Origin of the sequence: Kribbella sp. NPDC048928 (genome assembly GCF_043197975.1) — a bacterium.
Taxonomy (GTDB): domain Bacteria; phylum Actinomycetota; class Actinomycetes; order Propionibacteriales; family Kribbellaceae; genus Kribbella.
In genome coordinates this window covers 446,268-661,783 of the sequence record NZ_JBICUC010000005.1, presented here as the reverse complement: position 1 = coordinate 661,783, position 215,516 = coordinate 446,268, and the positions used below count along the sequence as shown (strand labels likewise).

Here is a 215,516-nt window from a genome sequence, read left to right as displayed (position 1 = left end):
CTCCGACTCCTCAGCGTGCTCCACGTCAGACATCATCTCGGTCATCAGATCTACTCCCACGATCGGGGAGTTACACCGAACTTCTTACAGTCCCGAACGGTGCCCAAACAACCGAATCGGATCCGCGAAACCGAGCCTGTTCCTCAAGTGCCAGATGTGTAACGGCTTGCGGCTTCGTTGCCGCGGTGGCGGGATCCGCGAGCCTGTGACAGTGGTGCTGTCCTCGTTCTGGCGGGTAGAGAGTGTGTTCGGGGCTAGGATCGTCCATGTAGTGGTCGAGTGTTCAGTCAGACGTCCTGGATGTCACGGCGTTCGGCCGTAGACACGACAGCAGGTCGCGTTTCGAGAGCTTGAGGTCGAGCACCGCAGGGCTCCGGCTTGGGATGGAGCCAAACTGTCGGTGATGGTTGTCACAATCGTGTTGTGCATGGTCCGAAGCCTCTCGAACTGCTACATGACTCAGCGCCATCGGTCTTCGCCGAGGCGGTAGGCGTGGTGGGGCGGCCCGACGTTGAGTTGATGGCGCTCGGCAGTTACAGCAATCTCCGAGTCGAGTGGAAGTGCGGCTCCTGCGCAAAGGTGTGGCAGGCCTCACCGGCTGCGCGGAGTGGAGGGTCTGGGTGCCCGGACTGCGCCAGGAAATCTCGGGCGCGGTCACGTGCACAAGCACCAGTGGGAAAGAGCGTGGCTGACCTGTTTCCTGGGATCGCCGCGGAGTTCGTGGAGAACTTGACACGGCCCGACATGCGGCCGGACACCTTGAGGGTGCGCGCCAAACAGCGTTGCGTCTGGCGATGCGGCCAGTGCGGTCAGCAGTTCGCGGCAACGGTCGCCAACCGCACGCTGGGGCGCGGCTGCCCCAAGTGCGCAAATCTACGCAGAGCAGAATCCAGTCGCCAGCCGACAGCCGCTAGTGGCACAGCCGCGGAGCGGGCCAACTTCCCACTCGAGGAGTTCGTCCGCAATTCGACGAACCCTGGTCGGAGCCTCGATCAACTCCGGCCCAACTCTACGGATCGCTGCGAATGGCGCTGTTCTGTGTGCGCCCACTTCTGGGAAGCAACCATCGTCAACAGGGTGACGCAGCGCTCCGGTTGCCCTTTGTGCGCGCGACTACGCGGCGCGGAGGCCAGAAGTACCGCCCCGTCAGACCGATCCCTGGCGGCGCTCTACCCCGAGGTTGCCGGGGAACTTGTCGAGAACCTCGTTGACCCCGGGCGGTCCGCAACGAATATGTGGCCGATGACGAATGCGCTATGCAAGTGGCGCTGCGTTCGCGGACACGAGTGGGTGACGACGGCCGCCTCACGTGTCGCTGGCGCAGGATGCGCCCGGTGCGCCGGATCAGGACAGTCACGCCTGGAGTTCGAGGTAGCGGAACTATTGCATGCGGCAACACGCGAGCCGGTCCTGCTCGACGCGCGCATACGTGCGAGCTGCCGTACCTGGCGCGTCGACATTCATCTGCCGCACATCGATCTCCTCGTGGACCTTGATCCGAGACGGTGGCACCAGGACCACACGCGCGATCAGCGCAAGGCCGATGCCCTTGTCTACCACCACTACGTCAGGATCCGGCCGTACTCATTGGCAGAAGTCCCTGGGGTGACCATTCGAGTAGGGGATGACGACTTCGACCCCGTGCACTGGGCGTCGGCTCTCCGGCCGACGGTAGTGGAGGCCGGCGCGAAGTGGTCCGATCTGGAACCGGCAGATGTGGCGGCCGCGCTCTCGCGAGCCGCTCTCCGCTGGCAGCAGACACTCCGGGGCCGGCCAAGGCACTCCGCTCTGGACTCAGCGCCGCAGCTGGCTGAAGAGTTCCTTGAGAACCTGACCCGTCCAGGGGTGACACTCGAGTGGATTAGCCCGAACGCTAACGACAAATGCTGCTGGTGCTGCTCCGCATGCAGCCACGAGTGGGTAACCAGCATCGCGTCGAGAGCAGGCCAAGGCAGCGGATGTCCAACCTGCGCTCGGGCCAGGGTAACGGCATCGGCGCGCAAGCGTTCTCTGCCCCCTTCTGGCGAATCGCTCGCTGCAGTCCGCCCACAGCTCGCTGCAGAGTTTGTCGCATGCCTCACCGACTCTGAACGCACACCGCAGGCCTTGCGCCCGGCGTCCAACCTGCGCTGTCGGTGGAAGTGCCGAACCTGCGGCCACGTCTTTGACGCCTCGCCTGCAAGCCGCTTGAGAGGAAGAGGATGCGCCCCTTGCGGAACGCGGACCGCTGCGCGGGTTCGGAGTCTTGTGCCGTTCGAGCAGAGCGTCGCCGCAATTACGCCCTGGCTTGTTCGAGAGCTCGTCGAGCTTGTTGGCCGGCCCGATCGGTCCGCTCGCGACGTGAGCTCAGGATGCAACTTCCGAGCGAGGTGGCGATGCTGTGACTGCGGAAACGAGTGGCAAACGACCGTGGCATCGCGGGCGCTCAATGGTCACGGGTGTCCGGCGTGCGGTCATAACCGTACAGCTGCCGCACGCTCTGCTCCACGCCCCAATGAGTCGCTCGCAGACCTGCATCCTCAACTGGCCGCCGAGCTGGTAGCTAACCTGACCCATCCCGGCCGGATGGGACGAACGGTCAGGCCCGGTAGCCATGACAGATGCCGTTGGCAGTGCAGCGAGGGACACGAGTGGGAGGCCGTCGTGAAAAATCGGGCGCGGAATGGAGCCGGTTGCCCGCACTGCTACCGCGCGAGCCGCCGCCGGGCCTGACTGTCGAGGCGAAACCCTGTGATCTCGTCAAAACTCATCGCTGGTTCGGCGTCCGACCGGCTTGAGCCTAAGTTCCCTCATCGTCTTGTGGCGCCACGCACAGGCGCTCGAGCGTTTGAGTCCACCCGGGGGCGAAAACGCGTCAGACGCCGCAGCGAGATGACACGGCTCTACACAAGTTTTAGAGCCGCCGACGCGCTATTTGACCCGTGCTGGGCCGATCACGACGTCAGCCCATCGGTGTAGGCGATGACTGCGTCGGTGTACTCGTCGTCATTGAGCGTGGCGCAAGCGGCAGGTCGGTCTCCCGTTGTGCTGGTGCTGGCCTTCAGCGCAGCGACGCAGTCTGCGATAACGGCCGGATCGGTGGGTGGTGCAACGGTCTTGACCGGCGTAGCGGTCGGGTAGTCGGCGGGCTTGGCGTCTCCCAACGACAGCAGCACCGGCTTGTCCAAGTCGCCTCGGGCGTACCTCACCTCCCCACGGTGGGATACCTCGATGGAGTAGAACTCTTCGCCTCCAGGTACTCCAGTGACCGTGAACGGGAGCGTGCATCGATAAGGCCACGGCGCACCCTCGTCATTCGGGTTAGCGAGTAGCTCGGAGACCCTAGCCGCGCCGAGGGTGCCGAGCGCTAGCACCTTGCCCGTTCCGTTCTTCGTTGTGACCTGTGCACCGGTCGCGATGTCCTCGTAGCCAGCATCTGGAGTGCACGGGTTGCCGATCTGCGCGATCGTGTTGGTGTCGGTGGAAATGGCCGCGCTCAGTGTGATCGTTCCGCTGATCGTGAACGCCGGACTTGATGCCGGAGCTTTGGCCTGGTCGTTCCCGCAGCCGGACAGCAGCCAGACGGCCGAGACCGCGGCGACGCTTGCAATTGCTCGCATAGTTCCCCCCTTGCTTCGCTCATCGTTGCTTGGCGGCTGAGTGTTACGTCCGCTCAGAACTGTCGCTCGCGGGCGGGTTCCGCTCTCACTAGGGCGAGGATCTCCGCCTAAGGCAGTTGCGTGCGCTCCCTGGGGTGCGGCAGTTTCGATGTCCCTGTAAGCAAATGCTTGTTCCGTCACAGCTCCGTGAGACGACGACAAACGACGATCACGGTCGAGCAATGCCAGGGGACCAAAGCCGTAGGTCAAACCCTCGGTTCGGAGCTTTGGTGCGGACCTTCCGCGAGGCTGGAACAGATCTACACCATTTTCGAGAGACCCAGCAGACTTAGCAGTTGGTCGTCGCCCGTCGCCTGGTGGGGAAGACCTCAGCTGAGCTGAAGGGGCGATGATCCGCGGCGATACCGTCAACGTGTATCTGGGTGCAGCGGGCAAGACGATCCTCCGCGCGACTGGGGAGTGGCTGGCATTTCATGCTCACCACCACGACTGGAACGCCCGCGTCGCGCTGGTTCGGAGTCGAAGCTCCGGGGGAGCGCTCTGTTGCGACACGCTAGCAGTCGCGCTCAAGGCCCGGGCTGGTCTACCGTGCAAGTTCATGCAATTAGATCTGATGAGGGGAATGATCATGGCACTTCGGTTTGTTGGCGTGGATCCGAATACCCCGAACAGTGGCTCGCCGACCGTGTGGGTCGATGATGCGGATGGGAGCGTCGTCATTCAGGGGTGGAAGATCGACGAGGCCACCATGACGGATGTTGCGGCGACCGGTAAGAAGTGGGAGACCGTGCCTGACCATGAGGACATCGTGCGGCTGCCGGCGCGCATGATTCCGATCCTGAAGGACGCTATCGGTGACAGCTGAGCCGACGACGTACGACCTGTTCCGGGCGGCTGAGCGTAGTGCGATGCACCTGGAGATGCGGGACGCGTACACGCCTGACGATCCGGACTGGAACGAGTGGAAGGCGGGCGGCCGGTTCAAGCCGGCAGAGCGCTGGGCGGACTGGTTCGACTTGATGCGGGAGACGACCGGCCGCGGGGTAGAGGTACGCCGGGCCCGGATTGTTTCGGAGCCGGTCACCGACTACATCCGGTTCGAGTACGACGTTACGGCCGACCACAACGTCGCGGCCGGCGAACTCGTACGATGGCTGCCCCGCCATAAGACGGCAGGGATCACCGTGCCGGCGACGGACTACTGGGTGTTCGACGAACGGATCGTGGTCTGGAACCACTTCGATGGCAACGGGTCGTGGGTCGGGGAGGAGCGCGCCGACGATCCGGAGTTGGCGAAGCTGTGCGCGGCAGCGTTTGATGCAGTGTGGGAGCGGGCGATCCCGCACCAGGAGTACCGACCCAGCTGACTCAGAGGGGCATTTCCTCGTTGCCGACACCACCCGCGTACTCGAGCGCGCAGCAGGCCAGGCGAGACCTCGGCGCCCGTCTCGGCGAGATTCGGAGAGAGTCCGGACTCACCGGACGGGCGCTAGCCGTGCGATGCGGGTGGCACGAATCGAAGGTGTCCCGGATCGAAAACGGCAAGACCGCGCCGTCGCCCGACGACCTGCGTGTCTGGGCGGAGCACTGCGGCGCGGCCGACCAGACTGCCGATCTCATCGCTTCGCTGGAGGCGGTGGAGGGCATGTTCGTCGACTGGCGGCGGATGGAGAAGACCGGGCTGAAGCGCGCGCAGCAGTCCGTGCTGCCGCTGTGGGAGCGTACGAGACGCTTCCGTACCTACTCGCCGTGGATCATTCCTGGCGCGGTCCAGACGCCCAGCTACACGCGCGCCGTGCTGCGATCCTTCATGCATCGGCGCAACCTCCCCGACGATATTGAGGACGCTGTCAAGGTCCGTACTGACCGGCTTCGGTTGCTACACGAGGGCGACCACACGTTCGCGGTGCTGATCGAGGAGTCGGTCCTGCGCAACGTCATCGGGGACCCCGATGTCATGGCCGGCCAGCTCGGGCATCTGCTGACGGTGGGAGAGCTGCCGTCGGTGTCGCTGGGCATCGTGCCGATGGGGATCGTCCGGAACTCGATCTGGCCGGTCGAGGACTTCTGGATCTTCGACGACCAGGTGGTCAATGTCGAGCTGATCTCCGGGTTCCTGACCATCACGCAGCCGCGGGAGATCGCGATGTACGCCGATGCGTTCTCGAAGCTCCGGGAGTTGGCGGTCGTTGGAGCACCGGCCCGCCGATTGATCACGGCGGCGATCGACGCGCTGGAGTAGGTGCGTGCAAACTCGTGCAAGCCTGTGGCCGGGTCGGTGAGGACGGCTCTACGGTCGTGTTCTGGTCAGGGCGGCGGGTGAGCTCAGAGCATGTGCAGGTACGGCGGCGCTGTCTCCCCTGCCCCGTCGCCTTGGCCGTTCCAGCGGCATGACTTCACCGGGGAGCACGATGAACCACACCGAAGAGCGGGAACGGGAATGGCCGGTCCTCAGGGCTGCGCAGGACTTCGACTGCGATGGAGAGAACCCGACGTCTGGGCGGCCATGCCTGTTAGGACATCACCGTGGTTACCACCGCGACGGGAACGGAGTGGAGTGGCTCGACCGGTGAAGGGACTCTGGCGGTTGCTGTACAAGGTCTCGCCCTGGCATCGCGGTTACAGCGAGGGGTGGGACGACGGTGTCCGTACGGCTGTCGCCGGGATCCGCGAGTTGCTGAAGGAGAGCAGCGATGGGATCCCGAATCGGGACCTGTGCGTGCTTCGTGACCAACTGTGCGCTGAGATACGCGACTGAGACCGGTGGAAGCAGAAGTCACCGCGCTGGTCGACCATCTAGAGGGCCTGACGGTCATTACGAACACGACTCACTGAGGAAGCTTCTGTGACCCCTGACGGTATTGCGCTGCGCCACTCGACCGTGATCGACGATGTGTGGAGCACGTTGATCGAGGTGTATGCCGACGTACGTGCGGGTCAACTTCACCTGTCGAACTATTCGGTTGAGCGGTTCGGGGAACAGCTTGCGCGGCATGGATCTGATCCCGGCTGGGAGGTTGTGATCGGCTACGACGCGGAGGTGCCGGTGGCGTTTGCGTACGCGAATACGCTCACGTCCGACGATCGCTGGTGGCGCCGGATGGCTACCCCGCTTCCCACCGGATGCACCGAAACGGCGACCGTCGCGGTCAAAGAGATCATGCTGCGCAAGCCGTGGCGGGGTCAGGGGATCGCCCTGCTGATCCACGACGAGCTCTTGCGCGATCGTCCTGAAGAGCAGGTCTCGTTGCTCGTGAACGCGTTGAACGGCGACGGAAAGGTCAAGGCGTTGTACGAGTCATGGGGATACGAACCGATCAGCACACAGCAGCCGTCGGTGGACGGCCCGGTGCTGACTGCCATGCTCCGGCCGACCCGTCCAGGTTCAAGGTCCGCAGGTTGATGGGCGCGTAGCTGATCGGGAATGTGGATCAGCTTCGACGGCAGGTTGTGGTGGGCAATCATCTGCTGATGCCGGAGCTTTCTCAACGGTTTGCAACGTTTCCGGATTACCGGTTCTTTGGTGGTCGCGTGCGTTGAGCCTTTATGGCGGATGGTCGAAACGTGCAGCGGGAGCCGCGCGAGTCCGGGCTTGATGTGGAGACAGCGGATGGCGTGCCGACGCTCTATCCGCAGGCTGCTCGTGTGCTTCGGATGATCATCGCTCGGCTGGCGAGGTCGCGGCGTGGGACCGCTGAGGGGCGCGAAGAGGAGGAGGCGTCGTGAGTGAGGGTGATGAGTGGACGACTCTGGACGAGTTGCTGGGTATGGAGGCGTTGGCGGATGAGCCGGACGCCGGCGGGATCGGGCGGCTTGCGTTCTATGGGCGGTGTTCGACGGAGGACAACCAGGACCCCGCGACCTCGAAGGCTTGGCAGTTGGGAGAGGCGGAGCGGTTCGTGGGGCCGCTCGGCGGTGAGGTGGTCGAGGAGTTCTTCGATATTGGGCAGTCGCGGTCGTTGCCTTGGGAACGGCGGGAACAGGCGAGTGAGGTTCTGCGGGCGCTGAAGAATCCGGACCGGGGATGGCAGGGACTGGTGGTTGGGGAGGCGACCCGGTGCTGGTTCAGCAATCAGTTCAGTCTGACGTGGCCGAAGTTCGATCGGTACGGCGTGTCCCTGTGGATACCGAGTCTGGGCGGCCGGTTCGACCCGGAGAACACGGTGCACGACATGGCCATGACGATCACGGGTGGGTTGTCGAAGTCTGAGCGGCAACATGTGCAGCGGCGGGTCCGGGCTGCGATGGCCGCGCAGGTGTTGATCGATGGGCGGTACCAGGGCGGGCGTCCACCGTACGGGTATGTGGTGGTCGATGGCGGACCGCATCCGCATCCGAGGAAAGCAGCCGAAGGGCAGCGGTTGCGGGTCCTCGTTGTGGACGAGGTTGCAGCGGATGTTGTCCGGCGGATCTTTGACCTGTATCTGCAGGGTTGGGGGCGGAAGGCGATTGCTGAGTCGCTGAATCGTGAGGGCGTTCCGTGTCCGTCGGCGCACTCGCCGGCGCAGAACCGCCATCGGATGATGGATGGATGGCAGCACTCGGCGGTTGCGGCGATTCTGGAGAATCCGCGGTACACGGGATACGCCGTCTACGGCCGGTGGCAGAAGTCCGAGGAGCTTCTGGATCCGGACGATGTCGCCGCTGGGTACGTCGTGAGGTTCCGGCGGTCGCCGCAGGCGAAGATCGTGCGGTCGCGGCATCCGGCGCATCCGGCAATCGTGTCGGTCGAGACGTTCACGGCAGCGCAGCTAGAGAAGCGGAGGCGGAAGGCCGGCGGTAGGTCGGGTTGGTCGTCGGTGAGTCGTCGGCGAGCTCCGACGAAGCGTCTGTACGTCTTTCGAGGGCGGATCACGTGCTCGGCCTGCGCGCGGAAGATGGAGGGCGCCGCCCGTCGCGGCGACACGGTCTACTACAGGTGCAACGCACGTACGCTCGTGCCCGGATCAGCAACGGCGATGAGGCATCCGCAGCAGATCTACCTGCGGGAAGACGTGATCGTTCCGCGGATCAACCGCTGGATCGGTTCGCTGTTCGATCCGGTTCACCGAGAGGCGACGATCACCGCGCTGCTGGAAGCTGACGACTCCGCCGACCGGATGCTGGAGCACGTCCACACGTTGCGAAGCCGGGTCGCCGCGGCCGAGGTCGTTATGGAGAAGTTGCAGAGAGCACTCACCGCGGGATGGGAGCCAACGGAGTTGCGCGAGCAGTACAACGCAGCTGTCGCGGAGAAGCGGTCTGCGGAAGCCGGCCTGGCGGAGGCTCCCAAGGAACGGGGGCTGAGCCGACAAGATCTGGAGTCGTACGTAGATCAGCTGGGCGATGTAGGCAGGGCCCTGAACTCCGCTGAGCCGGAGGAGCTGAGTGAGCTCTACTCGTCGCTGAGACTGGCCCTGACATACGACCACGCCGAGCAGAAGCTCGACGTGGAGGTCGACCCGTTGGCCGACCGTGTGGTTAAGTCGCGTGTCCGAGGGGGGACTTGAACCCCCACGCCCCGTAAAGGGCACTAGCACCTCAAGCTAGCGCGTCTGCCTATTCCGCCACCCGGACGAGTGGTCTGACCGCTTGTGCGGTGCTGACCGGAGAACAGTAGCAAACTCCAGGGGTGGAATTCACATCGGGCGGGTGGGGGTGTCTGATGGGGTTTGACCGAGGGTGTGTGGAGGGTGGGTGGCGATGACGGAGATCGATCTCGCGGCGGTGGTGGCGGAGCGTGAACGGGTGCGTTCGGCGTACTTGAAGGGTGGCGGCACGTCGTCTGCGCGTGGTCTACATCACACGGCGTTACTGTGCGCGGACGTCGAGCGAACGGTGCGGTTCTACCAGGAGGTGCTCGGGTTCCCGCTGACCGAGATGGTCGGGAACCGCGACTACGAGGGATCGACGCACTTCTTCTTCGACATCGGGAACGCGAACCTGCTGGCGTTCTTCGACTTCCCCGGTCTCGACCTCGGCCCGTACGCGGAGGTGCTCGGCGGGCTGCACCACCTGGCGATCTCTGTCGAGCCGGACCGGTGGGAGGACCTGAAGGCGAGCCTCAGCGCGCACGGCGTGGAGTTCCAGGAAGAGAGCGGGACGTCGATCTACTTCCGCGACCCGGACGGCGCCCGGATCGAGCTGATCTCAGACCCACTTGGCGAGATGTACGGCCTCAAGGTTCTCTGACCCCAGCGCAGTCGTACCTCGGGATGCCGGGGAAGGGCGTCGTGAGGGAGGATGGGGCGCATGACGACCTCCAACGACGCCCCGTCGTACGCCGCTGATGCCGAAGTCGTGGAGCTCTGTAGTGAGCTGATTCAGATCGACACCACGAACTACGGGAACGGCAAGAGCAACGGCGAGCGGGTCGCGGCGGAGTACGTCGCCGCGAAGCTCGACGAGGTCGGGATCGAGTCGACGATCTACGAGTCGGAGCCCGGGCGCGCCACGCTGGTCGCGCACTGGGACGGTGAGGACCAGAGTGCGGAACCGTTGCTGGTGCACGGGCACCTCGATGTCGTACCGGCGGATCCGAAGGACTGGAAGGTGGACCCGTTCGCGGGTGAGATCTTCGACGGGTGCGTGTGGGGTCGCGGCGCGGTCGACATGAAGGACTTCGACGCGATGGTGCTGTCGGTCGTACGGGCCAGGCAGCGCGCAGGCGTCAAGCCGCGGCGGCCGGTGCGGCTGGTGTTCACGGCCGACGAGGAGGCCGGCGGTGTGTACGGCGCGCAGTGGCTGATCAACAACCACCCGGACACGGTCGCGGACTGCACCGAGGGCATCGGCGAGGTCGGCGGGTTCTCGATCACGGTCAAGGATGACCTCCGGCTGTACCTGATCGAGACCGCCGAGAAGGGCATGAACTGGATGCGCCTCAAGGCCCGCGGTACGGCGGGTCACGGCTCGATGGTGAACACCGACAACGCGGTCACCAACCTGGTCGAGGCGGTCACCCGGATCGGGTCGCACGAGTGGCCGCTGCGGGTCACGCCGACCGTGGCCGAGTTCCTGAAGACGCTCGAGGACGTGCTCGAGGTCGAGCTGGACCCGGACGACATGACGACGACGCTGGCGAAGCTCGGCAGCTTCAGCCGGATGTTCGGTGCCACGATCCGGAACACCGCGAACCCGACGATGCTGAACGCCGGCTACAAGGTGAACGTGATCCCCGGCGACGCCGAAGCGCACATCGACGGCCGGTTCCTGCCCGGGTACGAGGACGAGTTCTACGCGACCATCGACGAGCTGATCGGCGACAAGGTGCAGCGCGAGACCGTGGTGACCGACATCGCCCTCGAGACCGAGTTCAGCGGCGGCCTGGTCGAGGCGATGAAGGCGTGTGTGCAGGCGGAGGACGCGCAGGCCCGGTTCGCGCCGCTGCTGATGTCGGGCGGTACGGACGCGAAGTCGTGGAGCCGGCTGGGCGTGCGGTGCTTCGGTTTCGTCCCGCTGCAGCTGCCGCCGGACCTCGACTTCATGGGCATGTTCCACGGCATCGACGAGCGGGTGCCGACGTCGGCGCTGGAGTTCGGTTCGCGGGTGCTGGATCGGTTCCTGGCTGAGGCCTGACGGATCGGCTCAGGCCTGACGCAGGATTCGCGGTACGGCGAGCAGGCCGGAGCTGACGTAGTCGCCGGCATGCTCGACGTGCTGAAGGTCGAACCGTCGACCGTACTGCGCGGTGACCTCGGCGACTGTGTCGAGGAGATGCTGGTCCGCGGACAGTGCGTTGGCGGCGGTGTTGTGTACGACGATGCGCAGCTCGTTGACGCCAGCGTGTGCAGCCGATGTTAGGTCGACCTGGTACGGCGGTGCCCAGAGCGAACCGCAGTGAATGTCGTTGAGCCAGATGTCCGCGGCAACGCCTACGGGCGGGGTGATGAGGGCGCGGTAGGAGTTCGGTGGTAGGTAGGACTCGCTGTCCGGCGCGACTCGTTCACCGGGGCCGAGGTCGAGGATCAGGTGGTCGGTGGTGGCGGGGAGGTCGAGTTCCGTGCGGTACGTGGCGGAGCCCGAGTATGTCGCCAGCGCGGGGTCGTCCTCCCAGCGGTGCGGGATGGTGACCGGACGAATTTCGTTGTCAAAGGCAACCGACCAGCCCTGAATCGCTGCGAGCAGCTGGGTGGACGGGGAGCTCGAACACTCGCCCTCCGCTCCGACCAGTACGGCTGACTGGCAGGGGTGCAGGGTTGTGGTCTGAGTGATGATGGTTTCGTTGGTCAGAGGGTTCCAGCGTTCCATCGGTTGGTCGAAGGTGAGCGTACGTACCTCAATGCCCGTGTTGGCGACGAAGTAGAAGTCGCCGTCGTCCAGACGCCGATGGACCACGCCCACATCGGGCACCGGGGCGAACGGTGCCGGCGGCAACTGATCGGCGAGCGTCGCGGGATCGGTGACCACGACACCGCCGGCCGCAGTCACGGCATCGAGCCAGGCGCGGGTGGACGGGGGAGTGGTCGTCCCTGCAGGTACGACGACCAGCGGCACCTCGGCCGGATCCAGGACAGCGAGCGCGTCGTCGTCGATCAGGTCGAAGTCCAGCCCCGCCTCGCGAATCGTCCGTGGTACCGCGGACGGAATCAACTGCCGTACGGCACGATACAGATTGAGCGCCCCAGTTGCGTACGCATCCGACGCCGGGACGTACACCTTCACCGGCCGTACCGGCGTACCTTGCTGCAGAAGCCACGATAACCGGTGCAACGACCGGAACAAGGCTCTTGCCGTCGGCCACCAAGGGTTGCGGTCGTCGAGCGCACCCGAGGCGTAGAAGACCCACCCGAGCCCAGGGCCGTCCGTCGGCGAGTACGGCCAACCGTGCCCGATCAGCTGGTTGACACCGGACAGGAAGTGCTCGTGCGCCTCGCCTTGCAGGTCGAGCGGCGTCGCGCGGAACGACGGTGAATGCACCCATGTCCAGGCCTCCGCCGACACCACGGACCGGCCGTACAGACTCGCCGCCGACGATGCCCAACGGGTCTCGGGCACCCGCGTCCAGCCCCACCCCTCGCCCTCGAACAGATCGGCGTGCCGATAGCTGCTCATCGTCGCCGGCGGCTCGCCGTAGCTCTGGATCCGGAACGGTACGCCGTAGCCGGCCGCCCACTCCCGAAACACCTTCAGGAAATTGTCTTCGTACAGCTCCGACAACGTCCGCCCGAAGTCGATCCGCACCTGCCGCGAGCCGTCCGTGTCGACGAGCAGTTCGTACAGCCGAGATCGTAGGTCGTACCCACGGCGCGCGGCGAACTCGCTGAGGATCGCCGGCGTCCAGTTGCCCTGGTACACCTCGAGACTGTCGCAGAACACCGACCCGAGCAACTCCGGCGTCGCCGCCGTCAGCAACGGCTCCGCGACCACCCGGATGTGCTCGTGTGCCGCGTCCGCCGAGTAGTGGTCGAGCGTATGCCCCTCGGCTCCGGCTGCTGCGCGTTTGACGTTCTGCCCGGTCACGCGGGACGTCGCGATCAGCACCTCGCGCGGTTGCCCGCCGGCCGGTACGTGGAGCACGCCGTCGCGCACCGGCACCTCGTCGTACGCCGACGGCGCCCCGGTCGATCCGTCACCGACGTACGCGGCTATGAACTCGTCGCCGGGCCAGGCCGTCACGATCGGCACGTCGTACGCTCCAGCGCCGATCTCGCGCCGGTCCCACTCCAGGTGCCGCGCGGCCAGCTCGGTGCCGATGTGCGGACCGCCGTACGACCAACCGCTCCCGAGCGTCACGTCGAACCGCAACCCGAGCCGGTGCGCCGTCCGCGCCGCGTGACCGACCAGGTCGAGGAACTCCGGCGACCCGAACGGTGCCGTCACAGGTCCCATCGGGTAGACGAACGCGACCTCGGCCCCGCCGAGCCCTGCCGCGGCCATCGCGTTCAGCTCGCGGTCGATTTCGTCTCGCTGGACGGATGGACCGAACCACCACCAGCGCATCATCGGCCGGCCCTCGGGCGGCGGGTTCCGGAACTGTCGTCGTACGTCGTCGACGGTCGCCATACCGTCCACCCCATAACGACGGCCTCCGCGGGTCAACGCGGATGACCACTACTGGTCAGATCGTCCTGCGGTACGGGTGACGCCGTCGGCCAGCAGGTACTGGCCGACCGCGTACGTCGACATCGTCAGCGCTCCACGACCCGGGAAGTCACGGCCGGACATCCGGAGCGCGATCAGTGCGTCGGAGACGAGGAACAGCGCCCCGCCGACGCCGCTGCGAGAGTTGTGCCAGCGCGCCGCGACCGCGGTTGCTGTCAGCAACAATGCGTAGACCGCGACCGGTACCCGTTGCCTGCCGAGGCCGGGGGAGAGCGCGGCGATCAGGGCAGCCCAGAGTGCCGCGTACGCCGCGAGCACCCGCCACGAACGCTGCGCTGGATCCTTCAGGAAAACCGCCAGGTAACACGCATGCGCCGCCGCGAACGCCGCCATCCCGGCCAGCTGCAGCTCCGTCTCCAGCAGCAGATCACCCGCGGCCGACGCGAGCAGCGCGGCCTGGATCAGCGGCGGCGCATCCTGCGTCCGCGACCACTGCCACAGCAACGGCATCAACGTCACCTTGCTGGCCTGCTTCAAGATCCCCGCATCAACCGCAACAGCCGCCACCTGCACAACCGTCGCCCCCCAAAAACCCGCCAGCACCCGCCGCCCCTGCACCAACCGCCCCAGTCCCATACCCCCGAGTCTGCAACAGCCGGCGCCGCGACTCACCGTTGTTCACGACAAGTTCAAGGTGGTGCGGAGGTGGGGGAGGTGGGTTGTCAGGGGTTTGGGTGGGGTGGGGGTGGTGACGACGGAGAGGGTCAGGCGGTAGCGGAAGGGGGCGGGGGTCAGGTGTTCGCCGGGGCGTAGTTCGGTGGCGAGGGCGCTGCGGGGGATGAGGGCGAGGTGGGCTCGGCGGCGAGCCATGGCGATGGTGGTGCTGAGGGTGACGCCGCGGCGGGGGTTTGCGCCGAGGGCGGCGAGGCGGGTGCGGAGGTCTTCGATGCCGCGGTCGTACGTCGAGAACACGACCGGCCGGTCCTTCAAAGGTTGCCGGCCGCGGCCGGGTGGACGCGCGCCGGGTGGGATGAACAGGACGAGCTCGTCACGGCCGACGCGGCGGGCGACGGTGCCGCGGGGGAGGGTCATCTGCTCGGCGATCGCGATGAAGGCGGCGTCCATCGTGCCCTCGGCGACGCGTTCCACCAGGAACTGACCATGGTCGACCTGCTGCTCGATCTCCAGGTCGGGCAGGTCGGCGTCGAGGACCGGGAACAGGATCGGCGCCAGGCTGGCGAACGTACCGATGACGAGGCGCTGCGTGATGCCGGCCGCGCGCGTGGCGTCGTACACCTCCTCGAGGTGTCCGAGGATGTGGTCTGCGCGGCGGCTCAGCTCGGCGCCTGCCGGCGTGGGGCGCGTACCGCGGGTGTCGCGATGGAAGAGCTTGGTGCCGCAGAGGCGTTCGAGGCGGGCCAGGCGCTGCGATGCGGATGGCTGCGAGATGCGGAGCTCGCGAGCCGCAGTACCGACCGCGCCGGTCCGGGTGACGGCCTGGACCAGGCGCAGGTCTTCGACCGACGGCAATGAGGCCATAGGTTCAGCCTATGGCAAGCAGTCAACCTCCGGCAGCTACCAGCGAATGCCTGAGACGCCAACAATTGAAGGTGTGAGGGCGAGGACGGAGGCGCTGGCGCTGCTGGTGGGCAGCGGTACGGCGGACTTCGCCTTCCGGATTGCTCAGGTCGCGCTGCCGTTGGTGATCCTGCGAGAGACGGGGTCGGTTGCGGCCACCGGTCTGGTTGGCGGCGCGGCCGGCGTCCCGGTGCTGCTGTCGCCGTGGTGGGCGCGCAAGGCGCGGCAATGGGTGGACTCCGGTCCACGGCTGGCCATCGTGGCGCTGGTGTCGGCGATTGCGTTGGCGTCGGTTCCGGCCGCCGCCGGACTCGGCCTACTCTCACCCGAACTTCTGATCCTCAGCGGACTGCTGCTCGGCTGCGGCGACGCACTGGCGAATCCAGGACGCTCTGCCCTCCTCGCAGACACCGGCGACCGCTGGGGGGACGGCCGGGCGGTCCTGCTGCTGACCTGGCAGGACGGCCTCCGCCGAATCGGCATGCTCGCCGGGCCGTCGGTCGGTGCGCTCGCCGTCTCGGCCGGGATCACGAACCAGTTGCTCTGGGTGGAGGCCATTGCCGTGGCCGGAGCCGGACTCCTGGCCTGCACAGTGCGGGCGCAACGATCCGCCCAAGCCGTCGAGATGCCGTCGATCCGCGACAGTCTGCGCGGCCGTACGGAGGTCGTCTACGGCTGGATTGTCCGTGGGACCGGCTGTGCGATGTGGTTCGCCTTCACCCTCGGTCTGTCGGTGCTCGGGGAACAGCGCGGTCAACCAGGCGTCTACCTGGCCGCGGGCATGACCGGGTACGGCGTGGGCTCGCTCATAGGTACGGCGGTGTCGTTGGCAGTCGTACGTCGTACGAAGCCGGTACTGACCGCCGTCGCGGCCTGGGGCTGGTCCGGCCTGTGCTGGATCGGGATGGGCGTGTGGACGACGCCGCCGATGGTTGCGCTGATGGGCGGATTGTCGGGCGTGGCCGTGGTGATCGGGATCGCCGCGATCTCCGTGCTCATCACACGGTCGTCAGCCGGGGCCGGTCGGCGCGCACTGCTCTCCGGCCAGAGCGTGGTCGTGAACGCCAGCAGCGCGGTCGGGATGCTCGCCGGCGGTCCGATCATCGGCATGGTCGGCGCCGCGCACACCCTGGTCGGCGCAGGGCTCGTCACGAGCAGCGTCGCCGTACTGATCCTCGTCCGGTGTCAGACTGCGGGACATGTTGGAGATCACCACGTTGGCCGAGCGGCCTGAGTACCTGGAACGGATGTACGAGTTCGCCGGCGCGTGGCCGGCCTTCATGCACAACGACCCGATCGGCAACGCGTTCATGGGGCAGGTCCCGGTGCACTTCCCGGACCAGTGCGTGATCGCGACCGAGGACGGCGAGTTCGTCGCGCACGGCCGCAGCATTCCGTTCGTGTTCCCGGACGAGCACCGCACCGACCTCCCGTCCGGCGGCTGGGACCGCGTGCTGCACTGGGGCTTCCAGGATCTGCGCGCCGGCCGTACGCCGAACGTCTCGAGCGCGCTGGAGATCCTGATCCGCCCGTCCCACCTCGGGCGCGGACTGTCGCACGAGATGCTTGCCGCGATGCGCCGGGCGGTGCAGGCGAAGGGCCACACCGCGCTGTACGCCCCGGTCCGCCCGAACGGCAAGACGGATGCGCATCAGCCGATGACGAAGTACGTCGAGCAGCGGCGGCCGGACGGGCTACCCGTGGACCCCTGGCTCCGGGTCCACGTGAAGGCCGGCGGCGAGATCGTTCAGGTCGCACCGCGCTCGATGGTCATCGCCGGCACCCTCGACGAGTGGCGTACCTGGACCGGACTGCCCTTCGACCGTACCGGCGATATCGTCGTACCCAAGGCGCTCGTCCCGGTGCACGTGGACGTCGAACACAACCATGCCGTCTACGTAGAACCCAACGTCTGGATCCGCCACGACCTTTAGCGCGCGAGCCGGCCGAGCAAGGCCGACGCAGCGCAGATGTCCGCGATCGCGGCCACGATCAGTACGGCGAAGTCGAGCCAGTACGTCGTCGGCTGCCCGATCAACAGTCCGCGCAGCGCACTCACCTCGTACGTCAGCGGATTCACGTGCGAGATCGCCCGCAACCACCCGGGCATCAGCGACACCGGATAGAGCGCGTTCGACGCGAAGAACAGCGGCATCGTGATCGCCTGCCCGATCCCCATCAGCCGGTCGCGGCGCAGCACCAGACCGGCGATCGTCATCGACAGGCAGGAGAAGAACGCCGCGCCGAGCACGACCACGACGAGGACGGCGAACAGCTTCAGCGGATTCCAGGTCAGGCTGACGCCGAGCAGGGCGGCCACGATCAGTACGACGACGGCCTGCGCGATCGTCCGGACGCCGGCCGCGAACGCCTTGCCCGCGACCAGGGCGGATCGCGGTGACGGCGTGACCAGGAGCTTGGTGAGGATGCCGGCGTCGCGTTCCCAGATGATCTGGATGCCGTAGAAGATCGAGACGAACAGCGCCGACTGCGCGATGATCCCGGGCGCCAGGTAGTCGAGGTACGGGACATCACCGGTCGGGATCGCGCGGATCCGGCTGAACGTCTGCCCGAAGATCACCAGCCACAACACCGGCTGGATCGCGCGGGTGATCAGCTCGGTCCGGTCGTGCCGGAGCTTCTGCAGCTCGATCAGGCAGAACGTGCCGATCCTGGAGAACAGCCGGACCGGGCGCGACTCAGCCCATCCGCTGTGCGGTGCGACGGGTGCCACGGACATTGCGCAGTCCTCCCTTCTCCGACCCTTGGCCCTCCAGGCTCTCGCCGGTGTGGTGCCGGAACACGTCCTCGAGGCTCGCGTCGGGCCCCAGCTCGGCTTTCAGCTCGGTCGGCGTCCCCACAGCGCGCAGCCGCCCCAAGTGCATGAGGGCGACGCGATCGCAGAGGATGTCGGCCTCCTCCATGTAGTGCGTGGTCAGCAGCACGGTCATCCCGTACCGGTCCTGCATCTCCTGCACCCGTCCCCACACCGAGTCGCGCGCGACCGGGTCGAGGCCGACCGTCGGCTCGTCCAGTACGAGCAGTGCGGGCCGGTTGACCAGCGCCTGCGCCAGCTCGAGCCGCCGCACCATGCCGCCGGAGTACGTCGACGCGAGCCGGTCGGCCGCATCAGTCAGGTCGACGATCTCCAGTACTTCGGCGACTCGCGCGGCCCGTTCCCGCCGCGGTACGTCGAACAATCGCGCGAACCACGACACGTTCTCGCGGCCGGTCAGCGCGCCCTCGATCGACAGCTGCTGCGGTACGTACCCGAGCATCCGCCGTACTGACATGGCCTGCGCGCGGACGTCGAGGCCGAAGATCCGGACCGTACCGGCCTGGGGTGGGTAGAGCGTGTTCAGCACCCGCAAGGTGGTTGTCTTGCCCGCGCCGTTGGGACCGAGCAGGCCGAAACACTCGCCGGGGGAGACACTCAGATCGAGGCTGTCGACCGCCACGTGATCGCCGAACCGATGCGTCAATCCGCTGACATCAACCGCAGCTTCCGCACTCATATGCGCTCCTTCAGTTCCTCCGGATGCAGGCGTTCGGCCAGTGCGCCGAGAACGGGCAGCGCTGCTCGCAGCGCAGCGCGGTCGGCTGCGGTGAGGCCGTCGAGGGCCTGGGTGACCAGGGCCGTACGGCGGTCGCGCCAGGCCTCGACCTGCTCCCGCGCCGGATCGGTGAGGGTCAGGCGGGCGACGCGGCGATCGGTCTCGTCGGGGCTGCGCTGCAGGAGGCCGCGCTCGGTCAGCTGGCCGACGAGGGTCGACACGGTGTTCGCCGCCAGACCGAGTCCGGCCGCCGCCTCGGCGACCGAGATGCCGGGGTTGCGGCGAACCAGGCGGATCAGCTCGCTCTGGGAGTCGGTCAACGCCGACAGGGGGAACGGCCGGCCGACGGATCGGCGCAGGTGCCGCCGGAGCAGGCCGGTGGCCGCCATCAGTTCGTCCGCGAGCACCTCAGAAGGCATGATCCGACGATACCTCTGTGGCAGAGATATTTCGCCGTCTCAACGGCCCGGAACTTTCAGGGCCGATCACGTGCCGGTCGCTTCAGAGCGTCCGCATCACCCGGATGATTCGCCGCCGCAGCCAGACACGGCGCGAACCGTCGGGATAGCGGCGCAGCCGGGCCAGCTCCCAGCCGCCGTACTCCGCGTGCTCGGTGAGCAGTTTGCGCACCGCACCGCGGGACTCCGTCCTGGACACCTCGAACTGCTGCAACTCGTACTCGGCCATCCACACCTCCACCTGGCGACTTCAGGAAACGTCCTCCAGTGCCGCGACGATGGCGGGCGGCAATGTGAGCTCCTCCACACCGAGCACCGATTTCAGTTGTAATGCGGTCCGGGCCCCGACGATCGCCGCCGACACCCCGGGCCGGTCCCGCACCCAGGTGAGCGCCACCTCGAGCGGGGTCCAGCCGAGCCCGTCGGCGGCTCGCGCCACCGCTTCCACGATGCCCGAAGCGCGGGCGTCGAGGTAGGGGTCGACGAATCTGGACAGATGCTGAGACGCCGCGCGGGAGTCCGCGGGGATGCCGGTGCGGTACTTCCCGGTGAGCACGCCACGGCCGAGCGGCGACCACGCGATCACCCCGATCCCGAGCCCCGCGGCGGCGCGCAGCGCGTCCACCTCGGCGTCCCGGGCGAGCAGCGAGTACTCCACCTGGTTGGAGACGGGGACCGCGCGGCCCGGCCAGGCCTGCTGCCAGGTGACCGCGCGGGCACACTTCCAGCCGGCGTAGTTCGAGACGCCGACGTACCGGACCTTGCCGGAGCTGACGGCGTGGTCGAGCGCGGAGAGCGTCTCCTCCAGGGGCACATCGTCGGACCAGGTGTGCAGCTGCCACAGGTCGATGTAGTCGGTGTTCAGCCGCCGCAGCGAGGCGTCCAGATCGCGGAGCAGCGCGCCGCGGGACGTGTCGGTGATCCGCTCGCCGCGCCGGACGCTGAACCCGGCCTTGGTCGCGATCACCACGTCGTCGCGGTCCACCACGTCACCGAGCAGCGACCCGATCAGTGCCTCGCTGTCACCGTCGCCGTACGCCGCGGCGGTGTCGATGAGCGTGCCACCGGCCGACGCGAACGCGGCGAGCTGTTCGCGCGCCTCGTGTTCGTCGGTGTCCCGGCCCCACGACATCGTGCCCAGGCCGAGCCTGCTCACCGCCAGTCCACTGTGACCGAGATAGCGCTGCTGCATACCCCGAGCCTATTGCGGCCCACCGACAACCTCTCGCTAGGCTCGCCAGTCATGCGACTCGGACTCAACATCGGCTTCGTCTACGGCGGCGACGACCATCTCGACCACCTGAGGCTGGTGAAGGAGGCCGAAGCGCTCGGATTCTCGGTCACCTGGGCCGCGGAGGCGTACGGCTCGGACGCCGCGACCCTGCTCAGCTGGATCGCGGCGCAGACCACCACGATCGACGTCGGGGCGGCGGTCTTCCAGATCCCGGCCCGGACGCCGGCGATGACCGCGATGACCGCGGCCACCCTGGACCGGCTCTCGAACGGGCGCTTCCGGCTCGGCCTCGGCGTCTCCGGACCGCAGGTCTCGGAGGGCTGGCACGGCGTCCGATTCTCTCAGCCTCTGCTCAGGACCCGTGAGTACGTTGACATCGTGAACGCGGCGCTCCGGCGGGAGACGGTCGCGTACGAGGGGAAGTACTTCACGCTGCCGCTGCCCGACGGTCCGGGCAAGGCCCTGAAACTGACCGTGCGGCCGATCCGCGACCACGTGCCGGTGTACCTGGCCGCGGTCGGCCCGAAGAACCTCGAACTGGCCGGCGAGATCGCCGACGGCTGGCTCGGGATCCTGAACGACCCCGGCTTCCTTGGAGAGCAGTTGAACCACATCAAGACGGGCCGTGCGGTCCGTCAGCAGGACCTCGACGGCTTCGACGTCGTGGTCACCACCCCGCTGATGAGCGGCGACGACCTGCAGGCCGCGGCCGATCCGGTGCGCGGCTACGCGGCCCTGTACGTCGGCGGCATGGGCAGCCGGGAGAAGAACTTCTACAACGCGCTCGCGGTCCGGATGGGGTACGCGGACGCGGCGAAACAGATCCAGGACCTGTACCTGGACAAGAAGCACCGCGAGGCGATGGCCGCCGTACCGTTCGGCTTCCTGGACTCGATCTCGCTGCTCGGCGGCAAGGAACGGATGGCCGAGAAGCTCACCGCGTACGCCGAGGCGGGCGCGACGACCGTGGCGCTGACGCCGTTCGCGTCGACGGTCGAGCAGCGGATCGCCGACCTGCGGACCGCCGCGGAGGCCCTCGAACTGTCCGGAGCCGGCAACTGATGACGATCTGGGACTCCATCATCCTCGGCATCGTCGAGGGCCTGACCGAATTCCTGCCGGTCTCCAGCACCGGCCACCTGACGATCGTGTCGAAGATGCTCGGCCTGAAGATCGACGACCCGTCGATCACCGGTTTCACCGCGGTCATCCAGGTCGGCGCGATCATCGCCGTCGTCCTGTACTTCTGGAAGGACATCGTCCGGATCATCCGCGGCTGGGTCGGCGGTCTCGCGAAGCCCGAGCGGCGCGCCGACTTCGACTACAAGATGGGCTGGTACGTGGTCGTCGGCTCGTTCCCGATCGGGATCGTCGGCTTCCTCGCCAAGGACCTCATCTCGGGGCCGCTCCGCAGCCTGTGGTGGGTGGCGCTCGCGCTGATCGGCTGGTCGGTGGTGATGGTCGCAGCCGAACGCCTGAGCAGCAAGGAGCGGCCGCTCACCCGGATCACGTTCGTGGACGCGCTCGTGATGGGCCTGGTGCAGTGCCTCGCGCTGATCCCCGGTGTGTCCCGCTCCGGCGCGACGATCTCGGCCGGACTGTTCCGCGGCCTCGACCGGGTCGCGGCGACCAGGGTCTCGTTCCTGTTCGGCATCCCGGCCCTGGCCGGAGCCGGCGTCTACGAGCTCAAGGACGCGCTGAGCGGCACCGTCGGCGCGGTCCCGCTGCTCGTCGGTACGGTGGTCAGCTTCCTCGTCGCGTACGCCTCGATCGCCTGGCTGCTCCGCTTCGTCGCCAAACACTCGATCGAACTGTTCGCCTTCTACCGGATCCTGCTCGGCCTGGTCCTGATCATCCTCCTCGCCACCAGCACCATCACCGCCACCTAGAGCCAGCCGACCTTGCGGAAGAAGCGGTACATGGTGATGCAGACGAGGGCCATCAGCAACAAGATGGCGTAGTAGCCGAAGTGCCAGCGGAGTTCGGGCATGTTGTCGAAGTTCATCCCGTAGATGCCGGCCAGCATCGTCGGTACGGCGGCGATCGCGACCCAGGCGGAGATCTTCCGCATGTCGTCGTTCTGCTGGACCGAGACGCGCGCGAGGTGCGCGTTCAGCGCGGACGTGAGCAGGGTGTCGATCGCCTCGGCCTGGTCGGAGACCCGGCTGAGGTGGTCGGCGACGTCCCGGAAGAACGGGCTCGCCTTCGGGCCGAGCCCGGCGACGCCGTGCGCGAACTGCTCCATCGGCTCGCGCAGCGGGTCGATCGCGCGGCGCATCTCGAGCACCTCGCGCTTCAGCCGGTAGATCCGCTCCGCGTCGCTGGTCCGGCCGGGGGAGAACACCGAGGCCTCGATCTCGTCGACGTCGACCTCGACCTGCTCGGCGACCGTCTCGTAGTCGTCGACGATCGCGTCGCAGATCGCCCACAGCACCGCGGCCGGACCGTGCCCGAGCATCGCGGCGCGTTCCTCGAGCTGGTGCCGGGTGGTGGCGAGCTCGCCACCCTCACCGTGCCGCACGGTCAGTACGTACCGCGGGCCGATGAACGCGGTCACCTGGCCGGTCTCGACCGCGTCGCCCTCATCGACGTACCAGAGCGTCCGCAGCACGACCAGGATCATGTCGCCGAAGCGCTCGACCTTCGGGCGCTGGTGGATCTGGAGCGCGTCCTCGATCGCCAGGTCGTGCAGCCCGAACAGCCCCTGCACCCGCTCCATCTCGGCGTCCGACGGGTCGTGCAGGCCGATCCAGCCGAAGCTCTCGGTGTCGTCGTGGATGGCCTGGGCAACGGTCTCGGGGTCCTTGGGCAGGTCCTTGCGTTCCCCCTCGGCGTACACCCCGCAGTCCACGATCACCGGACCATCATGTCACCAGGGCTTGCGCTCACGAGATAACGTGCACACCATGCCCACGGTGATCCTGGTCCGGCACGGCCGCAGTTCGTCGAACACGTCCGGCACGCTGGCCGGCCGGACGCCCGGAGTGAAGCTCGACGAGACCGGCGTCAAGCAGGCCGAGGCGGTCGCGCAGCGGCTGGCCGAGCTGCCGCTCGCCGCGATCGTCACGTCGCCGCTGGAGCGTTGCAAGCAGACCGCCGCCGCGATCGCGAAACTGCACGACGGGTTGCGTCCGGCAACGGATCGGCGGCTGACCGAGTGCGGGTACGGCGACTGGACCGGGAAGAAGATCGCGACGCTGGCCAAGGACCCGCTGTGGGCCGTCGTCCAGCAGCATCCGTCGGCGGTGACGTTCCCCGGCGGCGAGTCGATGCGCGGGATGCAGCAGCGGGCCGTCGACGCGGTCCGGGCGCACGACGCGGAGCTCGCGAAAAGCCATGGTGACAACGCGATCTGGGTGGCTGTCTCGCACGGCGACGTGATCAAGGCGATCGTCGCGGACGCGCTCGGTCAGCACCTGGACACGTTCCAGCGGATCGTCGTGGACACCGCCTCGACGACGATCATCACCTACACCGCGACCCGCCCGTTCCTGGTCCGGCTGAACGACTCCGGCAGCGAGCTCGCCTCGCTGATCCCTAAGCCGTCAGCGAAAGCCAAGCCCAAGAAGCAGTCCTCGGACGCCGTTGTCGGCGGACGGTAATAGGGTCTTAGCCATGGCGCGAGTTGTGCACTCCTACGACGACCCCGAGCGGTTCGTCGCCGGCACCGTGGGAGAACCAGGTGCGAGGACCTTCTTCCTGCAGGCCCGGGCCGGGCACCGGCTGACCTCGGTGGCCTGCGAGAAGGAACAGGTGATGGCGCTCGCCGAGCGGCTCGACGTGATGCTGGACGAGGTCGCCCGGCGCTTCGACCGGGACCCGGTCGCGCAGACCTCGTCGGAGGACACCGCGCCGCTGGAACAGCCGATCGAGGAGGAGTTCCGGGCCGGCACCATGACGCTGGCCTGGGAGGCCGACGCCGAGCGGGTGGTGATCGAGGTGTTCGCGGTGGTCACCGCCGAGCAGGCGGAGCTCGAGGAGGAAGAGGACCCGGTCACCGCCGCGATGGAGTCCGACGACGCCGAGGTGTTCGTCGTCCGGATCACCGAGCTGCAGGCCCGGGCGTTCGCCCGCCGCGCGGTCGCGCTGGTCGCCTCCGGCCGGCCGAGCTGCCCGTTCTGCGGCCGGCCGATCGATGCGGACGGCCACATCTGCCCGCGGGCCAACGGCTACCGCCGGCACCTGCCGGAGTGACGCCGCAATGACCATCGACCCGGAGCTGCTCGCCCTCGGGGAGCTGTCCCTGCACGGCCGCCTGGTCGCCGCGTCGAACGGCACCTACCAGGGTTCGGTGACGCTGTCCGGCGCGACCGCGACCGTGGTCTACAAGCCGGTCGAGGGCGAGCGCCCGCTGTGGGATTTCCCGGACGGCACATTGGCGCAGCGCGAGTTCGCGGCGTACGTCGTCTCCGAGGCCCTCGGGTGGCACGTCGTCCCACCGACCCTGCTGCGCGACGGTCCGCTCGGCGTCGGCATGGTCCAGCTGTGGATCGACGAGGCCGAGCTCGGGCCGGGGGAGACCGAGCTGGTCGACATCGTCCCGCAGGGCCGGGTGCCGGACGGCTGGATCGGCGTCCTCGAGGCGCTCGACGGCCGGCACAACCCGGTCACGCTGGTGCACGCGGACAACGACGCATTGCGGCGGATGGCCGTGTTCGATGCCGTGGTCAACAATGCCGACCGCAAGGGCGGCCACGTGCTGAATCCGGGCGACGGCCGGGTGTACGGCGTGGATCACGGCGTCACGTTCAACGCCGACGACAAGCTCCGTACGGTGCTGTGGGGCTGGGCCGGTGACCCGGTGCCGGCCGATCTGCTCGACGACGTACGCCGGCTCGCGGACGAGCTCGCCGGTGCGCTCGGCCGGCAACTCTGCGAGCTGATCACCGAGGTTGAGCTGGCCGCCACCCGCGCGCGCTGCTCCGACCTGCTCAAGACCGGCGCGTTCCCGTACCCGAGCGACGAGTGGCCCGCGATTCCCTGGCCGGCGTTCTAGCTAGCTCCTTGGCTGTACGGCGACGTTCGCGATCCGTGCGTGCTCGTCGAAGTCGACGGTGACCGTGGCTCCGTCCGGCGCCGTGCCGTTGATGGCCGTCGCAGCCTCGTCGGACCGCAGGCCGAAATGCTGGAAGTAGCCGCGGACGACCTGGCGGTGGTCGGACGGGAACACGCTGACAGCGGTCATCAGCAGCCGCGGGGTGGCGATCGCATCGAAGCGCACCTGCGGTAGTTGGTCGTCGCCGACGTGCAGGTAGACATGCCCGCGGCCCTCGTTGATCGCGGTCGACCAGACGCCGCGACCACCGAGCACGGTGCCGGCGGTGATCGCGAGCATGATCGCCGCCTGCGCCGGCTGCTCGAACCCGCTCAGGTCCGGGCTCTCGGTGGTGAACTCGCTGATGCCGTGCCGCTCACCGAACTCGCGGATCACCAGCGTCGGCGCGACCGCCGCGGCCTCCGGCCCGAAGCCCGGGTTGCCCCAGCCCCACAGCCAGGTCCCGTCGAGCTCCGAGAAGCTCCCGAGCAGCGAGATGTCGCCCAGGACGCCACGGTCGCTGCTCAGCGTCCGTGCGTTCAGATCGGCCTGCAGGGAATCCGGCCCGACCACCTCGTTGAACAGGTCCTGCTGCTGGATCGCGGCAGCGGCGATCCAGGCGCCGTACGCCTGGAACTCGGGACTGAAGTCAGCATTCATCGCCCGCGAGGCTATCCGCCGCCGGGGTGCAGGGTCGGCCACGGACCACGGATTGGAACCGTGTCGCGTCATTGAAAATCGGACTGGCATAAGCTCCGCTACATGCAGGCGTGGACTCAACCAGACATCCCGGCGGTGCCCGGGCCGGCTCGGCGGCTACGCCTCTACGACACCGCGTCCCGCGGTCTGGTCGAGGTGCCGCCCGGTACCGACGGCCCCGCCCGGATGTACGTGTGCGGCATCACACCGTACGACGCGACGCACATGGGCCATGCGGCGACGTACGTGACGTTCGACCTGATCAACCGGCTCTGGCGCGACGCCGGCTACGACGTCTCGTACACGCAGAACATCACCGACGTCGACGACCCACTGCTGGAGCGCGCGACCGCGACCGGTGTCGAGTGGACCGACCTCGCGGCGCAGGAGATCCAGCTGTTCCGCGACGACATGACAGCGCTGCGGGTCATCCCGCCGCAGCACTACATCGGCGTGGTCGAGTCGATCGACCTGGTGGTCGGCGCGGTCGACGACCTGAAGCGGGCCGGCGCCGTGTACTCGGTCGACGGCGACCTGTACTTCGCGGTGAAGACCGATCCCGCCTTCGGTGGCGTCTCGAACTACGACCGCGAGACGATGCGCGAGCTGTTCGCGGAGCGTGGCGGCGACCCGGACCGTGCGGGCAAGCAGGACCCGCTGGACAGCCTGCTGTGGCGGCACGAGCGGCCGGGGGAGCCGGCCTGGGACTCGGCGCTCGGGCGCGGCCGGCCGGGCTGGCACGTGGAGTGTTCCGCGATCGCGCTGAAGTACCTCGGGATGACCTTCGACGTCCAGGGCGGCGGGTCGGACCTGATCTTCCCGCACCACGAGATGTCGGCGAGCGGCGCGCAGGTCGCCACCGGCGAGCACCCGTTCGCGCGGGCGTACGTGCACCAGGCGATGGTCGGGCTCGACGGCGAGAAGATGTCCAAGTCCAAGGGCAACCTGGTGCTCGTCTCCAAGGAGCGGGCCGCCGGCTCGGACCCGATGGCGATCCGGCTGGCGCTGCTGACCCACCACTACCGCACCGAGTGGTTCTGGATGCCGTCGGACCTGACCGACGCGCAGGCGCGCCTGGATGTCTGGCGCGGAGCGATCGGCCGCGGCTCGGGTCCGGACGGAGCGGCGGCAGTGGACGCCGTACGCGCGGCACTCACCAACGACCTGGACAGCGCGGGCGCGCTGGCCGCTGTGGACGCGTGGGCGGAGGCCGAAGGCGACGACCACGAGGCCCCCGCACTGGTCGCGCAAGCCGTCGACGCCCTCCTCGGCATCAAGCTCTGAACACAACTACGTCCGAAGATCTGCGGGTACTACCCACAGATCTTCGGACGTAGGAGCAATGGTCAGCCGGTGACTGCTTGGTGGGTCTTGACCGGGGTCGGGATGGGGGCAGCGGGTGGGGACTCGACCTGCGGCGGGGCCGGATGGTCGACCGGGGGCTTCGGGGTCGGCTTGGGCTTCGGCTTCGCGGCCGGCTTGGCGCAGGTCGCCGACGCCAGATTGATCGTCTCCGCACCGCCGCCGAGCGAGATGGTCAGTCCGGTGACCGTGAACGCGCCGTCCGAGTGCTTGCTCTGACTGTTGACCTTGATGGTCGCCAGCGGGTTGGACGGCAGGCTCGCGCCCTGCGTGGTGGTCGGCACCTTCAGCGTCTGCCCGAGCAGCGTCACTGAACCGACGTCGATGCCGCCCTTGGCGCCGGAGCACCAGACGTTCAGCGAGTCGATCGCGAGCAGCGCCTTCGGCGGGGTGAGCAGCAGGTTGCACAGGTCCGGCAGGTTCTTCACCGGCAGGTCCTTGGTGCTCAGGCTCGGCAACGGCAGCGGGAGCCCGAGGTCCGGCAGCGCGAGGTCCGGCAGCGGCAGGTTGTCCGCGCCGGTCTTCGGCAGGCTCGCGCACTGCTGCTTGAGCTCCGGCGGGATCTTGACCTGGCTGAGGATGTCCGGCCCGATCACGATGTCGAACAGCTCGACCGAGGCGGAGTCGTTGCCCGCGGTCGCCGTACCGGCCCGGACCGAGAGCAGCGGGTTCTTCGGCAGCTCAAGGGCGGACGTCGTCGCCCGCTTCCCGTCCAGGGACTCCGCGTACGGGGTCTTCGGGATCGGCACCTGGCCCTCGGCGCTGACGGCGTACGCCGAGGAGGGACGGGCCGCCGCGTTGCCGGTGGGGGCACTCGCGACCAGGCTGAACGTCACGACGCCCGCCACGGCCGCGGCCGTCAGCACCGTCGGCCTCGATGGCACCGTCGGCCTGAGGCGCCCTCGCAGCTGTCGCATCGGAATCTCCTTATTTGCTGTCGATCAGGACGAGCGTCCCGAGCGGAACCTTCTGCAGATCGGCGAGCGCGGTCTTCGGCACCCGTACGCAGCCCGCGCTGATCGCCGCACCGAACACGTGCGGGTTCGGCCAGCCGTGGATCGCGACCGTACCAGGTCCGCCACCGAACGTGTCCAAGGTGGGACTGTGCGCACCCAGGGGGAGGACGACCGGCGACGCCGACCGCTTGTGGTCGATGATCGAGCCGAGCAGGAACGTCCGGCCGGGCGGCGTCGGCGTCTTGGTCGCGCCGACGCCGGCCTTCCAGGTCCCGAGGCTCAAGTTGTTGTGGAACAGCTCGAGCGTCCGTGAGCTGGTGTGGACGCGGATCAGGTACGACGAGGAGGCCCGGTCGAGGTCCTCGTCCTGGATCCAGCCGGTGGACCGGTTCGGCTTGGAGGGCAGCAGGACCCGGAGCCACCCGTCGGTCTGGTCGACGACCGGCAGCCAGGTCGGCCCGAACTGGGTCGGGCCGATCTTCCCGAAGGCGTCGTCGGCGTCGGGGGAGCTGAACAGCGCGGCCTCGGTCCGCGGGTGCACGACCAGACCGCCGGTCCCGGCGAACGGGTCGGTGTCGAGCGGCGCGGTGGCGATCGTGGTGGCGGTCGTCGACGCGGCCAGCGTGGTCAGATCGACGTTCTTGTGGTGGTCCTTGTTGCCGAAGATGCCGATCGCGGCGACGACTCCGAGCAGGATGAGCACCGCCAGCGCTGGGACCGACGTACCGCCCCGCTCGTTGCGCATCCAGTTGCTCCCGTAGTCACGGTGACGGGGCCGCACAGGCACCGTCACCCCCCAGTTGTCCGGTCGAGAATAAACCCACTGGTAACAACGCGCCACACCTCGTGGAGTTACACCGTCACGTAGTGCGCCGCGATGTCGTCACTCGTGGTCAGCCAGACGTCGCTCTGCGCGGCAATGTACTGCAGCGCCAGATCCAGGTACTTCGCCCGGAACGGCTGCCCGATCACGAACGGATGCAGCGCGAGCGCCATCACCCGTCCGGTCTCGGCAGAGTCCTCCCGGAGCACGTCGTACTGGTCCTTCACCATCTGCAGGAAGTCCGGGCCGGTGAGTCCGCGCAGGAAGAGGCCGAGGTCGTTGAGCTCGACGGTGTACGGGACGCTGAGCATGCCAGGGACGTTCAAGCGGTAGGGCTGGTCGTCGTTGGTCCAGTCGAGGACGTACTGGTAGCCGAGCTCGGACAGCAGTTGAGGGCTGTTGTCGGTCTCGGTGAGAGCGGGTCCCATCCAGCCCTTCGGACGTTGCCCGGTGGCCTTCTCGATCGTGGTGGTGATGTCGGTGAGGATGCGGCGTTCCTCGTCGGGCTCGTAGCCGGTGTGCAGCTCCGAGTTCGTACGGCCGTGGGCGAGCCAGGCCCAGTTCCGCTCGGTGCCGGCCTCGATGATCTGCGGGTTGTGCTCGGTCACGAGCGAGTTGATCAACGCGCTGGCGCGCAGGCCGTACCGGTCGAGGATGTCCATGGTGCGCCAGATGCCGACCCGTTCGCCGTACTCGCGCCAGCCGTGGTTGAGCGCGTCCGGCTTGATGTCGAGCGGCCAGATGCTCGTCGACGGCTGACCGGGGAGGAAGCGCTCGATGTTCAGGCCGACGTAGAAGGCGACCCGCTTACCGTCGGGCCATTCGAGCCGGGGGCGGGTGGGGAGTGGACTGTAGTCGTAGAGCGTCATGCCTGGACGGTAAAGTCTGACATCAGTGTCAGGTGCAAGGCTGGAGGCCGGCGTGCGGATCGGTGAGCTGGCGCGGCGGACCGGGGTGAGTGAGCGGTCGCTGCGGTACTACGAGGTGCAGGGACTGCTGGTCTCCGAGCGATCGGCCGGCGGGCAGCGCGAGTACGTCGAGCGCGCCGTGGACCGGGTGATCCTGATCCAGGAGTTGTTCGCGGCCGGGCTGCACAGCAAGAAGATCGCCGAGCTGCTGCCCTGTATGCGGGACCCGGACGGCGGCCCGAACGAGCGGGCCACGCCCGAGCTGGTCACCGAACTGACCGCCGAGCGGGACCGCATCGACCGGATGATCACCGACCTGACCACCTCCCGCGCGGTCCTGGACGACGTCATCAGCACCGCCACCCGGGAGATGCCGTAGTCAGTCCGTCGGGTGGTTCTTGTTGCGGCGTTTCAGGTAGCGCTCGAACTCGGCGGCGATGGCCTCGCCGGTGGCCTCGGGAAGCTCGGTGGTGTCACGCTGCTCCTCGAGCGAGTGCACGTACTCCGCGACCTCCGGGTCCTCCTCGCTGAGCTCGTCGGCGCCGCGCTGCCAGGCGCGCGCCAGCTCCGGCAGCTCGCCCTCGGGGATCGCCAGGTCGAGCAGTTCCTCGACCTTGCCGAGCAACGCCAGCGACGCCTTCGGGCACGGGGTGCCGGCGATGTAGTGCGGGATCGCGGACCAGATCGACACCGACGGGACGCCGAGGGTGGTGCAGAGGTCGGCGAAGACACCGGTGATGCCGGTCGGGCCCTCGTACGTCGACGGCTCCAGGCTCCAGGCCGCGGCCAGCTCCTCGTCGGACGATGACGCCGACACCGGGATCGGCCGGGTGTGCGGCGCGTCCGCGAGCAGCGCACCGAGCACGACCACGACCTGCGCGTTCGACTCGTCGACGACCTCCAGCAGCTCCCGGGAGAACGCCCGCCAGCGCATGTTCGGCTCGACGCCGCGGATCAGGACGACATCGCGGCCGGTGTCCTGCGGGCGGGCCAGGTAGACCCGAGTGGTCGGCCAGGTCAGCTGCCGGACCCCGTCCTCGTCGACGCCGACGCGCGGGCGGTTCACCTGGTAGTCGTAGTAGTCCTCGGGGTCGATCGCCGTGACGAGCTCCGCGTCCCACTCGTCGATCAGGTGGTCGACCGCACCGGTGGCCGCCTCGGCCGCGTCGTTCCAGCCTTCGAACGCGGCGATCACGACCGGGTCCCTCAGGTTCGCGAGATCCACCACTCGCAGGCCCCCTGTCGTCTCGTTAGCCGATCCGGCAGTCGCCGGAAACCGGACTGCCAGCCTACGTGCTCAGCCGTTCGGACGTGCCCGGTTTCACCCCAGGCGGAACGTGTCGTGCCCGACCAGGGAGAATGGGGGCGACGATCGCTGGACACGGAGTAGAGGAGCTGTAGTTGCCGGCCCTGCAAGCGGTGCTGTGGGACATGGACGGGACGTTGGTCGACTCCGAGAAGGTCTGGGCGGAGGTGCAGCTGGAGCTGCTGGCCGAGCTCGGCGCGACCTGGACGATCGAGGACTGTATGACCTTGATCGGCAGCGACCTGCGGGAGGCCGTGAAGGTCTGGCTGGCGCGGATCCCGGACGGTGTGATCACCGGCGACGAGCTGGCGCACCGGATGTTCTCCGAGGTCGTCGAGGCGCTCCGCAAGGAGGTGACCTTCCAGCCGGGTGCGCTCGAGCTGCTGCAGGCCCTCCGCAAGGAAGGCGTGCCGTGCGCGCTGGTGTCGGCCTCGTACCGGACGATGATCGACGCGGTGCTCGGGCACCTGCCGCCGGACCCGTTCGACGTGATCGTGGCCGGTGACGAGGTGACCCTCGGCAAGCCGAACCCGGAGCCGTACCTGACCGCCGCGGAGAAGCTCGGCGTCGATCCCGCCTACTGCGTGGTGATCGAGGACTCGATGACCGGCACGCAGGCCGGCACCGCGGCCGGCATGTACGTGGTTGCCGTGCCGCAGTGGATCAGCATTCCGGAGGCGCCGCGGCGCCTCGTCGTGAAGACGCTGGAGCCGCTGACACCGGAGTCCCTGCGCGCGCTGCTCCGTTGAGGAGCTACCGTCACCTGGTGCCCTCGGGGGCGTTGTGTGGGTAGCGGGCTGGGGAAAGGTGAGACGGTGAGCGAGTGGGTGCGCCGGGTGGCGGCGGCCGTGGCGGTCGGTGCGCTGGGGGTGTCCCTGGCGAGCTGTGGCGACCCGGACGACAACGCTCCGCACCCGGGGGAGACGACGCCGAAGCTGATGCTGCTGCGGCTCGCCACCACGGACCCGGTCACCTCCCTCGACCCCGCCGGGCCGTACGACGTCGCCTCACGCACCGTCCAGGCCAACCTGTACCAGACGCTACTGACGATCTTCCCGGACAAGCCGACGCCGGTCCCGGACGCGGCGGACTGCCAGTTCGACTCGCCGACGACCTACACGTGCAGCCTGAAGGAGCACCTGACCTTCCCGAACGGGCACGAGCTGACCGCTTCGGACGTGAAGTTCAGCTTCGACCGGCTGGTCCGGCTGAAGACGCCCGGCGGGCTCGCGCCGCTGTTCGCCTCGGTGAAGTCGGTCAGTACGCCGGATCCGCTGACGGCCGTGTTCCACCTGACCAGCCCTGACGCCCGGCTGCCGTACCTGCTGACCACGACCGCCGCGTCGATCGTCGACGAGCAGGCGTACCCGGCGAACCAGTTGCTCGATGCCAAGGCGATCGGCAGCGGGCCGTTCCAGCTCGCGTCGTTCAAGCCCGGCGCCGAGCTCACGATGACGAAGTTCCCCGCCTACCGGGGTGCGCGCGCCGCGCAGAACGACGGCGTGACGATCAGTACGGTGCCGGACTCGAAGACGCTTTACGAGCAGATCGCGACCGGCAAGACCGACCTGGCCTTCCACGGTCTCGGGCCGACTCTGATCGACAAGCTGCGCAAGTCCGACAAGGTCCAGGTCGTCGAGGCCGGGTCCGCGGAGATCCGGCTGTTCGCGTTCCAGATGAAGTCGCTGCTGTCCCGCAAGCCGGCCGTCCGGCGGGCCGTCGCGCAGCTGATCGACCGGTCGGCGATCGCGAAGAAAGCGTACGGGGACCACGTGTCGCCGCTGTTCTCGGTCGTGCCGCCCGGATTCGGGGGGCAGACCGATGCGTTCCGGACCGAGTTCAAGCAGCCGAGCAAGACCGCTGCCGCCACGATCCTCCGGGACGCGAACATCGCCGTCCCCGTACCGCTGACAGTCGGCTGGACACCTTCGCAGTACGGCGTGGGCGCGAAGGCCGAGGTGCTGGAGCTCAAGAGGCAACTGGAAGCGTCCGGGCTGTTCCGCGTGACGCTGCGGAGCGTGGAGTGGCCGCAGTACCAGCAGGCGACGAAGGCCGGGGCTTACGACCTGTACCAGACCGGGTGGACGCCGCAGTACCCGGACGCCGACGACTACCTGCGGCCGTTCGTCAGTGACGTACCGCTGCAGAACGGCTACCGCTCGGCGGCGGCGACGAAGTTGCTGCAGCAGCAGCGGACCGAGCAGAACGGCCTGAAGCGCGACGATCTGATCGCGCAGCTACAGGGAGTGATCGCCCGCGAGGTGCCGGTCGTCCCGGTCTGGCAGGGCCGGATCGCGGTGGTCGCCGGCAAGGACGTGGAGAACGTCAAGACGGCGATCGACCCGCTGTCGTTCCTCTATCTCTCCGGATTACGGCACTGACACAAAAATGCCATGGCAGTAACGGTTCGCGAGGCCGTGACGACCGTCGGTGGGACGCCGTGGTTTACTGCGGATTGTCCAGAATACGGGACGATTTCCTGACGATCACGATCGGGCAACGCAGCACTTTCCGCGTTTGACTCCGGGCTGTAATGGCGGCAGGTTAAGGCGGCAGCCATACCGGATTTCGTTCCGGTTCATCCGAACCGAGGCAGGGGTACAGATCGCGTGAGCGCGCCACTCGAGGTCGATCCCGCAGCATCCTCAGCGCAACCGGAGGCCCTGCTCGAGGGCGCCGGCAAGATCGAGGGTCGCTCGCTGTGGCAGATCTCCTGGATGCGGCTGAAGCGGGACAAGGTCGCGATCGCCGGCGGTTTCTTCGTCGCGTTCCTGATCCTGGTCGCGATCTTCGCGCCGCTGATCTGCAAACTCCTCGGCGTCACACCGAACGACTTCCACCAGGACCTCGTGGACGAGTCGCTGCAGACACCGATCGGGAAGCTCGGCGGGGTCAGCTGGGACCACCCGTTCGGGATCGAGCCGGTGAACGGCCGCGACATCCTCGCCCGGATCGTGTACGGCGCCCGGATCTCGCTGCTGATCGCGTTCCTCGCGACGCTGCTCTCGGTGGTCATCGGCGTCGTGATGGGCATCGTCGCCGGCTACTTCGGCGGCTGGGTCGACACCTTGATCAGCCGGCTGATGGACATCTTCCTCGCCTTTCCGCTGGTGCTGTTCGCGCTGGCTCTGGTCGGCTCGGTGCCGGACAAGCTGCTGGGGCTCGAGGGTGACGCACTGCGGGTGGCACTGATCGTGTTCATCATCGGCTTCTTCAGCTGGCCGTACATCGGCCGGATCATCCGTGGTCAGACGCTGTCGCTGCGTGAGCGGGAGTTCGTCGACGCGGCCCGTAGCCTGGGCGCCCGGCGGCCGTACATCCTGTTCACCGAGCTGCTGCCGAACCTGATCGCGCCGATCCTGGTCTACGCGACCCTGCTGATCCCCACCAACGTGCTCTTCGAGGCGGCACTGTCCTACCTCGGTGTCGGCGTCCGGCCGCCGACGGCGAGCTGGGGCGACATGCTGTCCACTGCGGCCAACTGGTACCAGGTCGATCCGATGTACCTGGTGCCACCCGGCCTGGCCATCTTCGTGACCGTGCTCGCGTTCAACCTGTTCGGTGACGGGCTGCGCGACGCCCTCGACCCGCGGTCCCGCTAAGCGTTCGCATCAACCAGGGAGCCTGGCTCTCACGAATAAAGGGGTGCAACAAAAGATGAGATGGAATCGCATCACGACGGCTACCGCCGTCAGTGCGGCCGTCGCCTTGAGCCTGGTGGCCTGCGGGGGACCGAAGGCGTCGTCCGGCGGTTCGGGTGGCAGCGGAGACTCCGCGAAGCCCGAGTACAACGCGGCCGTCGGGAAGGTCTTCAACCCGAGCGACAAAAAGGGTGGCACCCTCCGGATGGCCATCACGGAGAAGTACGACTCCACCGACCCCGGTGACACGTACTACGGCCTGTCCTGGAACCTGCTGCGCAACTACGCCCGGCCGCTGATGACGTTCAAGGCCGCCCCGGGCAAGGAGGGTGGCAAGCTCGTCCCGGACCTCGCCGAGGCCGCCGGTGTGCCGAGCGACGACGCGAAGACCTGGACGTACAAGATCCGCAAGGGCGTCAAGTTCGAGGACGGCACCGAGGTCACGTCCAAGGACGTGAAGTACGCGGTCGCGCGCTCCCTGGACAAGGACACGCTGAAGAACGGACCGACGTACTTCAACGACTTCCTGCTGGACGTCCCGAAGGGGTACAGCGTCTACAAGGACAAGTCGATGGCCCAGCTCGCCAAGGCCATCGAGACGCCGGACGACAACACGATCGTCTTCCACCTGAACAAGTCGTTCGCCGGCTTCGACTACTTCGCCCAGCTGTCGGAGACCGCTCCGGTCCCGCAGGCGAAGGACACCGGCGCGCAGTACCAGCTGCACCCGGTCTCGACCGGTCCGTACAAGTTCAAGAGCAACGACGCCAACAAGGGCTTCGTCCTGGTCCGCAACGACCAGTACGACCCGAAGACGGACCCGGACTCGGGCCGTAAGGCGCTGCCGGACGAGATCGACGTCGCGTACAACGTGAACGGTCCGGACATCGACAACCGGCTGCAGGCCGGTGACCTGGACGTGGACCTCGCCGGTACCGGCGTGCTCGCCGAGACCCAGGCCAAGATCCTCGGCAACGCGGACCTGAAGGCGCACGCGGACAACGTGCCCGCGACGCGGCTCAACTTCACGGTGTTCAACAGCGACGTGAAGCCGCTCGACAACGTGAACTGCCGCAAGGCGATCCTGTACGCCGCCGACCACGAGGGCTACCAGCGCGCGTACGGCGGCTCGGTCGGCGGTGACATCGCGACGAACCTGATGCCGCCGACGGTGGCCGGTGCGGAGAGCTTCGACGACTACGGCTTCCTGCAGGACAAGAACGGCAACGCGGACAAGGCGAAGGCGGCCCTGAAGGACTGCGGCATGCCGGCCGGTTTCTCGACCAACATCGGGTACCGCGCCGACCGGCCGAAGGAGAAGGCGGTCGCGGAGTCCCTGCAGCAGTCGCTCGCGAAGGTCGGCATCAAGCTGACGCCGAAGGGCTTCCCGACCGGCGACTACACCAAGCTGTACGTCGGCAAGCCGGACTACGCCAAGAAGAACGGCATCGGCATGAGCGTCTACAGCTGGGGTGCGGACTGGCCGGACGGCTTCGGCTTCCTGAGCCAGATCGTCGACAGCCGGGTGATCCGCGCAGCGGGTGGTAACACCAACCTCGGGATCAAGATCCCGGAGGTCGACGCGCTGATCGACCAGGCGCTGAAGACCACCGACGACGCTGCACGGAACAAGCTGTGGGTCGACGTCGACAAGAAGGTCATGGAGCAGGCCGGAGTGCTGCCGGGCGTCTGGGCCAAGGGCCTGTTGTACCGCCCGGACACGCTGGCCAACGTGTTCACGAACGACGGTCAGAACATGTACGACTACGCGGCCATCGGGCTCGCACAGAAGTAGCAGTTGTGTTGCCCTGACCGACAAGCGCCAGCAGAGGTAGGTGAAGGCTGACGGTGGCCGGTGATCAGCGATGATCGCCGGCCACCAAGCCGCGTACGGTGTTCGCATATCTGGTCCGCCGGGTGATCGGAGCAGTGATCCTGCTCTTCATCGTCACGGCCGTGACGTTCGCGATTTTCTTCCTGGTACCGAAACTCGGCGGTGCGACCGCCGACGACCTGGCGTCTCGTTATGTCGGCAAGAGCGCGGGGCAGGAGCAGATCCACAACACCGCGGTCAAGCTCGGCTTCACCGATCCGCTCTACGTGCAGTACGGCCGGTTCGTGAAGGGCCTGGTCGCCGGCCAGGAGTACAACTACGGCCCGACGACCGAGCACTGCCCGGCGCCCTGCTTCGGGTACTCGTTCCTGACCCAGCAGCCGGTGTGGCCGGACCTGGTCTCGCGAATACCGGTGACGGCCTCACTGGCGGGCGGCGCGGCCTTCATCTGGCTGATCACCGGCGTCGGTACCGGCATCGTCTCGGCACTCAGACGAGGATCGGTGCTGGACCGATCACTGATGTCGGTGGCGCTGGCCGGTGTCTCGCTGCCGATCTTCTTCACCGGCCTGCTGTCGCTGTCGATCTTCAGCTACGGTCTCGGCTGGACACAGCAGGGCGGTATCAATCCGCTCGACGAGACGAACCCGGTGTGGTGGGCCTACGACCTGCTGCTCCCGTGGGTCACGCTCGCGTTCCTGTACGCCGCGGCGTACGCACGACTCACCCGGGCCGGCATGCTCGAAACGATGAACGAGGACTTCGTCCGGACCGCGCGGGCCAAGGGCCTGACCGAGCGGGACGTGGTGATCAAGCACGGGCTGCGGTCCGCGCTGACGCCGATCCTGACGATCTTCGGCCTGGATCTCGGCCTGCTGATGGGCGGCGCGATCCTGACCGAGACCACGTTCTCGCTGCCGGGCATCGGCCAGTACGCCGTTATCGCGCTGCGGGCGAACGACCTGCCCAAGGTGCTCGGGGTGACGCTGGTCGCCGCGTTCTTCATCGTGCTGGCCAACCTGATCGTTGACCTCCTGTACGCCGTCGTCGACCCGAGGGTGCGGATCTCGTGACCGAAGAAGTTCAGGCACCGGTGCAGCGGGTGGAACGCGGCGAGGCGTTCCTCGACGTCCGCGACCTCAAGGTGCACTTCCCGACCGACGACGGCGTGGTGAAGTCCGTCGACGGGATCTCGTTCAAGCTGGAGCGCGGCAAGACGCTCGGCATCGTCGGCGAGTCCGGCTCCGGCAAGAGCGTCACGAGCCTGTCGATCATGGGCCTGCACCCGCCCGGCGTCGCGAAGATCAGCGGCCAGATCTTCCTCGACGGCCAGGACCTGGTGTCCTCGTCGCGCGAAGAGGTCCGGCTGCTGCGCGGCAAGCGGATGGCGATGATCTTCCAGGACCCGCTGTCGGCGATGCACCCGTTCTACACGGTCGGCAAGCAGATCGTGGAGGCCTACCGGGTCCACAACGAGGTCAGCAAGCAGGTCGCTCGCAAGCACGCGATCGAGATGCTGGACCGGGTCGGCATCCCGCAGCCGGACAAGCGGGTGGACGCGTACCCGCACGAGTTCTCTGGCGGGATGCGGCAGCGCGCGATGATCGCGATGGCGCTGTCCTGCGACCCGGACCTGCTGATCGCCGACGAGCCGACCACGGCCCTCGACGTCACCGTGCAGGCGCAGATCCTGGACCTGATCCGGGACCTGCAGCGCGAGTTCAACTCGGCCGTCGTCATCATCACCCACGACCTCGGTGTCGTCGCGGAGCTGGCCGACGACATCCAGGTAATGTACGCCGGCCGCGCGGTCGAGTACGGCACCGCGGAGGACATCTTCGACCGCCCGCAGCACCCGTACACGTGGGGTCTGCTCGGCTCGATGCCGCGGATCGACCGGGAGCGCAGCGAGCGGCTGGTCCCGATCAAGGGCACCCCGCCGAGCCTGATCAACGTACCGAAGGGGTGCGCGTTCAACCCGCGCTGTAACTACTCGCAGCTGAACGACGGGCTCAGCGAGACCGAGCGGCCGGAGCTGCTCGACATCGGCGACGGCCACATGGTCGCCTGCCACCTCTCCCCGCAGAACCGCCGGCAGGCGTGGGAGACCGACATCAAGCCGAAGCTGTGAACGGGACGACTGTGACCACTACTGAATCCACTCCGGCCGTGCCGAAGATCGGCGAGGAGTTGCTGGCGGTGGACGGCCTCGTCAAGCACTTCCCGATCCGCAAGGGGCTGCTGCAGCGGCAGACCGGCGCCGTCCAGGCGGTCGACGGGCTGACGTTCAGCGTGACCCGCGGCGAGACGCTGTCGCTGGTGGGGGAGTCGGGCTGCGGCAAGACCACCACCGGCCGGCTGATCACCCGGCTGCTCGAGCCGACGGCCGGCACGGTCACCTTCGAGGGGCGCGACATCAGCCACCTCAGCGAGGGCCGGATGCGGCCGCTGCGGCGCGACGTGCAGATGATCTTCCAGGACCCGTACGGCTCGCTGAACCCGCGGCACACGGTCGGCAAGATCGTCGGCGCGCCGTTCAAGCTGCAGAACGTGAAGACCGAGAACGGTGTCAAGCGGGCCGTCCAGGAGCTGCTCGAGCTCGTCGGTCTGAGCCCGGAGCACTACAACCGGTACCCGCACGAGTTCTCCGGCGGTCAGCGGCAGCGGATCGGGATCGCCCGGACGCTCGCGCTGCGGCCGAAGCTGATCGTCGCCGACGAACCGGTGTCCGCGCTGGACGTGTCGATCCAGGCCCAGGTGGTGAACCTGCTCGAGGACCTGCAGAACGAGTTCGACCTGACCTACGTGATGATCGCCCACGACCTGTCCGTCGTCCGGCACGTGTCGGACCGGGTCGCGGTGATGTACCTCGGCAAGATCGTCGAGCTGGCCGACCGGGTCAGCCTGTACGAGCGGCCGATGCACCCGTACACGACCGCGCTGCTGTCGGCCGTACCGGTGCCGGACACCAAGCGCAAGGGCAAGCAGGAGCGGATCCGGCTGCAGGGCGACGTGCCCAGCCCGATCAACCCGCCGCCCGCGTGCCGCTTCCACACCCGCTGCTGGAAGGCCCAGGACATCTGCAAGACCCAGGAGCCCCCGCTGGTCGAGCTGCTCCCTGGCCACCAGACCGCCTGCCACTTCCCGGAGAACGTCGAAGCCCCGGCCGCGAAGACCGATCAGTAGAGGTCTGTGATCGGGTTCCCGGTCGGCAGCGAGAACGGCGCCGTCCGCGGCGGCGTCGTGCTGAACCTGAGCTTGGCGAACGCCGGGACGGCGATCTGGACCTTGCCGGTCGCAGCGGTGACGACGAGCAGGTCGGTCTCGTTCGTCGTCGAGAACCGACGCTTGCCTGCGGCCACGAACTTGTCGTCGCTGAGCCACTGGCCGAAGTAGACGTGGTCGTAGGCGTACGGCAGGGCGATTTGCCGTGCGGTCGCCACCTCGTGGAGCGCCAGGTCGCCCCAGCTCGGCTCGGTCGGGATCAGCGCGTCCTTCGGCTCGGTCACCAGGTACTTCGCTCCGGGCGAGAGAAAGGCTTGCTGGCCGCTGAATCTGGCCGGGACCGCCGTCGACACGGTGTCCGCAATCGCCAGACTTACGGCCGGCGGCCGCTGCTCGAGCGGTTGCTGGTAGACGAACTGACCGGCCATGACGGTGCGGACCGTGTCCGGTAAGACCTTCGCGATCAGCTCGCCCTTGTTCGCGGCAATGTCCCAGCGGTACAGGCCGTCGAGTGTTCCGAAGTACGCCTGGTTGTCGTCGAGGGCGACGATCAGCGGGCCGGTCACGAGACTGACGTTCGGTGGGATCTTGTTGCCGACTGCCGTGCGGACGACTTCGCGGCGAGCTGAGACGTCGTACACGACCGACTCGTAGCGGTCGTTGAAGCCGTCGACCCAGCCGACGAAGTTGCCGCCGAGTCCGCCGGTGAGCCTCCAGGCGCCTTTCCCGAGTGACCGTACGCCGTTGCCGGCGGCAACGTGGATGTCGTTCTTCTCGTTCAGGAAGACGAACGCGGTGTCGGTCTGGACAAAGGCGTTCACCTTGTGCGGCGCGACGGAGATGATGTCCGGGCCGTAGTGGATTGCGGAGCCGAGGGCGTAGGTAACCCGGCGATCGATGTACGGCGTGGGCGCGGGCGGCGGGACGTGGTGCTTGCGGGTGCCGGCGACGGCGAGTCCGCCGCCGGTCAGCGTCACCGCAGTGCCGCCGAAGATCGTCAGGGCGCGCCGGCGGGAGCGGCGGCGGTTGCCGGCCGCAACGATTGCGTCGAGATCGAGGGGCGGCGGCTCGATGCTGTCTGCGCGTTCGGTGAGGGTGTCGCGGAGCAGGTTGTTCATTCGGTGAGTCCCGCCTTCAGTACGACGTCGGAGCCCAGTCGGGCCCGGAGCTTCTTGAGTGCGTCGGAGACCTGGCTCTTCACGGTCCCGACGCTGCAGCCGAGGACCTCTGCCGTCTGTGCCTCGGTGAGATCCTCGTAGTACCGCAGCACCAGCGCCGCCCGTTGTCGCGGCGGCAGCTTCTGCAGGATGTCCCACAGCCAGATCCGGGCGGTGCTGTCGTCGGCGTGCACCGGACGATCGGGTACGTCGTCGTTCGGCCGCTCGGCGTGCCACGACTTCCGGCGCCACCACCCGATCATCGTGGTGGTGATCGCGCGCCGCGTGTACGCCTCGGCGTTGGCTGGATCGCGCAGCCGGTGCCAGTTGACGTACGTCTTGACCAGCGCCTCCTGCACCAGATCCTCGGCCAGACCGCGATCGCCGGCCAGGAGGTACGCGTACCGGAACAGCGCGCCGTGCCTGCTGCTCGCGAACTCGGCGAACGCGTCCACCATCTCGCCCCCTCGGGTGTGTCTACCCTCCCTGACGTGGGGACGCGGGCAAAGGGTTGGGCGTTGCGGCGAGCAGGACGTCGGCGAGTTGCTCGAAGACCCAGTCCCGGCGGAACCCGTCAACCACCTTCGGACCGGTCCCCGGCATGTCAGGAGCGGCCTCCGCAAGCGCGATGACACGACGTACCTGCGGACTGTCGTTCCTGACTTCACGCCCAGCACGGGTCGTTGGTAGTGGCAACGTACGGCGGCTGTGCATACACGCTTTCACCGGACGATCGCGGATGATGGTTTCCCTTGTGGATAACGGGTTTCGATGTCCGGCTGATTTGCGGGGAGGATCGTCGATGGCATAGAATCGAACGCATGTTCGAGAGTGATCCGAGTGTGTTGTCGACCGCGGAGCTGTTGGAGTCCGCGGCCGAGCATCGCGCGCTTGCGACCCGGTGCGAGACGCGGGTCCTGGAGCATGCTCAGGTTTATGCCGATCGGTTCCATCCCGATGCCTGTGTGGTGCGGCCGGGTCGGCGGTCGTGTGATGGGCGGGAGCGGGCGGTGGTGCTGGGTGGTGAGGGTTGTCCGGAGATTGCCGAGTTCTCGATCGCGGAGTTCGGTGTCTTGCTGGGGGTCTCGTCGGGTGTGGCGGCCCGGTTGCTCGGTGAGGCGTTGGCGTTGCGGCACCGGTTCCCGTTGACGTGGGCGCGGGTGTTGGCGGGTGAGGCGACGCCGTGGAAGGCGCAGCAGATTGTGGCTGCCTGTGTGGCGTTGTCGCAGGAGGCTGCGGCGCGGGTGGATCGGCGGGTCGCGGGTATGGTGGATTCGATCACGCCGTATCGGCTGGAGAAGATTGTCAAGGCCGCCAGGGCGCATGCGGATCCTGACCTGGCGCGTGCTGAGGCCGCTGAGAAGGCTCGTGAGCGGGGCGTGTTCGTGGGTGCGTCGGATGAGCACGGTACGAAGTCGGTGTTCGTCAAGGCGTCGTCGGGTGCCGTGATCCGCTTCGACGCGAGGATCGATGCGATCGCGGATGCCCTGAAGGTGTTCGGGAACGCGCGCAGGTTGCAGCAGCGTCGCGCGGAGGCCGTCGGCATCATCGCCGACTCCCGCTACACCGAAGAACTCCTCGCCCAGGCCCGCGAGTTCCAGCACGCCCCAAAGCCACCCCCGCCACCCCCCAACCCCAAGCCCGCCACCGCCACCGCCACCGCCACCGCCACCGCCACCGAGCCCGTCGCTGAGCCGGTCACCGCGCCTGCTAGCGCGTCTGCGGCTGAGCGCGCAACCGCGCCGGCCCGGGACGGCCAGCCCCGTGGCGATGTGCCCGAGGCGTTCGACGTCCGCTACCCCGAATCGCTGGATCTCACCGACCCCTTCGGCCCCTTTGACCGCGACGGTGACGGCGACGGCGATGGTGACGGCGAGCGGTTGGAAGCGGCGGCCCGGCGGGTCCTGGATGCGCGGCTCGCGCAGATCAAGCACGACGCCTACTCCGGCTCCGGCTCCCGCTGGGGCTCCGGCTCCGGCTCCGGCTCCGGCTCTGGCTGGGGCTCGGGCAGCGGGGGACAGGTGCGTCCGGGGCAGACCGAGATCTATGTGCACCTGACCGACCGCACCCTCGCGACCGGCACTGGCGTGCTGCGCGTGGAGGGCCTCGGCCCGCTGCTCGCCGCCCAGCTCGGCGAGCTGATCGGACATGGGCCCTACACCGTCAAGCCTGTCATCGACCTCAACGACGCGCTCAGCGTCAACGCCTACGAGATCCCCACCAGGATCCGGGAACGCGTCAAACTTCTCCACCCCGTGGAGCTGTTCCCGTACGGCACCCGTGAAACCAGTCGCACCATCGACCTCGACCATATCGAGCCGTACGACCCGCTGGGACCGCCAGGTCAGACCAGCACCACGAACCTCGCACCGCTGAGCCGCTTCGGCCACCGGGTCAAGACCCACGCCCGCGGCTGGAACGTGCGCCGCCTCGACCACAGAACCCTCGAGTGGACCACCCCTCACGGCTTCGTCTTCGAAGTCGGACCGACCGGCACCCACCGCGTGCCCGGCCACGGCGGTCCGCAGTCATTGACGTAGCCCGCTGCTGTGGGGCAGCGAATCGCTGAGCCGGTGCCGCGTACTCGACAGGTGGACGCGCATGGCAGCGCGGGCTGCCTCGGGATCGGCGCGGACGATCACGCCCTGGAAATCCGTTGCCCCGTTGGACGACCTCCGGCGATACAACAGCGGAGAACTCCCAGCAAGCGCCCGATAACCCACCCCAAGCGGCGCGGGAGGGGTGCGCGCGTGTCGAGCCGCCTGTCCGCGTACTGCCTCACGTTTCATCAAGTCGTAGACAATGGCGGTCGATTCCCGCCGCAGTCGACGATCCGACGACCCGGGTCCAGCCAAGGCCACGACCGATGCCATCGAGAGGAAGACAGGGAGGGGACGGGCAGGCGTCAGGGACGGGTGCCAGGGGCAGGCGCTCCTGAGCTCATGCACCGTCGACAGGGAGCGGGCAGAACCGTGGCGTCGAAAGCCGGGCCGAAGGTGGAACCAGGTTCCGACTCACGACCACCTAATCGGTGTCGTCGGCCATCGGAATGATCAGCACCCACGGATCGGTCACAAGAGCAGGATATCCACTCGTGTTGAGGGTTCTCTGCTGGTGTGCGAACGAAGAACCCTCAGGAGCAGTGGATATCCACCCCTCTGACGCATGTGCGGGCGCCCGCTTGCCAGCCCTCGACTTACCAGCCCTCAACCTGTCCACCTGCCTGCCCGCGTACCGCTCGACGAACGCAGTCCGGATCAGTCAGAAGCGCCGGATAGCCTCTGAGGGTCTGGATCTGCCTGGCGAGTTCCACCGAGCCGCCGTGGTGACAGAGCTCCGTGCTGACGGTGGCTGCGTGGATCGCGACGTTGGTGGTGCCGAAGGTGCCCTTGGCCCCTCGCATCGCCGTCCAATGTGTCTACCCTCCCTGACGTGGGGACGCGGGCAACAGGTTGGGTGTGGCGGCGAGCAGGAGTTGCGCGATCAGGTTGTGGCCGGCGAGGTTCGGGTGGTCGCCGTCCGGGGCGAGGAGGCTGGTGATGTTCTGGCTGTCCTTGAACGGGGTGTAGATGTCGACGTACGTCGCGTCGTCCGCGGTGGCCGCCGCGTCGATCGCGGCGTTGGTGCGCAGCGTGAGTTGATCGCTCGCTGTTCGGCCGGTCGGCGGGTACTGGCGTGCGGCGACATCGCCGTCCTCGAAGACGTTCCAGTAGCCGGTCATCAGGATCGTCGTCGGGTGGTTGTCGCGGAGGGCGTGGATCCGCGCCAGGATCTTGTCCAGGTTCACGGTGAGCTGTTCGTATTCGTCCGCGACGCAGTCGCCCGTGCACTGTCCGCTGGTGACGGTGTCGTGGTGGTCGCCGAAGTCGTTCGCGCCGATGGTCAGCAGGACGACATTCGCGCCGGACGTGGCGAGTTCGACGGGGGAGTCGCGCTGGTCGAGTCGCTGGAGCAGGCCGGCCGAGTCCAGTCCGGCGACGCCCAGGTTGCTGACCGCGATCGGTGTGCCGGTGCGGTTGTGGAGCAGGTCGCCGTACAGCTGGGGGAATGCCGAGCAGTTGCAGTTCGAGCCCGAGGTCACCGAGTCGCCGAGCGCCACCACGTGCACCTGACCGGCCGGTTGCGGCCTGCGGACCTCGCTCACCGTGTCGGCGCCGCTGATCGCGGTGACGACGATGAGGACGGCCAGGCCAATGGCGAGCCGCCGTACGGTGTGGATCACGCGGGCTTCGAAGGTCTCGTCTCGTGGTGCGGGAGTGCGAGCTGGTTGGCCAGCCAAGGATAGGCCGCCGCGAACGCCGGAGCGGCGAACTGCCAGACGTGCGTACCGGGGGAGACCTGAACGCGGGACCAGATCCCGGCCTTGGCAGCCGCGTTCGAGAGCTCCTTCGCCTCGCGCTGGTGGCGCAGCTCCTCGCTGCTGGTTAGGAACAGGCCGTTCACGCCGGTGTACTTGCCATGGGCCCGCATCACGAGCAGCGGCTCGTTCGCCTTCTCCAGCGCCACGTTCCCGCCGTACAGGTCGTGCAGGCTGGCGGCCGGCGTGCTCGTGTACGGCGCGAGGTCGCCGGAGATGTCGATGAAGTGGTCGAACACGTTCGGGTGCTCGACGACCAAATCAACCGCGCACGTGCCGCCCATCGAGAACCCGGCGACGGCCCACTGCTGCGGGTTCGTGGAGGCGCCGAACGTCTTCTCGACGTACTTCGGGATGTCCTGGTCGAGGTGGTCGGCGGAGTTGCCGCGGGGACCGTCGACGCACTCGGTGTCGTTGTCGAACTTCCGGGTCGCGTCGGCGAAGACCAGGATCGGCGCGTAGCCGTGGTGCCGGTGCGCGTACGCGTCGGACACCTGGACCGCGTTGCCGAGCCGGACCCAGTCACCGGGACCGCCGCGCTCGCCGCCGATCAGTTCGACGACCGGCAGCGGCCGGCGGTGCGTACCGCGGACGAACCAGATCGGCGGCAGGTACACCAGCTCCTGCCGATGGTCGAAGTGGCTGTACGTCGCGGGAATGCGCACCGCGACCAGCCGCCCGGCTGCCGGCAGCTTGGTCGCGGTGGCGTCGTGGGCGAGGCCCGACATCGACACCTGACCCGGCAGCGGGGTGTCGGTCCAGTCGTTCACGGCGGCGTCGATGGTCGGGTAGTAGCCGACGAACTGGTTGATCGCGTTCGCGCACACCAGCGCGGCGAGTCCGGCGGCAATGACTGCCGTACCCCGTCGCCACCACCGCGCACTCCGCCACCCGGCAGCCAGCACGATCAGCGCCGCCATGCCGGCCCCGAACCAGAGCCACACCGAGAACGGCAGCGGATCGGTTACGCCGAGCGCCTTGGCCCCCGGATAGGCCGCAAGCAGCGTCAGCAGGAGGGCCGCGCCGGCCACCACCGGCAACACCCGCCACCGCCACTCCCGGTCCCGCCAACCGGCCGCGGCCAGCAGCGCCGCACCCGCCAGCACGTCCAGCATCGCCGGGAACCATCCCCCAAGCAGCGACACGCTCATCCAGCCCTCCCGATCCGAGTAGACCCACACCCCAGACGCCGCCGCCCTCCGATTGGTTGGCATCGCCGATCGCAGGCCTCTCAGCGATTACTCAACTGCGGACGGTACTCAGCTGATGACCGAGTGTCGTACCTCAGGACAAAGGTGGTGCCGTTCGACAATGTCGAACGAGGGGCGTTGTACCGCGGGTGTTTCGCTTCTACATTCCAGCCAGCCGTGGTCGTCACGGCGGAGTTGTACTGGGAAGGGAGGTTCGGTATGGCTACGACGGAGACAGTCAAGACCAAGACCCTTCTGGGGGAGTGTGCGGCGGAACTGGCGGGCACATTCATCCTGATCCTGTTCGGCTGCGGTGTGGTGGCGCAGGTGGTGGCCGGCGGGATCGGGGACCACGACTCGATCGCGTGGGCGTGGGGCCTCGGCGTCACGCTGGGCGTCTACGTGGCAGGCCGGATGACCGGCGCGCACCTGAACCCGGCGGTGACGATCGCGCTGGCGGCGTTCCGCGGCTTCAGCTGGCGCAAGGTGCTGCCGTACTCGCTGGCACAGTTCGTCGGCGCGTTCCTGGCGGCGCTGGTAGTGCGGTGGAACTACACCGAGGCGCTCGGCAAGTTCGACCCCGGGCACACGGTGAAGAGCCAGATCGTGTTCTCCACGCTGCCAGGCAACGGCAGTACGGACCTCGGCGTCCACCTGTGGGGCGGATTCCGGGACCAGATCATCGGTACCGCGATCCTGATGCTGCTGATCCTGGCGATCACCGACCTGCGGAACACGGCACCGGCGGCCAACATGGCGCCGTTCCTGATCGGCCTGGCCGTGGTCGCGATCGGCATGGCCTGGGGCACCAACGCCGGGTACGCGATCAACCCGGCCCGCGACTTCGGCCCCCGGCTGGCCTCGTTCTTCACCGGGTACGGCGGAGCGTTCAAGGATCAGTTCGGGGACCTGTATTTCTGGGTGCCGATCGTGGCACCGATCCTCGGTGCGTTGCTCGGCGCCCTGCTGTACGACGTCCTGGTCGGCCGCTTCCTGCCGATCGCGGACGAGGACGAGGAACCCGGGCGCATCCCGGAAGAGGACACGACCGCATGATGCATCCCTTGTGTGAGGAGAGGACTATCCATGGCTGACTTCGTCGGTGCCGTCGACCAGGGCACCACGAGCACCCGCTTCATGATCTTCGACCACTCCGGCAACGAGGTGGGCAAGCACCAGTTGGAGCACGAGCAGATCCTGCCGCAGGCCGGCTGGGTGGAGCACAACCCGGTGGAGATCTGGGAGCGGACCAGTTCGGTCATCCGGACCGCGATGAACGCGAAGGGTCTGCAGTCGAGCGACCTGGCCGCGCTGGGCATCACCAACCAGCGCGAGACCGCGGTGGTCTGGAACCGGAAGACCGGCCGCCCGTACTACAACGCGATCGTCTGGCAGGACACCCGCACCGACCGGATCGCCTCGGCGCTGGAGCGCGAGGGCAAGGGCGACGTGATCCGGCAGAAGGCCGGTCTGCCGCCGGCGACGTACTTCTCGGCCGGCAAGGTGCAGTGGATCCTGGAGAACGTCGACGGGGTCCGCGAGGCCGCCGAGGCCGGTGACGCGGTCTTCGGCAACACCGACACCTGGCTGCTCTGGAACCTCACCGGAGGCACCGAAGGCGGCGTCCACATCACCGACGTGACGAACGCCAGCCGGACGATGCTGATGAACCTCGAGACCCTGGACTGGGACGACGAGCTGATCAGCTTCTTCAACATCCCGCGGCAGATGCTGCCGGAGATCCGGCCCTCGTCGGATCCCAGCAAGTACGGGGAGACGCTGGCCAACGGCCCGCTCGGCGGCGTCGTCGGGCTGACCGGCGACCTCGGCGACCAGCAGGCCGCGACCGTCGGCCAGGTGTGCTTCAACCCTGGTGAAGCGAAGAACACCTACGGCACCGGCAACTTCATGCTGCTGAACACCGGCACCGAGCTGGTCCGTTCGAAGGCGGGCCTGCTCAGCACCATGTGCTACAAGTTCGGCGACGAGGCCCCGGTGTACGCGCTCGAGGGCTCGATCGCGGTCACCGGCTCCGCGGTGCAGTGGCTGCGTGACCAGCTCGGCATCATCTCCGGCGCCGCGGAGATCGAGACGCTGGCCAAGCAGGTGCAGGACAACGGCGGTGTGTACTTCGTACCGGCGTTCTCCGGCCTGTTCGCGCCGTACTGGCGGTCCGACGCCCGCGGGGCGATCGTCGGGCTGTCCCGGTTCAACACCAACGCGCACCTGGCGCGCGCAACACTGGAGTCGATCTGCTACCAGAGCAAGGACGTCTCGGACGCGATGGAGAAGGACTCCGGCGTGCAGCTCGACGTCCTCAAGGTGGACGGCGGCGTGACGGCGAACGAGTTGGCGATGCAGATGCAGGCGGACATCCTGGGCGTACCGGTGAGCAAGCCGGTGGTCGCGGAGACCACCGCTCTCGGCGCCGCGTACGCAGCCGGCCTCGCCGTCGGCTTCTGGAAGAACAAGGAAGAGCTCGTGCAGAACTGGAACGAGGACAAGCGGTGGGAGCCGCAGTGGAACGACGAGCAGCGCAGTCAGGGGTACGCCGGGTGGCAGAAGGCCGTCCAGCGCACGCTCGACTGGGTCGACGTCGACTGAATCAAGCACCACCCCTAGCACCGGAAGGACGAACACAGTGGCTGTAGTGGCTCTGTCACCGCAAGCAAGGGCCGACGCGATCGACGCGCTGGCCGACGGACGGGAACTGGACGTCCTGGTGATCGGTGGCGGGGTGGTCGGCACCGGATCGGCGCTCGACGCCGCCACCCGCGGCCTGACCACCGGACTGCTGGAGGCCCGCGACTTCGCGAGCGGTACCTCCAGCAGGTCCAGCAAGCTGATCCACGGCGGCCTGCGCTACCTGGAGATGCTCGACTTCCGGCTGGTGCACGAGGCGTTGCAGGAGCGCGGTCTGCTGCTGCAGCGCCTGGCACCGCACCTGGTGAAGCCGGTGCCGTTCCTGTACCCGCTCCAGCACCGCTGGTGGGAGCGGTTCTACGCAGGCGCCGGTGTCGCGCTGTACGACGGGATGGCGGTCAGCTCGGGCTTCGGCGCCGGGCTGCCGCTGCACCGGCACCTGACCCGGCGCGGCGCGATGCGGCTGGTCCCGTCGCTGAAGAAGTCCGCACTGGTCGGCGCGTTGCAGTACTACGACGCGCAGGTCGACGACGCGCGGCACACGATGGAGCTCGCCCGGACCGCGGCGTCGTACGGCGCCCTGGTCGCGAACCGGGTGAAGGTCACCGGCTTCCTGCGTCAGGGCGAGCGGGTCACCGGTGTGCAGGCGAAGGACCTGGAGAGCGGCCGCGAGTTCGAGGTCCGCGCGAAGCAGGTCGTGAACGCGACGGGTGTCTGGACCGACGACACCCAGGCGATGGTGGGGGAGCGCGGGCAGTACCACGTGCGCGCGTCGAAGGGCATCCACCTGGTCGTACCGAAGGACCGGATCCAGTCCAGTACCGGGATGATCCTCCGGACCGAGAAGTCCGTACTGTTCATCATCCCGTGGGGCCGGCACTGGCTGATCGGCACCACGGACACCGACTGGCACCTGGACAAGGCGCACCCGGCGGCGACCACGAAGGACATCGAGTACCTGCTGGATCATGTGAACGCGGTCCTCACCACACCTCTGACACGCGAGGACGTGGAGGGTGTGTACGCCGGTCTGCGGCCGTTGCTCGCCGGTGAGTCGGAGAGTACGTCGAAACTGTCCCGCGAGCATGTCGTCGCGCACGCAGCACCGGGTCTCGTGGTGGTTGCCGGCGGCAAGTACACGACGTACCGGGTGATGGCGAAGGACGCCATCGACGCGGCGGCGGACGCCCTCGACGGGCGGGTGCCGCGCAGTGTCACCAAGAACATCCCGCTGGTCGGTGCAGACGGGTACCAGGCCTTGTGGAACCAGCGGCAGCTGATCGCGCAGCGCTCGGGGCTGCACGTGGCTCGGATCGAGCATCTGCTCAACCGGTACGGCGCGCTGATCGACGAGGTCCTCGCCCTCGTCGAGGAGGACCCGTCGCTGGGGGAGCAGTTGCCCGGTACGCAGGACTATCTGAAGGCCGAGATCGTGTACGGCGCGCGCGCCGAGGGCGCCCGGCACCTCGACGACATCCTGGCCCGCCGGACCCGGATCTCGATCGAGGCCTGGGACCGCGGCGTCGGTGCGGCCGAGGCGGCCGCCCGGCTGGTCGCGCCGATCCTCGGCTGGGACGAGGCGACGATCGAGCGTGAGGTCTCGTTCTACGTCCAGCGCGTCCAGTCCGAACGCGACTCCCAGGACCAGCCCGACGACGAGTCCGCCGACAAGGTCCGCCTGGAGGCCCCGGACATCGTCTCGCCCGCCTAGTACCCGCTCCGGAGGACCAGGAGCCGCCGTTACGGCTCCTGGTCCTCCGGGCGGATCCAGTTGAAGGTGCGTTGGACGGCGGACTGCCAGTTGGCGTACTCCCTGGTGCGCCGCGCCGGATCCATGTGCGGCACCCACTGACCGGCGCGGTGCCAGTTGCTGCGCAGGCCCTCGAGGTCCGGCCAGTACCCGACGGCGAGACCCGCGGCGTACGCGGCACCGAGTGAGACGGTCTCGGTCACCATCGGCCGCACGACGCGGACGTCCAGCAGGTCGGCGAGGAACTGCATCAGCAGGTTGTTGGCCGTCATCCCGCCGTCGACCTTCAGCGCCGTCAGCGCGATCCCGGAGTCGGCGTTCATCGCGTCGACGACCTCGAGCGTCTGGAACCCGGTCGCCTCGAGTACGGCCCGGGCCAGGTGGCCCTTGGTGATGTAGCCGGTCAGCCCGGCGATCACACCCCGCGCCTCACTGCGCCAATGTGGTGCGAACAGCCCGGAGAACGCCGGCACGATGTACGCGCCGCCGTTGTCCTCGACGGTCCGCGCGAGCGTCTCGATCTCGGCCGCGGTGTGGATCATCCCGAGCCCGTCGCGGAACCACTGCACGAGCGAACCGGTGACCGCCATCGAGCCTTCGAGTGCGTACGACGCCGGATGGTCGCCGATCTGGTACGCCACCGTCGTGAGCATCCCGTGCTTGGACCGGACGATCTCGTGCCCGGTGTTCATCAGCAGGAACGAGCCCGTACCGTACGTACACTTCGCCTCGCCCGCGCTGAAGCACGTCTGCCCGAACAGCGCGGCCTGCTGATCCCCGAGCGCCGCGCCGATCCGGACCCCGGGCAGTACCTCGGTCGCGGTCCCGAAGACGCCCGACGACGGGCGGATCTCGGGCAGGATCGCCCGCGGCACGTCGAAGGCCGCGAGCAGTTCGTCGTCCCAGCCCAGCGTCTCGATGTTCATCAGCATCGTGCGGCTGGCGTTCGTCACGTCGGTGACGTGCAGGCCGGTCCCGTTCTGGCCGCCGGTGAAGTTCCAGATCAGCCAGGTCTCCATGGTGCCGAACAGGATCTCGCCGCGCTCGGCCCGCTGCCGCAGCCCGGGCGTGTGGTCGAGCATCCAGCGGATCCGCGGCGCGGAGAAGTACGTCGTCAGCGGCAGACCGCAGAGATCCGCGAACCGGTCCGGGCCCTCGTCGCCCGCGAGTTCGGTGACGAGCCGGTCGGTACGAGTGTCCTGCCAGACCACCGCGTGCCCGATCGGCCGGCCGGTGACGCGGTCCCAGAGCAGACTCGTCTCCCGCTGGTTGGTGATGCCGATGGCAACGACCTGCGACGGCTCGGCCCCGATCTGCCGGATCGCCGCCGGCACCACCCGGGCCACGTTCCGCCAGATCTCCTCGGCGTCGTGCTCCACCCACCCCGGCCGCGGGAACAACTGCCGATGCTCCCGCTGTGCCACCGACACCAACCGCCCACGCCGGTCGAACAGGATGCACCGGCTCGAGTTCGTCCCCTGATCCACCGCAGCCACATATTGCTCAGCCATCCTTCACCCCCCAATCACCCGGCTCATGTGTCGTTCCGGAGGTCTCGGGCGATGGCTTCGGCGGTGGCGCGGACCATCGTGACGAGGTCGGCGCGGTGCCGCAGCCGACTGTCGCAGATGCGTTCGATCCGGCCGGCCAGGCCGACGGCGCCGACGACCAGCCCGCCGAGGCCGCGGATCGGCGCCGCGATACTCGCCACCTCGACGGTGTGCTCCTCGAACTCGGTCGCCCAGCCGCGCGCCCGGACGGCCGCGAGCTCCTCACCCAGGCGAACCGGGTCGGTGATCGTCCGGGTGGTGAACGCCTCCAGCTTCCGCGGCCGCGTGGCGCCGCTGGCATCGAACGCCAGTACGGCCTTGCCGAGCGCGGTCGCGTGCGGCGGCAGCGTCGTACCGACGTCGAGGTCCTGGTCGCTGTCGTCGGGCCGGAAGACGTGGTGCACGACCACAACCTTCCCGTCGACGAGCCGCCCGACCCGGACCACCTCGCCGCTGCGGGAGGCGAGCGAGTCGGCCCAGTTGATCGCGCGGCTGCGGAGTTCGTTCGGATCCAGGTAGCTCTCGCCGAGCCGGCCGAACGCGTCGCTCAGGTAGTAGTGCGCGCCGCTGTGCCCCTGATCGACGAAGCCGACCTGATGCAGTGTCCGCAGGATCCCGTGCACGGTCGGCTTCGCCAGACCGAGCGCGTTCGCGACGTCGGCGACCCCGAGCCCGTCAGGCGCGGCGGCGAGCAGTCGCAGCACCGCCGCAGCCCGCTCGATCGACTGCACGGTCCCCGGCACACCCGCAGGCTACCTGTGAATCACTGGTCTGGCTCCACCTCACAAGACACTCCGTGTCGTCCCAGGGCAGGTCACTCCGAGGCGATGGCCCGCAACACGTTCAACCGCGCCGCACGCCGTGACGGCCAGACTGCAGCCAGTACTGCGAACACGATCGAGACGATCACCGCGAGCGAGAGCTGCCGGATCGGAACCTCGCGGACCGCGAGCCCGCTGTCGGCCATCGACGCCTGGATCGCGACCCCGAACACGATCCCGATCAGCAGCCCGAGCAGCGCACCGAACAACGTGATCGCGACCGACTCGACCCGCAGCATCCGCCGCAGTTGCCGGTGGTCCAGCCCGATCGCCCGCAGCAGCCCGATCTCCCGGGTGCGCTCGACCACACCGAGCGCGAGCGTGTTCACGATCCCGAGCAGCGCGATCAGGATCGCCATCGTGAGCAGGAACCCGACCGCGGCGAGGACCGCGTCCACCGGCTGCATGGCGCCGGCCGCGTACGCCTTCTGGTCGCGGACCTGCAGCGACGGGTAGTCCTTGGTCAGCTGCGCCAGCACCGCGGCCCGGACCGGCCCGAGCTGATTGCCTTGGGCAACGTCCACGTACAGCAGGTTGTCGGTCGGTGGGCCGCCGAGTTTCTCGTACGTCGCCAGCGACAGGACGACGGCGTTCAGCTGCCGGTTCGGGGCGAGGATGCCGCCGACGGCCAGCCGGTGGGTGCCGCTCGTGGTCTTCAGGTCGAAGCTCTTGCCGACCGTCAGCTTCAGGGTCTTGGCGAGGTTGCGGGGGAGGATCGCCTGGCCGGCGGCGAGCGCCGACGCCGACCCGCTGTCGAACTTGGTGACGATCGGGCCGTCAAGGGTGCCGTCACTGACACCGCTGACCTTGACGTCTGTGGCGCCGACCTCGCCGGTCTCCTGCCGCACCCGGTGCACGGACTCGACGCCCGCCACCTTGGCGGTCCGGTCACCGGCCTGGGTGCTGAAGTTCGGCGTGCCGTTGTTGGTGACGACCAGATCCGAGGTCCCGAGCGCCTCCAGGATGGACTGGTTGATCGACGCCTTCGCCGACGCGCTGATCACCATCAGGCCCGAGATCAGCGAGACCGAGATCATCAGTGCCGAGGCGGTCGCCGACGTACGGCGCGGGTTCCGCTCGGCGTTGCGGCGACCGAGTGTGACCGGTGCCCGGCGCCCGAACGGGAACATCAGGACGCGCACCACGTACCGGCTCAGGAGCGGGCTGAGCATCACCAGGGCGAGGACGGCGAGACCGGCTCCCATGGCGATCAGCACCGCACCGGGCAGGTCACCAGCAGCCAGGCCGATCGCGACGAACATCAGCGTCATCAGCAGCATGAAGCCGCCGATCAGCCCACGGACGAGCAGCGAGCGCTCCGGGACCTGTACGTCGTCGCGCATCGCGGCGATCGGCGGCAGCTTCCCGGCCCGGCGGGCGGCCGGCGCGGCGGCCGCGACCGTGACCCCGATGCCGATCACGTAGCACGCGATGATCGTGCCCGCGCTGACCTCCAGGCCGGCCGTCGGGATGCGCAGATTGAGCTTCTGGTAGATGCCTCGGACGCCGGCCGCCACCCCGATCCCGATCAGCAGCCCGAGCGTCGAGCCGATGAAGCCGATGATGACGCTCTCGGTGAGGATCGTCCGGGTGATCTGGCCGCGGGACGCGCCGATCGCCCGCAGCATCGCGAGCTCCTTGCCGCGCTGGGCAACGACCATCGCGAACGTGTTGACGATCAGGAACGTACCGACGAACAACGCCAGCCCGCCGAACAGCGCCAGGACCAGGCTGAAGCCACCGAAGGTGCTGTCGAGGTCGCGCTTGCCGTCCGACGCGACCTGCTTCGCGGTCCGGACCTTGACCGAGTCGCCGAGGACGCCGCCGATCGCCTGACCGACTGCCTCCGGATCCGAGCCGGGCTTGAGCGCGACGGTGATCGATGTCCAGCCCGCCTTGCCGAGCAGCAGGCGCTGCGCGGTCGCGCCGTCGAAGCTGACCAGCGGTGCGCCGGCCGCAGGCCCGGCCGCGGCCGGCGTCGTGATCGCGGTGAGGGTCGCCGTGACCGCCTGGGTCGGGGTCACGATCCGGACCTTGTCGCCGATGCTGTAGCCGGCCCGCGAGGCGGTCGACTGGTCGAGCGCGAGCTGCTGGTCGCCCCACGGCGCGGTGCCGGCGAGCACTCGGAACGGAGCACCGTCGACGACCCGCGGCCAGGCGGCGCCGAACGTGGTCAGGCCGTAGTTCTCGACCTCTTTGCCGGCCGGGTCGAGGACCTGGAGGTCACCCACCAGCAGCTGCGGTACGGCCTCGGCGACACCCGGTAGGGCGGCGATCTGGTCGGCGAGCCCGTTCTGGAAGGTCGCCGGCGCGTCGTTGGTGGCCTTGATCGGTGACGTCGGCGTGACCGTGATGTCGGCCGTACTGACCTCGAAGTTCTTCTTCAGGGCGGTGGACAACGAGTCGGTGAACACCATCGCGCCGCCGGCGAACGCGACGCCGAGCGTGACGGCGACCGTGCACAGCACGAAGCGCAGCCGGTGCGCGAGCACCGAGCGGAGGCCGAGCTTGAACATCAGCCGGCCAGCTCGCCGGCCGGATCCAGCTGCTTCATCCGGTCCAGAACGGAGTCGGCCGTCGGGTCCAGGAGCTCGGACTGCAGCTCGCCGTCGGCGAGGAACAGGACGCGGTCCGCGTACGACGCCGCGGTCGGATCGTGGGTAACCATGACGACGGTCTGGTGGAAGTCCCGAACGGAGCGATGCAGGAAGTTGAGGACGTCAGTGGACGAGCGGGAGTCCAGGTTGCCGGTCGGCTCGTCGGCGAACACGACGTCCGGGCGCGACACCAGTGCGCGGGCGCAGGCGACCCGCTGCTGCTGGCCACCGGACAGCTGCGACGGCCGGTGGCCCAGACGATCCGAGAGCCCGATCGCGTCGACGACCGTGGCCAGCCAGTCCGGATCCGGTTTGCGGCCGGCGAGGTCGAGGGGGAGCGTGATGTTCTCCAGCGCGGACAGCGTCGGGACCAGGTTGAACGCCTGGAACACGAAACCGATCCGGTCGCGGCGCAGGTGCGTGAGCTCGCGTTCCGGGAGGGTCGTCACGTCGACGTCGCCGAGCAGCACCTTCCCCTCGGACGGCTGGTCGAGCCCCGCCAGGCAGTGCAGCAACGTGGACTTGCCGGACCCGGACGGGCCCATGATCGCGGTGAAGCGGCCCTTCCCGAAGTCAGCGCTGACACCGGCCAGTGCGTCGACCTGCGTCGAGCCGCTGCCGTACCGCTTCCAGACCTCGACCGCCCGAACTGCCGCATCGCCCACACTCATGCGACGAACCGTACCTACCGACGGTTCCTCCGCGGGGGACAGGTACGAGCTAGCCGTCGACCGTGATCAGGTCGATGCCGGCCGACTCGGCGGCGACCTCCGCCACCGAACGGGTCGGCAGCGGCGGCGGCGTGCCACCCCAGGCGGGACAGATCGCCTTGTGGTCGCACCAGTCGCAGAGCGGGCCCGGGCTCGGCCGCCAGTCACCGGAGTCGAGCGCCCGGGTGATCGCGATCCAGAGCGCCGACACCTTGCGCTCGCAGGCGCGCAGATCGGCCTCGTCCGGAACGTACCGCACGATCTCGCCGTTGCCGAGGTACACCAGTTGGAGCATCGCCGGCACCACGCCGCGCAGCTTCCACAGGACGAGCGCGTAGAACTTCATCTGGAACAGTGCCTTCGCCTCGAAGAACTCCGAGGGCGAGCGCCCGGTCTTGTAGTCGACCACGCGGATCTCGCCGGTCGGCGCGACGTCGAGGCGGTCGACGTACCCACGCAGGACCAGGCCGGAGTCCAGCGCGGTCTCGACGTACAGCTCGCGCTCGGCGGGCTCCAACGCGTTCGGGTCCTCGAGGGTGAAGTACTTCCCGAGCAGTTGGTGGGCCTCGGCGAGCCACTTGGCCAGCTCGTCGCCGCTCGCGTCCTCCGCGAACAGCTCGCCGACCTCGGGCTCCTCCTCGAGCAGCCGCTGCCACTGCGGCTCGAGCATCTCCGCGGCCTGCTCCAGCGTCCGCTGCCCGCGGGGCAGGTCGAACAACCGCTCCAGCACCGCGTGCACCACCGTCCCGCGGACAGCGGCCGGGGACGGCTTCTCCGGCAGCCGGTCGACCACCCGGAACCGGTACTTCAGCGGGCAGCTCATGAAGTCCGCAGCTCGGGAGGGCGACAGGGCACCCCGCGGGTGCGGATCCACTTCTGCGGCGGCGGCAACGCTCATACCTACGACCCTAGGCACAACCACCGACAGTTCGCGCGGCCCCACCCCGCAGCCTGTGGAAAACCAGGGTACGTAGCACCGCGTTACCCTCTGCCCAGTAGCGTTGGCTTGATGGCTGACTCGCGTGACCCCCAGAATCCCGCCCAGCCGGCCGCTCCGCCGCCGCCGGGAACGTGGGTGCTCGGTCGCGTCCGCGGGATCCGCCTGACGATGCGGTTCACCTGGCTGCCGGTGGCGATGCTGCTGGCGCTCGGTTTCGCGACGATCCTCGGGCAGCAGTTCCCCGAGCTCGGCAGCTGGCGGTACGTCGCGGCGTTCGCGTTCGTGGTCGCGTTCACGGTGTCGATCCTGATCCACGAGCTGGCGCACGCACTGATGGCGCTGCGGTTCGGGATCGGCGTCTCGGAGATCAACCTCGGGTTCTTCGCGGCCGGAACCCACATCGAGGGCGAGCGGAAGTCGCCGCTCGAGGAGTTCGCGGTCTCGGTGGTCGGCCCGGTCGCGTCCCTGATCGTCGGCGGCCTGGCGTACCTCGGGTCCCGCGCGTTCGACGAGGGCGTCGCGTACGTCGCGCTGCTGGAACTCGGCCTCGCGAACCTGATCGTCGGCGTCACCAACCTGCTGCCCGGCCTGCCGCTCGACGGCGGCTGGGTGCTGCGGGCGATCGTCTGGAAGTTCACCGGCAACATGCACACCGGCACGATCGCGGCCGCCTGGGCCGGACGGGTCCTGGCGATGCTGGTGCTGGCCGTGCCGGTGCTGGCCGAGCAGGTCTTCGGCTGGCAGCCGTCGATCATCGACTTCGGCATCGCGCTGCTCGTCGGCTTCTTCCTCTGGTCCGGCTCGACCGCGTCGCTGATGCAGGCACGGCTGCGGCGCAAGCTGCCCACGCTGCAGGTCCGGACGCTGGCCCGGCGCGCGGTCGCCGTCCATTCCGGTACGCCGATCTCGGAGGCGGTCCGACTGGCCGGCCAGTCGCAGGCGGGCGCGGTGGTGGTGATCGACGGCGACGGGAAGCCGCACGCGCTGGTCTCGGAGTCGGCGGTCGCCGCCGTGGCGCCGAACCAGCGGCCATGGACGACGGTCAGCGAGGTGTCGACCAGGATCGGCGCGGGCCACATCATCGGCGTCAACGACACCGGCGAGGAGATCCTCGCCACGTTGCGTGAACAACCCTCCTCGGAGTACCTGGTGCTGGACGCGGACGGCAGCGTCTACGGCGTCCTCGCGACCGCCGACGTGGAACGCGCCTTCCGGTCCCGCTGAGACGCCCGCTGATTATCGGGTTCCGGTGACCGAAAGTTAAGGTGAGCGCCTTATGGCTGACTTGCGCGACTTTCCCGACCAGGCGTTCTCCGGCGTCCATCACGGACCGCTGCAGGAGGGCGAGTGGATCACCCTGCAGGACTCGAAGGGCCGCCGGCACTCGGTGAAGCTGGAGCGCGGCAAGGTGTTCCACACCACCAAGGGCGGGATCGCGCACGACGACCTGATCGACGGCCCGGACGCGGTCACGATCCGCTCCAAGGGCAACGTCGAGTACCTGGCGCTGCGGCCGCTGATGGCCGACTACTCGGTCTCGATGCCCCGCGGCGCCGCGGTGATCTATCCGAAGGACACCGCGCAGATCGTCACGATGGCCGACATCTTCCCGGGCGCGAAGGTGGTCGAGGCGGGCGCCGGCTCCGGTGCGCTGACCACCGCGCTGCTGCGGGCGGTCGGGATCCACGGACAGGTGATCTCGTTCGAGCGCCGCGACGACTTCGCCAAGGTCGCGCACAAGAACGTCACGGACTTCTTCGGCGGCGAGCACCCGGCCTGGCGGCTCGAGGTCGGGGACCTGGTCGAGAAGCTCGACGAGCAGGACGTCGATCGCGTTGTACTGGACATGCTCGCCCCCTGGGAGTGCGTGGACGTCGTTGCGGAGGCCCTGTCGCCGGGTGGGGTGTTCTGCGCGTACGTGGCCACTACGACCCAGCTGAGCCGGTTTGTGGAGACGCTCAGGGCGCACGGCGAATTCACCGAGCCGCGCGCGTGGGAGTCCCTCGTGCGAGACTGGCATGTAGAAGGCCTGGCCGTTCGTCCGGGGCACCGGATGCAGGGGCACACGGCCTTCTTGGTCACTGCCCGACGGATGGCGCACGGGGTCCAGGCCCCGCGGAAGAAGCGCCGTCCGGCACCCGGTGCGTACGGCGACGATTACCTGGGGCCGCGGCGTGCCGAAACTTCCGGCGACATGCCGACGGCAACTGAGTCATCCGCAACCGACACGTGATGGGATTCAGCTTGCCCGGCGAGGTTTTCTGGGTAAGGTCCATAGGGTCGAGCCCCACATGGTGAGGTGATGATCGTGGCTGGAGACGAGAGTCCTACCGCGGCAGAACTGCGTAACCAGGTCCGGTACCTGGAGGCCGAAGTCGCGGCGTTGCGACGTCGGCTGCTCGAGCACCCGGCAGACAGCCGGTCGCTCGAGAGCAGGCTGTCCGAAACCCAGGCCTCCTTGGCGAGTGTCACCGCTCAGAACGAGCGGCTGGCGGACACGCTGCGGGAGGCGCGAGAGAAGATCATCGCCCTGAAGGAGGAAGTCGACCGGCTGGCGCAACCGCCGTCCGGATTCGGCACCTTCCTCGGACGGAACGAAGACGACACGCTCGACGTGTTCACCGGCGGCCGGAAACTCCGGGTCGCGGCGAGCCCGTCGGTGGACCTGGACGAGCTCCGGCTCGGCCAGGAACTGATGCTGAACGAAGCGCTCAACGTGGTCGAGGCCTGCGCGTACGAGGTCGTCGGTGACGTGGTGATGCTCAAGGAACTGCTCGCCGACGGTGAGCGGGCGCTGGTGATCGCGCAGGCCGACGAGGAGCGCGTGGTGCGGCTCGCCTCGCCGCTGCTCGACGTGCCGCTGCGCTCCGGCGACTCGCTGCTGCTGGAGCCCCGCTCCGGCTACGTCTACGAGAAGATCCCGAAGTCCGAGGTCGAGGAGCTGGTGCTCGAAGAGGTCCCGGACATCGACTACACCCAGATCGGTGGTCTGGCCGGCCAGATCGAGCAGATCCGGGACGCCGTCGAGCTGCCGTACCTGCACAAGGACCTGTTCCTGGAGCACGAGCTGAAGCCGCCGAAGGGCGTGCTGCTCTACGGCCCGCCCGGCTGCGGCAAGACCCTGATCGCGAAGGCGGTGGCCAACTCGCTGGCCAAGAAGGTCGCCGAGCGGACCGGGGTCGCGGAGCAGAAGTCGTTCTTCCTGAACATCAAGGGTCCCGAGCTGCTCAACAAGTACGTCGGCGAAACCGAGCGGCACATCCGCCTGGTCTTCCAGCGGGCCCGCGAGAAGGCGTCCGAGGGGATGCCGGTGATCGTGTTCTTCGACGAGATGGACTCGCTGTTCCGGACCCGTGGTTCGGGTGTCTCCTCCGACGTCGAGAACACGATCGTTCCGCAGCTGCTGAGCGAGATCGACGGCGTCGAAGGCCTCGAGAACGTCCTGGTCATCGGTGCCTCGAACCGTGAGGACATGATCGACCCGGCGATCCTGCGGCCCGGCCGGCTGGACGTGAAGATCAAGATCGAGCGCCCGGACGCCGAGTCCGCGCGGGACATCTTCTCGAAGTACCTGACCAGCTCGCTGCCGCTGCACGCCGACGACCTCGGCGAGTTCGGCGGCGACAAGCAGGCCTGCGTCGACGCGATGATCCAGCGCACGGTCGAGCGGATGTACACCGAGGCCGACGAGAACCGCTTCCTCGAGGTCACCTACGCCAACGGTGACAAGGAGGTCCTGTACTTCAAGGACTTCAACTCGGGCGCGATGATCCAGAACATCGTCGACCGGGCGAAGAAGATGGCGATCAAGGCCTTCCTCGACGAGGACCAGAAGGGTCTGCGCGTGCAGCACCTGCTGCAGGCCTGTGTGGACGAGTTCAAGGAGAACGAAGACCTCCCGAACACCACCAACCCGGACGACTGGGCCCGCATCTCCGGCAAGAAGGGCGAGCGGATCGTCTACATCCGGACGCTCATCTCCGGCAAGCAGGGCACCGAGCCGGGCCGGTCGATCGACACCGCGACCAACACCGGTCAGTACCTGTAGCTCGCAGTACGCAGATCGCCCCCGGACCGTTCGCGGTCCGGGGGCGATCTACGTACGGGGTCAGGGCCCTGAGGGGTAGAGAAAACCCCCGGATCGATCGGGGGGTTTCCCTGATTGGCGAGCCGTACCTGCGGACATACCTTGCTGGTATGGCGACGGACGAGGTGCGGAAAGACCTGCGCGCGGCGGTGGCGGCCCGGCAGGAGCTGGGCCCGGAGTACGAGAACGAGATCATCGACGGCTTCCTGGAGAAGCTCGACGCCCGGGATCTGCACCGGCGGACCGGGATGCTGCCCGAGCCGGCCCGGCCCCCGAAACACCCGAGCCGGGAGACCGACCCGGGCGGTCTGGCGCTGGCGATCGTCTCGATCGTCGTCGCGATCCCGATCACCGCGATCGCGGCGAACATGCTCGGCCTCGTCGGTGTGATCGTCTGCTGGGGCGGCCTGGTGGGCATCAACTTCGCCCGCACCGCGGCCCGCCGGGGCTGATCAGGGCAGTTGGTGGCCCTGGGCGTCGAACGCGCGGACCTCGGTCTTGAGCCGCTGGCCGACGGTGAACTTCCCGTTCGCCTGGACCTCGGTGTAGGCGAACCCGCTGTCGACGACGCCCTTGGTCCACGGACCGGGCTTGCCGTTCAGCACGTACCGCGCCTCGACCGTGGCGACCGTCGATGACGCGTGGTAGATCATCCACGCCTGCAGGGTCCGTACGTCGTTGGTGAAGTCGCTGTCCTCGCCGCCGAGCGCCACCAGGTTCCGCGTACTGCCGGGGTGGGTTCGCCAGGCCTTGTCGTCGACCCGACCGACGGCGCCGATCGCGCCGAGCTTCGCGGCCGGTGGGAGCCGGGTCATGCAGAACCGGTAGCCGAGCTTGGCAGTGGAAGGCGCGCCCCCCTGCCCTGGTTTGCCACCCCTCCGGACAATGGTGGGCTGCACGGTGGACACCTTCGTGTTCCGTGCGAGTGCGACCAGCGTCGTGCTGTCCTCGGTGATGCCCCGGACCTGACGGCTCCAGAGAAGTTCGGCGGGACCCCCCTCGTCCGGGAAGGCGCATTCAGCGACGATCTTGGTCAGGTCGGCTAGCGGCGCAGGACCGAGATCCACGCCGGTCTTGGCCTCGGGCGTGCCGGTGAGCTGGACCGACGGAGTGCCCGCGACGCCAGGACGGGGACCGGGAGTGCCGGAGGGCTGGTTCGTGACGACGAGGGTGCCGGCGACGACGGCGGCAACGGCTCCGACGCCGACCACCGGGGCGATCCAGCGGCGTGCCGGACGGCGTACGGCGGGGCGGGTCTGGTCCATGATGCGGTTGCGGAGCCGGGCGCGCTCGGCGGCGGTCAGCGGACGCACCGGCGGTGGGTCGAGACGAGTGTTCATGACAGCTCCTCGGTGAGGTCGACCCGGGTCAGCAGGTCGGGGAAGCGACGACGGGTGCGGTGCAGCCGGGCCTTGACGGTGCCGACCGGTACGCCGAGGGCATCTGCCGCCTCGGCCATCGTGAGCCCGGACCAGACGACGAGCTCGAGGGTCTCGCGTTCGTGCCGGGGGAGTTTCGCGACCGCGCGCCGGATCACCGACATCTCCCGCTCGTCGTCGAGCCGGCGGGCGACGTCGGGAGCGTGGTCGTCGTCGGGTGCCGGCGTGGGCAGCCGGTCGAGCAGGCTCCGCAGCCGGCTGGCTGTCCGGTACAGGGTGCGGCACTCGTTGCCGGCCACGACGAGCAGCCAGCCGCGAGCGCTCGGTCCGGTGAGCGGCCCCGGTGGATTGCGCTGGAAGCGGCTCCAGGTGCTCAGGAACGTCGCCTGCACCACATCGTCGGCGCTGCTCCAGGACGCGGTACGGCGGAACGCGAAGGCGCGGACGTCGTCGGCGTACCGGTCGAACAGCTCGCCGAGCGCGAAATGGTCCCCGCTCCGCAACCGCTCCCACAGGTCCTGGTCGGAGCCGGAACCGGCCGGGCTCGCTGGGCCTGCACCTGGGGATCCCGCAGCCATCGACGGCTCCGTATCGTCAGTCAGGGTGATCTTCACATCAGGTAGTGACCGGCCGTGCGCCGGATGGTTGCATCAGAGCTGGTTCAGTATGGCCCGCAGCCCGTTCTCGACGTCGTCCGGCAGATCCAGCCGCAGTCCGCGGTGCACGCCGTACCAGGGCGAGAGCCGCGCCCAGTCCTGGGCGCGGTCGATCAGCTCGGGCGTCGGCGCGTAGACCTCGACGAAGCCCGCGGCGACCGCGCGCGGTGCACCGTTCAGGATCCAGCACAGGTCGAGTGCCGGGTCGCCGATGACGGCGTCGGTCCAGTCGATGACGCCGGTGATCCGGCCGTTGTCCACCAGGATGTGCTCCGGACCGAAGTCGCAGTGGATCAGTGCCGTCCGGACGCGCGCGACGCGGTCGAGCAGTTCGTACGCCGCCGGGTGCTTGTCGGGCGGCAGCAGCGGCACGATCCGGGTCCGGAAGTCGTTCAGCTCGAGGGTTTTCGCCGCGGTCGCGGTCTCAACGTCAAGTGCACCTTGAGCCACGGCCTCCGACGGGTCGACCGCATGGAGAGCCTTCAGGAACGTACCGAGTGCCCGTCCGGTCGCCTCGTCGCCGTCCGTGAACGGTTCACCGAGAAGCATCAGATGCCGTACGCCGTCCGCAGTCGGCTCGGGCACCGGTACAGGCAGTGGCAGCTGTGGCGCGAGCCAGGGGAGCAGCGTGGCCTCGGCGAGCAGCCGTGGGCGTACCTCCGGCCGACGCGCCGCCCGGTGGATCCACGGGCCGTCGATCCACGCGTGGCTGTCCCAGCCTTCGTTGATCGTCAGGCTGCGGACGTACGGACCGAGCAGGCCGACTGTGTCCGGCATGAACGGCCACTCGTCGAGCTTGGCCACGAGTTCGGCGGGCGACATCCAGGCACCCCACTCGACCTCCTCCGGCTGATGCCGCACCGGGCCGTCCCAGACGCACGTGTAGAGGTACGCGTGGTACGTCGTGTTCTCGTCCGCGTAGTCGCCCTCGGGCAGCCGTGTCAGCTCCACGCCGGCGATTCCGAGCTCCTCGTCCAGCTCCCGTACGACGGCGTGGAACGGGTCCTCACCGGCCGCCACGACGCCGCCCGCGGTGAAGTCGTAGTAGCTCGGGTACACGTCCTTGACCGGCGTCCGGCGGTGCACGTAGATGTCGCCGGCCGGATTCCGGACGAGGACGCCGGTCGCCGAGTGCCGCAGGTTGTCGCGCCGCATCGCCGACCGTGGTGCCGCGCCGATGATCTCGCCGGCGTCGCTGAGGATCGCCACCATCTCGTCCACCGGAAGGTTCATCCAGGAAGTTTCGCAGGTAACCCTGTGGACACAGCAACCACTTTCGTCGCCGGTACCGCGTAGGCTCGACCGCATGAGTGTTCGGCGGATCATGGGTACCGAGACCGAGTTCGGGATCTCGGTGCCGGGCCAGCCCGGGGCGAACCCGATGCTGACCTCGAGCCAGGTGGTGAACGGCTACGCGCAGACGCAGCCGCTCGCGCGCAAGACCCGGTGGGACTTCGATGAGGAGCATCCACTACGGGACGCGCGCGGGTTCGACCTCAGCCGGGAGGTGGCCGACTCCAGCCAGCTCACCGACGAGGAGACCGGTCTGGCGAACGTGATCCTCACCAACGGCGCCCGGCTGTACGTCGACCACGCCCACCCGGAGTACTCCGCGCCCGAGGTGACGAACCCGCGCGACGCGGTGGTGTGGGACAAGGCCGGCGAGCTGGTGATCATGGAGGGCGCGCGCCAGGCCCGGCTGATCCCCGGCGCCCCGCAGCTGAACCTGTACAAGAACAACGTCGACAACAAGGGTGCCTCGTACGGCGCCCACGAGAACTACCTGATGCGCCGCTCGACGCCGTTCGCGTCGATCGTGAGGCACCTGACGCCGTTCTTCGTGAGCCGTCAGGTGGTGACCGGCGCCGGCCGCGTCGGAATCGGCCAGGACGGCGCCACCCACGGGTTCCAGATCAGCCAGCGCGCGGACTACTTCGAGGTCGAGGTCGGCCTGGAGACGACGCTGAAGCGGCCGATCATCAACACCCGCGACGAGCCGCACGCGAACCCGGACCGCTACCGCCGGCTGCATGTGATCATCGGCGACGCGAACCTGTCCGAGATCTCGTCGTACCTGAAGGTCGGCACCACGTCGCTCGTGCTGGCGATGATCGAGGACGGCTGGCTGACCGACGACCTCGGGGTGGACCGCCCGGTCTCCACGCTGCACGAGGTCAGCCACGACCCGACCTGCACGCATCTGCTGACGCTCAAGGACGGGCGCAAACTCACCGCCGTCCAGCTCCAGATGGAGTACCTGGAGCAGGCCCGCAAGTACGTCGAGGACAAGTACGGCGACGACGCGGACCGGCAGACCAAGGACGTACTGCACCGCTGGGAGCAGATCCTCGACCAGCTGGCCCTGGACCCGATGAAGTTGTCGGACCAGCTGGACTGGGTCGCGAAGTACAAACTGCTCCAGTCCTACCGCGATCGCGACGGCCTGGACTGGGACGACTCGAAGCTGCACCTGGTCGACCTGCAGTACGCCGACCTGCGCCCGGACAAGGGGCTCTATTACAAGTTGGTGAAGTCCGGCCGGATGCAACGGATCGTCACCGACGAGGAGATCCGGATGGCCGTCGCGCACCCGCCGACCGACACCCGGGCGTACTTCCGCGGTCGTTGCATGCAGCAGTACGCACCGCAGGTCGCGGCCGCCTCGTGGGACTCGGTGATCTTCGATCTGCCCGGCAAGGAATCGCTGCAGCGGATCCCGACCCTGGACCCGCTGCGCGGTACGAAAGCCCATGTCGGGGCACTTCTTGATCAATGCGACACCGCCAGTGACCTGGTTCGCACCATTACTGGGGGCGGCGCCGGGTAGGGTCGCTAGTGAAGGTCGATTTGGGCGGCCTTCCCAGCGGTTCTAGGAGGTGTGCCATGGCGAAGGACGGCGGTCAGCAGCACAAGCAGCCGAAGCGTTCCTCGACCGAGGAAGAGATCGAGCAGGTCGAGACGTCCGAGGATGTCGCCGAGCGCAAGGAGCGGCTCGACGAGGACGTCGACTCGATCCTGGACGAGATCGACGAGGTCCTCGAGGAGAACGCCGAGGAATTCGTCCGCGGATTCGTGCAAAAGGGTGGGGAGTGAACCGCTCGATGACATCTGATGCCTCCGGCCGGCTGCCGGAAGCCTTCCTGACCCCAGGCGGCTCGTCGTTCATGGACTTCCTGGCCGGGCACGCGCCCGACCTGCTGCCCGGACGGCGGTCGCTGGGGCAGGGTGACCTGTCCAGTGAGGTCCCGCACGGCACGACGATCGTGGCCGCCACCTTCCCCGGTGGCGTGATCATGGCCGGCGACCGGCGGGCCACGATGGGCAACATCATCGCCCAGCGGGACATCGAGAAGGTGTTCCCCGCCGACGAGTACTCTGCGGTCGCCTTCGCCGGCTCGGCCGGCTTCGGGATCGAAATGGTGCGGCTGTTCCAGGTCGAGCTGGAGCACTACGAGAAGCTCGAGGGCGCCACCCTGAGCCTGGACGGCAAGGCCAACCGGCTGAGCGCGCTGATCCGCGGCAACCTGCCGATGGCGATGCAGGGCCTCACCGTGGTGCCGCTGTTCGCCGGGTACGACCCGGACATCAAGGGCGGCCGGATCTTCTCCTACGACCCGACCGGCGGCCGGTACGAGGAGACCCACTTCTACAGCGTCGGCTCGGGCTCCCTGTTCGCCCGCGGCGCGCTGAAGAAGCTCTACCGCGAGGACCTGTCCGAGACCGACTGCGTGACGGTGACGATCCAGTCCCTGATCGATGCGGCCGACGACGACTCCGCGACCGGTGGGCCGGACATGCTGCGGCGGATCTTCCCGGTGGTCGGCGTGGTCACCGCGGACGGCTACCGGCGGCTGCCCGAGGACGAGGTGGCGGCGCTCGTCGACGCGGCCTGGGCCCAGCGGCACCAGCGTCCCGACGGCCCTGCCGCGGCGTCCCTGACCTGACCACCTTGATCTTGCCGATCGACTGATTAGAGGACGACACCTTCGATGAGCGTTCCGTTCTACGTCTCGCCCGAGCAGCTGATGCGGGACCGGGCCGACTTCGCCCGGAAGGGCATCGCCAAGGGCCGCAGCGCGATCGCGCTGCAGTATGCCGACGGCATCCTGTTCGTCGCGGAGAACCGCTCGCCCGCGTTGCACAAGGTGGCCGAGATCTACGACCGGATGGCGTTCGCCGCCGTCGGCCGGTACAACGAGTTCGAGAACCTGCGGATCGCCGGCGTCCGGCTCGCCGACATGCGCGGCTACTCGTACGACCGGCGTGACGTCACCGGCCGGGCGCTGGCCAACGCGTACGCGCAGACCCTCGGCGCGATCTTCTCCTCCGGCGGCGAGAAGCCGCTCGAGGTCGAGATCCTGGTCGCCGAGGTCGGTGCCGCGGCGAGCGACGACCAGATCTACCGGCTCACCTACGACGGCTCGATCGCCGACGTCCAGGGGTTCGCGGTGATGGGCGGCCCGGCCGAGCACGTCGCGGAGTACGTCGGCGAGCACTACACCGACGGCATCTCGCTGGCCGGTGCGCTCCGGCTCGCGGTGGACGCTCTCGCCCACGACGGCACCGAGGTCCGGGAATTGACTCCGGACCAGCTCGAGGTGGCGGTTCTGGACCGGACTCGTTCGCAGGTGCGCAAGTTCAAGCGGATCTCCGAGGAGACGCTGGCGAGCATCCTGTCCGAGTCCCGTCCGGCGGCCGAGACCGAGGCCGCCGGAGAGTCGGGGGACGACGCCGAGGCCACGGACTCCACTACCGACGCCGCGGATACTGCGGAGTCTGCGTCGGACTCGGCCGAGGGAACCCAGGAGGCTTCGCCGGGCGACGACGACGCGCCGGTGGCGCCGCCGGAGGACCCCGACGACACCCGTCCGCTGTGACGGACCCGCTCGACGCCTCAGCCGTCACCGACAAGGTGGCGGCTGAGCCGTCTCCGGAGCCCTCGGTGGGGTTGCCGGGGGAGTCTCGTCCGTCGGATCCGGAGCCGTGGGAGCTGCTGGGGGAGGAGCCGGGCTTCTCGCGCTTCCTCACCGTGCGCCTGCGGCGGTACCGGATGCCCGACGGCCGTGAGGTCGAGTGGGACGTGTTCGGGCCCGAGGCGGGCATCAGTTCCGGCATCACCGTGCTGCCGCTGACGCCGGAGGGGCGGATCGTCACGATCCGGATGTTTCGGGCCGGCCCCGACAGCGTCGTCACGAACCTCCCGGGCGGTCTGGTCGAGCCCGGCGAGGAGGTGGCGGTCGCCGGTGCGCGGGAGCTCGAGGAGGAGACCGGGTACACCTGCGAGACGCTCGACGTGGTCGGCTGGCAGTGGTCCGGCGCCTCGTCGACCTTCCGGAAGTACGTCGCGATCGCGCGCGGCTGCCGGCCCGACGGCAAGCAGCAACTCGACGAGGCCGAGGACTGCGTCCCGGTCGAGCTGACCGTCGACGCCTTCCGCACCGAGCTCCGCACCCCCGGCGCCATGACCGGCATCGACGCCGCCTACCTGGCCCTGGACCACGCCGGCCTGCTCTGATGGTGAAAGCCAGCCAGACGATCAACGTCCGGACGTGGTCGAAGACCGTCCCTGCGTACGGCCTTCGCCTGCACGATCTCGACCTGTACGTCCTGAAGAATCACCACAACCTGCTACGCGTCCTCGGGTACGAGCGCGTCGACGCCACCGCGTCCTGGGGCCGGAACATCCTGGTGTGGGCCCTGCACATGCTGTTCCTGGTCGCGCTCGTCACCGGCGTCACCACGGTCGGTCGCCGGGTGCCTGCCCGGAGAGACTTTCGCCGGATCGAGGCGCTGCCGCTCGGCGCCTCGACGACCATCACCCCTGGCGACTCCGGTGAGTATCCCGGGCCGGTAGGCTGAGGGTGGACCGCGACTGGCGTTGAGGTGGACGAACCACCGGGGAACGGTCTGCCACTCGGCTTCGCCGCGCGCCTGGGCACTCACAGCTTTGGAGGAGTGCGCGATGGCTGCTGAACTGATGGTTGGGACCGACCTGGCTGCTGCGATGGTGGCCAAGGCCGCGGAGCGGGCCGCCGCTCTGCAGGAGCAGCACGGCGTGCAGCCGTGCCTCGCGACAGTACTGGTCGGGGACGACCCGGCGTCGGCGACGTACGTACGGATGAAGCAGAACCGGTCCAAGAAGGCCGGGATCGCCTCCCGCAGCGTCGTACTGCCCGCGGAGACGACCACCGAGGAGCTGGTCGCCGAGATCACGAAGCTGTCCGACGACCCGGCGGTGCACGGGATCCTGCTGCAGCACCCGGTGCCGGCGCAGATCGACGAGCGGGCTGCGTTCGAGGCGATCGATCCGGCCAAGGACGTCGACGGCGTCACGCTGCGTTCGTTCGGGGCGATGGCCCTCAACGACGCGGCGGACCCCGGCTTCAAGTCCGCGACGCCGGGCGGCATCATGCGGCTGCTCGCCGCGTACGAGGTGCCGCTGGAAGGCGCGCACGCGGTGGTGATCGGCCGCAGCCCGATCCTCGGCAAGCCGGCCGGCATGTTGCTGCTGGCATCGAACGCGACCGTCACGTACGCGCACTCCAGGACCCGCGACCTGGCAGACCTGGTCCGCACGGCCGACGTCGTGATCGCCGCCGTCGGCAAGCCGAACTTCGTCCGTGGTGACTGGCTGAAGCCGGGCGCCGTGGTGGTCGACGCCGGGTACAACGAGGGCAACGTCGGCGACGTGCACTTCGAGGAGGCGGCCGAGGTCGCGCGGCTGATCACACCGGTTCCGGGCGGTGTCGGGCCGATGACGATCGCACTGCTGCTGGAGCAGACGGTCGACGCTGCTGAGACGGCTGTCCACTCTTTGACTACTCTGAACTAGGGTTGGAGCAGGCGAACAAGGAGGAGGAGACGTGGCGGTACGGGCGATCCGGGGTGCCACCCAGCTGGACGTGGACGAGCGTGAGCACCTGCTCGAGCGGTCCGCGGAGCTGGTGAAGGCGGTCCTGGAGGCGAACGATCTGGAGAACGAGGATCTGATCAGCATCCTGTTCACCGTCACGTCGGACCTCCGGTCGGAGTTTCCCGCGGTCGCGGGGCGGCAGATCGGGCTCACCGACGTGCCGCTGATGTGCATGCAGGAGATCCCGGTCCCGCATGCGCTGCCGCGGGTCGTGCGGCTGATGCTGCACACCGAGACGCCGCGGTCCCGCGACAAGATCCAGCACGTCTACCTGCACGGCGCGACCGCCCTCCGCCCGGACCTGACCGGCGCTCAGTGAGTGAGCTGCGCGGCCCGGTCCGGATTGTCGGAACCGGGTTGATCGGGACGTCGATCGGACTCGCGCTGGTCCGGCTCGGCGTCGTCGTGGAGCTCGTAGACGGGAACGCGGACAACGCGCTGATGGCCGAGCGGATCGGGGCCGGTTCGCGGCAGGTCGAGATCGAGCCGCAGCTGGTCGTGGTCGCCGTACCGCCGGACCATGTCGGCGCGGTGGTCGCGGAGCAGTTGGCGCAGACCGGCGCGATCGTCACGGATGCGGCGAGCGTGAAGGGCAAGCCGCTCGTGGACGCGCGCGGCCTGGTCGGAGACATCAGCCGGTACGTCGGGAGTCACCCGATGGCAGGCTCCGAGCGCAACGGTCCGCTGGCCGCTCGCGCCGACCTGTTCGACGGTGCCACCTGGGCGATCACCCCGCACGCCACCAGCGACCCGGAGGCGGTCGATCTCGTACGCCGGCTCGCCGAGGCGTGTGGCGCGCGGACGGTCGAGCTGTCCGTCGAGGACCACGACCTGGGCGTCGCCCGGGTCTCGCACCTGCCGCACCTGATGTCCGCGCTGGCGGCGGGAACGCTGGCCGACGCACCCTCCTCGCATCTCGAGCTGTCCGGCCAGGGCGTCCGGGACGTCACCCGGATCGCGGCCGGCGACCCGGCGCTGTGGACCCAGATCGTCTCCGCGAACTCGACCGCGCTCACCGGGCTGCTCGAGCAGATCCGTGGTGAGCTCGACCGGCTACTCGTTGCCCTCGGCAAGGAAGAGGCCGGCGACGAGCTGACCGCGATCCTCGGCCAGGGCGTGTCCGGGGCGGTCCGGGTGCCGGGCAAGCACGGAGCGCCGCACATCGACCTCGTCACGGTCCTCGTCACCATTCCGGACCGGCCGGGTCAGCTGGCGCGGCTGTTCGCGGACGCGGCCGAATCCGGCGCCAACGTCGAAGACCTCCGGATCGACCACAGTCCGGGCCGCCCGGCCGGTGAGGTCGAGCTCGCCGTCAAACCCGCCTCAGTCGACCAACTGGTCGACGTCCTGACCGACCGTGGGTGGGTAGTCCACCGCTGAACTGTCCCCCTCCGAAGGTAATCTTCGGGGCATGATCATCGCAGTGGACGGGCCGAGCGGCTCCGGTAAGTCGAGCACCGCCCGTGGAGTGGCCACCCGGCTCGGACTGCGGTTCCTGGACACCGGCGCGACGTACCGCGCCGTGACCTGGTCGGCGGTCGAGCATGGCCTGGACCTCGACGACACGGCGGCGGTCGCGCAGCGCGCCCGGGAGCTGGAGCTGGAGGTCAGCACCGACCCGGGGCACCAGTTCGTGATCGCCGACGGGACCGACGTCACGGCCGCGATCCGGGAGTCGCGGATCAGCGAGGTGGTGTCGAAGATCGCCACCAACCTGGACGTCCGCAAGGAGCTGATCCGGCGGCAGCGGGCGATCATCGACGACGCCCAGCCGAGCGGCGGGATCGTGGTCGAGGGCCGCGACATCGCCACCGTGGTCGCCACCGACGCCGAGCTGAAGGTGCTGCTGACCGCCGACCAGGAGGCCCGGATGGCGCGCCGCGGCGCCCAGGTCGGATCGCTCACCGCGGAGCAGTTGCGGGACCAGATCGTCCGTCGCGATGCCGACGACTCGACCGTGTCGGAGTTCCAGGTCGCCTCCGACGGCGCGGTCACCATCGACTCGACCGACCTGACCCTCGAGGAGGTCATCGACGTGATCAGCCGACTCGCCAAGGAGACCGTCCCTCAAGGTCCGGAGCGATGACGGCTGAGCTCACCGGGCACAAGGATCTGCCGCGTACGGACGATCTGCCGCCGTTGCCGTACCGGCTGGCGCTGCCGCTGCGGAGGCTGGCCAGGCCGTACTTCTTCCACCGGTACGACCTGACCGTGCACCACGAGGACCGGTTCCCGCTGACCGGTCCGTTGCTGATGACACCGAACCACCTGAGCCTGCTGGACGGGCCGCTGCTCGGGGCGATCGCGCCGCGGATGCTGCACCAGCTCGGCAAGATCGAGGTGTTCGGCGGTCTCCAGGGTGCGTTCCTGCGCCGGGTCGGCCAGATCCCGGTCGACAGGTCGTCGTACGACGTGCTCGCGGTCCGGAAGTCGATCCAGGTGCTCCGCGACGGGCGGGTGCTGAACATCTACCCGGAGGGCACCCGCGGGCCGGGCGACTTCGGCCGGATCCGCAGCGGCGTGGCGTACCTGGCGATGGTCACCGGCGCCCCGATCCTGCCGGTGGCGCTGATGGGCACACGCTTGCCGGACGGCAGCGTCGAGGGTCATCCGCCGCCCGGAAGCCGGGTCGACGTCGTGTACGGCGAGCCTTTCGCCGTCGAGCGCGTACCCTTTCCCAGGAGACATACCGACGTACTGGCAGTCGCCGACCACATCGGCGACGTGCTGCGCGCCCACGTGAAGGCGGCCGTCGAAGAAACCGGCCACCCACTTCCGGGCTGGCGAGACCCGAAGGACCCTGATGACTGACCTGCCCACCGACGTACCGACGCATGACCGGGAGGACACCGGGCCGCTCCCGGTGCTCGCGATCGTCGGCCGGCCGAACGTGGGCAAGTCCACGCTGGTCAACCGGATCATCGGCCGCCGCGAGGCGGTCGTCGAGGACACGCCGGGCGTGACCCGCGACCGGGTGTCATACGACGCCAACTGGGCCGGCCGGGAGTTCACCGTCGTCGACACCGGCGGCTGGGACCCGGACGCGGTCGGCATGGCCGCCCTGGTCGCCGCGCAGGCGGAGGTCGCGATCAACGCGGCCGACGCGGTGCTGTTCGTGGTCGACGCGGTGGTCGGCATCACCGACGCCGACGAGGCCGTCGTCCGGGTGCTGCGCAAGTCCGGCAAGCCCGTCGTCCTGGCCGCGAACAAGGTCGACGACCAGCGGATCGAGTCCGAGGCGATGAACCTCTGGGCGCTCGGCATCGGCGAGCCGTTCCCGATCTCGGCCATGCACGGCCGGGGGACCGGCGACATGCTGGACGCCATCCTGGCCGCGCTGCCCGAGGCACCGCCGGAGCGGTACACCGAGGTCGGCGGCCCGCGCCGGGTCGCGATCGTCGGGAAGCCGAACGTCGGCAAGTCCTCCCTGCTGAACAAGGTCGCCAAGGAGGACCGGGTCGTCGTCAGCGACGTCGCCGGTACGACGGTGGATCCGGTCGACGAGCTGATCACGCTGGGCGGCAAGGAGTGGCGGTTCATCGACACCGCCGGCATCCGCCGCAAGGTGAAGAACTCCCAGGGCCACGAGTACTACGCGTCCCTGCGGACCAACGCCGCGATCGAGCGCGCCGAGGTCGTCGTGGTGGTGATCGACGCGTCGGAGTCGATCACCGAGCAGGACCTGCGGATCATGAACGCGGTCGAGGAGGCCGGCAAGGCGCTCGTGATCGCGTACAACAAGTGGGACCTGATGGACGAGGAGCGGCGCTACTACCTGGAGCGCGAGATCGAGCGCGACCTGGTGCAGTTCCGCTGGGCGCCGCGGGTGAACATCAGCGCCCTCACCGGCTGGCACATGGACCGGCTCGTGCCCGGCATCGAGGCCGCGCTGGAGGGTTGGCAGACCCGCGTCCCGACCGGCCAGCTGAACGCGTTCCTCGGCCGCCTGGTCGCCGCGCACCCGCACCCGGTGCGCTCCGGCAAGCAGCCGAAGATCCTCTTCGGCACCCAGGCCACCACGATGCCGCCGACCTTCGCGATCTTCACCTCCGGCCAGATGGAACCGTCCTACCAGCGCTTCATCGAACGCCGCCTCCGCGAAGACTTCGGCTTCGTCGGCAGCCCCGTCCACGTCCAGATCCGCCCCCGCCAAAAGAACAAGAAACGCTGACCCAACCCGGTAAAACCCACCCCCACAGATGCTGTAAGGTTTACCCCGGTTCGCCCTTCGGGCGGGCCATCGGGCTGTGGCGTAGTTTGGTAACGCGTCTGGCTGGGGGCCAGAAGACCGCAGGTTCAAATCCTGTCAGCCCGACCTCCTGAGGGGCACCGACACTGTCGGTGCCCCTCAGCCATTTGCCGCCCGCATGGTGTGTCAGGGCGCGTTCACGAGGTCCTTCGGCTCCGGGGCGTCGAGGTGCAGAGACTCGCCCTCGATGTCTACTCGGGGGGTGAGGCGGTCCAGCCACTTCGGGAACCACCAGGCGCTGTTGCCTAGCAGGCTGAGGATGGCGGGGACGAGCGTCATGCGGACCACGAAGGCGTCGATCAGTACGCCGATGGTGAGGCCGAAGCCGATCGCCTTGATGATCGGGTCCTCGACCAGGATGAAGCCTGCGAACACCGACGCCATGATGAGGGCGGCCGCGGTGACGACCCGGGCGCCGTGCCCGAGGCCCTGGACGGTGGCGTCGTTCGCGTGCCGTCCGTGCACGAATTCCTCGCGGACCCGCGACACGATGAATACCTCGTAGTCCATCGCCAGCCCGAACAGGATGCCCATCATGATGATCGGCAGGAAGCTGACCAGCGGCCCGGGGGAGTCGATCCCGACCAGCTTCGCGAGATGCCCTTCCTGGAAGACCGCGACCGTGATGCCGAACGTCGCACCGATCGTCAGCACGAACCCGAGCGTCGCCTTCAACGGCACCAGGACGGACCGGAACGCCAGCAGGAGCAGCAGGAACGACAACCCGATCACCACGAACAGGTACGTCGGCAGCGCGTCGGAGAGCTTGTTCGACACATCGATCCCGACGGCGGTGTTGCCGGTGACGGAGATACTCGCCTCGCCGGTCGCGAGCGGCTTGACCGCGGAGCGGAGGTTCTTCACCAGATCAGCGGTCTCCGAACTGGCCGGCCCCGTCTTCGGGATCACCTGCAGCAGCCTCGTCGTACCGTCCTGACTTGCCGCCGCGGGTTGTGCCGCGACGACGTTCGCCAGCGTCTGCGTCTTCCCGAGGACCTGCTGTGCCAGGGAGTTCGACGCGGCGGCGTCGTTGCTCCTCACAACCACCACGAGTGGCCCGTTCGCGCCCGGCCCGAAGGCGGCCGCGGTCAGGTCGTACGCGACGCGCTGGTTGGAACCGGCGGCTGCCGAAGCACCGTCCGGCAGGGCGAGCTGCATGTCCTTCGCCGGAATCGCGAGCAGGCCGAGTCCGATGATGCCGACGGCAACGATCGGTACGCGGAGCCGGGTCACCAGCCGGCCCCATCGGAAACCGAACCCCTCCTTGTGTGCGGCCGCGGTGGAGGCCTTGCGGAGCCTCCGCGGCAGCACCCGGTTTCCGACGAAGCCGAGCAGTGCGGGCAGCAACGTCAACGCGACCAGTACTGCAGTCAGCACCGTCGCCGCGGCCGCCAGCCCCATCGCGGTCAGGAACGGCACCCCGACCACGGACAGTCCGGCCAGTGCGATCACCACGGTCGCGCCGGCGAACAACACGGCAGACCCGGCCGTCGCGGTCGCGCGCGCCACCGACTCCTCCGGATCCATACCTTCGCCGAGTTGCGCCCGGTGCCGCGAGCTGATGAACAACGAGTAGTCGATGCCCACCGCGAGCCCGAGCATCAACGCCAGGATCGGCGCCGTCGACGAGACGTCGGTGAACGCCGTCACGATGAACAACCCGGCCATTCCGGCCAGTACGCCGAGGAGCGCCGTCACGAGCGTCATCCCGGCGGCGACCAGCGATCCGAACGTCACGACCAGGACGACAGCCGCGACCGCGACACCGATGACCTCGGTCGCGCCGATCTCCGGGATGCCGGCCTTGATCTGCCCGCCCGGTACCACCTGCAGGTCGCCGTTGCTCAGTCCGCTGAGTCCGTCGTACCCGTCGCTGCTCTCGTGGGAGAGCTCGTCGGCCGGCTTGTCGAACTGGACGCTGATCAGGCCGGTCGTGCCGTCCGGACTGATCGCCTTGCTGGTGAACGGGTCGACCGCGCCGATCACCTCGGGCACCTTCGTGGCCTTGAGGACGGTGGCACCGACGGCGGCCTTCACGGTCGGGTCGGTGAGCGTCTTGCCGTCCGGCGCCTTGACGACGATCGTGGCGGACGCACCGCTCGCGGCCGGGAGTTCCTGCTTCAGGGCGTCGAGCGCACGCTGCGACTCTGTGCCGGGGATCGAGAACGTGTTCGCGGTCTTGCCGCCGAGTGTCAGCGCACCGACGCCCAGTACGACGAGGAACAGGGCCCACAGCGCGGCGACGAGTCGCCGTCGCTGGTACGAGAACCGGCCGAGCCGGTACAGCAGATTGGCCATCGGGAAAGGCGTCCGTTCAGGTCGGGCGAGCAGGGGCGATCGCCCCGCGGCGGCAGGGAACTCGGGTCGGTGGTCAGGTCGGGTGTCAGGCGCGGCGGAGGAGTCTCCGCAGTGCCACGTCGCAGAGTCTTCGGAGGTCGTCGCCGGTCCGCTCCTGCGCGTGCCGGCACTCACCGAGCAGGCCGTTGATGGCGAACTTCGCCAGGTCCCGCTCCATCGGGTCGTCGGAGCCGGCCATCAGCTCGGTGAGCCGGATGCCGTCCGCGACCAGCGGCGCGATCTCGGGCATGTTCTCGATCACCGGAAGGATGTCCTGCAGGACGTCGACGACACCGCGGTGCTCGACGGCGAGGTCGATGAAGCGCTCGATCGCCAGGTCCTGGGCGGCGGGGCGGGGGAGTTCGGCGGCGGCCCCGACCAGGTTCGCCAGGTCGGCGGCGGCGGGTTCGAGGACGGCGGCGAGTACGGCCGGCTTGCTGCTGAAGTGGTACAGCACCGTGGCCTTGGAGCAGCCGGCAGCGGTCGCGATGTCCTGCAGCGACGTCGCGTTGTAGCCGGCCGCCTGGAACAGGTCCATCGCCTGGCGCACGATCTCGCGCCTGGTCCGCTCCCGGGCGGGGGTGGTGACTGCCATGTCATGCATCTTGACTGACCGATCGGCCAGTTTTCAACCGATCGGTCAGGATTGTGGCCCGGTTCACGTCTTTGCCTTCGGTGTAGTGATGTAATTCCTCGCCCGGCCAGCTCACGAACGCCCACGTGGTCGGCGACGGCACCGAGGCGACCGGATCACCTACTCGCTCCCTCGAGGACGCGATTGCCCGCCGTACGGAGATCACCGCGATCCGGAACAACGCGCTGGTGGGCGTGATCGCATACCCGGCCGAGCTCACCGATCGGTAGGCAGGAACTGCGTCGGGTCGACCGCCTGCCGGCGCTTCGGGCCGCCGCGGATGCCGTACGAGTCGAGGAGCAACTCCGCGGTCTCGCGCAGGCTCAGGCGGTCCAGGTAGCCCCAGCAGCTGACCCTGTACTGGAAGGTGTGCACGACCGGAAACACGTCGCGCCGAGTGGTCAGCGCTGCGCCCAGGTCGAGGTCGCCGGTCCACACCTGGAGCAGCTCGCGGTCGGCGTCGTCCCAACGCAGGCGGGCGAACTGGTGCCGCCCGGCGTACCACGCCGGGGAGCCCTCGTGCGCCTCACCGAGCCGCGCGTCGGGCAGCCGCTCGCACAGCTCGCAGACGTCCCGCCAGGTCGCCATACCGGTGATGTTAACTCCGGAGGGCGGCTCGGAGCAGTACGCAGGTCCCGGGCTTGAGCGGAGCGTTCGGGAACGTGAAGTCGCGCGTGACCTCGGTGAACCCGAACCTCTCGTTGAGGTCGAGGATCGCGCCGTTCGCGAGGTTGGCGAAGTAGTAGATCTCGTCGGCCCGCTCGGCCGTCCAGCGCATCCGCTCGCGCGTGAGCAGCTCGCCGATCCCGTGCCGCCGACGGTCCGGCGCGATGATCAGGCCGATCAGGTAGTAGCCGTCGGGAGCCGTGTTGGGCGGATCTTCCGGCGAGAGTTGGTGGCGGATCACGGCGCCGTACCCGACGACCGCGCCGTCGATCTCGGCGACCACGGTGTAGCGCTCGGGATTGGCCAGATCCCCCTCCAGCCGCCCCCGGCGCTGCTCCACGGACCCACCCGTCCGCGTCACGATCAGCTCCGCGCACGCGGTCAGATCCGCCGCGACCGCCGGCCGCACGACCACGTCGACCGCCTGCCGCGCCACCCCAGGCGCATATTCCGCAAATCCACTCATGCCTTCACCCTAGGATCAACCGCATGGACGAGCTGATCCGGCAGGTCGATGACAGCTACCAGCGTGCGGTCTTCAACGGCGAGTACGACGGGTTGCCCGTCGCGGACCGAGCCCTCGATGCGGTCGAGGCGGCGCTGCTGGTGCAGCGGGGGCGGATGCTGCACTGCCGGTTCCTCCAGACCCGTACCGAGCAGGCAGGAGAGCTCCCGTACTTCGAACGGGCGGTGGACCTGTACCGGGGTGTGCACGACGAACGCGGCGAGGCTGAGGCCCAGTTCTGGATCGGCTGCTTCCATCAAGTGGTCCGCGACGACAACCCCACCGCGGTGCCCCACCTCAGCATCTCCGCGACGCTCGCTCGGCGCGCCGGCGACGACCTGACTCTCTCCTACGCTCAACGCCATCTGGGGATCGCCGCCCACATGGCAGGTGAGTACGACGAGGCCCGGGCGCTGCTGGAGGAGTCCACAGCCCTCCGCCGCAACCTGGGCTTCACGGCAGGCGTTGCCGCCAACCTGGTCGGCCTGACCTACCTGGCCATCGCCCAGGGACGTACCGACGACGCCCGGACTCTGGCCGACGAGGGAGCCGCGCTGGCGCAGTCGTCCGGCGCGGGCTCCATCAGCGATCAGATCGAAAGCGCCCGCTCAACCATCCCCAGCTGACCTGAACTGATCGGCAGCCATCCGCAGGTCCCGCTGGTCCGTGACCGCGAGCCACGCCGCGTGCACGAGCTTGTCGAGGTTTCCGCCCGCGACCACCAGGAGGTCGTCCAGGACCTCGTCCGGGAACGTCGGCTCCCCGTAGCAGTCGTGCCAGGCCAGCTCGGTGAGGTCGATCAGCACCAGAGCTGTCGCTGCCTTGCGCCCGGACTCCTCCTCGAACCGCGGCCGGCGCGCCTCTCGACGCTGGGCCCGGCCGACTACCACCCGCGTTCGCGCCATTCGGGGACGTGGGGGCGTTCGGCGCCGAGGGTGGTGTCACCGCCGTGGCCGGGGTAGACCCAGGTCTCGTCCGGGAGGGTGCCGAAGAGTTTGGCCTCGACGTCGTCGATCAGCGCCGTGAACCGGGCCTTGTCGCCCTGGGTGTTGCCGACCCCGCCCGGGAACAGCGAGTCGCCGGTGAACACGTGCGGCGGGCCGTCCGGGTCGTCATACACGAGGGCGATCGAGCCGGGCGTGTGACCGACCAGGTGGATGACGCGCAGGCTGCTGCGGCCGACCGCGATGTGGTCGCCGTCGTCGACGAGCTGGTCGGTCGGCACCGGGATGCCCTCGGCGTCGTGCCGGCCGGCGACCGTGGTGGCACCCGTACGGGCGACGACCTCGGCCAGTGCCTCCCAGTGGTCCTTGTGGCGGTGCGTGGTGATCACCCGCGCGATCCCGCCGTCGCCGATCACCCGGAGCAGCGTGTCCGGTTCGTTCGCGGCGTCGATCAGGACCTGCTCGTCGGTCTGCCGGCAGCGCAGCAGATACGCGTTGTTCTCCATCGGCCCGACCGCGACCTTGGTGATCATCAGCTGGGCCAGCTCGTGGGTCTGCGCCGGTCCGCCGACCTTGACGTTCCCGTGGTACTCGGGCATCTCGTGCTCTCCCTGATCTAGGTGACACCGCAGATCCTTGCACCTCCGGCCGGGTTGCATCGAGCACGGTCGGCGATCGAATATACTTTCGAAGCGACGAGCCCGATCCGGTGGCGGAAGTTTTTGTCGGTGGCCCTCGTTAGCATGACCGGGCAGGCCGGAGACCCTCCGGAAACCCTCGAGAACGGCTGAGAGTGAGCTTGTGTCTGACCGTCTGATCGTGCGCGGAGCACGTGAGCACAACCTGAAGGACGTCTCGGTCGACCTGCCGCGGGACGCCATGATCGTCTTCACCGGCCTGAGCGGGTCGGGGAAGTCCAGTTTGGCCTTCGACACCATCTTCGCCGAGGGCCAGCGCCGCTACGTCGAGTCACTCTCGGCGTACGCACGGCAGTTCCTCGGCCAGATGGACAAGCCGGACGTCGACTTCATCGAGGGCCTGTCGCCGGCCGTCTCGATCGACCAGAAGTCCACCTCGCGGAACCCGCGGTCCACGGTCGGCACGATCACCGAGGTGTACGACTACCTCCGGCTGCTGTTCGCCCGCGCCGGTCGTCCGCACTGTCCCGAGTGCGGCGAGCCGATCGCGCGGCAGACCCCGCAGCAGATCGTCGACCGGGTGCTGGAGCTCGACGAGGGCACGCGGTTCCAGGTGCTCGCCCCGGTCGTCCGCGGCCGCAAGGGGGAGTATCTGGACCTCTTCCGCCAGCTGAGCGGTCAGGGCCTGTCGCGGGCCCGGGTCGACGGCGAGACGATCCAGCTCACCGACCCGCCGAAGCTCGACAAGCAGAAGAAGCACGACATCGAGGTGGTCGTCGACCGGCTCGCGGTGAAGGGCTCCGCCAAGCAGCGGCTGACCGACTCCGTCGAGACCGCGCTCGGCCTGGCGAGCGGCCTGGTCGTGCTCGACTTCGTCGACCTGCCGGAGGACGACCCGCACCGCGAGCGCCGCTTCTCCGAGAAGCTCGCCTGCCCGAACGATCATCCGTTGGCGATCGACGAGCTCGAGCCGCGGTCGTTCTCGTTCAACTCGCCGTACGGTGCCTGCCCGGTCTGCGCCGGGCTCGGGACCCGGATGGAGGTCGACCCGGAGCTGCTGGTTCCCGACCCGTCCAAGTCGCTGGACGAGGGCGCGATCCAGCCCTGGTCCGGGCAGAACGTCTCTCAGTACTTCGAGCGGCTGCTGGACGCGCTGGCGAAGGACCTGAAGTTCAAGACCAGCACGCCGTTCGGGGAGCTGCCCGCCAAGGCGAAGAAGGCGCTGCTCACCGGGCACGACAAGCAGGTCCACGTCTCGTACCAGAACCGCTACGGCCGCGAGCGTTCGTACTACACCAGCTTCGAGGGCGTGATTCCGTACGTCGAGCGCCGGCACGCGGAAGCGTCCAGCGACACCGGGCGGGAGCGCTTCGAGGAGTACATGCGCGAGGTGCCGTGCCTGGCCTGCAACGGCGCCCGGCTGAAGCCGATCTCGCTGGCGGTCACCCTCGGCGGCAAGAACATCGCCGAGATCAGCGCGATGTCGATCGACGAGGTGCACGCGTTCCTGGTGCAGATGGAGCTCTCGCCGCGCGAGAAGCAGATCGCCGAGCGGGTCGTGAAGGAGATCGGCGAGCGGCTGCGGTTCCTGCTCGACGTCGGCCTGGACTACCTGGCGCTCAGCCGGCCCGCGGGCTCGCTGTCCGGCGGTGAGGCGCAGCGAATCCGGCTCGCGACGCAGATCGGCTCCGGCCTGGTCGGCGTGCTGTATGTGCTGGACGAGCCGTCCATCGGTCTGCACCAGCGCGACAACCGGCGGCTGATCGAGACACTGGTCCGGCTCAAGGAGCTCGGTAACACGCTGATCGTCGTCGAGCACGACGAGGACACCATCGACCACGCGGACTGGGTCGTCGACATCGGCCCGGGCGCGGGCGAGCACGGCGGTCAGGTGGTCGTGTCCGGCACCGTGGAGGACCTGCGCAACCACCCGGACTCGATCACCGGTCAGTACGTGTCCGGCCGCCGTGAGATCCCGATCCCGGCGGTGCGCCGGCCGCTCACCGAGGGCCGCGAGCTGACCGTGTACGGCGCGCGGCAGAACAACCTCAAGGATCTCGACGTGACCATCCCGCTCGGGGTGTTCGTCGCGGTCACCGGGGTGTCCGGCTCGGGCAAGTCGACGCTGGTCAACGACATCCTCTACACGTCACTGGCGCGGCAGATCTACGGCGCCCGCGCGGTGCCGGGGCGGCACACGAAGATCTCCGGCATGGAGCTGGTCGACAAGGTCATCCACGTCGACCAGTCGCCGATCGGCCGTACCCCGAGGTCCAACCCGGCGACGTACACCGGGGTCTGGGACCACGTCCGCAAGCTGTTCGCGGAGACGCCCGAGGCGAAGGTTCGCGGGTACCAGCAGGGCCGCTTCTCGTTCAACGTCAAGGGTGGCCGCTGCGAGGCCTGCTCCGGTGACGGCACGCTGAAGATCGAGATGAACTTCCTCCCGGACGTGTACGTGCCGTGCGAGGTGTGCCACGGCGCGCGGTACAACCGCGAGACGCTCGAGGTGCACTACAAGAACAAGACGGTCGCGGACGTCCTGGACATGCCGATCGAGGAGGCGTCGGAGTTCTTCGCGGCGATCCCGGCGATCTCGCGACACCTGAAGACGCTGGTCGAGGTCGGCCTCGGGTACGTCCGGCTCGGCCAGCCGGCACCGACGCTGTCCGGTGGTGAGGCGCAGCGGGTGAAGCTGGCTTCCGAGCTGCAGCGCCGCTCGACGGGCCGGACGGTGTACGTGCTCGACGAGCCGACCACCGGTCTGCACTTCGAGGACATCCGCAAGCTGCTCGGCGTGCTGAGCGGCCTGGTCGACAAGGGCAACTCGGTGCTGGTGATCGAGCACAACCTCGACGTCATCAAGACCGCCGACTGGCTCATCGACCTCGGTCCCGACGGCGGCCGTCGCGGCGGCACCCTGGTCGCTGAGGGCACCCCCGAGGAGGTCGCGGCGAACCCGGCGTCCTACACCGGCCAGTTCCTCGCCGAGATCCTCGAGGGCCGCGCCGCCAAGCCCAGCGCCCGCAAGCGACCCGCGGCAGAGGTCCTCCCCGCCAAGAAGACGCCCGCCAAGAAGGCAGTAGCCGCGAAGAAGGCGACCGCCAAGAAGGCAGCACCGGCGCCGAAGGCCGCGGCCGCCAAGACCGCAGCCAAGAAGGCAGCCAAGAAGGCCGCACCCACGAAGAAAGCCACGGCCAGGAAGCGCGTCGCAGGCTGACGTGGTTCGAGACAGCCCCGGTCCAGTCCCTGGTCCGGGGCTGTTGCACGCCCTGGCCCCGACCCTTCGAGGCGACACTTCGACGCGATCCGAAGTGATGGTCGGTGGCCCTCGGCCGACGGTACCCATGTGCTGCGGACTTCCAAGGGCGAAGGAGACATCGTGGGACAGCGTTGGGACATGGGTCAGGAGACCCTGAACCAGTTGACGAAGAAGACAGCCGGTGGGACGCAGGACCTCGGCGGACTGGTGAAGCAACTGGTGGCCGCCGCGCAGCCGCTGGAAGGCAAGATGAACGGCGCCGGCAAGCAGGCGTTCGACACCTTCAAGGCGAACGTCGACAGCATCACCAATGACCTGAACGCGGGGATGGCCCGGATCACCGAAGGCCAGTCCGGCATGGACGTCGCGTTCCGCACCGGTGACACCGACATGGCCGAGACCGCCCGGAAGAATGAAGGCGGTGCCGACTTCGACGGTGCCAAGTTCGGGAAGCGCTGAGAGGATCCACGATGGCGAACCGCAACAGCTACGACACAGCGGCCTCCGGCGAGGTCCAGGCGACCGTGAAGCGTCTGTCCGGCCAGATCGAGACCTTGATCGCCGCGCACCAGAAGAACGTGCAGGCAGCGCTGTCCGACGCGTCAGCGAGCGGGGTGACCGACTCGTACCGCGCCGTCGAAGACCGCTTCAACAAGGCCGCCGCATCCACGATCGGCATCATCCGCACGCTCCAGGCGACGATGCAGGCCAACGACACCACCGCCCAGGCCACGCTGAAGAAGGCCCAGGCAGCCGTCGACAACATCGGCGGCTGACATGGACTGGGACATCGACCCTCAGGCCGTCGTCGGCGTCTTGACGAAGACCAAGGCGGCGGCGGAGCCGCTCGACGCCCTGACGCAGAAGTACGGCGCCTGCTTGAACGACATCATCCAGCAGGGGCTGATACCGACGTCTCCGGAGCTGGGCTCCGTGAAACTGGTCGCCGCGTCGCTCGGCGAGTTCGCGGTCCACTGGCAGCCCAGCCTCGAGTCGTCGGTGAAGCAGGTCGGCGCCTCGATGATGGGTGCCTACAACGCGACAGTCGCCTACATGAACGGTCAGGAGGAGATGGCTGCGACCGCTCAGCGCGCCGCGGCCAACGGCCAGATTCCGCCGCCGCCCGGCTCGGCGCGGCGCAATCACGGAGGCGTCCGGGCCGAATGACCGACTACGAACCATCCGGCGCCGGACCGGCCGGTCAGCAGGCCGTCTCCGCCGCCGACGCAGCCGAGGGGCGCGCGCGCCTCGCCGCCTGGCTGAGCGCCCAGGATCCGGCGGAGCCGGTCGCGGTCGACCAACTCGCCGACTGGTCCGTCGAGCAGGAGGCAGAGTTCCTGGTGTTCGTGCCGCCGGGATACGCGAATCAAGTCTTCCTGGTCGCCGAGCACGGCATCAGTTGGTACGCACCCAGTCAGAAGCGGTTCGAGGACGCGGTGGCCGCTGCGCGGGCCTCGCACTGACCGATTACCGCAGCCGTCGGCTTGTCGCCCTCTTGATCAAGGACCTACTTGCATGACCCAACCCTCAGGCATCCCGGTATCCGAGGTCTACAGCCTCGCCGCGGCGATCGAGTCCAAGATCTCGCCGTTGAGTGGGCTCGGTGCGAAGTTCACCGAGGTGGGCGCTCACATCAACAGGGAGTTCCGGCACCTCAACGACTGCTACCAGGCGCCGGAGCGTGAGCAGCTGGTGAACTCCACCCAGCGGATCCAGGACAGCCTTGGTGAGTTCGGGCCGAAGCTTCCGGAAGTGGCGCAGGTGCTGGCCGGATTCGCGATCGGCCTGCGCGCTTTTGCGCGCCAGCTCAACGACCTCCGGAACCGGGCGTACGCGCTGGAGCAGGCGAAGAATAAGAACCCGGACTGGCAGAACGACCAGGCGCTGATCGACGAGAGCAACGCGGTGACCGGCAACGTCTCGCTGATCATCACCGGCGATGCAAACGGTGGCGACACCACCAGGATCATCAAGACCGGTGGTGCTGCGATGACCATTCCCGCATTGGCGCTGAACGCGGCGAACGACATTGCTGCGCTGTACGGCGGTCGCCGCTGGCAGGCAAACGGTCAGCACGAAGGTGACATTCCTCCGCCAGGGCCGACGAAGGAAGAGCGGCAGAAGGCGCTCCAGGACTTTATGGAGGGCAAGTTCCCGACGCCGCCACCGCCGCCGCCCTGGGGAGGGCCCGTGGAGCGGGACTACCCGTGGTACCAGGATGTCGGGAACTTTCTCCTGGACGTCGGCGAAGGCATCGTCACGGGTCTTGGCGGCATGGTCGAGGGGCTCCTGACGCTGGTCCCGGTGCTTCCTGCGCTGGCTTCCATTCCGGGGGTGCGGGACTTTGCCAAGGACACATGGGGCTGGGACATGCCGACCTTTCACGATTCGGGTGAGGCATGGAAAGGCCTGGCCAAGCTGGGCGCTGCGGTGGTCACTGCACCGGTGTGGGTCACCTGGGCGGCGCTGGATGGCGCGACAGGCCAGCACAAATCGCCGAAGTGGATGCAGGACATGCGGGAGACGGCCACCGCTGCGGCAAAGGGATTCACAGCGTGGGATGAGTGGGGCAAGAATCCCGGCAAGGCCTTTGGGATGGTGCTGACGAACGTAGTTACCACGGTCGCGGGTGGCGGCGTGATCGCGGAGGCCAAGGCGGCATCCATGGCGTCCAAGTTCGGCAGAGCCGCCCCCGTCGTTGCGAAGGGCATCGACGCGGTGAACTACCTGCGTGGCACCCGGGCCGCGATGCACGACGCGACGCTCGGGCTCGTGATGAAGATCCCGAAGGTCAGTTCCGTGGTCGAGGGGCTGGCGAAGATCCCGATCGTCGGTGGGACCTTCAGGATGCAGAACACGCCGAAGATCGACCTGCCGGCGACGCACGGCCTCGACGGCGGAGCTACGCATCCGACGGTCGAGCTACCGAGCGGCCATCCTTCGATCCCCGTCACCCATGTCCCGTCCGTCGAGCCGATCACCACGCCGACTCTTCCCGACGAGCTGACCACACCGCGCACACCGCCGGCCCGTACCGAGCCGGACTCACGCCAGGGCCCGAGCACAACGCCCCCTGGTTCGACACCACCGGGCTCCCACCCCGAGACCGTCGTACCACCGCCATTTGCGCCGATCCCCGCCACCCACAATCCGCCGCCGGCCGCACCGATCGGCCGCACCGATCCCAACCCGGGAGGCCCGACCGGTCGCACAGACCCAGGCACGACGACCCCGGGCGGTCGCACAGAGCCGGGTACGACGACGCCGGGCGGTCGCACCGAGCCAGGTACGACGACGTCCTCGACCCGCCCGGAGACGGGGACGCGCACCGACCCGGGGACCACGGGGAACCGGACCGATCCGGGTGCCAGTTCACGGACCGATCCTGGATCCAGGACGCCCGACTCCCGGACAGACCCCGGGCGCACGCCGGACCCGTCGTCGAGCAAGGCCGACGCACGCCCGACGGTAAGCAACGACCCGAGGAGGGCAGGGTCGTCCCCCTCCGACGGCACGAACCCGACGGAGACCTCTGCGCCGGATCCGTCGCACGCCGAGTCGACCTCGAACCCGGTGTCGCACCCAGAGACGAGTCCGGACCCGACCCACACCGGCCAGAGCACGCCGGACCCGACCCACACCGGCCAGAGCACACCGGATCCCACGCGGACGGGGCAGAGCACGCCGGACCCGACCCACACCGGGCAGAGCACGCCGGATCCCGCGAGGACCGAGTCGACGCCTTCGGCGGAGGGGCATCCCGCGCGGCCGAACGAGCCGGCTGCAGTCGGCCGTACGGCCGACCCCGTCGTGCCACCGCCCATCGTTCCACCGCCGGTGATGCCCATGCACGCAGGCGAAGCCCCTCATCCCACTTCGGAGCACGGCACCGGGCGTGACGCAGCCGGGCGCGACAGCGGGTCGCGCGGTCGGATCCCCGACACCCTGGACGGACGACGCCCGACAATTCCGGAACGTCTTGACGGCGATCCTGTCCCCACGACGCCGAGGCAATCCATTCCGGACCGGCTGGCCGGCAAGGAGCCAACGATCCCGGAGCGCCTCGAAGGCGTGCAACCAGTACGCGGCCGGACGCCGGAACCGCGCCGCGAACCCAACGGTGACAATGCGGGCGACGGCGCCGAGCGGACACGTGATGCTGCGGATGAGCCACCGCGCTCGCGTACCGATCCTGCGGACGGAACACCAGAGCACAGCGCAGACGGAGCGCAGGAGCGCAGTGCGGACGGAGCGCAGGATCGCGGTGCGGATGGAGCGCCGGAGCACAACGCAGACGGAACGCCGCAGCACTCGCACGCTGACGAGCCGGTCGTGGAAGCACACGAGGGCCGGCATGAGGGGCAGCACGGGAGCCAGCCGGATGGTGAGCCGCAGGTCGTGCCGCAGACCGCGCACGCCGGCCACGCGGACGGCGGGAAGAAGTTCGACGGCGCCAACGACCCGAGGTACGACTCGCCTGTCGAGCGGCAACGAGAGTCGGAGAAGTACCTGCCAGATCATCTGCGAGGTGGCGAAGGCAGGGATCCGGCGACGGTGGATCCCGGTTCCTTCAGCGACCACGACCCCACCGGGCGTTATCAGGACGAACTCGAGGAAGGCGTCGGCAGCCGGCGAGGGGAGCCTCGCGAGCGGGCGGTGCATTCGCTGAAGCGGCTGTTGCGGTGGGCGCACAAGATCAACCTGTTCGACGGCAGCCGCGCGCTGAAGATGAACTGCGCCGAGATCACCCGAAGGTTCTGCGACATCCTGAACGGAGATGCCCCGCGGGTGGCGAAGGGCAACCGCTCCGGCAACGGCGAGTGGCACGACGTGACGCTCGAACACATGGGTCTGGGAGATTTCCCGCCGGAGAACACGTTCGTCCGGCCGCCCGGTCACGAAGGCGACTTCGCGGTCGACCACCATGCGTTCCAGTTAGTCCGGGACCGGCTGCAGGGACGTCCACCCGGAACGCACGCCAACATCGGAGTGGCCTTCAAACAGGGTGGGCACCGGTTCGCGGCGTTCGTCGACCTGGACGGTTCGGTGAAGTGGTTCGACGGCCAGATCTCGGAGGCGGCGCGGAAGCTGAAGGACGGAAGTCCCGAGCAGATCGCGGCCATCATGCGGGACATGGTCAAGGACGGGAGCAAGCTCCCGCTGCCGGTGAACATCGAGCACCTGCACTTCGCCGTTCGTGAGCCGGGAGGGCATTGGGAAGGTCCGCCACGGACCGCGGAGCACGAGTCGGCCGCCGTGATGCGGCATCTTCGCGAGGAGAGCCGGCTGAAGCCGAGTGCGCCCCTTGACCTGGATGCTCCGCCACCCAACCCGACGATGTCGGAGTGGTTCGCCGCGCATGCGGAGCACAATCCGCCGGCGGCCGCCGAGCCTGCAGTGTGGGAGCACCTCCAGGGCGGACATGCTGGACGCGGCTCGGACGACGGCACTCGTCGGCCTGAGTGGCAGCAGGCGTCTGATGGCAGCCATGTGCCTCCCCGGAACGGACCGGCAGCGCCGGGCGACCCGTGGCGGCAAGGCGACCCGAGGCACATGCACGGCCAGGGAAACCCGCCGCGCTCGGGTGGGCAAGGTGGTCCGGACGGGCAATGGGGGCCGCCGCAGCCTCACGGTGAGGGCAATCCGCCGTACCGCGGGCCGGGAAACCCACCGAATCAGCCGGGTGGGCCGAACGGGCCGCATTCAGGTCCGCCGCAGCCTCACGGTCAGGGCAACCCGCCGTACGAGCGTGGGCCGGGGAATCCGCCGCATCAGCCTGGTGGGCCGAATCCGCCGTACCAGCGTGGGCCGGGGAATCCGCCGTACCAGCGTGGCCCGGAGAGTCCGCCGTACCAGCCTGGTGGGCCGTATGCGCCGCATCCGGGTGGTCAGTCGGGTCCGCCGCAGCCGCATGGTCAGCCGCAGTGGGAGCCGCCGCGGGCGGACCAGCGGAGGAATCCTGCGGGGCCGGCGGGGCACGCCGATCCGTGGGACGGGGGAGTCGAGCATTGGCCGCAGGACTTCGGGCCGACCGGTACGCCAGGCGGGCCGGGGCATTTCGGGCCGAGCGGTGTGCCGGGTGGGCCGGAGCACTTTGGGCCGAGCGGTGTGCCGGGTGGGCCGGGGCATTTTGGGCCCACTGGGGTGGAGCCGCCGCGGGAGCAGTGGTACGAGGGTGTGCAACCTGTCGCGGCGGGCGGCCGGTCGACCCGGACCTACCACCCGAGCGATTGGCACCCGCAAGGCCCATGGCGGTCCGAGTTGGCGGATCCGAACTTCCGTGCGTCGAGAGCCGACGCCGAGGCGCTCCGGCAACGGTACGCCCCCTACTCGAAGGGCCAGCTGGACGAGTTCAGGCGGCGTGGCCGAATTTGGCTCGGGGAGAAGGAGATCGCGAAGCTCACCGACACCGACATCCAGGCCTCGGAGCTGTTGCTCAACGACTTCGTGGAGAACATGAACAGGGCGTTCCACGTCGGAGATGTCCGCGTGGAGAAGCATCCGGTCGTCCGCTGTGCGATCTCGGCGATGCACAAGATGCCGAACTTCGACGGCACCGTGCATCGAGGTGTACGGATCCGGGACCCGAGGGGTCAGCAGGCGTTCGTCGATTCCCATGAACTCGGCGGCACCGTGCGGTACAAGGGTTTCACCCACTCCGACAAGAAGGAGGTCGGGGGGCACCGGTACGAGATCATGGTGCACATCGAATCGCGCCTCGGGAAGGACATGACGTACCTGCGCGATCCGTTGCAGGGCATCGACGAGGTGATTCATCTGCCGCACTCGGACTTCTACCCGGTGCCGGTTCCGAGGGCGCACGCTCCGGCAGGGCTCGAAGCGGGGGCGACCAAGTTCCAGGACGCCGACGGTCGGTGGCATCTGTTCGTGCGTGACCACACGGGTCCGTACCACCCGAGCGAGGCGATGCCTCCCGAGCCGCAGCCGTATCCCAGCTTCGGGCCGGCCGGACACGACCCAGGGACCGATCCGCAGCAATGGCACCAGGCTCCGCAGCAGCACCAGCAGCCGCCCGCGCAGCAGCAGCAGCCGCCGGCGCAGTACCAGCAGCAGGGCGGGTACGAGCCGCAGTCACAGAACTGGGTCCCTGGGGACGCGGACTTCGGAAGGACTGTGAAGGCCGGGTTCGACCCTGCATTCCATCACCAGGGGCTCGGCCGGGACTTCGCTCCTGGGGTGCACGATCCGGACGGTGCGCTCATTTATGACGAGCCTGCGGTCGCCGAGCGGCTCGAGCAGGAAGGCTGGCGGGTTGACGCCCGCCCGGAGGACCAGAGGGTGCAGGGCACGAGGAACCCAGATGCGATGGTCCGTAAGGATCCGTCGGACGTCGGCCGGATCACAGAGTTCAAGACCCTGGGGAGTTCCTCGCCTGCGGCAGCCAAGCGAGCCATCAACCACGGAAGCGGACAGGTGCCGCCTGTCGACGGCGAGGTCGTCGTAGACGGTCGCAATGTCGGCCTCACTGAACAAGCCGCAAGGGCTGCCTACCGCGGGGCCCGGGCGCAGCGAGGCGGCCGGCTGGCTTCGAAGATCCATATCATTCTCGGTGACGGCCGGATGTTGACGTTTGTGAAGGAGCAGTAGATGTCCACGCAGGAGAACTTGTTTCTGAGGTCGCGGCTGACGACCTCCGACGAGGCAAGGGCGCTGCAGGAACTTCTCGCCCTGGAGCCGATTCCGAACGCTTCCGAGACCGAGCCGGACGAGTACGGGCTGCGTGGCCCGGCCAGGACCGTGGACGGCGTGGTCGGGTACCTGATCCAGCCCAACCATCACACGGTGCCGGATCCCGGGCCTGAGGACAGGCAGGCGATCGACGGCTATCCGGTGCAGATCGACATCTGGCTCGGCCGGTCCGGTGTGACGCAGCCGGCCGAGGCCCGGGCGGTGTTCGACCGGCTGGTTCGGGAGCGCCCGGAGACTCCGATGCTGCTCTGTCACGATCTGGATGTCCTGATCGCCGCGTACCGCCCGGGGCGGGCTGTTCAGGAGTTCGCGGCCGGTACGACGATCGATGCACCGGACATCGATCAGTGGCGTGACTGGGTTGAGGGCTGATGTCGAGCAACACCTACGGCACGCAGGTCATCGAGTCCGTGGCGGTACGGCGGCGGCGGTTGCGGGAGGCGTGGTTGTTCGGCTCCGAGCGGACCAAGAACTCGCTCAAGGAGCAGACCGGCAAGGTTTTCGCGAGTGTGATGATCGGCGTGGTCGCGTGTGCGGGCTGCGCGGGTGTCTCGTACTTCAAGTCGTCGTCGGCCAAGGAGCACCAGAACAACCAGCAGCCGACCACCGGCCCGGTCAGCCCGTCACCGCAGAACACGGCGTCGCAGAGCCCTCCGAGCGCATCACCGAACAAGTAGTTCAGCGACGGAAGACTTGCTCGAGCAGGTGCCGCAGCCAGGTACGGCGCGGTGAGGGCAGGAGCGCTGCCGGCAGCACCACGGCCGGCGGCGTGGCGAGCGTGATCGGTATCTGCACCATCCGGTCTCCTTGCAGCCAGTACAGGTCTTGGCTGCACCGATCCGTCGCGTCCTGGTAGGAGTCCGCGACGTACTGCGCGAGCCGATCCGCAACGTCCTGTCCCGCATCGGCATCGCAGTACGCCACCTCGCTCAGTCGCGGTACGCCGACCAGCACGCCGAGCCCGATGGATGCGCGAGGCAACAACCTGTCCCGGTCCACGATCGCCATCGACACCAGCGGGTCGTCCTCGCGGCGGAGCACCGAGAAGCCCTCGTGCTCGACCGGGCGCAGGTCGGCGATGTGGGTGAGGGTCAGCTGCACCGGTGACGGTACGTCCGGATCACCGAGTCCGAGCATCGAGCGCCGGACGACGGTGAGCCGCCGGTAGTCGTTGGCGGTGCCAATGAAAACCACGACCTCGAAGTGATCGCCGAACGGAATCAGGGCGTCGGCGACCGGCCCCGCGGTCCGGGCCGACCAGCCGCGTTGGAGCAGCATGGCCCGCTGCCGGACAGCGACGTCACCGTAGCGGTGCTCCTCGGTGGCAAGCTCGCCCTCGGCGACGACCGCTCGCAGCCAGGCCTCGATCTGATCGGCCCACAGCTGCTGTGGTAGCTGGAGGCACCGATCGATGATCTCGCCCAGTCCGACGACGGCGGACATCTGCAGCGCCCCGCGACCCCAGCCGACCTCGACGGTGCGATCTTCGGTGTCGACCTCGCAGCCCGGCAGCCACATCGGCGCCAGATCCGCAATCGCTTTCAGAACTGTCGAATCGTCCGTCGTGCCAGTCATCTCCACCCTCTCCCACTACTAAAGTGTGCCGGGCATTCAGTTGGTACGTAACAAAGTCCCCCCACCTCTGTGCGGACCGGGCAGCGGAGGAAACCTTAGTGGCTATCGTGCATCGCCCGGCGAGACGGGTACCGGCGCCCGGGACCGAGCGCCAGCGGGTGATCGAGCCCGCGCCGACGCTCGGCGGCGCCGGCGGCCGGGCCGGGGGCGGCGGCGCGATGATGCAGGTCCTTCCGGCGCTCAGTGGTGTCGGGTCGATGGTGATGATGACCATGGGCCGGTCCGGACCGATGGTCATGATCGGGATCGGCATGGCCGTTGTCACCGTGGTCGGCATGCTCGGCGGCATGCTGGCCGGCCGCGGGGGTGGCGGCAAGCAGCGCAAGGACCAGCGCACCCGCTACCTGGACTACCTGGAGCGGCTGCGTGACGAGTTCTCGGTGCAGGAGCGCAAGGCCCGCACTGCGGCGCTGGCGCTGAACCCACCGCCGGACGCGCTGCTGGACTGCGTGAACGACGTCTCGCGGCTGTGGGAGCGCCGTCGTACGGACAGCGACTTCCTGCAACCGCGTTGTGGCACAGGCCGCGTTCCGGTCGTACCGGCGGTGGTCGGGCAGTCGGGCTCCGCGATGGAGCCGCCGGATCAGTTCATGATGGCGGAGGCGAATGCACTGGTCCGCCGGTTCACGCTGATCCCGGAGATGCCCCTGACCGTGCCTCTGGATCACGTAGGCAACGTGAGCATCGTGGGCGATCGTGAGGGCGTCGTACGGGTCGCCAGGTCACTGCTCGTCCAGGCCGCGGTGTGGCATGCGCCGGGGGATGTTGCCGTTGCTGCCGCGTTCCCCGAGAAGGCCAAGGCGGACTGGGACTGGTTGACGTGGCTGCCGCACGTCGAGGATCCCGATCGCCGGATCGGCGCAACGCCGTTCCGGCGGATCGCGGACAGCCCCGGGGCGCTGTCGCAGCTGCTCTCGGACGATCTGTCGGAGCGGGTGCAATGGGCGACGGAGTCGCGGCGGGGCTCGGTCGGGTTCGACGATCGGCGACGGCTCACGCAGCGGCTGCTGGTGCTGCACGACACGTACGGCGATGTGTCCGAAGAGGTCCGTCCGCGCGCCGACGACACGCTCGTGCCGGGGGAGCTCGGTGTGACCGTGCTGCATCTGGTGTCCGACCGCGTCCAGGAGCCGAGCGCGGTGACGATCCGCATCACGGTGTACGGGGACGATGTGCGCGTGGAGGACCTGCGCGGGCAGTATCCGATCGCGGCCGGCGGGCAGGTGGATCACGTCGACCGGGCGCTCGCCGAGGGGATCGCCCGCACGCTGGCGCCGCTCCGGCTGTCCGCCGACTCGCTCGACGAGGACGTCCAGCTGGACGACATCGACTTCATGGGGCTGCTGAACATCGGCGACGCTGCCCGGGTCAACTTTCAGCAGCTCTGGCAGCCGCGCTCCGACCGGGCCTTCCTGCGCGTGCCGCTGGGTGTCGACGACAGCGGGGGTACGACGCTGGTCGACCTCAAGGAGTCGGCGCAACTCGGCATGGGCCCACACGGCCTGATCGTCGGCGCGACCGGTTCCGGCAAGTCCGAGGTCCTGCGGACGATGGTGATGGCGCTGCTGGCGACCCACACACCCGAGGATCTGGCGTTCGTACTGGTCGACTTCAAGGGCGGTGCCACGTTCGCGCCGTTCGAGGGCGTCCCGCACGTCGCCGGAATCATCACGAACCTGCAGGACGACGACAGCATGATCGAGCGTGCGTACGCGAGCCTGTCGGGGGAGGTCCAGCGCCGGCAGCAGGTTCTGAAGGACGCGGGCAACGTCGCGAACATCACCGACTACCGCCTCTACCGCCGGCAGCGCCCGGAGATGGCACCGCTGCCGCACCTGTTCGTGATCATCGACGAGTTCGGTGAGCTGCTGAACCAGCGCCCGGACTTCATCGACCTGTTCTTGTCGATCGGCCGGATCGGCCGCTCGATCGGCGTGCACCTGCTGCTGTCGAGCCAGCGGATCGAGTCGGGTGCACTGCGCGGGCTGGACACCTACCTGTCGTACCGTCTGGGGCTCCGGACGTTCTCCGAAGACGAGAGCCGGACCGTTCTCGACACCACCGACGCGTTCCACCTGCCGCCGCTGCCCGGTTTCGCCTACCTCAAGGTGGACACCAGCGTCTACCAGCGGTTCAAGGCCGCGTACGTCTCCGGGCCGTACGTGCCGCCGGCTGGCGAGCAGCAGGAGGACGAGGCCGTCGGCGTACGCCCGCACGAGATTCCGACGTACCAGCAGCCGCCACAGAAGCTCCTCGGTACGCCGGCCGAACCCACTGCGACGGAGCGCACCACCGGACCGACCGTCCTGAACACGTTCGTGGACCAGGTCCGTACGGCGGCGAAGCCGGTGCTGAAGATCTGGTTGCCGCCGCTGCCTGCCGCGTGCACGTTGGACGCTCTGGCCGGACGCACGGACTTCGTCACGGACCGCGGACTCCAGCTGACGGTCGGAGCGCCGCAGATGCAGCCGCCCGTCGGTGTGGTGGACGACCCGCGCCGGCAGCGACAGGACGTGTACCGGTTGGACCTGACGCGGGCCGGTGGACACGTGGCCTTCGTCGGTGGCCCGCAGTCCGGGAAGACGACGGCGCTGCGTACGGTCGTCACGTCGCTCGCCCACACGCACACGCCACGAGAGGTCGCGATCTACGCGCTGGACCTTGCGGGCGGCGGCATGCAGGCCCTTTCCGAGTTGCCGCACGTGGGCGGCGTCGCGCTGCGCACCGACCGCGAGCGCGTCCGCCGTACCGTCGAAGAGATCCGCACCATGATCGACATCCGTGAGCGGGTGTTCCGCAACCACGCACTCGACACCATGGAAGGTCTGCGGGTGGAGCACGCGGCGGGGCGCATCCCGGAGCTGCCGACTGCGGACGTCGTGCTGATCGTCGACAACTACGGTGCCGTCCGGACGACGTTCGACGAGCTGGAGGAGCCGCTGACGGACATCCTGCAGCGGGGGAGCAGCTACGGCATCCACGTGGTGGCCGGGATGATGCGCTGGAACGACATCCGGATGCAGAACCAGGCGCTGTTCGGCACGATGCTGGAGTTGCGGCTGAACGATGCGTCCGACTCGAACATCGACCGTCGGCTGCAGGAGGTCCTGCGCAAGTCCGGTCCGGGCCGCATGCTGGCGCCGGGCAGCAAGCTGTTCGTGCAGCTGGCGTTGCCGCGCGTCGACGGCGATGCGTCCGACGACAACTTGTCTGCTGTGCTGGATGCCCAGGCGATGACCGCACGGGCCGCCTGGAACGGGCCGCGGGCGCCGCAGATCCGGATCTTGCCGCTGCAGCTGCCCCGGGCAAACCTGACGGACACGGCCGGCCGGCAAGGTGTCGTACCGATCGCTGTGGACGAGCGGGCGTTGGAACCGGTGTATCTGGACCTGGCAGGCCGTGACAGCAACCTGGTCGTGTTCGGCGACAGTGGATCGGGCAAGACCAATCTGGTACGGCTCGTGGTGCAGCAGCTCATCGACCAGCACACCTCCGACGAGCTGGTGTTCGCGGTCCTGGATCCACGGCGCGGGTTGCGCGAGTACGTCCCGGCCGCGTACGTCGGCGGATATGCGCCCACCGGCCGGGTCGCTGCGGGACTCGCGGCGGGCGTCTCACAGGAGCTTGCGAAACGGATGCCCGACGACACGGGCGTGGTGCCGGAGGCGGGGCGGGGCGGGCCGCGCATCGTCGTACTGGCCGACGACTACGACCTGCTGACGACCGGCGGCCAGTCACCGATGGACCCGTTCCTGCCGTACGTCGGCGCGGGCCGGGACATCCGGCTGCACTTCATCGTGACCCGGCGGGCTTCCGGGGCGTCGCGGCAGCTGTACGAGCCGTTCCTGTCCGCGGTCCTCGAGTCGGGGACGGCAGGACTTGTCATGTCCGGCGACCGGAGCGAGGGGCAGCTCTTCACCGGAGCGTACCCGGGTGACTACCCGCCTGGCCGCGGTCTGTTCGTACGGCGCGGCGACGCACCACAGCTCGTACAGGCGGCGTTGTCGGACACGGTCGAGGCCGGATCCCGGTCGAACGGAGGAGCTACGAGATGAGCTATGACCTGGTCCTGCTGCTCGACGGACGCCCGACGAGCGACGACATTCTCGGTGGACTTGGCGCGACCGGGGAAGACCTCGGAGTGCGTGCGGTGGCTGACGGAGCCGTTGTCCAGTTGTGCGACGAAGACGGCGTGCCTGTGGTGTCGATCGAGATTCCGCTCCTCGTGCAGGTGCCCGGCGAGGTGGAACGGCTACTCGGTCCAGCTGTCGGCGCGGTCAAGACGCCGGCCTGGTGGGTGGAGGTGCGGGCGGCTCCCGACGAACGTGCGCGTGGGATCGCCCATCGGTACGCGGAGGACCAGGTGGCGCGACTCGGCGGTCGCGTCTGCACCACGTCGCCGGTCGCTGCCGGACAGGAGCAGAGCTGATGCCGAACGAGCTGATCTTCAGCCCAGGAGTGGACCTGGTGACCGACCAGGTTGCGGTGGTGATGCAGGACCGCGCCGTGGTGGGGATGTCCTCGTGGCTGTCGGACGCCATCGCCGCAGCAGCCGCGCAAGATCGTGGCGTGCAGCTTGTCACCGCCCCGGAGACGCGGCTGACCTGGCCGGTCCGCTCCAAGCTGTTCAGCGACCCGAGGTCGCGGTGGATCGTGGCGGTGGACGTCGACGAGCACTTCGACGGGCTCAACGGGGCACGGATGAAGTGGACCGGTGACCTGTTCACCACCGAGCTGACCGGTGCGGACGAGCCGGCTCCGGACATCCACCCGGCGTTCGTCGTCGAGGAACCGCCCACCGCGCACCTGCAGCTGACCGTGCGGGTGCGGCACCAGGCGACGGAGTCGCTCGAGATCGGGCACCTCGCGGAGAAGTTGTTCACCGGGACTGCCGGCGGTGATCCGACCGGCTGGTCGACGTCGGAGCCGGTGACGCAGCCGTGGAGCCCGGCGGCCCTGACGGAGTACTGCCGGGGCCGCGCGCCGGCGCCGACCTGGCTGGTGCTGTCGGGACCGGTCGGCGGCGAGTCCAAGCCGGCGGTTGGCACCCTCGAGTTGCGGCGGACCATGTCGGGCGTCGACGAGACCGTCACCCTGTGCGTGGCGCAGCCGGGGACAGAGCTCCCTTCGACGGCCGAGCTCGGTGTGCTGGTCGACGACGTCGCCGACAACTTCGAGCTGATCTCGGCCATCGTCATGGGCTCCTTCGGTGCTGCCGACGGGACCTACCAGCCGCGGTTCGCCGGCCTGCCGTGCCCGATCGGCCTCGCCGCCGGGTTCGAAGCCCTGAACGGCCGCCCACTGCTGGAGGCCCTGTCGGTGGAGGGCATCCCGACCGCCCTCGCGATCGGCCCGCCGCGCAGGCCGGCGATCTGGTACCCGCTCGGCAACGGGCGGAACCCGCGCGACTGGGACAAGTACACGAAGGTGATGGAGAAGCTGGTGCAGGCCGGATGAGTGTGTACAGCCGTGTCACGGTGATCGGTCGGCGTCGCCGGCTGGACGCAGTGCTTCCCGCGGACGAGCCGCTCGGCGTACTGCTGCCGGACCTGCTCCGGATGCTCGACGAACCGCTGCAGGAGATGCCGCAGCGGCGCTTCCTGACCACGGCGGACGGCACCCTGGTACCGCCCGAAGGCACTCTGGCCGGCTCGATGGTGCTCGACGGCGCCGTGTTGCGCCTGGCCGCCGAGGGGGAGCTGCCACCGCCGCCGACCGTTTATGACGTGACGGAGGAAGCGGTCGCGGACCTGAAACGACGAGGTACGGCGTTCCAGCCGCAGCATCGCCGCATCCTCGCCGGCACCGGACTGGTCTTCTCCGTGATCGCCGGCGCGATCTCCGTCCTGGTGGCTGCGCCTGAGGCGTTCACGGCGGCAGTGCTGCTCGTACTCGCGGCGATCGGTGCGTTCGTGGGCATCGCTCTGGGGCGTGCAGGCAACAAGCTGATGTCGTTCCCGCTGGTGACGATCGCGACCGTCATGCTGGCCCTGGCTGTCGGCTTCTGGGCGCTCGACTCCGGCTGGCGGCTCGGGCTGGTCCTGACCGTCGGCGCACTGTGCCTCGCGTTCGGTCCGCTTCTCTACGCTGCGGCCGGGGTCGCCGCCGGCGGTGTTGTCGCGGGAGCCGCGGCCCTGGTGTTCGTCGCGGTCTGGATGATCGGTGTCGGCACGGGCCTGGCCACTGCCGGGGTGGGAGCTCTGGCGGCGCTGATCGCAGTACTGCTCCTGGGCCTGCTGCCGCGGATGGCGCTGGCGCTGTCCGGGTTGTCGAACCTTGACGACCAACGTGCCGCGGGACAGGAGATCCTGCGTGACGGCGTACAGAACGCGCTGAATGCCGCGCACCTGGGCCTCGCGCTGGCCACGGTACCGCTCGCGGTGTCCTCGGCCGCGGCAGGAATCGTGCTGCTCCGGGACGGGTCGCCCTGGGCGGTCGCGCTGGCGCTGCTGTTGTCGTTCCTGCTGGCCTCCCGGTCGCGCATGTACCCGCTGGTGAGTGAGGTCGCCGTACTGTTCGCGGCTGCCTTCGTCATCGTCTCGGGTTGCGTACTGATCGCTGCTGTGACCGGTCGGGGCGGTGCGTTCATCGCGCTCGGGTTGCTGGTCCTCGTGGCGATGTTCTGTGCGTCAGGGCTCGGGTTGACGCCGGCCGAGCATGTCCGTGCGCGGCTGACTCAGGTGCTGGACTACATCGAGGTGATCGCGATCATCGCGACGGTGCCGGCCGCGCTCGGGGTGTTCGGCGTCTACACCAGCCTGCTGCACCGGTTCTGACCCGCGTGGGAATGGCTGACTCCAGCCGGCAGGGCGATAGGCTGCGGCTGATGTCGGCACAGTGGGAACCCCGGGGGAAGCCGGACAGCAGTGGGTCGGTGTTCCGGAAGCTGGGCAGGTTGGCCTCTGACGCGGCATCCGTGATCGGTGGGTCGGGGAAGCTGCGGCGGGATGTGGACAATCTTGCGGCGATTCGAAGCCCGATCGCGATCACTCGGCGGATCGGGGTGACGAGTCCGGTGATCGACGGGGGTACGTCGACGGTTGCTGCGCTGCTGGCGACGATGCTCGCGTCCCAGCGTGGTGACCGGGTGGTCGCGGTCGACGTGGATCCCGCAGGTGCGGAGCTGTCGCGGCGGCTCGAGCTCAACCTGGGTGCCGGGGCGATCGAGGGCGTGAGCCTGATCCGCAGCGATCCGACCGTCCCCGCACTCCGTTCGACGCTCGCCGCGACGCAGAGCGCCGGGGCGCGGGACGTCGCGCTGGCGGTGGTGGACTGCCCGGGCACGATGTTCGACGAGATCGCCACCGAGATGGCCAACACCGGACACTGCACCGTACTCGTCGTCCCGTCCGCGCCACAGGCGGCCGGCTACTGCTTGCAGCAGCTCGACACGCTGAGCCCGGCCGGACAGGATCTCCTGCTCAGCCACGGCATTGTCGTCATCACCCTGGTCGAGGATGCCGGCGAAGGTACGGCGCGCTGGCTCGGGGACGCCTTCCGGCAGCGCGGTCTCGAACCGGTGGTGCTGCCGTACGACGCGCACGTCGCGGGCGCGTGGCCGCTGCACTCGTCCGAGCTGCAGTCCGAAACCCGTCAAGCGGTCGTGGAGCTGGCCGCACGGGTGGTCGCCACGGTGACCAGGACTGCCAGCTGATTCTCAGGAACCTTCAAAGTGCGGTTCAAGGTGAACCGTTCGGCTGATCAGGTCGTTTGACCTGGTGTACTGCGTTCAACTACTTCGACGATCAGCTCCTGGAGGTCCAGATTCATGAGCGATGACACGACGGCACCGGCCACTTCATCTGCCATACCGGCGGACGGACTGCGCGATCGCAGGTCCGTACTCCGCTGCGCGGCGATGGTCGCCCTGGCAGGTGCCGGCGCGCCGCTCCTCGCGGCCTGCGGTGGCGGCGACTCCACCAGTGGAGCGCCGTCGGCCAGTGGCTCCAGTTCCGCACCGAGCAGCGGTGCGACCTCACCGTCGTCGAGCGCACCGTCGTCGAGTGCGCCGGCCGGCGGCGGTTCGGTGCTCGGCCCGGTGTCCGACGTACCGGTCGGTGGCGGGAAGGTGTTCAGCGACGCGAAGGTCGTGGTGACGCAGCCGACCGCCGGCACCTACAAGGGGTTCTCCGCGGTCTGTACGCACCAGGGCAACCCGATCGGCTCGGTGGAGGGCGGCCAGATCGTCTGCCCGTTCCACAACAGCCACTTCAGCATCGCCGACGGCAGCCCGGTCAGCGGGCCGGCGCAGTCGCCGCTGCCGGCGGTGAACGTCAAGGTCGAGGGCGGCAACATCGTCGAGTCCGCCTGACCCGACCTTGCGTCCGAAGAAGCGAGGGCCGACGGCCACACTTCTTCGGACGCAAGGGTCAGTAGTGCGTCAGGACTGGTCGGAGGCGCCTACGTAGAGGAGCTGGTTCGGCGAGCCGGTGCCGGGGTCGCCGACCTTGTCCGGCGTCGAGCTGGCGAGCAGCGCCTTCGCGACGTCGGCCGGGGTGGCGTCCGGGTGGTCGGCCAGGTAGAGCGCGGCTCCGCCCGCGACGTGCGGCGTCGCCATCGACGTACCGCTCATCTTCGCGGTCGCGTCCGGTCCGGTGATACCGACCGAGGTGATGTCGACGCCCGGCGCGAACACGTCCACGCACTTGCCGAAGTTCGAGAAGTCGGCGCGCTGGTCGGCGTCGTCCGTGGCGCCGACGGTGATCGCCGACGGCTCCTTGGCCGGCGAGCTCTGGCACGCGTCCGCGCCGTCGTTGCCGGCGGCAACGGCGTACGTGACGCCCGCACCGACCGACGCCTTCACCGCCGCGTCGAGCGCGTCGTCCGCGCCGCCGCCGAGGCTCATGTTCGCGACCGCCGGCTTCTTGGCGTTCTTGGTGACCCAGTCGATCCCGGCCACCACGGACTCGGTGGAGCCCGAACCGGAGCAGTCGAGCACCCGGACCGCGATCAGCTTCGCGGCCTTGGCCAGACCGTACGTCGTACCGCCGATGGTGCCGGCCACGTGGCTGCCGTGGCCCATGCAGTCGACGCCGTTCTGGCCGTCGCCGACGGTGTCGGTGCCGACCGACGCGCGGTCGCCGAAGTCCTGGTGCTTGGCGTAGATGCCGGTGTCGATGATGTAGACGTTGACGTTCTTGGCATCGGTGGACGGCTCGTACTTCTTGTCCAGCGGCAGGTCGCGCTGGTCGGCGCGGTCCAGGCCCCACGGCGGGTCGTCCTGGCTGACCGTGATCTTCTGGTTCTGCTGGACGAACGCGACCCGCGAGTCGCCGGCGACCTTCTTGGCCTGCTCCTCGCTCATGCTGGCCGAGAAGCCCTTGATCGACGAGTCGTACTGGTCCTTGACCTTGACGTCGTAGCTCGTCGCCAGGCTCTGGCTGGCGACCCGGGTCTGGGCCCGCGTGGTCTGGCCGGAGAGTACGACGATGTAGCTGCCGGGGATCGCGTTCGGGCTGCCGGCGCCACGGATGGAGACCGGAGCCGGCTGCGCGGCGTCGCTGCCGGTCGCGGTGACGACCGCGCCGGTGACGGCCAATGCGGATGCTGCGACCGCGGCCAGAACGGCACGTGGCCTGCTAAGGGAAGGGGACATGGGCGGAACTCCCTCGAGTTGACGCAAGGCCTTGTTGCCTCACGCAAAGGACCTGCACATCTACCCTGGTCCACACGCTAGGCAGCGCGCCCATCCCAGCCAGGGGTCAACCCAGCCTTATGGGCCAACCCGCAACACGACCGCAACGTTCACCCGGTTTGCCGCGTCCGGTGATTGGAATACTTGCGGCGCGCGAACCCGTACGCCTCGTCGATCAGTGGGTGGAGTTGGTCCAGACCGGTGGGGTTGGTGATGGCGATCCAGTACTGCGACGCGTAGAAGGGGTGCGGGAAGAGCGTGTCGCGGGCGGCGTAGTTGTGGGTGGTGGTCAGGACCCAGTCGGCGTCTCGTTCGGTCGGGGGAGTGCCGAAGAGGTTGACGTACGTCGGCTTGGTGACGCCGAGGTTCAGCCGGAAGGCGCCGGGCTCGTCGAGCCGGGACACCTTCTCGTAGTGGTCGCCGGTGACGATGGTCGCGAACGGCTGTTGGCGCTCCGCAGGCAGGTCGTGCTCCGGGTCGTACAGGTAGAAGAAGTCGTCCTGTGCCTCGAGTACCCGGACACCGGCGTACTGCCGAAGGATCCGGTCGAGTTCGTCGAGTGAAGTCATACCTTCAAGTCTGTCATTGGACCAGCAGTAGAGACTTTGATGCGATTCCGGATTTGTCGGCGGGCCGAACTAGGGTGGTTGGGTGGCTGATCCGTCCTCCTACCGTCCCGCACCGGGGTCGATCCCCGACTCGCCCGGCGTCTACCGCTTCAGCGACTCCGGCGGCCGGGTGATCTACGTCGGCAAGGCGAAGAACCTGCGCGCCCGCCTGTCGTCGTACTTCCAGGACCTGGTGAACCTGCATCCCCGTACGCAGGCGATGGTGACGACCGCCGCCAAGGTCGAGTGGACCGTGGTCGCCACCGAGGTCGAGTCGCTGCAGCTGGAGTACTCCTGGATCAAGGAGTACGACCCGCGCTTCAACGTGAAGTACCGCGACGACAAGTCGTACCCGTGGCTCGCGATCACCCTCAACGAGGACTACCCGCGGGTGATGGTCGGCCGCGGCGAGAAGAAGAAGGGCGTGCGGTACTTCGGTCCGTACAGCCACGCCTGGGCGATCCGCGAAACCGTGGATCTGCTGCTCCGGGTCTTCCCGATGCGCTCCTGCAGCAAGGGCGTGTTCAACCGGCACCGCCAGATCGGCCGGCCCTGCCTGCTCGGGTACATCGGCAAGTGCGCCGCGCCCTGCACCGGCGAGGTGACGCAGGAGGAGCACCGCAAGATCGTCGACGACTTCTCGGCGTTCCTGTCCGGCCAGACCGCGACGTACGTGCGCCGGCTACAGAAGGAGATGCAGGCCGCGGCCGCCGAGCTGGAGTACGAGCGCGCCGCGAAGATCCGCGACGACCTGTCCGCACTGGACAAGGCGCTGGCCAAGAACGCAGTGGTCCTCGGCGACGGCACCGACACCGACGTGATCGCGCTCAGCGAGGATCCGCTCGAGGTCGCGGTGCAGATCTTCTACGTCCGCGGCGGCCGGATCCGCGGTGAGCGCGGCTGGATCGCCGACAAGGCCGACGGCACGGCGACCACCGCCGACCTGGTCTCACAGTTCATCCAGCAGACGTACGCGGGGGAGTCCGCCGACTCGATCCCGCGCGAGATCCTGGTGCCGACGATGCCCGACGACGCCGACGCGCTGACCGAGTGGCTGGAGGAGCAGCGCGGCGCCCGGGTGTCGATCCGGGTCCCGCAGCGCGGCGACAAGAAGGCGCTGATGGAGACCGTCGAGCGGAACGCGCTGCAGACGCTGACGATGCACAAGACCAAGCGGGCCAGCGACCTGACCACCCGGAACCTGGCGCTGGAGGAGATCCAGGCCGCGCTCGACCTGCCCGAGGCGCCGCTGCGGCTGGAGTGCTACGACATCTCGAACCTGCAGGGCACCGAGGTGGTCGCCTCGATGGTCGTGTTCGAGGACGGCCTGCCGCGCAAGAGCGAGTACCGGCGGTTCGTCATCAAGGGTGTCGACGGGCAGAACGACGTCGCCTCGATCGCCGAGGTGCTGACCCGGCGCTTCAAGCGCCTCCTCGACGAGCGCGCCACGCAGGCCGAGACCGACGACCCGTCGGGCACCCTCATCGATCCCGAGACCGGCCGAGCGAAGAAGTTCGCCTATGCGCCCGGCCTCGTCGTCGTCGACGGTGGTCCGCCCCAGGTGGCGGCCGCCCGGCAGGCGATGGACGAGCTGGGCGTCGGGGACATTCCGGTCGTCGGTCTGGCCAAGCGCCTGGAGGAGGTGTGGGTCCCGGACGAGGAGGACCCGGTCATCTTCTCCCGTACGTCCGAAGGTCTCTACCTGCTCCAGCGGCTGCGCGACGAGGCGCACCGGTTCGCCATCACGCACCACCGCAGCCGCCGGTCGAAGTCGATGGTCGAGAGCACGCTCGACGAGGTGCCAGGGCTCGGTGACGTCCGCCGCAAGACCCTGCTCCGGCACTTCGGGTCGCTGAAGAAGTTGCGCGGGGCCACCATCGCCGAGGTCGCGGACCTGCCCGGTTTCGGGCCGCGGCTGGCCGAGTCCGTCGTACTGGCGGTTAACGCTGCTGCAACGAAGGCGGAAACCGGCCGGGCTCCGTCGGTCAACACGGCTACAGGCGAGATACTGGACGAGGACGTGCCGGCGCCTGCCGGGACGCCTGACGGGGAGCCAGGGAGAACTGAGAACTGATGGACGACACGGGCGGCAACCTGATCATCGTGTCCGGGATGTCAGGCGCGGGCCGCAGCTCGGTCGCCGACGTCCTGGAGGACCTCGGCTGGTTCGTGGTGGACAACCTGCCACCGATGTTCCTGACCACCATCGTCGAGCAGGTCATCGGGACCGGCGCGGCGCCGCGGCTCGCGATCGTCGTCGATGTCCGGACCGGCCTGTTCTTCGACGAGCTGAGCTCGGCGATCCACGACCTGCGGCTGAAGGGGTTCCGGCCGCTGACGCTGTTCCTGGAGGCCTCCGACGACGTCATCGTGCGGCGGCAGGAGAGCGTCCGCCGGCCGCACCCGCTGCAGGGCGAGGGCCGGCTGCTGGACGGCATCCAGCGCGAGCGCGAGCTGCTCGGCGACATCCGGGCCGGCGCCGACCTGGTGATCGACACCTCCAGCCTGAACATCCACCAGCTGGCCGCGAAGATCGTGAACGCGTTCGGCGACGAGGAGAATGCGGAGCTGCGCGCCACGGTGGTGTCGTTCGGGTTCAAGTACGGCATCCCGGTGGACGCGGACGTGGTCGCCGACATGCGCTTCATCCCGAACCCGTACTGGCAGCCCGACCTGCGCCCGATGACCGGCCGTGACCGGCCTGTGTCAGACTTCGTGCTCGGCCATCCGCTGGCCCAGCAGTTCCTGCAGAACTATGTGGACGTGCTGGACACCCTGCGGACCGGCTACCTGAACGAGGGCAAGCGCTTCGTCACCGTCGCGATCGGCTGTACCGGGGGAAAGCACCGCAGCGTCGCGATGGCCGAGGAGATTGCTCGCCGGCTGCGTGAGAAAGGCTCACCGACGTTGGTGGTACACCGGGACCTGGGACGGGAATGACGAGGGCGCCCAGAGTTGTCGCGCTGGGTGGGGGACACGGTCTGGCCGCGTCACTGTCCGCGCTGCGCCATGTCACCGATCAGCTGACCGCGGTCGTGACGGTCGCCGACAACGGCGGCTCGTCCGGGCGGCTGCGCCGCGAGCTCGGCGTCCTGCCGCCGGGTGACCTGCGGATGGCGCTGGCCGCACTCTGTCGCGACGACGAGTGGGGCCGGACCTGGGCCGACGTCCTGCAGCATCGCTTCCGCAGCAACGGTGAGCTGCACGACCACGCGGTCGGCAACCTGCTGATCGTGGCGTTGTGGGAGCTGCTCGGCGAGGCGGTCGACGGCCTCGACTGGGTCGCCCGGCTGCTCGGTGCGCAGGGCCGGGTGCTGCCGATGTCCGCCGTACCGCTGGACATCACCGCGCGGGTGCTCGGGCTGGATTCCGCGCACCCGGAGGCGATCGCCGAGATCCGCGGTCAGGCGGAGGTCGCGTCGACCGACGGTCATGTGGTCGACGTCGCGCTCGACCCGGCCGATCCGCCGGCGTGCCCGGAGGCGCTGGTCGCGATCGCGGAGGCGGACTGGGTTGTCGTCGGTCCGGGATCGTGGTTCACGTCCGTCATCCCGAATCTGCTGGTTCCCGAGCTGTGCCGCGGTCTCGAGCAGACCAGCGCCCGCCGCCTGCTCACGCTGAACCTGGGGGAGCAGAAGGGCGAGACCGACGGGTTCTCGCCCGAGACGCACCTCGAGGTGCTGGCCGGCCACGCGCCGGACCTGCGGATCGACGTCGTCCTGGCCGACGTCGGCCACGTGCCCGACCCCGAGTCCCTGCGCCTGACCGCGCAGTCCCTCGGGGCCGAGCTCGTGATCGCCGACATCGCCGACGACGACCGCGACCTGCACCACGCCCCCGACAAACTCGCCAAGGTCTACCGCGAGATCTTCAGCTGACTAGTCGAAGTCGGTGTCGATGCTCTTCTGCGCCGTGTAGATCTGACGGCCGTGGGCGTCGTACCCGCGGATCCGGACGGGCTTGAGGTTGCTGTTGCCGCCTGTGAGGCCCCAGATGTAGAACCCGTTCGAGATCAGCGCCCGGGTCGGGCCTTGGGCCGGCAGATCCACGACCAGTTGCGCGACACCGTCCGGCACCATGAGGAACTCAAAGGCGTCCTGGAACTTCCCGTTCGCCTGAACCGCACCACGGGTGTAGTCGTACGCACCCTTGGCCGTCGCCGCCAGCATGTGACACCACGCGAAGACCTTCCGGTCCGGCGAGATCAGTACGGCAGTGAGCTTGTCGCCCGTACCGGTCTTCAGCGCCACCTTCCAGTCCTTGGTGACCGGTCCGGCGACGGTGTCCCGCGGATCGTGACCGGATCCTTGCCGATAGACGTCGTCCACGCTGCGACAGCGGCTCGTGACCTGCTCGTCGGTCAACGGGCTCACCGGCGGTGCAGGGGCCAGCGGCTTGCCCGTCTGGGGATCCTTCGTCATCACGGCGTCCGGCGTGACCGGGTCGGCGATCTTGAGCGTGACGTTCGACGGCACCGGCGGCCGTGCCGGTGTGGTCGGGATCGGCGGGATCGTCACGTCGTAGATCTTGTGGCCTGCCGCGTCGTACCCACGGATGCGGTGCACCCGGGCGGTCCGCGCAGCAGCGCCGATGCTGTAGAAGCCGTCCTCGCCGACCACCGCCTGCTGCGGATCGGACTTGCCGTCGAAGTCCACCAGGACCTCGCGGACGTCCGACGGGACCCGGGGAACGTTCAGGTCGGCCTCGGAAGGCGCCTGCCCGGTGATCGCCTTGGTCTGGAACCGTCCGTACGTCTGTGCCTTGCCCGGCCCGATCAGCGTGCAGGTGCTCGCGATCGAGTTGTCCGGTGCCAAGAAGCTGGCTTGCGCGGCGACCCCGGAGCCGGTCTTCACCACGACCTTCCAACTGTCGTCGAGCGGCCCCGCCTTGTCGAAGGTGTTGGAGCCGTGCTCATGCTCGGCGTCGCGGTACTCCTGATCGGCGCGCTTGCACTGGTCGCGAAGACTGTTGTCGCTCAGCTGACTGACTGGTGGTGGCGCCTGTACGAGGTGGCCGGTCTCGTCGTCGACGATGCGCCCGGTCCGTACGTCCATCGTGATCGTCCGGCCTGTCGTCGGCGTACCGACCGGGCCGTCGCCGGCAGTGCGGTTCGCGGACCAGGTAGCGATGCCGGTGATGATGACGCCGGTGGTGAGGACGGCGGTGGACACGGTCGCGATTCGCGTCCTCCTGACGGAGCGCCGGGCCCGGATCAGCAGGTCGTCGACGTCGGTGTTCGGTGGGTGATCGGTGTCGTCCGCCGCAGCGGCCAGCAAACGTTCGATGTCGGTTGTCATGAGGCGCTCCTTTCGGTCTGGTCGAGGAGTTCGCGGAGGCGGGCGAGGCCGCGGGAGGTCTGGCTCTTGACGCCGCCGGTACCGATGCCGAGGATGTCGGCGGTCTGTTCGAGGCTGAGGTCGGCGTAGTGCCGCAGGACGACACAGGCGCGTTGGCTCGGCGGCAATGCGGCGAGCGCCTGGACGACGAGCAGCCGGTCGTCGACCACTCCGCCCGGATCGGCCTGCGACGGCAGAGGTTCGTCCGCGTCGACCAGTCGTTCGCGACGCCACGGCCGGCGCGACTGATCCAGTACTGCAGTGACCAGACACTGGTGTGCGTAGCTGTTCAGCCCGTGTCCACGGTTGATCCGATGCCACCGCCGATACACCTTCACCAGCGCGTCCTGAGCCGCATCCTCGGACCGGTGCCAGTCCCCGCACATCAGGTACGCGGTCTTGCGCAACCGCCGGATCATCCCTGCCGCAAACTCCGTGAACTCCGCCTCGTCCGAACCCTTCATACCCCTCCTCTCAACCCCGTCCGCGAGATAACGCCCGCCAACCCCCGGAAGGTTGCACACCCGTAACCGTGGCATCTGCCGCCCGTTGGTGGTCCGTAGGTCTTTGACATTGGTGGGAGGATGTTTTCTATGGCGATGACAGCACAGGTGAAGTCCGAGCTGACCAGCATTCAGGTGACGAAACCGTGTTGCCGTAAGGCCGAGGTTTCGTCGATCCTGCGGTTTGCCGGCGGGCTGCATCTGGTGTCGGGGCGGATCGTCGTGGAGGCCGAATTGGACAGCGGTGCCGCGGCGCGGCGGCTGCGCAAGGACATCGCCGAGATCTTCGGGCACCCGTCCGACGTCGTCGTGATCTCGCCGTCGGGCATCCGCAAGCAGACGAAGTACGTGGTCCGCGTGGTTCGCGACGGTGACGCGCTGGCGCGGCAGACCGGTCTGGTCGACAACCGTGGGCGTCCGGTCCGCGGCCTGCCGCCGGCGGTTGTTTCAGGTGCCTCGTGCGACGCGGTGGCCGCGTGGCGTGGAGCGTTCCTGGCGCACGGCTCGCTGACGGAGCCCGGCCGGTCGTCCTCGCTCGAGGTCACCTGCCCCGGGCCCGAGGCGGCGCTGGCGCTGGTCGGTGCGGCCCGGCGGCTGGGCATCGGCTCCAAGGCCCGCGAGGTACGGAACGTGGACCGCGTGGTGATCCGCGACGGCGACGCGATCGGCGCGCTGCTCACCCGGCTGGGGGCACACGAGTCCGTACTGGCGTGGGAGGAGCGCCGGATGCGCCGCGAGGTGCGGGCGACCGCGAACCGGCTGGCCAACTTCGACGACGCGAACCTGCGCCGTTCGGCCCGAGCAGCGGTGGCCGCCGGTGCGCGTGTGGATCGGGCGCTGGAGATCCTCGGCGACGACGTACCGGATCACCTGCAGATCGCCGGCAAGCTTCGCCTGGAACACAAGCAGGCCAGCCTCGAGGAGCTCGGACAGCTGCACGAGCCGGCCCTCACCAAGGACGCGGTGGCCGGCCGGATCCGCCGCCTGCTGGCGATGGCGGACAAGCGCGCCGCCGACCTGAACATCCCGAACACCGAGGCCAACCTGACCCCGGAGATGCTCGACCCGGCCTGACCGGATCGTTATCTGCGACCCCGCGCCGGGCGCTTGCCGCGTTGCTTGGATTGGGGCATGGGAACAGCAGAAGACGAAGCCAAGGCGTACGACAAGATCATCCAGGACGGCATCAAGCGCGAGGTCGAGCGGATGCAGGCCGAGGACGCCCGCAAGGCGGCCGAGGCAGCTGCCAAGGCACAGGGTGAGAACCAGATGGTTGCCGACGGTCAGCCGGGGGTGGGCTGGCCGGACAACGAGGTGCAGGCGCCGCCGACCGGCCTGGACAAGGTGGCTGGGGTTCTGCGGGTCGGCAAGGCGGGGGACGCGGCGTTCGCGCACGACCTGCTGAACAGCGGTCAGGCCCCGCTGGGTGGTGTCGGCAAGCCGGAGGCCGGCGGCGACGGTGCCCGTGAGCACGCGGGCGGGACGCGGACCGCGAACCCCGCGCTCGGGCTCGGCTGAGTCGCCTCGCAGGCACCAGCTGGTCAACTGGTATACACCTGACAGCCCCGGAGCTTTCCGGGGCTGTTTGCCGTCCGGGTGGTCTGCTCGTCCGGCTACTGACGCGTCACGTGGTCTGATGTGGACGCTACCAGTTGGCCAGGTGGGCTGTTGGGCTAGTGTTCGGACTGTAGCGGCAGTGAAAAGCCAGTTCAGAGGAGACGTAGTCCCGTGACCGTACGCGTAGGTATCAACGGCTTCGGCCGCATCGGCCGTAACTTCTTCCGCGCCGTGCAGGCGTCCGGTGCCGACATCGAGGTCGTCGCCGTCAACGACTTGACCGACAACCAGACCCTCGCTCACCTGCTGAAGTACGACTCGATCCTGGGCCGCTTCCCGGGCGAGGTCTCGGCGACCGACGACGAGATCACCGTCAGCGGTCACAGCTTCAAGGCGTTCGCCGAGCGTGACCCGGCCAACCTGAAGTGGTCCGACGTCGGCGCCGACGTGGTGATCGAGTCCACCGGCTTCTTCACCGACGCCACCAAGGCCAAGACGCACGCCGACAACGGCGCCAAGAAGGTCATCATCTCCGCCCCGGCGAAGAACGAGGACCTGACCGTGGTGATGGGCGTGAACCACGACCTGTACGACGCCGAGAAGCACACCGTGATCTCGAACGCGTCCTGCACCACCAACTGCATCGCCCCGCTGGCCAAGGTCCTCAACGACGCGTTCACGATCGAAAAGGGTCTGATGACCACGATCCACGCGTACACCCAGGACCAGAACCTGCAGGACGGCCCGCACAAGGACCTGCGCCGCGCCCGCGCCGCCGCGCTGAACATCGTCCCGACCTCGACCGGTGCCGCGAAGGCGATCGGCCTGGTGCTGCCGGAGCTCAAGGGCAAGCTGGACGGTTACGCGCTGCGCGTCCCGGTCCCGACCGGCTCGGCCACCGACCTGACCGTCACCGTCGGCCGGGACGTCACCGTCGAGGAGGTCAAGGAGGCCTACAAGGCCGCCGCGGCCGAGGGCTCGCTGAAGGGCTACCTGACCTACACCGAGGACGAGATCGTCTCCAGCGACATCGTCACGGACCCGGCGTCCTGCATCTTCGACTCCGGCCTCACCAAGGTGATCGGCAACCAGGTCAAGGTCGTCGGCTGGTACGACAACGAGTGGGGCTACTCGAACCGCCTCGTCGACCTGGTCAACCACGTCGGCGCCTCGCTCTGACGATCCCCATCACGTAGCGTCCGGAGAACTGTGGCCCCCAAGGCACGGTTCTTCGGACGTTGGTGCTTGAGCTGAAGGAAGCTGAACTGTGAAGACCATCGAAGATCTGGGCGACCTGGCCGGTCAGCGGGTGCTGGTCCGGTCCGACCTGAACGTGCCGATCAAGGACGCCGTGATCGGCGACGACGGCCGGATCCGGGCCTCGCTGCCGACCCTGGTGAAGCTGGCCAAGGCCGGCGCGAAGGTGATCGTCACCGCCCACCTCGGCCGGCCGAAGGGCAAGCCGAACCCGGAGTTCACGCTCGCCCCGGTCGCCCAGCGGCTCGGTGAGCTGCTGCAGCCGGACGGGATCACCGTCCACTTCGCCACCGACGTGACCGGTGACGCCGCGCAGTCCGCGGTCCAGGACCTGGACGAGGGCGAGGTTCTGCTGCTGGAGAACGTTCGCTACGACCCCCGCGAGGAGAGCAAGGACGAGGCCGAGCGCGGCGCGCTGGCCGAGGAGCTCGCGGCGCTCGCGGACGTGTTCGTCAGCGACGGCTTCGGTGTCGTGCACCGCAAGCAGGCCAGTGTGTACGACGTGGCGCGCAAGCTGCCGCACGCGGCCGGCGGCCTGGTGCTCGCCGAGGTCGGCGTGCTGAAGAAGCTGACCGAGGAGCCGGCCCGGCCGTACGTGGTGGTGCTCGGCGGCGCGAAGGTGTCGGACAAGCTCGCGGTGATCGACAACCTGCTCGCCAAGGCCGACAAGCTGCTGATCGGCGGCGGCATGGTCTTCACGTTCCTGAAGGCGCAGGGCCACGAGGTTGGCAAGAGCCTGCTCGAGGAGGACCAGCTCGACGTCGTCCGCGGGTACCTGAAGGACGCCGGCGACAAGATCGTCCTGCCGACCGACATCGTGGTCGCCCCGGAGTTCAAGGGCGACTCCCCGGCCACCGTGGTCGCGGCGGACGCGATCCCGGCCGACCAGCTCGGCCTGGACATCGGCCCCGATTCCGGCAAAGCCTTCGCCGCCGAGGTCGCGGACGCGAAGACCGTCTTCTGGAACGGCCCGATGGGCGTCTTCGAGATGGCCGCGTTCGCCGGCGGAACCAAGGCCGTGGCGCAGGCGTTGACCGAGGTGGATGGCCTGAGTGTCGTCGGCGGCGGTGACTCCGCGGCCGCCGTCCGGCAGCTAGGCTTCGCCGACGACGCGTTCGGCCACATCTCCACCGGTGGCGGCGCGTCGCTGGAATACCTGGAGGGCAAGGAGCTCCCGGGTCTCGCCGTACTGGAAGAGGACTGAGACTCATGGCAGATGCTGCCCGTACGCCGTTGATGGCGGGCAACTGGAAGATGAACCTCAACCACGTCGAGGCCGTGCACCTGCTGCAGAAGCTGTCGTGGACGCTGCAGGACAAGAAGCACGACTTCGAGCGGGTCGAGGTGGCGGTGCTGCCGCCGTTCACCGACATCCGCAGCGTCCAGACGCTCGTCGACGGTGACCGGATGAAGATCAAGTACGGCGCCCAGGACGTCTCCACCAAGGACTCCGGTGCGTACACCGGCGAGATCTCCGCGGCGATGCTCACCAAGCTCGGCTGCAGCTACGTACTGACCGGCCACTCGGAGCGCCGGCAGTACCACGCCGAGACCGACGAGCTCGTGAACGCCAAGACGGCGAAGGCGCTCGAGGCCGGCCTGACCCCGATCATGTGTGTCGGCGAGGGCCTGGAGATCCGCAAGGCCGACGGTCACGTCGAGCACTGCCTCGGCCAGGTCGACCGCGGCCTCGCCGGGCTGAAGCAGGACGACGTCCGCAAGGTCGTCATCGCGTACGAGCCGGTCTGGGCGATCGGGACCGGTGAGGTGGCGACGCCGGAGGACGCGCAGGAGGTGATCGCCGCGATCCGGGGCCGGATCGAGGAGACAATCTCACCCTCGGTCGCCGACTCGGTACGGATTCTTTACGGTGGATCGGTGAAGATGGCCAGTGCAGGTGGCATCATGGCCCAACCGGATGTCGACGGCTGCCTGGTCGGAGGTGCGAGCCTCCAGGTGGACGAGTTCGCCGGCATCTGCCGTTACCTGGACCTTCAGTTAGGCTACTCCTCGTGATTCTCGCTTTCTCGATCGTCGTGATCGTCTGCAGCCTGTTCCTGACGCTGCTGGTACTGCTGCACAAAGGCCGCGGTGGCGGCCTCTCGGACCTGTTCGGTGGCGGTGTGTCGTCCAGCCTGGGCGGCTCGTCGGTCGCCGAGCGGAACCTGGACCGGATCACGATCGGTGTCGGCCTGGTCTGGTTCGCCGCCATCGTCGCGCTCGGCCTGCTGTACAAGCTCGGCTGAGGGGGACGGGTTCCCGTGGCTGGTGGTGGCAGTGCGATTCGTGGCAGCCGGGTCGGTGCCGGGCCGATGGGCGAGGCGGAGCGCGGCGACACCGCGCCCCGGCAGCGCATCGTGTTCTTCTGTGCGAACGGGCACGAGACCGCGACCTGGTTCGCGGTCGAGGCGGCCATCCCGGAGGAGTGGGACTGTCCGCGGTGCGGTCTGCCGACGAGCACCGATGTGAACAACCCGCCTCCGCCGCCGAAGATCGAGCCTTACAAGACCCACCTGGCCTACGTGAAGGAGCGCCGCTCCGAGCAGGAGGCCCAGGAGATCCTCGACGAGGCCCTCGAGAAGCTGCGCGCCCGTCGCGCGCGCGGCGAGGTCATCTACTAGGCACGTACGCGGTGACAGCCTGGACCGACGCGTTCGGTCCAGGCTGTTGCGTTTGGTGACCGCAGCGGTGCGGCGGGCTAAGGTCTGCGGCATGAAGTCGTCGATCGCGCCTGTCCGCTGGACCCCGCCGCCCGCGCCGCCCGTACGGCATCCGGACAATGTCGACGTCGAGGTCGTCGCGCTGCCCGGCAAGGGGCCCGAGGACACGCTGATCGACGACGACGGCAGCGTCCTCACCGGCCTGTACGACGGTCGCATCCTGCGCGTCTCCGCCGACGGCCGGACGATCAGTACGCTCGCGGACACCGGCGGCCGGCCGCTCGGCCTGGAGTGGCTGCCCGACGGCAACGTCCTGATCTGCGACGCGAACCGCGGCCTGCTCACCCTGGACCCGAGCCTCGACACCGACAACCGGATCGCGACGCTGCTGTCCGACGTCGACGGGCACCCGATGCGGTTCTGCAACAACGCGGACGTCACCGAGGACGGCACGATCTACTTCACCGACTCGTCGACCCGGTTCGGGATCGACGAGTGGATGGCCGATCTGCTCGAGCACTCGACCACCGGCAGCGTGTACCGCCGTACGCCCGACGGCGAGGTCACCAGGCTCGCGACCGGCCGCGGCTTCCCGAACGGCGTCGCGCTCAGCACGGACCGCCGGACGCTCTTCTGGGCCGAGACCGCGACGTACGGCCTCTACAAGCTGGACCTCACCGCCGACGGTGCCGAGCCGGTGCAGATCGCCGCGATCCCGGGCCTGCCGGACAACATCGCCCGCGGCTCGGACGGCCTGATCTGGGTCGCGGTCGGCTCGCCGCGCAACGCGGTCCTCGATCTGCTGCTGCCGAAGCACCCCGCCTTGCGGAAGGTGGTGTGGGCGCTGCCGGACGCGCTGAAGCCGAAGGCCGCGGACATCATCGAGATCCAGGCGTACGACGAGAACGGCACGCTGGTGCACGACCTGCGGGCCAAGCACCCGGACTTCCACATGCCGACCGGCGTCCGCGAGCGCGACGGGAAGGTGTGGCTGGGAAGCATCGGGACCAGTTCGCTCGCGACGTTCCCGACGCCGAACCGCTGACCGTGGCAGGCTGGGGTCATGGACCTGGCGGAGGTCGGCCGGATCGCGAAGGCGCTTGACCGGGTGAAGGAGTCGAGCGCCGGCGGTTCGCTGCGCTGGACGCTCGACGGCCGTCTGGTCGCCCGGCAGCACGACGCCGACTCCCTGGTGATCCGGATCGGGTACGAGGAGCGGGAGCAACTCCTGCGCGAGCACCCGGACCTGTTCTTCGTACCACCCCGGTTCGACGCCCACCAGAAGGTCGTACTACGCCTCCCGGACGCCAACCACGCAGTCGTCCAGCGAGCGCTGCAGGCCGCCTACGACCTGCAGCGCAACGCCGACTGATGCCTACTTGTCCTGCTTGCTGTCGTCGGTTGTACCGGTGACGACGAGGGTGAAGTCTTCGCCGTGGTTGCTGACGCCTTCGATGACGGCGGCCTCGACGGCCTCGGAGCCGATCGTGTCGCGCAGCATCAGTGGATCGGTGCGCAGGTCCTTGGCGAGCGCGACCGCGAGTCCGACCATCACCACCGCGAACGGCAACGCCGCCACGATCGTCAGGTTCTGCAGGCCGGTCAGGGCGTCCGATCCGCCGCCGCCGGCGAGCAGCATCACCGCCGCCACCGCGCCGGTCAGTACGCCCCAGAAGATCACCAACGGCTTCTTCGGCTCGATCGCGCCGCGTTCGGACAGGGTGCCCATCACGATCGACGCCGCGTCCGCGCCGGAGACGAAGAAGATCGCCACCAGCATGACGACCAGGATCGTGGTCACCGCGGTGAGCGGGATGTGGTCGAGCATGCCGAACAACTGGCCCTCGGTCGTCGACGCGCCCGCGATGTCGGTCCCACCGCGCTGGATGTCGATCGCCGTACCGCCGAAGATGCAGAACCACAGCAGGCTCACCAGCGACGGCACCAGCAGCACGCCGGTGACGAACTGCCGGATCGTCCGCCCGCGGCTGATCCGCGCGATGAACATGCCGACGAACGGCGTCCAGGAGATCCACCACGCCCAGTAGAAGACCGTCCAGCCGGACAGCCACTTCGCCATCGCGTCGCCGCCGCTCGCCTCGGTCCGGGCGGCCATCTCGGCCAGGTCGCGGAAGTAGTCGCCGATCGCGGTCGGCACCAGGTTGAGGATCAGTACGGTCGGGCCGACCACGAACACGAAGACGGCCAGGACGACGGCGAGCACCATGTTGATGTTCGACAGCCACTGGATGCCCTTGGCAACACCGGACACGGCCGACGCGACGAACGCGGCGGTCAGGATCGTGATCACGCCGATCATCACGCCGTTCCCGGTCTGGTCCAGCCAGCCGAGGATCCGGACGCCGGAACCGATCTGCAACGCTCCGAGCCCGAGCGACGCGGCCGATCCGAACAGCGTCGCGAAGATCGCGAGCCCGTCGATGACTTTGCCGATCGGTCCCTCGGTACGTCGTCCCAGCAGCGGGGCGAACGCCGCGCTGATCAGCTGCGACCGTCCGCGGCGGAACGTGCCGTACGCGATCGCGATGCCGACCACGGCGTAGATCGCCCACGGGTGCAGGGTCCAGTGGAACAAGGTGGTCGCCATCGCAGTCTCGAGGGCCTGTGACGATCCGCCCTCGACGGTGCCGGGTGGCGGGCTGGTGAAGTGCGAGAGTGGCTCGCTGACGCCGAAGAACATCAGTCCGATGCCCATGCCGGCGCTGAACATCATCGCCACCCAGGACACGGTCCGGAACTCGGGCTTCTCGTCGTCGCGGCCGAGCGGGATCCGCCCGTACTTGCCGGCGGCCAGCCAGATCACGTACACGACGAAGCCGGAGGCCAGCAGGACGAACAGCCAGCCGGTGTTCTGCTCGACCCAGCCGAGGGCCGAGGTGGACGCCGTGCCGAGACCGGTGGCGTCGACGATGCCCCAGGCGACGAAGGCCAGGGCGATGACCGCGGTGACGCCGAAGGTCACCCGGTCGAGTCCGGAACCGTGACTTCGGCTGCCGGGCGGTGGTGGGGTTGCTATCGCGGGATGTGCTGCGTTGTCGGGGGTGTCTGCCTGGCGGTCGATCTCGATGGCCACAGGTAAATCACGCCTCGCTGTGGGCGCGCCTCCTCGTCGGTCAGATGGGAAAGTGTTCTCCGACGGTGTCGGAGATCGTGGCAAAACGCAACAATCGTGGTTTCGGCCACACCGGTACGCCGGGCTAGGGTGCGGGCATGCGTTTCGGGATTGCGATTCTGCCGGAGTACCGCTGGCGCGAGGCGGCGCCGCGGTGGCGGCGTGCGGAGGAGTACGGGTTCGACCATGCGTGGACGTACGACCACCTGACCTGGGCCGGTCTGCAGGACTCCCCGTGGTACGGGACGACGCCGACGCTGACTGCCGCGGCAACGGTCACGTCGACGATCAAGCTCGGTACGTTCGTCACCTCGCCGAACTTCCGCCATCCGCTCGCGCTGACGCGGGACGTGCTCGCGATCGACGACGTCTCCGACGGCCGCTTCCTGTGCGGGATCGGCGCCGGCGGCAGTCTGGACGCGACGATCCAGGGCGGCCCGACGCTCACCCCGCGGCAACGGCAGGACCGGTACGAGGAGTTCGTGAAGCTCCTGGACACGCTGCTCACGACCGACGGCGTGGACTTCAAGGGTGAGTACTACGAGACGCGCAACGGCCGGACGCTGCCTGGTTGCGTCCAGCAACCACGTGTGCCGTTCATCCTGGCCGGCAACGGGCCGCGCTCCCTGCGGTTCGCCGCCGCGCACGGCGACGGCTGGGTGACGACCGGGGGAGCGGGTGACGACCTGGACAGCTGGTTCAGCTCGGTCGCAGACCTCAGCCACCGGCTCGACGACCTCGTCGAAGGCCGGCAGTTCGACCGCTACCTGTCGCTGGACACCGCGATCTACTCCCTGTCCAGCCCGGCGGCGTTCGAGGACGCCGCCGGTCGGGCCGCGGCGCTCGGCTTCACCGACGTGATCGCCCACTGGCCGCGCGCCGAGGGCGTGTACGGCGGCTCGGAGGACGTCCTGGAGACGGTCGCGGCCGAGATCGTCCCACGTCTGCGCACGACCCTCTGAACCCCTGCTGGACAAAGGCGAAGGGGCCGCCCACCAGATTCGGTGTGCGGCCCCTTCGTCGTGTGCTGGAAGGGTTTGATCCGAGGATCAGATCGGGCGGATGTTCTCCGCCTGCAGGCCCTTCTGGCCCTGGGTGATCTCGAACTCGACCCGCTGGTTCTCGTCCAGCGAGCGGAAGCCCGAGGTCTGGATGGCGGAGTAGTGCGCGAACACGTCCGCGCCACCGTCATCCGGGGTGATGAAGCCGAAGCCCTTGTCAGCGTTGAACCACTTGACAGTACCGACAGCCATTTGTCTATCTCCTCGATGGCTATTAACAATCCGCGACCCACACCTCATGGGCCGCGCGTCGCCGAAAGGCCCCAGACGACAGACCGGCCATGCAGCACAGCAAAAGTCAGGGAGTCCAAAACTGCAACGGCATAACTGTAGCCGTTCTGCGGCCTGATGGTAGGGGTGACCACAAACACGTGTCGCTGATTGTCGCGAATCGCTACCGTCCGTACACACCCGGATCCGGTCACCGGGGACCCTGCCCGGTCGCGCAATTCCCGCGCCGACCTGCAGTTTCGCGAGCGGCCGCCCGGACGGAGCGTTGGCAACGAAGGACAATGGACCGGTACGCCGGGTGATGGGCGGAAGATTCTGATCGAATCTCCCGGCGTGTCGCGCGGCTGTGGACAATTGCACGAGGCGCAACAGCAAGGAGACGGACATGATTGTGACGGTGACGCGGAGCGGTGGTTTCGCGGGGTTGACCAGGCGTGGCGAGCTCGACACCGCGGGCCAGCCGGACGCGGACCAGCTGGAGTCCGCCGCCCGGGCACTGGCCGCAAAGGACCTCGGGTCCGGCCGGCCGCAGCCCGACCGGTACGTGTACCGGCTGGAGGTGCGTGACGCCCAGGACGCGGACGCCACGCAGCACACCGTCGCGGAGCAGGACGTGGACGCGTCGACAGCCTGGCTCCTGGACCGCGTCCTCGACCGCTAGCTAGCGCCAGTCGATCTCCGGCGCCCGGTAGAAGTTGACGCCGAGCACCTCCCAGCGCGGAGCTTCCTCGGCGAGCCTCTCCTGGTACGTCTCCCAGTCGAGCGCCTCCTCGGACGACCAGCCGAGCTCGGCGATCCCGGGCAGCCGCGGGAAGACCATGAACTCGACCTTGGCCAGGTCGTCGAGCGTCTCGGTCCACAGCGGCGCCTCGACGCCCGCGATCGCGTCCGCCGGCACGTTCGGGATCAGCGTGGCCGGGTTCCAGCTGTAGGACTGCTCCACACTGACCAGCCCGGCCCAGTCCAGCCCGAGCGGCGTCTCCGCGTGGTACTTCATGTCCAGGTAGGAGCGGTTCGCAGGGGAGAGAACGAGCGTCGCGCCCTGCTCCACCGCCCGCTGCGCGAGGACCTGTGCCTTCGGGTCCTCGGTGCCCCAGTACTGCACGACGGACCCGGCCGGCAGCGTGCCGTCAGCGACCTCGTGCCAGCCCATGACCCGCTTGCCGTTCTTCACGACGAGCTCGGTGGCCTTGGCGACGAACGTCAGGTACTCCCCGTGCTCCGTCGAGTGGGCCTCGTCCCCGCCCAGATGCAGGAGGTCGCCAGGCGTCTGCTCGGCCACCTCCCGGAACACCTCGTCCAGGAACTCGTACGTGACGTCCTTGTCGATCGCCAAGGAGCTGAAGCCGACCTCGGTCTCGGTGTAGAGCTCCGGTGCGACATCACCCTTGTTCAGCTCCGGATAGGACGCCAGCGCCGCGTTGGTGTGCCCCGGGGTGTCGATCTCCGGTACGACGGTCATGTAGTGCTCCCCGGCGTACCGGACGATCTCGGCGTAGTCGTCCTTCGTGTACGAACCGCCTGCACCGCCCCCGACCTGGAGACTGCCGCCGTACTCCGTGAGCCGCGGCCAGGAGTCCACCTGGATCCGCCAGCCCTGGTCGTCGGACAGGTGCAGGTGCAGCTGGTTGATCTTGTAGCGCGACACCAGGTCGATGAAGTGCTTGACCTGGTCGACGGTGAAGAAGTGCCGGGTGACGTCGAGCATGACACCGCGGTAGCTGTAGCGCGGGGCGTCCGAGATCGTCGTACCGGCGATCTCCCAGGGGCCGTCCTGCGTGGTGTCGGCGTCGGCCTTCGCCGGCAGCAGCTGGCGGAGCGTGGTGACGCCGCGGAACAGGCCCTCCGCGGTGGCAGCGGTGACGACCACTCCGGAGGCGTCTGCGCGGAGCTCGTAGCCCTCGGCGCCCAGCGACTCGGCGCCCTTGGTGGACAGCGCGATCGTCCCGGTGCCCTCCTGGATCGGGAGCGCGAACCCGGTCGAGCGACGCAGCTGGACCGCGAGCTGGTCGGCGATCGCGCGGGCCGCGGCGTCGTCGAGGCCGATCGTGGCGTCGGACTCGAGCGTGAAGGTCTGATCGGGAAGCGCCTGCTGCGCCGTGGGCTGCGGAATCATGATCGAAAGTGTTCGCGGCCCGGTGGGTTACGTCAAGAGGCTTCAATATCTCTTCAGGGGAGTGTCAGGCAGGCTCTTCACACAGGTCGTGCGGCACGACGGTTCGGCGCCGGGTCAGGAGGGGCTCGCTCAGCATGACCAACGCCGCAACGGCGGTCAGCAAGCCGCCGACGAGCGCCACCGCGCGCACGCTCGTGTGGTCGATCAACGCGCCACCGACGAACGCGCCGGCCGCGATGCCGACGTTGAAGGCGGAACTGGTCCCGGCAGAGGCCATGTCAGTACTGCCTGGAGCGACCTGCAGCGTCCGGCTCTGCGTCGCGACGGCCAGCCCGCTGAACGCCAGACCGATCAATGCGATCAGAGCAACCGCCACGACCTGCACCTGACCCAGCGCGAACAGCCCGAACAGGCCCGCGGTCAGGATCCCCAGCGGCAGCACTGTCGCTCCCCACGGGTACCGGTCGAGGACCCGCCCGACGATGATCGTCCCGGCCAGGCCGCCGGCGCCACTCGCGAGCAGCATCGGACCGAGCTGGCCCGACGAGAACCTGGTGATGTCGAGCAGGAACGGCGTGACGTACGTGTTGAACGTCAGGAACCCGGTCACGCCGACCGCCGAGGTGATCAGCAACACGACGTACCGCCGCAGATCGGGGGAGCTGCCCCGCCGGGACGGACTGTCCTGCACCTCGGCCCGCGGCAGCAGCAGGACCACACCGACGCAGGCGACTGCGCCCAGAACAGTCATCACCACGAACGGCACTCGCCAGCCAGCCTGCTCACCGAGCCAGGTGCCGAGCGGGATGCCGAGGATCGGGGCCAGCGCCGTGCCGATCGCGAGCCGGGCCACCACCCGCCCGCGGAACTCGGGCGGGAACAGGCCGGTCGCGATCGGCGGCGCGATCGACCAGAACAGCGCCTGCGACAGGGCGATCACCAGCCGGGCGGCGAACAGCAGCTCGTACGTCGGGGCGGCCGCGGAGAGCGCTGTGGCGACCGCCAGGACTGCGAGCGTGCCGGACAGCACGAGCCGCCGGGGGAGGTGATGGGTGAGTCGGGCCAGCGGGAGGGAGGCGAGCACGACGACAGTGGCGTACCCGGTGACGAGGAGGCCGACCTGGGAGCGGGAGCGCCCCAGATCGTCGGCGATCACGGTCAGCAGACCGATCGGGAGCACCTCGATGGTCACGAAGGAGAAGGTCGAAACGCCGAGGAACACCAGGGCGGCGGTCGCACGGCGGGACGAGAGGGGCATGAGTCACCTGATCCCGGTCAAATTTCGGACAGTGGTAGCGTCTCACCCGTGACCGACAGTTCTCATGCGGAATTCCGCATCGTGGGCGGTCACCCCGCCCTCGACCTGGTGAACACGGTCAGCCCGCGGCTGCGCGGCGGCGATCCGGAGCACGACTACCTCACGGCGCCCGCCGGGCTGCTCGCCTGGAGTCACCGGATCGAGCTCATCGATCTCCGTGACGTCAGCGCCGTCGAAGGCACCTGGCGGCAGGCGCCGGAGCTGGCCGCGAAGGCTCTGCGCGCGACCCTCGAGATCCGCGAGGCGACGTACGCGGTGCTCGCGCCGCGGGCGGCCGGCGCCACGGTGGCGGTCGACGGCGTCAAGCGCAGTGAGGGTTCTGCGTACGAGCGCTTGATGTTGCGCTGGTCGGCGGCGGCCGCGCGGTCGATGCTGATCCCGGATCCTGATCGTGCCCACGGGGTGGCGGAGCTGGTCGTCGGTACGTCGCCGGCGCAGCTGATCCCGGATCGCCTGGTGGTGACCGCAGTCGAGCTGGTGCGGACCGTGGACCTGCGCCAGCTGAAGGCGTGCCCGATCGACGACGGCGGCTGCGGCTGGCTGTTCCTGGACCGGAGCCGGAACGGTTCGCGGCGCTGGTGCGCGATGGAGGACTGCGGTACGCGGGCGAAGATCCGCAAGCTCGGTGAGCGCCGGCGCGCTACCGGCGTACCGGCTGATCACCGGTAGCCTCATCGAAGCTTCACTGTCAGCGACCGGCTCACAACGCGAGAACGCGTGTCGAAAGATGCAAATGGTCCCCGGGACCTGTCATCGTAGGCGGCCGGGCCTTCCGACAAGTGGGCCTTGGCCCGACCTGCCCCCGACCAGGAGCAGGTCGCAGAACCGACGCGAAACAGAATGTGGAGGACAGATGACGCAGGTGGCAGAGCAGCCGGGCAGTACTGCCGGGCGGCTCGGCTCGGTGGTGCTGGACTGCCCGGACCCACTCGAGCTCGCCCAGTTCTACTCGGCGTTGCTGGGACTGGACATCGACGAGAACGGTGACGACGACTGGCGGAGCCTGACCGGCCCCGGCTCGTCGCTCGGCTTCTCGACGCTGGCCTTCCGGCGCTCGGAGGAGTACGTGCCGGCCACCTGGCCCGGCACCGACGCGCAGGATCTCCATCTCGACCTGATCGTCGAGGACCTGCCCAGCGGGCACGCGACCGTGGTCGCGCTCGGGGCCGAGCCCCTCGACCCGCTGGACCCACCCCCTGCCGAGAACGCCCGCGGTTGGCGGATCTACGCCGACCCCGCGGGACATCCGTTCCGGATCTGCCTGGAGTGACCGAAAGGCCCGTCGCGAGACGGGCCTTTCGCATGTCAGGGCGCGATTGTCAGAGCGCCGTGACCTGGGTTGCGCCGGCGTACGGGAAGTGCCGGCCCGCGACGTACTGCGGCCGCGGCTGGTAGCTGTTCACTCCCGGCTCGCCGCGCAGGTGGAACGCACTCGGGTACGGCGTCTCCGGGTCGGTGATCCGCGTCGAGGTCGGGATGTAGCGGATCGTGAGGCCGCAGCGCCGGTTCGGGGACGTGTTCGCGTTGCTGCCGTGCACGATGTTCGGATGGTGCACCTCGACGTCGCCCGGCGCGAGCACCATGTCGACGGCCCGCTCCTCGTCGACCTCGACCGCGATCTCCTTCCCGAGCACGCTCTCCACGTCGGTGTTGTCGCGCATCCGCAGTACGTCGGAGCGGTGGCTGCCCGGGATCACCCGGACACAGCCGTTCTCCGGCGTCGAGTGGTCGACGGCCAGCCAGAGCGTCACCACCTTCATCGGATCGAGCGGCCAGAACGCGGCGTCCTGGTGCCACAGCACCGGCTGCCCGGAGTACGGCGGCTTGGAGATGTAGTGCGAGGCGAACAGCGCGATGTCCGGGCCGACGAACTTCTCGGCGATGTCGACCAGGCGGTCGTCACTCACCAGCCGGACCCAGAACGGGTCGTCGCGCAGATAGACGTGGCCGAGCTGCTCGGGCCGTACGTCGGGGTGCCGGGCCTGCAGCCACTCGACATGATCGTTCACTTCCTTGATCAGGTCTCGGTCGATGACATCACGGAAGATCACATAACCATCGGTATCGAACATGCCTCCAGCGTGCGGTTCGGAGCAGCCGGAGGACTAGCACCGGTACGACGAGAATTTGTACTGTCTTGAGGTGGATCAGATCCTGCGCTTCGAGGCGCACGCGTTCGGCCGGCCGTTCCACGCGGCCCGGGTGCGGATCCCGGCGCGCGCTCGCGACACCGAACTGCACACGCACGCGGACTTCCACGAGTTCATGGGGGTCGTGTCCGGGCGGGGCGAGCACCTGCTGACCAGGGGAGTGGAGGAGCTCCGCGCGGGCGACGTCGTGCTGGTCCGGCCGAGCGATCGGCACGCGGTGCGCGGCTCGGCGCCGGACGGGCTCGAGTTCGTCAACGTCGCGTTCCCGAGCTCGATCTGGCTGGGGTTCCTCGACCTGACCCGGACCGCGAGATGGTCGTCCCACGGTCCGATCGTCTTCCACCAGCCGGCCGCGGTACCGGTCTTCGAGCACGCTCTCGTACGGTTCCAGGCCGGCCCGGCGACGTACGACCTGCTGCGCTTCTGGATCGATCTGCTCGACCTGCTCGTACCGGGCGACCCGGGAGCATCCGGCGTACCGGACTGGCTGGCGAAGGCGTGTACGGCGATGCGCGCCGAGGACAACCTGCGCGGCGGCGTACCCCGCCTGCTCGAACTGGCCGGCGTCAGCCCTGCGCACCTCTCCCGCACGATGCGCACCGCCTACGGGATCACGCCGACCACCTTCGTCACGGACCTCCGCCTGGAGCACGCGGCATCTTTGCTCGCGGCAACCAATGCCACGATCGCGCAGATCGCGACCCGCTGCGGCTTCAGCAGCCAGTCCTACTTCACCCGCTGCTTCACCACGGCGCACGACCTCACGCCGAGCGAGTTCAGGCACCGCTCTCAGCGCGCGTTCGTGCCCTGAGCGTCGAGGTACTCGAGCACCGCGGCCTGCTTGAACCAATCGGCCCAGCCGCGAACGTCGGCGTTGAAGCGGGGATCGGTCAGCGACAGGTCCGCACCGCGCTGCACGAGGACCTTCAGAACGTCGAGCGATCCGGTCCCGGCGGCGAGTTGGGCTGCGGTGAAGCCGTCCGGCGTCCGCTCGTCGAGAGCGAACCCCAGTTCCGCGAGCTGTGGGACGACCTCCCAGCGCTGCGCTGCGGCGGCCTCGGCGACCAGCGCCGGCCGGTCGGCCGGAGTGACGTCACCGGCCAGGGCAGCCGCGAACGGGTCGTCCGGATGGAGGCCACGGTAGAAGTCGCGGACCGTGGCGACCTCGGCGCCGTGATGGATGAGTTCGTCGAGGATGTGCAGCGCGAACGAGCTTCCCGCGTCCTCGGCGTACGGGCCGGCGATCTCTCCCATCGGCCGGTCGAGGTCCTCCTGGCTGAGCGCGGCGAGCCGTCGGCGCCACACTGCGTACGAGTGGTCGAGCGCGGTGAGAGCCTCGGCTGCGGAGCCCGGCACCGGCGGCTGACCGTCGTCGGCGAGTGGCTGGTGCCCGAACCAGGTCGCCGTCCGGTCCTCCTGGAGGATGTCGACGATGTGGGCGATCCGCCAGGCGATCGTCGTGAACGGTGCCGGCGTCGGCGGGATCTGGGTCCGGTCGAACGTGTTCCCGGCGTCGGTCTTGTGCACCGTCCAGCAGCCGTCGAACGGCTCCCAGAAGTACTCGTCGTCGGTCAGTCCTTGCACCCGCTGCCGCAGCCGCTGCCAGGCGAAGTCGGACAGGTCCAGGAGATCCTGCGAAAGCGTCGTCATGACCTCACCGTACGGCGACCTGCGGACAGGATCGGTCCGCAGGTTCAGAGATACTGCTGGAACGATGGATACCGCAACCCGGCTCCTGCGCCTGCTTTCACTCCTGCACTCGCGCCCCCAGTGGGACAGTGCCGAGTTGGCGGCGCGGCTCGAGATCACACCCCGGACCGTACGCCGGGACATGACGCGGCTGCGCACGCTCGGCTACCCGATCGAGGCCGAGGCGGGGATCGGTGGCGGCTATCGCCTCGGTCCCGGTGGACGGCTGCCACCGCTCCTGCTCGAGGACGCCGAAGCGGTCGCGATCGCGGTAGGGCTCCGGGTGGCAACCACGACGACGGTCTCCGGGGTCGAGGAGGCGGCGATCTCCGCGCTGGCCAAGCTCCACCAGGTCCTGCCCGTACGGCTGCGCGAACAGGTCGACGCGATCGGCGCGCACACCACTCAACTACCGCAGGGCGAGCTGCCTCCGGTCGACGGCGGTGTACTCGTCACGCTGGCGGTTGGCTGCAGGCACACCGAGGGCATCAGGTTCGGGTACCGCACCCACGACGGCACCGAGTCCGAGCGCAGTGTCGAGCCGTTGCAGATCGTCCACACCGGCCGACGCTGGTACCTGGTGGCGCGCGACCGCGACCGGGACGCCTGGAGGACCTTCCGCGTCGACCGCATCGCGAACCCGGAGCTGACCGGTTCCCGCTACCACTTGGACGATCCGCCCGACCCCGTCGCGTTGGTTGCCGAGGGCACCGGAGTTGCCCCGTGGGACATCGTGGCGCGGGTCCGCGTACAGGCCGGCGCCGCGACGGTCGCCCGGCTGATCCCACCGAGCCAGGGCATCGTCGACCCGATCGACGAGAACACCTGCGAGGTCCGCTTCGCCGCGAACGAACTGGGCCCGCTCGTCTCCGGCGTCATCCGCATCTACTGGCCCTTCGAGATACTCGAACCACCCGAGCTGCGCGCCGCCGTCCACGAACACGCCCGCCGCCTACTCGATTCCTAGGCCTCGGCGAGTGCCTTCCGGATGCGTTTCTCCGAGATCGGGTACGGCGTGCCGAGGGTCTGCGCGAAGAGGCTGACGCGCAGTTCCTCGAGCATCCAGCGGACCTCGAGCAGACCAGGGCTCGGGTACTTGCCGGTCGGCACCGCGCGGAGGCGCTTCTGGTACTCGTCCGTCAGGTTCTGCACGATCGCCATCCCCGAACGGTCGCGGGCCGCGTTCGCGCCGATCTTGTCCAGACGCTGCTCCATACCGCGCAGGTACCGGGACAGGTCGGGCAACCGTTGTGCGCCGGTCTCGGTGATGAAGCCTGGATGCACGAGCGCCTCGAGCTGACCGCGCACGTCCGACAGTGCGGCGAGCAGCGTCGGGCTCGCCGCGCGCGAGATCTGCTTGTCGACCGTACGAACATGGCCCAGCACCTGCTCCACCTGCTGCAGGATCGTCAGTACGGTGTCCGCGAGGTCCGACCGTACAGCGTCACGCAGGATCGAGAACGCGGTCAGATTCCACGCCGGCCCGCCTGCGGCCGCCATCAACTGGTCGACGGCGGCGGCGATCGCGTCGTCGAGCAGTTCGCCGACATTGCGGTGCGGTCCCGCCATCAGCGTCAGCTTCTGCGCACTGCTGAGCTGACGCTGCACGACGTCGATCACCGACGGCATCGTGAGGAGCAGCAGCCGGCGCGTGCCGGCCCACATCGCGGCGGCCTGGTCGCGCTCGGTCTCCTGGAGCCGGATCGCGACCGTCTTGCCCTCGTCGGCGAGCGCCGGATACCCCGCGACGGTGAGGCCGTTGCGGTGCTCGGAGAAGCTCCGCGGGAGATCGCCGAACGTCCAGTCGGTGAGGCCGGACTTCTCCAGGCCGCTGACCGCCTTGGACGCGACCTGCGAGATCGCGGCCGTCGTCTTCGGCTTCAGCTTCTCCTTGAGCCTGGCGAGATCCTTGCCCTCGGCCACCGTCTTCCGTTTGTCGTCCTCGACCCGGAACGTCATCCGCAGATGCTCGGGCACCCGGCTCCAGTCCCAGTCGGCCGGCTCGATGACCACGCCGCGCAGCTCGCGCAGTTCGCGGGCCATGGCGTCGGTGAGCGGTCCGGACGCCGGATCGAGCTGCGGGAGGATCTGCCGCGCGTGATCCGGGGCCGGCACGATGTTCCGGCGGACCGCCTTGGGCAGCGACTTGATCAGGGTCGTGACCAGCTCCTCGCGGAAGCCGGGCACGATCCATTCGAACCCGTCGGCCGTGACCTGGTTCAGGACGAGCAACGGGATGTGAACGGTGACGCCGTCCGCGTCGGTCCCGGGCTCGAACGCGTACGTGAGGTCGAAGGTCATCCCGTTCTGCACCCAGTGCAGCGGGAACTCCTCCTCCTTCACCTCGGCGCCCTCGCGGACGATCAGCGAACGCTCGAAGTCGAGCAGGTCGTGGTCGCGCTGCCGTGCGGTCTTCCACCAGGTGTCGAAGTGCCGCCCGGTGACGACCTCGGCGCCGATCCGCTCGTCGTAGAACGCGAACAGCGTCTCGTCGTCGACGAGCAGGTCGCGCCGCCGGGTCCGCTCCTCGAGCTCCTCGACCTCTTCGATCAGCTTGCGGTTCTCGTGGAAGAACTTGTGGTGGGTGTCCCAGTCGCCCTCGACCAGCGCGTGCCGGATGAACAGCTCGCGGGACGTCTCCGGGTCGACCTTGCCGTAGTTCACCTTGCGGCGGGCAACGATCGGTACGCCGTAGAGCATCACCTTCTCGTACGCCATCACGGCGCCGGCCTTCCGCTCCCAGTGCGGTTCGGAGTACGAGCGCTTGATCAGATGCGGCGCGAGGTCCTCGGCCCACTCGGGCTCGATCTTCGCGTTCACCCGGGCCCACAGCTTCGACGTCTCGACCAGCTCGGCGGCCATCACGAACTGCGGCGGCTTCTTGAACAACCCGGAGCCCGGGAAGATCGCGAACCGCGTACCCCGCGCGCCGAGGTACTGGTGCTGGTTCGCCGGGTCCTTCATCCCGAGGTGGCTGAGCAGGCCGGACATCAGCGAGATGTGCACGCTCTGCGGATCCGCCGGGGCGCCGGAGTTCAGCGAGACGCCGATCTGGGACGCGACCTGGCGGAGCTGGGCGTAGATGTCCTGCCATTCACGGACGCGCAGATAGTTCAGGTACTCGCTGCGGCACATCCGGCGGAACTGGTTGCCGGACAGGTCCTTCTGCTGCTTCTTCAGATAGGCCCACAGGTTCAGGTAACCGAGGAAGTCGCTGTTCGGGTCGCGGAACCGGGCGTGCGCCTGCTGGGCCTGCGCCTCGGCGTCCGTGGGACGTTCCCGCGGATCCTGGATCGAGAGTGCGGCCGCGATCACCATCACCTCGCGGACGCAGGCGTGCTTGTCGCCCTCGACGATCATCCGGGCCAGCCGCGGGTCGAGCGGGATCTGGGCGAGCTGCCGGCCGATCGGCGTCAGCGTCCCGCCCTTCGGGTTCTCGATCGCTCCGAGCTCGGTAAGCAGTTGCAGGCCGTCGGTGATGCTGCGCTTGTCCGGTTCGTCGATGAACGGGAACGCGGCGATGTTGCCGAGCCCGATCGCGGTCATCTGCAAGATCACCGATGCGAGATTGGTGCGCAGGATCTCCGGGTCGGTGAACTCCGGTCGGTTGGTGAAGCTCTCCTCGGAGTACAGCCGGATGCAGATGCCGTCGCTGGTGCGCCCGCTGCGGCCCTTGCGCTGGTTCGCGCTGGCCTGCGAGACGGGTTCGATCGGCAGGTGCTGGACCTTCGTACGGTGGCTGTAGCGCGAGATCCGGGCCGTACCGGGGTCGATGACGTACTTGATGCCGGGGACGGTCAGCGAGGTCTCCGCGACGTTCGTGGCGAGCACGATCCGGCGGTTCGAGTGCGACTGGAAGACGCGGTGCTGCTCGGCGTTCGACAGCCTGGCGTAGAGCGGGAGGACCTCCGTCGTCCGGCGTTCGCCGCGGTACTTGTCGTTCAGCGCGTCGGCGGTGTCGCGGATCTCGCGCTCGCCGGACAGGAAGACCAGGACGTCGCCGTCCGCCTCGTACTCGAGCTCGTCGACGGCGTCCAGGATCGCCTGGGTCTGGTCGCGGTCGATGGTGCTCGGGTCGTCGGGATCGTTCACCGGGCGGTACCTGACCTCGACCGGGTACGTCCGGCCGGACACCTCCACGATCGGCGCCGGGGTGCCGTTGGCGTCGGCGAAGTGCGCCGCGAACCGCTCCGGGTCGATCGTCGCGGAGGTGATGATGACCTTGAGGTCGGGACGGCGGGGGAGCAGCCGCTTCAGGTAGCCGAGGATGAAGTCGATGTTCAGACTGCGCTCGTGCGCTTCGTCGATGATGAGCGTGTCGTACCGGGTGAGGTCGCGGTCGCGCTGCAGTTCGTTCAGCAGGATGCCGTCGGTCATCAGCTTGACCAGCGAGCGTTCGCTGACCTTGTCGGTGAACCTGACGGCGAACCCGATCGTCTCGCCCAGCTCGGTGCCGAGCTCTTCGGCGATCCGTTCCGCGACTGTGCGCGCGGCGAGCCGGCGGGGTTGCGTGTGGCCGATCATGCCGTGCACGCCGCGGCCGACCTCGAGACAGATCTTCGGGATCTGGGTGGTCTTGCCGGAGCCGGTCTCACCCGCGACGACCACGACCTGGTGGTCGCGGATCGCGCTGGCGATCTCGTCCTTCAGCTGGCTGACCGGCAGCTCCGCCGGGTAGGTGATCTCCGGCACGGCGTTGCGCCGGACGTCGACGCGTCGCTCCGCCTGCTCGACGGCAGTCACCACTGCGCGCAGCTCGTTGGCGCGTTTCCGCTCTTCCTTCGTACGCCGAACCCGCTCCAACCGCCGCCCGAGCATTTCGCGGTCGTACGCTGTCAGCCCCTCCAACCGAGCCGCCACATCACCGAGGTTGGGCCCATCGTCGACCGGGCTGCGGCGGCGGCGCCGGCGGGACGCCGGGTCCTGGGAGGGGGCTGGGGAAGGACTCGGGGACTCGGTCCGGGCATCAGGCATAACGACTCCAGTCTAGGCGGCCCGCCCCAGCCCCTCACCCGGATTACCGGACGCCCAGGCCATCACAAATCGCCCGCCCGCCGCGCCCCACGCCTGAGCGGCGCCGCAGGCGCACATTGTGATGGCCTGGAGATCCGTCAGTCCTGCGGTGCAGTGACCTTGACCGCGAGGACCGGGACGGGGGACTCGAGGAGCACCCGCTGGGCGGTGCTGCCGAGGATGAGCTTGCCGACCGGGCTGCGCCGGCGCAGCCCGAGGACGATCAGACCGACGTCCTCCGCCGCAGCCGCCTTCAGCAGCTCGCCGGCCACGTCACCCTCGGAGAGCGCCTGCTGGATGGTGACCTCGACGCCCTGCGCGCGCAGCCGCGCCTCGGCGGCGGCCAACTCGTCGGCGTTGGCGTACCGGGCGTCGATGTAGGCGTCGCCCCGGCTGGTGTTCAGCAGCAGGATCGAGGCCTTGCGCAGCTCGGCCTCGGCCGCCGCCGCGGTCAGCGCCGCCTCACCCTCGGGCGTTGGTACGTATCCGACGAGAATCTTCACGCGCCCACTCTCCCATCAATCGTCCTCGCCGAAAGACAGCCGGTCCCGCGTCGGCCGGGTGCCCCGGACCCGAGCGACGATCCGCGGCAGGTACGGCACGAACAGCGCCAGCACCGTCAGCACAATGATCACCAGGCTCAACGGCCGGGTCACGAACACGCTCGCGTCGCCGTTCGAGATCACCAGCGACCGGCGGAACTGCTCCTCCATCGTCGGCCCGAGGATCACGCCCAGGATCACCGGCGCGATCGGGAAGTCCAGCTTCCGCATGAAGAACCCGGCGACGCCGATCGCCAGCGCCATCAACACCTCGTACCCCGAGCCGGACAGCGAGTAGACGCCGAGGCACGCGAAGACCAGGATCCCCGCGTACAGCAGCGGTCGCGGCACCTTGAGGACCTGCACCCAGATCTGGATCAGCGGCAGGTTCATGATCAGCAGGATCAGGTTGCCGATGTACAGCGACGCGATCAGCGTCCAGACCAGCGTGCTCTGGTCCTCGAACAACTGCGGCCCGGGTTGCACGTTGAAGATCTGGAACGCCGCCAGCATCACCGCCGCGGTCGCGGACGTCGGCAGACCGAGCGTCAGCAACGGCACCAGCACGCCCGAGAACGACGCGTTGTTCGCGGCCTCCGGTCCGGCGACACCCTCGATCGCGCCGTCGCCGAACTCGTCGCGTCCCTTCTTCCGTGCCTGCCGCCGCTCGATCGAGTACGAGAGGAACGTCGGCACCTCGGCGCCACCGGACGGGATCGCCCCGAACGGGAAGCCGAGCGCGGTCCCGCGCAACCACGGTCTCCACGACCGGCCCCAGTCCGACTTGTTCAGGTACCCGGTGCGCAGCCGGCCCTTCTCCAGTACGGCGGGACGCTCGGGCGTTGAGCGCAACTTCGAGGCCACGTGCAACGTCTCGCCGATCGCGAACAGCCCGACGATCACGATCACCACGTCGATCCCGTCCAGCAACCGCAACGTACCGAACGTGTACCGCGGCGCACCGGACAGACTGTCGAGGCCGATCAGCCCGAGGAACAGCCCGACCACCAGCGACAGCAGGCCGCGCACCATCGAATGCCCGACGAGCGCGGTCACCGCGACCATCGCCAGCAGCGTGATCGCGAAGTAGTCGGTCGCCTGGAAATGCCCGGCCAGGTTGCCGATCGGCTTCGCCACGAAGGTCAGCAGCACGGTCGAGATCGTCCCGGCGACGAACGAGCCGATCGCCGCGGTCGCCAGCGCCGCCCGCGCGCGGCCCTTGAGCGCCATCTTGTGGCCCTCGATCGCGGTCGCCACCGAGGCCGACTCACCGGGGGTGTTGATCAGGATCGAGGTCGTGGACCCGCCGTACATCGCGCCGTAGTAGATGCCGGCGAACATGATGAACGCGCCGATCGGGTCGGAGAAGTTGAATGTGATCGGGAGCAGCAGCGCGATCGTCAGCGCCGGCCCGATCCCGGGCAGGATGCCGACGAGCATGCCGAGCGTGACGCCGAGGATCGCCCAGAGCAGGTTCATCGGGTCCAGTACGGTGCCGAACCCGTGCAGCAGTTCGCCGAAGACAGCCAGCCCGATCACAGTCCGAGCACCCCTCCCGGCAGCGAGATGTCGAGGAACTGCGTGAACGCGACGTACACGACGACCGCGAGCACGACCGAGACGATCACGTCCCGTACGACCTGCCGGCTGCCCAGCACCCGCGCCGCCGCGAAGAACAGCAACGCGGTCGCGATCAGGTAGCCCAGCGGTACGACGAGAACGGCGTACAGGATCAGCAACACCGAGACCGCGACCGGCTCGAACCAGCTGCGATCCGACTCCTTGGGGGCATCCTTGGACGCCCGAAGCCCCTCGAACAGGTACGCCACCGACAGTACGAGCCACGCACCGGTCACGAGCAACGGAAAGAACCGCGGCCCGGCCGGATCAAGCCCCTTCGGACTCCGGATGTCGAAGACGCCCACCAGGAACGTCGCACTGAGCACAATCAGCACCAGCGCAGCGATGATCCGTACCAACCGAGACGCCTCGACCTCCACGTCCGAGGCCTTCGTCGTGGTGCTCATAGGATCCCCAGTTCTTTCTCGAGGGCCTGGACTCGGGTGGTTTCTTCGGTGATGAACCGGGTTGCCTCGTCGCCGGTCTTGAAGAAGTCGGTCCAGCCGTTCTTCTTCCGGATCTCGGCCCATTCGGGGGACTGGTTGACCGTGGTGACGAAGTCGATCAGGCGCTGCTTGTCGGCGGCCGGGATGCCGGGCGGTGCGACGATCGCGCGCCAGTTCTGGACCTCGGCGTCGTACCCCTCGGACTTCATCGTCGGGAGCTGTTTGCCGTCGAGCGTGGTCGGCTCGGCGCCGGAGGTTGCCAGTACCCGCATCTTGCCCGCGGAGATCTGCTCCTCGAACTCGCTCAGCCCGGAGATGCCGACCGTCACGTCGCCGGACAGGATCGCTGCGGTCGCCTCGCCGCCGCCGGAGTAACTGATGTACTTCACCTTCGACGGATCGGCGCCGGCCGCCTTCACCAAGGTGCCCGCAGTGATGTGGTCGGTACCGCCGATCGTGCCGCCGCCCCAACTGACCTTGGACGGGTCGGACTTGTAGAGGTCGATCAGGTCCTTGAGCGACTTCAGCGGCGAGTCCGCCTTCACCACCAGCACCTCCTGCTCGGCGGTGATGGTCGCGATCGGCGTCGTGTCCGCGACGGTGATCTGGGACTGGTTCAGGGTGAGCGCGCCGACCATCACCAGGCCGGTGATCATCAGCGTGTGCGGGTCCTTGCGGTTCTTGGTCACCAGCTTGGAGATGCCGACCGCGCCGCCGGCGCCGGTCACGTTCACCACCGACACGGAGCGTTCGCCGAGCAGCTTCTTCTCCTGGACGACGTGCTGGAACTGCCGGGCGGTCAGGTCCCACCCGCCACCGGGCGCGGCGGGGACCATGATCTCGACGTTGCGGCTCGGGAAGTCACCGGCCACGCTGCCGCCGTCGAGCGTCTTGTGCAACGCCGAGCACCCGCTGACCAGCAGGCTGAGTCCAAGACCCGCGGCGACCAGCGCTCTGCGGGATCCGGTCATGAGCAGTTACCTCCTGGGGGCGAGGGGTAAGTTCGGCGACCGTAGCAGCATTCCACCAGGAGGTACAGAGATTCCATTGTGCGGTACGGGGACGTTAAGGTCGGCGCATGAGTGAAGGGGACGGAGTACGCAGCGTGCACCGGGCGCTGGACCTGCTCGAGCGGTTCGACGACGAGCATCCGACGTGGACGCTGGCCGAGCTGACCGCGGCGAGCGGCCTGCCGAAGACGACCGTGCTCCGGCTCGTCACCACGCTCGAACAGCGCGGCCTGGTCGCGGCGACCGGCCCCGGGAAGTACGCGATCGGACCAGGCTTCCTGCGCTGGTCGCGGTTGAGCAGCGCGACGATGGAGATCCCGCCGGCGGTGCGGGCGTCGATGGGCAAGCTGTCCGCGGACACCGGCGAGACCGCGAACCTGTACATCCGGGTCGGCCGGACGCGGGTCTGCCTCGCGCAGGCGCCGGGCTCCCTGAGCGTTCGGCACATGGTGGTCGTCGGCTCGTCCATGCCGCTGTGGGGCGGCGCCGCGTCGAAGGTGCTGCTCACCGATCCGCCGGTGCTCGGCGCCGACCCCTCCCTGATCGAGGAGCTCGCGCTGGAGGCGCCCCGGCAGGCCGGCTTCGCGAAGCGGCTGCGCGCCGCGGTGACCGACGTCGGCGCCCGCGGGTTCGCGGTCAGTCACGGCGAGCGTGAATTGGGCGCGTCCGGCGTTGCGGCCCCGGTGCGGCGGGCCGACGGTCGAGTGGTCGCCGCGATCGCCATCGGCGGACCGACGACCCGGTTCAGTGACGACCGGTTGCCGTCGTACGTGCACGCCGTCCGGAGGTGCGCCGAAACGATCATGCGTACCGGGTGGAGCGGTTTCAGTGGTTCCTGACGCGGCTGCTGGGGTGGTGGGGCCGACCGCTGATCTGCTCGCCGGGGTGCGGGTTCTGGATCTGACCAACGTTCTGGCCGGACCGTTCGCGGGCTACCAGTTGGCCCTGATGGGTGCCGACGTCATCAAGGTGGAGGTGCCGGGGTCGGGCGATCTGGCGCGCAACCTCGGGGGCGACCCGGAGCTGTCCAAGGACGGGCTCGGTGTCTCGTTCCTCGCGCAGAACTCGGGCAAGCGATCTCTCACCCTCAACTTGAAGTCGACGCCTGGGCGCGAGGTGTTCGAGCGGCTGGTGCGTGAAGCTGACGTACTGCTGGAGAATTTTCGGCCCGGGGTGCTGGAGCGGCTCGGGTTCTCTGTCGACGCACTGCGATTGCTCAACCCGGGGCTGGTCTACTGCGCGGTGTCGGGGTTCGGGCAGACCGGTCCGATGCGCGGGCGGCCCGCGTACGACCAGATCATCCAGGGGCTGTCGGGGATCATGAGCGTCACCGGGACGCCGGAGACCGCGCCGATCCGGACCGGGTTCCCGATCGCGGACACGCTCGGTGGGTACGCGGCCGCGTTCGCGATCTCGGCGGCGCTGGTGAAGCGCGGCCGGACCGGTGCCGGGACGTTCCTGGACGTGTCGATGCTGGAGACGGCGGTCGCGGCGATGGGCTGGGTGGTGTCGGACTATCTGGTCGCCGGTCGCCAACCCGGTGCCATGGGCAACGAGAACGCGACGTCGGCACCGTCCGGTACGTTCCGGACCGCGGACGGGGCGCTGAACATCGCGGCCAACAAGCAGGAGCAATACGTCGAGCTGTGCACGCTGCTCGGGCGCCCGGAGTTGGTCGACGATCCGCGGTTCGGGTCGCGAGAGGCGCGGAAGGTGCATCGGTCGGAGCTGCGGGACGAGTTGGAGAAGACGCTGTCGGAGCGGCCCGCCGCGTACTGGGACGAGTTGCTGGGGGAGTCCGGCGTACCGGTCGCGCCCGTGCTGAGTGTGCCGGAGACGCTGGCGCTGCCGCAGTTGGCGGAGCGGCGGTTGCTGCACACGGTGGAGATGCCGGACGGCCGCGACCGTGAACTCCGCGTGCTCGGCAGCAGCGTCCACGTCGACGGAAGCCCGGTCGGACCAGCCACCCGGCCACCACGCTTGGGAGAACACACCGACGCGATCCTCGACGACCTCGGCTACACCCCCGAACAGATAGCCGAACTCCGCTCCCAAGGAGCCACATGACAGGCGAGGGCGCGGGGTGGGCTGAGGGGGCGGACTGGTGGGCGACCGGGATCTCGGACATTGCGCCGGGGGCGATCCGGTTCCACGGGTACGCGATCGAGGAACTGATCGGGGCGGTGACGTTCCCGCAGATGATCTGGTTGATGGTCCGTGGTGACCTGCCGACCGTGGGGGAGGCACGCCTGCTCGAGCAGACGCTGGTCGCCGCGGTGGACCACGGCCCGCAAGCACCGTCGATCGCCGCGGCCCGGATGGCAGCATCCTGCGGCCTCGCCCTGAACAACGCGATCGCCACCGGCGTCAACCTGCTCGGCGACATCCATGGCGGCGCCGGGCAACAATGTCTGGAAGTCCTCTACGAATTGCGCGCGACGGTCGACACCGGCACCGACCCACAGACCGCGGCGCAGCAGCTGGTCGCCTCGTACAAGAGACGCAAGGCGTACGTCCCCGGCTTCGGCCACCGCTTCCACCCTCATGACCCGCGCCGCGACCCACTGATCACCGCCGCCCAGCAAGCAGTCGCCGACGGCACCATCGAAGGCCGGCACCTCGAGCTCGCCCTGGCCCTGGAATCCGCCCTGTCCCCCGTCCCGATGAACGTAGACGGCGCCACCGCGACCATCTACGCCGAACTCGGCCTCCCCGCCGAACTCGCCCGCGGCCTCTTCATCCTCTCCCGCTCGGTCGGCCTGCTCGCCCACGCGCACGAACAACAGCAGGACCCCACCCGCATCAAAGGCCCGCTCCCCAAGTCCGTCATCCCGACCTACACCGGCCACCCGCCCCGACCACTCCCTTAGGGTCGACCCATGGTCGAACTTCAAGTGGTCCTCCCCGACGAATCCGCAGCGATGACCCCGGAGCGACTCGTCGAACTGGCGATCGCCGCCGAGGAGCTCGGCTACGGCACAGCGTGGTTGCCGGATCACCTCCTGCCGCCCGGTGAGTTCGGCTCGACGTACGGCGGTGTGTACGAGCCGCTCGTGACGATCGGCTACCTCGCCGCCCGCACCACCCGGATCCGCTTCGGTACGTCGGTCCTCGTACTCCCGATGCGCAGCCCGTACGTCGTCGCGAAGCAGGCCGCGACGCTCCATCGGCTGTCCGGTGAGCGGCTCGTCCTGGGCATCGGCGCCGGCTGGGCGGCCGACGAGTTCGCAGCGGTCGGAGCCGTCTTCGAGGAACGCGGCCGCCGAACCGACGAGGCGCTCGCGATCGTCCGGGACCTGTTCGAGGGCCGGGACCGCGGCGGCGTGTTCGAACCGGCCCCTCGTGCGCCGCTGCCGATCATGATCGGCGGGACGACGGCGCCCGCGCTACGTCGAGCGGCGCGGTTCGGCGACGAGTGGCAGGGGTTGGGCCTGGACGGTGCCGGCTTCGCCGCGGCAGTTGCGAAGCTGCGCTCGTACGGCGACCGCAGCGTCAAGGTCGGCACGCGACTCGACTGGTCGAGTGGCGATCCGGAACCGGTGGTCGCGATGGCTCACGAACTGGTCGACGCGGGCGCGGGCGCGGAGACAGTGGCGGTGTCGTTCGGCGACGAGCGCGAGGCACTCAAGCGAATGGGCCGATTCCACGACCTGTTCACGGCGGGCTGAGTCACGTGTCGTTCTGGATCACGGACAAGGCCCTCGAGTGGGTCGAGGCAGCCGAGTCGGAGGCAGGACAGCCCGCCGATGCCGTGTGGGCGTCGCAGTTGGTGAGCGCCGACCTGATGCGCTGGTCGCGGTGGTGGATCGGCCTCGGCGCGTTCGTGATCGCCTTCTTCGCGGCGGGGACGGCCGGGACGCTCGGCATGGCGCTCCTCGTCGAGAGTCCCAATTACCTGATCGCCCTTGCGGCCCTCCTCGCGGTCGCCGTAGCAGCGCTCGCGGTCTGCGCGGTCGTACTGTGGCGGCTCCATCGGTCCGGACGTCGGCTGGCGCGAGCACTCCGCTGGTGGCTCGCGCTCAGGGCGGGTGTCATTCCTGATCAGGGGATCGCCGGGTGGATCGCGCCGCGGGCCGTGCTGTTCAAGCCGGTCGTGTTCGTGCGCGTCCTGACCGGGACCCTCGCCGGGCTGATCGGGATCTTCGGGCTGACGGCGATCGGTTACTCGGTCACCGAGGAGGCTGTGCTGCTGCTCGCCTCGGTGTCGTGGGGTCTGTTGGGTACGGCCTGCTGCCTCGGCCAGTTCGGGGCAGTCATGCGGCTCGTCTCCGGGCTCGCCGACGCCGATCCGCTCTGGTCTACGGTGCGCTGAGCTTGCTGCGCAGCACCTTGCCGGTGGCGTTGCGGGGGAACTCGTCGAGTACGACGATCTGCCGCGGCGTTTTGTAGCGCGCCAGGTTCGACTTCACGTGGTCGAGGAGTTCGTCCTCGGTCGCGGGCCCGGTGAGGACGACGTACGCGACGAGCCGCTGGCCGAACTCCTCGTCCGGGACGCCGGTGACGACCGCTTCGGCGACCGCCGGATGGGCGGCCAGACACTGCTCGACCTCGACCGGGTACACGTTCTCGCCGCCGGACACGATCATGTCGTCCTCGCGGCCGTCGACGAACAGCCGGCCGGCGCCGTCGAGGTGCCCGAGGTCGCCGGTGCTCATCCGCCCACCGACGACGGTCTTGTTCGAACCGTCGGAGTACCCCCCGAACACCAGCCCGCCGCCCGCGAAGATCCGTCCGGTCGTACCGGTCGGCACGGTCCGGTCTTGATCGTCGAGGATCCGGATCGAGCTGCCCAGGCACGGTCGCCCGACAGTTCCGGGCGCGGCGAGCAGGTCGGCGGACGTCGCGATCGTGGCGATCCCGACCTCACTCGACCCGTACGCGTCGCACAGCACCGGGCCGAAGCGTTCGATGAACCGCTCCGCCAACGGGGCGCCCAGCTGCGAGGCGCCGGAGATCACCGCCCGCAGCGAGTGCAGGTCGTACTCGGCGATCGCGGTCGGACCGAGCTCGAGCAGCCGCCGCAGCAGCACCGGAACCGCGACCACCGAGCCCGCGCGGGTCGCCTCGATGTCGGCAAGCAACGTCGCGGCGTCGAACTGCGGACGAAGGACCAGCGGCGATCCGAGGAACAACGCCAGCATCGAGGTCAGCAACCCGACACCGTGGAACAGCGGCGGAGCGATCGCCATCGGCTCGCCCGCCCGGATCCCGAACCGCTGCAACGCACTCCCGGTCAGCCCGGCGAGCCCAAGCGCGGTAGGTGCGCGGGGTGCCGCCTTCGGCGCTCCGGTGGTCCCCGAGGTCAGCAGTGTGATGTGCCCGGCCCGATCCGGCGCCGGCGCAGGCGGCGCCGTACTCGCACTCAACGCGTCCAAGCACGCGGCCTGAGACGGCAAGGAGGAGACCGAGCGGATGCCTGGCGGTGGCGTGAACTCGGGGTCGTGGACCAGGAGATCCGGCCGATGCCGGTCGAGGACCGCCTGCAGCTGCGGCTGGGCGAACTCTGTGTTCAGGAACAGAACGTCGGCGCCCAGCCGGGACGCCGACAGCGTGGCCTCGACGAACCCGATGTGGTTACGGCACAGCACAGCGACCTTGCTCCCGGCGGTGATGCCGTACTCCGCGTGCAACCCGGCCGCGATCCGCTCGCACCGATCGTCCAGCTCTGCGTACGTGAGCTGATCAGCTCCACAGATCACCGCCGCCCGCTCCGGGTAACGGATCGCCGCGATCACCCCGAGCGCCGCCATCGACTGACCCCAGGTCCGCAACGCCCGCTCGATCCGGACCAGCTGCGCCGGACCCGCCGACCGCCACACTCCGGACCTGATCAGCGCGACCGACAACCCGCCGACCTCGGCCGCGCCGTGCACGAGCCACTCCGGCGGACGCAACGGTGCGATCGGCCGGATCATCGCTTCTTCCCGCCTCCGGTCCGCCGGTAGTACTGCTCGAGCAACCGGTCCGTCGGCACCCGGAGAAGGTTGCCCACGGCATCGGCCGGCCGGACGAACGGCGGCGTGATGTTGTGCGGCCGGTCCGCAACCGCCGTACACACCTGATCAGCGGCCTGCTCCGGTGACAGGCCGGGCAGCTTGTTCAGCAAGGGTGTCGGTTCGCTCATCCGGGTGTGCACCAGCCCCATGTAGACGGTCGACGTGGTCACCCCGTCCCCACGAACCTCCTGCGCCACACATCGCAGCCACACGTCGAACGCACTCTTCGACGCCAGGTACGCCGACCAGCGCGCCATCGGCGGCGTCCGCACACCGGCCGTCGACACGTTCACGATGTGCCCCGACCGCCGCTCGCGCATCGACGGCAGCAGTTCGAGCACGAGCTTGGCCGGGCCGAGGTAGTTCACCGCGTTGGTCCGCTCGATATCGTGGAACCGCTGGTACGTGTCCGCGATCGACCGCCGGATCGACTTGCCGGCGTTGTTCACCAGTACGTCGACGTGCCCGTGCTCGTCGAGCACCGTACGCACCAACCGCTCGACCGCTGCCGGGTCCGCGAGATTAGCCGGATAGACGGACGCCGAGCCGCCGGCGGACCGGATCTCGTCGGCCACGACCTGCAGTTGGTCCTCGGTCCGCGCCACGAGCAGCACCGTCGCACCGGCCGAGGCCAGCCGCCGCGCGGTCGCCTCGCCGATCCCGTACGACGAACCGGTCACCAGGACGACCTTGCCGCGAACGGCTGCCGCCAGCCGTTCGTCGGAGATCCTGGTACGCCCGTTCGTCAGCGCGACGAGCAGCGGCCATCCGACCGGACGCTTCGCAGTCACCATGGCGCCGACATTACCCGCTAGTAGTCAGTCGTGGGAGCCCTCCGCAACCACTCCTTCACCAACGCGCGCAACAGCTCCGGCTGCTCGAGCTGCAGGTTGTGCCCGGCGACATCGAGGACGGCGTACGTAGCGCGTGGGTAGTGGGGGAGCAGGTCGTACTGATCCTCATAGCCGGTCACAGCGTCCTGTCGCCCGCACAGGATGAGTGTCGGACCGACGTACGGCGGCCCGCTCTCCGGCCCGATCGACAACGCCCAGTTGCGCTGGATGCGCTCGAGCGCCGCCTCGTCCGCGACTTCGAGCCCGGGAGCCACATCGCTGCGGTATGCCGCCAGCGCCGCGGCGGACTGGACGACGGCCAGGTCGGTGAAGTCCTCTCCTTCGCGCAGCGATTCGAGCACCCCTGGCTCGGTCCGCAGGACGACATGCTCGGGAAGCCGGCGGTCGGCATGCTTCAGCGTGCCGACCGGGGAGAGCAGGCCGAGGCCGAGAATCTGCTCGGGGCGCTCGGCGACCAGCCCACGTGCGAGGTAACCGCCGTACGACTGGCCGATCAGCAGGAACGGCTCGGTGCCGATGTGTTCGTCGATGAACGCCCGGACGGCCGCCATCATGCCGTCGGAGCTGTCGATGTCACCGGCCGGGCTCTCGCCCATCCCGGGCAGGTCGGGATAGAGCCTGCGGTACCCGGGCAGGTCGGCGAAGACCGGCTCCAGACAACCGGTCATCAGCCGGTGGTCGGGCGACCAGCCGTGCAGCGCGAGGACCGGTGTCCCCGCGCCGAACGCCACGTAGTGCAATCCCATGACAGCTGCCTTCCGCCGTGCCTGCTGTGAGCGAACCAAGTTGTAGCAACCCCTACCGACAGTTCTAGAGTTCAGATCATGGCCCGTCACTCAGCGCTCCCTCCCGTCCCTGATGCCGCCGTTCTTCGAGCTCGCCTGGACCGTGCCCGCGCGACCGCGGCCGGTACGGGTCTCGTGATCGCGCCAGGCTCGGATTTGCGCTACCTGATCGGCCGCGCCGGCGGCTCGTTCGAGCGGCTGACGACGCTGGTGATCCCGGCCGACGGAGCACCGGCGCTGATCGTGCCGAAGCTCGAGGCGCCCGGGTTCGACGGGCTGCCGCTGGCGGATCTCGGCGTCGAGGTCGTCACCTGGGTAGACAGCGTCGACCCGTACCGGCTGGCCGCGGACCGCCTCGGCGGCAGCGAGCGGGTCGCGGTCAGCGACTTCACGCCCGCACTGCACGTGCTCGGCCTCCGCGAAGCCCTGCCGAAGGCGGAGCAGGTTCTGGCCGGGCCGATCGTCCGCGAGCTGCGGATGCGCAAGGACGCCGCCGAGATCGACGCACTCCGGAAGGCCGGCGCCGCGATCGACCGCGTGCACGCCCGCGTCGGTGAGTGGTTGCGCCCCGGCCGGACCGAGGCCGAGGTCGGCGCGGACATCGATGCGGCGATCGTCGAGGAAGGTCACGCCGAGGCCGATTTCGTCATCGTGGGCAGCGGCCCGAACGGCGCCAGCCCGCACCACGCGCTGTCCGGCCGGGTGATCGAGGCCGGTGACGTCGTGGTCGTCGACATCGGTGGACCCGTTGCCGAGGGCTACAACTCCGACTCCACCCGGACGTACGCCGTCGGTACGCCGCGGGACGCCGACGTGTCCGCGACGTACGCCGTGCTGCAGCAGGCGCAACAGGCCGCTGTGGACGCCGTACGGCCGGGAGTGACCGCGGAGTCGATCGACGCGGCGGCCCGCGACGTGATCGCCGGTGCCGGCTTCGGCGAGTACTTCATCCACCGGACCGGCCACGGGATCGGGCTGGACGTGCACGAGGACCCGTACATCGTCGCGGGCAACGACCTCGCGCTGGAGCCCGGCATGGCGTTCAGCATCGAGCCGGGCATCTACCAGGCCGGCCGCTGGGGCGCCCGCATCGAGGACATCGTCGTCGTGACGGAGGACGGCGTCGAGCCGATGAACAAGCAGCCGCACGACCTGGTCGTGCTCTGACTCAGCTCGCGCGGAACGTCTTGCGGTAGGCGAGGGGTGAGACGCCGAGCTCCAGCCGCAGGTGATGGCGCAGTGAGGCGGCCGTACCCAGTCCGGCCTCGTCGGCGACGCGGTCGACCGACAGGTCGGTCGTCTCCAGCAGCTGACACGCGTGCCGCACCCGCTGCTGCAGCAGCCAGGTGCCGGGGGACTGCCCTGTCTCGGCCTTGAAGCGGCGGCTGAACGTGCGCACGCTCATCCGCGCATGCGCTGCCATCGCTGCCAGGCTGATCTCCTGGGCGAGCCGCTCCAGCGCCCACGCCCGCGTCGGCGACGTACCTTCGCTGCCTTCCTCCGGTACGACGCGCTCGATGAACTGCGACTGCCCGCCGTCGCGCCACGGCGGGACCACGCAGTGCCGGGCGGCCCGGTTCGCGACCTCGCTGCCGAAGTCGCGGCGGATCAGGTGCAGACAGAGGTCGACGCCCGCGGCGAGGCCGGCCGAGGTGAGAACGTCTCCGTCGTCGATGAACAGGCGCTCCTCGTCGAGCAGCACCTGCGGGTACACCTTGCGGAACAGCTCGGCGCGCATCCAGTGCGTGGTCGCCGGGCGGCCGTCGAGGTACCCGGCGGCGCCGAGTACGAACGCGCCGGTGCAGATGGAGGCGATCCGGGTCCCGGGGCGGATCGTCGCGAGCGCGGCGGCCAGGTCGTCGGGCAGCGTTCCCTCGTACCGCGGCTGCTGGATGTAGGTGCCGGGGACGATCACGGTGTCCGCCGCGGCGAGTGCCTCGGGGCCGTGGTCTGGGATGATGGTGAACCCGGAGCCGGCCCGGATGGACGCTCCGAGGCCGCAGACGCGGGTGTCGTAGAGCTGGGTGCCGTCGGCCTTCGTGGCCGCGCCGAACACGGTCGGCGGGATGGTCAGGTCGAACCCGACGACCGGCTCGAGCGCGAGCACGGCGATCACATGAGGACCAGACATGGCCATATCTTGACACATGTTGTCAGTCTGGCCACTAGTTCGACCATTGTCGAACCGGCACTCTGGTCCGGTGACGCAGATTGTGGAGACGAAGAAGGCTCCCCGGGTGCACCTGGCCTGGGCGGTCGCGGTGGTCGGGTTCGTGACGCTGATCGGGGCGGCCGGCTTCCGCTCGGTGCCGAGTGTGCTGCTCGACCCGCTGCACGACGAGTTCGGGTGGTCGCACGCGACGATCTCGACCGCGGTGTCGATCAACCTGCTGCTGTTCGGCGGCATCTCGCCGTTCGCGGCCGCGCTGATGGACCGGCTGGGCCTGCGGAAGGTGGTCAGCGGGGCGCTGGTGCTGATCGCGCTGGGCAGCGGCCTGACCGTGTTCATGACGGCGTCCTGGCAACTGCTGCTGTGCTGGGGTCTGCTGGTCGGTGTCGGCACCGGCTCGATGTCGATGACGTTCGTCGCGACGATCACCGGCCGCTGGTTCGTCCACCGCCGCGGCCTGGTCACTGGCATCCTCACCGCGGCCGGTGCGACCGGTCAGCTGATCTTCCTGCCGCTCATCGCGTCGCTGGCCGCCGACTACGGGTGGCGGGTTCCTGCCCTCGTGGCAGCCGGTGCCGCGTTGGCCGTCGTACCGCTGGTGCTGTTCTTCCTGAGGGACTTCCCGAGTGACGTGGGGCTACGCGCGTACGGTGCCCCGGAGGGCAGTACTGCAGGGCAACGGGTGGAGACGACCGGCAGTAGCGCGATGCGAGCGCTGAACGCACTGGCGATGGCAGCGCGGCGGCCGGCGTTCTGGTTGCTGGCCGGTGGCTTCGCCATCTGCGGCGCGTCGACGAACGGTCTGGTCGGTACGCACTTCGTAACCGCCGCCCACGACCACGGGATGCCCGCAACCACGGCTGCCTCGCTGCTGGCGCTGGTGGGGGTGTTCGACGTCGGCGGGACGATCTTCTCCGGGTACCTGACCGACCGGTGGGACCCGCGGTACCTGCTCATCACGTACTACACGCTGCGTGGGCTGTCGCTGCTGGTGCTGCCGTCGCTGCTCGGCCCGACCGCCGCGCCGAGTACGTGGGTGTTCATCATCTTCTACGGGCTCGACTGGGTGGCGACCGTACCGCCGACCGTCGCACTGTGCCGCGAGTGGTTCGGGCAGGAGGGACCGATCGTGTTCGGCTGGGTGTTCGCGTCGCACCAGGTGGGTGCCGCGCTGGCCGCGACCGGCGCCGGAGCGATCCGGGACGCGCAGGGCAGCTACAACCTGGCGTGGTACCTGGCCGGCGGGTTGTGCGCCGCGGCTGCGCTGATGTCGGCGAGTATCAGGCGGCGGTTCGTGACTGCCTGAGTTCGTCCGCTAGCCTCGATTTAAGTTGAGGTTGGAGGGACGGACCATGGACGTCGAGCCGGGTGAACTGACGGTCGGGCAGCTGTCGCAGCGCAGTGGCGTCGCGATCTCGGCGCTGCACTTCTACGAGCGGCAGGGGCTGATCCTCAGTCGCCGTACGTCCGGGAACCAACGGCGCTACAAGCGCGACACGCTGCGGCGGGTCGCGCTGGTCCGGATCGCCCAACGGGTCGGCATCCCGCTCGCCGAGGTGGCCGCGATCCTGAAGCTGCTGCCGGAGAACCGGACGCCGACGCGCGCCGACTGGGAACGCATCTCGGAGTGCTGGCAGGCCGAGCTCGACCGCCGCATCCTGCACCTCGAACAGCTCCGCGACGACTTCAAGGACTGTGTCGGCTGCGGCTGCCTGTCGCTGGACCGCTGCGCGCTCGCCAACCCGCACGACGCCCTCGCCACCACCGGCCCCGGCCCCCGCCGCCTGGTCGCCGCCAACGGCGAGCCCTGCCACCCCGGCAAGTGCGCCTGAGCCACCCCCACCAGCCCTCGCGCCCGCCGGCGCAACCCATCCGCCTCTCACGGGAGTGGATATCCGGCTCTTGTGTCCGATGTGTGGGTGCCGACCACTCCCTCACTGAGCAGTGCACCGGGATCGGGCACAGGATCGGGCAGCGGGATGGGGCGGACAGTTCGACAGGACATGTCGGTCGGTGTCTGGCCGGTGGGTAGTGCACCTGAGCGTGAGTGCGCCGAGCGCGTACGGTGTCTCGAGGTGCACTACCTGTCGAAATGTCCCTGCCCGGCCCGGCCCGGTCGGTTGGTCGGTTGGCTGGTGAACTGGGTGGCGTGTGGGTTATCCACAGGCCTGCGGTGGGCGTGGTGGAATTGGGGGTGCGGACGTCTAGGGTCTTGGGCATGGGTGAGACCGACTCGATGGTGACGCTGACCGAGGACCGCGCGAAGGTCGCGGGGGATGTGATCCGCGCGATCGCGGGCGATGCTGCCCGGTTGCGGCCGGATCAGGAGACCGCGGTCGCGGCGCTGTGCGAGGCGGCCGCGCGGGTGCTCGTCGTGCAGGCGACGGGCTGGGGCAAGTCAGCGGTGTACTGGGCCGCCACGGCGATCCGCCGCTCCGAGGGATTCGGCCCGACCCTCGTCGTCTCACCACTACTTTCGCTGATGCGCGACCAGGTCGCCGCCGCGAGCCGCGCGGGCCTGCGCGCCGCAACGCTGAACTCGAACAACATCGACGAGTGGTCGGGCATCGAGCAGGACCTGCGATCCGGCGGCATCGACGTACTGCTGGTCTCACCCGAGCGCCTGGCGAACCCGGGCTTCGGCCGTCGCGTGCTCGACGGCCTGGCCGGTCACATCGGTCTGCTCGTGATCGACGAGGCGCACGCGGTGTCCGACTGGGGCCACGACTTCCGGCCCGACTACCGGCGCGTGTCCGACGTCCTGCAGAGGCTGAACCCGGACACGCCTGTCCTCGCCACGACCGCGACGGCGAACTCGCGCGTCACGGACGACGTCGCGAAGCAGCTCGGCGAGTCGACCCTGGTGCTGCGCGGTCCGCTCGCGCGCTCCAGTCTGCAGCTGGCCGTGGTGGACGCGCTCTCGCCGCTCGACCGGTTCGCGTGGGTCGTCGACGTGCTGCCGAAGCTTCCCGGCTCGGGCATCGTGTACGCGTTGACGGTCGCCGATGCGCAACGCCTCGCCGCGGTGGTCCAGGAGGCGTACGGCAGTGACGTCCCGGTCGCGGCGTACACGGGCCAGCTGGAGGCGGGCGAGCGGCACAGCCTCGAGGACGCCTTGCGCGACAACAGGTTGAAGGCGCTGATCGCGACGTCTGCCTTGGGGATGGGGTACGACAAGCCCGACCTCGGGTTCGTGGTGCATGTCGGGTCACCGCCCTCGCCGGTCTCGTACTACCAGCAGGTCGGCCGTGCCGGACGCGGTATCGACCACGCGGTTGTGGCGCTGCTCCCGTCGGACGCGGACTCGGGTGTCTGGGACTATTTCGCGACTGCCACCATCCCCGTTCCGGAGAATGTGCAGCGCCTGCTGCGGGCGCTGGAGACCTACGATGCCGAGCAGCCCGCGTCAGTGCCCGCACTGGAGGCCGAGACCGGGCTGCGGCGGACGCGCGTCGAGCTGATGCTGAAGCAGCTCGCGGTGGACGGTGCGGTCGACCGGGTCGAGCGTGGCTGGGTGCGGACCGGCACCGACTGGGAGTTCGACGCGGCACACTACGACGGCATCGTGTCCGTACGCCGGCGTGAAGCTGACATCATGCGCGCCTACACCCGCGGCGATCGTTGCCTGATGCAACTGCTGCAGGAGTCGCTGGACGATCCGTCGGCGGAGCCGTGCGGGCGCTGCTCGGTCTGCCTGGGGGAGCTGCCCGAGCCGCTGGTGGCGCGACCCGAACCGGAGACGGTCGCCACGATCACGCGGCTGCTCCGCGGCGAGGTCCACGTCCTGGAGCCGCGGAAGATGTGGCCCGGCGGAGCTTTCGGCCCGCGCGGGAAGATCCCACCGGCGCTGTCCGCCGAGCCGGGCCGGATCGTCGTGTACGCCGACGCCCCCGAATGGCGGGACGTGCTGCAGGCCGCGTTCAGTCCTTCACCCGCACCTGATGCGGTCGACGCGCTGAAGTCCGGCGCGGTCTCGGCGCTGTCGCGCTGGCGCGGTTCGTGGTCGGCTCGCCCCGATGTCGTCGTACCGCTAGCAGCCGGCGGTTACCCCGACCTGACCGCCGCCGTCGCCGCGCACGTGGCCGAGGTCGGCCGCCTGGATCGCGCCGAGCTGACAGTCGATCGCACAGGCTGGACCGACGACCTGTCCTCCGCCGAGGAGGCCAAGGTCTGGCGTGACGGTCTCCACGTGGACGACGCCACCGGCCAGGCCATCACCGCCCGCACAGTCCTGCTCCTGGTCGACGCCACGTCGTCCCAATGGCCCGTCACCGTAGCCACCGCCAAACTCCGCGAAGCAGGCGCAGCCGCGGTTCTCCCACTTATCATCCACAAACGCCCCTGAAACCTGGTTGACGGCTGAGTGAGGATGAGGGCGTGGAGATCATCAGCCTGGGGTTTCGGACTGACGTGTTGCTGCTCGAGTTGGGTGGCAGCGTGTTTCGGGATGCGGGTGAGTACGTTGTCGTGCGGACGCCGGCGAACCCCGGCTTCTGGTGGGGGAACTACCTGCTCTACCGGACGCCGTTCGGGCCGGGTGACGTCGAGACCCGGGTCGACGAGTTCCGGCGCGAGTTCCCGGAGGCGAAGCATGTCGCGTTCGGCATCGACACCATCGACGGTGTCGCCGGGGATCCGGGGACGACCGACGAGTTGAAGGCGGCCGGCTTCCAGGTCGAGCCCAGCGTGGTGATGACCGCGGAACAGGTGGTTGCTCCGCCGCATCCGAACGAGCAGGCGACGTACCGGTTCCTGGCCTCGGACGACGACTGGGAGCAGCTGTACCACCAGAGCCTCGCGTGCGCGCAGATGACGGTGGACGCCGACTACGAGGAGTTCACCCGGCGCAAGCTGGCGCGGCTGCGTGCGGTGGTCGAGGCCGGGCACGGGAAGTGGTTCGGTGCGTTCGACGGGGACCGGCTGCAGAGTTCGCTCGGCCTGTTGTTCGACGGCACCGGCCTCGGCCGCTTCCAGAACGTACAGACCTCGCCGGAGGACCGCGGCCGCGGCTTGGCCGGCACACTCGTGCACCACGCGTCGACGTACGGATTCGGCAGCGCGGAGAAGCTCGTGATGGTGGCGGACCCGAAGTATCTCGCGATCCGGATCTATCGCTCGGTGGGCTTCACCGACACCGAGACCCAGCTCGGGGTCGTCCGTCCGCCCGCGTGAAAGAGCCCGCGTGAAAGAGTAGGTCCATGACGGACGGACGCGGGGTTGTGCTGGTCACCGGTGGCAGTCGGGGGATCGGTGCGGCCGCCGCACTCGCCCTCGCCGCGGACGGCTGGGACGTCGGCGTGAACTACCGCACCCAGGCCGACGAGGCCGCGAGCGTGGTGAAGGCGTGCGAGGAGCGCGGCCGGCGCGCGATCGCGGTCCAGGCCGACGTCGTCGAGACCGACCAGGTGGAGCGCCTGTTCGAGACGGTCACCGCGGAGCTCGGTCCGATCGGTGCCGTGATCAACAACGCCGGCGTGGTGTCGCCAGCCGGACGAGTCGCGGAGTACGACACCGAGCGTCTCGACCGGGTGTTCCGGGTCAACACGCTCAGCGCGTTCCTCGTCGCCGGTGCCGCTGTCCGCCGGATGTCCACCGCGTACGGCGGCAACGGTGGCGTGATCGTCAACATCTCCTCGCGGGCCGCGGTGCTCGGGTCAGCCGGCGAGTACGTCGACTACGCGGCGAGCAAGGCGGCCGTCGACGCGCTCACGACGGGCCTCGCGAACGAGGTCGCGCAGGAAGGCGTCCGCGTCGTCGGCGTCCGGCCGGGCCTGATCGAGACCGAGATCCACGAGCCCGGCCGTCTGGACCGGCTAGGAACGACACCGCCTCTGGGCCGCCCCGGCACAGCAGCCGAGGTCGCCGAAGTCATCGCCTTCCTCGCCTCGGACCGCTCCTCCTACATGACCGGCACCACCGTCGACGTGTCCGGCGGCCGCTGACCCGGCATTCCGGCAGGGAGGTGTGTAGCGTGGGTTTGCGGCCGGTTGATCTTGCGCGGCGGGCGGGCGTGTCTACGCAGCTGGTGCGGAACTACGAGGCGGCGGGGATCTTGCCGTCGGCGCCGCGGTCCGAGAGCGGCTATCGCCAGTACGGGCCTGAGCATGTGCAGGCGCTGTTGGCGTACCGCGCACTCGCACCCGGCTTCGGCGCGGAGACAGCCACCGAGATCATGCGCGCCGTCCACGACGGTCACGAGGCACTCGCGTACCGGCTGGTGGACGCCGCCCACGCCGCACTCCACGAGCAACGCCTCGCCACGGATGCGGCCAGCGACGCCCTCGCGGCGCTGGCCGCCGAGTACGTCGACGAGCAGCCGGTCACCGGCCCGTCCTTGCTGGTGGGGGAGTTGGCGCACCGACTCGGCATCCGCCCGTCGGCGCTCCGCGTGTGGGAGTCCGCCGGCCTGCTGTCGCCGACGCGCGAACCGGGCACGAAATACCGCCGGTACGGTCCCGAGGAGGTCCGCGACGCGCGCATCATCCACATGCTCCGTCAGGGCCGGTACTACTTCGAGCAGATCAGGCCCGTCCTCGACGGACTTCGCCGTACCGGCAGCACCGAGGCGCTCCGCGACGCGATCGCCGAACGCCGGGCCGCGCACGACCGCCAGACCGAAGCGATGCTGTACGGCGCCGCGCTACTGCACGAGCTGATCACTGCGGCATCGCAAGACGCGTCGGCATCGACCGCCCCCGCACCGTGACCAGCTCGGTCTGCCGCCACTGCTCAGACTCGCCCGGCTCCGCCGTCTCCACCGCGGTCATCGACGCGATCAACCGGCCGGGCGCGGTCTTCGCCAGCTCGCTGAGCCGCGCCGCTTCGTTCACAGGGTCGCCGATCACCGTGTACTCGTGCCGCCGCACATCGCCGACCGTACCGGCCACAACGATGCCGGCCGTGATCCCCAGCCCGGCGGTTGCTTCCGGCAACTCCTCGGCCAGCCGCCGCGCCAGCTCCCGTCCGGCGGCCAGCGCACTGCCCGCGGGATCGGACAGCTCGGCCGGCGCGCCGAAGATCGCCAGCGCCGCGTCGCCCGCGAACTTGTTCACGAACCCGCCCTGCCGGTCCACCTCGGAGACCACGATCGCGAAGAACCGGTTGAGCAACTGCACCACCTCGGTGGGCGGGCGCTCAGCGGCCAGCTCGGTCGAGCCGACGAGGTCGACGAACAGCACCGCCGCGAACCGCTCCTCGCCGCCGAGCTGATCCTTGCTCAGCGCTTCCCGCACCACGCCGGGCCCGACGTAACGCCCGAACACGTCGCGGATCCGCTCGCGCTCCCGCAGCCCCTCCGCCATCCGGTTGAACCCGGCCTGCAACGACCCCAGCTCGGTCCCGTCGAAGACCGGGATGTTCACGTCCAGCCGGCCCTCACCGATCAGGCTCAGTGCGTCCCGTACCGAACGGACCGGCGCAACGACGGACTTCGCGGACAGCCAGGTGAGCAGGCAACCGTTGCCGAGCGCCACGAGGCCCAAGGCAAGGATCACCACGGAGAGCCGGGTCGTGGTGACGTCGCCCTCGATCAGCGCCAGTACGGCGGCCAGCATCAGGCCCGCGACCGGTACGCCGGAGCCGACCGCCCAGAAGAACACGGTCCGCGCCTTGAGACCGGCCGCGAGCAGCCGCCGCGGAGGTGGTGAGTCGACCAGTGCCCGCGCGGCGACCGGGCGCAGTGCGAACTCGGTCAGCAGGTACGACACCGAGCAGGTGATGATGGCGCCGTCGATGACCGTCAGCGCGACCCGGAGCGCGTTCTCGGGCTGCAGCAGCACCGTCATCACGGTGAAGAACACCGCTGCGACCAGCCAGAGCAGCACCTCGATCAGGGTCAGCCGGAGCGGCAGCTGCAGCGTCGCGATCTGCTCTTGGCGGGTGGCCGGCCGTTCGAGCTCGATCCAGCGGGTGACGCGCCGCGTGAGTCGCGTACTCCAGACGCAGCCGATCGACATCGCCACCAGGAAGTAGGCCGGAATCACGATCGCGTCGATGAGCTGGAGCTGGTCGACCAGTGACGGACCGGGCAGCACGAAGACGGCCAGGACGAACACGACCAGCGCGCCGATCAGGTTGGTCCCGATCGAGAACGTGGTCATCAGGATCTGCAGGCGGACCCGCAGCCGGCGGGTGCTCTGGTTCGCCGGGCCGAGCAGCCAGGAGCCGAACGGGCGCCGTTTGAGCACCAGTTCCGGATTTCCGTGAGTCGTGCCCTGGCTCGTCATGGGGCCAGTCTGCCAAGTCAGTACCGTCCATGGGTTTTGGCACGGTGGTGCGGGTGGCTCAGATTGGCCGTCCGATCGGCCCGCGACCTGGGTACTGTTCCCCGGACGCCTCACTCGGGGAGTATCCCTTGACGCACGATCGCCACTCCTATGCCGAGCCGGATCTGGTTCGGAGCACCCATCTCGAGCTCGACCTCGCGCTCGACTTCGGTCAGCAGGTGCTGTCCGGCAGCGCGACGCACACGCTCGCCTGGACCGGCCGCGCGGACCGGCTGGTTCTGGACACCCGCGACCTCACGGTGCTGGGCGTCGAAGGGCAGACAGCCGACGGCTGGGAGCCGCTGGAGTACAGCCTCGCCGTACCGGATCCGGAGCTCGGTTCCGCGCTGACGATCCGGACTGCGAACCACCCGCGGGTGAAGGTCAGCTACCGGACCGCTCCGACCGCGACCGGCCTGCAGTGGCTGGATCCGGCGATGACGGCCGGTGGCGTGCTGCCGTTCATGTTCAGCCAGTCGCAGGCGATCCACGCCCGTAGCTGGGTCCCGGTTCAGGACACCCCGAGCGTCCGGTTCAGCTACGCGGCGCACGTCACCGCGCCGCCGGAGCTGATGGTGCTGATGAGCGCCGACAACGGCACGACGTCGCGCCGTACCGGCTCGTACGACGTCGTGATGCCCGAACCGATCCCGTCGTACCTGCTGGCGATCGCCGCCGGCGACCTGGTGTTCGAGCCGCTCGGTGAGCGCTCCGGCGTGTGGGCCGAGCCCGCGACCGTCCGGAAGGCCGCGACCGAGTTCGTCGACACCGAAGAGATGATGCGGGTCACCGAGGAGCTGTTCGGCCCGTACCGCTGGGGCCGCTACGACCTGTTGGTGCTGCCACCGTCCTTCCCGTACGGCGGCATGGAGAACCCGCGGATGACGTTCGCGACGCCGACCGTGGTGATCGGCGACAAGTCGCTGGTCAGCGTGATCGCGCACGAGCTCGCGCACAGCTGGTCCGGCAACCTGGTCACGCAGGACAGCTGGGACGACATCTGGCTCAACGAGGGCTTCACGTCGTACGTCGAGAACCGGATCGTCGAGGCGGTGTACGGGGCCGAGTTCGCCGAGATGGAGACCGCGATCAAGCAGCACGCGACCGTGGTGAAGCTGGACCCGCTGACGCCGGCCGAGCTCGCCGTCGAGCTGCCCGGGCTGCACCACCGCTCCGAGTACCACGGGAAGACGTCGACCGGACCGCTGAAGGGCTCGTGGTTCCTGTCCTGGCTGGAGGCGCGATTCACACGGGAGGTCTTCGACCCGTTCCTGCGCGGGTACTTCGACCGGTTCGCGTTCCGCAGCATCAACACCGACGACTTCGTCGCACACCTGCGCGAGCACCTGCTGACGCCGCACCCGGACGTGGTGACCGACGACGAGCTGGCCGCCTGGCTGTACGAGCCTGGCATCCCGGCGTTCGCGGAGCGCGCCGCGTCCGAGCGGTTCCAGGTCGTTGACGAGGCCCGTACCAACTGGCTGACGACGGGCGAGCTGCCGCACGGCGCGGAGCGGTGGACGACGCAGGAGTGGCTGCGGTTCCTCGACGCTGCGCCCGACGTACTGAGCCCGTTGTTGCTGCAGCAGCTGGACCGGGCGTTCGGACTGACCGGGACGGCGAACGGCGAGATCGCCCGGCGCTGGTACCAGATCGTTGCCGCGAGCAGCTACGAGGCCTCGTACGCGGAGCTGGCCGAGTTCCTGACCAAGGTCGGCCGGATGAAGCTGGTACTGCCGGTCTACCACGCCCTGGCCGGCACCGACCGCGCCTTCGCCACCGAGGTCTTCGCCAAGGCCCGCCCCGGCTACCACCCGATCACCACGGCCGCCGTACAGAAGATCCTCGGCCAGTAGGTAAGAGCGGCTAGAGGTCGAGCTTGCGGCGGTGGACCTGTGCCTGGGGGCGGTAGCCGAGGCGGTCGTTGGTGCGGCGCATCGCAGCGTTCGTGTCGACGGTGTCGGTGAGCAGACCGGCGAGATCGGGGAACAGGCGGCGCACCTGGTCGATCTGCGCGGCCTTCATCCACAGCGCGAGACCCTGGCCGCGATGCTCGGGGAGGACGGCGGTGCCGTACAGCTGCCCGTCGCCCTTCCCGTCGCCCGACACGACGACCTCCGTGAAGCCGGCCATCCGGCCCTTGCGGTCGAGAACGGCCACGACGAACAGGCGGTCGCCGCGCTGTTCGATGACCTGCGCCGCGTACCGGGTCCGATCGACGTCCCAGACGTCGACGCCGGCCGTGATCGTTCCGGACGGCGCGTCCGCCATGCCGGCGCGCGCGTCGGTGAACGTCTGCACGAGCTCGTCCGGTACGACGCCCTCCCAGGACACCAGCCGGTAGCCGGGGACGCCCGGTACGTCGGGCGTGCGCTCGGCGAGGTCGAGCCGTGCATAGATCAAGGTCAGACCGAGCGCGAAGCGGTGGTACTCGAGGAATCGGTCGCCGATCGATCCGGCGTCGGCGTCGGTGATGATCGTCCGTACGTCGTGCTCGTGCGCGCCCGCGACGACGGCGCGCAGCAGCATCGTGCCGATCCCTTGGCGACGCTCGGCCGGGTGCACGTTGAGCTCGAACTCGGCCAGGTGCGCGTGCGTCCTCCGGCTGTCGAGCCGGAGGAACGCGGAGCCGACCGGTGTGCCGTCGGGCCGCGCGGCAAGCCAGGCGATCCGGCGGCTGAGCGGCCGGAAGTCGGGATCGGTCAGGGGAATCAGTCTGATGCTCAAGCCGTCAACATAACCCTGCCCGGGATCAGTGTGGGAGCAGGTGCCGCGCCGAGGCGGATCGACTACCGTGGCGCGCAAGCCAGAACGGGGAGAGGAGTCCGGGGTGGACGAGCTGGACGAGGCGCGGGTCATCCGGACGATCGGCGCCGACCATGTGGCGCTCCGCGAGCAGGTGCTCACGGAGCTGCGCCGGCGGATCGTCGACGGCGAGTACCGCGAGGGCGAACGGCTGACCGAGACGCGGCTCGCCGACGACTTCGGTGTCTCCCGGAACCCGGTGCGCGAGGCGCTCCGGGTGGTCGAGGCCGAGGGCTTCGTACAGATCCTGCCGCGGCGTGGCGCCGTCGTCACCACCCTCGACGAGACGGCTGTCCGCGACCTGTTCGCCGTACGGCAGCAACTCGAGACGCTCGCGGCGGGGCTGGCTGCCGAGCGCGCGACGCCGGAGGGCATCGCAACCCTGCGCGACCTGGTCGATCAGGCCGAGGCCGCGACGAAAGCCTCGGACTTCGACCGGGTCGCGGAGCTGAACAGCGAGTTCCACCGGGCGGTCATCGAGGTCAGCGGGAACCGTTGGCTGCACTCGATCTCGACCGCGATGTACCACCATGTGCACTGGGTGTTCCGGGTCGGTGCGGCGCAGCGCGCGCCGCACTCGTCCGAGGAGCACGTGCGGCTCGTGGACGCGATCGAGGCGGGCGATGCGGAGACCGCCAGCACCGCCGCCCGCCTCCACGTCGAAGCCGCCGCGCAAGCCGCCCTCCGCCCGACTGCCTAACTTCTTCAACCCGTCAGCGGCCGACGGCGTAACCCTGCATGCCGCGGGGGTTGGCGGCTGCGGCGAGTACGCCGTCCGCCTCTTTCCGTACGGCACACAGCCGCCCGAGGCTCCACGGATCGGACTCGGTGACGACGTGCCCACGCCGTATGAGTTCGTCCTGCACCGCCTTGCCGACCCGGCTCTCCACGGCCAGCCCACCCGGCTCCATGGCGCGCGGGTAGAACGACGACGGGAAGCCAGTCGTGTGCCAGGCCGGCGCATCGATCGCCTCCTGCAGGTCCGTCCCGGCGCCCAGGTGCCGCAGCAGGAACAGCAGCTGCCACTGGTCCTGCTGATCGCCGCCGGGCGAACCGCACGCCATCACCGGCTCACCGTCGCGCAGCACGAGCGTCGGTGTCAGCGTGGTCCGCGGCCGCTTGCCGGGCGCGAGCGAGGCCGGCAGCCCGTCCTCGAGCCAGAACATCTGCGCGCGACTGCCGAGGCAGAACCCGAGCTCGGGGATCGTCGGCGACGACTGCAGCCAGCCGCCGCTCGGCGTCGCCGAGATCATGTTGCCCCAGCGGTCGACCACGTCGACATGACAGGTGTCGCCGCGGGTTTCCCCGACCGGCGACACTGTCGGTTCACCGGTCGTCGCGTCGCCGCTTTCGTTGCCGGTAGCAATCGATGCAAGGATCGGAGTACGTCCGTCGGGGCTGCCCGGCCGGAGCTCCAGCGAGGCCTCGGAGCCGATCAGCTTCGCGCGCTCGGCGGCGTAGGCGGGGGAGAGGAGAGTGTCGAGCGGTACGTCCGCGCCGTCGCCGTACCAGGCCTCGCGGTCGGCGTACGACAGCTTCATCACCTCGACCGTCGTGTGCACGCCCTCGGCGCTGTCGAGATCGACCTCGCCGAGCGCCGCCAGCACAGCGAGCGACTGCAGCAGGCCGGGACCCTGACCCCACGGGCCGGTCTTGGCGACGGTGTACCCGTTCCAGTCGTACGTCGCCGGGTCCTCCCAGGTCGCCTCGAACGCGGCCAGGTCGGCGCCGGTGATCAGGCCGCCGTGGTCCGCGCCGCTGGAGTCGCGGTGCGGAATCTTCGAGAACCGGTCGATCGCCTCCGCGACGAACCCTTCGCGCCAGGCCTTCCGTGCCTGCTCGATCTGGGCGACCCGATCCGCGCCGGTTCCTTCCCGGACCAGCCGTTCGAGCGTCGCGGCGTACGCCTCGTTCCGGAACCGGCCCGCGACCGGACGGCCGTCCTTGAGCCAGAGCGCGGCGGACGTCGGCCAGTGCTCCTCGAACAGTTGCTGCACGGTCCCGATCGTGTCCGCAACGCGCGGTACGAGGGGATGCCCGTTGCGGGCGTACTCGATGGCGGGTTCCAGTACGACGCTGAGCGGCAGCGTGCCGTAGTCGCGCAGCAGAATCAGCCAGGCGTCGACTGCGCCAGGAACGGTTGCGGCGAGCGGACCGGAGCCGGGAACCAGCGTCAGCCCGAGCGAGCGGTAGTGCTCGATGGTCGCTCCGGCCGGCGCTACGCCCTGCCCGGACAGCACCCGCGGCGCCGGGTCGTCGGCGGTGGAGATGATCGCCGGCACCTCACCACCGGGTCCGTTGAGGTGCGGCTCGACCACGTGCAGCACGAACCCGGCCGCGGCGCTCGCATCGAACGCGTTGCCGCCGAGCTCGAGGATCCGCATCGCCGACTGCGACGCGAGCCAGTGCGTGGACGAAACCATCCCGAACGTACCGCGCAGCGTTGGCCGGGTGGTGAACCTCATGGAGCGACTCCTTCTGTCGTGGTCCGTACATCTGGTCCGATTCCGTCGTCGTTCACCAGGTGACAGGCGACCTGGTGTCCACCTTCGCCGATCGTGCGCCGCTCCGGTACGACTGTCCGGCATGTGTCCACCGCGACCGGGCAGCGGGTGTGGAAGCGGCAGCCCGGCGGCGGGTCGATCGCCGACGGCAGGTCGTCGCCGAGCAGCACCGGCCGGCGGGCACGCTGCTCGGCGGGGTCGGGTACGGGCGCGGCGGACAGCAATGCCTGCGTGTATGGGTGCGCGGGCTTGCCGAAGATCCGGGTGCGTGGCCCCTGCTCGACGAGCTGGCCGAGGTACATGACGGCAACCTCGTCCGCGAGGTACTCGACCGCGGACAGGTCGTGCGTGATGAACAGGCACGCGAACCCGAGGTCACGCTGCAGGTCGGCGAGCAGGTTCAGTACGGACGCCTGGACGGAGACGTCGAGCGCACTGGTCGGCTCGTCCGCGACGAGCAACCGCGGCTCGGAGATCAGCGCGCGGGCGATGCTGACGCGTTGCCGCTGACCGCCGGACAGCTCGTGGGGTGCGCGCTGCGCGACCTCGGGCCGCAGCCCGACCCGGCCGAGTTCCTCGGCGACCTTCGCCGCGATGTCCTTGCGGCGCATCAGGCGGAGCGGTTCACCGACGATGTCGCCGACCGACAACCGCGGGTCGAGCGAACCCGCCGGGTCCTGGAAGACGATCGAGACGTCGCGCCGGTGCGGCCGCAGCTGCCGTCGGTTGAGGTGGGTGATGTCCGCGCCGGCCAGCCGGACGGTGCCGCCGCTCGGCTCGAGCAGCCGGACGATGCAGCGGCCGACGGTCGACTTGCCGGAGCCGCTCTCGCCGACGAGCGCGACCACGGTGCCGGAGCGGATCCGCAGCGTGACGCCGTCGACCGCCCGGACCGGCCCGAAGTGCATGACGAGGTCCTCGACCTCCAGGGCAGGAGCCTGGTCGGGATGTGCGGTGGCGTCCATCAGACCTCCACTTGGGCGTTCCAGCAGGCGACCCGATGCGCGCCGGTCGTCAGCTCCGGCTGCGACGACGTACAGGTGTCGAGTGCGCGCGGGCAACGGTCGGCGAACGTACAGGCGTCGGGCTGTTCGGTCAGTACGGGCACCAGCCCCGGGATCTCGTTCAGCCGCTGGGACTCCGCGTACCTCGGCGCCGCGGGGGAGGCGCCGAGCAGGCCGTTGGTGTACGGGTGCCGCGGATGCGCGAACAGTTCGTGCACCTCGGCCGTCTCCACCACGCGGCCCGCGTACATCACGGCTACCCGGTCCGCGAGGTCGGCGACGACGCCGAGATCGTGGGTGATCAGCACGATGCTGGTGCCGAGCCGTTCCCGCAGCTCCCGCAGTACGTCGAGGATGCCGGCCTGGATCGTCACGTCGAGGGCCGTGGTCGGCTCGTCGGCGATCAGCACCTTCGGGTCGCAGGCGACCGCCATCGCGATCATCACGCGCTGCCGCATGCCGCCGGAGAGTTGGTGCGGGTAGTCGCCGACGCGGCGCTCGGCGGACGGGATGCCGACGAGCTTGAGCAGCTCGATCGCGCGCGCCAGCGCGGCCTGGCGGTTCAGTCCGATGTGCGTCCGCAGTACCTCGATGATCTGGTGGCCGACCGTGAAGACCGGGTTCAGCGAGGTCATCGGCTCCTGGAAGATGTACGCGACCTCGCGCCCGCGGATCGAACGGAGCGTGCGCTGGCCGGCGCCGATCAGCTCGGTGCCGTCGAGGACGACCGAGCCGGTGACGGTCGCGGTCCGGGGGAGGAGCCCGGCGATGCTCATCGCCGTGACGCTCTTCCCGCAGCCGGATTCGCCGACGACCGCGAGCACCTCGCCGTCGCCGACCTCGAGGCTGACCCGGTCGACCGCGGACAGCGGCCCGTCCTCGGTCCGGAAGGTGATCGACAGGTCCTTCAGGGTCAGGATCGGCCGTTGTGCGGTCATCGGCGGCTCGCCTTCGGGTCGAGGGCGTCGCGGAGACTGTCGCCGACGATGTTGAACGCGAGCGTCAGCAGCATGATCGCGACCCCGGGCATCACCGCGGCCCACGGTGCCCGGGACGCGAACTGCTGCGCGTCGGCGAGCATGGTGCCGAGGCTCGGGGCGGGCGGCTGGATGCCGAGCCCGAGGAACGACAGCACCGCCTCGCCGAGGATCGCGGCCGGGATGCCGACGGTCGCCTGGACGATGATCGCGGACCCCGCGTTCGGCAGGATGTGCCGGCCGAGCACCCACGCGTCGCCGGCGCCCTCGACGACCGCGGCCGCAACGAAGTCGAGCGACTTCAGCCGGAGCGTCTCGGACCGGACGATCCGGATCATCCCGGGGATCTGCGCGATGCCGATCGCGATCGCCGCGTTGCCGAGGCTGGCACCGCGGATCGCCGCGAGCCCGACCGCGAGGATCAGGAACGGGAACGCCAGCACCAGATCGGTCAGTCGCGAGATCAGCGCGTCGACGGTCCGGAAGTACCCCGCGATCAGTCCGAGCGGGATGCCGACCACAAGTGAGAACGCGACCGCGAGAACGCCGACGTGCAGCGAGGCGCGCAGACCGAACATGATCCGGGACAGCACATCGCGGCCGAGGTCGTCGGTGCCGAGCAGATAGCCGGCCGTCCCCGGCGGGGAGAACGCGTTGTTCAGATGGTTCTCGGTCGGATCGTGCGGGGCGAGCCAGTTCGCGAACACGGCGAGAATCACCGCGAGCACCAGTACGGCGAGCCCCGTCAACGCCAACGGGTTGTGCAGGATCCGGCGTACCACCCGGCGCCGGTTGCTGCGCAACGCTACCGGCGTGATCGCTTCGGCCACGGCCATCAGGCTTCACCTCGTACGCGGATCCGCGGGTCGATGACGGAGTACAGCAGGTCGACGAGCAGGTTGATCACGATGTACGCCGTCGCCGTGACCAGGACGACCGCCTGGATGACGGGATAGTCACGCTGGAAGACGGCGTCGACGGTCAGCTTGCCGAAGCCGGGCAGCGCGAAGATCCGTTCGGTGACCACGGCACCGGAGATCAGCGCGCCGAGCTGGAGCCCGACAACCGTCACCACGACGATCAGACTGTTGCGCAGGGCATGCTTCCCGACCACGGCCATCGGCGGAAGGCCTTTCGCCTCTGCCGTACGGATGTAGTCGGCCGACAATGCGTCGAGCATCGACGACCTGGTCTGCCGCATGATGACCGCGGCCAGGCCCGTACCGAGGATCACCGACGGGAGGATGAGGTGATGCAGATTGGCCACCGGATTGGTGAAGAACGGGACGAAGCCGGAGGCGGGGAAGAGGCCGAGGGCAACCGACAGGTACAGGATCGCCATCAGCCCGAGCCAGAAGTGCGGGACCGACAGGCCGAGCAGTGCGAGCGCGTTCGCGGCCCACTCGGCCGGGCGCCCACGCCGTACGGCGGCGAGCACCCCGGCACCGACACCGATCACGCCGGCGATCAGGATCGCGAGCGCCGACAGCTCGATCGTCACCGGCAGCGCGCTGAAGATCATCGACCGCACCGACGCGCCGGTCCGGATCGACTGCCCGAGATCGCCACGCGCTGCGTGGCTCACGAACTGCCAGAACTGCACCAGCCACGACTGGTCGAGCCCGTACTGCTGCCGGATCGCCCGCAGCGACTCGGGATCACGATCCTCCCCGGCCAGCGCCAGCGCCGGATCCCCCGGCAACGCCCGCACCCCGACGAATACCACGATCGTCGCCAGCACGAGCGTCACCGCGGACTGCCACAACCGGCTGAGGAGGTAACGCCTCACTTGGAGAACCCTGCGAAGGCGGTGCGGATCACCCCGTCGGGGTAGACCTGGATGCCGAGGAGCTTCTTGGAGACGCCGGTCAGGTTGCGCTGCCGGTACATGTAGATGATCGGGTCGTCCTGCTGCAGCTTGGTCGTCACCTCGCCGTACAGCTTGACGCGCTCGGCGTGGTCGGTCGACTGGCGTGCATCGGTGAGCAGCTTGTCGACGTCCGGGTTGCTGTAGCCGGAGACGTTCTGGCTGCCGCTCGTACCGACGAAGTTGAAGATGTTCGCGTCCGGGTCGACGCGGCCGGACCAGCCGAGCTGCAGGAGCTCGAAGTCACCACGGTCCTGCTGGTCGAGCAGCGCGGCGTACTCCACCGGCTTGATGACGAGCTCGAACCCGCCGTCCTTCACCATCCCCTGCAACGCCTGCGCCAGGCGCAGACTGTCCGGGTTGTTGGACGTGATCATCTCGACCTTGTACGGCGTGGTCACGCCGGCGTCGGCGAGCAACTGCTTGGCCTTCGCCGGATCGTGCGCCGGGCAGACCTGCGCGGCGTCGGACGTGAACTCGCTCTTCGGCGAGACCGGTGAGCACGCGACCGTGTTCAGGCCGTTGAAGATCGACTTCACCAGCGCCTCGCGATCGATCGACAGGGCGAGCGCCTGGCGGACCCGCGGATCCTTCGCGATCGGCGAGTCGAGCTGTTTCAGCGGATTACCGATGCCGTTGGCGTTCCCGATGTTGACCGTCAGGCCCTGGTACCCGAGCGACTGCGACTGCAGCACGCTCACGGTGTCGTCCTTCAGCAGGGTCGGCGCGTCCTGCGTCGAGAGCGAGTCCGCGACCTGGGCGTCACCCGACTTGAGGTTCGCGGACCGGATGCTGGCGTCGGTGATGATCCGGTACTCGATCGCGTCCAGGTGCACCTTGGCGGCGTCGTAGTACTGCGGATCCTTGACGACCTTGATCGAGTTCTGCGGGACGCGGCTGGCGAACTTGAACGGGCCGACGCAGACGGGTGCGTTGGAGAAGTTCGCGCCGAGCTTGCTGACCGCGGCCGGGCTGAGCACCATGCCGGCCCGGTCGGCGAGCGCGGCGGTCAGCGGGGCGAACGGCTTGGACAGCTTGATCACGACGGTCTTCGGGTCCGGCGTCTCGATCGAGGTGATCGGGCCGAGCTCGCTCTTGCGCGCGGAACCGGCCAGCGTCAGGTGCCGGTTCAGCGAGATCTTCACGGCGTTGGAGTCGAACGTGCCGCCGTCGGCGAACTTCACGCCCTGCTTGAGCGGGATCGTCAGGCTCAGACCGTCCGACGAAACAGTCGGCAGCGCGGTCGCCAGCTGCGGCACGACCTTCGCGTCCGACCCGAGGTCGTACAGCTTCTCGCACATCGTGTGGAAGACGTAGCGCGAGTAGAGGCTGCGGGACAGTGTCGGGTCGAGCTTGTCGGGATCCGCGGACAGTGCGACCGTCAACGTGCCGCCCTGTTTGACCTGCGCCGCGTCGGCGGCCTCGCCGAACACGTCCTGCCCGGCGGTCGACTGCCCACCGCCTGACGCAGTGTCGTTGGTGGAGTCAACGGGTGAGCACGCGGCGCCGATCAGGGCCAGCGCGACGACCGCGCCGGCCCCGATCACACTCCGGCGGCAGGTACTCGAGCTGAATCGGTTCAATGCGAGTCGACGAGTCATCGCTTGCTCCTGAGTAGGCGGGGTACTGTCGACTGTTTCATGTATACAAGGTGGATGCGCAAGTGATCCGGCGAGTTTGAGTGAACCTTTTACGACCGCCCCACGTGCTTCGTGTGGGGCGATCCCTGCCTGCCCTGCGACGAGTCAGACGGTGACCGGGTACGTGAGCGTCCCGGTCGGAACCGCGTGGTTGCCGAGAGCTACGGCCATCATGTTCGGGCCGTCGAACTGCGGGTGATGGATGCCGAACTCGGTGGCCTGACGGAAGCCGAAGCGCGGGTAGTACTCCGCGTGTCCGAGCACGACCGCCGCAGGCTCGGGGCGATCACGCGCCGTCGCCAGCGCTGCTCGGACTGCCGCACCACCGGCGCCTTGCCGCTGGTAGGCCGGCAGCACCGCGACGGGCCCGAGTGACAGGACCGGCACATGGTCCACGTGACAGCGGGTGAGCAATGCATAGGCGACCGGTTGGTCGTCGGGGGTGGTGGCAACGAACATCAGGCCGGGGATCCAGGCGACCGGGTCGGCGCGGTGCGCGTCGAGGAAGCCGACCTCGAACTCGCGGCCGAATGCTGCGCGGGTGATGTCACGGAGGGTCTCGAGGTCGGAAGTGGTCTCGACACGGGTGTTCCAGGTGATGGACAACAGAGGTCCCTTTCGGAGGATTCAGTGGGGGAGTTGACAAGCCGTCTTCGCTGCCGGACGTGCGGCAGCGCGGGATCGCGCGGTCATCAACTCCACCTCCTCGTTCCTCCGAAGTCGCCTTCACCTTAACCAGTGGGCGCGGCGCTCACCACTCCATTACGAGCGGATCGCTGGAGGGCGGACCGGTCGGCGTCCAGGTGTCACCGACCCGGCGGTACGGGTGCCAGCGGCCGGCCCGATCGAGCCGGAGCTGGACGTCGGCGCCGAGGGTCAGCTGGTTCGCGGAGGTGGTGATCGGGAGATCGTCGCCGGCCGCCTCGAGCTCGGTGCGGGCGCGGTTGAGGTCGGCCGGGTCCGGCGTCCAGGTGTGTTCCAGTACGTCGAGGCCGGGTGCGCCACCGTACCGCCAAGCTTGGATGCCGAGGGCAACATCCTCGTCGGGCGCGAGGACGGGGAAGTCCGCGGCGAGCCGAATCGTGTCCTGCCACTCGTCGAGTGGTTGCGGTGCAGGGGAGCCGTGCAAGAGAGCGTTGAGCAGGGACCTCGCGCGGCGGGCCGCGTCGAGCACGAGCAGCTGGAGCGTTGCCGGGCCGAGGCCGTCGGGTGGCTCGATGCCGGAGACCGCAAGCTGCTCGATGGTCACCTTCGCCGGCAGCTCGGGCGGCTCCGGAAGCTCGGCCGCCGGGCCGCTGAGTACGTCGGTGGCCGCGACTCCAGCCTCCGACGCTCTGCCTGCCTCCTTGCTGTCTGCAGCGGTCTCGTCATCGGTTGGTCTGCTCGCTGCGGCCTGCAGTTCGGCGAGGAGGTCCTCGCGGGTTCGGCCGCGGAGGAGGAGCAGCACGAACGGGTCGGCGTCGAGGAGCCAGGCAACCTGGTAGCACAGCGCGGCCGCGTGCTGGCAGGGCAGCTCCCACGCGTCGCAGGTACAGCTGGGATCGAGGTCGCCGATGCCGGGCAGGAGTGTGACGCCGGCATCCGCCGCGGCCTCGACGAGCTTGTGCGGCATCTCGCCGTCCAGCAGGGCAGCGATGTGGCCGGCGCGAGAGGCGACCTGCTCGCGGAGACGTCGCCAGTCGTCCTCGTTGAGCTCGTCGACCTGCACAACGGACTCGTACGTGTCCTCGGGTGCGTACACCGTGGCATTGATCCGGCCCGGGCTGATCGTGATCGTCCCCACCTGACCCGAGTTCGCGTAGCGGCGGCCTCGGCGGAGCTGCTCGGAGTCGAGTGAGGTGTCTTCCATCGCCTGCACCCAGGCACGCGCCCACCACGACCGCCCACGCGTACTGCGCCGTTGAGCCGGGAACGCCGGGAACCCTTGTGCGGCAGTCATCGCGCACCCCCACGCAGCTCGACGAGATCGGCCAACTCGGTGTCGGAGAGCTCGGTGAGCGCCGCCTCGCCGCCAGCGAGAACGGCGTCGGCCAACTGGCGTTTGGTCGCGAGCATCGCGGCGATCCGGTCCTCGATGGTGCCCTCGGCAATCAACCGGTGGACCTGCACCGGCCGCGTCTGCCCGATCCGGTACGCGCGGTCGGTCGCCTGATCCTCGACCGCCGGGTTCCACCAGCGGTCGTAGTGCACGACGTGCTCGGCGCGGGTCAGGTTCAAACCGGTGCCGGCCGCCTTCAGCGACAGGAGGAACACCGGCACCTCACCGGCCTGGAACCGGTCGACCATCTGCTCACGCTGCGGGATCGGCGTGCCACCGTGCAGCAGCTGTGATCCGATCCCGCGATCGGTCAGGTGCCGCTCGAGCAGACGCGCCATGGCGACGTACTGCGTGAAGACGAGCACCGCGCCGTCCTCGGCGACGATGGTCTCGAGGAGCTCGTCGAGAAGTTCGAGCTTGCCCGACCGGCCGGTCAGCCGCGCATCGTCAGGCTCCTTGAGGTACTGCGCGGGATGGTTGCAGATCTGTTTGAGGCCGGTGAGCAGCTTCACGATCAGGCCCCGGCGGGCCATCCGGTCACTGGCCCGGACCGCTTCCATCAGCTCGCGGACCGTTGCCTCGTACAACACGACCTGCTCGCGGGTGAGCGAGACGGGTTGATCGGTCTCGGTCTTCGGCGGGAGCTCCGGGGCGATGCCCGGGTCGGACTTCTTCCGCCGGAGCAGGAACGGCCGGACGAGTTTCGCCAGCCGGGCGGCGACCTCCTCGTCCTTGTCCGCCTCGATCGGCGTCGCCCACTGCGTCCGGAACGTGCCGAGCCGGCCGAGCAGCCCCGGCGTCGTCCAGTCGAGGATCGCCCACAACTCGGAGAGGTTGTTCTCCACCGGGGTGCCGGTCAGCGCGACCCGCGCCTTCGCCGGTACGGTCCGGAGCGCCTTCGCCGTACCCGAGGAGGGGTTCTTCACGTGCTGGGCCTCGTCGGCGACCACGAGCGCCCAGGGATGCCCGGCGAGCCGCGCGGCGTCGCGCCGGAGCGTCCCGTATGTCGTGAGCACGAAGCCGTCCTGCGCCTCGTCCAGGGAGCGGGAGGTGCCGTGGAAGCGCCGGACCGGAGTGCCGGGGGCGAAGCGCTGGATCTCGCGCTCCCAGTTGCCGAGCAAAGAGGCCGGGCAGACGACCAGAGTCGGGCCGGCGGTGTCGGCGGACTGCCCGCGGTGCAGGTGCAGGGAGATGAGGGTGATGGTCTTGCCGAGGCCCATGTCGTCGGCGAGACAGCCGCCGAGGCCGAGGGACGTCATCCGGGCGAGCCAGCGGAGCCCGCGGAGTTGGTAGTCGCGGAGCGTCGCCTCGAGACCGGGCGGGGACTCGATGGGGTCGTCGGCGCGGTCGGGGTCGGCGATCCGGGCGCGGAGCTCGTCGAGCCACTGCGTCGACGTGACCGTGATCTGCCGGCCGTCGATCTCGGTGGTGCCGGTGAGGGCGGCGCCGAGCGCGTCGATCGGGGTGACGGGTTTGAGGATCCGCTCGCGCGCCTTGCGGGCGAGCTCGGGGTCGATGAGCATCCACTGGTCGCGGAGCCGCACGACCGGGCGGGTCGCTTCGGCGAGCTGGTCGAGCTCGGACTCGGTCAAGGGGTCGTCGCCGAGCGCGACCTGCCAGCTGAAGTCGAGCGTCCGGTCACCCTGGAAGAATCCGGGCAGGCTGCTTGGCGGCCCGTCGGCGGAGGTGATCGCGGCGCGCGCGGTCAGCGACCGGCCGAGGCTGCGTGGCCAGTGCAGGTCGATGCCGGCGGCCGCGAGCCGCTGGGCCGATCCGGCGAGCAGGTCGGCGACGTCCTCGTCGGCGAGGTCCATCCGATCCGGTACCGCCGAGTCGAGCAGCCGGCCGAGCGGTTGCCAGACCCGTGCGGCCCGGCGGATCGCGAGCGTGGCGTCGATGCGCGCCCGCGGGCCGAAGCCGGCGACATCAGCCGCCCAGACGTCGTACGCGTCGCTGACCAGGGTCGGGTCCTTGAGGCTGTGCAACTGAACGACGGCGCCGAACGCCTGGCCCTCGGCCAGCTCGATCCGCAGCGAGATCCGGACGCCCGAATCGAGTCCGGCCGAGACCTCGTCGGCCCAGGTCCGGAGCCGGTCGGCGCGCTGCGATGCGGTCGCGGTGAACAGGTCGGTCCGATGCACCTTCGCGGCCGCCGGCGACCGGGGCATCCCGTCGGCCACCGCGTCGAGGAACTCCCGCACCAGCTCCTCGGCCACCGGCAACCGAACGCCAGACTCGCTGGACGGTGTGCTGACGGGGAGAGCGCGGGCGGATGCCGGCATGGACCCCGCGAGCTGCAGGAGCCGGTTGATGTCGTCGGTGTCGAGCGGGCCGACCCGCCAGGCGTCGTGTCCGGCGGGGGAGACGCCGGGCAGAAGCTTGCCACGGGCAACCAGCTGCAGGGCGACGAGTGAGGCTGCACCCCAGTACGCCGCCGACGGATGCGCACCGGGCGCCCGCCGCAGCCGCCCCAGAATCGGCACCGCCTCCGCCACCGGAAGCTCGATCGCCCGCACAGCTTGCAACTGCACGCCGTCGAACCCGTCGTCCGGGACGAGCGCGAGGTCGGTCTGGTCACCCAGGCCGAGGGGGAGAGGGTCGCCGGCCGGGTCCCAGAAGGCGACCCGGCTCGTGCGTGGTGGATCGGCCGGACGGAAAAGTACTGCGCATCCGGCCAGCTCGCGCCCCGTGTCCAGCAACCCTTCAACCTCCGTATCGACAGTACCGGCAGGACCGACAGTGAATCTCAGACCGGAACGGCTTTGTCCGCCCCAGGCTGCTCGAACTGCGTCCTGTACAGCTCTTCGTACCTTCCGGCGGCGGCCAGGAGCTCGGCGTGCCGGCCGCGCTCCACGATGCGGCCGTCCTCGATCACCAGGATCTGGTCGGCGGCGCGGATCGTCGACAACCGGTGCGCGATCACCACCGCCGTACGTCCGGCCAGCGCCTCGGTGAGCGCTGCCTGCACCGCTGCCTCGTTCGTCGAGTCGAGAGCGGCGGTCGCCTCGTCGAGAATCACCACCCGCGGCTGCGCGAGCAGCAACCGGGCGATCGTCAACCGCTGCCGCTCACCACCGGACAGCCGGTACCCACGCTCGCCGACGACCGTGTCGAGCTGATCGGGCAACGACCGGATCAACTCGAGCAGCCGGGCCCGCTCGAGCGCATCCCACAGCTCCTCCTCGGTGGCCTCCGGCCGCGCGAGCAGCAGGTTCTCCCGGATGGAGTCGTGGAAGAGGTGACCGTCCTGGGTCACCATCCCGAGCGTCTCGCGCAACGACTCCGCCGACACGTCGCGGACGTCGGCGCCGGCGAGCTTCACGGTCCCGGAGTCGACGTCGTACAGTCGGGGGATCAGCTGGGCGATCGTCGACTTGCCGGCGCCGGACGACCCGACCAGCGCGACCATCTGCCCCGGCTCGGCACGGAACGAGACGTCGTGCAGGACCTTGACCCCGCCGCGGGTGTCGAGCTTCGCGACCTCCTCGAGCGAGGCCAGCGAGACCTTGTCCGCGGACGGGTACGCGAAGCTCACCCCGGTGAACTCGACCGTGACCGGCCCCTCCGGCACCCGCTCCGCGTCCGGCTTGTCCTTGATCAGCGGCTCCAGATCCAGCACCTCGAAGACCCGCTCGAAGCTCACCAGTGCCGTCATCACCTCGAGCCGCGCGCTCGCGAGTGCGGTCAGCGGCGAGTACAACCGGGTCAGCAGCAGCGCCATCGACACGACCGCACCCGCGTCGAGCTGGTCCCGCAGCGCCAGGAAGCCACCGAGTCCGTACACGACGGCGAGCGCCAAGGCTGACACCAGGGTCAGCGCCGTCACGAAGATCCACTGCACCATCGCGGTCCGGACGCCGATGTCACGCACCCGGCGCGCCCGGTCGGCAAACTCCGACGACTCCCGCGCCGGGCGCCCGAACAGCTTCACCAGCGTCGCACCAGGCGCCGAGAACCGCTCGGTCATCTGCGTGCTCATCGTGGCGTTGTAGTTCGCGGCCTCGCGCTGCAGGCCGGCCAGCCGGGCCCCGAACCGGCGCGCCGGTACGACGAACAGCGGCAGGATGATCAGCGCGAGCAGCGTGATCTGCCACGACACGCGCAGCATCACCACGAGCGTGAGCACCAGCATCACCAGGTTGCTGACCACGCCTGACAGCGTGTCGCTGAACGCCCGCTGCGCACCGATGACGTCGTTGTTCAGCCGGGAGACCAGCGCGCCGGTCCGGGTCCGGGTGAAGAACGCGATCGGCATCCGCTGGATGTGGTCGAACACGGCCGTCCGCAGATCGAGGATCAGCCCCTCACCGATCTGCGCCGACAGCCACCTGGTGAACATGCCCAGCCCGGCCTCCGCGATCGCGATCGCCGCGATCAGCAGCGAGAGCCACAGCACGACGTGGAACGCCTTCCCGCCGACGATCGCGTTGACCACCTGGCCCGCCAGCACCGGCGTCGCGACCGCAAGCACCGCCCCGCCCGTACTGAGCACCAGGAACCAGACGAGCTGGGCCCGGTGCGGTCGCGCGAACGCGAGGATCCGTTGCAGGGTGGCGCGCGAGAACGCCCGCTTCTCGTCCTGTGCGTGCATCGCGTGGTACATCGAGTTCCACGCGGTCATTTCCATACTCACGGCAGTGCTCCGCTGGCTTGGTGGGCTGGGGACGTCGATGATTCCGGACACCACCGACAAAACCCGACGCTAGGACCTCAACCAAACTCGAGGTCAATTGCGTACACTGTACGAAGAATAGCCCATCGATCAGGATCACGCACATGAACCAGGACTACAGCGGCAGCGGCGACCCGGCGAAGAGCCTCGAACTGCTCTGGCGCCGGCGCCCGCAGCCGACCCGCGGGCCGAAGCCGGCGCTCTCGGTCGAACGGATCGTGGCGGCTGCCCTGGTCGTCGCGGACGCGGAGGGCCTGGGCGCGATGTCGATGCGGCGCGTCGCCGACGACCTCGGCGTCGGGGCGATGACGCTCTACCGGTACTTCCCTGGGAAGGGCGAACTGCTCGACGTCATGCTCGACAGCGTGTACGGCGAGCTGCCGCGGCAGGTCGTACCGGGGGACTGGCGGGCCAGGCTCGACGAGGTCGCACGGGAGAACCGCGAGCTGTACCTGCGGCATCCCTGGCTGCTCCAGGTCGCGACGAGCCGCCCGCCGCTCGGGCCGAACGTGATGGCGAAGTACGAGTGGGAGCTGACTGCGGTCGAGGGGATCGGGCTGAGCGACGTCGAGATGGATGCGACCGTCGCGCTCGTCAACGGCTACGTACACGGGGCCGTCCGGACAGCGGTGGAGGCGCGGTCGGTGATCCAGCGGTCGGGGATGACCGACAAGGAGTGGTGGCTGGCGCACGTACCGCACCTGGATCAGATCAGCGACCTGGAGAAGTTCCCGCTGTCGGCCCGCGTCGGGACCGCCGTCGGGAGTGAGTTCGACGCGCCGTACGATTCCGAACACGCATTCGAGTACGGTCTGGAGCGGCTGCTCGACGGTGTGTCCGCGCTGGTCGCGCAGCGTCGCTGAACCGGTCTGCACCAACTGGGTAAATGAAGTTGTGAGTGAGTACTCACTCAGTTACCTTGGACTGCGTGAGCCCACGAGCGACCCCACTACCACCCGAAGAGCGCCGGGCTGCCATCGTCGAGGCGACGCTGCCGCTGCTCGAGGAGTTCGGACCGGAGGTCAGCACCAAGCAGATCGCCGAGGCGGCCGGGGTCGCCGAAGGCACGATCTTCCGCGCCTTCGGCAGCAAGGACGCGCTGATCCAGGCGGTGATGGTGACCGCGATGGACACCACTGACCTGATCAGCGCGCTCGAGGGCGTCGACCGGTCGCTGCCGCTGCGGGAGCGGACCATCGCGGCGGTCGCGGTCGGCCAGTCCCGGTTGCGGCGGGTCTTCCGGCTGATGATCGTGATGCGGCTGCAGCGGCCTCCGGACCTGAAGCAGTCACCGATCGACGAGGCGCGCCGCAAGCGCCAGTCAGAGCAGGCCAACGCCGCGTTCGCGGACCTGCTCCGGCCGGACGCGGACCAGTTGCGGCTCCCGCCGGAGGAGGTGGTCCGGATGATCGGGCTGCTCACCTTCTCCGCCACCCATCCCATGATTTCCGGCGGCCACGCGCTGACCGCCGAGGAGATCGTCGACCTGGCCTTCGACGGTCTCCGCAAGCACCACACCGGTCAGCCACCGGCTTCCGAGGAGGTCGTCGAGTTCGCGCTCGGCGGCGCCCGCCGTCACGACTCTGGGGATGATTGATGTTACTTCGCGTCTTGCGTACGCACCTGCGTCCGTACGCAGGCAACCTGACCCTGGTGGTGATCCTGCAACTGATCGGGACCATCGCCTCCCTCTACCTGCCGAGCCTGAACGGCGACATCATCGACAACGGTGTGGCCAAGGGGGACACCGGCTACATCGTCGGTACCGGCGGCTGGATGCTCGGCGTCAGCCTGGTGCAGATCCTCTGCACCATCACCGCCGTGTACTTCGGCGCCAAGACCGCGGCGCTGTTCGGCCGTGACGTCCGGGCGGCCGTCTTCCACCGGGTCGGCGAGTTCTCCGCCCGCGAGGTGAACCAGTTCGGTGCGCCGACACTGATCTCGCGCAGCACCAACGACGTACAGCAGATCCAGATGCTCGTGGTGATGACCACGACGATGCTCGTCGCCGCGCCGATCACGATGGTCGGCGGCGTCATCATGGCCATCCGCGAGGATGTCGGCCTGTCCTGGCTGGTCGCGGTCGCCGTACCGCTGCTGGCCGGCTGCGTCGGGTTCATCGCCAGCCGGATGGTCCCGCAGTTCCGGAAGATGCAGAAGAACATCGACGGGGTGAACCGGGTGCTGCGCGAGCAGATCTCCGGCATCCGGGTGGTCCGCGCCTTCGTCCGCGAGCCGCACGAGGTCGAGCGCTTCGGTACCGCGAACGAGAACCTGACCGACACCGCGATCCGGGCCGGCCGGCTGATGGCGCTGGTGTTCCCGACCGTGATGCTGATCCTGAACGTCTCGAGCGTGGCGGTGCTGTGGTTCGGCGCCGGCCGGATCGACAGCGGGAAGATGGAGATCGGCGCCCTGACCGCATTCCTGAGCTACCTGATCCAGATCCTGTTCTCGGTGATGATGGGCGTGTTCGTGATGATCATGGTGCCGCGGGCCTCGGTCTGTGCGGACCGGATCTCCGAGGTGCTCGACACCGACTCGTCGGTGCGTCCGCCGGTGACGCCGATCAAGACCTTCACCGGTCGCGGCCAGCTGGTCTTCGAGGGCGCCTCGTTCCAGTACCCGGGTGCCGCCGAGCCGGTACTGCGGAACGTCAGCTTCGTCGCTTCGCCGGGCGAGACCACCGCGATCATCGGTAGCACCGGTGCAGGCAAGACGACACTGCTCTCGCTGGTTCCACGGTTGTTCGATGCGACCGACGGACGCGTGCTCGTCGACGGCATCGACGTACGCGACATCGAACCGGAGGCGCTCTGGGAGCGGATCGGCCTGGTCCCACAGCGTCCGTACCTGTTCTCCGGCACCGTGGCCAGCAACCTGCGCTACGGCAATCCGGACGCAACCGACGAGGAGCTCTGGCAGGCGCTGGAGATTGCCCAGGGCAAGGACTTCGTCGAGGCGATGGCCGAGGGGCTCGAGGCGCCGATCGCCCAGGGCGGCACGAACGTGTCCGGCGGTCAGCGGCAGCGGCTCGCGATCGCGCGGGCCCTGGTCCGACAGCCGGAGATCTACCTGTTCGACGACTCGTTCTCGGCGCTCGATCTGTCCACGGACGCCCGGCTGCGAGCGGCGCTGCGGCCGGTCACCCGGGACGCGTGCGTAGTGGTCGTCGCACAGCGGGTCTCGACGATCATCGACGCCGACCAGATCGTGGTGATCGAGGACGGTGCGATCGTCGGCAAGGGAACCCATGCGGAGTTGCTCGACAACTGTCCGACGTACGTCGAGATCGTCGAGTCGCAGCGGTCCGCGGAGGAGGCGGCATGAGTGAGCAGGAGAGGCCGTCCGACACGCCGTCGGAGAACGGCGAAGCGGCCAAGACGGTCAAGGCCACCGAGCGACCGACCACCGGGCGCGGGTTCGGCCCGCCGGGAGGGATCCCGGGCGACAAGTCGATGACGTTCCTGCCGTCGGCGAAGCGGCTGCTCGGTCGGCTGCGGCCCCAGCGCACGAAGGTTGCCGGTGTCGTACTGCTGGCGATCTGCAGCGTCGGCCTGTCGGTGATCGGCCCGAAGATCCTCGGCCGGGCGACCAACATCATCTTCGCCGGCGCGATCGGCAAGCGGCTGCCGAGCGGCGTCAGCAAGGAACAGGTGATCGAGCAGGCGCGTGCCTCCGGCAACGGCCGGTACGCCGACCTGCTGAGCGGGATCGACCTGATCCCGGGCGTCGGGATCGACTTCGATGCCCTGCGCAACGTTCTGCTGATCGTCCTGGCGCTGTACGCCGGGTCGTTCTTCCTGTCCTGGGCGCAGGGTTACATCCTGAACGGCGTCGTCCAGCGGACCATCCTGAGTCTGCGCGCCGACGTCGAGGACAAGCTGAACCGGCTGCCGCTGAGCTACTTCGACGGTGCGCCGCGCGGCGAGCTGCTCAGCCGGGTGACCAACGACATCGACAACATCTCGACCAGCCTGCAGCAGACGCTGAGCCAGCTGCTGACCTCGCTGCTGACGGTGATCGGCGTCATCACGCTGATGTTCGTGATCTCGCCGGTGCTGGCGCTGATCGCGTTGATCACGATCCCGATCACGATGCTGCTGACGGCGGCGATCGCCAAGCGGTCCCAGGCCCGGTTCATCGCCCAGTGGCGGCACACCGGTGCGCTGAACGGCCAGATCGAGGAGGCGTTCACCGGGCACGAGCTGGTGAAGGTCTTCGGCCGGCAGAAGGAGATCGAGGGCGAGTTCGCGAAGAAGAACAACGAACTCTTCCAGGCCGCGTTCGGTGCCCAGTTCATCTCCGGGCTGATCATGCCGGTGATGATGTTCGTCGGGAACCTGAACTACGTCGTGATCGCGGTCCTCGGCGGACTCCGGGTCGCGTCCGGCACGATGTCGCTCGGCGACGTACAGGCCTTCATCCAGTACTCGCGGCAGTTCACCCAGCCGCTGACGCAGGTCGCCTCGATGGCCAACCTGCTGCAGTCGGGGGTGGCGTCGGCCGAGCGGGTGTTCGAGGTCCTGGACGCGAAGGAGCAGGTGCCGGACGACGCGACGCCGGAGAAGGTCACCGACGCCCGCGGCCGGGTCGCGTTCGAGCACGTGTCGTTCTCGTACGACCCGGACAAGCCGCTGATCACCGACCTGAGCCTGGTCGCCGAACCGGGTCAGACGGTCGCGATCGTCGGCCCGACCGGCGCCGGCAAGACCACCCTGGTGAACCTGATCATGCGGTTCTACGAGCTGAACGGCGGCCGGATCACGCTCGACGGTGTGGACATCACCGAGCTCACCCGGCACGACCTGCGCTCGCGGATCGGCATGGTGCTGCAGGACACCTGGCTGTTCGGCGGCACGATTCGCGACAACCTGCTGTACGGGAACCTCCAGGCCACCGAGGAGGACATGCTGGCGGCGGCCAAGGCGACGTACGTGGACCGCTTCGTGCACAGCCTGCCGGACGGGTACGACACGGTCATCGACGAGGAAGGCAGCAACGTCAGCGCCGGTGAGAAGCAGCTGCTCACCATCGCCCGCGCGTTCCTGGCCAACCCGCAGTTGCTGATCCTGGACGAGGCGACGAGCTCGGTCGACACCCGTACGGAGGTCCTGGTGCAGCGCGCCATGGCCGCCCTCCGTTCGGACCGTACGAGCTTCGTCATCGCGCACCGCCTGTCCACCATCCGCGACGCCGACCTGATCCTGGTGATGGAGAACGGCGCCATCGTCGAACAGGGCAACCACCACGACCTCCTCACCCTGGACGGCGCCTACGCCCGCCTCTACAACGCCCAATTCAGCGGCGCAGTAGTAGACATAGACGAAGAAGCAGCAGCCCTAACCCCCACCCCCACCCCAACCCCAGCCGCCGGCCCCATGGCCCGCTGACCCGACCCATCTCAGCCGCAGGTTCTGCGTGCGTGTTGTGGGTTCTCCATTCGCATACCGATGGAGAACCCATAACACGGGCGGATATCCGCCCGTGTTGTCTGCTGTTCGGGATGCCGGTGCGCGAACCCGAGCCTCTCCTAGCGGGTGGTGCGGCGGGCGTAGGCTCGGGCGGCTCGGGTTCGGTCGCCGCAGCGGGTGGAGCACCAGTGCCGGCGGCCGTGGCGGATCAGGTAGCGGTTGCAGGAGGTTGCCTCGCAGGCGGTGAGGGCTTCGGCCTCGGGGCCGGTGAGGAGGTCCGCTGCGCTCGCCGAGATGGTTGCGAGCGCGTGCTCGAGGATCTGGTTGGTCGGGCAGGGGACGGCGCGGTACGGCCCGTCGCTGTCGTCCCATCGCAGAAGCGCAGCCGTCGGCACCTGGGTGAGCGCATCGTTGACGGCCGTCAGTGCCGCGGGAAGCGCCGGTACGCCCGCGATACGCGCGGCGAACAGTGAGCGGACGTGCTCGCGGAGCGCCCGGAGCTGGGTCGCGCACAGCTCCTGTACGTCGGCGTTGTCCGGCGCGAGGTTGTGTGCGGTCAGCCAGCCGTTCACGGATGCCGGACTTCCGAGCAGGTCGACGTACTGGCCGCCGGGCAGCGCGATCGCGGTGTTCGCGAAGTCGAGCGCGAGGTAGGCGTCGGACCCGGGCGCGGGCGGCAACGGCGGCTGCATGGTTCTCATGGTACAGGTTGCGATCATCCGTGAGGTGGCGCTACCGTCTCTCACGGATAACTGGTGATCTAACCGTGAGGTGACGATGAAGCTGACGGCGTTGCTGGTGTGCGTCTTCGGGGTGACGACAGGGGAGTTCGTGGTGGCCGGGATCCTCCCGGCGGTGGCAGGCGATCTCGATGTGTCGATCCCGTCCGCCGGACTGCTGGTCACGGCGTACGCGCTGGGGATGATCGTCGGCGGTCCATTGCTCACGGCAATGACTGCGGGGCGTGCCCGGAAGCCGCTCCTCCTCGCACTGCTCGCGGTGGCTGTGACGGGCAACCTGCTCTCGGCGGTCGCGCCCGGGTTCGGCCTGCTGTTCGCGGCGCGGATCGTGACCGCGCTCGTCACCTCGACGTTCTTCGCCAACGCGATCGTGATCGCGACCGCCTCCGCGCCGCCGGAGAAGAAGGCGTCGACAGTGGCGAAGCTTGCCTTCGGCATGAATCTCGCGATGATCCTCGGTGCCCCGCTCGGCACCTGGATCGGCGAGGCGTTCGGTTGGCGCACAACGTTCGCGGCGATCTCCGCCTGCTGCGCGGCCGGGCTCGTGCTGGTGGCGCGCTTCGTGCCGGGCGGTCAGCCCGGCGTCCGCACCGGCGCGCTGGGGGAGTTCGCCGTCTTCCGCAACCGCGACCTGCTGCTCGCGATCACGATCACAGCGGTCGCGAACATCGGTCTACTGATGGTCTTCACCTACCTCGCGCCGCTCCTCACCGGACCGGCCGGCTTCACGGCCGGTGCTGTCGCACCGATGCTGTTGCTGTACGGGGTTGGCGCGACGATCGGCAACCTGGTCGGCGGCCGGCTCGCTGATCGTGCGCTGCTGCGGTCCCAGCTCGGGGCGCTCGCGCTGCTCGTCGTACTCCTGCTTGCTCTTCGCCTCAGCCCGTCATCGTTCACCACCGGCGCGCTGGTGTTCGCGCTCGGTGCCGTCGGCTTCTCGTTCCTTCCGGGGATGCAGGCGCGCGTACTCACCACAGCTGCGATGGCACCGACGCTGGCGGTCGCCGTCAACGCATCGGCGTACCAGGTCGCAGCCGCGTTCGCCGGCTGGCTCGGCGGCCGGGTCGTCGCCGGACCCGGCCTGCCGGCCATCTACCTGGTCGCCGCGGCCACGACAGTCATCGGTCTCGTACTGACAGGACTGGCGTCAGCGCGCGAGGCGGCGGACGGCGAGTTCGGCGAGTAGGGCGGCTCCGTCGGGGAGGACGGAGTCCTCGAAGTTGGCCAAGGGGGAGTGGTTGTCGGCGGCGGCGTCCGGGTCGGGGTGGGCGCAGGCGCTGAGGTTGAGGTAGACGCCGGGGACCTCGTTCAGGACGTAGGACATGTCTTCGGCGCCGCAGCGCGGGGTCGGGCGTTCGCGGAAACGGTCGGCGCCGTAGAGGTCCTCGATCACCGAACGGGCGAAGGCGTACTCCGCCGGGTCGTTGACCGTGACGGGATACCCCAGCTCGTACACGGCCTCCACCTGCAGCCCGTGCGCGGCCGCCAGGTTCTCCACCAGCTGGATCGACGAGGTCCGCGCCTTCGCACGGGCCGATTCGGAGAACGTCCGTACGGTCGCGTCGAAGAACGCGTCGTCCGGGATGATGTTCTCCTTCGTGCCGCCCGCGATCCGCCCGACCGTGAGTACCACCGGGTCGAAGACGTCGAACTGCCGCGTGATCATGGTCTGCAGCGCGGTCACGATCTCGCACAGCACCGGGATCGGGTCCTTGCCGCGGAACGGCGTCGACCCGTGCGTGCCTTCGCCGATCACCCGTACATGCAGCTGGTCGGCCGCAGCCATGAACGATCCGGGCCGGCTGCTCCACATCCCGAGCGGCTGCGACGATGCGCCGACATGCAGTCCGTACGCCGCGTCGGCCCGGCGCCCCGCCGCGTGCAGTACGCCCTCGCGGATCATGATCGGCGCGCCACCGGACGTCTCCTCGCCCGGCTGGAACATGAACACCACGTCACCCGGCAGCTCGTCCTTCATCGCGCACAGCACCTTCGCGGCGCCGACCAGCCCGGCGACGTGCAGGTCGTGACCGCAGGCGTGCATCATCCCGGGATGCTGCGACGCGAACGGTACGTCGGTGCGCTCGGTGACCGGCAGCGCGTCCATGTCACCGCGCAGCAGTACGACAGGGCCCGGGCCACGCCCGCCGCGCAGTACGGCGGTCACGGACGACAGCTCCTTGCCGAGCGTGATCTCGAGCGGCAGACCCTCGAGCGCGTCGAGGATGAGCCGCTGGGTCTTGGGCAGGTCGAGGTCGTACTCCGGCACCTGGTGGAGTGCGCGGCGCAGCGTGACGATGTCCTCGCGGAACTTCTCCGCCAGCTCGCGTGTCTTCATGCGTTCGGTCCCAGGTTCAGGGCGGACATCACGCGTTGCGCGCTGCCGCCGAGTTCGAGCAGTTCGACCAGATCGAGCCAGCGTTCGGGGTCCTTGATCGTCTGCGGCAGCGTCGCGTCGTACGTACCGACCGGGGCGTCCTTGGCGACCGCGACCACCTTCGGTGCGACGTCGAGGTAGTCGCTCGCGGCGAGGATCTTCTTCTTCACACCGGGCGCCATCGGCGTACCCGGATCGGCCGCGGCGGCGCGGATCGCGTCCAGGTCGCCGTACGCGGTGACGAGCGCGGCGGCGGTCTTCTCGCCGACACCCTTCACGCCGGGCAGCCCGTCGGAGGCGTCACCACGCAGCGTGGCGAAGTCGGCGTACCGCTGAGCGGGCACCTCGTACTTGTCGAGCAGCGCCTTCTCGTCGTACACCTCGGCGCGGCCGACGCCCCGCGCGGCGGTGTAGACGACCCGAATCCCGCGGCTGTCGTCGATCAGCTGGAACAGGTCGCGGTCACCGGTGACGACGTCGACCGGCATCGTGGCCTGGTGCGACAGCGTGCCGATCACGTCGTCGGCCTCATGGTCGGCCGCCCCAACGATCGGGATGCCGATCGCCTCCAGGCAGGCCCGGATGTACGGGATCTGCGCCTCGAGCCGGTCCGGTACGTCCTCGAGCTGCTCGCCCTTCGCCGTCACGAACTCGACCCGCTGCGCCTTGTACGAGCTGATCAGCGCGACCCGCCAGGAGGGGCGCCAGTTGTCGTCCCAGCACGCGACCAGGTGCGTCGGCCGGTGGTTCTCGGCCAGCCGGGCGATGAAGTCGAGCAGCCCACGGACCGCGTTCGTCGGCGTACCGTCGGCGGCTTTCATGGTGTCCGGTACGCCGAAGAACGCGCGGAAGTACAAGGAAGCGGTGTCGAGCAGCATCAGCCGCTGGGTCCCGGGAACTGTCTCAGCCATGGGGAGATGCTTTCATGCCGGGCGCCCGGGGCAGTAGGGTCTTCGGGATGGAGGACCTTGACCGTAAGATCGTCGGGCTGCTTGCGACCGACGGCAGGATGAGTTTCACCGATCTGGGCAAGGCGACCGGCCTGTCCACGTCGGCCGTACATCAGCGGGTCAAGCGCCTCGAGCAGCGCGGCATCATCCAGGGGTACGCCGCCACGGTCGACCACACCGCGCTGGATCTTCCGCTGACCGCGATGATCTCGATCCGGCCGATCGACCCGTCGCAGCCGGACGACTCCCCGGAGCGGCTCCGCGACGTCCGCGAGATCGAGTCCTGCTACTCGGTGGCGGGCGACTCCAGCTACGTTCTCGTCGTCCGGGTCGCCTCGCCGGCCGCTCTGGAGAACCTGCTCGCCGTGATCCGTGCCCGCGCGAATGTCTCCACCACGACGACGATCGTCCTCAGCACTCCGTACGAGCGCCGTCCTCCGGCCCTGTGAAGGTCCTGCTGACCGACCTGTTCAGCACGCTGATCTCGGGCGGCGACAGTGAACGGGACGTGGTCAACGCGCAGATGGGCTCGGCGCTGGGAGTGGACGCGACGGCGTTCCAGCAGGCGTTCGACGCGTCGTCGTACGAGCGGTTCATCGGAGCGTACGGCGATCTGCCGAACACACTCCGGGTGATCGCCGAGCGCTGCGGCGGGACGCCGACCGACGAGCAGGTGCAGGAGGCAACGAATCTGCGCCGAGCGCTCGCGCAGCGGTTGCTGAGCCGGGCGCCTGCGGCGACGCTCGAGACGTTGGCCGCATTCAAGGCGTCCGGTTGGCGGATCGGGCTGATCAGCAACATCACCGCCGAGACCCAGCTCCAATGGCCGGCCAGCCCGCTCGCGAAGTACTACGACGCGACCGCGTTCTCCGCCGAGGTCGGCGCCGCAAAGCCCGATCCCACGATCTATCACGCGGCCTGCGACGCGCTCGGCGCCGCACCAGCCGACTGCGTCTTCATCGGCGACGGCAACGACAACGAACTAACCGCCGCCGCAGCCCTCGGCATGTACACCATCCGCACCACCGAACACGCCAACAACGCCCCCACCTGGCCCGGCCCAACAGTCCCGACCTTCGCCGACCTCCGCAACCTCGTCGGCGTGTAGCTAATACCGCTGCGCATACCAAGTCGGCGGCTCGCCGAACATGGTCTTGAAGTCACGGATGAGGTGGGCCTGGTCGGCATAGCCGAGTTCCGCGGCCAGGGCGGCCCAGTCGATCGCCCCGCCCGCGGCGATGCGTGCGGTCACCTCGTGCAGGCGATAGCGGCGGATCACCCACTTGGGTCCGACACCAACGTGCTCAGCGAACAGCCGTTGCAACCCCCGTGCTGTCAGCCCCAGCTCATCGGCGAGCTGTTCGACCCTGGTCACGGCCTTGTCCTCGGCGATCAACTCGACCGCGGCGAGCGCCTTGCGCGTGCTCGGGTCGTCGTCCGGCAGGTGGCTCAGCAGGAACGCCTCAACTGTCTCCGCATCGACCGTCTGGGGCAGATCCGGTCCGAACACGTCAGCTGCCGGAACGACGCGGTCGGTGATCGTTGCGACGGAGGCACCGAGGAACGGGCGGAAGCAACCCGGCCGGAACGCGACGCCGAAGACCCGGTCACGGCCCTCGAGGACCTTGATCTGGTAGCCGCTGCACACGCCGTTGACGGCCGCGCCGGCGCCACCGAACGTCAGGTGCACGTTCGGGTACGGCACGATCTTCTGCCGGTACGGCTCGGCGTAGTCCCAGCGAGCCTCCCAGTACCGTTCGACCCACGGCGCGAGCGCCGGCGACGGGGCGTGGTAGGCGTGGCGCTGATAGCGGCCGAGGCCATGGCCGCAATCGCCCGCACCATCACCGACGACCAGCTCACCAACAAGACCCCGTGCACGGAGTACGACGTGCGGGGCCTGGTCAATCACCTGCTGTTCTGGGGTCCGTCGCTCGCCGGCGGCGGCCGGAAGGAGGCCGTTCCGCAGCCGGCCGCGGCCGAGTCCGATCTGGACCTGACGGCGGCCGACTGGCGCGAACGCCTGCTCGCCCTGCTGGACGACATCACGTCGTCCTGGGCTCCGCCGGACGCGTGGGAGGGCGAGACGACCATGGGCACGCCGCAGACGCTGCCTGCGCGCGTCCTGGGCGACATGATCGTCGGCGAGCTGGCCGTACACGGCTGGGACCTGGCGGTCGCGACCGGGCAGCGGCTGGACCTTCCGGCCGACCTGCTGACCCAGCTCCACGACACGATCCTCGCCGGCGTGGAGCAGGGACGGGAGCTGGGCATGTACGGAGCCGAGGTCGCAGTTCCGCTCGATGCACCGACCTTGGACCGCATCCTCGGACTGACCGGCCGTGATCCCGCCTGGGCGTAGTCGCTGACCGGTCTAGTAGCCGCCGGCCTCGATGACTTGGTCCTCGTGGGAGGCGATCTGGATCTTGCCCTTGCCCTTCGGTGGGATCAGCAGCACCAGGTCGTGCAGCGTTGTCGAGGTGAGCGCGCTCTCGTACTTCGCCGTTGCCGGGCTGAACGCGGTCATTGGCGGGGCCGCCCAGTTGAACGTGTAGTTGTTCGCGATCATCAGCGTGTGTTCTTGGGTGAGCGTGACGAACATGATCGCCGTACCGGACTTGGTCATGAACGTCGGTGATGCCGGCGGGGCCGTGAACACGTCGGCGACACTGCGCACGGCCTGCGGAGGCTTCGACTGGGCCGCCCGCACCGTCGCGAGCTCGGTGAGCACGCGGGTCACGTCGGCGTTCGGCGCGAAGGCTGCGGCCTTCGGGGACTTGGCCCCCACGGTCAGGTAGGTCGCCAGAGCAGTCGCGGCTGCCTGCGGAGCCGCGGCGAGCCTGGTGTCGTCAGCCTTCGCCACCGGGCGCAGGCCCGACAAGTCAGGCAGCTTGACGCCGGTCTTCACGCCGGCCGCGAACATGAGCATCCACGGGCTGCCGGCGGACGCACGCTCCCAGACGCCGAGATGCCGGTAGTCCTTGGTGTCGGAGATCCCCGACGAACTCACGAACTGCATCGGGTAACTGCCGTACTGCGGCGCGCCGATCACCGGCTTGGTGTACGTGAACGCCGGAATCGGCTTCGCCCCGGCCGCCTGGTCGATCTTGTAGCCGGCCTGACTCTCCCGAACGAGGTTCCCACCCTCGACGGTCGCAATCAGGTTCTTGTTCCGAGTGCTGTTCGCCTTGTTGTTGACCTCGTTGTAGTGCTTGATCGCCGCCGCGGCCGCGGAGTTCTCGATCGCCGGCCGGGTCAACGACGTCACCGTGTTCGCGGGCGGCACCGCCGCACAACCGGTGACCAGACCGAAGGCGAGGACAGCGACCGCCACCCGCCGGACCGGTCCGGCGGGGGACTGCTGGTACGGCGCCTGATTCTCCTGCGGGTACGTCGGCGGAGCCTCGGTGTACTGCGGCGGCCCGGACTCCTTGTTCCGGCGGCGGAACAGGACCAGGAAGATGCCCACGGCAAGGAGAATGATGCCGACGGCAAAGATTGCGAGAGCGGTGCTGAACGCCTTCGGGACCTCGATGCCGAGGTCGACCTGGACGTCCGGAGCCGGCTTGCCGTCGGCGTTCATGATCACGACGTCGTACGGCCCGTCCGCGATCGGCCAGGCGATCGACTGGTTGCCCACGCCGCTCGCCTTGGCCACCCACCAGTCGAGCGTGGCGGGCGCGGCCAGCGGACCCGCCGTACCCTTCCGGTCCTGCGTGCTGAGTGCGATCGGGTACTGCACCTGCACGATCCTGGTCTGGGCGATGCCCTTGAGATAACTGCTGACATCGAAGTCGCGGGCCACGCCGACGAACACCGGCTGATTCTTCGTGGACCGTACGTCGACGTGCAGGACCGGGCCGTTCCGGTTCAGCAGGTCGGGCATGGTCGCGATCGCCGGCCCCTTGCTGCTGAGGTGCTGGTCACCGGAGTGCACGGTGTTGTCCGGTCCGATCAACCAGAACGCCGCCGCCCCGCCAACCACAGCAACAACAAGCCCGATCAACGCCAGCTGTACGCCGAATATCCTGCGGATCACCCGCACGAGCAACTCCCGAGATCGCGGCCTGCCCCAGACATGCCGCACGACAAAGGTGCCGTGATGGTAGCGGTCGCGGGGTCACCGAACGGATCGGGTAGGGGAGTTGCCTGCAGCACCAAAGATCTTGGGTGCCGCCCCCTGCTGTTGCGGCACCCAAGACGGTTAGTTGAGGTCGAGGAGTTTTTGGGATTCGGCTGCTGCTCGGGAGGCGGCGGCGCGCTTTTCGGCTTCGGCGAGGTGGTTGCCGGCGTGTTGGCGCCACCAGTTCTGGCCGTCGGTGGGGAGGCTGTCGATCGGGTCGTAGTACTCGTAGGTGCGGTTGAGGGCTTCCGGGTCCTGCTGCTCGATGCCGGTGCGGTAGTTCTTCTTCCAGTACGAGATGCCGCGCACCTCGTCGTACTCGGACAGCTGGTGCACCCAGCGCTTGCCGACGTACGGGACGTCGCACACGATCCGCGGTGTGGCGAAGCCCGGCAGGTAGCCGAGGATGCCGTGCTGCAGATGCTGGGCATCACGAACCGACACCCGCCAGTGCTCCGAGAACGGGATCATGTCGCACATGTAGAAGTAGTACGGCGTGATGTTCGCGCCGTCGAGCAGCGCGAAGCACAGGTCGAGCAACTGTGGGATCGAGTCGTTGACGCCGCGCATCAGCACGCCCTGGTTGCGGACGTCGCGGAGGCCGGCCTCGAGCATCGCCTTCGACGCCTCGGCGACGAGCGGCGTCACGGACTGGGCCGCGTTCACGTGCGTGTGCATCGCGACCATCACGCCCCGGTTGCGTGCCACCGACGCGACGCGTTCGACGCCGGACAGGACGTCGGACGAGAGCCAGTGCTGCGGCATGCCCATCAGGGCCTTGGTCGCCAGCCGGATGTCGCGGATGTTCTCGATCTCGAGCAGGCTCATCAGGAACGACTCGAGCCGCGGCCACGGCATGTTCGCCACGTCGCCACCGGAGACGACGACGTCCCGGACACCCGGCGTACGGCGCAGGTAGCCGAGCATGTCGTCCAGCCGGGTCTGCGGCTTCGCGACGAACTTCAGCTTGTCGATCACCGGCGTCGAGTTCCCGACCAGGTCCATGCGGGTGCAGTGCCCGCAGTACTGCGGGCACGTCGGCAGGATCTCCGCAAGGACCTTGGTCGGGTACCGGTGGGTCAACCCCTCCGTGGCCCACATCTCGTGCTCGTGCAACGAGTCCCGGGTGGCGTGCGGGTGTGACGGCCAGTCGGTGCGGCGGTCGGTGAACACCGGCAGCATGTAGCGGCGGACCGGGTCCGCGTAGAACGCCTCGGTGTAGTCGGCGGCACCTTGCGGGACGATCGTGTTCAGCATCTGCGGCGGCAGCAGCATCGACATCGTCGCGCGCTCGGCCTGGTCGCGGGTGAGGTCGTCGTAGAACCGGTCCTCGAGCAGATCGCCCATCACGTCACGCAACTGCTTCACGTTCTTCACGCAGTGCGACCGCTGCCACTGCACCGAGCGCCACTCCTCGGCCGTGACGCCCTTCCAGCCGGGCAGCCGGGTCCAGTCCGGTTCCACCAGCTCGGCCCGCCGGTAGGCGTACGGCTGGCCGTCGCCGTGGTCGCCGGACTGCGCGAGCTCCGGGGTGATCAGGTCGGTCACGGGTCCCTCCGCAGGACTTCGGCAATGTTGCTGTCTCATGTGAGGATAGCGATAGAACTTCCCTCAGATCCAACAGTACGCCGCAAGAATTCTCGTCACGGCGTGATCTGAGTAGTATTTTGCCTGACCGCAACGAGGAGGACATGTGTCGTCGAGCCCAGTAGGACTGCACCGCGTACTCGCACCGTCCGGCGTGTTGCCGCAGGCGGCGGAGAGACTGGACGTACGTCCCGAGATCTGGTCCGACGAGGTCCGCATCGCGGTCGAGCGCCTGAACCTGGACGCCGCGTCGTACCGGCAGCTGGCCGAGGCGCACGGCGGCGACGGCGCCGCGATCCGCCGGGCGGTCCTGGAGATCATCGAGACCCGCGGCAAGATGCAGAACCCGGTCACCGGCTCCGGCGGCATGCTCGTCGGTGTCGTGGACGAGGCCGGCCCGGACTCGCCGCTCGGTGTCCGCAAGGGCGACCGCGTCGCGACCCTCGTGTCGCTGACGCTCACCCCGCTGCAGATCACTGACGAGCTGAAGGACTGGGACGGTAAGAGCGAGCAGGTCCCGGCGCAGGGGCACGCGATCCTGTTCGCCCGGTCGATCGTCGCGAAGCTGCCCGACGACCTGGCGCCCGAGTTGTCGCTCGCGGTGATGGACGTCTGCGGCGCCCCGGCGCTGACCGCGCGCGTGGTCCGTTCGTATGTCGACAAAGGCACTAAACCTGTCGTGTCAGTCATTGGCGGCGCAGGTAAGTCGGGATCGCTGTCCTTGGCAGCCGCACGCGCCGCAGGAGCGGAGCGCACGATCGGGATCGTGCCGTTCCAGGCCGAGCACGATCGGCTCACCGGCGCAGGCATCGCCGATGTCGTCGCGCTCGCGGACGCACGCGACCCGGTGGCGCTGGCGCAGGCGGTCGATGAGGCCGGGGGACCCGCGGACATCACCGTGGTCTGCGTCGACGTACCGGGGTGTGAGCACAGCGCCGTACTGTCGACCGCTGCCGGCGGCACCGTGATCTTCTTCTCGATGGCGACCTCGTTCTCGGCCGCGGCGCTCGGCGCGGAGGGTCTCGCCGCGGACGTGACGATGCTGGTCGGCAATGGATACGTGCCGGGGCATGCCGACTACGCGCTCGAGTTGCTGCGCAGCGAGCCGGGTGTCCGTGGTCTGTTCGAGAGCAGGCTGGCGGAGGATTAGAGCGTGCGCACACTTCTGACGAACGGTTCCGTCTACTCGCCCGCCGACCCCCACGCGACCGCGATCGCCTTCGACTCTCGCGTGGTGACGTGGATCGGTGACGACACCGGTGCTGCTTCCTACGCCGACGGCGCCGACGAGGTGATCGACCTCGACGGCAAGCTCGTGACGCCCGCCTTCGTGGATGCCCACGTCCACACAGCTGGTACGGGCGCCGTGCTGACCGGTCTCGATCTGGCCGGTACGAACTCGTTGACCGAGGCGCTCGACAAGCTGGCGGCCTTCGCGGGGGGTCTGCCCGCGGATGCGGTGATCGACGGCGCCGGGTGGGACGAGACCAAGTGGCCGGAGGGCCGCCCTCCGACCGCCCAGGAACTGGATTCGGCCGGCGGCGGCCGGCGGGTGTACCTGGCCCGCGTGGACGGGCACTCGGGCGTGGTGTCGTCCGCGCTCGTGGAGGTTGCGCGAGGCGAGGGCTTCGACGAGAGCGGACGGGTCGAGCGCGCGGCGAACCACCTCGTCCGGGATGCGCTTGGTGAGCTGATCGGGCCGGACCAGCGGCGGATGGAGATTGCAGCGGCGCTCCGGGCCATGGCCGCGAAGGGGATCGGCGCGTTCCACGAGATGGCGGCGCCGCACATCGGGCCGCTGTGGGAGCTGCCGATCGTGCGTGAGGTTGCCGAGGAGATCGGCCTGTCGGCGACGTTGTACTGGGGTGAGCCTGGTGCGTTCGAGCACCTCGGGACGTACGGGCTGGCGGGTCTCGCGGGCGACCTGAACGCGGACGGTGCGCTCGGTTCGCGGACGGCAGCGCTACGGGAGCCGTACGCGGATCGCGCCGACCACCGCGGACATGCGTACCTGTCGGCCGAGCAGATCGCCGAGCATGTGATCGCCTGCACCGAGCGGAACGTGCAGGCCGGGTTCCACTGCATCGGCGACCAGGCGCTGGACAACATCGCCCGCGGGTTCGAGCTCGCCGCGGAGAAGGTCGGCCTCCAAGCACTCGTCGCGGCGCGGCACCGGCTCGAGCACGTCGAAATGGTGGACGAGGCAACCATCGCCGTACTGGCCCGCTGCGGCGTCGTCGCGAGCGTGCAGCCGATGTTCGACGGTTTGTGGGGCGGTCCGGACGGGATGTACGCCGAGCGTGTCGGCGACCGTTGGCGCGGGATGAACCCGTTCGGTTCGCTCGCCCGCGCGGGCGTCGTCCTGGCGTTCGGGTCGGATGCGCCCGTGACGGAGCTCGGCGGCTGGGAGGCCGTACGGGCGGCGGCGTTCCATCACGAGCAGTCCGAGCGGATCACCGTTCGCGCAGCGTTCCAGGCGCACACCCGCGGCGGCTGGCGGGCGGCCGGGATCGACGACGCCGGCGTGCTCGCGCCGAGCAGCGCGGCGACGTACGCGATCTGGCAGAGCGACGCCGAACTGGTCGTCCAGACCCCCGACCAGCGGGTCGCCGCCTGGTCGACGGATCCGCGCGCCGGCGTACCGGTGCTGCCGGACCTGAGTGAAGGCACGCCGACCTGTGTGCGGACCGTTGTCGGCGGCCGTGTCGTCTACGAATCCGAGGGATTGTGATGCCGAAGAAGCTCGACCTCGATCCGGTCACCGTCCGGAAGGCGCGCAGTCTCGCGCGCAAGGCGGGCAGGCCGATCGTCAACCTCGCCCGGCAGCACACCACTGTCTCGGTCGAGCGCGCCGTCCTGCGTCTCGCCGGGTTGACGGGCGCCGACACAGAAGGCATTCCGTGGGTGAACCGCCTCGCGGACACCGTCCGGGCGGACATCGGCCTCGAGCACGGGTTCGCGCTGCCGGTCTGGGACGCGCTGCTGCGCGGCGAGGCGGAAGATCTCGCCGTACTGGCACAGAAGGCGGCCTCGGGCTCGGTGACCTTTCGGATGCCCGAGGGACGGGACCTGACCCGGGCGCGCTCGGCGGCGCGCAAGGCGGCGACCGCAGGGATGAAGCGGATCGACGGCCGCCGGCGCGAGCGGGACCGGCTGGTCAAGCGGCACGGCGACCCGGAGCAGCGCCCGTGGATCTATCTGATCGTTGCCACCGGCGACATCTACGAGGACATCCCGCAGGCGCAGGCCGCTGCGCGCGAGGGCGCGGACATCATCGCGGTGATCCGGTCGACCGGGCAGTCGCTGCTCGACTACGTGCCGGAGGGCGCGACCCGGGAAGGCTTCGCGGGTACGTACGCGACGCAGGAGAACTTCCGCCTCATGCGGGCCGCGCTCGACGAGTCGTCGAAGGAGCTCGGCCGCTACGTCCGGCTGACCAACTACGCGTCCGGGCTGTGCATGCCGGAGATCGCCACGCTGGCCGGGCTCGAGCGGCTCGACATGATGCTGAACGACTCGATGTACGGGATCCTGTTCCGCGACATCAACCCGATCCGGACGTTCGTCGACCAGCGGTTCAGCCGCCAGATCCACGCCCGCGCCGGGATCATCATCAACACCGGCGAGGACAACTACCTGACCACCGCGGACGCGGTCGATGCCGCGCACACGGTCACGGTGTCGCAGCTGCTCAACGAGTACTTCGCCAAGGAGGCCGGGCTCGAGGACTGGCAGCTCGGGCTCGGGCATGCGTTCGAGATCAACCCCGATATCCCGGACTCGTTCCGGCTGGAGCTGGCGCACGCGATGCTCGCGCGGCAGCTGTTCCCGAACGCGCCGCTGAAGTGGATGCCGCCGACCCGGCACATGACCGGTGACGTGTTCCGCGGCTACCTGCTGGACGGGTTCTTCAACCTGGCCGGCGCGATGACCGGGCAGGGCATCCTGCTCGTCGGCATGATGACCGAGGCGGTCGTCACACCCTGGATCTCGGACCGGGACCTGGCGCTGCAGAACGTTCGCTACGTTTTAGGGGCTGCTGGCAACCTTCACGAGGACTTCCGCCCGGAGCCGAACGGCTTCATCGCGCAGCGCGCCCGGCAGGTGCTGGGGGAGTCGGTGGAGCTGCTGGACCGGATCGTCGACGACGGGCTGCTGAACGCGATCGGCGACGGCACGTTCGGGTTGATGAAACGTCCGCAGGACGCCGGCCGCGGCCTGGAGGGCGTCGCGCGGAAGTCTTCGGAGTACTACAACCCGGCGATCGACCTGCTCGAGGAGGGCATCCAGTGAGCATCATCCGGCCGTACGGGGACACCACCGGGGACGGGATGGTGCAGCTGTCGTTCACGCTGCCCGTCCCGCACGACAAGCGGGCCGAGGGCGCCGCGGTGCAGCTGGCCAACAAGATGGGCATGGACCCGGCGCTGGTCGTGCACTCGAAGCCGATCGGCGGAGACTTCACGTTCTTCGTGGTCTACGGACCGGTGAACCACCTCGTGGACACGTCCAAGGTCGAGGTGATCGAACGCGACTACCCGTTGCTGTCGCCGAAGGAAGTGAACCTGGCGATCCGCAAGGGCCTGCGCCGCCGGCTGACGGTGGTCGGCGCCTGCATCGGGACCGACGCGCACACGGTCGGCATCGACGCGATCCTGAACATCAAGGGATTCGCCGGGGAGAAGGGCCTCGAGTACTACCGCGAGGTCAAGGTCGTGAACCTCGGCGCCCAGGTTGCCGTACCGGAGCTGGTCCGGCGTGCCCGGACCGAGAAGGCCGACGCCATCCTGGTGTCGCAGGTGGTGACGCAGCGCGAGGCGCACCTGCTCAACACCAAGGAGATGTCCGCGGCGTTCCGTGAGGCGTACTCGGAGGACGCACGGCCGGTACTGGTTGCCGGCGGCCCCCGTTTCACCGAGCAGATGGCCGGCGAGCTCGGTGTCGACCGGGTGTTCGGCCGCGGGACCACTCCGGGCGAGGTCGCGAGCTACCTCGTCGACGCGCTGGTGACCAAACGCCACCCTCACAGGAAGAGCGCATAAAGGTGTCGAAGGCAACCATTGGCTTGACCGTCAGGCATCGCCGGTACGTCCCGTACAGCCACGCGCACTACGCCGGGAACCTGGTGGACGGCGCGTACGTGCTGGCGCTGTTCGGGGATGTGGCGACCGAGGTGTGTATCCAGTCCGACGGCGACGAGGGCCTGTTCGCGTCGTACTCCGACGTGCAGTTCCTGCAGCCGTTGCGGGCCGGCGACGTCGTGGAGGTGCAGGCCACGATCACCCGGGTCGGCAACCGCAGCCGGGACCTCGATTTCAGCGCGTACGTCGTCTGCCGCGGGCGTCCGGATCAATCTGCATCGGCCGCCGAAGTACTCGACGAACCGCTGGAGATCACCCGGGCCAAGGGAACGGTCGTCGTCCCGGTTGGGTGACGATTGGTTGCCCTGGGTAACGATCACGTGGAGTACCGATCTCGCTCTGTAACGTGACTTGATTGAACGTTCCTCGTTTTCCCTTGCAGGGCAGGCGATAGTGTTACAACGGGCTCAAAGAGCCGGGGGAGAGGTTGACACCGTCGCCGCCAGCGAGCATCGTTTTGGACGTCGTCATATCCCGTTTGTTCAACGGTCACATGAAGTTCGGCCGCCGGATGATCCCGCGACGCTGACCAGGTCAAAGCCAGGCTTGAGTCGACGGGGGCTGAGATCGCCGGCGGTAAGCCCCCCGCGGGGCAGAGGTGGAAGAGGCTCGGCGGCCAGTAGACAACAGCCGGGCGGTGCGCAGCCAGCGCATCGGCGGTTGGTCCGAAGGCACGCCGAGCCTCTTTCCTCTTTTCCCGGGCCAATTGCCTGAGTCCCGCTCACTTCCTCGCGCTGCGCAGCGACCCCTCCACGTTGCGCGATCGCTGCCGATTGGCTACTGACCGGATACATTTGCGTGTTCGGGACGTTGTACGGTCGTGCGACCGGCGGATGCCGGTGCGTGAGGACAAGGGGTTGCCGCGTGGACCGGTTGAAGGCGCTGGGGCGGCTGCTGCCGCGGTTGGCGGTGGCCGTGGCCGCCGGAGTACTGCTCGGCTTCGCGTTCGAGCCGCACGACCTTCCGTGGCTGACCATCGTCGCCGTACCGCTGTTCCTGGCCGCGCTGCACGGGATCTCGATGAAGGCCGGGTTCCTGGTCGGCGCCGGCTTCGGCATCGCGTACTACGCCGTCCTGGTGCCGTGGCTGAGCATCATCGGCGGCGACGCCGCGATCGCGCTGGCGATCCTCGAGGGCCTGTTCTACGCGGTCTTCGGGCTGTTCGCGACGCAGGTGCTGAAGGTCCGGCTGTGGCCGCTGTGGATCCCGTGCCTGTGGGTCGCGACCGAGTTCGCGACCGCCTCGGTGCCGTTCGGCGGCTTCCCGTGGGGGCGGCTCGCCTGGGCCTTCTCCGAGCAGCCCCTGGGCAGGCTGGCGGCCTACATCGGCATCCCCGGCCTGAGCTTCGTCGTCGCGTTCATCGGCGTCCTGGTGTACGCCGTGCTGCGCCGGGGAACCGCTCTCCGGATGCGTGCCGTGGCGCTCGTCGCCGGCCTGGCGATCGTGTTCGGCAGTGCGCTGATCCACCTCTCACTCGCCGGCAACGGCAAGTCCGTGACGGCCGCGATGGTGCAGGGCAACGTGCCGGGCAAGGGCTTGGAGTTCCTCGGCCGGGCCAGGACCGTGACCCGCAACCACCTGAAGGCGACGCTGGAGCTCGAGCAGCGCGTCCAGGCCGGTACGGAGAAGAAGCCGGACCTGGTGATCTGGCCGGAGAACTCGACCGACATCGACCCGTACAAGGACGACGAGACCCGGGCCGACATCGAGGAGGCCGTGCACGCGGTCAACGTGCCGATCCTGGTCGGCGCGGTCACCGAGGGCCCCGGCGAGAACGAGCGGCAGACCACAGGCATCGTGTGGGACCCGCAGACCGGCCCGGGTCAGCGCTATGCGAAGCGGCACCCGGTGCCGTTCGGTGAGTACATCCCGTTCCGCGACCAGCTGCTGCCGTACATCCACCGGCTGGAGATGATCGGCGCGCAAACCGTACCGGGTGTCGGTCCCGGGGTGATGCCGATCCGCGGCGTCACGTACGGCGACGTGATCTGCTTCGAGCTCGCGTACGACAACGTCATCCAGGACGTGGTGAAGGGCGGCGCGCAGGTCCTGATCGTGCAGACCAACAACGCGACCTACGGCGGGACCGGTCAGCCCGAGCAGCAGTTCGCGATCACCCGGATGCGTGCGATCGAGACCGGGCGCACCGTGCTGATCGCCTCGACGAGCGGCATCTCCGGCGTGATCCGGCCGGACGGCACGGTCGAGCACAAGTCGGCGCAGTTCGTACCGGACGTGTACGTCGCCTCGGTGCCGCTCAAGGACGGCCACACGCTCGCCACCACCATCGGCCCCTGGCCGCAGCGCGTGCTGACCCTGATCGGGCTGCTCGGCCTCGTGCTCGCCCTGATCGAGCGCCGTCGTCGTGGGGACCGCACCCCGCCGCCTCCGGCCGCCGGGTCGGCGCAGGTCCGCGAGAAGGTCCCGGCCTGATCAGGCTGGCTTTCCCCTCCGGACCTGTAACACTGGGGGGACTCGCTGGAAGGGGTACGACATGCCGTGGTTGATCGGGCTCGCGCTGCTGGTCGTGCCGATCGTGGAGATCTACGTGATCATCCAGGTCGGTCAGGCGATCGGTGGCTGGCCGACCGTCGGCCTGCTGGTCCTCGAGAGCATCCTCGGCGCCTGGCTGGTGAAGCGTGAGGGCCGCCGTGCCTGGAAGGCCCTGCAGTCCGCCCTGGAGACCGGCAAGCTGCCCGGTCGCGAGCTCACCGACGGCGGCCTGGTCCTGATCGGCGGCACGTTGCTGCTCACCCCGGGCTTCGTCACCGACATCTTCGGCTTCTTCTTCATCCTGCCGTTCACCCGCCCGTTCACCCGCCCGATCGCCCGCCGCGTCGTCTCCCGCTTCATCAGCCGCCGCGCAAGCACCCTCACCCCACCCGCCTTCACCCCCTTCATGCCAGGCGCCCCCACGAACCAGCCCCGCCAACCTTCGGGCGACGTGATCCAAGGCGAGGTCATCGACCCCGAGAAGTAGCCCGGTACGTCGCTCGTGCCGCATCGACGAACGAGCGGGTCAGCGGAGTGGTCTCGGCCCAGGCCAGGAGGACCGGGCTGGGCGGGAGGTCCTGGACGGGCACCGCGACGAGTTCGTTGCCCAGTGCGTGGTCGGTGAGCGGCGCGAGGCCGATGGTGCCGTTCCAGAGGACTGCCTGGAGGCATTCCTGGACGGCGCGGACCACGGGCCCTTCGCGGTGCGTGCCGCCGTTCCAGTAGGACTGCCAGATCGGGTCGGTGCCGGCCGGGAACTGGAACCAGCGCCGGTCGGCCAGCTCGGCAAGTACGAGGCTGTCGCGGGTAGCGAGCGGATCGTCGGCACGCAGTACGGCGCCGACCGGGTCGGAGCGTAGTTCCTGCACGTGCAGTCCGGTCTCGTCGAACGGGCCGCGGGTCAGGGCGATGTCGACGCGGCCGGCGCGGAGCCCGCAGGTCGGGTCGGTGAGGTCGGTCTCGCGGATGCGTACGTCGACGTTCGGGTGCAGCTTGCGGTAGGCGGCCGCGAGTCTCGAGATGTCCGGGTCGGTGCTGTCGCTGAGGATGCCGATGGTCAGCGTCGCGGTGCCCGCAGCTGCGAGGACTCGCGTACGGACCTGCTCCGCCTGGGCAAGCAGCGTCCGCGCCTCGTGCAGGAGCGCGGTTCCTGCAGGCGTCAGGCTGACGCCGGACGCGGACCGGTGGAAGAGCGCCGTGCCGAGGTCGGCCTCCAGGTGCCGGATCGCGCGGCTCAGCGGCGGCTGGCTCATGTACAGGCGGGCGGCGGCGCGGCCGAAGTGCAGTTCCTCGGCGACGGCGACGAAGTACCGCAGGGTCCGCAGTTCCATCACCTGCGACGATACCCGCTGGGTATCGGCGATGCCGGAGAGGTCTTGGACGCGGCGCGCCCGCCGGTGCTGGGCTGGACCCATGCCAGCAGAAACCTCCGAATACCCGTACGCCGACCCGGTCGTCCAGCTCACCGACGTCCGGGAAGTCGCCCGCGACATCGTCGTGATCGCGAACCGGAACGTCGACCTCGTCCCCAACATCACCCTGATCGGCGGCACCGAAGCGGTACTCGTCGTCGACACCGGCCTCGGCCCGCGGAATGCGCGGAAGGTGCTGGAGTTCGCGGGGGAGTACGCGGCCGGCCGCCGGCTCTACCTGACGACCACGCACTTCCACCCGGAGCACGCGTTCGGCGCGGACGTGTTCGCTGACGCGGCGACGTACCTCCTGAACCGCGCGCAGGCCGACGACCTGACCACCAAGGGCGAGGGGTACCTCGCGATGTTCCGGCAACTCGGTGAGCCGGTCGCGCGCGAGTTGGCGGAGGCGACGATCCCGATCCCCGACCTGACGTACGAGGACACGCACGAGCTCGAGCTGGGTGGCCGGACGGTGCGGCTACGCGCGACCGGGCGTGCGCACAGCAAGGGCGACCAGGTCGTCACGGTGCCGGACGCCGGCGTCCTGCTCACGGGCGACCTGGCGGAGGCGGATCAGTTCGCGATCTTCCCGTGGTTCCCGCCGTACGACGTCGACGTGTCGGGCGTGCGCTGGATCGACGTACTGAACCGGCTGGTTGAGGGGCAGCCACGGGTGGTGGTCCCCGGACACGGCGGCATTGGGGACGTACGCCTGCTCGCCCAGGTCCGCGACTACCTCGTGGAGCTCCGCGACGAGACCTGGAAACGCCGTGACTCCGCGCTGCCCGAGGACACGATCGCCGCCGAGATCCGCGCGCTGATGATCGCCCGGCACCCCGACTGGCGGCTGCCCGAATGGATCGAGCGCGGCGTCGGCTGTCTGTGCAGCGAGCACGGTGATGCGGAGGCTACGTGACGGGATGGATCGAATGGAGCACACTTACCCGAGCGGTGTGGGAGGACGGGTAGCGAGGAGCGCGGATGCGGGTGCTCGGTGGGCGGCTGGTCGGGTGGTTGCGGCAGCGGGATCCGGGGCTGGGGGCCTCGCGGCGGGCGGCGCGGACCGCGGTGGTGATGCCGGTCTTGTTCGCGTTCTGTGCTGGGGTGTTGAAGGCTCCGAACGTCGCGACCTTTGCGGCGTTCGGTGCGTTCGCGATGTTGTTGCTCGTGGACTTCTCGGGCCCGATGATCCAGCGGATCCGGGCGCAGGTTCAGCTGGGGCTGGCGTGGCTGGTGCTGGTGTCGGTCGGGACGCTGGCCGGGTCCTCGGTGTGGACGGCGGTCGTGGCGACGGCGGTTGTCGGGTTCGCGGTCCTGTTCTCGGGAGTCGTGAGTTCGGTGCTGGCCGGCGCCGGTACGTCCATGCTCCTGGCCTTCATCCTGTCCGTCGCTACGCCCGGCCCGTTGTCGGCGCTGCCTGATCGGTTGGCCGGCGTCGCGATCGCCGCGGTGGCGGCCGTCTTCGCGGTGTGGTTCCTGTGGCCGCGGTCGTCGGTCGACCCGCTCGGCGCACCGGCTGCACGCGTCTGCCGGGCCGCGGCGGCGCAAGTGCGTTCCGAGGCGAAGGACTCGGCTGCTGTGTGTGCAGTACGCACGGCCGAGACCACAACGTTGATCGACGAGTTGCGCCGTACGTTCACGGCCACGCCGTACCGGCCGACCGGGCTCTCGACCGGCTCGCGGGCGATCGTGCGGCTGGTCGACGAGCTGACCTGGCTGAGCGCGATCCTCGAGGAACCGGTGGCCGAGGCAGCGTGTGAAGCCGACGCTGCTGCAGTGCACCTCGCGGCAGCGCAGGTCCTCGAGCACGGCGCCGACCTGCTCGACGACCCGGCGGTCACCGTCGAGGAGCTGACCAAAGCGGCTCAGGTTCTGCGGGACGCCGTGACGGCGCTCGAAGAGGACGCGGTCGACCGGCTGCCGGCGACGTACCGGTCGGAAGCCGATCTGCTCGGCAGCCTCAACGTGTCGTTCCGCGCGCAGGAGATCGCGTTCGCGGTGCTCCTGATCGCGCAGAACATCGAGGCCGCGCGGACCGCGGAGCAGCGCAGCTGGACCGACCGCCTGCTCGGCCGCGAGCCGACCGCGCTCGCGGGTCCGTTCGCCAGCGCCGCGGAACGTGCCGGCGCGCACCTCGAGCGGCACTCGGTCTGGTTGCACAACAGCATCCGGGGTGCGATCGGTCTCGCGGCCGCGGTGGCGTTCGCGGATCTGACCGGCGTGCAGCACGGGTTCTGGGTGATCCTCGGGACATTGTCCGTACTGCGCTCCAACGCCCTCAGCACGGGCCAGAACGCGTACCGCGCGATCGCGGGCACTGTGGCCGGCTCGATCATCGGTGCCGTCCTGCTGCAGCTGATCGGCGACAATCGCACGGCGCTGTGGATCCTGCTGCCGATCGCGGTCCTGGTGGCGGGGATCGTGCCGGCCGCGATCTCGTTTGCGACCGGTCAGGCTGCCTTCACGGTGACGCTGGTGATCTTGTTCAACATCGCGCAGCCCGAAGGCTGGTCGCTGATCCTGTTCCGGATCGGCGACATCGCACTCGGGTGCGCGGTGAGTGTGGCGGTCGGGCTGCTGTTCTGGCCGCGCGGCGCGTCCAAGGCGGTCGGGAAGGCTCTGGCTGAGGCGTACGTCGACAGCGCCCAGTACCTCGTCAGCGTCGTCGGTTACGCCGTGTCGTGCTGCGCGCCGGGTCCACGGACGCCGCAGGACGGACGGCGCGCGGCGGCCGCGGCGCGACGGCTGGACGACACGTTCCGTACGTACCTCGCGGAACGTGGGGCGAAGCGGGTGCCGTTGAGCGAGATGACCGCTCTCGTCACGGGTGTGGTGGGGGTCCGGCTGGCCGCGGATGCCGTACTGGAGCTCTGGGAGCGGTACGCAGACGGCCGCCCACCGTCGGACGATCGCGCCGCTGCTCAGGCCGCGTTGCTCGTGTCGGCGAACCGCCTGCTGAAGTGGTACGGCGACTTGGCCGGCGCGCTCGACGGGCGTGGTTCGGTGCCCCAGCCGTTGCCGCACGACGACCCGACGAAGGCGCGGCTCGTCGACGCCGTACGGCGCGACCTGTACGACGCCGACGACCAGGCCACGCCGACCGCGATCCGGATCCTGTGGACCAACGACCACCTGGAAGTAGTACGTCGTCTCCAGCCAGGCCTCACGGTTGCGGCCCAGAGCACAACCTAGGTCACAGTGCGCCGAGATCTACCGTGACCGGGAAGGCAACCCGGTCGGTGGTGTCTGCGACGGGCACAGTCAGATTCACCATGCCCGGGGACGGGAGTGGCCGTTTGAAAACGTACTCGGTGAACCGGTCCGCGATGATCTGGTGGGTGGCGGCATCGGGGTGGAGATCGTCGAGCAGCGGGTGGGCGGCGTTGTCGTCCTCGCCGTACAGGACGCGGCCGTCGAGGTAGTGCAGGTTCGGGTCCTCGAGCGCGCGTTGCGCGACGATGCGGGCCAGCTCGGCGCGGATGACTGACAGGGTGAGCTTGCCCATCGGCACCTCGTCGGGGTTGCCGGTGGCGGCGAAGCCGAGCTCGCCGGCGGCCAAAGCCTCGAGGTTCCAGCCGGTGGGGCCGGGGGTGTCCTCGTGGATCGGGCAGAGGATGGACGACACCACGAGCAGCGGGGTGTCCGGGTGCCCGTCGCGGATCGTGTCCAGGAAGCCGTGCACCGCGGGAGTGAAGCTGCGCAGCCGGTAGCTGTCGCTGTTCACGATGTTGATGCCGAGCTTCACGCTGATCAGGTCCGCGGGCGTGTCCCGGATCGTCTTCGCGAAGAACGGTTGCAGGTAGCAACTACCGCCGAAGCCGAGGTTCCGCAGCTCCACCCCGGCCTGCGCCGCGACGAGCGCCGGCCAGGTGCCGGTCGGATGCGTCGCGTTCGAGCCGTGGCTGATCGAACTGCCGTGATGCAGCCACAGGCGCTGACCGGACGGCGCCGGCTCGACCGGCGCATCGGTGCGCAGGGCAACGAGCTCGGTGGTCTCGTCGTGCGGCAGCCAGATCTCGACCGTCTTCGGTACGCCGGCCAGCCCGTCGACGCGCAGGGTCTGCGGCACACCGGCGGTCGTCTGCGTCGTACCGGTGGTCAGGTCGATCGTGATCACGTCGCCCTCCGGTGCGGTGAGCTGCGTGAAGAGTTGGCCGTCGACCAGTACGTCGTACACACCATCAGGCCGCGGGGGAGCGCCGACGTAGTCGCGCTTGGTCGGCAGCGTGTCGAGCTCCAGCACGGTGGCCGCCGTACGGAAGACCAGCCGGACACCGGAGGGCTGCGAGTCGACCATGGTCAGCTGGTCGTCGACGTACTGCGTGCGCGTCCAGGCCGGGAGGCGGTGCGGCAGGAAGCCGCGGGCGGTCTGCTCGAGGTCGAGGGCTCCGCGGAGCAGTTCGACGGTGATGGGAACGGTGATCACGAAGGTTGCCTCTCGGGCCAGTTGCGAAGGAGGGAGTCGAGTGCGCCGAGGACGCGCGGCCAGGTGTCGGCGCTGGACGGTGAGCTGAAGCCGAACGAGCCGGCCAGCTCGAGCGTGACGTAGCCGTGGATGAAGCTGCCGAGCATGCGGATCGCATCCGTCCGGGTGGGCTCGTCCAGGTCGTACCCACGCAGCACCGCTGCCATCAGCTCCGAGTGCCGGCGGCCGGCAGCGAGGAAGTCCGGCGTGGGGGAGGAAGTGTGGCGGGAGGCTGCGTAGCGGCCGGGATGGGACTGGGCGTACGTCCGGTAGGCGTCCGCCACCGCGACCAGAGCGTCGCGACCGGCTCGCCCGGCCACCGCTGCGGTGGCCTGGTCGGCAAGCTCGGTCAGGGCGACCGTGGCGATCCGTGTCTTCAGATCGTCGGAGTTGCGGACGTGGGAGTACAGGCTCGCGACCTGGACGCCGAACCGCCGGGCCAGCTCTGAGACCGTGACCTGGTCGAACCCGACCTCGTCGGCCAGCTCGGCACCGGCCTGCGCCAGCCGCGCTCCGCTCAACCCCACTCTTGCCATACCTCATTATGTAGCTACCTAAAGCCTTTAGGCAAATGCAGGCAAGAAGAAACCCTCACCGCGCCATTGCGATGAGGGCTCTCGCGTCGTTCAGGCCGTGCGCTTGGTGCGGTGCAGGTGCGCCGGACCGATCTCGCCCTTGCGGAGCAGATCGACCCGCTCGGCCAGCAGCTCCTCCAGCTCGGAGATGCTCCGGCGCTCGCGCAGCATGTCCCAGTGCGTACGGGCCGGCTTCTCCTGCTTCGGCTCCGGCTTCTCGCCGGTGGAGCGGGCGGCCTCGCTGCCGCAATGCGGGCACTCCCACACTGCGGGCACCTCGGCGTCGTGCGCCATGGTCACCTCGACCACGTGGCCGCGGGGGCAGTCGTACGTGATCATCTGACGCGGCGCGAACTCAACACCGCGGTCATCCTCGAAGCTGACCCCACCCAGCCCCGAACCACGCAGTACGCGATTAGACATGTCAAACCTCCGAGATCGTCATCCGTGCCAACGGTCGGCCGGCCCGGATCATTCCCATTTTGGCATGTCCGAGCCATATGTACGCACCTGACCGCACCGTCGTGACCGCCTGTCATCAGGCCTTCACAGATCACGGTGTGTCGCGAACCGACCGAGGTGGGACGTCCCAAATCGATATCCGGTTCACAGCCGGTTGCCAGGAAGCGAGGATCTCCTCCTCAGTATCCAACCCTAGCCTCAGCGTCCATGGTGCTACCCCGCCACAAGCTCCGTGGCCTCAGTTTCGTGAACGTGGCCCTGGTGGCCATCGTGCTCGTCATCGGCGTGACCGCCTACTTCCTGTTCTTCAAGAAGGACCCACCGGCGGCCAGCGCGACCCGGCCGACGGTGGCGGTGCAGCGTGGTCAGGTCACCGCGAGCGTCAGCTCCAGCGGCACCCTGCAGAGCTCGCAGACCGCGTCTCCACAGTTCGAGACGTCGGGCACGGTCACCCAGGTCCTGGTGAAGGTCGGGCAGGTGGTGGCGAAGGGCGCGGCGATCGCGAAGATCGACCCGGCCGCGGCCGAGCGGCAGCTGCGGATCGCCCAGCAGAACCAGATCGCTTCGGCGAACTCGGTCACCGCCGCGGACGAGACACTCGACGACGCCCAGCAGGCCCTGGAAGACGCCGAGGAGGCTTCGGCCTCTCCGTCACCGACCCCCACGCCGGGCAACGGTCAGCAGCAGCAACAGCAGACCCAGTCTCAATCTCAGGGTCAGGGTCAGAGCCCGGAAGTTGCCGTCAGCAACGCCGAGGCGAACCTCGCCAAGGCGAAGGCCGACAAGGAACAGGCCGACCAGAACGTCGAGGCCGCGCAGGCGGCGGTCGACGCGACCACGCTGAAGGCGCCGATCGCCGGCACCATCACCGCGATCAACGGCGCGGTCGGCTCGGTGTCCGGCGGGTCCAGCTCGGGTTCAGGCAGCTCCTCGGGCAGCGGCGGAAGCGGCGGGCAAGGCTCGACCTCAGGTCAAGGTTCAACCTCGGGCTCGAGCGCGTCGTCCACCTCCGGCACCGGCTTCGTCGACATGGCCGACCTGAAGGCGCTCCAGGTGGTGGCCGCGTTCGCGGAGGCCGACGCGATCAAGATCAAGGCCGGCCAGTCCGCGACCGTGACCCTGAACGCCGAGCCCGGTACGACGCTCACCGCCTCGCTCGCCTCGGTCTCCCCGACCCCGACGACCACCAACGGCGTGGTCTCGTACTCGGCCACCTTCGGCCTCGCCAAGCTCCCGGCGAACGCCCGGATCGGCCAGACCGCGAACGTCACGGTGCACACCGCGAAGGCGGCGAACGTGCTGTACGTCCCGAGCACGGCGATCGCGACCAGCGGCACGACCTCCACGGTCACGATGGCCGACGGCAGCGGGACGCGGGAGGTGCAGGTCGGTATTCGCGGCGGCAGCTACACCCAGATCACGTCCGGCCTGAACGAGGGCGACCAGATCGAGCTGCTGCAGGGCGCGATCGGTGGAACCGGGACCCAGAGCGGGCAGAACGGACAGAACCGGCAGCCCGGCGGGGGTCAGTTCCAAGGCGGGGGTATCGGGGGCGGGGGCTTCCGTGGCCGCTGAGTCCCTGATCGAGATCCGGGACGTCACCAAGACGTACGGCCACGGTGAGACCGCTGTGCACGCGCTCCAGGGCGTGTCGCTGCGGATCGAGGCCGGGGAGTACGTCGCGGTGATGGGCTCGTCCGGATCCGGCAAGTCGACGTTGATGAACATCCTCGGCTGCCTCGACGTACCGACCCGCGGCGAGTACTGGCTGGACGGCAGCGACGTCGCCCGGCTGAGCGAGGACCAGCAGGCGCTCGTCCGCGGCCGGAAGATCGGGTTCATCTTCCAGTCGTTCAACCTGATCCCGCGGACCACCGCGCTCGCGAATGTCGAGTTGCCGCTCACCTATGCGCACCTGCGCCGGGCCGAACGCCGGCAGCGGGCGAACCGCGCGCTGCAGCTGGTCGGTCTCGCGGACCGCACCGGCCACCGGCCGAACCAGCTGTCCGGCGGCCAGCAGCAGCGGGTGGCGATCGCCCGGGCGCTCGCCACCGGCCCGCGGATCCTGCTCGCCGACGAGCCGACCGGCAACCTGGACGCGCACTCGACCGACGAGGTCCTGCAGATGTTCGACCAGCTGCACGCCGAGGGCCGGACGATCATCGTGATCACCCACGAGCACGAGGTGGCGGCGCACGCGCGGCGGCTCGTACAGGTCTCGGACGGCCGGATCGTCTCCGACGAGGTGACCCGCTGATGTCACCACGCGACCTGATGGGCGCCGCGCTCCGCGGCCTGACGGCGAACAAGCTCAGATCCCTGCTGACCGTGCTCGGGGTGTCGATCGGTGTCGGTGCGGTCATCGTGCTGGTTGCGGTCGGCAACGGCTCCGGCAAGGCGGTGCAGGAACGGCTGGAGGCGATGGGCACGAACCTGCTGACGGTCTCCACGACCGGCGGAGGCGGTGGCTTCGTCCGCGGCCAGGCCGGTCCGGCCAACCAGCAGTACAGCCTCACCCTCGACGACGCCTCCGCGCTCGCCGACAAGAAGCTGGCTCCGGACGTGGCGTCGGTCGCGCCGGTGATGACCAGTTCCGGTACGGCGACCAACGGCGACACCAGCTACACGGTGAACCAGGTGATCGGTACGACTCCGGAGTACCTGCCTGCGACGAACACACCGGTGCAGATCGGGCGCTCGTTCACGCAGGCCGATGTGGACACCTCGCAGCGGGTGATCCTGCTCGGGCAGACAGCCGCGACCGAGCTGTTCACGCGGCCGGCCAGCGCGGTCGGGCAGACGATCAAGCTCGGCGCCGTCGACTTCACCGTGCTCGGCGTTCTGGCCAGCAAGGACAGCACTGGGTTCAACGACCCGAACGCGACCGCGATCGTCCCGATCAACACGCTCCGCGCGACTCAGGCCGGGTACGGCGCCCTCAACCAGATCGTCGTCCAGGCGGGGGACAAGGACCGGGTCGACACCGCGCAGGCGGAGGTCACGCAGTTGCTGACCGCTCGTCATCAGGTACCGGAGACCACGACGTCGCCGTTCCGGATCACGAACTCGGCGCAGATCCTGCAGACCAGCCAGGACACGGCGGCGACGTTCACCGCGCTGCTCGCCACCGTCGCCGCGATCAGCTTGGTGGTCGGCGGGATCGGCGTCACGAACATCATGCTGGTCACCGTCACCGAGCGGACCCGGGAGATCGGGATCCGCAAAGCGCTCGGCGCGCGGCGGCGGACGATCCTCGGACAGTTCCTGATCGAGGCGACGCTGCTCAGCCTGATCGGGGGCGCGGTCGGTGTCGGCGTTGCGCTGATCGTCACCCGCTTCCAGTTGGCCGGTGTGCAGCCGGCGCTGGTGCCGTCGTCGATCGGACTCGCGCTCGGTGTGTCCGCGGCGGTCGGCCTGTTCTTCGGCAGCATGCCGGCGCACCGAGCCGCCGGCCTCCGTCCCATCGATGCACTACGTCATGAGTGAGGAATTTGAGATGAGCAACCAGACGCCCGACGACTTCGCGCAGATCGGGTCCGACGAGGAGGTCGACGCGGCGCTGAAGCCGAAGAAGACCCTGAACCTGCCGCTGGCGACCGCGATCCTGGCCGGGGTCGTCGTCCTCGCGGTGGGGCTCGCGGGCGGCGCCGGGCTGCACGCGGCGTTCGCGTCGGACAGCTCGTCGAACCAGCCGCAGGCCGGCCGCGGCGGCTTCGCGGGCTACCGCGGCCAGAACGGCGGGAACGGACCCGGTACCTACCCCGGCCGGAGCGGAGGCCAGGGCGGTGCCCAGGGTGGTGGCGGCACGATCGGCACCGTGGTGTCGGCGAACGGCTCCGAGCTGGTCGTGAAGACCCAGTCCGGCAACGTCACGGTCAAGCTGACCGGCACGACGACGTACGACATCACCGCAAAGGGCACCGCCGCGGACCTGAAGGCAGGCGAGCAGGTCGTCGTCACCGGCCAGAACGCCAACGGCACCATCACCGCCAACACCGTCCGCCAAGGCGCCCTCGGCGGCGGCTTCCGCGGCAACCCGACCGCAACCCCCTCCTCCCGCTGACGAACCCCCAAGCCATCACAATCGCCGAGCGGCCGCCGGGGTGAGCCTGGCGCGGGCCGAGGCGCCACATTGTGATGGCCTGGGGATCCGCCTACCGGCGGGTGGCGAGGAGGGCGACCGCGGTCGACTCGAGGGTGAAGCTTCCGCCCGCGGCGTCGATCGCGGTGGCGGTGCCGTCGAGGACGGCGTCGAGTTTGCCGGCGTCGGCCAGGGGCTTGGCGAGGCCGCTGGTGCGGAGTTGATCCAGCCATTCGTCGCGGGTGTAGGCGCGGGACCAGGGGAATGTTGGGCGCTGGATGTTGGTGAAGGCGGGGCCGAGGCTGTCGGCGGTGCGGTCGAGGAAGGTCTCGTACGCGCCGAGTGGTGAAGCGGCGGCCCGCGACGCGGCGGGGTGGTCGGGCAGTACGTCGCGGTGGACGGCGGCGAATGCGGCGCCGAGGTCGGCGGGAGGCGTGAGGACGTACCAGAAGACCGCGAACGTTCCGCCGGGCCGCAGGACCGCGGCTGCCTGGGCCGCGCCTTTGGCCGGGTCGATCCAGTGCCAGGTCATCCCCGCGACGAGTGCGTCGAACGTGCGCCCGGCCGAATCCCACGACTCGAATGGTGCGACCTCCACGTCGACTCCGGTGGTTCGGGCGTAGGCCGCCATCCGCTCGTCCACCTCGACCCCGAGCACGCGGCAGGCGGCCGCTTGGAACTGCCGGGCGGCGATCCCGGTCCCGCATCCGACGTCGAGCAGATCCGGGCCGGGCGCCGCATCCGCAACCGCCTCGATCAACGCATCCGGATACCGAGGCCGTGCCCGGTCGTACAGGGCCGGATCGGTCCCGAACGACTCGGCCATGTCACGCCGCTGATGTGGCTGAGCTGCGTCGGCGGGCTGGGCGGGGGTGGAGCCGGGTGGCGGTAGAGTGGGCATGTGCCCACCGTAGTGGGCGGTTGCCCACTTATGTCAAGGACGGTGTGGATGCCTACCGGCGTGGCGATGCGTGATGCTCGCGAGCAGCTGTTCGACGCGGCTGAGCGGGTGCTGCTGCGAGAGGGGCCGGAGGCGCTGACCAGTCGTGCGGTGACCACCGAGGCCGGCTGCGCGAAAGGGTTGCTGCACAAGCACTTCACGGACTTCGACGGCTTCCTCGCCGAGCTCGTTCTGGATCGGATCCGGCGCCTCGACGACCAGAGCGAGGCGCTGCTGAAGGCGGCCGGGCAGGGGAGCGTGGTCGAGAATCTGACCGCGATGCTGACCGACCTGTTCGGCTCGGTCGCGGTCGCCATCGTGAGCCTGACGATCTCGCGCGACGGCCTCCGGGCCCGACTGCGCGAGGCCGTCCCGGTCGGCGTACCGATCCTCACCGAGGCCGGCCAGGCGCTCCGGGACTACCTGTCCGCCGAGCAGACCTACGGCCGGATCCCCGCGGACGCCGACGTCGACGTTCTCGGCCTGACCCTGATCGGGACCGCGCACCTGCTCTTCGCCGACCGCACCGGCACCCGCCCGACCACCGCTGACGTCCGCGCCTTCGTCAGCTCCACTCTTCCGCGCTAGACGACGCTCGGCTGGTCGTTGCCGGCTTCCTCGATGCCGCGGCGCATGTCCACGCGGAGGAGGAGCGCGATGCCGACCACGAAGAAGACCGCGAGGGCAACGATCGCCGGCCGGTACGAGCCGGTGAGCTGATGCACCAGACCGAACAGCAGCGTGCCGAGCCAGGACGTCCCGCGCTCGCCGGCCTGGTAGAGCGAGAAGTACTCCGCCTCGCGGCCCTTCGGGATCAGCTGGCTGAACGCGGACCGCGACAGCGCCTGCGTACCGCCGAGCACGATCCCGATCGCGACGCCCATCGCGAGGAACGGGACGATCTGGTGCGCGGGCAGCAGCAGCGCGGCGATCACGATCAGGATCCACACCACCAGCCCGGCCGCGATCGTCCGGTGCGCACCGTACCGCTGCGCGACCCGGCCGAAGACCAGCGCCCCGAAGAACGCGACCAGCTGCACGAGCAGGATGGTTGCGATCAGCACCTGTGTCTCGAAGCCGAGCTGCTTCTCGCCGTACGTCGACGAGACCGAGATGACGGTCTGGATGCCGTCGTTGAAGAACAGGTACGCGATCAGGAACAGCATCGTCATCCGGTACGCGCGCATGTGCTTGAGCGTCGCCGACAGCTGCCCGAAGCTCTGCCGCACCAGGCTGCCGCTGCGGACCTGCTCGACGTTGCGCGGCGGCCGGTTCCGGAGCCTGAGGAACGGGAAGAACGTGAACAACCCCCACCACAACCCCGCGCTCAGCAGGCTGAGTCTGACGGCGGTGCCCTGGGTCAACCCGAGGGCGTCGTGGGCGGTGACGACCGCCAGGTTGACCAACAGCAAGAGGAACCCGCCGGCGTACCCGAACGCCCAGGCGCGGGACGACACCGTGTCGCGATCGTCCGGCGGCGCGATGTCGATCAGGATCGAGTCGTACACCACCAGCGAGGACCCCAGACAGAGGTTCCCGATGAGCAGCAGCAGCGCGCCGAGCTGCCAGCGCCCGCCGCCGACGAACACCATGCAGCTCGCCGCGATCGCCCCGGTCCAGGCGAAGCCGCACATCAGCAGCTTCTTGTTCTCCAGCCGGTCCGCGATCGCGCCGACCACCGGCAGGAACAGCGCCGACACCAGCGTCGCGACCGTGACGACGTAGAACGCCAGCGAGCCCGGGGAGATGCCGAGGCCGAGCACGTCCAGGTTCGTCCGGCACGGGTTGTCGGTAGTGCCGGTGTACCCGCAGGCGGCGGTCTCCGCGACCGACGTCAGGTACGGCGCGAAGAGGACGGTGCCCGTGGTGGTGACATAGCCCGAGTTCGCCCAGTCGTAGAGACTGAACCCCCAGTACTCGCGCTTGTCGACCGCCGCCGGAGCGGAGAGGAATCCCATGCGCGGAAGTGTGTCATTTCGGCCGGTCGTCGCGGCGTACCAACGGATAACACTTCAGTCCCGCCACTGACCCCGCTCGATCAGTACGTCGCGCAGGATGTCGGTGCGGTCGGTGATGATGCCGTCGACGCCCGCGTCGAGCATCCGCCGGATCGCGTCCGCGTCGTCGACGGTCCAGACGTGCACCTGCTTGCCACGCGAGTGCGCGCGCCGGATCAGTCCGGACGTGAGTAGCTGGAAGGCGCCGTACCGCTCCGGGATCTGCAGGCAGGCGCCCTTCGAGCCGAGCGCGAACGGCAGGAACCTGATCAGTGCGACCTCCCACTCGCCGTACCCGGTGCACAGCTCCGGGCCGAGCAGCTTGCGGATCCGCCCGACCCGCGACTGGGAGAACGAGGAGACGCAGACCCGCTGGACAGCGTTCGCGGCCCGGAGGACCTGCGCGGACGGCTCGAGTCCGCCCTCGGCCTTGATGTCGAGATTGAACCGGACGTCCGGGAAGTGCTCGAGCAGCTCGTCCAGCCGGGGGATCGGCTCGTGGCCGTTGATCCGCGCCTTGCTGACCTCGGACCAGGGCAGGTCGGCGATCGCGCCGGTGCGATCCGTGACGCGGTCCAGCCGGTCGTCGTGGAACGCGACCACGACGCCGTCGCTGGTCGCGTGCAGGTCGGTCTCCAGGTATCGGTAGCCGAGGTCGACGGCGTTCTGGAAGGCGTGCAGCGAGTTCTCGTACCCGATGTTGTCCGGGTGCTTCGCGCCGCCCCGATGCGCCATCGCGATCGGTCCGTCGTGGTCGAGGTACTGGTACACGCCTGAAGTATGTACCGTTGGCGCAGTGACTTTGAGACCCCGCCCCGACCTCTGGACGCTCGATCCGGACGTCCTCCACCTCAACCACGGCTCGTACGGCGCTGTGCCGCGGCGGACGCAGGAGGTGATGGCGAGCCTGCGGACCGAGATGGACGCGAACCCGATGGTCTGGTTCCGCACGGTCGCCGACCGCCTGACCGCCAGCCGGCTGGCGCTGGCCGCGTTCCTGCAGACCGACCCGGACGGCTTCGCGCTGGTGCCGAACGCGAGCGCCGGTGTCACGGTCGCGCTGCAGACGCTGCCGATCCCCGCGGGCAGCCGCATCGTGCTGACCGACCACGCGTACGGTGCCGTCCGGTACGCCGCCGAGCGCTTCGCGAAGGAGCACGGCGCCGAGGTCGTGAACGTGGCGATCCCGCTGGAGGCCGACGACGCGACGGTGGTCGCGCTGATCGCGGACCAGCTGGACAACGCGTCGGTGCTGATAGTCGACCAGATCACGTCCGGTACGGCCAAGGTGTTCCCGATCGAGGCGCTGGTGACGGCCGCCCACGAGCTGGGTGTGCCGGTCGTTGTGGACGGCGCGCATGCCCCCGCGCTGATCGACGCCCCGGCCGCCGGCGGTGCCGACTTCTGGACCGGCAACTTCCACAAGTGGCCGGCTGCACCGCGAGCCACGGCCGGCCTGGTGGTCGCCGAGCAGTGGCGTACGGCCTCGATGCCGCTGATTGTGTCCTGGTCGGAGTACGACGAGCGGATGCCGGAACGCTTCGACATGCAGGGGACGTACGACTACGTGCCGTGGATCGCCGCGCCGGAGTCGCTGAAGGTGCTGTCCGACCTGGACTGGCCGACCCGCCGCCCGCAGCTGACCGCGCTCGTCGAGGAGGGCGCGAAGGTTCTCGCGAAGGCCCTCGGAACCGGTGTCGCGGAGGTCGTGCACCCGCCCGCGACGATGCGACTCGTCGAGCTGCCGTCGTCGGTCGACCTGTCCGGCGGCGACGCGCTGAAAATGCGGGTATCGCGGGAGCTGAAGGCGGAGATCACGTTCACCGGGTTCGAGGAGCGGCGCTTCATCCGGCTCTCCGCGCATGCGTACAACTCACTGGCGGACTACCAGAAACTGTCGGAGGGCCTGCCTAGGCTCCTCGGGTGAACGATATCCAGGGGTCTTACAACACCGCCGCCGTCGACTACCACGCGATCCTGAAGGATTACCACCACAGCGATCCGTTCGAGATCGGTGGGCTGGACTACTTCCGGGCGCTGGTCAGCGACGGGCCGGTCGGGGATCTCGGCTGCGGGACGGGGCGCGTCACGGCGTACCTGGCCGGTCAGGGGCTGGATGTCTTCGGGGTCGATCTGACGCCGGGCATGGTCGAGGTCGCCCGCCGGGAGTACCCGGAGCTCCGGTTCGAGGTCGGGTCGCTGCTCGGCCTGGACCTGAAGGACGGCGAGCTGGCCGGCGCCCTGGCGTGGTACTCGCTCGTTCACACGCCGCGCGAGGAGCTTCCGGTGGCGTTCGCGGAGCTGTTCCGGGTGCTGCGGCCGGGCGGGGTTCTGGCGCACGGGTTCAAGGTCGGCGCGGGCAGCCGGCCACTCACGCAGGCGTACGGGCATGCCGTTGATCTGCAGGTCTACATGTACGACGTTCCGGAGGTCGCGGGCCTGCTCGCGGACGCCGGGTTCGTCGAGGTGGCGACGCTGACGCGCGCGGCACTGCCCGCCGAGAAGGACGCCGGGCAGGCCGCGCTGATCGTCCGCAAACCTCAGTGATCAGCCCTTGATCGCTCCGGACGTCATGCCGGCCACGATCTGCCGGTTGAAGAACAAGAACATGATCAGCGGCGGGATCGTGATCAGCAGGATGTCCATGAACAGCAGGTTGTACTGCGTCGTGTACTGACTGGAGAAGTTGTAGAGCGTCAGCTGGACGGTCGCGTTCTTGTCGCCGGGCAGGAAGTACAACGGGTTCACGAAGTCGTTGAACACGTTCACCGACTGCACCACGACGACTGTCACGATCACCGATCTGAGCAGCGGGAACACCACCCGGAAGAACAGCTTCAGCGGTCCGGCGCCGTCGATGATCGCGGCCTCGTCCAGCTCCCGGGGGATGGTGGCGACGAACGCCCGGAACAGCAGGATGCAGAACGACAGCCCGAAGGCGATCTCGATCAGGATCAGTCCCGGCATGGTCCGGAACAGCCCGAACTTCTGCAGCACCCAGATCGTCGGAACCACGGCCGGCGGGATGATCAGCCCGGCCAGCACCAGGAAGTTGATGAACGGGTTCCACCGGCTCCGGCGCCGCTGCAGCACGAACCCGGCCATCGCCGCGAGCACCACCATGCCGGTGACGCTGACGACGGTCAGGATCGTGCTGTTGATGAAGGCGATCACCAGCATGTAGTCGCGGGCCTGGACCACCTCGATGAAGTTCTGCACGAACCGGAACTGGTGCGGCCAGGCGAAGCTCAGGTCCGCGGACTGTGTCCGGTCCTTGACCGCGGTCAGCACGATGAACGCGAACGGGATGATGAACACCACGACCGAGACGACGATCGCGATCGTGCTGAGCAGCCACTTCCGCCCCGGCCGGTGACTGACCATTTCGGCGGTGCTCACAGGTCCACCTCCTTGCGGTTCAGGAACCACGACAGCGGCAGGACGATCGCGGTGACCACGACGAACAGCACCACGTTGCCCGCCGTCGACAAGCCGTAGAAGCCGGCCTGGTACTGCTTGTAGATCACCGACGCGATCACGTCCGAGGTGAACCCCGGTCCGCCGCGGGTCATCGCCCAGATCAGGTCGAAGGACCGCAGCCCGCCGATCAGCGACAAGATGATGACGGTCACGGTGGCGGGCCGGGACAGCGGCAGCACGATCCGCCGGAACTGCTGCCACGACCCGGCCCCGTCCACCCGGGCCGCCTCGATGTACTCCCGCGGGATCGACACGATGCCCGCGATGTAGATCAGGGTGGCGAGGCCGACGCCCTTCCAGACGTCGACCGCGGCCACCGACAGCAGCGCCCACTTCGGATCGGTCAGCCACCCGGGACCGGCGATCCCGAGCAGCGCGAGCGACTTGTTGATCAGGCCCTTGTCGGGGTTCATCAGGACGGTGAAGGTCAGCCCGACGCCGATCGTGGAGACCAGTACCGGGAAGAACACCACCGAGCGAAGGTAGCCGCGGGCAATGATCTGCGACGTCAGCAGGACCGCGAGCAGCAGCCCGAGCACCACCTTCGACCCCGACGTGACGACCGCGTAGATCAGCGTGTTCGTGAACCCCTTGACCAGTTGCGGCTCCTGGAAGAACAGCTTGAAGTTGTCCAGCCCGATGAACTTCGACTCGAACAGGCTCCAGCGGGTCAGGCTGAAGTACAGCGAGGCGAACGTCGGGACCAGGAAGAGGACGCCGTAGATGATCGCGGTCGGCAGGTAGAACCAGTTCGAGTACGGCCGGTAGACCTTGCTGCCGGTCGTCGAGGCGACGGCTGTGGTGTGTTCCTGAGTGATCGAAACCGCCACCGACCTCACCAGCCTGCCAGGCCGAGCTGCTGGGCCTGCTTCTTCACGTCCTCGTCGTAGCGCGCCGCGCCGTCCTTCGCCTTCCGGATCCCGGAGCCGACCTCGACCGTGATCTGCTCCAGCGACGGGCCCTTGACCGGCGACAGGAACTCCAGCGCGAGGCTCGACGAGCCGGACTTGTCGAGGTACGGCTGCATGTCCTTGATCGCCTGCGGTACGTCGTCGCCGAGCTCGCAGCCCTTCACCGCGTACGGACCGGTCGGCGCACCGGCCGTGTTCTGCGACTTGCAGCCGTCCGGGCTGGCGACGAACGCGAGGAACTTCTTGGCCGCGTCCAGCTTGTCGCCGGTCGTGGTCTTCGGGATGTAGAGCCCACCCGGCGTCCACAGCGTCAGGCCGTTGGTGCTCGCGTCGTCACCAGGCAGCGCGAACAGGCCGACGGTCTTGGCGGCGTCGGGATAGGTCGCGACCATGTTCGCCACCACCCCGGACAGGATCGGGTAATGCGCACCCTTGCCGGTGGCAAGCATCTTCAGGCCGTCGGGCAGCTTCGCGGACGCGAAGTCCTTGTTCTCGTACCCGGCGTCGTGCACCGCTTCGGTGTGCTCGAAGCCCTTCACCGCGGCCGCCGACGTCGCGTACTTCGCCTCGTTCTTGGTGTACTTGTCGGCGAAGTCCGGCTCCGCGGCGGAGACGTTGTGGAAGTCGCCGAGCACGAACAGCTGCGACGTCCAGGTCTCGCCGTACGTCTGGATCACCGGTGCGACGCCGCCGGCCGCCTTGATCTTGGCGTTGTTCGCCATGAACTCGGCCCAGGTCTTCGGGACCTGCAGCCCGAGCTTCTGATAGACGGGGATGCTGTAGAGCACCGCACCGCCCTGGAAGCCGCCGACCGGCGCGCCGTACACCTGGTTGTCGGCGGTCACGGTCTTCTTGAAGTTGTCGTCCAGGTCCTTGACGTACGGCTCGTCGTTGATCGACACCAGGTTCTTCTGCGGCGCGATCGCCTGGAACAGCGAGCCGGTGTTGTAGTTGAAGACCTCCGGCATGTCACCGGTCGACAGCCGGGTCTTGATGATGTTGTCGCCTTCGGTGCCACCCGGGCGGGTGTCCACCTTGACGGTGATGTTCGGGTTCTTCGCGTGGAAATCCTTCGCGAGCTGCTCGGCCTCCTTCACGTCCTGGTCCTGGTTCGTGGTCAGGTACGTGAGTTCGACCGAGCTCGCACCGCCGGAGTCGTCGCTGGAACCGAGACTGCCCGCGCTGCACGCGGCGAGGGTGAGAGAACAGACGGCCAGCAGTGCGAGCCCGCTGGCTCCTGGGCGGAACCTCATCATGACCTCCAAGGGATGTTCTGCAACGGCAGCGGGGCGGTCGGGTGAGTAGGGCTAGTGGTGGAGAACGGCGGCGAGGGCGGCCTTCACGGCCTCGGGGTCCGGGGTGGTGTCCCGCGAACCGAGTGCCTCGACGAGTCCGGTGGCCGACTGGTTCAGGTAGGCCTTGAAACGTCCTGCGAGTTCGGCGTCGTCGGCCGCGAAACCGGCGTCGGTGGCCGCGGTGGCCAGTGCCGACCAGGTCGGCAGGTCGTCGAGCAGTTGCCGTATGGACGCGTCGGCCGGCAGTTCGGGTGATTCGGCGTACGGGTCGGTTGCTGTCCACTCGTGCGTACCGTGGCCGACCTCTACGGTCTCCGCACCGGGTACGTCGACCGTGGCGCGGGAACCGACCGGGACCGTGACGGTCAGCTTCACCTGACCGTCGGCGCGGGTCCAGGCGACTGACGCCTCGCCGTACGGGGTGAGATGCCTGGCGGAAGCGTTCGTGAGCTGGTCGGTGAGCAGCGGCCGTACGTCGATGCTCTTGTAGCCCGGCTCCGCCGCCGCAAGGCCGGCGACCCGACGGTGCAGCCAGTCGGCGACGGCACCCAGTGCGTAGTGGTTGAACGATGTCATCTCGCCGGGATTGATGCTGCCGTCGGGCAGCATGCTGTCGTAGCGCTCCCAGACCGTCGTCGCTCCCATCGTCACTGCGTACAGCCAAGACGGGCAGCCTGTCTGTAGCAGGAGACGGTAGGCCAGGTCAGGATGTCCGGTATCGGCCAGAGCGTCGGTCATCAAAGGCGTTCCGACGAATCCGGTACTGATCCGGAAGCCTGCGGTCCGGACCAGATCGGCGAGCCGCTCGCCGGCACGCTGCCGCTGGGCATCGGTCGGCAGCAGCGCCCACTGCAGGGCCAGTGCGTAGACCGTCGGTGCGTCGCTCAGTACCCGACCACCGCCGGTCGTGTACTCGGCCGCGAACGCCTGCCGTACGCGAGCAGCAAGATCGGCGTACTCGCGGGCGAGGTCGTCCTGACCGACGACCTCGGCGGCCTTGGCGACCACCTCGGCCGAGCGTGCGAGGTGCGCCGTGGCGATCACGTCCGCGTCGGCCTTCGCCAGTGCGGCGTTCTCCGGCGGCGCGGTCGGGTCGAGCCAGTCACCGAACTGGAACCCGCCGGACCAGAGCAGGTCGCTGCCGGCCAGGTCGGCCATCTTGTCGACCCAGGCCCGCATGCTCGGAAGTTGCCGCGCGAGAAGTCCTGCGTCGCCGGTGCGCTCGTAGATCACCCACGGCACGATCGTTGCCGCGTCACCCCAAGCCGCGGTGGCCGGCGCCTCGTTGCGGAGCACGTCCGGGATCACGAACGGGACCGATCCGTCCTTCTTCTGCTCGGCGGCCAGGTCGGCGAGCCAGTTGGTGAGGAACCCGCTCGCGTCGAACAGGAAGTTCGCGCTGGGGGAGAAGACCTGGATGTCGCCGGTCCAGCCCAGCCGCTCGTCGCGCTGCGGACAGTCGGTCGGTACGTCGACGAAGTTGCCGCGCATGCCCCACACGACGTTCTGGTGGAACTGGTTCAGCAGCTCGTGCGAGGACTCGAACCAGCCGGTGCGCTGCAGGTCGCTGCCGATCACGACCGCCTCGAGGTCCTCCTTGCGCAGCTCGGTGACGCCGTTCACCTCGGCGTACCGGAATCCGTGGAAGGTCAGCGGCGAGTCGAGAGTGACCTCGTCCGGGCCGGCCAGGATGTAGGTGTCGGTGGCCTTGGCGGTCCGGAGCGGGCGGACGCCGAGCTCGCCGTTCTCCAGGACCTCGGCGTGCCGCAGCACGATCTCGTCGCCGGCGTTCTGGCCGCGGACCTTGAGGCGGACGCGACCGACCAGGTTCTGGCCGAAGTCGATCAGGGTCTTGCCGGACGGCGACGTGCTGATCTCCAGTGCGGGCAGGACGTCGGTGATGCGTACCGGCGGGCCGTCCGGCGCGACGAGCAGCGAGAGGTCGGCGTCGAGGACATCCACGGGCGCGGCTTCGCCGGGCTGCTTGCGCAGGTCGGTGCTCTGGCCGTCGTACAGGTCGTCGGCGAGTACGTTGCTCTCCCGGG

The 215,516-nt window shown here is 68.9% G+C and carries 200 protein-coding genes, 2 tRNA genes, 1 pseudogene and 1 riboswitch (1 of these 204 only partly in view); of the genes and pseudogenes, 119 read left to right on the top strand and 84 right to left on the bottom strand.

Annotated features, from left to right (window positions below):
* Positions 1 to 519 precede the first annotated feature (519 nt).
* A pseudogene (locus ACGFI6_RS25275) lies at positions 520 to 1,326 on the top strand (zinc-ribbon domain-containing protein); the annotation flags it as partial.
* Positions 1,327 to 1,380: 54 nt separating this feature from the next.
* Here the strand turns inward: ACGFI6_RS25275 and ACGFI6_RS25270 are convergent.
* Positions 1,381 to 1,563: a hypothetical protein gene (locus ACGFI6_RS25270; RefSeq protein WP_393122545.1), complete on the bottom strand. Its 183-nt coding sequence runs from the start codon at positions 1,561 to 1,563 to the stop codon at positions 1,381 to 1,383.
* Here ACGFI6_RS25270 and ACGFI6_RS25265 point away from each other — a divergent pair.
* Positions 1,486 to 2,712 carry a zinc-ribbon domain-containing protein gene (locus ACGFI6_RS25265; RefSeq protein ID WP_393122543.1) on the top strand — a complete coding sequence of 409 codons (1,227 nt, stop codon included), beginning with the start codon at positions 1,486 to 1,488 and terminating at the stop codon, positions 2,710 to 2,712. The genes ACGFI6_RS25270 and ACGFI6_RS25265 overlap by 78 nt on opposite strands.
* 221 nt (positions 2,713 to 2,933) lie before the next feature.
* Here ACGFI6_RS25265 and ACGFI6_RS25260 read toward each other — a convergent pair whose 3' ends face one another.
* A complete protein-coding gene (locus ACGFI6_RS25260; RefSeq protein WP_393122512.1) occupies positions 2,934 to 3,599 on the bottom strand; it encodes a hypothetical protein in 666 nt (221 codons plus the stop codon).
* A 388-nt stretch (positions 3,600 to 3,987) separates the two neighbouring features.
* Between ACGFI6_RS25260 and ACGFI6_RS25255 the strand changes: the two genes are divergently transcribed.
* From ACGFI6_RS25255 to ACGFI6_RS25230, 6 genes are all read left to right on the top strand, one after another.
* On the top strand, positions 3,988 to 4,464 hold the full coding sequence (locus ACGFI6_RS25255) for a hypothetical protein (protein WP_393122510.1): 477 nt from the start codon (positions 3,988 to 3,990) through the stop codon (positions 4,462 to 4,464).
* Positions 4,454 to 4,966: a DUF6879 family protein gene (locus ACGFI6_RS25250; protein WP_393122509.1), complete on the top strand. Its 513-nt coding sequence runs from the start codon at positions 4,454 to 4,456 to the stop codon at positions 4,964 to 4,966. Before ACGFI6_RS25255 ends, ACGFI6_RS25250 begins: the two co-directional genes overlap by 11 nt.
* A 20-nt stretch (positions 4,967 to 4,986) precedes the next feature.
* A complete protein-coding gene (locus ACGFI6_RS25245; protein WP_393122507.1) occupies positions 4,987 to 5,841 on the top strand; it encodes a helix-turn-helix domain-containing protein in 855 nt (284 codons plus the stop codon).
* Between the two features lie 327 nt (positions 5,842 to 6,168).
* Complete coding sequence (locus ACGFI6_RS25240; protein ID WP_393122505.1) at positions 6,169 to 6,357, top strand: hypothetical protein; 189 nt, start codon at positions 6,169 to 6,171, stop codon at positions 6,355 to 6,357.
* 87 nt (positions 6,358 to 6,444) lie between these two features.
* Positions 6,445 to 7,002 carry a hypothetical protein gene (locus tag ACGFI6_RS25235; protein ID WP_393122503.1) on the top strand — a complete coding sequence of 186 codons (558 nt, stop codon included), beginning with the start codon at positions 6,445 to 6,447 and terminating at the stop codon, positions 7,000 to 7,002.
* A gap of 319 nt (positions 7,003 to 7,321) precedes the next feature.
* Positions 7,322 to 9,088, top strand: coding sequence for a recombinase family protein (locus tag ACGFI6_RS25230; RefSeq protein ID WP_393122501.1), 1,767 nt, complete (start codon positions 7,322 to 7,324; stop codon positions 9,086 to 9,088).
* Here ACGFI6_RS25230 and ACGFI6_RS25225 read toward each other — a convergent pair.
* Positions 9,070 to 9,155, bottom strand: a tRNA-Leu gene (locus ACGFI6_RS25225). The genes ACGFI6_RS25230 and ACGFI6_RS25225 overlap by 19 nt on opposite strands.
* A gap of 126 nt (positions 9,156 to 9,281) precedes the next feature.
* Between ACGFI6_RS25225 and ACGFI6_RS25220 the strand changes: the two genes are divergently transcribed.
* Both ACGFI6_RS25220 and ACGFI6_RS25215 read left to right on the top strand, forming a co-directional pair.
* The gene (locus ACGFI6_RS25220; RefSeq protein WP_393122500.1) at positions 9,282 to 9,770 is read left to right on the top strand and encodes a VOC family protein; all 489 of its coding nucleotides are present in this window, start codon (positions 9,282 to 9,284) and stop codon (positions 9,768 to 9,770) included.
* A gap of 60 nt (positions 9,771 to 9,830) precedes the next feature.
* Positions 9,831 to 11,156, top strand: a complete 1,326-nt coding sequence (locus ACGFI6_RS25215) for a M20/M25/M40 family metallo-hydrolase (protein WP_393122498.1) — start codon at positions 9,831 to 9,833, stop codon at positions 11,154 to 11,156.
* A gap of 9 nt (positions 11,157 to 11,165) precedes the next feature.
* Here the strand turns inward: ACGFI6_RS25215 and ACGFI6_RS25210 are convergent, their stop codons facing one another.
* The 3 genes from ACGFI6_RS25210 to ACGFI6_RS25200 form a co-directional block, all read right to left on the bottom strand.
* Entirely contained in the window at positions 11,166 to 13,583 is a 2,418-nt protein-coding gene (locus ACGFI6_RS25210; RefSeq protein ID WP_393122496.1) for a glycosyl hydrolase, read from the bottom strand.
* Between the two features lie 48 nt (positions 13,584 to 13,631).
* Positions 13,632 to 14,189: a lysoplasmalogenase family protein gene (locus ACGFI6_RS25205; RefSeq protein ID WP_393122494.1), complete on the bottom strand. Its 558-nt coding sequence runs from the start codon at positions 14,187 to 14,189 to the stop codon at positions 13,632 to 13,634.
* Between the two features lie 111 nt (positions 14,190 to 14,300).
* Entirely contained in the window at positions 14,301 to 15,161 is an 861-nt protein-coding gene (locus tag ACGFI6_RS25200; RefSeq protein ID WP_393122492.1) for a LysR family transcriptional regulator, read from the bottom strand.
* Positions 15,162 to 15,234: 73 nt separating this feature from the next.
* On the opposite strand from ACGFI6_RS25200, the gene ACGFI6_RS25195 reads away from it, so the two are divergent.
* On the top strand, positions 15,235 to 16,434 hold the full coding sequence (locus tag ACGFI6_RS25195) for an MFS transporter (RefSeq protein ID WP_393122490.1): 1,200 nt from the start codon (positions 15,235 to 15,237) through the stop codon (positions 16,432 to 16,434).
* Positions 16,400 to 17,134: an N-acetyltransferase gene (locus ACGFI6_RS25190; protein ID WP_393122488.1), complete on the top strand. Its 735-nt coding sequence runs from the start codon at positions 16,400 to 16,402 to the stop codon at positions 17,132 to 17,134. The genes ACGFI6_RS25195 and ACGFI6_RS25190 overlap by 35 nt, the downstream gene beginning before the upstream one ends.
* Here the strand turns inward: ACGFI6_RS25190 and ACGFI6_RS25185 are convergent.
* From ACGFI6_RS25185 to ACGFI6_RS25165, 5 genes are all read right to left on the bottom strand, one after another.
* Positions 17,131 to 17,940 (bottom strand): ABC transporter permease, encoded by an 810-nt coding sequence (locus ACGFI6_RS25185; protein WP_393122486.1) that lies wholly within the window; start codon positions 17,938 to 17,940, stop codon positions 17,131 to 17,133. The two genes, ACGFI6_RS25190 and ACGFI6_RS25185, sit on opposite strands and share 4 nt — an antisense overlap.
* Positions 17,900 to 18,715 (bottom strand): ABC transporter ATP-binding protein, encoded by an 816-nt coding sequence (locus ACGFI6_RS25180; RefSeq protein WP_393122484.1) that lies wholly within the window; start codon positions 18,713 to 18,715, stop codon positions 17,900 to 17,902. The genes ACGFI6_RS25185 and ACGFI6_RS25180 overlap by 41 nt, the downstream gene beginning before the upstream one ends.
* Entirely contained in the window at positions 18,712 to 19,173 is a 462-nt protein-coding gene (locus ACGFI6_RS25175) for a MarR family winged helix-turn-helix transcriptional regulator (RefSeq protein ID WP_393122482.1), read from the bottom strand. The genes ACGFI6_RS25180 and ACGFI6_RS25175 overlap by 4 nt, the downstream gene beginning before the upstream one ends.
* Before the next feature lie 82 nt (positions 19,174 to 19,255).
* Positions 19,256 to 19,441 (bottom strand): DUF5703 family protein, encoded by a 186-nt coding sequence (locus tag ACGFI6_RS25170; RefSeq protein ID WP_130385444.1) that lies wholly within the window; start codon positions 19,439 to 19,441, stop codon positions 19,256 to 19,258.
* Positions 19,442 to 19,462: 21 nt separating this feature from the next.
* Entirely contained in the window at positions 19,463 to 20,404 is a 942-nt protein-coding gene (locus tag ACGFI6_RS25165) for an aldo/keto reductase (RefSeq protein WP_393122480.1), read from the bottom strand.
* A 51-nt stretch (positions 20,405 to 20,455) separates the two neighbouring features.
* On the opposite strand from ACGFI6_RS25165, the gene ACGFI6_RS25160 reads away from it, so the two are divergent.
* Positions 20,456 to 21,508, top strand: coding sequence for an LLM class F420-dependent oxidoreductase (locus ACGFI6_RS25160; protein ID WP_393122478.1), 1,053 nt, complete (start codon positions 20,456 to 20,458; stop codon positions 21,506 to 21,508).
* Positions 21,508 to 22,335, top strand: coding sequence for an undecaprenyl-diphosphate phosphatase (locus tag ACGFI6_RS25155; protein WP_393122476.1), 828 nt, complete (start codon positions 21,508 to 21,510; stop codon positions 22,333 to 22,335). Before ACGFI6_RS25160 ends, ACGFI6_RS25155 begins: the two co-directional genes overlap by 1 nt.
* Here ACGFI6_RS25155 and corA read toward each other — a convergent pair.
* Positions 22,332 to 23,303, bottom strand: a complete 972-nt coding sequence (gene corA, locus ACGFI6_RS25150; RefSeq protein WP_393122474.1) for a magnesium/cobalt transporter CorA — start codon at positions 23,301 to 23,303, stop codon at positions 22,332 to 22,334. The two genes, ACGFI6_RS25155 and corA, sit on opposite strands and share 4 nt — an antisense overlap.
* 49 nt (positions 23,304 to 23,352) lie before the next feature.
* Here corA and ACGFI6_RS25145 point away from each other — a divergent pair, with 49 nt between their 5' ends.
* The 3 genes from ACGFI6_RS25145 to ACGFI6_RS25135 are packed head-to-tail and all read left to right on the top strand — an operon-like array spanning position 23,353 to position 25,442.
* The gene (locus ACGFI6_RS25145; protein WP_393122472.1) at positions 23,353 to 24,048 is read left to right on the top strand and encodes a histidine phosphatase family protein; all 696 of its coding nucleotides are present in this window, start codon (positions 23,353 to 23,355) and stop codon (positions 24,046 to 24,048) included.
* Between the two features lie 13 nt (positions 24,049 to 24,061).
* Positions 24,062 to 24,640 (top strand): DUF3090 family protein, encoded by a 579-nt coding sequence (locus ACGFI6_RS25140; protein WP_393122470.1) that lies wholly within the window; start codon positions 24,062 to 24,064, stop codon positions 24,638 to 24,640.
* Positions 24,641 to 24,647: 7 nt separating this feature from the next.
* Complete coding sequence (locus ACGFI6_RS25135; protein WP_393122468.1) at positions 24,648 to 25,442, top strand: SCO1664 family protein; 795 nt, start codon at positions 24,648 to 24,650, stop codon at positions 25,440 to 25,442.
* On the opposite strand, the gene ACGFI6_RS25130 is transcribed toward ACGFI6_RS25135, so the two are convergent.
* Positions 25,443 to 26,141 carry a DUF6882 domain-containing protein gene (locus tag ACGFI6_RS25130; RefSeq protein ID WP_393122466.1) on the bottom strand — a complete coding sequence of 233 codons (699 nt, stop codon included), beginning with the start codon at positions 26,139 to 26,141 and terminating at the stop codon, positions 25,443 to 25,445.
* Between the two features lie 102 nt (positions 26,142 to 26,243).
* On the opposite strand from ACGFI6_RS25130, the gene mshC reads away from it, so the two are divergent.
* Positions 26,244 to 27,464 carry a cysteine--1-D-myo-inosityl 2-amino-2-deoxy-alpha-D-glucopyranoside ligase gene (mshC, locus tag ACGFI6_RS25125; protein ID WP_393122464.1) on the top strand — a complete coding sequence of 407 codons (1,221 nt, stop codon included), beginning with the start codon at positions 26,244 to 26,246 and terminating at the stop codon, positions 27,462 to 27,464.
* Between the two features lie 62 nt (positions 27,465 to 27,526).
* Here mshC and ACGFI6_RS25120 read toward each other — a convergent pair whose 3' ends face one another.
* From ACGFI6_RS25120 to ACGFI6_RS25110, 3 genes are all read right to left on the bottom strand, one after another.
* A complete protein-coding gene (locus tag ACGFI6_RS25120; RefSeq protein WP_393122462.1) occupies positions 27,527 to 28,459 on the bottom strand; it encodes a hypothetical protein in 933 nt (310 codons plus the stop codon).
* Positions 28,460 to 28,469: 10 nt separating this feature from the next.
* Entirely contained in the window at positions 28,470 to 29,243 is a 774-nt protein-coding gene (locus tag ACGFI6_RS25115; RefSeq protein WP_393122460.1) for a L,D-transpeptidase, read from the bottom strand.
* 107 nt (positions 29,244 to 29,350) lie between these two features.
* Positions 29,351 to 30,190, bottom strand: a complete 840-nt coding sequence (locus ACGFI6_RS25110) for a polysaccharide deacetylase family protein (RefSeq protein WP_393122458.1) — start codon at positions 30,188 to 30,190, stop codon at positions 29,351 to 29,353.
* Positions 30,191 to 30,215: 25 nt separating this feature from the next.
* Here ACGFI6_RS25110 and ACGFI6_RS25105 point away from each other — a divergent pair, with 25 nt between their 5' ends.
* On the top strand, positions 30,216 to 30,608 hold the full coding sequence (locus tag ACGFI6_RS25105) for a MerR family transcriptional regulator (protein ID WP_393122456.1): 393 nt from the start codon (positions 30,216 to 30,218) through the stop codon (positions 30,606 to 30,608).
* Here ACGFI6_RS25105 and ACGFI6_RS25100 read toward each other — a convergent pair whose 3' ends face one another.
* Positions 30,609 to 31,457, bottom strand: a complete 849-nt coding sequence (locus ACGFI6_RS25100; RefSeq protein WP_393122454.1) for a PAC2 family protein — start codon at positions 31,455 to 31,457, stop codon at positions 30,609 to 30,611. It abuts the gene before it with no gap.
* Between the two features lie 173 nt (positions 31,458 to 31,630).
* Here ACGFI6_RS25100 and ACGFI6_RS25095 point away from each other — a divergent pair, with 173 nt between their 5' ends.
* The 7 genes from ACGFI6_RS25095 to ACGFI6_RS25065 all read left to right on the top strand — a co-directional run bounded on the left by ACGFI6_RS25095 (position 31,631) and on the right by ACGFI6_RS25065 (position 40,196).
* Positions 31,631 to 32,284 carry an HAD family hydrolase gene (locus ACGFI6_RS25095; RefSeq protein WP_393122452.1) on the top strand — a complete coding sequence of 218 codons (654 nt, stop codon included), beginning with the start codon at positions 31,631 to 31,633 and terminating at the stop codon, positions 32,282 to 32,284.
* 66 nt (positions 32,285 to 32,350) lie between these two features.
* Positions 32,351 to 33,916: an ABC transporter substrate-binding protein gene (locus ACGFI6_RS25090; RefSeq protein WP_393122450.1), complete on the top strand. Its 1,566-nt coding sequence runs from the start codon at positions 32,351 to 32,353 to the stop codon at positions 33,914 to 33,916.
* A 228-nt stretch (positions 33,917 to 34,144) separates the two neighbouring features.
* Entirely contained in the window at positions 34,145 to 35,137 is a 993-nt protein-coding gene (locus ACGFI6_RS25085) for an ABC transporter permease (protein ID WP_393122448.1), read from the top strand.
* A 55-nt stretch (positions 35,138 to 35,192) separates the two neighbouring features.
* Positions 35,193 to 36,971 (top strand): ABC transporter substrate-binding protein, encoded by a 1,779-nt coding sequence (locus tag ACGFI6_RS25080; RefSeq protein ID WP_393122446.1) that lies wholly within the window; start codon positions 35,193 to 35,195, stop codon positions 36,969 to 36,971.
* A 98-nt stretch (positions 36,972 to 37,069) separates the two neighbouring features.
* Positions 37,070 to 38,083 carry an ABC transporter permease gene (locus ACGFI6_RS25075; protein ID WP_393122444.1) on the top strand — a complete coding sequence of 338 codons (1,014 nt, stop codon included), beginning with the start codon at positions 37,070 to 37,072 and terminating at the stop codon, positions 38,081 to 38,083.
* Positions 38,080 to 39,141 carry an ABC transporter ATP-binding protein gene (locus ACGFI6_RS25070; protein ID WP_393122442.1) on the top strand — a complete coding sequence of 354 codons (1,062 nt, stop codon included), beginning with the start codon at positions 38,080 to 38,082 and terminating at the stop codon, positions 39,139 to 39,141. Before ACGFI6_RS25075 ends, ACGFI6_RS25070 begins: the two co-directional genes overlap by 4 nt.
* A 47-nt stretch (positions 39,142 to 39,188) precedes the next feature.
* The gene (locus ACGFI6_RS25065; RefSeq protein WP_393122541.1) at positions 39,189 to 40,196 is read left to right on the top strand and encodes an ABC transporter ATP-binding protein; all 1,008 of its coding nucleotides are present in this window, start codon (positions 39,189 to 39,191) and stop codon (positions 40,194 to 40,196) included.
* On the opposite strand, the gene ACGFI6_RS25060 is transcribed toward ACGFI6_RS25065, so the two are convergent.
* Together ACGFI6_RS25060 and ACGFI6_RS25055 are read right to left on the bottom strand one after the other, a co-directional pair.
* A complete protein-coding gene (locus ACGFI6_RS25060) occupies positions 40,190 to 41,353 on the bottom strand; it encodes a hypothetical protein (protein ID WP_393122440.1) in 1,164 nt (387 codons plus the stop codon). The two genes, ACGFI6_RS25065 and ACGFI6_RS25060, sit on opposite strands and share 7 nt — an antisense overlap.
* Positions 41,350 to 41,850, bottom strand: coding sequence for a SigE family RNA polymerase sigma factor (locus ACGFI6_RS25055; protein ID WP_393122439.1), 501 nt, complete (start codon positions 41,848 to 41,850; stop codon positions 41,350 to 41,352). The genes ACGFI6_RS25060 and ACGFI6_RS25055 overlap by 4 nt, the downstream gene beginning before the upstream one ends.
* Positions 41,851 to 42,144: 294 nt before the next feature.
* Here ACGFI6_RS25055 and ACGFI6_RS25050 point away from each other — a divergent pair, with 294 nt between their 5' ends.
* Positions 42,145 to 43,932 carry a DUF222 domain-containing protein gene (locus ACGFI6_RS25050; protein WP_393122437.1) on the top strand — a complete coding sequence of 596 codons (1,788 nt, stop codon included), beginning with the start codon at positions 42,145 to 42,147 and terminating at the stop codon, positions 43,930 to 43,932.
* An 878-nt stretch (positions 43,933 to 44,810) separates the two neighbouring features.
* Here the strand turns inward: ACGFI6_RS25050 and ACGFI6_RS25045 are convergent.
* Together ACGFI6_RS25045 and ACGFI6_RS25040 are read right to left on the bottom strand one after the other, a co-directional pair.
* Positions 44,811 to 45,614 (bottom strand): SGNH/GDSL hydrolase family protein, encoded by an 804-nt coding sequence (locus ACGFI6_RS25045; protein WP_393122435.1) that lies wholly within the window; start codon positions 45,612 to 45,614, stop codon positions 44,811 to 44,813.
* Positions 45,611 to 46,900: an alpha/beta hydrolase gene (locus ACGFI6_RS25040; RefSeq protein ID WP_393122433.1), complete on the bottom strand. Its 1,290-nt coding sequence runs from the start codon at positions 46,898 to 46,900 to the stop codon at positions 45,611 to 45,613. Before ACGFI6_RS25040 ends, ACGFI6_RS25045 begins: the two co-directional genes overlap by 4 nt.
* Before the next feature lie 258 nt (positions 46,901 to 47,158).
* Here ACGFI6_RS25040 and ACGFI6_RS25035 point away from each other — a divergent pair, with 258 nt between their 5' ends.
* From ACGFI6_RS25035 to ACGFI6_RS25025, 3 genes are read left to right on the top strand one after another with little or no spacing between them, the layout of a single operon-like run.
* Positions 47,159 to 47,995: an MIP/aquaporin family protein gene (locus ACGFI6_RS25035; RefSeq protein WP_393122431.1), complete on the top strand. Its 837-nt coding sequence runs from the start codon at positions 47,159 to 47,161 to the stop codon at positions 47,993 to 47,995.
* A gap of 30 nt (positions 47,996 to 48,025) precedes the next feature.
* Positions 48,026 to 49,543 carry a glycerol kinase GlpK gene (gene glpK, locus ACGFI6_RS25030; protein WP_393122429.1) on the top strand — a complete coding sequence of 506 codons (1,518 nt, stop codon included), beginning with the start codon at positions 48,026 to 48,028 and terminating at the stop codon, positions 49,541 to 49,543.
* Positions 49,544 to 49,580: 37 nt separating this feature from the next.
* Entirely contained in the window at positions 49,581 to 51,293 is a 1,713-nt protein-coding gene (locus tag ACGFI6_RS25025) for a glycerol-3-phosphate dehydrogenase/oxidase (protein ID WP_393122427.1), read from the top strand.
* Positions 51,294 to 51,322: 29 nt separating this feature from the next.
* Here the strand turns inward: ACGFI6_RS25025 and glpK (ACGFI6_RS25020) are convergent, their stop codons facing one another.
* The 5 genes from glpK (ACGFI6_RS25020) to ACGFI6_RS25000 form a co-directional block, all read right to left on the bottom strand.
* On the bottom strand, positions 51,323 to 52,843 hold the full coding sequence (gene glpK, locus ACGFI6_RS25020; protein WP_393122425.1) for a glycerol kinase GlpK: 1,521 nt from the start codon (positions 52,841 to 52,843) through the stop codon (positions 51,323 to 51,325).
* Between the two features lie 23 nt (positions 52,844 to 52,866).
* A complete protein-coding gene (locus ACGFI6_RS25015) occupies positions 52,867 to 53,625 on the bottom strand; it encodes an IclR family transcriptional regulator (RefSeq protein ID WP_393122423.1) in 759 nt (252 codons plus the stop codon).
* 71 nt (positions 53,626 to 53,696) lie between these two features.
* Positions 53,697 to 56,219, bottom strand: coding sequence for an ABC transporter permease (locus tag ACGFI6_RS25010; protein WP_393122421.1), 2,523 nt, complete (start codon positions 56,217 to 56,219; stop codon positions 53,697 to 53,699).
* Positions 56,219 to 56,971 (bottom strand): ABC transporter ATP-binding protein, encoded by a 753-nt coding sequence (locus ACGFI6_RS25005; RefSeq protein WP_393122419.1) that lies wholly within the window; start codon positions 56,969 to 56,971, stop codon positions 56,219 to 56,221. Before ACGFI6_RS25005 ends, ACGFI6_RS25010 begins: the two co-directional genes overlap by 1 nt.
* Positions 56,972 to 57,020: 49 nt before the next feature.
* Complete coding sequence (locus ACGFI6_RS25000) at positions 57,021 to 57,908, bottom strand: RecB family exonuclease (RefSeq protein WP_393122417.1); 888 nt, start codon at positions 57,906 to 57,908, stop codon at positions 57,021 to 57,023.
* 111 nt (positions 57,909 to 58,019) lie between these two features.
* On the opposite strand from ACGFI6_RS25000, the gene ACGFI6_RS24995 reads away from it, so the two are divergent.
* The 4 genes from ACGFI6_RS24995 to ACGFI6_RS24980 all read left to right on the top strand — a co-directional run bounded on the left by ACGFI6_RS24995 (position 58,020) and on the right by ACGFI6_RS24980 (position 62,489).
* Positions 58,020 to 59,174, top strand: coding sequence for a M50 family metallopeptidase (locus ACGFI6_RS24995; RefSeq protein ID WP_393122415.1), 1,155 nt, complete (start codon positions 58,020 to 58,022; stop codon positions 59,172 to 59,174).
* A 52-nt stretch (positions 59,175 to 59,226) separates the two neighbouring features.
* Positions 59,227 to 60,183, top strand: coding sequence for a tRNA (adenine-N1)-methyltransferase (locus tag ACGFI6_RS24990; protein ID WP_393122414.1), 957 nt, complete (start codon positions 59,227 to 59,229; stop codon positions 60,181 to 60,183).
* Positions 60,184 to 60,252: 69 nt separating this feature from the next.
* Positions 60,253 to 61,998, top strand: coding sequence for a proteasome ATPase (gene arc / locus ACGFI6_RS24985; RefSeq protein ID WP_393122412.1), 1,746 nt, complete (start codon positions 60,253 to 60,255; stop codon positions 61,996 to 61,998).
* A 149-nt stretch (positions 61,999 to 62,147) separates the two neighbouring features.
* Entirely contained in the window at positions 62,148 to 62,489 is a 342-nt protein-coding gene (locus ACGFI6_RS24980) for a hypothetical protein (protein WP_393122410.1), read from the top strand.
* Here ACGFI6_RS24980 and ACGFI6_RS24975 read toward each other — a convergent pair whose 3' ends face one another.
* The 3 genes from ACGFI6_RS24975 to ACGFI6_RS24965 all read right to left on the bottom strand — a co-directional run bounded on the left by ACGFI6_RS24975 (position 62,490) and on the right by ACGFI6_RS24965 (position 65,305).
* Positions 62,490 to 63,377 (bottom strand): hypothetical protein, encoded by an 888-nt coding sequence (locus ACGFI6_RS24975; protein WP_393122408.1) that lies wholly within the window; start codon positions 63,375 to 63,377, stop codon positions 62,490 to 62,492.
* Positions 63,374 to 63,994, bottom strand: a complete 621-nt coding sequence (locus ACGFI6_RS24970) for an RNA polymerase sigma factor (protein WP_393122406.1) — start codon at positions 63,992 to 63,994, stop codon at positions 63,374 to 63,376. Before ACGFI6_RS24970 ends, ACGFI6_RS24975 begins: the two co-directional genes overlap by 4 nt.
* A gap of 72 nt (positions 63,995 to 64,066) precedes the next feature.
* On the bottom strand, positions 64,067 to 65,305 hold the full coding sequence (locus ACGFI6_RS24965) for a phosphotransferase (protein ID WP_393122404.1): 1,239 nt from the start codon (positions 65,303 to 65,305) through the stop codon (positions 64,067 to 64,069).
* A 73-nt stretch (positions 65,306 to 65,378) separates the two neighbouring features.
* Between ACGFI6_RS24965 and dop the strand changes: the two genes are divergently transcribed.
* The 13 genes from dop to ACGFI6_RS24900 all read left to right on the top strand — a co-directional run bounded on the left by dop (position 65,379) and on the right by ACGFI6_RS24900 (position 75,300).
* A complete protein-coding gene (gene dop, locus ACGFI6_RS24960; RefSeq protein ID WP_393122402.1) occupies positions 65,379 to 66,899 on the top strand; it encodes a depupylase/deamidase Dop in 1,521 nt (506 codons plus the stop codon).
* A 56-nt stretch (positions 66,900 to 66,955) separates the two neighbouring features.
* Entirely contained in the window at positions 66,956 to 67,165 is a 210-nt protein-coding gene (locus tag ACGFI6_RS24955) for a ubiquitin-like protein Pup (RefSeq protein WP_350275942.1), read from the top strand.
* A gap of 8 nt (positions 67,166 to 67,173) precedes the next feature.
* Positions 67,174 to 68,016: a proteasome subunit beta gene (gene prcB, locus ACGFI6_RS24950; protein ID WP_393122400.1), complete on the top strand. Its 843-nt coding sequence runs from the start codon at positions 67,174 to 67,176 to the stop codon at positions 68,014 to 68,016.
* Positions 68,017 to 68,061: 45 nt separating this feature from the next.
* The gene (gene prcA, locus ACGFI6_RS24945) at positions 68,062 to 68,949 is read left to right on the top strand and encodes a proteasome subunit alpha (protein WP_393122398.1); all 888 of its coding nucleotides are present in this window, start codon (positions 68,062 to 68,064) and stop codon (positions 68,947 to 68,949) included.
* Positions 68,946 to 69,587, top strand: coding sequence for an NUDIX hydrolase (locus tag ACGFI6_RS24940; protein ID WP_393122396.1), 642 nt, complete (start codon positions 68,946 to 68,948; stop codon positions 69,585 to 69,587). The genes prcA and ACGFI6_RS24940 overlap by 4 nt, the downstream gene beginning before the upstream one ends.
* On the top strand, positions 69,587 to 69,931 hold the full coding sequence (locus tag ACGFI6_RS24935; RefSeq protein ID WP_393122394.1) for a hypothetical protein: 345 nt from the start codon (positions 69,587 to 69,589) through the stop codon (positions 69,929 to 69,931). Before ACGFI6_RS24940 ends, ACGFI6_RS24935 begins: the two co-directional genes overlap by 1 nt.
* Positions 69,931 to 70,016, top strand: a riboswitch (ZMP/ZTP riboswitch). Its footprint overlaps the gene before it by 1 nt.
* A gap of 18 nt (positions 70,017 to 70,034) precedes the next feature.
* A complete protein-coding gene (locus ACGFI6_RS24930) occupies positions 70,035 to 70,904 on the top strand; it encodes a bifunctional 5,10-methylenetetrahydrofolate dehydrogenase/5,10-methenyltetrahydrofolate cyclohydrolase (protein ID WP_393122392.1) in 870 nt (289 codons plus the stop codon).
* Positions 70,905 to 70,935: 31 nt separating this feature from the next.
* Complete coding sequence (gene aroH, locus ACGFI6_RS24925; protein ID WP_393122390.1) at positions 70,936 to 71,304, top strand: chorismate mutase; 369 nt, start codon at positions 70,936 to 70,938, stop codon at positions 71,302 to 71,304.
* Positions 71,301 to 72,365, top strand: coding sequence for a prephenate dehydrogenase (locus ACGFI6_RS24920; RefSeq protein WP_393122388.1), 1,065 nt, complete (start codon positions 71,301 to 71,303; stop codon positions 72,363 to 72,365). The genes aroH and ACGFI6_RS24920 overlap by 4 nt, the downstream gene beginning before the upstream one ends.
* A 31-nt stretch (positions 72,366 to 72,396) precedes the next feature.
* Complete coding sequence (cmk, locus tag ACGFI6_RS24915; RefSeq protein ID WP_393122386.1) at positions 72,397 to 73,071, top strand: (d)CMP kinase; 675 nt, start codon at positions 72,397 to 72,399, stop codon at positions 73,069 to 73,071.
* Complete coding sequence (locus tag ACGFI6_RS24910) at positions 73,068 to 73,796, top strand: lysophospholipid acyltransferase family protein (protein ID WP_393122384.1); 729 nt, start codon at positions 73,068 to 73,070, stop codon at positions 73,794 to 73,796. The genes cmk and ACGFI6_RS24910 overlap by 4 nt, the downstream gene beginning before the upstream one ends.
* Complete coding sequence (gene der, locus ACGFI6_RS24905; protein WP_393122382.1) at positions 73,789 to 75,156, top strand: ribosome biogenesis GTPase Der; 1,368 nt, start codon at positions 73,789 to 73,791, stop codon at positions 75,154 to 75,156. The genes ACGFI6_RS24910 and der overlap by 8 nt, the downstream gene beginning before the upstream one ends.
* Positions 75,157 to 75,226: 70 nt before the next feature.
* Positions 75,227 to 75,300, top strand: a tRNA-Pro gene (locus ACGFI6_RS24900).
* Between the two features lie 60 nt (positions 75,301 to 75,360).
* Here ACGFI6_RS24900 and ACGFI6_RS24895 read toward each other — a convergent pair.
* Complete coding sequence (locus ACGFI6_RS24895; protein ID WP_393122380.1) at positions 75,361 to 77,532, bottom strand: MMPL family transporter; 2,172 nt, start codon at positions 77,530 to 77,532, stop codon at positions 75,361 to 75,363.
* A gap of 85 nt (positions 77,533 to 77,617) precedes the next feature.
* Positions 77,618 to 78,166, bottom strand: coding sequence for a TetR/AcrR family transcriptional regulator (locus tag ACGFI6_RS24890; protein WP_393122379.1), 549 nt, complete (start codon positions 78,164 to 78,166; stop codon positions 77,618 to 77,620).
* Positions 78,167 to 78,291: 125 nt separating this feature from the next.
* Between ACGFI6_RS24890 and ACGFI6_RS24885 the strand changes: the two genes are divergently transcribed.
* Positions 78,292 to 78,435, top strand: coding sequence for a hypothetical protein (locus tag ACGFI6_RS24885; RefSeq protein ID WP_393122378.1), 144 nt, complete (start codon positions 78,292 to 78,294; stop codon positions 78,433 to 78,435).
* On the opposite strand, the gene ACGFI6_RS24880 is transcribed toward ACGFI6_RS24885, so the two are convergent.
* Positions 78,422 to 78,793, bottom strand: a complete 372-nt coding sequence (locus ACGFI6_RS24880) for a hypothetical protein (RefSeq protein WP_393122376.1) — start codon at positions 78,791 to 78,793, stop codon at positions 78,422 to 78,424. The genes ACGFI6_RS24885 and ACGFI6_RS24880 overlap by 14 nt on opposite strands.
* A gap of 10 nt (positions 78,794 to 78,803) precedes the next feature.
* Positions 78,804 to 79,337: a GNAT family N-acetyltransferase gene (locus tag ACGFI6_RS24875; RefSeq protein ID WP_393122374.1), complete on the bottom strand. Its 534-nt coding sequence runs from the start codon at positions 79,335 to 79,337 to the stop codon at positions 78,804 to 78,806.
* A gap of 23 nt (positions 79,338 to 79,360) precedes the next feature.
* Here ACGFI6_RS24875 and ACGFI6_RS24870 point away from each other — a divergent pair, with 23 nt between their 5' ends.
* Entirely contained in the window at positions 79,361 to 80,002 is a 642-nt protein-coding gene (locus ACGFI6_RS24870) for a tetratricopeptide repeat protein (RefSeq protein WP_393122372.1), read from the top strand.
* On the opposite strand, the gene ACGFI6_RS24865 is transcribed toward ACGFI6_RS24870, so the two are convergent.
* Together ACGFI6_RS24865 and ACGFI6_RS24860 are read right to left on the bottom strand one after the other, a co-directional pair.
* The gene (locus ACGFI6_RS24865) at positions 79,985 to 80,281 is read right to left on the bottom strand and encodes a hypothetical protein (protein ID WP_393122371.1); all 297 of its coding nucleotides are present in this window, start codon (positions 80,279 to 80,281) and stop codon (positions 79,985 to 79,987) included. The two genes, ACGFI6_RS24870 and ACGFI6_RS24865, sit on opposite strands and share 18 nt — an antisense overlap.
* Positions 80,260 to 80,919 carry an MBL fold metallo-hydrolase gene (locus ACGFI6_RS24860; protein WP_393122369.1) on the bottom strand — a complete coding sequence of 220 codons (660 nt, stop codon included), beginning with the start codon at positions 80,917 to 80,919 and terminating at the stop codon, positions 80,260 to 80,262. Before ACGFI6_RS24860 ends, ACGFI6_RS24865 begins: the two co-directional genes overlap by 22 nt.
* A gap of 202 nt (positions 80,920 to 81,121) precedes the next feature.
* Between ACGFI6_RS24860 and uvrA the strand changes: the two genes are divergently transcribed.
* The 8 genes from uvrA (at position 81,122) to ACGFI6_RS24820 (ending at position 92,607) form a co-directional block, all read left to right on the top strand.
* The gene (gene uvrA, locus ACGFI6_RS24855) at positions 81,122 to 84,178 is read left to right on the top strand and encodes an excinuclease ABC subunit UvrA (protein ID WP_393122367.1); all 3,057 of its coding nucleotides are present in this window, start codon (positions 81,122 to 81,124) and stop codon (positions 84,176 to 84,178) included.
* A 162-nt stretch (positions 84,179 to 84,340) separates the two neighbouring features.
* Positions 84,341 to 84,679 carry a hypothetical protein gene (locus tag ACGFI6_RS24850; RefSeq protein WP_393122365.1) on the top strand — a complete coding sequence of 113 codons (339 nt, stop codon included), beginning with the start codon at positions 84,341 to 84,343 and terminating at the stop codon, positions 84,677 to 84,679.
* A gap of 11 nt (positions 84,680 to 84,690) precedes the next feature.
* The gene (locus tag ACGFI6_RS24845; RefSeq protein ID WP_393122364.1) at positions 84,691 to 84,996 is read left to right on the top strand and encodes a hypothetical protein; all 306 of its coding nucleotides are present in this window, start codon (positions 84,691 to 84,693) and stop codon (positions 84,994 to 84,996) included.
* Position 84,997: 1 nt separating this feature from the next.
* On the top strand, positions 84,998 to 85,387 hold the full coding sequence (locus tag ACGFI6_RS24840) for a DUF6507 family protein (protein WP_393122362.1): 390 nt from the start codon (positions 84,998 to 85,000) through the stop codon (positions 85,385 to 85,387).
* Entirely contained in the window at positions 85,384 to 85,683 is a 300-nt protein-coding gene (locus ACGFI6_RS24835) for a hypothetical protein (RefSeq protein ID WP_393122360.1), read from the top strand. Before ACGFI6_RS24840 ends, ACGFI6_RS24835 begins: the two co-directional genes overlap by 4 nt.
* Before the next feature lie 52 nt (positions 85,684 to 85,735).
* A complete protein-coding gene (locus ACGFI6_RS24830; protein ID WP_393122358.1) occupies positions 85,736 to 91,828 on the top strand; it encodes a hypothetical protein in 6,093 nt (2,030 codons plus the stop codon).
* Positions 91,829 to 92,302 carry a hypothetical protein gene (locus tag ACGFI6_RS24825; protein ID WP_393122356.1) on the top strand — a complete coding sequence of 158 codons (474 nt, stop codon included), beginning with the start codon at positions 91,829 to 91,831 and terminating at the stop codon, positions 92,300 to 92,302.
* Entirely contained in the window at positions 92,302 to 92,607 is a 306-nt protein-coding gene (locus ACGFI6_RS24820; protein WP_393122355.1) for a hypothetical protein, read from the top strand. Before ACGFI6_RS24825 ends, ACGFI6_RS24820 begins: the two co-directional genes overlap by 1 nt.
* A gap of 1 nt (position 92,608) precedes the next feature.
* Here the strand turns inward: ACGFI6_RS24820 and ACGFI6_RS24815 are convergent, their stop codons facing one another.
* Complete coding sequence (locus ACGFI6_RS24815) at positions 92,609 to 93,505, bottom strand: hypothetical protein (RefSeq protein WP_393122353.1); 897 nt, start codon at positions 93,503 to 93,505, stop codon at positions 92,609 to 92,611.
* A gap of 98 nt (positions 93,506 to 93,603) precedes the next feature.
* Here ACGFI6_RS24815 and eccCa point away from each other — a divergent pair, with 98 nt between their 5' ends.
* The 6 genes from eccCa to ACGFI6_RS24785 all read left to right on the top strand — a co-directional run bounded on the left by eccCa (position 93,604) and on the right by ACGFI6_RS24785 (position 101,876).
* On the top strand, positions 93,604 to 97,620 hold the full coding sequence (gene eccCa / locus ACGFI6_RS24810; RefSeq protein WP_393122351.1) for a type VII secretion protein EccCa: 4,017 nt from the start codon (positions 93,604 to 93,606) through the stop codon (positions 97,618 to 97,620).
* Complete coding sequence (locus tag ACGFI6_RS24805; RefSeq protein WP_393122349.1) at positions 97,617 to 97,994, top strand: hypothetical protein; 378 nt, start codon at positions 97,617 to 97,619, stop codon at positions 97,992 to 97,994. The genes eccCa and ACGFI6_RS24805 overlap by 4 nt, the downstream gene beginning before the upstream one ends.
* Complete coding sequence (locus tag ACGFI6_RS24800; RefSeq protein WP_393122347.1) at positions 97,994 to 99,022, top strand: DUF6177 family protein; 1,029 nt, start codon at positions 97,994 to 97,996, stop codon at positions 99,020 to 99,022. The genes ACGFI6_RS24805 and ACGFI6_RS24800 overlap by 1 nt, the downstream gene beginning before the upstream one ends.
* Positions 99,019 to 100,341: an EsaB/YukD family protein gene (locus ACGFI6_RS24795; RefSeq protein WP_393122345.1), complete on the top strand. Its 1,323-nt coding sequence runs from the start codon at positions 99,019 to 99,021 to the stop codon at positions 100,339 to 100,341. The genes ACGFI6_RS24800 and ACGFI6_RS24795 overlap by 4 nt, the downstream gene beginning before the upstream one ends.
* Before the next feature lie 50 nt (positions 100,342 to 100,391).
* On the top strand, positions 100,392 to 101,219 hold the full coding sequence (locus ACGFI6_RS24790; RefSeq protein WP_393122343.1) for a hypothetical protein: 828 nt from the start codon (positions 100,392 to 100,394) through the stop codon (positions 101,217 to 101,219).
* A 114-nt stretch (positions 101,220 to 101,333) separates the two neighbouring features.
* Entirely contained in the window at positions 101,334 to 101,876 is a 543-nt protein-coding gene (locus ACGFI6_RS24785; protein ID WP_393122341.1) for a Rieske (2Fe-2S) protein, read from the top strand.
* Between the two features lie 69 nt (positions 101,877 to 101,945).
* Here the strand turns inward: ACGFI6_RS24785 and ACGFI6_RS24780 are convergent, their stop codons facing one another.
* Both ACGFI6_RS24780 and ACGFI6_RS24775 read right to left on the bottom strand, forming a co-directional pair.
* Positions 101,946 to 103,160 (bottom strand): S8 family peptidase, encoded by a 1,215-nt coding sequence (locus ACGFI6_RS24780; protein ID WP_393122339.1) that lies wholly within the window; start codon positions 103,158 to 103,160, stop codon positions 101,946 to 101,948.
* Positions 103,161 to 103,309: 149 nt separating this feature from the next.
* Positions 103,310 to 103,768 carry a DUF6194 family protein gene (locus ACGFI6_RS24775; RefSeq protein ID WP_393122337.1) on the bottom strand — a complete coding sequence of 153 codons (459 nt, stop codon included), beginning with the start codon at positions 103,766 to 103,768 and terminating at the stop codon, positions 103,310 to 103,312.
* Positions 103,769 to 103,850: 82 nt separating this feature from the next.
* On the opposite strand from ACGFI6_RS24775, the gene uvrC reads away from it, so the two are divergent.
* The 3 genes from uvrC to yvcK are packed head-to-tail and all read left to right on the top strand — an operon-like array spanning position 103,851 to position 107,685.
* The gene (uvrC, locus tag ACGFI6_RS24770; RefSeq protein ID WP_393122335.1) at positions 103,851 to 105,881 is read left to right on the top strand and encodes an excinuclease ABC subunit UvrC; all 2,031 of its coding nucleotides are present in this window, start codon (positions 103,851 to 103,853) and stop codon (positions 105,879 to 105,881) included.
* Complete coding sequence (gene rapZ, locus ACGFI6_RS24765; RefSeq protein ID WP_393122333.1) at positions 105,881 to 106,747, top strand: RNase adapter RapZ; 867 nt, start codon at positions 105,881 to 105,883, stop codon at positions 106,745 to 106,747. Before uvrC ends, rapZ begins: the two co-directional genes overlap by 1 nt.
* Positions 106,744 to 107,685, top strand: a complete 942-nt coding sequence (gene yvcK / locus ACGFI6_RS24760; protein ID WP_393122331.1) for a uridine diphosphate-N-acetylglucosamine-binding protein YvcK — start codon at positions 106,744 to 106,746, stop codon at positions 107,683 to 107,685. The genes rapZ and yvcK overlap by 4 nt, the downstream gene beginning before the upstream one ends.
* On the opposite strand, the gene ACGFI6_RS24755 is transcribed toward yvcK, so the two are convergent.
* Together ACGFI6_RS24755 and ACGFI6_RS24750 are read right to left on the bottom strand one after the other, a co-directional pair.
* Positions 107,686 to 109,104, bottom strand: coding sequence for a hypothetical protein (locus tag ACGFI6_RS24755; RefSeq protein ID WP_393122329.1), 1,419 nt, complete (start codon positions 109,102 to 109,104; stop codon positions 107,686 to 107,688).
* Positions 109,101 to 109,607 carry a SigE family RNA polymerase sigma factor gene (locus ACGFI6_RS24750; RefSeq protein ID WP_393122327.1) on the bottom strand — a complete coding sequence of 169 codons (507 nt, stop codon included), beginning with the start codon at positions 109,605 to 109,607 and terminating at the stop codon, positions 109,101 to 109,103. The genes ACGFI6_RS24755 and ACGFI6_RS24750 overlap by 4 nt, the downstream gene beginning before the upstream one ends.
* Positions 109,608 to 109,736: 129 nt before the next feature.
* Between ACGFI6_RS24750 and whiA the strand changes: the two genes are divergently transcribed.
* From whiA to ACGFI6_RS24705, 9 genes are all read left to right on the top strand, one after another.
* Positions 109,737 to 110,720 carry a DNA-binding protein WhiA gene (whiA, locus tag ACGFI6_RS24745; protein WP_393122325.1) on the top strand — a complete coding sequence of 328 codons (984 nt, stop codon included), beginning with the start codon at positions 109,737 to 109,739 and terminating at the stop codon, positions 110,718 to 110,720.
* A gap of 57 nt (positions 110,721 to 110,777) precedes the next feature.
* Complete coding sequence (locus tag ACGFI6_RS24740) at positions 110,778 to 111,164, top strand: hypothetical protein (RefSeq protein WP_393122323.1); 387 nt, start codon at positions 110,778 to 110,780, stop codon at positions 111,162 to 111,164.
* A gap of 210 nt (positions 111,165 to 111,374) precedes the next feature.
* On the top strand, positions 111,375 to 112,382 hold the full coding sequence (gene gap, locus ACGFI6_RS24735) for a type I glyceraldehyde-3-phosphate dehydrogenase (protein WP_393122321.1): 1,008 nt from the start codon (positions 111,375 to 111,377) through the stop codon (positions 112,380 to 112,382).
* An 88-nt stretch (positions 112,383 to 112,470) separates the two neighbouring features.
* Complete coding sequence (locus ACGFI6_RS24730; RefSeq protein ID WP_393122320.1) at positions 112,471 to 113,664, top strand: phosphoglycerate kinase; 1,194 nt, start codon at positions 112,471 to 112,473, stop codon at positions 113,662 to 113,664.
* 5 nt (positions 113,665 to 113,669) lie between these two features.
* Positions 113,670 to 114,476 (top strand): triose-phosphate isomerase, encoded by an 807-nt coding sequence (gene tpiA, locus ACGFI6_RS24725; RefSeq protein WP_393122318.1) that lies wholly within the window; start codon positions 113,670 to 113,672, stop codon positions 114,474 to 114,476.
* On the top strand, positions 114,473 to 114,706 hold the full coding sequence (gene secG, locus ACGFI6_RS24720) for a preprotein translocase subunit SecG (RefSeq protein ID WP_393122316.1): 234 nt from the start codon (positions 114,473 to 114,475) through the stop codon (positions 114,704 to 114,706). Before tpiA ends, secG begins: the two co-directional genes overlap by 4 nt.
* A gap of 15 nt (positions 114,707 to 114,721) precedes the next feature.
* Complete coding sequence (locus tag ACGFI6_RS24715) at positions 114,722 to 115,081, top strand: RNA polymerase-binding protein RbpA (RefSeq protein ID WP_141860545.1); 360 nt, start codon at positions 114,722 to 114,724, stop codon at positions 115,079 to 115,081.
* A gap of 91 nt (positions 115,082 to 115,172) precedes the next feature.
* Complete coding sequence (locus tag ACGFI6_RS24710; RefSeq protein WP_393122314.1) at positions 115,173 to 116,165, top strand: SMP-30/gluconolactonase/LRE family protein; 993 nt, start codon at positions 115,173 to 115,175, stop codon at positions 116,163 to 116,165.
* Positions 116,166 to 116,183: 18 nt separating this feature from the next.
* The gene (locus ACGFI6_RS24705) at positions 116,184 to 116,492 is read left to right on the top strand and encodes a hypothetical protein (protein ID WP_393122312.1); all 309 of its coding nucleotides are present in this window, start codon (positions 116,184 to 116,186) and stop codon (positions 116,490 to 116,492) included.
* Positions 116,493 to 116,495: 3 nt separating this feature from the next.
* On the opposite strand, the gene ACGFI6_RS24700 is transcribed toward ACGFI6_RS24705, so the two are convergent.
* Complete coding sequence (locus ACGFI6_RS24700) at positions 116,496 to 118,214, bottom strand: BCCT family transporter (protein ID WP_393122310.1); 1,719 nt, start codon at positions 118,212 to 118,214, stop codon at positions 116,496 to 116,498.
* Positions 118,215 to 118,351: 137 nt separating this feature from the next.
* On the opposite strand from ACGFI6_RS24700, the gene ACGFI6_RS24695 reads away from it, so the two are divergent.
* Positions 118,352 to 119,215 (top strand): LLM class flavin-dependent oxidoreductase, encoded by an 864-nt coding sequence (locus tag ACGFI6_RS24695; RefSeq protein WP_393122308.1) that lies wholly within the window; start codon positions 118,352 to 118,354, stop codon positions 119,213 to 119,215.
* Between the two features lie 87 nt (positions 119,216 to 119,302).
* Here ACGFI6_RS24695 and ACGFI6_RS24690 read toward each other — a convergent pair whose 3' ends face one another.
* Entirely contained in the window at positions 119,303 to 119,506 is a 204-nt protein-coding gene (locus tag ACGFI6_RS24690) for a cold-shock protein (protein WP_012921273.1), read from the bottom strand.
* A 424-nt stretch (positions 119,507 to 119,930) separates the two neighbouring features.
* On the opposite strand from ACGFI6_RS24690, the gene ACGFI6_RS24685 reads away from it, so the two are divergent.
* Positions 119,931 to 120,206, top strand: a complete 276-nt coding sequence (locus ACGFI6_RS24685) for a protealysin inhibitor emfourin (protein WP_393122305.1) — start codon at positions 119,931 to 119,933, stop codon at positions 120,204 to 120,206.
* On the opposite strand, the gene ACGFI6_RS24680 is transcribed toward ACGFI6_RS24685, so the two are convergent.
* The gene (locus ACGFI6_RS24680) at positions 120,207 to 121,661 is read right to left on the bottom strand and encodes a beta-N-acetylhexosaminidase (RefSeq protein ID WP_393122303.1); all 1,455 of its coding nucleotides are present in this window, start codon (positions 121,659 to 121,661) and stop codon (positions 120,207 to 120,209) included.
* A 64-nt stretch (positions 121,662 to 121,725) separates the two neighbouring features.
* Positions 121,726 to 122,919: an MFS transporter gene (locus ACGFI6_RS24675; RefSeq protein WP_393122302.1), complete on the bottom strand. Its 1,194-nt coding sequence runs from the start codon at positions 122,917 to 122,919 to the stop codon at positions 121,726 to 121,728.
* Positions 122,920 to 122,967: 48 nt separating this feature from the next.
* On the opposite strand from ACGFI6_RS24675, the gene ACGFI6_RS24670 reads away from it, so the two are divergent.
* Both ACGFI6_RS24670 and ACGFI6_RS24665 read left to right on the top strand, forming a co-directional pair.
* On the top strand, positions 122,968 to 123,648 hold the full coding sequence (locus tag ACGFI6_RS24670; RefSeq protein ID WP_393122300.1) for a CGNR zinc finger domain-containing protein: 681 nt from the start codon (positions 122,968 to 122,970) through the stop codon (positions 123,646 to 123,648).
* A 184-nt stretch (positions 123,649 to 123,832) separates the two neighbouring features.
* On the top strand, positions 123,833 to 124,249 hold the full coding sequence (locus ACGFI6_RS24665; protein ID WP_393122298.1) for a VOC family protein: 417 nt from the start codon (positions 123,833 to 123,835) through the stop codon (positions 124,247 to 124,249).
* A gap of 49 nt (positions 124,250 to 124,298) precedes the next feature.
* Here the strand turns inward: ACGFI6_RS24665 and ACGFI6_RS24660 are convergent, their stop codons facing one another.
* Complete coding sequence (locus ACGFI6_RS24660; RefSeq protein ID WP_393122296.1) at positions 124,299 to 125,051, bottom strand: phytanoyl-CoA dioxygenase family protein; 753 nt, start codon at positions 125,049 to 125,051, stop codon at positions 124,299 to 124,301.
* Between the two features lie 70 nt (positions 125,052 to 125,121).
* On the opposite strand from ACGFI6_RS24660, the gene ACGFI6_RS24655 reads away from it, so the two are divergent.
* Positions 125,122 to 125,940 (top strand): AraC family transcriptional regulator, encoded by an 819-nt coding sequence (locus tag ACGFI6_RS24655; RefSeq protein ID WP_393122294.1) that lies wholly within the window; start codon positions 125,122 to 125,124, stop codon positions 125,938 to 125,940.
* Here the strand turns inward: ACGFI6_RS24655 and ACGFI6_RS24650 are convergent.
* Positions 125,919 to 126,779: a DinB family protein gene (locus ACGFI6_RS24650; protein WP_393122292.1), complete on the bottom strand. Its 861-nt coding sequence runs from the start codon at positions 126,777 to 126,779 to the stop codon at positions 125,919 to 125,921. The genes ACGFI6_RS24655 and ACGFI6_RS24650 overlap by 22 nt on opposite strands.
* A gap of 64 nt (positions 126,780 to 126,843) precedes the next feature.
* On the opposite strand from ACGFI6_RS24650, the gene ACGFI6_RS24645 reads away from it, so the two are divergent.
* Positions 126,844 to 127,785: a helix-turn-helix transcriptional regulator gene (locus tag ACGFI6_RS24645; protein ID WP_393122290.1), complete on the top strand. Its 942-nt coding sequence runs from the start codon at positions 126,844 to 126,846 to the stop codon at positions 127,783 to 127,785.
* Here ACGFI6_RS24645 and hrpA read toward each other — a convergent pair.
* The 5 genes from hrpA to ACGFI6_RS24620 all read right to left on the bottom strand — a co-directional run bounded on the left by hrpA (position 127,782) and on the right by ACGFI6_RS24620 (position 135,410).
* The gene (gene hrpA, locus ACGFI6_RS24640) at positions 127,782 to 131,678 is read right to left on the bottom strand and encodes an ATP-dependent RNA helicase HrpA (RefSeq protein WP_393122288.1); all 3,897 of its coding nucleotides are present in this window, start codon (positions 131,676 to 131,678) and stop codon (positions 127,782 to 127,784) included. The two genes, ACGFI6_RS24645 and hrpA, sit on opposite strands and share 4 nt — an antisense overlap.
* 251 nt (positions 131,679 to 131,929) lie before the next feature.
* Complete coding sequence (locus ACGFI6_RS24635) at positions 131,930 to 132,334, bottom strand: universal stress protein (protein ID WP_393122286.1); 405 nt, start codon at positions 132,332 to 132,334, stop codon at positions 131,930 to 131,932.
* Positions 132,335 to 132,349: 15 nt separating this feature from the next.
* Complete coding sequence (locus ACGFI6_RS24630) at positions 132,350 to 133,912, bottom strand: tripartite tricarboxylate transporter permease (protein WP_393122284.1); 1,563 nt, start codon at positions 133,910 to 133,912, stop codon at positions 132,350 to 132,352.
* Complete coding sequence (locus ACGFI6_RS24625; RefSeq protein ID WP_393122282.1) at positions 133,909 to 134,400, bottom strand: tripartite tricarboxylate transporter TctB family protein; 492 nt, start codon at positions 134,398 to 134,400, stop codon at positions 133,909 to 133,911. Before ACGFI6_RS24625 ends, ACGFI6_RS24630 begins: the two co-directional genes overlap by 4 nt.
* Positions 134,397 to 135,410, bottom strand: a complete 1,014-nt coding sequence (locus ACGFI6_RS24620; protein WP_393122280.1) for a Bug family tripartite tricarboxylate transporter substrate binding protein — start codon at positions 135,408 to 135,410, stop codon at positions 134,397 to 134,399. The genes ACGFI6_RS24625 and ACGFI6_RS24620 overlap by 4 nt, the downstream gene beginning before the upstream one ends.
* A 107-nt stretch (positions 135,411 to 135,517) precedes the next feature.
* On the opposite strand from ACGFI6_RS24620, the gene ACGFI6_RS24615 reads away from it, so the two are divergent.
* The 5 genes from ACGFI6_RS24615 to ACGFI6_RS24595 are packed head-to-tail and all read left to right on the top strand — an operon-like array spanning position 135,518 to position 139,761.
* On the top strand, positions 135,518 to 136,288 hold the full coding sequence (locus ACGFI6_RS24615) for an IclR family transcriptional regulator (protein ID WP_393122278.1): 771 nt from the start codon (positions 135,518 to 135,520) through the stop codon (positions 136,286 to 136,288).
* On the top strand, positions 136,278 to 137,516 hold the full coding sequence (locus ACGFI6_RS24610) for a CaiB/BaiF CoA transferase family protein (RefSeq protein ID WP_393122276.1): 1,239 nt from the start codon (positions 136,278 to 136,280) through the stop codon (positions 137,514 to 137,516). Before ACGFI6_RS24615 ends, ACGFI6_RS24610 begins: the two co-directional genes overlap by 11 nt.
* Entirely contained in the window at positions 137,513 to 138,319 is an 807-nt protein-coding gene (locus ACGFI6_RS24605) for a citryl-CoA lyase (RefSeq protein WP_393122274.1), read from the top strand. Before ACGFI6_RS24610 ends, ACGFI6_RS24605 begins: the two co-directional genes overlap by 4 nt.
* Positions 138,320 to 138,328: 9 nt before the next feature.
* Complete coding sequence (locus ACGFI6_RS24600) at positions 138,329 to 139,117, top strand: LLM class flavin-dependent oxidoreductase (RefSeq protein WP_393122272.1); 789 nt, start codon at positions 138,329 to 138,331, stop codon at positions 139,115 to 139,117.
* Between the two features lie 5 nt (positions 139,118 to 139,122).
* Entirely contained in the window at positions 139,123 to 139,761 is a 639-nt protein-coding gene (locus ACGFI6_RS24595; RefSeq protein ID WP_393122270.1) for a hypothetical protein, read from the top strand.
* Here ACGFI6_RS24595 and ACGFI6_RS24590 read toward each other — a convergent pair.
* The 3 genes from ACGFI6_RS24590 to ACGFI6_RS24580 are packed head-to-tail and all read right to left on the bottom strand — an operon-like array spanning position 139,748 to position 143,045.
* Positions 139,748 to 141,364: an AMP-binding protein gene (locus ACGFI6_RS24590; RefSeq protein WP_393122268.1), complete on the bottom strand. Its 1,617-nt coding sequence runs from the start codon at positions 141,362 to 141,364 to the stop codon at positions 139,748 to 139,750. The two genes, ACGFI6_RS24595 and ACGFI6_RS24590, sit on opposite strands and share 14 nt — an antisense overlap.
* On the bottom strand, positions 141,361 to 142,239 hold the full coding sequence (locus ACGFI6_RS24585) for an SDR family NAD(P)-dependent oxidoreductase (protein WP_393122266.1): 879 nt from the start codon (positions 142,237 to 142,239) through the stop codon (positions 141,361 to 141,363). The genes ACGFI6_RS24590 and ACGFI6_RS24585 overlap by 4 nt, the downstream gene beginning before the upstream one ends.
* 17 nt (positions 142,240 to 142,256) lie before the next feature.
* Positions 142,257 to 143,045 (bottom strand): alpha/beta fold hydrolase, encoded by a 789-nt coding sequence (locus tag ACGFI6_RS24580; RefSeq protein ID WP_393122265.1) that lies wholly within the window; start codon positions 143,043 to 143,045, stop codon positions 142,257 to 142,259.
* 78 nt (positions 143,046 to 143,123) lie between these two features.
* Between ACGFI6_RS24580 and ACGFI6_RS24575 the strand changes: the two genes are divergently transcribed.
* Entirely contained in the window at positions 143,124 to 144,251 is a 1,128-nt protein-coding gene (locus tag ACGFI6_RS24575) for a M24 family metallopeptidase (RefSeq protein ID WP_393122264.1), read from the top strand.
* A gap of 1 nt (position 144,252) precedes the next feature.
* Here the strand turns inward: ACGFI6_RS24575 and ACGFI6_RS24570 are convergent, their stop codons facing one another.
* Complete coding sequence (locus ACGFI6_RS24570) at positions 144,253 to 145,215, bottom strand: GlxA family transcriptional regulator (protein ID WP_393122262.1); 963 nt, start codon at positions 145,213 to 145,215, stop codon at positions 144,253 to 144,255.
* A 70-nt stretch (positions 145,216 to 145,285) separates the two neighbouring features.
* On the opposite strand from ACGFI6_RS24570, the gene ACGFI6_RS24565 reads away from it, so the two are divergent.
* The 6 genes from ACGFI6_RS24565 to ACGFI6_RS24540 all read left to right on the top strand — a co-directional run bounded on the left by ACGFI6_RS24565 (position 145,286) and on the right by ACGFI6_RS24540 (position 151,960).
* A complete protein-coding gene (locus ACGFI6_RS24565) occupies positions 145,286 to 146,560 on the top strand; it encodes an MFS transporter (protein WP_393122260.1) in 1,275 nt (424 codons plus the stop codon).
* Positions 146,561 to 146,606: 46 nt separating this feature from the next.
* The gene (soxR, locus tag ACGFI6_RS24560; RefSeq protein WP_393122258.1) at positions 146,607 to 147,086 is read left to right on the top strand and encodes a redox-sensitive transcriptional activator SoxR; all 480 of its coding nucleotides are present in this window, start codon (positions 146,607 to 146,609) and stop codon (positions 147,084 to 147,086) included.
* A 386-nt stretch (positions 147,087 to 147,472) separates the two neighbouring features.
* On the top strand, positions 147,473 to 149,599 hold the full coding sequence (locus ACGFI6_RS24555; RefSeq protein ID WP_393122256.1) for a RecQ family ATP-dependent DNA helicase: 2,127 nt from the start codon (positions 147,473 to 147,475) through the stop codon (positions 149,597 to 149,599).
* 32 nt (positions 149,600 to 149,631) lie between these two features.
* Positions 149,632 to 150,426 (top strand): GNAT family N-acetyltransferase, encoded by a 795-nt coding sequence (locus ACGFI6_RS24550; RefSeq protein ID WP_393122254.1) that lies wholly within the window; start codon positions 149,632 to 149,634, stop codon positions 150,424 to 150,426.
* Positions 150,427 to 150,452: 26 nt separating this feature from the next.
* On the top strand, positions 150,453 to 151,196 hold the full coding sequence (locus ACGFI6_RS24545) for an SDR family oxidoreductase (RefSeq protein WP_393122252.1): 744 nt from the start codon (positions 150,453 to 150,455) through the stop codon (positions 151,194 to 151,196).
* Positions 151,197 to 151,216: 20 nt separating this feature from the next.
* Positions 151,217 to 151,960, top strand: a complete 744-nt coding sequence (locus tag ACGFI6_RS24540) for a TioE family transcriptional regulator (RefSeq protein ID WP_393122250.1) — start codon at positions 151,217 to 151,219, stop codon at positions 151,958 to 151,960.
* Here the strand turns inward: ACGFI6_RS24540 and ACGFI6_RS24535 are convergent.
* On the bottom strand, positions 151,911 to 153,479 hold the full coding sequence (locus ACGFI6_RS24535; protein WP_393122248.1) for an adenylate/guanylate cyclase domain-containing protein: 1,569 nt from the start codon (positions 153,477 to 153,479) through the stop codon (positions 151,911 to 151,913). The genes ACGFI6_RS24540 and ACGFI6_RS24535 overlap by 50 nt on opposite strands.
* A gap of 128 nt (positions 153,480 to 153,607) precedes the next feature.
* Between ACGFI6_RS24535 and ACGFI6_RS24530 the strand changes: the two genes are divergently transcribed.
* Positions 153,608 to 155,374 carry a M1 family metallopeptidase gene (locus tag ACGFI6_RS24530; protein ID WP_393122247.1) on the top strand — a complete coding sequence of 589 codons (1,767 nt, stop codon included), beginning with the start codon at positions 153,608 to 153,610 and terminating at the stop codon, positions 155,372 to 155,374.
* 10 nt (positions 155,375 to 155,384) lie between these two features.
* Here ACGFI6_RS24530 and ACGFI6_RS24525 read toward each other — a convergent pair whose 3' ends face one another.
* Positions 155,385 to 156,245: a GNAT family N-acetyltransferase gene (locus ACGFI6_RS24525; RefSeq protein ID WP_393122245.1), complete on the bottom strand. Its 861-nt coding sequence runs from the start codon at positions 156,243 to 156,245 to the stop codon at positions 155,385 to 155,387.
* 103 nt (positions 156,246 to 156,348) lie between these two features.
* On the opposite strand from ACGFI6_RS24525, the gene ACGFI6_RS24520 reads away from it, so the two are divergent.
* Positions 156,349 to 157,023, top strand: a complete 675-nt coding sequence (locus ACGFI6_RS24520) for a GntR family transcriptional regulator (RefSeq protein ID WP_393122243.1) — start codon at positions 156,349 to 156,351, stop codon at positions 157,021 to 157,023.
* Between the two features lie 13 nt (positions 157,024 to 157,036).
* Here the strand turns inward: ACGFI6_RS24520 and ACGFI6_RS24515 are convergent, their stop codons facing one another.
* The 10 genes from ACGFI6_RS24515 to ACGFI6_RS24470 all read right to left on the bottom strand — a co-directional run bounded on the left by ACGFI6_RS24515 (position 157,037) and on the right by ACGFI6_RS24470 (position 170,974).
* On the bottom strand, positions 157,037 to 158,788 hold the full coding sequence (locus tag ACGFI6_RS24515) for a gamma-glutamyltransferase family protein (RefSeq protein ID WP_393122241.1): 1,752 nt from the start codon (positions 158,786 to 158,788) through the stop codon (positions 157,037 to 157,039).
* Positions 158,785 to 159,792 (bottom strand): ABC transporter ATP-binding protein, encoded by a 1,008-nt coding sequence (locus tag ACGFI6_RS24510; RefSeq protein WP_393122239.1) that lies wholly within the window; start codon positions 159,790 to 159,792, stop codon positions 158,785 to 158,787. Before ACGFI6_RS24510 ends, ACGFI6_RS24515 begins: the two co-directional genes overlap by 4 nt.
* Positions 159,792 to 160,769, bottom strand: a complete 978-nt coding sequence (locus ACGFI6_RS24505; RefSeq protein WP_393122237.1) for an ABC transporter ATP-binding protein — start codon at positions 160,767 to 160,769, stop codon at positions 159,792 to 159,794. The genes ACGFI6_RS24510 and ACGFI6_RS24505 overlap by 1 nt, the downstream gene beginning before the upstream one ends.
* Positions 160,766 to 161,644 carry an ABC transporter permease gene (locus tag ACGFI6_RS24500; protein WP_393122235.1) on the bottom strand — a complete coding sequence of 293 codons (879 nt, stop codon included), beginning with the start codon at positions 161,642 to 161,644 and terminating at the stop codon, positions 160,766 to 160,768. Before ACGFI6_RS24500 ends, ACGFI6_RS24505 begins: the two co-directional genes overlap by 4 nt.
* The gene (locus tag ACGFI6_RS24495) at positions 161,644 to 162,597 is read right to left on the bottom strand and encodes an ABC transporter permease (protein WP_393122233.1); all 954 of its coding nucleotides are present in this window, start codon (positions 162,595 to 162,597) and stop codon (positions 161,644 to 161,646) included. Before ACGFI6_RS24495 ends, ACGFI6_RS24500 begins: the two co-directional genes overlap by 1 nt.
* Complete coding sequence (locus ACGFI6_RS24490; protein ID WP_393122231.1) at positions 162,594 to 164,276, bottom strand: ABC transporter substrate-binding protein; 1,683 nt, start codon at positions 164,274 to 164,276, stop codon at positions 162,594 to 162,596. Before ACGFI6_RS24490 ends, ACGFI6_RS24495 begins: the two co-directional genes overlap by 4 nt.
* Positions 164,277 to 164,420: 144 nt before the next feature.
* Positions 164,421 to 164,921: a GNAT family N-acetyltransferase gene (locus ACGFI6_RS24485; RefSeq protein ID WP_393122229.1), complete on the bottom strand. Its 501-nt coding sequence runs from the start codon at positions 164,919 to 164,921 to the stop codon at positions 164,421 to 164,423.
* Positions 164,922 to 165,066: 145 nt separating this feature from the next.
* Entirely contained in the window at positions 165,067 to 166,254 is a 1,188-nt protein-coding gene (locus tag ACGFI6_RS24480) for an SWIM zinc finger family protein (protein WP_393122227.1), read from the bottom strand.
* Positions 166,251 to 169,052, bottom strand: coding sequence for a DEAD/DEAH box helicase (locus ACGFI6_RS24475; RefSeq protein ID WP_393122225.1), 2,802 nt, complete (start codon positions 169,050 to 169,052; stop codon positions 166,251 to 166,253). Before ACGFI6_RS24475 ends, ACGFI6_RS24480 begins: the two co-directional genes overlap by 4 nt.
* Positions 169,053 to 169,099: 47 nt before the next feature.
* Positions 169,100 to 170,974, bottom strand: coding sequence for an ABC transporter ATP-binding protein (locus ACGFI6_RS24470; RefSeq protein ID WP_393122539.1), 1,875 nt, complete (start codon positions 170,972 to 170,974; stop codon positions 169,100 to 169,102).
* 155 nt (positions 170,975 to 171,129) lie between these two features.
* Here ACGFI6_RS24470 and ACGFI6_RS24465 point away from each other — a divergent pair, with 155 nt between their 5' ends.
* From ACGFI6_RS24465 to ACGFI6_RS24450, 4 genes are all read left to right on the top strand, one after another.
* Positions 171,130 to 171,888: a TetR/AcrR family transcriptional regulator gene (locus ACGFI6_RS24465; RefSeq protein WP_393122223.1), complete on the top strand. Its 759-nt coding sequence runs from the start codon at positions 171,130 to 171,132 to the stop codon at positions 171,886 to 171,888.
* Between the two features lie 65 nt (positions 171,889 to 171,953).
* Entirely contained in the window at positions 171,954 to 172,622 is a 669-nt protein-coding gene (locus tag ACGFI6_RS24460) for a TetR/AcrR family transcriptional regulator (protein ID WP_393122221.1), read from the top strand.
* Complete coding sequence (locus ACGFI6_RS24455; protein ID WP_393122220.1) at positions 172,622 to 174,355, top strand: ABC transporter ATP-binding protein; 1,734 nt, start codon at positions 172,622 to 172,624, stop codon at positions 174,353 to 174,355. The genes ACGFI6_RS24460 and ACGFI6_RS24455 overlap by 1 nt, the downstream gene beginning before the upstream one ends.
* Positions 174,352 to 176,418, top strand: a complete 2,067-nt coding sequence (locus ACGFI6_RS24450; RefSeq protein ID WP_393122218.1) for an ABC transporter ATP-binding protein — start codon at positions 174,352 to 174,354, stop codon at positions 176,416 to 176,418. Before ACGFI6_RS24455 ends, ACGFI6_RS24450 begins: the two co-directional genes overlap by 4 nt.
* A gap of 140 nt (positions 176,419 to 176,558) precedes the next feature.
* Here the strand turns inward: ACGFI6_RS24450 and ACGFI6_RS24445 are convergent, their stop codons facing one another.
* Positions 176,559 to 177,131: a CGNR zinc finger domain-containing protein gene (locus ACGFI6_RS24445; RefSeq protein ID WP_393122216.1), complete on the bottom strand. Its 573-nt coding sequence runs from the start codon at positions 177,129 to 177,131 to the stop codon at positions 176,559 to 176,561.
* A gap of 85 nt (positions 177,132 to 177,216) precedes the next feature.
* Here ACGFI6_RS24445 and ACGFI6_RS24440 point away from each other — a divergent pair, with 85 nt between their 5' ends.
* Positions 177,217 to 178,365 carry an MFS transporter gene (locus ACGFI6_RS24440; RefSeq protein ID WP_393122215.1) on the top strand — a complete coding sequence of 383 codons (1,149 nt, stop codon included), beginning with the start codon at positions 177,217 to 177,219 and terminating at the stop codon, positions 178,363 to 178,365.
* On the opposite strand, the gene ACGFI6_RS24435 is transcribed toward ACGFI6_RS24440, so the two are convergent.
* Both ACGFI6_RS24435 and ACGFI6_RS24430 read right to left on the bottom strand, forming a co-directional pair.
* Positions 178,327 to 179,517, bottom strand: coding sequence for a M20 family metallopeptidase (locus ACGFI6_RS24435; RefSeq protein ID WP_393122213.1), 1,191 nt, complete (start codon positions 179,515 to 179,517; stop codon positions 178,327 to 178,329). The two genes, ACGFI6_RS24440 and ACGFI6_RS24435, sit on opposite strands and share 39 nt — an antisense overlap.
* Positions 179,514 to 180,434, bottom strand: a complete 921-nt coding sequence (locus ACGFI6_RS24430; RefSeq protein WP_393122537.1) for a 5'-3' exonuclease H3TH domain-containing protein — start codon at positions 180,432 to 180,434, stop codon at positions 179,514 to 179,516. Before ACGFI6_RS24430 ends, ACGFI6_RS24435 begins: the two co-directional genes overlap by 4 nt.
* A gap of 80 nt (positions 180,435 to 180,514) precedes the next feature.
* On the opposite strand from ACGFI6_RS24430, the gene ACGFI6_RS24425 reads away from it, so the two are divergent.
* Entirely contained in the window at positions 180,515 to 180,955 is a 441-nt protein-coding gene (locus tag ACGFI6_RS24425) for an Lrp/AsnC family transcriptional regulator (protein ID WP_393122211.1), read from the top strand.
* A complete protein-coding gene (locus ACGFI6_RS24420; protein ID WP_393122209.1) occupies positions 180,952 to 181,614 on the top strand; it encodes an HAD family hydrolase in 663 nt (220 codons plus the stop codon). Before ACGFI6_RS24425 ends, ACGFI6_RS24420 begins: the two co-directional genes overlap by 4 nt.
* Here ACGFI6_RS24420 and ACGFI6_RS24415 read toward each other — a convergent pair whose 3' ends face one another.
* Positions 181,615 to 182,418, bottom strand: a complete 804-nt coding sequence (locus ACGFI6_RS24415; RefSeq protein ID WP_393122208.1) for a DUF6597 domain-containing transcriptional factor — start codon at positions 182,416 to 182,418, stop codon at positions 181,615 to 181,617.
* On the opposite strand from ACGFI6_RS24415, the gene ACGFI6_RS24410 reads away from it, so the two are divergent.
* Positions 182,329 to 182,868 carry a TIGR03086 family metal-binding protein gene (locus tag ACGFI6_RS24410; RefSeq protein ID WP_393122206.1) on the top strand — a complete coding sequence of 180 codons (540 nt, stop codon included), beginning with the start codon at positions 182,329 to 182,331 and terminating at the stop codon, positions 182,866 to 182,868. The two genes, ACGFI6_RS24415 and ACGFI6_RS24410, sit on opposite strands and share 90 nt — an antisense overlap.
* Positions 182,869 to 182,880: 12 nt before the next feature.
* Here ACGFI6_RS24410 and ACGFI6_RS24405 read toward each other — a convergent pair whose 3' ends face one another.
* Together ACGFI6_RS24405 and ACGFI6_RS24400 are read right to left on the bottom strand one after the other, a co-directional pair.
* Positions 182,881 to 184,545 (bottom strand): resistance to Congo red protein, encoded by a 1,665-nt coding sequence (locus ACGFI6_RS24405; protein ID WP_393122204.1) that lies wholly within the window; start codon positions 184,543 to 184,545, stop codon positions 182,881 to 182,883.
* A gap of 165 nt (positions 184,546 to 184,710) precedes the next feature.
* Positions 184,711 to 186,177, bottom strand: coding sequence for a KamA family radical SAM protein (locus tag ACGFI6_RS24400; RefSeq protein WP_393122202.1), 1,467 nt, complete (start codon positions 186,175 to 186,177; stop codon positions 184,711 to 184,713).
* A gap of 145 nt (positions 186,178 to 186,322) precedes the next feature.
* On the opposite strand from ACGFI6_RS24400, the gene ACGFI6_RS24395 reads away from it, so the two are divergent.
* The 7 genes from ACGFI6_RS24395 to ACGFI6_RS24365 all read left to right on the top strand — a co-directional run bounded on the left by ACGFI6_RS24395 (position 186,323) and on the right by ACGFI6_RS24365 (position 194,337).
* Entirely contained in the window at positions 186,323 to 187,366 is a 1,044-nt protein-coding gene (locus tag ACGFI6_RS24395; protein ID WP_393122200.1) for an L-erythro-3,5-diaminohexanoate dehydrogenase, read from the top strand.
* Positions 187,367 to 187,369: 3 nt separating this feature from the next.
* Positions 187,370 to 188,947, top strand: coding sequence for an amidohydrolase (locus tag ACGFI6_RS24390; RefSeq protein WP_393122198.1), 1,578 nt, complete (start codon positions 187,370 to 187,372; stop codon positions 188,945 to 188,947).
* Complete coding sequence (locus ACGFI6_RS24385) at positions 188,947 to 190,509, top strand: lysine 5,6-aminomutase subunit alpha (protein WP_393122197.1); 1,563 nt, start codon at positions 188,947 to 188,949, stop codon at positions 190,507 to 190,509. Before ACGFI6_RS24390 ends, ACGFI6_RS24385 begins: the two co-directional genes overlap by 1 nt.
* The gene (locus tag ACGFI6_RS24380; protein ID WP_393122195.1) at positions 190,506 to 191,258 is read left to right on the top strand and encodes an OAM dimerization domain-containing protein; all 753 of its coding nucleotides are present in this window, start codon (positions 190,506 to 190,508) and stop codon (positions 191,256 to 191,258) included. Before ACGFI6_RS24385 ends, ACGFI6_RS24380 begins: the two co-directional genes overlap by 4 nt.
* A 23-nt stretch (positions 191,259 to 191,281) precedes the next feature.
* Positions 191,282 to 191,650 (top strand): hotdog domain-containing protein, encoded by a 369-nt coding sequence (locus tag ACGFI6_RS24375; RefSeq protein WP_393122193.1) that lies wholly within the window; start codon positions 191,282 to 191,284, stop codon positions 191,648 to 191,650.
* Between the two features lie 571 nt (positions 191,651 to 192,221).
* Positions 192,222 to 193,790, top strand: coding sequence for an apolipoprotein N-acyltransferase (gene lnt / locus ACGFI6_RS24370; protein ID WP_393122191.1), 1,569 nt, complete (start codon positions 192,222 to 192,224; stop codon positions 193,788 to 193,790).
* 61 nt (positions 193,791 to 193,851) lie between these two features.
* Positions 193,852 to 194,337: an FxsA family protein gene (locus ACGFI6_RS24365; protein ID WP_393122189.1), complete on the top strand. Its 486-nt coding sequence runs from the start codon at positions 193,852 to 193,854 to the stop codon at positions 194,335 to 194,337.
* Here the strand turns inward: ACGFI6_RS24365 and ACGFI6_RS24360 are convergent.
* Positions 194,318 to 195,181 carry a LysR family transcriptional regulator gene (locus ACGFI6_RS24360; RefSeq protein ID WP_393122187.1) on the bottom strand — a complete coding sequence of 288 codons (864 nt, stop codon included), beginning with the start codon at positions 195,179 to 195,181 and terminating at the stop codon, positions 194,318 to 194,320. The genes ACGFI6_RS24365 and ACGFI6_RS24360 overlap by 20 nt on opposite strands.
* Positions 195,182 to 195,263: 82 nt before the next feature.
* Here ACGFI6_RS24360 and ACGFI6_RS24355 point away from each other — a divergent pair, with 82 nt between their 5' ends.
* Together ACGFI6_RS24355 and ACGFI6_RS24350 are read left to right on the top strand one after the other, a co-directional pair.
* Positions 195,264 to 196,181: an MBL fold metallo-hydrolase gene (locus ACGFI6_RS24355; RefSeq protein WP_393122185.1), complete on the top strand. Its 918-nt coding sequence runs from the start codon at positions 195,264 to 195,266 to the stop codon at positions 196,179 to 196,181.
* 65 nt (positions 196,182 to 196,246) lie between these two features.
* A complete protein-coding gene (locus ACGFI6_RS24350; RefSeq protein ID WP_393122183.1) occupies positions 196,247 to 198,457 on the top strand; it encodes an FUSC family protein in 2,211 nt (736 codons plus the stop codon).
* 1 nt (position 198,458) lies between these two features.
* On the opposite strand, the gene ACGFI6_RS24345 is transcribed toward ACGFI6_RS24350, so the two are convergent.
* The 3 genes from ACGFI6_RS24345 to ACGFI6_RS24335 all read right to left on the bottom strand — a co-directional run bounded on the left by ACGFI6_RS24345 (position 198,459) and on the right by ACGFI6_RS24335 (position 200,728).
* The gene (locus ACGFI6_RS24345; protein WP_393122181.1) at positions 198,459 to 199,691 is read right to left on the bottom strand and encodes a GDSL-type esterase/lipase family protein; all 1,233 of its coding nucleotides are present in this window, start codon (positions 199,689 to 199,691) and stop codon (positions 198,459 to 198,461) included.
* Positions 199,688 to 200,266, bottom strand: a complete 579-nt coding sequence (locus tag ACGFI6_RS24340; protein WP_393122179.1) for a TetR/AcrR family transcriptional regulator — start codon at positions 200,264 to 200,266, stop codon at positions 199,688 to 199,690. Before ACGFI6_RS24340 ends, ACGFI6_RS24345 begins: the two co-directional genes overlap by 4 nt.
* A gap of 90 nt (positions 200,267 to 200,356) precedes the next feature.
* Entirely contained in the window at positions 200,357 to 200,728 is a 372-nt protein-coding gene (locus tag ACGFI6_RS24335) for an RNA polymerase-binding protein RbpA (RefSeq protein ID WP_328999859.1), read from the bottom strand.
* 246 nt (positions 200,729 to 200,974) lie between these two features.
* Between ACGFI6_RS24335 and ACGFI6_RS24330 the strand changes: the two genes are divergently transcribed.
* The 4 genes from ACGFI6_RS24330 to ACGFI6_RS24315 are packed head-to-tail and all read left to right on the top strand — an operon-like array spanning position 200,975 to position 204,830.
* Positions 200,975 to 202,342 carry an efflux RND transporter periplasmic adaptor subunit gene (locus ACGFI6_RS24330; RefSeq protein WP_393122177.1) on the top strand — a complete coding sequence of 456 codons (1,368 nt, stop codon included), beginning with the start codon at positions 200,975 to 200,977 and terminating at the stop codon, positions 202,340 to 202,342.
* Positions 202,332 to 203,024, top strand: a complete 693-nt coding sequence (locus tag ACGFI6_RS24325) for an ABC transporter ATP-binding protein (RefSeq protein ID WP_393122175.1) — start codon at positions 202,332 to 202,334, stop codon at positions 203,022 to 203,024. The genes ACGFI6_RS24330 and ACGFI6_RS24325 overlap by 11 nt, the downstream gene beginning before the upstream one ends.
* Positions 203,024 to 204,253, top strand: a complete 1,230-nt coding sequence (locus tag ACGFI6_RS24320; protein ID WP_393122173.1) for an ABC transporter permease — start codon at positions 203,024 to 203,026, stop codon at positions 204,251 to 204,253. Before ACGFI6_RS24325 ends, ACGFI6_RS24320 begins: the two co-directional genes overlap by 1 nt.
* 10 nt (positions 204,254 to 204,263) lie before the next feature.
* Entirely contained in the window at positions 204,264 to 204,830 is a 567-nt protein-coding gene (locus ACGFI6_RS24315; protein WP_393122171.1) for a hypothetical protein, read from the top strand.
* A gap of 91 nt (positions 204,831 to 204,921) precedes the next feature.
* Here ACGFI6_RS24315 and ACGFI6_RS24310 read toward each other — a convergent pair whose 3' ends face one another.
* Complete coding sequence (locus tag ACGFI6_RS24310) at positions 204,922 to 205,749, bottom strand: class I SAM-dependent methyltransferase (RefSeq protein ID WP_393122169.1); 828 nt, start codon at positions 205,747 to 205,749, stop codon at positions 204,922 to 204,924.
* 48 nt (positions 205,750 to 205,797) lie between these two features.
* Between ACGFI6_RS24310 and ACGFI6_RS24305 the strand changes: the two genes are divergently transcribed.
* Positions 205,798 to 206,376, top strand: a complete 579-nt coding sequence (locus tag ACGFI6_RS24305) for a TetR/AcrR family transcriptional regulator (protein ID WP_393122168.1) — start codon at positions 205,798 to 205,800, stop codon at positions 206,374 to 206,376.
* Here ACGFI6_RS24305 and ACGFI6_RS24300 read toward each other — a convergent pair.
* Positions 206,373 to 207,746 (bottom strand): MFS transporter, encoded by a 1,374-nt coding sequence (locus ACGFI6_RS24300; RefSeq protein ID WP_393122166.1) that lies wholly within the window; start codon positions 207,744 to 207,746, stop codon positions 206,373 to 206,375. The two genes, ACGFI6_RS24305 and ACGFI6_RS24300, sit on opposite strands and share 4 nt — an antisense overlap.
* Positions 207,747 to 207,800: 54 nt before the next feature.
* Complete coding sequence (locus ACGFI6_RS24295; protein ID WP_393122164.1) at positions 207,801 to 208,556, bottom strand: glycerophosphodiester phosphodiesterase; 756 nt, start codon at positions 208,554 to 208,556, stop codon at positions 207,801 to 207,803.
* A gap of 25 nt (positions 208,557 to 208,581) precedes the next feature.
* On the opposite strand from ACGFI6_RS24295, the gene ACGFI6_RS24290 reads away from it, so the two are divergent.
* The gene (locus ACGFI6_RS24290) at positions 208,582 to 209,712 is read left to right on the top strand and encodes an aminotransferase class V-fold PLP-dependent enzyme (protein WP_393122162.1); all 1,131 of its coding nucleotides are present in this window, start codon (positions 208,582 to 208,584) and stop codon (positions 209,710 to 209,712) included.
* Positions 209,709 to 210,332: a class I SAM-dependent methyltransferase gene (locus ACGFI6_RS24285; RefSeq protein ID WP_393122160.1), complete on the top strand. Its 624-nt coding sequence runs from the start codon at positions 209,709 to 209,711 to the stop codon at positions 210,330 to 210,332. Before ACGFI6_RS24290 ends, ACGFI6_RS24285 begins: the two co-directional genes overlap by 4 nt.
* Here the strand turns inward: ACGFI6_RS24285 and ACGFI6_RS24280 are convergent, their stop codons facing one another.
* The 4 genes in view from ACGFI6_RS24280 to ACGFI6_RS24265 are tightly spaced (at most 51 nt apart) and all read right to left on the bottom strand, a layout consistent with a single transcriptional unit that may run on beyond the window.
* The gene (locus ACGFI6_RS24280; RefSeq protein ID WP_393122159.1) at positions 210,333 to 211,184 is read right to left on the bottom strand and encodes a carbohydrate ABC transporter permease; all 852 of its coding nucleotides are present in this window, start codon (positions 211,182 to 211,184) and stop codon (positions 210,333 to 210,335) included. It lies immediately after the preceding gene.
* Positions 211,181 to 212,095 carry a carbohydrate ABC transporter permease gene (locus ACGFI6_RS24275; RefSeq protein WP_393122157.1) on the bottom strand — a complete coding sequence of 305 codons (915 nt, stop codon included), beginning with the start codon at positions 212,093 to 212,095 and terminating at the stop codon, positions 211,181 to 211,183. Before ACGFI6_RS24275 ends, ACGFI6_RS24280 begins: the two co-directional genes overlap by 4 nt.
* 5 nt (positions 212,096 to 212,100) lie before the next feature.
* Positions 212,101 to 213,432, bottom strand: a complete 1,332-nt coding sequence (locus ACGFI6_RS24270; protein WP_393122155.1) for an ABC transporter substrate-binding protein — start codon at positions 213,430 to 213,432, stop codon at positions 212,101 to 212,103.
* 51 nt (positions 213,433 to 213,483) lie between these two features.
* A protein-coding gene (locus tag ACGFI6_RS24265) for a family 78 glycoside hydrolase catalytic domain (protein ID WP_393122153.1) crosses the window boundary here: on the bottom strand, positions 213,484 to 215,516 show its 3' portion. The gene runs 742 nt beyond the window's last position; the window shows 2,033 of its 2,775 coding nt (coding positions 743-2,775); the start codon falls outside the window, past its right edge — the gene reads right to left on this strand; its stop codon occupies positions 213,484 to 213,486.

Excerpts from the sequence above, each read along its gene's own strand:
- ACGFI6_RS25260 (WP_393122512.1), bottom strand. The coding sequence starts at position 3,599 with ATGCGAGCAATTGCAAGCGTCGCCGCGGTCTCGGCCGTCTGGCTGCTG.
- ACGFI6_RS25255 (WP_393122510.1), top strand. The coding sequence starts at position 3,988 with ATGATCCGCGGCGATACCGTCAACGTGTATCTGGGTGCAGCGGGCAAG.
- ACGFI6_RS25220 (WP_393122500.1), top strand. The coding sequence starts at position 9,282 with ATGACGGAGATCGATCTCGCGGCGGTGGTGGCGGAGCGTGAACGGGTG.
- ACGFI6_RS25215 (WP_393122498.1), top strand. The coding sequence starts at position 9,831 with ATGACGACCTCCAACGACGCCCCGTCGTACGCCGCTGATGCCGAAGTC.
- ACGFI6_RS25210 (WP_393122496.1), bottom strand. The coding sequence starts at position 13,583 with ATGGCGACCGTCGACGACGTACGACGACAGTTCCGGAACCCGCCGCCC.
- ACGFI6_RS25200 (WP_393122492.1), bottom strand. The coding sequence starts at position 15,161 with ATGGCCTCATTGCCGTCGGTCGAAGACCTGCGCCTGGTCCAGGCCGTC.
- ACGFI6_RS25190 (WP_393122488.1), top strand. The coding sequence starts at position 16,400 with ATGTTGGAGATCACCACGTTGGCCGAGCGGCCTGAGTACCTGGAACGG.
- ACGFI6_RS25185 (WP_393122486.1), bottom strand. The coding sequence starts at position 17,940 with ATGTCCGTGGCACCCGTCGCACCGCACAGCGGATGGGCTGAGTCGCGC.
- ACGFI6_RS25180 (WP_393122484.1), bottom strand. The coding sequence starts at position 18,715 with ATGAGTGCGGAAGCTGCGGTTGATGTCAGCGGATTGACGCATCGGTTC.
- ACGFI6_RS25175 (WP_393122482.1), bottom strand. The coding sequence starts at position 19,173 with ATGCCTTCTGAGGTGCTCGCGGACGAACTGATGGCGGCCACCGGCCTG.
- ACGFI6_RS25170 (WP_130385444.1), bottom strand. The coding sequence starts at position 19,441 with ATGGCCGAGTACGAGTTGCAGCAGTTCGAGGTGTCCAGGACGGAGTCC.
- ACGFI6_RS25165 (WP_393122480.1), bottom strand. The coding sequence starts at position 20,404 with ATGCAGCAGCGCTATCTCGGTCACAGTGGACTGGCGGTGAGCAGGCTC.
- ACGFI6_RS25160 (WP_393122478.1), top strand. The coding sequence starts at position 20,456 with ATGCGACTCGGACTCAACATCGGCTTCGTCTACGGCGGCGACGACCAT.
- ACGFI6_RS25155 (WP_393122476.1), top strand. The coding sequence starts at position 21,508 with ATGACGATCTGGGACTCCATCATCCTCGGCATCGTCGAGGGCCTGACC.
- ACGFI6_RS25145 (WP_393122472.1), top strand. The coding sequence starts at position 23,353 with ATGCCCACGGTGATCCTGGTCCGGCACGGCCGCAGTTCGTCGAACACG.
- ACGFI6_RS25140 (WP_393122470.1), top strand. The coding sequence starts at position 24,062 with ATGGCGCGAGTTGTGCACTCCTACGACGACCCCGAGCGGTTCGTCGCC.
- ACGFI6_RS25135 (WP_393122468.1), top strand. The coding sequence starts at position 24,648 with ATGACCATCGACCCGGAGCTGCTCGCCCTCGGGGAGCTGTCCCTGCAC.
- ACGFI6_RS25130 (WP_393122466.1), bottom strand. The coding sequence starts at position 26,141 with ATGAATGCTGACTTCAGTCCCGAGTTCCAGGCGTACGGCGCCTGGATC.
- mshC (WP_393122464.1), top strand. The coding sequence starts at position 26,244 with ATGCAGGCGTGGACTCAACCAGACATCCCGGCGGTGCCCGGGCCGGCT.
- ACGFI6_RS25120 (WP_393122462.1), bottom strand. The coding sequence starts at position 28,459 with ATGCGACAGCTGCGAGGGCGCCTCAGGCCGACGGTGCCATCGAGGCCG.
- ACGFI6_RS25115 (WP_393122460.1), bottom strand. The coding sequence starts at position 29,243 with ATGCGCAACGAGCGGGGCGGTACGTCGGTCCCAGCGCTGGCGGTGCTC.
- ACGFI6_RS25110 (WP_393122458.1), bottom strand. The coding sequence starts at position 30,190 with ATGACGCTCTACGACTACAGTCCACTCCCCACCCGCCCCCGGCTCGAA.
- ACGFI6_RS25080 (WP_393122446.1), top strand. The coding sequence starts at position 35,193 with ATGAGATGGAATCGCATCACGACGGCTACCGCCGTCAGTGCGGCCGTC.
- ACGFI6_RS25060 (WP_393122440.1), bottom strand. The coding sequence starts at position 41,353 with ATGAACAACCTGCTCCGCGACACCCTCACCGAACGCGCAGACAGCATC.
- ACGFI6_RS25055 (WP_393122439.1), bottom strand. The coding sequence starts at position 41,850 with ATGGTGGACGCGTTCGCCGAGTTCGCGAGCAGCAGGCACGGCGCGCTG.
- ACGFI6_RS25040 (WP_393122433.1), bottom strand. The coding sequence starts at position 46,900 with ATGAGCGTGTCGCTGCTTGGGGGATGGTTCCCGGCGATGCTGGACGTG.
- ACGFI6_RS25035 (WP_393122431.1), top strand. The coding sequence starts at position 47,159 with ATGGCTACGACGGAGACAGTCAAGACCAAGACCCTTCTGGGGGAGTGT.
- glpK (WP_393122429.1), top strand. The coding sequence starts at position 48,026 with ATGGCTGACTTCGTCGGTGCCGTCGACCAGGGCACCACGAGCACCCGC.
- glpK (WP_393122425.1), bottom strand. The coding sequence starts at position 52,843 with ATGGCTGAGCAATATGTGGCTGCGGTGGATCAGGGGACGAACTCGAGC.
- ACGFI6_RS25010 (WP_393122421.1), bottom strand. The coding sequence starts at position 56,219 with ATGTTCAAGCTCGGCCTCCGCTCGGTGCTCGCGCACCGGCTGCGCTTC.
- ACGFI6_RS25005 (WP_393122419.1), bottom strand. The coding sequence starts at position 56,971 with ATGAGTGTGGGCGATGCGGCAGTTCGGGCGGTCGAGGTCTGGAAGCGG.
- ACGFI6_RS25000 (WP_393122417.1), bottom strand. The coding sequence starts at position 57,908 with ATGAGCGTTGCCGCCGCCGCAGAAGTGGATCCGCACCCGCGGGGTGCC.
- ACGFI6_RS24995 (WP_393122415.1), top strand. The coding sequence starts at position 58,020 with ATGGCTGACTCGCGTGACCCCCAGAATCCCGCCCAGCCGGCCGCTCCG.
- ACGFI6_RS24990 (WP_393122414.1), top strand. The coding sequence starts at position 59,227 with ATGGCTGACTTGCGCGACTTTCCCGACCAGGCGTTCTCCGGCGTCCAT.
- arc (WP_393122412.1), top strand. The coding sequence starts at position 60,253 with ATGATCGTGGCTGGAGACGAGAGTCCTACCGCGGCAGAACTGCGTAAC.
- ACGFI6_RS24980 (WP_393122410.1), top strand. The coding sequence starts at position 62,148 with ATGGCGACGGACGAGGTGCGGAAAGACCTGCGCGCGGCGGTGGCGGCC.
- ACGFI6_RS24975 (WP_393122408.1), bottom strand. The coding sequence starts at position 63,377 with ATGAACACTCGTCTCGACCCACCGCCGGTGCGTCCGCTGACCGCCGCC.
- ACGFI6_RS24970 (WP_393122406.1), bottom strand. The coding sequence starts at position 63,994 with ATGGCTGCGGGATCCCCAGGTGCAGGCCCAGCGAGCCCGGCCGGTTCC.
- ACGFI6_RS24965 (WP_393122404.1), bottom strand. The coding sequence starts at position 65,305 with ATGAACCTTCCGGTGGACGAGATGGTGGCGATCCTCAGCGACGCCGGC.
- dop (WP_393122402.1), top strand. The coding sequence starts at position 65,379 with ATGAGTGTTCGGCGGATCATGGGTACCGAGACCGAGTTCGGGATCTCG.
- ACGFI6_RS24955 (WP_350275942.1), top strand. The coding sequence starts at position 66,956 with ATGGCGAAGGACGGCGGTCAGCAGCACAAGCAGCCGAAGCGTTCCTCG.
- prcB (WP_393122400.1), top strand. The coding sequence starts at position 67,174 with ATGACATCTGATGCCTCCGGCCGGCTGCCGGAAGCCTTCCTGACCCCA.
- prcA (WP_393122398.1), top strand. The coding sequence starts at position 68,062 with ATGAGCGTTCCGTTCTACGTCTCGCCCGAGCAGCTGATGCGGGACCGG.
- ACGFI6_RS24935 (WP_393122394.1), top strand. The coding sequence starts at position 69,587 with ATGGTGAAAGCCAGCCAGACGATCAACGTCCGGACGTGGTCGAAGACC.
- ACGFI6_RS24930 (WP_393122392.1), top strand. The coding sequence starts at position 70,035 with ATGGCTGCTGAACTGATGGTTGGGACCGACCTGGCTGCTGCGATGGTG.
- cmk (WP_393122386.1), top strand. The coding sequence starts at position 72,397 with ATGATCATCGCAGTGGACGGGCCGAGCGGCTCCGGTAAGTCGAGCACC.
- ACGFI6_RS24910 (WP_393122384.1), top strand. The coding sequence starts at position 73,068 with ATGACGGCTGAGCTCACCGGGCACAAGGATCTGCCGCGTACGGACGAT.
- der (WP_393122382.1), top strand. The coding sequence starts at position 73,789 with ATGACTGACCTGCCCACCGACGTACCGACGCATGACCGGGAGGACACC.
- ACGFI6_RS24895 (WP_393122380.1), bottom strand. The coding sequence starts at position 77,532 with ATGGCCAATCTGCTGTACCGGCTCGGCCGGTTCTCGTACCAGCGACGG.
- ACGFI6_RS24890 (WP_393122379.1), bottom strand. The coding sequence starts at position 78,166 with ATGGCAGTCACCACCCCCGCCCGGGAGCGGACCAGGCGCGAGATCGTG.
- ACGFI6_RS24880 (WP_393122376.1), bottom strand. The coding sequence starts at position 78,793 with ATGGCGACCTGGCGGGACGTCTGCGAGCTGTGCGAGCGGCTGCCCGAC.
- ACGFI6_RS24875 (WP_393122374.1), bottom strand. The coding sequence starts at position 79,337 with ATGAGTGGATTTGCGGAATATGCGCCTGGGGTGGCGCGGCAGGCGGTC.
- ACGFI6_RS24870 (WP_393122372.1), top strand. The coding sequence starts at position 79,361 with ATGGACGAGCTGATCCGGCAGGTCGATGACAGCTACCAGCGTGCGGTC.
- ACGFI6_RS24865 (WP_393122371.1), bottom strand. The coding sequence starts at position 80,281 with ATGGCGCGAACGCGGGTGGTAGTCGGCCGGGCCCAGCGTCGAGAGGCG.
- ACGFI6_RS24860 (WP_393122369.1), bottom strand. The coding sequence starts at position 80,919 with ATGCCCGAGTACCACGGGAACGTCAAGGTCGGCGGACCGGCGCAGACC.
- ACGFI6_RS24845 (WP_393122364.1), top strand. The coding sequence starts at position 84,691 with ATGGCGAACCGCAACAGCTACGACACAGCGGCCTCCGGCGAGGTCCAG.
- ACGFI6_RS24840 (WP_393122362.1), top strand. The coding sequence starts at position 84,998 with ATGGACTGGGACATCGACCCTCAGGCCGTCGTCGGCGTCTTGACGAAG.
- ACGFI6_RS24835 (WP_393122360.1), top strand. The coding sequence starts at position 85,384 with ATGACCGACTACGAACCATCCGGCGCCGGACCGGCCGGTCAGCAGGCC.
- ACGFI6_RS24830 (WP_393122358.1), top strand. The coding sequence starts at position 85,736 with ATGACCCAACCCTCAGGCATCCCGGTATCCGAGGTCTACAGCCTCGCC.
- ACGFI6_RS24825 (WP_393122356.1), top strand. The coding sequence starts at position 91,829 with ATGTCCACGCAGGAGAACTTGTTTCTGAGGTCGCGGCTGACGACCTCC.
- ACGFI6_RS24820 (WP_393122355.1), top strand. The coding sequence starts at position 92,302 with ATGTCGAGCAACACCTACGGCACGCAGGTCATCGAGTCCGTGGCGGTA.
- ACGFI6_RS24815 (WP_393122353.1), bottom strand. The coding sequence starts at position 93,505 with ATGACTGGCACGACGGACGATTCGACAGTTCTGAAAGCGATTGCGGAT.
- ACGFI6_RS24805 (WP_393122349.1), top strand. The coding sequence starts at position 97,617 with ATGAGCTATGACCTGGTCCTGCTGCTCGACGGACGCCCGACGAGCGAC.
- ACGFI6_RS24800 (WP_393122347.1), top strand. The coding sequence starts at position 97,994 with ATGCCGAACGAGCTGATCTTCAGCCCAGGAGTGGACCTGGTGACCGAC.
- ACGFI6_RS24795 (WP_393122345.1), top strand. The coding sequence starts at position 99,019 with ATGAGTGTGTACAGCCGTGTCACGGTGATCGGTCGGCGTCGCCGGCTG.
- ACGFI6_RS24790 (WP_393122343.1), top strand. The coding sequence starts at position 100,392 with ATGTCGGCACAGTGGGAACCCCGGGGGAAGCCGGACAGCAGTGGGTCG.
- ACGFI6_RS24785 (WP_393122341.1), top strand. The coding sequence starts at position 101,334 with ATGAGCGATGACACGACGGCACCGGCCACTTCATCTGCCATACCGGCG.
- ACGFI6_RS24780 (WP_393122339.1), bottom strand. The coding sequence starts at position 103,160 with ATGTCCCCTTCCCTTAGCAGGCCACGTGCCGTTCTGGCCGCGGTCGCA.
- ACGFI6_RS24775 (WP_393122337.1), bottom strand. The coding sequence starts at position 103,768 with ATGACTTCACTCGACGAACTCGACCGGATCCTTCGGCAGTACGCCGGT.
- rapZ (WP_393122333.1), top strand. The coding sequence starts at position 105,881 with ATGGACGACACGGGCGGCAACCTGATCATCGTGTCCGGGATGTCAGGC.
- yvcK (WP_393122331.1), top strand. The coding sequence starts at position 106,744 with ATGACGAGGGCGCCCAGAGTTGTCGCGCTGGGTGGGGGACACGGTCTG.
- ACGFI6_RS24755 (WP_393122329.1), bottom strand. The coding sequence starts at position 109,104 with ATGACAACCGACATCGAACGTTTGCTGGCCGCTGCGGCGGACGACACC.
- ACGFI6_RS24750 (WP_393122327.1), bottom strand. The coding sequence starts at position 109,607 with ATGAAGGGTTCGGACGAGGCGGAGTTCACGGAGTTTGCGGCAGGGATG.
- whiA (WP_393122325.1), top strand. The coding sequence starts at position 109,737 with ATGGCGATGACAGCACAGGTGAAGTCCGAGCTGACCAGCATTCAGGTG.
- ACGFI6_RS24740 (WP_393122323.1), top strand. The coding sequence starts at position 110,778 with ATGGGAACAGCAGAAGACGAAGCCAAGGCGTACGACAAGATCATCCAG.
- tpiA (WP_393122318.1), top strand. The coding sequence starts at position 113,670 with ATGGCAGATGCTGCCCGTACGCCGTTGATGGCGGGCAACTGGAAGATG.
- ACGFI6_RS24710 (WP_393122314.1), top strand. The coding sequence starts at position 115,173 with ATGAAGTCGTCGATCGCGCCTGTCCGCTGGACCCCGCCGCCCGCGCCG.
- ACGFI6_RS24705 (WP_393122312.1), top strand. The coding sequence starts at position 116,184 with ATGGACCTGGCGGAGGTCGGCCGGATCGCGAAGGCGCTTGACCGGGTG.
- ACGFI6_RS24695 (WP_393122308.1), top strand. The coding sequence starts at position 118,352 with ATGCGTTTCGGGATTGCGATTCTGCCGGAGTACCGCTGGCGCGAGGCG.
- ACGFI6_RS24690 (WP_012921273.1), bottom strand. The coding sequence starts at position 119,506 with ATGGCTGTCGGTACTGTCAAGTGGTTCAACGCTGACAAGGGCTTCGGC.
- ACGFI6_RS24685 (WP_393122305.1), top strand. The coding sequence starts at position 119,931 with ATGATTGTGACGGTGACGCGGAGCGGTGGTTTCGCGGGGTTGACCAGG.
- ACGFI6_RS24680 (WP_393122303.1), bottom strand. The coding sequence starts at position 121,661 with ATGATTCCGCAGCCCACGGCGCAGCAGGCGCTTCCCGATCAGACCTTC.
- ACGFI6_RS24675 (WP_393122302.1), bottom strand. The coding sequence starts at position 122,919 with ATGCCCCTCTCGTCCCGCCGTGCGACCGCCGCCCTGGTGTTCCTCGGC.
- ACGFI6_RS24665 (WP_393122298.1), top strand. The coding sequence starts at position 123,833 with ATGACGCAGGTGGCAGAGCAGCCGGGCAGTACTGCCGGGCGGCTCGGC.
- ACGFI6_RS24660 (WP_393122296.1), bottom strand. The coding sequence starts at position 125,051 with ATGTTCGATACCGATGGTTATGTGATCTTCCGTGATGTCATCGACCGA.
- ACGFI6_RS24650 (WP_393122292.1), bottom strand. The coding sequence starts at position 126,779 with ATGACGACGCTTTCGCAGGATCTCCTGGACCTGTCCGACTTCGCCTGG.
- ACGFI6_RS24645 (WP_393122290.1), top strand. The coding sequence starts at position 126,844 with ATGGATACCGCAACCCGGCTCCTGCGCCTGCTTTCACTCCTGCACTCG.
- ACGFI6_RS24625 (WP_393122282.1), bottom strand. The coding sequence starts at position 134,400 with ATGAGCACCACGACGAAGGCCTCGGACGTGGAGGTCGAGGCGTCTCGG.
- ACGFI6_RS24620 (WP_393122280.1), bottom strand. The coding sequence starts at position 135,410 with ATGACCGGATCCCGCAGAGCGCTGGTCGCCGCGGGTCTTGGACTCAGC.
- ACGFI6_RS24615 (WP_393122278.1), top strand. The coding sequence starts at position 135,518 with ATGAGTGAAGGGGACGGAGTACGCAGCGTGCACCGGGCGCTGGACCTG.
- ACGFI6_RS24605 (WP_393122274.1), top strand. The coding sequence starts at position 137,513 with ATGACAGGCGAGGGCGCGGGGTGGGCTGAGGGGGCGGACTGGTGGGCG.
- ACGFI6_RS24600 (WP_393122272.1), top strand. The coding sequence starts at position 138,329 with ATGGTCGAACTTCAAGTGGTCCTCCCCGACGAATCCGCAGCGATGACC.
- ACGFI6_RS24590 (WP_393122268.1), bottom strand. The coding sequence starts at position 141,364 with ATGATCCGGCCGATCGCACCGTTGCGTCCGCCGGAGTGGCTCGTGCAC.
- ACGFI6_RS24585 (WP_393122266.1), bottom strand. The coding sequence starts at position 142,239 with ATGGTGACTGCGAAGCGTCCGGTCGGATGGCCGCTGCTCGTCGCGCTG.
- ACGFI6_RS24580 (WP_393122265.1), bottom strand. The coding sequence starts at position 143,045 with ATGGGATTGCACTACGTGGCGTTCGGCGCGGGGACACCGGTCCTCGCG.
- ACGFI6_RS24575 (WP_393122264.1), top strand. The coding sequence starts at position 143,124 with ATGGCCCGTCACTCAGCGCTCCCTCCCGTCCCTGATGCCGCCGTTCTT.
- ACGFI6_RS24570 (WP_393122262.1), bottom strand. The coding sequence starts at position 145,215 with ATGTCTGGTCCTCATGTGATCGCCGTGCTCGCGCTCGAGCCGGTCGTC.
- soxR (WP_393122258.1), top strand. The coding sequence starts at position 146,607 with ATGGACGTCGAGCCGGGTGAACTGACGGTCGGGCAGCTGTCGCAGCGC.
- ACGFI6_RS24555 (WP_393122256.1), top strand. The coding sequence starts at position 147,473 with ATGGGTGAGACCGACTCGATGGTGACGCTGACCGAGGACCGCGCGAAG.
- ACGFI6_RS24545 (WP_393122252.1), top strand. The coding sequence starts at position 150,453 with ATGACGGACGGACGCGGGGTTGTGCTGGTCACCGGTGGCAGTCGGGGG.
- ACGFI6_RS24535 (WP_393122248.1), bottom strand. The coding sequence starts at position 153,479 with ATGACGAGCCAGGGCACGACTCACGGAAATCCGGAACTGGTGCTCAAA.
- ACGFI6_RS24515 (WP_393122241.1), bottom strand. The coding sequence starts at position 158,788 with ATGAGGTTCACCACCCGGCCAACGCTGCGCGGTACGTTCGGGATGGTT.
- ACGFI6_RS24510 (WP_393122239.1), bottom strand. The coding sequence starts at position 159,792 with ATGGACGCCACCGCACATCCCGACCAGGCTCCTGCCCTGGAGGTCGAG.
- ACGFI6_RS24505 (WP_393122237.1), bottom strand. The coding sequence starts at position 160,769 with ATGACCGCACAACGGCCGATCCTGACCCTGAAGGACCTGTCGATCACC.
- ACGFI6_RS24500 (WP_393122235.1), bottom strand. The coding sequence starts at position 161,644 with ATGGCCGTGGCCGAAGCGATCACGCCGGTAGCGTTGCGCAGCAACCGG.
- ACGFI6_RS24490 (WP_393122231.1), bottom strand. The coding sequence starts at position 164,276 with ATGACTCGTCGACTCGCATTGAACCGATTCAGCTCGAGTACCTGCCGC.
- ACGFI6_RS24480 (WP_393122227.1), bottom strand. The coding sequence starts at position 166,254 with ATGACTGCCGCACAAGGGTTCCCGGCGTTCCCGGCTCAACGGCGCAGT.
- ACGFI6_RS24470 (WP_393122539.1), bottom strand. The coding sequence starts at position 170,974 with ATGACCGCGTGGAACTCGATGTACCACGCGATGCACGCACAGGACGAG.
- ACGFI6_RS24465 (WP_393122223.1), top strand. The coding sequence starts at position 171,130 with ATGAACCAGGACTACAGCGGCAGCGGCGACCCGGCGAAGAGCCTCGAA.
- ACGFI6_RS24455 (WP_393122220.1), top strand. The coding sequence starts at position 172,622 with ATGTTACTTCGCGTCTTGCGTACGCACCTGCGTCCGTACGCAGGCAAC.
- ACGFI6_RS24450 (WP_393122218.1), top strand. The coding sequence starts at position 174,352 with ATGAGTGAGCAGGAGAGGCCGTCCGACACGCCGTCGGAGAACGGCGAA.
- ACGFI6_RS24445 (WP_393122216.1), bottom strand. The coding sequence starts at position 177,131 with ATGCAGCCGCCGTTGCCGCCCGCGCCCGGGTCCGACGCCTACCTCGCG.
- ACGFI6_RS24440 (WP_393122215.1), top strand. The coding sequence starts at position 177,217 with ATGAAGCTGACGGCGTTGCTGGTGTGCGTCTTCGGGGTGACGACAGGG.
- ACGFI6_RS24435 (WP_393122213.1), bottom strand. The coding sequence starts at position 179,517 with ATGAAGACACGCGAGCTGGCGGAGAAGTTCCGCGAGGACATCGTCACG.
- ACGFI6_RS24430 (WP_393122537.1), bottom strand. The coding sequence starts at position 180,434 with ATGCTGCTCGACACCGCTTCCTTGTACTTCCGCGCGTTCTTCGGCGTA.
- ACGFI6_RS24425 (WP_393122211.1), top strand. The coding sequence starts at position 180,515 with ATGGAGGACCTTGACCGTAAGATCGTCGGGCTGCTTGCGACCGACGGC.
- ACGFI6_RS24410 (WP_393122206.1), top strand. The coding sequence starts at position 182,329 with ATGGCCGCAATCGCCCGCACCATCACCGACGACCAGCTCACCAACAAG.
- ACGFI6_RS24385 (WP_393122197.1), top strand. The coding sequence starts at position 188,947 with ATGCCGAAGAAGCTCGACCTCGATCCGGTCACCGTCCGGAAGGCGCGC.
- ACGFI6_RS24365 (WP_393122189.1), top strand. The coding sequence starts at position 193,852 with ATGCCGTGGTTGATCGGGCTCGCGCTGCTGGTCGTGCCGATCGTGGAG.
- ACGFI6_RS24360 (WP_393122187.1), bottom strand. The coding sequence starts at position 195,181 with ATGGAACTGCGGACCCTGCGGTACTTCGTCGCCGTCGCCGAGGAACTG.
- ACGFI6_RS24355 (WP_393122185.1), top strand. The coding sequence starts at position 195,264 with ATGCCAGCAGAAACCTCCGAATACCCGTACGCCGACCCGGTCGTCCAG.
- ACGFI6_RS24350 (WP_393122183.1), top strand. The coding sequence starts at position 196,247 with ATGCGGGTGCTCGGTGGGCGGCTGGTCGGGTGGTTGCGGCAGCGGGAT.
- ACGFI6_RS24340 (WP_393122179.1), bottom strand. The coding sequence starts at position 200,266 with ATGGCAAGAGTGGGGTTGAGCGGAGCGCGGCTGGCGCAGGCCGGTGCC.
- ACGFI6_RS24335 (WP_328999859.1), bottom strand. The coding sequence starts at position 200,728 with ATGTCTAATCGCGTACTGCGTGGTTCGGGGCTGGGTGGGGTCAGCTTC.
- ACGFI6_RS24330 (WP_393122177.1), top strand. The coding sequence starts at position 200,975 with ATGGTGCTACCCCGCCACAAGCTCCGTGGCCTCAGTTTCGTGAACGTG.
- ACGFI6_RS24320 (WP_393122173.1), top strand. The coding sequence starts at position 203,024 with ATGTCACCACGCGACCTGATGGGCGCCGCGCTCCGCGGCCTGACGGCG.
- ACGFI6_RS24315 (WP_393122171.1), top strand. The coding sequence starts at position 204,264 with ATGAGCAACCAGACGCCCGACGACTTCGCGCAGATCGGGTCCGACGAG.
- ACGFI6_RS24310 (WP_393122169.1), bottom strand. The coding sequence starts at position 205,749 with ATGCCCACTCTACCGCCACCCGGCTCCACCCCCGCCCAGCCCGCCGAC.
- ACGFI6_RS24305 (WP_393122168.1), top strand. The coding sequence starts at position 205,798 with ATGCCTACCGGCGTGGCGATGCGTGATGCTCGCGAGCAGCTGTTCGAC.
- ACGFI6_RS24300 (WP_393122166.1), bottom strand. The coding sequence starts at position 207,746 with ATGGGATTCCTCTCCGCTCCGGCGGCGGTCGACAAGCGCGAGTACTGG.
- ACGFI6_RS24270 (WP_393122155.1), bottom strand. The coding sequence starts at position 213,432 with ATGATGAGGTTCCGCCCAGGAGCCAGCGGGCTCGCACTGCTGGCCGTC.